Below are 223,101 nucleotides of genomic sequence, written 5' to 3'. Positions count from 1 at the left end.
TCTGAAGCGGTTCAAGGCCGACACGATGGGCAAACCCGTCATCATGGGCCGCAAGACCTATGAAGGCATCGGCAAGCCGCTGCCGGGCCGGCTCAACATCGTGGTGACCCGCGACCGCGGCTGGCGCGCCGAGGGCGTGGAGGTCGCGCATTCGCTGGACGACGCGATCCGGCTGGCGGAGGCGCGTGCGCGCTGCATGGCAGGCGTCGACGAGGTCTGCATCATCGGCGGCGGGCAGATCTACGGTCAGGCGCTGCCGCTGGCCGACCGGCTGCATGTCACCCATGTTCTGGCCGCGGTGGAGGGCGACGCGCATTTCCCGCCGATCGACCCGGCCGTGTGGCGGCTGGTGCGCTCGCAGGACGTTCCCGCCGGCGAGAAGGACAGCCATGCCACGCGCCACAGCATCTACGAGCGTCGCTCCGGCGCTTCCTGAGCAGGACAAACCGTCGCGGGAGGCATCCCGCGCGCCGGCAAATGGCGTGCAAGCGCCTGCGACGCGTTGAAAGCGTGGCGCGGCCTGCCTATAGAAGGACAACTGCCCCGCTGATCGCGGGGGCGAGCGCCGCCGCGCGGCGCTGAGGGATCGAGCGAAAGGACATTCATGCCCTGGAACGACAAGAGCGGCGGTGGCGGCCCGTGGGGCGGCGGCGGCAATCAAGGCCCGTGGGGGCAGGGACCGCGCGGGCCGAGCGGTCCGCAAGGCTCGCCGCCCGATCTCGAGGACATCATCCGGCGCGGCCAGGACAGGCTTCGCCACGCGCTGCCCGGCGGCGGCGGCTCGGGTCCCGCATTCTGGATCCTGCTTCTTTTGGTCCTGGTCGTGCTGTGGGCGTTCAAGGCGGTCTACACCGTGCAGCCGGACGAAGTGGCCGTGGAACTGCGCTTCGGCAAGCCCAAGCAGCAGCTTTCCGAACCCGGCCTGCACTTCCACTGGTGGCCGGTCGAGACCGTCGAGACGGCCAAGATTTCCGAGCAGCTCGTCAACATCGGCGGCGGCGCGCGCAGCGGCGACACGTCGGGCCTGATGCTGTCGGGCGACCAGAACATCGTCAACGTGCAGTTCTCCGTCGCCTACCAGGTGTCGGACCCCAAATCCTATCTGTTCGACGTCTCCGACCCTGACGGCATGCTGCGCCAGGTGGCCGAGAGCGCCATGCGCGAGGCGGTGGGCCGGCGTCCGGCGCAGGACATCTTCCGCGACGACCGCCAGGGCATCGCCACCTCTGTGCGCGAGATCATCCAGAACACGCTGGACGGCTACCATGCGGGCCTCACCGTCAACGCGGTCTCCATCGAGGACGCGGCGCCGCCGCGCGAAGTGGCCGACGCCTTCGACGAGGTGCAGCGCGCCGAGCAGGACGAGGACCGCTTCGTGGAAGAGGCCAACCAGTATTCCAACCAGAAGCTCGGCCAGGCCCGCGGCCAGGCGGCGCAGGTCCGCGAGGAGGCGGCCGCCTACAAGAACCGCGTGGTGCAGGAGGCCGAGGGCGAGGCGCAGCGCTTCATCTCGGTCTATGACGAATATGCCAAGGCGCCCGAGGTGACGCGTCGGCGCCTCTACCTGGAGACGATGGAGAAAGTGCTGAAGGATTCGAGCAAGGTGATCGTTGAGCCGGGCACGGGGCAGGGGGTGGTTCCATATCTGCCGCTGCCGGCCCTGCAGCCGAAGGCTCCGGCCGCGCCCGCGGGAGGCAAGCAGTGATGTCGAACCGTTTTCCCGCCATCGTGGCCGCCGTCGCAGTCATACTGTTCCTGGCCTACTCCTCCATCTTCGTGGTCAACGCCCGCCAGCAGGCCATCGTGCTGCGCTTCGGCGAGATCGTCGACGTCAAGAGCGAGCCGGGCATCTACTTCAAGCTGCCGTTCTCCTTCTTCGACGCCGACACGGTGCAGATGGTCGAGAAGCGCGTGCTGCGCTTCGATCTCGACAACATCCGCGTGCAGGTCTCGGGCGGCAAGTTCTACGAGGTGGACGCCTTCATCGCCTACCGCATCTCCGACCCGCGCGTGTTCCGTTCCGCGGTTTCCGGCTCGATCGACCTGGCCGAGCAGCGGCTGAGGACCCGCCTCGACGCTGCGCTTCGCCGCGTCTACGGCTTGCGCGGCTTCGAGGCGGCACTTTCGGAAGAGCGCGCTTCCATGATGCGCGAGGTGCGCGACCAGCTTCGGCCGGATGCGACCTCCCTCGGCCTCGAGATCGACGACGTGCGCATCCGCCGCACCGACCTGACGGCGGAGGTTTCGCAGCAGACCTTCGACCGTATGAAGGCCGAGCGTCTGGCCGAGGCCGAGCGCCTTCGCGCTCGCGGCAACGAGGCGGCGCAGCGCATCCGCGCCCGCGCCGACCGCGAAGTCGTCGAGATCGTGGCCGAAGCCAACAAGGAATCGGAGATCCTGCGCGGCGAGGGCGATGCCCAGCGCAACGCCACCTTCGCTGCCGCCTACCAGCGCGACCCGGCCTTCTTCGACTTCTATCGTTCGCTCAACGCCTATACGGAGGCGCTTGACAACACCGGAACGACGATGCTGCTGTCGCCGAATTCGGAGTTCTTCCGCTTCTTCCGCGACCCGGAAGGCAAGCTGCCGGGCGCCGTCGAGGCGCCTGCCGCAGCCGCACCGGCAGTTCCGGCTGCACCGGCCGCCCAGCCGGGCGCCGGGCAGTAGGGTGCGGGACTTCGTCGTCGCCGTCGGACTGGTTCTCGTCTTCGAGGGTCTCGTCTACGGCGGCTTTCCCAACCTTGCCCGCAGGCTGGCCTCGGAGGTGCTTTCCATGCCCGAGGCCGTGCTGCGGGCGGCGGGGCTGGCGGCCATCGCGGCCGGCGTCGCCCTGGTGTGGCTGGCGCGCGGCTGAGCCGTCCGCAGCCGGGCGCGGTTTTGTCCGGCGCGGCTTTCCATAGCCGCAAACGTGCCTTAATTCTTGCCGACAACGATGCGCAGGGCGCTTCCGCGGCGAAGCGCCCGCCCTTCTCCAACGAGCTGCCGGGAGGCCCTGGATGACAAGAAAGACACTCCTGCGCGCGACGGGCATGGCCCTTGGCGGAACCGCGGCGGCGCTCGCCCTGGGCCTGCTGGCCGCACCTGCCTTCGCGCCGCCGGCCGCAGCCTCCAGCATGTCCGCGGCGGCCGCCAACGGCCCCGCTTCCGTCGCCGATCTCGCCGAGGGCCTGCTCGGCGCGGTGGTCAATATCTCGACCTCGCAGACCGTGAAGGGCACCGAAGGGCCGGGCGCGGTTCCCATGCCGCAACTGCCGGAAGGCTCGCCCTTCCAGGATTTCTTCGACGATTTCTTCAAGGATCGCGGCAATCGCGGCGGCGGCTCGCAGAAGGTGCAGTCGCTCGGCTCCGGCTTCGTCATCGACGCCGAGCAGGGCATCGTGGTGACCAACAACCACGTGATCGCCGATGCCGACGACATCGAGGTCAATTTCTCGGACGGCACCACGCTGAAGGCCACGCTGGTGGGCACCGACACCAAGACCGACATCGCCTTGCTGAAAGTGGACCCCAAGGGCCACAAGCTGACGGCGGTGAAGTTCGGCGATTCCGCCAAGATGCGCATCGGCGACTGGGTGATGGCGATCGGCAATCCGTTCGGCCTCGGCGGCTCGGTGACGCTGGGCATCGTGTCGGCGCGCAACCGCGACATCAATTCCGGGCCCTATGACGATTTCATCCAGACGGACGCCGCCATCAACCGCGGCAATTCCGGCGGCCCGCTGTTCAACATGAACGGCGAGGTGATCGGTATCAACACGGCCATCATCTCGCCCACCGGCGGCTCCATCGGCATCGGCTTCGCCATTCCCTCGGAACTTGCGACCGGCGTGGTCGATCAGTTGCGGGAATATGGCGAGACGCGGCGCGGCTGGCTCGGCGTGCGCATCCAGCCGGTGACGGCCGACATCGCCGAAAGCCTCGGCATGACGAGCGCCAACGGCGCGCTGGTGGCCGGCATCATCAAGGGCGGTCCCGTCGACAACGGCTCGGTGCAGCCGGGAGACGTCATCATCAAGTTCGACGGACGCGATATCCGCGACATGCACGACCTGCCGCGCGCCGTCGCCGAAAGCCCGGTCGGCAAGTCGGTGGACGTCGTTATCGTGCGCAAGGGCAAGGAGCAGACCGTCACGGTCACGCTCGGGCGGCTGGAGGACGGCGAGAAGCTGGCCGAGGGCGAGAACGGCAGTCCCGACGGCAATAAGGGCGGCGACGAGGCGGCGCCGGTGGCAACCGCTTCCGTGCTGGGCATGACGGTGGGCGAGCTGAACGAGGCGACGCGCACCAAGTTCGGGATCGCGGCCTCCGTTTCGGGCGTGGTCATCACCGACGTCGCCAAGGATTCGGCGGCGGCCGAGCGCGGCGTGCAGCCGGGCGACGTCATCACCGAGATCGCGCAGGAATCGGTGTCGTCGCCGAAGGACGTGATGGACCGCATCGGCGCGCTGAAGGAGCAGGGGCGCAAGAACGCGCTTTTGATGCTGGCTTCCAAGACCGGCGAGCTGCGCTTCGTCACGGTGCGCATGGATTGAGTCCGAAAAAGCCTGCAGGCTTTTGATTTTGAATGAAGAAAGGCGGCTACGAGGCCGCTTTTCCCTTTTCCCACTCCCGGCGCGTCAGCCGGTAGAAGACATGCCGCCGCAAATGCGGATGCGTCTCGGGCACGCCCGGATGGTCGAAGTCGCGGGACGGGTCGGCCGTCATGCCGATGCGCTCCATGACCGCGGTCGAGCGCTGGTTGTTCGCCACCGCAAATGAGACGATCTCGTCCAGGCCGAGCGTCTCGAAACCGAAGTCCAGCCAGGCGCGCGCGGCCTCGGCGACATAGCCTCTGCCCCAGAATTCCGGCGCCAGCCGCCAGCCGATTTCGATGGTATCTGCCGGCAGAAAGGGCATGTGGCCGGTCCTGCTCAATCCGACGAAGCCGATGCATTCGCCGGTTGCGGCGATCTCGGCCGGGGTCCAGCCGAAGCCCTGCCGGGCTATCGTGTCGCGGAATTCGTCCATCTTGGCGTCCGCCTGGGCGCGGTCGCGGCGGAAGGGGAAGAACTCCATCACGCGCTCGTCGCTGTTGATGCGGTGGAAGAGGTCGCGGTCGCGCTCTTCCCAGTTGCGCAGGATCAGGCGTTGGGTGCGGATGGGCTTCAATGCGCGAACTCCGCGCGCGTATAGCCCTGCAGAAAGAGCAGGGCGGTCAGGTCGCCATGGTCGATGCGGATCTGCGCTGCCGCGGCGACCGAGGGCTTGGCATGCAGCGCCACGCCGGTGCCCGCCAGTTGCAGCATGTCGAGGTCGTTGGCGCCGTCGCCCACGGCGATCGCTTCGTCCGGCGATAGTCCCAGCCGCGCCGAGATGTCGAGCAGGGCTTCGGCCTTGGCCGCGCGGCCCAGGATAGGCTCGCCGACTTCGCCGACGAAGCGGCCGTCCCGTTCGATGAGCCGGTTGGCGCGGTGCTCGTGAAAGCCGAGCATGTCGGCGATGCGGCCGGTGAACACCTCGAAGCCGCCTGAAACGAGGGCGGTGTGGGCGCCGGCATTGCGCATGGTCTGCACCAGCGTGCGTCCGCCCGACGCCAGCGTCAGCCGGCCGGCGACGATGCGGTCGACCACGGCGATGTCGAGGCCCTGCAGCAGCGCCACCCGTTCCCGCAAAGCCGGCTCGAAGGCGATCTCGCCGTTCATCGAGCGGGCGGTGATGGCCGCCACGCGCTCCTTGAGGCCCACTTCGTCGGCCAACTCGTCGATGCACTCCTGGCCGATCATGGTGGAATCCATGTCGGCGAGCAGCAGCTTCTTGCGCCGGCCCGCCTCCGGCTGGACAGCCAGATCGATCGGCTCGGCGGCCAGAGACCGGCGCAGCGCGGCCTCGGCCTCCGCCGCGTCCATGCCGTGCGGCAGCGCGATGTCGCAGGCGATCGTCTCGTCGAGCCAGCGCGGGGCGCTTGCGCCGACCGCATGCGAGGCCATATTCGCAAGCGCCGGCGACAGGGCGCGCGCGGCTGGATGGGAAATGAGCGTGGCGACGAGAGACATGGAAGCTTCCGATGGAATGGCGGGCACGGGCCGCGTGAAGAATGCGATCCTGATAGCCGGGCCGACAGCCAGCGGCAAGTCGGCGCTGGCGCTCGAACTGGCGCGGCAAAACGGCGGCGTCGTGGTCAACGCCGATTCCATGCAGGTCTATTCGGTGCTGAACGTGCTGACGGCACGCCCGACGCTGGCGGACGAGGCGCGTGCGCCGCATCTGCTCTACGGCCATGTGCACCCGTCCGTGGCCTATTCCACCGGCGCCTGGCTGCGCGACGTGGAGCGCCTCATCGAGGAGGCGGCGCTCGCCGGCTGCCCGGCGGTCTTCGTGGGCGGCACCGGTCTCTACTTCCGTGCGCTGACGGAAGGGATCGCCGGGATGCCGGACATTCCGGCGGCCGTGCGGGAGCATTGGCGCGCGGAGCTGGCCCGGCACGGCTCCGCCCGCCTGCATGCGATCCTGGTCGATCGCGACCATGCGGCGGCGGCGCGGCTGCGGCCGGGCGACGGGCAGCGCATCGTGCGGGCGCTGGAGGTGCTGGATGCCTCGGGCCGCTCCATCCTGGACTGGCAGGCCGCAAAGGGCCTGCCGCTGATCGACCGCGCAAGCGCCCGCTGCCTCGTCATCGAGCCGGAGCGCGCGGCACTGGTGCGGCGCATCGATGCGCGGTTCGACGCGATGATGCGGGACGGCGCGCTGGAGGAGGTGCGCGAACTGGGCACGCTGGGGCTCGACCCGGCGCTGCCGGCCATGAAGGCGATAGGCGTGCCGGAACTCGGCGCGGCGCTCACCGGCGAACTGGTCATGGACGAGGCGCTTGAGCGCGCCAAGATCGCGACCCGCCAATACGCCAAGCGCCAGGCGACGTGGTTCCGCCACCAGCTCGGTCCGGAGTGGAGACGGCTTCCCGCCGCTCAACCGTAAGCGCGCGCAAATGCGACGGCGCACGGAGAGGGCGTGGAAACCATGACCGCGGCTTCCGCATGTTTGGCAATTTCAGATAGAAATTACGATCGATATATTTGTACTTAAAGTTGTGGAAATTAACTTGTCGGTAAGGCGCCGGCCGCATAACGGTTGGCAGCAACTTTCCGGCGGGCGGCAATGCGTTTCCACAGGGCGGAATCGGCATTCTTCATCTTCATTTTCGTGATTCTCGGGGCTGGCCTGGTCACGCTGCATGCCTATGATTTCCTGCAGTCGTTCGCAGCCGGCCTGACGCGCCCCTCGCGTATTGCCGACATCGCCTATTTGAACCGGCTTCTGTTCTTCACGGGCGTGCTTTTGAGCACTGCGCTGTTCTTCGGCACCTTCTTCATCTACCCGCTGATACGGGAGCAGGTTCGCGAGGAAGGAAAGCTGCGCGCCATGGCGCGCTCGCTCAGCGTCCGCTCCGAGACGCTGGAGCATGCCGCGCTGACCGATGGTCTGACCGGCATGCAGAACCGTCGCTACTTCGACGACGCGCTGAAGGAATACATTGCCGAGTTCCACCGCATCGGCAAGCCGCTGGGCCTCATGATCCTCGATCTCGACCATTTCAAGCAGGTCAACGACACCTATGGCCACGACGTCGGCGACGCCGTGCTGAAGGCCGTCGCCGACTGCCTGAAGTCGATGACGCGCTATCACGACATCGTCGCCCGGCTGGGAGGCGAGGAATTCGCCGTGGTGACGCCCAATATGGACGCCGACACGCTGGAGCGGTTCGCGGAGCGCATCCGCAAGGCGATCGCGGCCATGCCGGTCGCGGCAGGCGACGTGCGGCTCATGGTCACCGCGAGCGTCGGGCTTGCCCTATGGAACGGCAAGGAGACGGCCGAGGAATTCTATCGCCGGGCCGACCGGCAACTCTACGAGGCGAAGCGGCAGGGCCGCAACCGGGTGTGCGCGTAAGGTCTCTCTTGCTGCCTCGCCCGACGGGCGGTTGCCGTCGCCGGGATCGTTCGACCAGCTCAATCCCTTTGCGGGCGCATGCCGAAGGTGGCGGGTTTCAGGCCGAAGCGCGAATCGAGGTCGGCTTCCGGCACGATGCGCGGCGCCGAAGACGGAGTGCGATAGCCTGGATCACCGGCCTGCCGCGTGGCGTCCACGGTCTCGGAGAAGGCAAGCGCCGCCGGCTGCGGCTTCGGTACGTTGCGCAACCGCTCGACGATGCCGGCAAGGTCCACCTCGCCGCTTGGCGCCTGTTCCGCCGTGCCTGCGTGCTTTGCCGAACCCGGGATAAGGCTGGGCTCGAGCCGCTCGAACTTCAACCGCATGGTGGTGGCGACGCCCTCGCCGAAGGCGATCGCCTCGCGCTGGCCCATGGAGGAGAGGAAGGCGAGGCTGGACGCGGAGGAATCGGCGATGGCCGAGCGGATGATGGCCTGGTCCTGCTCGTTGGCCAGCCGCATGGCGAAGAATGTCGAGCACTGCGACAGGATCGTGGGATCGAGTTCGCCCGGCCGCTGCGTGACCACGCCGAGATAGCAGCCATATTTGCGGCCTTCCTTGGCGATGCGCGACAGGGCGTGCCGGGTGGGCGCGAAGCCGAGCCGCGGGTCGGCGGGCATGTAGCGGTGCGCTTCCTCGCAAAGCAGCAGCAATTGCAGCCTTCCCTCGCTCCACAAGGCGAGATCGAAGGCGAGCCGCGCCAGCACCGAGCAGACGGAGTTGACCACTTCGGAAGGCATGCCGGCCATTTCGAAGCAGGTCACCGGGCGGTTGTGGTGCGGCACGCGGAAGATCTTGCCGATGGTCTCGTGGATCGTGTCCTCGATCAGGCGCGAATTGAACATGAAGCGGTAGCGCGGGTCGGCCGCGGCCTGTTCGACGCGCGCCTTGAGCGCCTTCAGCGCCGGCCGGTCGACCTTGCTTTCCAGCAGGCCCATGCGCTCGTCGATCTGCTTGAGGAGATCGGCGATGCGGTAGGGAACCGGCGTGTCGGCAGTCAGCATGTCGGCACCGCGGCGCAGGAAGGTGCCCGAATGCGGATTGCGATAGAGGTTCTTGGCGATCGGGATCAGGTCCCGCAGCATGTCCACCTCTTCGGGCACGGGTTCGCGCCCGCGGAACAGCACTTCGGCGAACTCCTCCAGCCGGAACATCCAGAACGGCAGGTCGAGCGTCGTGGTGTCGACCCTCACGCAATGTTCGGGCAGCGAGGCGGCGAACTCGTTGTGCGGATCGAGGATGAGCACCCTGAGGTCCGGGCGCGCTGCGATCGTCTTGCGCAGGATCAGCGACACGGCGGTCGACTTGCCGACGCCGGTGGTGCCGACCACGGCGAAGTGACGCGCCAGCGTGTCGTCGATGGCGATGTTGGCGGCGATGTTCTCGTCCTGCGAAAGCGAGCCGATGGTCACGGCGCGGCGGCCGGCGAGGTCGTAGACGGCCTCGAGGTCGCGGCTGCGGATCCGATGCGCGACGGCGCCGATATGGGGATAGTTGGCGATGCCGCGGTCGAATACCGGCCTGGCGTCCGGCTCGGTGCTGTCGCGCACCTCGCCCACCAGTTCGACGCTGACCTCGATCGGGTTGCTGCCGCCATCGTCCCAGGCGCGGTCGGGCTTGCCGATAGCATAGACGAGCCCCACGGTGCGGGCCGTGCCGAGATTGATGGAGATCATCTTGCCGACCGTCCATTGGGCGGAGGCGCCGGCCAGGGAACCGTCGGCGAAGGCGCTGATGGTGGCGCGAGCGCCGTCGCACTGCACGACATGGCCGAGGATACGGCTGTCGTTCTGCGCCGCGTCCCGACGCTCCTGTGACGTCATTTCGCCTGCGGAAGCTTCGCGTTCGACGAACATGGAAAGGCCTGCACCCCGCTACCTTCGAGGAGCAAAGCCTACGCGGCGCCGGTTAAGGGCGCGTGTGACGGAAAGGTAAAGCAGGCTTTAAGAAATGCGCGGCAATTTGACGGAAATTCCGCCGGCAGGCCGGTCCTGGTGCCGAAAAGCGAAATCGGCCATTGACGTGCCTCGGCTTTCGCTCTTATTGTCCGCGACCATGAATATGGCACTCATTCTCGTAGGCTGGCGCATGGGCAAGGCGGTGTAACCGCCGGGCGGCATCCACCCATGCGCAACACACAGGCTCCCTCGGGGGCCTTTTTTATTGCCCGAAACAGGACTAGACGCAGCAGACGCCGACACGGCAAGGAAACGGGACCAGACGTATGAGCAACGGACAGAGCGAAAGGCGCGAGATGACGGGCGCCGAAATGGTGGTGCAGGCGCTGATCGACAACGGCGTCAAGCACGTCTTCGGCTATCCGGGCGGCGCGGTGCTTCCGATCTACGACGAGATTTTCCAGCAGGAAGACGTCCAGCACATCCTGGTGCGCCACGAGCAGGGGGCCGGGCACGCGGCCGAGGGCTATGCGCGTTCCACCGGCAAGGCGGGCGTGATGCTGGTCACCTCGGGGCCGGGCGCCACCAACGCCGTCACCGCCCTGCAGGACGCGCTGATGGATTCCATCCCGCTGGTGTGCATTACCGGCCAGGTGCCGACGTCGCTGATCGGCTCCGACGCGTTCCAGGAATGCGACACGGTCGGCATCACGCGCCCCTGCACCAAGCACAATTGGCTGGTGAAGGACGTCAACCAGCTCGCCGCCACCATCCACGAGGCGTTCCACATCGCCACCACCGGCCGTCCCGGCCCGGTCGTGGTCGATATCCCCAAGGACGTCCAGTTTGCTAGGGGCGCCTATGTGTCGCCGCAGACGGCGCCGCGCACCAGCTACCAGCCGAAGCTCCAGGGCGACCTCGACAAGGTCAAGGCGGCGGTGGAACTGATGGCGAACGCCAGGCGGCCCGTCCTCTACACCGGCGGCGGCGTCATCAATTCCGGGCCGGAAGCCAGCCATCTGCTGCGCGAACTGGTCGACCTCACCGGCTTCCCGATCACCTCGACGCTGATGGGCCTGGGCGCCTATCCGGCCTCGGGCAAGAACTGGCTGGGCATGCTGGGCATGCACGGCACCTACGAGGCCAACTTGGCCATGCACGACTGCGATGTGATGGTGTGCATCGGCGCGCGCTTCGACGACCGCATCACCGGCCGTCTGGATGCGTTCTCGCCGAATTCCAAGAAGATCCACATCGACATCGATCCCTCCTCGATCAACAAGAACGTGCGCGTCGACATCGGCATTCTGGGCGACGTCGGCCGGGTGCTGGAGGATCTGGTGCGGCTGTGGCGGGCCACCGCCAAGGCGGACAAGAAGGCGCTGCATCCCTGGTGGGAGCAGATCGCCAAGTGGCGGGCGCGCGATTCGCTCGCCTACAAGCCGAACCCGGACGTCATCATGCCGCAATATGCCATCCAGCGCCTCTATGCGGCGGCGAAGGGGCGCGACACCTACATCACCACCGAGGTCGGCCAGCACCAGATGTGGGCGGCGCAGCACTTCCATTTCGATCAGCCGAACCGCTGGATGACCTCGGGCGGGCTGGGCACGATGGGCTACGGACTGCCGGCGGCGCTGGGCGTGCAGATCGCGCATCCCGACGCGCTGGTCATCGACATCGCCGGCGACGCCTCGGTGCAGATGACCATCCAGGAGATGAGCGCGGCGGTGCAGTACGAGGCGCCGATCAAGATCTTCATCCTGAACAACCAATATATGGGCATGGTGCGCCAGTGGCAGCAGCTTCTGCACGGCAACCGTCTGTCGCATTCCTACACGGAGGCGATGCCGGACTTCGTCAAGCTGGCGGAAGCCTACGGCGCGCACGGCATCCGCTGCGAAAAGCCGGACGAACTGGACGACGCCATTGCCGAGATGATCTCGGTGAAGAAGCCGGTGCTGTTCGACTGCCGCGTGGCCGCCCTGGCCAACTGCTTCCCGATGATCCCCTCGGGCAAGGCGCATAACGAGATGCTCCTGCCCGACGAGGCCACCGACGAGGCCGTCGCCAACGCCATCGACGCCAAGGGACGCGAGCTGGTGTAGGGAAGGCGCTTCGGTGCCTTCTTCGCATGCAATGGAAACAGGCGGTTAGCGCCCAGATTTGAGACCGAGAATCAAAAAGATGAACGCCCAGCTTCAGCCCACCGGCTCCGCCTACTTCATCGCCAGTGAAACCGAAATTCCCGAAACGCACACGCTCTCGGTCCTCGTCGACAACGAGCCGGGCGTCCTTGCCCGCGTCATCGGCCTTTTCTCCGGGCGCGGCTACAACATCGAGAGCCTCACCGTTTCGGAAACCGAGCACGAGACGCATCTGTCGCGCATAACCATCGTCACGCGCGGCACGCCGCATGTGCTGGAGCAGATCAAGCACCAGCTCGAGCGCATCGTGCCGGTGCGCCGCGTGGTGGACCTGACCGTGCGCGCCCGCGAACTCGGGCAGGAGCGGCCGCTGGAGCGCGAGCTTGCGCTGGTGAAGGTTTCCGGCAAGGGCGACGCCCGCGTCGAAGCGCTCAGGCTCGCCGACGCGTTCCGGGCCCATGTGGTGGACGCCAACACCGAGCATTTCATCTTCCAGATCACCGGCAAGAGCACGAAGATCGACCAGTTCATCGGCATCATGCGCCCGCTCGGCCTGGTCGAGATCTGCCGCACCGGCGTGGCGGCCATGAACCGCGGCTCTCAAGGAATGTAGGCCGGGCGAGGCCGCACGGCGAAAGGGCGGGAAACGACGGGCGGCAACCGCCCGGCGGGTCAGAAGCCGACGTTTTCGTTGATGTAGAAAGTGTTGAGCAGGGTGATGCGCGGCTGCTCTATCGGCGTACGGATCATCGGCCGGCCATGCCAGCTCATCTTCAGCAGCGAATGATAGGCTTTCAGCACCACGAAGGCATACCCCACATTGGGCAGGAACGGCAGCATCTTGACCGGTTCCAGCCCGTAGGAGCCCACATGCATCAGGCCCTTCAGCGAGGCCCTGTAGAGCGTCGTGCCCATTTCCCGCTGGCTCTCGTCGGCCGGGCAGTAGAGCTGCATGGTGACGACCTTCTTGCGCGTGTCGGGATGCGGCTTGATGTGGTAGCCGTCCCTGTCGCGGTAGAGAACGGGCTTGGCCACCAGCCGCAGGTCGTCCGGGCCGGCGACCTTGTCGCCGCGGGCGCGGATGACCAGTCCTTCGTGAAGCCGGCGGCGGATCACGTCCTCCAGTTCGCGCGAGGTCAGCATCGCCGACACCGCAGCCCACATGTCGCGCAGGCCGGCATCGACATTGCCGACATTGTCTCCGTAGAGCCGCAGGGCCATGCGGGTGCCTTCCCCGTTGATCGGGTCGTACCCCTCGGTGGGGATCGACTTGATCATTTCGGCATAGAAATCCGCCGGAAAGAAATTGCGGAAGAAGATGTGGGGGAAGGGCAGCGAGAACCCGTCGGCGGCCTCGACGCTCGCCACCGCGTGATCGATCAGTTCCTGGACAAGGCTGTGTTGTTCGGCTTTGGCAATTCCGGACATGGCTCACCCGTTCTTGGCGAAGGTGTCGGGACTGGGATGCGGCCGGCGCGTTCTTCCCGGAACGGACGCCGGAATTCGAAACAGCGACACACTCTATATCGCTTTGCCCGGTTCGTTCAATCCCGGACCGGACGATGCGCCCGCGACGGCTTTCCGTCGTCGGATCTTTCCTCGGAGCCGCAGCATGACCGCTGATGCCTTTCTTGCCCTGCTGGTTTATGCGCTGGTCACCTCGATCACGCCGGGACCGAACAATTTCATGCTGCTGGCGTCCGGGGTCAATTTCGGCTTCGTGCGCACGGTGCCGCATATGCTCGGCATCGGCATCGGCTTTCTGGTGCTGCTGCTGGCGGTGGGCTTCGGGCTGGGGGCGGTGCTGACGGCGTTTCCGGCCCTGCACACGGTCCTGAAGGTCGCCGGGGGCGCCTACCTGCTCTATCTTGCCTGGAAGATCGCCATGTCGCGCTCCATGGGCGCGGAGGCCGGGGCCAAGGCGCGGCCGATGAATTTCCTGGAGGCGGCCGCCTTCCAGTGGGTCAATCCCAAGGCGTGGGTCATGGCCATCACGGCCATGGCCGTCTACACCAATCCCGACCAGCCCTTCCTGTCGGTGGTGGTGATCTCGCTGGCATTCGCGGTGGTCAACCTTCCCAGCGTCTCCACCTGGGCCGGCTTCGGCACGGCGCTGCGCGGCTTCCTGTCGGAGCCGATGCGGCTGAAATGGTTCAACATCGCCATGGGCGTTTTGCTGGCCGCTACCTTGTGGCCGATGCTGCGCTGAACCTCGGGTTGTGCCGGCGCTGCGCCATTAAATCTTTGTAATGCCTGGCACGGGCTCTTTTTCGCCGTTCCTCGACCCTATCTAACTGGCACGCCGCCGGTTAAAAATGCCGTCAAGAATTCATTGGCCGGGTCGAGAGGGCCTGTCTGCGATGCGCGCAAACGCCATGTATTCCATGCTCGGTGCCGCTTGCCTCGTGCTTGCGGCGGGGCTGTATTTCTTTCCCGGCCTGGTCGCCAAGGGCCGCCAGGCATTGTGGCCGACGCCGACGGCGTCCGACACGGCGCACAGCGGCGCGCAGCAGGGCGTCTCCGTGGTCTCGGCAACCGCCTCGACGGCGGACTTCCCCATCCGGCGCTATGCCATCGGCTTCATCGCCTCGCCGGCGGTCGTCAATGTCAATGCGCGCATTTCAAGCCAGATCGTCTCGATCGCGGTCAAGGACGGCCAGATGGTCAAGGCGGGCGATCTCTTGTTCAAGCTGGACGACCGGGCGCTGAAGGCGCAGGTGGCGCACGACCAGGCCATGCTCGACAAGGACCAGGCGACGCTGGTGAGCAACACCGCCGATCTCGACCGCGCCAAGGACCTCGTCGCCAAGCAGGCCGGCACCCAGCAGGCCTACGACCAGGCGCTGGCCGTGCAGAAGGCGCAGGCCGCGACCGTGGAGGCCGACAAGGCCCAGCTCGACGCCGACACGATCCAGCTCGGCTTCGCCACCATCACGTCGCCGATCACCGGCCGCCTCGGGGCGATCAACGTCGCCGTGGGCGATCTGGTCGGCCCCTCCAGCGGCAGTTCCGGCAGCGGCGCCGTTGCCGCGACGCCGCTCGTCACCGTCACGCAGATGGACCCTCTGGAGGTCGATTTCACCCTGCCGGAAGGTGATCTCGACCTGCTGCACAAGGCGCTCGCCAAGCCGCAGCCGGGGGCGGTGGTGCTGCAACAGGACGGCAATCCGAAGCCGGTCGGCTCCGGCACGCTCGATTTCGTGGATTCCAGCGTCGACACGGCCTCGGGCACCATCGCGGCGCGCGCCAGCGTGCCCAATCCCGATCTGGCGCTGTGGCCGGGCCAGTATGTGACCGTGGTGGTGAATGCCGGCACGATGCCGCAGATGGTCTCCATTCCCACGGTGGCCGTCCAGCCCAGCCAGAAGGGTTCGTTCGTCTATGTCGTCAAGCCCGACGACACGGTCGAGATGCGGCCGGTGAAGGTGGCCCTTACCGCGGGCGACAACAGCGCCATCAGCGACGGTCTCAAGAGCGGCGAGAAGGTGGTGGTCGAAGGCCAGACGCGGCTGAAGAACGGCGCGGCCGTGCGCGAGGCCAAGGCTCCTGCGGCCTCCCCGGGCGCGGCGCCCGACAAGCTGGCCGAGCAGAGCGCTGCGGACGGAACCCGGCCATGATCTCCGAATTCTGCATCCGCAGGCCGGTCGCCACGCTGCTGATGTCGTTCGCGCTGGTGCTGGCGGGGCTGTTTGCCTACAAATTCCTGCCCGTCGCAGCACTTCCCAGCACGGAATTCCCCGTCGTCAACGTGTCGGCGCAACTGCCGGGCGCCTCGCCCGAGACGATGGCGACATCGGTGGCGACGCCGCTCATCAAGCAGTTCTCAACGATCGCCGGCATCGATTCCATCGCCACCACCAACTCGCTCGGCTCGACCTCCATCGCCATCCAGTTTGTGCTGAACCGCGACATCGACGCAGCCGCCGCCGACGTGCAGGCCGCGATCGCGCGGACGCAGAAGCAGTTGCCGCCGCAGATGACGTCGCCGCCCAGCTATCGCAAGGTGAACCCTGCCGACGCGCCGATCCTGCTTTTGTCGCTGGTCAGCGACACGGTGCCGATGACCGATCTCGACGCTTTCGCCGAGAACGTCATATCGCCCTCGCTCTCCACCATCGACGGCGTCGCCCAGGTGTCGATCTTCGGCCAGCAGAAATATGCCGTGCGCATCCAGATCGACCCCACGGCGCTGGCCGCGCGCGGCATTTCCATCGACCAGTTGCAGGCGGCGGTCGCATCGGCCAACAGCACGACCCCGCTCGGCGTGCTGCAGAACGACCAGCAGCAGATCACCATCACCTCCAACACGCCGCTGTCCAATGCGGCAGGCTTCGCCGACCTCATCATCGCCACCAAGGACGGCCATCCCATCCGGCTTGGCGAGGTGACGCGCGTGGTCGATTCGGTCCAGACCACCACGACAGCAAGCTGGTACGACGGCACGCGCGCCATCATCCTGGCCGTGCAGCGCCAGCCCGACGCCAACACGGTCGACGTGGTCGACCGCGTCAAGGCCATGCTGCCTTCCTTCGAGAACCAGATGCCGGCAGCCGCCCAGATCAAGCTGCTCAACGACCGCTCCACCTCGATCCGCGCCGCCGTCAGCGACGTGCAATTCACGCTGCTGCTCACCATCGCGCTGGTGGTGATGGTGATCTTCCTGTTCCTGCGGCGGCTGACGGCCACCGTCATCCCGGCCGTGGCGGTGCCGATCTCGCTGATCGCCACGCTGGCGGTGATGTATGTCTTCGGCTTCTCCATCGACAACATCTCGCTCATGGGCCTGACGCTCGCGGTGGGGCTGGTGGTGGACGACGCCATCGTCATGCTGGAAAACATATTCCGGCACATGGAGGAGGACGGGCTCGGCGCCTTCGAGGCGGCGCTGAAGGGCTCGCGCGAGATCGGCTTCACCATCATCTCCATCTCGATCTCGCTGGTGGCGGTGTTCATTCCCGTGCTGCTGATGGGCGGCGTCATCGGCCGCATCTTCAACGAGTTCGCGGTGGTGGTGACGGTCGCGATCCTGGCGTCGATGTTCGTGTCGCTGACGCTCACCCCGATGCTGTGCTCGCGCCTGCTGCGGTTTTCGGGCGGCAGGAAGGGCGAGGCCCAGGCGCAGGAGCATGACAAGGGCGCCTTCCTGCGCGGCTACGACCGGCTGCTGAGCTTCTGCCTGCGCAACCATGCGCTGGTCTTCGTCGTCTTCGTCGTCACGGCGGCCCTGTCGATCTGGCTGATCGAGATTTCGCCGAAGGGCTTCTTTCCCCAGGAGGACATCGGCCAGATCTCCGTGACCACGCAGGCGCGCCAGGACATCTCCTTCGACGCCATGGTGAAGCTGCAGGGCGAGGTGGCCGACGTGTTCCAGAAATCGCCCTTCGTGGCCAATGTCGCATGGTCGGTGGGCGGTGGCGGCAACGGTTCGCAGGCCATGAACCAGGGCCAGCTCTTCGTGGAGCTGAAGCCGAAGGGCCAGCGCCCCGATCTCGAAACCGTTCTGGCCGCGCTGCGCCGCCAGCTTGCGGATGTGCCGGGCATCTCCACCTACATGCAGCCCGTGCAGAACCTGCGGCTCGGCACGCGCAGCTCGGCCAGCGCCTACCAGCTCGTCGTGCAGGGGCTGGACATGGGCGAGACCGACCAATGGGCGCAGAAGCTGACGGACGCCATGGCTGCCGACCACGCCACCTTCGCCGACGTCAACAACGACCTGCAGAACAACGCCTTGCAGGCGTCTCTGGTGGTGGACCGCGACAAGGCGGCCCAGCTCGGCGTCGACACCGCCACGCTGTTGAACAGCCTCTATGGCGGCTTCGGCACGGACCAGGTCTCCACCATCTTCGGTTCCGTCGACAGCTACGAAGTGATCACCGAGGTCGACCCGAACATCAACTGGTCGCCGGAGCGCATGCTGTCCATCCAGATCAGGACGGCAAGCGGCAGCCTCGTGCCGCTCGGGGCGTTCGCCCATGTCGAGCGCACCGCCGGCCCGCTCACCGTCAACCAGCTTGGCCAGCTTCCGGCGGTCACCATCTCCTACAACCTGCCCAAGGGCGTTTCGCTCGGCGACACGGTGGCGCGCATCGACGCGCTGAAGGACCAGATCGCCATGCCCCGGACGATCTCGACCACCTTCGCGGGCACCGCCAAGACCTTCGAGGATTCGCTCGCCAACCAGGGGCTGCTGATCGGCGGCGCGATCCTGACCATCTACATCGTGCTGGGCATGCTCTACGAGAGCTTCATCCACCCGCTGACGATCCTGACCGGCCTGCCGTCGGCCGTGCTCGGCGCGCTGGTGGCGCTGCGCCTGGCCGGCATGGACCTTTCGGTCATCGCCGTCATCGGCATCCTGATGCTGATCGGCATCGTGAAGAAGAACGGCATCATGATGATCGACGTGGCGTTGGTGCTGCGGCGCGAGGGGCGCAGCCCCTTGCAGGCCATCCACGACGCGTGCCTGATGCGGTTCCGCCCGATCATGATGACGACGCTGGCCGCACTCATGGGCACCATACCGATCGCGCTCGGCACCGGCGCCAGCGCGGAGCTGCGCCAGCCGCTGGGCGTGGCGGTGGTGGGCGGCCTGATCGCCTCCCAGGCGCTGACGCTGTTCGTGACGCCGGTCATCTATCTCTACATGGAATGGCTGTCGCAGTGGCTGCTCGGGCTCGGCCGCAGGCGGGGCATGGAGCCGGTGGCGGCGCAAGACGGTGCGGTGCAGCCCTCGCTGTTCGAGGAGGAGGAAGAGCGGCGGGCGGCGGAATAAGGGCCGGAGCGACGTCGCCCCTTGCGGTGAGGCCGGGCCTGGGCATAGCTTGAGGTCATGGCGCACGATCATGACCACGACCATCATCACGACAACGAACTGGACCCGATGGCCGCGCGGGTGCGGGCGCTGGAAACCATTCTGACGCAGAAGGGGCTGATCGATCCGGCCGCCCTGGATGCGATCGTCGACACCTACGAGACCAAGGTCGGGCCGCGCAACGGAGCCAGGGTGGTGGCCAGGGCCTGGACCGACGCCGCCTTCGCCGACTGGCTGAGGCGGGACGCGACCGCCGCGATCGCCTCGCTCGGCTTCACCGGGCGGCAGGGCGAGCACATGCAGGCGGTGTTCAACACGCCGGACCAGCACAACATGGTCGTGTGCACGCTGTGCTCCTGCTACCCGTGGTCTGTGCTCGGCCTGCCGCCGGTATGGTACAAGGCGCCGCCCTATCGCAGCCGGGCGGTGATTGATCCGCGCGGCGTGCTGGAGGAGTTCGGCATGGCCTTGCCGGCGGAAACGAAGATCAGGGTCTGGGATTCGACGGCCGAGCTGCGCTATCTGGTGGTGCCCATGCGCCCGGCCGGCACCGAAGGCTGGAACGAGGAGCGGCTTGCCGGGCTGGTGAGTCGCGATTCCATGATCGGCACGGCGCTGGCGAGGGTGCCGGCATGAACGGGCCGCAGGATCTGGGCGGGCAGATGGGTTTTGGCGCGGTCGCCCCGGAAAGGGACGAGCCGGTCTTCCATGCCGAATGGGAAAAGCGGGCCCTCGGCGTCACGCTCGCCACCGGCGCCTTCGGTGCCTGGAACATCGATGAGAGCCGGCATGCGCGCGAATCTCTGCACCCGGCGGACTATTATTCCTCCAGCTATTACGAGATCTGGATCAAGGCGCTGGAAATGCTGCTGAAGCGCCACGGCTTCGTCAGCGACGCCGATCTTGCCGCCGGCGGGGCCGTCGACCCGGCGGCGACGCCCAAAAGGGTGCTGAAAGCCGCCGACGTCGCCGCCGTGCTGGCCAGGGGCGGCCCCTGCGACCGGCCGGTGGCCGCTCCGGCGCGGTTCGAGATCGGGCAGCGCGTGCGCACGAAGAATTTTCACCCCGTCGGCCACACCCGGCTGCCGCGCTATGCGCGGGGGAAGAAAGGGGTGATCGACGCGGTTCGGGAAGGCTTCGTCTTTCCCGACACGAACGCCCATGGCAGCGGCGAAAACCCGCAATGGGTGTATACGGTCCTGTTCGACGGCCGCGAGATCTGGGGCGAGGGGGCCGATCCGACGCTCACCGTCAGCATCGATGCCTGGGAGAGCTATCTTGAGCCGGCATGACGCGGAGCGCGAGGGCCGCCCGCTGCCGCCCGGCATGGACGCGCCGGTGTTCGCTGCGCCGTGGCAGGCCGAAGCCTTCGCGCTGACGGTGGCCCTGCACGAAAAGGGCCTGTTTTCCTGGAGCGAGTGGGCGCAGGCGCTTTCGGCCGAAGTGAAGGCGCCCGGCGCGGCGCAGGACGGCAGCGACTATTACGACCACTGGCTGCGGGCGCTGGAAAAACTGCTCGCCGCCAAGGGCGTCGCGCCGCGGCGGGACGTCGACCACCTCGCCGCCGCCTGGCGGCGTGCCGCCCATGCCACGCCGCACGGCAAGCCGATCCTGCTGGAGAACGATCCGCAGCGCGGCGCATGATTTTCATCCTCCACGACGCCATCGCCAACAAGAAAGGCCGCTTTCGTGCAAGCTCTCCCGACCTATGACGACGTCATTGCCGCCGCCGGCCGCATCGAAGGACATGCGCACCGGACCCCGGTGCTCACCTCGGCAACGCTCGACGCGCAACTGGGCGCGAAGGTCTTCTTCAAGGCCGAGAATTTCCAGCGCATGGGCGCCTTCAAGTTCCGCGGCGCATTCAACGCGCTGTCGCGCTTCTCGCCCGAGCAGAAGAAGGCCGGCGTGCTGACGTTCTCGTCCGGCAACCATGCGCAGGCGATCGCCCTTTCGGCGAAGCTGCTCGGCATCGCCGCCACCATCATCATGCCGCAGGACGCGCCCGCCGCGAAGCTGGCGGCGACGAAGGGATATGGCGGCAAGGTCGTGCTCTACGACCGCTACAGCGAGGGCCGGGACGACATAGGCAGCCGGCTCCAGCGGGAGACTGGCGCCACACTCATACCGCCCTTCGACCATGCCGACATCATCGCCGGGCAGGGAACCGCGGCCAAGGAATTGTTCGAAGAGGCCGGAGAACTGGATGCCCTGTTCGTGTGCCTGGGCGGCGGCGGCCTGCTGGCCGGCAGCGCATTGGCAGCCAAGGCGCTCTCGCCGCGCTGCGAGGTCTACGGCGTCGAGCCGGAAGCCGGCGACGACGGCAGGCAGTCGTTCGCCAAGGGAAGCATCGTGACGATCGCCACGCCGCGGACCATCGCCGACGGCGCCCAGACGCCGGCATTGGGCGAGCTGACCTTCGGCATCGTCAAGCGCGACGTGCGCGACATACTGGCCGTTTCGGACGCCGAACTGGTGAAGGCGATGCGGTTCTACGCCGAGCGCATGAAGATCGTGGTCGAGCCGACCGGATGCCTGTCCATCGCCGGGGCCCGCCAGATCGCCGGCGACCTCGCCGGCAAGCGCGTCGGCGTCATCATCAGCGGCGGCAATGTCGATCTCGCCCGTTTCGCGGAACTGGTGTCGGAAGGCGGCTGAAAGACGCGGAGGCGCTGCGTGCGCCAGTGTCGGCAGAGGCCGGGTGGTCCAAGGATCGATGAACAGAGGCGCCTGGGCCTGAGGTAGAGCGCTTGAAAGGCTCGACGCGGGTCTTGACCGGATGTTCGCCTTGTGTTCTATATTTCAGTACAAATCTCCGTCTGTGTTGACAGCTGGAAGTTGTGTTGATATGATATTGCACGTTAGAGACGAAAAAGCGGACGAACTGGCGCGGGAGCTTGCAGGCCGGCGGGGGATCAGTCTTACCGAAGCGGTCAGGGAAGCTCTCGAAGCTGCCGTTGCAAGGGAGCGCGTCAAGGAATCCCTATGGGAACGGACAGCGGATTTGCGCAAAACGGTCGCCTCTTATCCGTTGACTGGTCACGTTGCTGACAAGGCGTTCTACGACAGCCTTTACAATGAGGGGCCGACCGATGGGCATGGTGGATAGCTCTACATTGGTGGCGATCCTCGCGCCTGAGCCTGATGGCGAAGAAATGGCCAACCGCGTTCAGAGCTGTTCTTCCAATGTCACGTCGCCGATTGTCGTCTTCGAAACAGTTACAGCCCTTTGCCGTATCCGCAAGGCAGCGGTAGCCCCCATGCTCATGATCGTGCATGACTTTCTGGGCAGGGCGGGAATTCGGGTTGTGCCTGTCGATGCCGATCTCCATATCGCCGCGCTTGCGGCTTTCGAGCAATATGGAAAGGTTTCGCGCCATCCCGCCAATTTGAATCTCGGAGATTGCTTCTCCTACGCGATGGCCAAGCGCGCGGGCGGCATACTGATCTACAAGGGCGACGATTTCGGACATACCGACCTCGCTTGGCAATGAGGCTCCCATGTTGCATTTCGGGTGCGAATCCTGTCTCACGGTGCCATGGAATTCTCTCCGCAACAGGATGAGGCGCTGAAGGCGGTCGGGCGCTGGCTGAAGGAAGGGCGCCCGCAGGTGTTCCGCCTGTTCGGCTATGCCGGAACCGGCAAGACCACGCTGGCGCGCTATTTCGCCGAGCATGTCGACGGGCAGGTGCAGTTCGCCGCCTTCACCGGCAAGGCCGCCCAGGTGCTGCGCTCCAAGGGCGCGGTCAATTCCCGCACCATCCATTCGCTGATCTACCGCCCGCGCGGCGAGGAGCAGGTGGAGGACGAGACGACCGGCAAGACCTCCATGTCGCCCACCTTCTCGCTGAACCGGCAGAGCCCCATCGCCAAGGCGGCGCTCGTGGTCATCGACGAATGCTCCATGGTGGACGAGCAGCTCGGCCGCGATTTGCTGAGCTTCGGCACGCCGATCCTGGTGCTGGGCGATCCGGGGCAGTTGCCGCCGATCTCCGGCGGCGGCTTCTTCACCGAGCACGAGCCGGACTACCTGCTCACCGAAATCCACCGGCAGGCGCGCGACAATCCCATCATCCGGCTGGCGCTGGACGTGCGCGAGGGGCGCGAGTTCATGCGCGGCGACTTTGGCGCGGCGCGCGTGATCGGGCGCGAGGAGGTGACGCAGGACCTCGTGCTTTCGGCCGATCAGGTGCTGGTCGGCACCAACCGCACGCGCCGCCGCTACAACCACCGGCTGCGCGAGCTGAAGGGCTTCACCGCCGCCTATCCGCAGGCCGGCGACAAGCTGGTGTGCCTTCGCAACGACCCTGCGAAGGGATTGCTCAACGGCTCGCTGTGGAAGGTGATGACCTCGTCGCGCGAGACGGTGAAGCCCGGCATCAACCTGCTCGTGTCGCCCGAGGAGGACGACCCCGACCGCGGCGTGGCCAAGATAAAGCTGCTCAAGGCCGCATTCGAGGATTCGGAGGCCGAGATCCCCTGGCAGCAGAAGAAGCGGTTCGACGATTTCGACTATGGCTACGCGCTGACCGTGCACAAGGCGCAGGGCTCGCAGTGGAACGACGTGGTGCTGTTCGACGAGAGCTTTGCCTTCAAGGACACGCGCCAGCGCTGGCTCTACACGGCGATCACCCGCGCCGCCGAGCGGCTGACGGTGGTGCGGTAGGCCGGGCCGTCACCCCTCAAGCGGTTGCGCGTCCAGCCAGCGCCAGGCCTCGGCCTCGTCGCCTGTTGCGAAATGACGCAACTCGACGGGCAGGGCAGGGGCGAAGAACCCTTGCAAGGCCGGCGTCCAGTCCGGCTCGCCGACCGCGGCGCAGCGGCCGATGTGGCCGACGGCTTCGGCCTTGCCCTGCTCGATCGTCTCCTTCGGGATGTCGGCCCAGTCGACGCCGTCATGGTCGGTCAGCCTGACCAGCGCGTCCATGCTGGCGTGCAGCGCGCAGGCCGCGCGCAACAGCCCCAGCAGGTTCTCCGCATCCGCCGCCGTGACATGTCCGACGATGTCCACGGCGAACAGGTCGGGGCGGTCGGTGTCGATGCGTCGCACGGCAGGCACTTCCTCCAGATAGTTCATGGCATCTCTCCTGCGCTTTTTCCTGGCGCTTGCGGGGTCGCTTGTGGGGTCGCCTGTGGGGTCGCTTGTGTGGAACACCGCAAAGGCGCTGTCTGTTCCGCGCAAAGACGCTATAGAGGCCCAGACAAACGCATCGGAGCCCGCCCCATGCCCGCCAAGCTGTCCGTGAACCTCAACGCCATCGCCATGCTGCGCAACCGGCGCGACCTGCCCTGGCCGAGCGTGATCGGGCTCGGCAGGATCGCGCTTGCGGCCGGCGCGCACGGGCTGACGGTGCACCCGCGCCCGGACGAGCGCCATATTCGCCGCTCCGACCTGTCCGGGATCCGGGCGCTGGTCGACGACGAGTTCCCGCAGGCCGAGTTCAACATCGAAGGCTATCCGAGCGAGGAGTTTCTCCAGCTTGTGGAAAGGCACCAGCCGGAGCAGGTCACGCTGGTTCCGGACGATCCTTCCCAGGCGACCTCCGATCACGGCTGGAACTTTGCCGCGCAGGCGGCGTTCCTCGTGCCGATTGTCAAGCGGCTGAAAAAAGGGGGCTTTCGCGTGTCGCTGTTCGCCGACCCCGATCCGGACACCGTGACCATCGCTCGCGACATCGGCGCCGACCGGATCGAGCTTTACACCGGTCCCTACGGTGCTTGCCACTCCGATTCCGAAAAGGCGGGCAACGAATTGGAAAGGCTCGGGAAAACGGCCGATGCCGCGCTGGCGGCAGGGCTGGCGGTCAATGCCGGCCACGATCTGGTGGTGGACAATCTGCCGCCGCTGGTCCGCCGCATCCCGGCGCTGGCGGAAGTCTCGATCGGGCATGGGCTGACGGCGGACGCGATGGAGCATGGAATGGCACGGACCGTGGAACGGTTCCTCAAGGCATGTGGCTGGTGAGCGGATTGTCCCCGTTGCGGACACTTGATATCGCATTGCAGCAAGCGTAGAGCACCGCGCGCTTAACGGAGTGTCGCCGATGGCCCTTGCCAACAACGGCAGCGAGGCGGAACAGGCCGAGCAGGCCGCTCAGCCGGAGGTCGAGACGCACAGCACCAAGGTGCTGATGCTGGGTGCGCTGGGCGTGGTCTACGGCGATATCGGCACGAGCCCGATCTACGCCTTCCGCGAGGCGCTGCATGCATCCGGCGAAGCCGTCTCGCGCTCCGACGTGCTTGGCGTGCTGTCACTGATCGTGTGGGCGCTGACCATCATCGTCACCATCAAATACGTGGCATTCGTGCTGCGTGCCGACAACAATGGCGAGGGCGGCACGCTGTCGCTGATGGCGTTGGCCCGCAGCGCCTATCCCAAGGGCTCGCGCATCATCCTGGGCATCGGCCTGTGCGGCGCCTCGCTGTTCTTCGGCGATTCCATCATCACGCCGGCGATCTCGGTGCTGTCGGCGGTCGAAGGTCTGGAGGTGGTCACGCCCGCCTTCAATCCCTATGTCGTGCCGATCACGCTGGTCATCCTGGCGGTACTGTTCGCGGTCCAGCGATTCGGCTCGGGGCGGGTCGCGGTCGTGTTCGGCCCGGTCATGGCGGTATGGTTCCTGTCGCTCGGCGCCGCCGGCCTGTCGCATCTGCTCGACGACCCGTCCGTGCTGTTGGCGGTCAATCCCTACTATGCGGTCTATTATCTGGCGACCACGCCGACGGGCGCGTTCGTCACGGTCGGCGCGGTGTTCCTGGCCGTCACCGGCGCCGAGGCGCTTTATGTCGACATGGGCCATTTCGGCCGCCGGCCGATCGTGCTCGCCTGGTTCTCCATCGTGTTTCCCTGCCTGCTGCTGTGCTATTTCGGGCAGGGGGCCTTCGTGCTGGCCAATGGCGGCAAGCCGCACAACCCCTTCTTCCAGATGCTGCCGGAATGGGCGCTGCTGCCGATGGTGCTGCTGGCCACGGCCGCGACCGTCATCGCCAGCCAGGCCGTCATTTCGGGCGCTTTCTCGCTGACGCGGCAGGCCGTGCAGCTCAACCTTCTGCCGCGCATCGAGGTTCGCCACACGTCCGGGGCGCAGTCGGGTCAGATCTACATGCCGCGCGTCAACCTGATCGTGGCGCTGGGCGTCATGCTCCTGGTGGTGGGCTTCGGCAGTTCCAGCGCGCTGGCCTCGGCCTACGGCATTTCGGTGACGGGCGAGATGCTGATGACGACCGTGCTGCTGTTCGTGGTGATGCGCTGGCTGTGGAACTGGAAGCTCGCCGGCGCGCTCGCGCTCGCCGTCGTGTTCGGCGTCATCGACAGCGGCTTCTTCATGGCCAACGTGGTCAAGGTCATGGAAGGCGGCTGGGTTTCGCTTACCGTCGCCAGCATCATGGGGCTGATCATGTGGACGTGGATCCGCGGCAGCCGCTACCTCTTCGAAAAGACCCGGCGCAACGAGATCCCGCTCGACTTCCTGGCCGCGAACCTGCTGAAGAAGAAGCCGCAGATCGTGTCGGGAACAGCCGTGTTCCTGACCAGCGATCCGTTCAGCGCACCGACGGCGCTCATGCACAGCCTCAAGCACTACAAGGTTCTGCACGAGCAGAACGTGATCCTGTCCGTGGTGACGGCGCCGCAGCCCGTGGTGCCCGACAGCGAGCGGGTGAAGCTGGAGACGGTCAACGAGCTGTTCATGCGCGTCAAGCTGACCTTCGGCTTCATGGAGCAGCCGAATATCCCGCGCGCGCTGGCCATCTGCCGAAAGCAGGGCTGGAAGTTCGACATCATGACGACCTCGTTCTTCCTGTCGCGCCGCTCGCTCAAGGCATCGCCCAATTCGGGCATGCCGGTGTGGCAGGACCGGCTGTTCATCGCCCTGGCGCGCACCGCGGCCGATGCGACGGAATATTTCCAGATACCCACCGGCCGCGTCGTGGAGATCGGCACGCAGGTGGCGATCTGAGTCTTCCTGCCATGTCGTCTTGCCGGTAGCTGCGCCGGCCGCAGGGGCGGGCATGCGTGCGCCCGGCCGCGCTTTTGCGCCCGCATTCCCCGCTTGCAAGGCGGCCGCGTTTGCGCCATAACCGAACCGTAACGTACGGTACGGCATTCATGCGGTGCCGGGGCGGGATCGGGCATCGGAGCGAAAATGGACGCCGGCCTTCGAAAAATCCGACGCTCGAACAAAGAGATGGATCGCGGCCAGGACGTGATGTTGCAGCCGGAAAGAGACACCGCCGAAAACCTGACGCCGCGCCAGCGCGACGTGCTGGACGCTGTGCTGCGGCTTCTGGTGGAAGAGGGGGACCTGACCATGGCGGCGGTGGCGCGGCGCGCCAGTTGCTCCAAGGAAACCCTCTACAAATGGTTCGGCGACCGCGAGGGGCTGCTGACCGCGGCCGTGCGCTGGCAGGCTTCGAAGGTCCGCGTCATGCCGGTCGACGCCGGCAATCTCGACCTGGTGTCGCTCACCGAAAGCCTGGAAGGCTTCGCCCGCGACTGGCTCCAGGTGATCTCCAGCGACACCTCCATAGCGCTCAACCGGGTGGCCGTCAGCCACACGGCGTCGGCCAGGGGCAATCTGGGCGCCATCGTGCTCGAGAACGGGCGCTTTGCGCTGGCCGGGCGGCTGAAGCCGCTGCTGGAAGCCGGCAAGAGGCGCGGCCATCTGGCCTTCGAGGATTCGGAAACGGCGTTCCGCACCTTCTTCGGGCTGGTCGGCCGCGACGTGCAGATACGCCTTCTGCTCGGCGATTGGCCGGGCCTGACCGAGGCGGCGATCGCCGGCGACGCCGCTCGTGCCACGCAACAGTTTCTCGCTCTCTACGGCACCTCGCACTGATATCGAATCCAACTTCAAACCAGGAAGGAACCACACAATGCGTGTCTATTACGATCGCGACGCCGATCTCAATCTCATCAAGGGCAAGAAGGTCGCCGTCATCGGCTATGGCAGCCAGGGCCGCGCCCATGCGCTGAACCTCAAGGATTCGGGCGCCAAGGAAATCGCCATCGGCCTCAAGGCCGGCTCGCCGACCGCAAAGAAGGTCGAGGCCGACGGGCTCAAGGTCATGAGCGTGGCCGAAGCCGCCAAGTGGGCCGACCTGATGATGATGGCCACCCCGGACGAATTGCAGGCCGACATCTATCGCAATGAAATAGCCCCCCACATCCGGGATGGCGCCGCGATCGCCTTCGCCCATGGCCTCAACGTGCATTTCGGCCTGATCGAGCCGAAGGCGACGGTCGACGTCGTCATGATCGCGCCGAAGGGCCCCGGCCACACGGTGCGCGGCGAATATCAGAAGGGCGGCGGCGTGCCGTGCCTGGTTGCCGTGCATCAGGACGCTTCGGGCAATGCGCTCGACCTGGCGCTCTCCTATGCCTGCGGCGTCGGCGGCGGCCGTTCAGGCATCATCGAGACGAATTTCCGCGAAGAGTGCGAGACCGACCTGTTCGGCGAGCAGGTGGTGCTGTGCGGCGGCCTGGTCGAGCTGATCCGGGCCGGCTTCGAGACGCTGGTGGAAGCCGGCTACGCGCCGGAAATGGCCTATTTCGAGTGCCTGCACGAGGTGAAACTGATCGTCGACCTGATCTACGAGGGCGGCATCGCCAACATGAACTATTCGATCTCGAATACCGCCGAGTGGGGCGAATATGTCTCCGGCCCGCGCATCATCACCGCCGAGACCAAGGCCGAGATGAAGCGTGTGCTGAAGGACATCCAGACCGGCAAGTTCACCTCCGACTGGATGCAGGAATACCGTTCGGGCGCGGCCCGCTTCAAGGCCACCCGTCGCCTTGCCGACGAGCATCCGATCGAGCAGGTCGGCGAGAGGCTGCGCGGCATGATGCCGTGGATCTCCAAGAACAAGCTGGTCGACAAGGCCAAGAACTGAGGAGCTTCGGATTATCCGGGAAATTCCTGCGAGGCCGGCGGAGCGATCCGCCGGCCTTTGTCATCTTGTGCCATTCCGGCACGGGCCGGCTGGCACGAATATCGCCTGTCGGCCGTCATGGGGCCGGTGGGAGAGCAGGCATGGACACCAACAGATCGATCGGACCGGATGGCACGACTTTTGACGAGCGCAGACGCGAACCGCGCCGCCGCGCGCTGAAGGGAGCGGTGCTTTCCTTCAACAAGGGCTTCGGCGCCATGGAGTGCGTGGTGCGCAACCAGTCCGAGAACGGCGCGCTCCTGGCGTTCGGCGACACGCTCGCGGTACCCGCCTTCTTCGACCTCACGGTCAACGGAGCCCCGGTCGCGCGTGCCGCGCAGGTGCGCTGGCGTTCGCGCACCACGGCCGGCGTCGAATTCGTCTGAGAAAAGTCAGGCGCTGCCGGCCAGCGCCTGAACCGGATTTGCCGGGCCGTCAGTACGGCGAGCGGCACTGCCTGCGCGGCCCGTTGTTGGGCTGGAAGGTGTTGTCCGAAGCCCGGTAGGAACGGTAGCGCGCGTAGCACCATTGCTCATGGGCGTCGACGCCCCTGTTCACGTGGTAGACGCGGCGCGGCACGGAGTAGCTGGGACCGTAATAGTAGCCGGGTCCGTAATAGTCAGGCCCGTAATAGCCGCCATAGGGCAGACCCATTCCGAGCCCGAACAGCAGGCCGGGGACCGCCCAGCCGAAGTCGTCGCCGCCATAGAACCCACCGCCGCGGAACCCACCGCCGCGGAACCGGCCGCCGCGGAAACCGTGGCGGAAGCCTCCGCGGAACTCGCCGCCGCCGCCGCGGAACTGGCCGCCGCCCCGCCAATGGCCGCCGCCGCCGCGCCAGGCGGTGCCGTGCCAGCCGCCGCGATTGCGCCATATCCCGCCGCGATCATTGCCGCCGGCCCAACTGTCGCGCACCTGAACGATGTTCGACGTGACGGCGCCGGCAGGCGGCGTGACGGATGGCAGCGGCATCGCCTCTGCCAGGCTGGGGACAAGCAGCGTGGCCGCCAGGCCGAACGCGGCCAGCCCGGATTTGAAGGAAACGGAAAAAGGAAGCGGTTTCATCGTGCTCTCCATGGGGTAGCGGGCCGTCCCGGCACCCCGGAAGCCGGGAGAGGTGTTGCATAATGCTGTCGGCAACATGAACGGATGATGAACAAGAAGGTTCCGTCAACTTCTGGTATCGTAATCGTGTCCACGCTACCGTTGGCCTGGCGGGGAGGGACATGCGGGGTTGTATTTGCGCCGGCTTGCGGGCAAAGCTCGCGATCATGTCGCTGCGCCTCGCCACCTTCAACGTCGAGAACCTGATGAACAGGTTCGACTTCTCCGGCTTCCGTAACCAGTTGAACGAGGACCGTACGCTGGCCCTGTTCGACATCCGCACCGAGGCCGAATACCGGATGCTGGAGCAGGCGCGCGCGATCTCCCATTCCGACGACACGCGGCAACTGACGGCGCTGGCCGTCGCGGCCACCCGCGCCGATGTCATCTGCCTGCAGGAGGTGGACAATATCGAGGCGCTGAAGGCGTTCGAATACGGCTATCTGTTCAAGATGATCGGGGAGGGCTACCGGCAGAAATACACCACTGCCGGCAACGATTCGCGCGGCATCGACGTGGCGGTCATGATGCGGGCCGAGACCATGCACGGCCAGCCCATCGAGTTCGTGCGCATGACCAGCCATGCCTATGTCACCTTCGAGCAGTTCGGCCTGTTCACGCCGGAACTGGCCGCCCTCGGGCACGAGCCGAACGAGCGCATCTTCCGCCGCGACTGCCTGGAGGTGGACCTGACCATCGGCGGCGTGCCGCTGACGCTTTATCTGGTGCATTTCAAGTCCATGGGGCCGCCGCGCAACGGGCTCGACGGCCGCGCGGCCACGATGCCGCTGCGCATGGCCGAAGCGTCGGCCGTGCGGCGCATCGTGGAAAGCCGTTTCGGCCGCGACCACGCCGCCTCCAAGCGCTGGGCGATCTGCGGCGACATGAACGATTACCGCCAGCGCGTGAAGATCGACGGCGATGCCTATTCCGGCTACCGCTTCGAGGTGGCCGACGAAGACCGGTCCTGCCTCGACGTGCTGCTTGCCGACGGCTTCTGCGAAAACGTGGTGGAGCGGCGGCCCGAGATCGACCGCTGGACGCTCTATCACACGCGCGGGCCACAGGAGCGCCACCTGTGCCAGCTCGACTACATCCTGCTGTCGCCGGCGCTGGCTTCGCGCAACCTCGCGGCCGTGCCCGACATCGTGCGCAAAGGCCAGCCCTGGCGCACGCCCTTTCCGCCTGGCCAGGAGGTGGAGCGCTTCCCGCGCGCGGGCTGGGACAGGCCGAAGGCCTCCGACCATTGCCCGGTCGCGATCACCCTGGATCTGGTATGAGGCGCGCGGTTCCGTGAGCATCGATCTGCCCAATGGCGTCATCCTGCCGGTCGATGCCGTCGACGTGCGGCTGGACGCGGCGCCGCATCCATTCGAAACGGCCAATATCGCGGCCATCGAGGACAATTGGCGGCGCGAGATTGCCGCCAACCCGGCGTTGTTCGACGGCACCGTCGTGCTGCTTTCAGAGCTTGCCTATCGCGACGAGCGGCTTGTCGGCCTCTGTCACGCGGTACGCTACGCCACCTTCCTCTACTGGCGCGGGTGCCGCAAGGTGCCGGGCGCCGGCCATGCCTTCGCCCATGCCGTGCTGGTTTCCGGCGACAACGCGCTGGTGGCGATCCGCATGGGGCCGCATACGGTCAATGCCGGCAAGGTCTATTTCGCCGCCGGCTCCTTCGAGCCGGGCGATTTCCGCGATGGTCTGGTCGACGTCGACGCCAACATGATGCGCGAGGCGCAGGAGGAGACGGGGCTCGACCTTTCGGCCGCGGTGCGCGGGCAGCGCTACCATGTCTTGTCCACGCAAAGCGGCACGGTGGTCTTCAGGCGCTACCGCATGGCGGCCCCGGCGGACGAACTGGCGCGCCGCATCTCGGCCTTCGTGGCGGCGGAGGAAGACCCCGAGATCGTCGGGCCGGTCGTCATCCGCCACGCGGGCGACCTGCCGGAAGGCCTTTCCGACCATATGAAGCCGCTGATCGAGTGGCATTTTTCCGGGGCGGAATAAGCGCCCGGGTCATTCGTGCCGCAGCGCCTCGATCGGGTCGAGCCGGGCGCCGCGCAGCGCCGGGAAGAAACCGAACACCATGCCGATCAGCGCCGAGAAGCCGACGGCCAGCAGAATGACGGCGGGGCTCGGCGCGAAGGGGATGGCCAGCGTCAGCGACGCGACACCGGCCAGCGACAGGCCGATGGCGATGCCGATGAGGCCGCCCAGCAGCGACAGCACCGTGGCCTCGACCAGGAACTGGACGAGGATATGCTTCTCATGCGCGCCGATCGCCAGCCTTATGCCGATCTCGCGCGTGCGCTCCGTCACCGACACCAGCATGATGTTCATGATGCCGATGCCGCCGACCAGCAGCGACACGGCGGCGACGGCGCCCAGCATGCCGGTCATGGTGGCGGTGGCGCTGGCCATGGTGTCGGCGATCTGGGTCATGTCGCGGATGGCGAAATCGCTCTCCCGGTCCTGGGGAACGCGCCGCGCGTCGCGCAATATGTCCTCCACGCGCGGCAGCAGCTCCGAGGTCGGCGTGGCGTCGTCGGCGGCGACGTAGATGTTGTCGATGTTGCGGTTGCCTGCGATGCGGCGCTGGAAGCCGGCGAGCGGCATCAGCACCACATTGTCCTGGTCCTGGCCGAAGCCGGTATAGCCCTTCGGCGCCAGCACGCCGATGATCTTGCAGCTCGAACGGTTGACGCGGATGATCTCGCCGTCGGGGTCGCCGGCGCCGAAGAACTGCTGGCGCACCGTTTCGCCGATCAGGCACACGCCGGCGCCGCCGCGCGTCTCCGAATCGGAGAAGGCCCGGCCGGAGGCGAGCGTCCAGTCGCGTGCCACGAGGAAGTCGCTGTCGGTGCCGGTGACGCCGCTGGAGATGCTTTCGGTGCCGTAGATGACGCGCACCTGCTTCTGCGAGGCGGGCGCGATGGCGCGCGCGCCGCTGAGATGGGCGGTCAGCGCCGCAAGGTCCTTGTCGGTGAGGGGGCGCACGACGGAGTCCTGCATGCCGGGGCCGGCCGGGCGGCCGGCGCGCACCACCAGCAGGTTGGACCCCAGCTTGGAGATGTCGGCCTTGACCTTCTGGGTGGTGCCCGAGCCGATGGTGAGCATGGCGATGACGGCGGCCACGCCGATGACGATGCCCAGCAGCGTCAGGAAGGAGCGCAGCGCGTTGCGGCGCACCGAGCGCAGGGCGAGGCGGACGGTCTCCCAGATCATGCCAAGGCCTCCGCATTCAGCGAATCGGAGGCCACGCGCCCGTCGAGGAAGCGGATGGTGCGCTGCGCGTAGGCGGCGATGTCGGCCTCGTGCGTGACCATGACGATGGTGAGCCCGAACTCGCCGTTCAGCCAGGTCAGAAGTTCCATGATCTCGTGGCTGCGGGCGGTATCGAGATTGCCGGTCGGCTCGTCGGCCACCAGAAGGGTGGGGCGCGTGACGATGGCGCGCGCGATCGCCACGCGCTGTTGCTGGCCGCCGGAAAGCTCGGCCGGCGTGTGATGCTCGCGCCCGGTCAGCCCCACCTCGGCCAGCGCGCGCATCGCCAGTTCGCGCCGCTCGGCGGCGGGTGCGCCGCGATAGATCAGCGGCAGCTCGACATTCTCGGCCGCCGTCGTGCGCGGCAGCAGGTTGTAGCCCTGGAAGACGAAGCCGATATGCAGGTTGCGCAGCAACGCGCGGCGGTTGCGGTCCAGCCGCCCGGCGTCCAGCCCCATGAAGGAATAGGTGCCGGCAGAGGGCGTGTCCAGGCAGCCGATGATGTTCATCGCCGTCGACTTGCCGGAGCCGGACGGACCCATGATGGCCACGAACTCGCCCTTGGCGATGGAAAGGTCGACGCCGGCAAGCGCATGCACCCTGGCTTCGCCATGGCCATAGGTCTTCCACACCTTGTCGAAGGCTATGAGCGCGGCCGGGTTCATCTTCCTAGCCCCGCTGCTGCGAGGCGGTGATGACGAGGTCTCCTTCCGAAAGGCCGGACAGCACTTCCGTGCGCTCGCCGTCGCTGGCGCCGACCTTCACGGACACCGGCCTCGGCCTGCCGTCCTTGAGCACGTACAGCAGGCGTGAGCCGTCCGTGGGCTTCGGCTGCGCGCGCTCCGCGGCGCTGCCGGGAGGGCGCCGGGAGCCGGTGAACATGGACAGGACGCTGAAGCCCTGGTTGCGCCGGGTCTCGGAAGGCCGGTAGCGGAAGGCGGAGGAGGGCACGGTGAGCGCGTCCTTGGCGTGCTTGGTGACGACCGAGACGGTGGCGGTCATGCCCGGGCGCAGCAGCAACTCGTCATTGTCGACGTCCAGCCGCGCGTCGTAGGTCACGACGCCGTCGGTGGTGACGGAGGCATAGGAAATGTCGCGGATCTCGGCGTCGAAGGGCCGCTCGGGAAAAGCGTCCACGGTGAAGCGGGCGTGCTGGCCCGACTTGACCTGGCCGATGTCGGCCTCGTCGATCGCGGCCTTCAGCTCCATGCTCTTCAGGTCGGCGGCGATGACGAACAGCACCGGCGCCTGCAGCGAGGAGGCCACCGTCTGGCCGGGATCGACCGAGCGGGTGAGCACGATGCCGTCGATGGGGGCATAGATCGTGCTCTTGGCAAGGTCGGTCTGCTGCGTCTTCAGGTCGGCATTGGCGATGGCAAGGCTCGCCTCGGCGCTGTCCAGCGCGGCCTTGCCGCGGTCGCGCGCGGCCGTGGCGGTGTCCAGCGCCTGCTGGGTGGTCATGCCGCGGCGCGCCAGCTCGGCGGTGCGGGCGAGCGCCTGCTCGTTCTCCACCAGCGTCACCCGCGCGGTCTCGACATTGGCGGCGGCGGCCTTGGCGGAAGCCTCGGCCCGCTCGATCTGCACCTCGAGCCGGGAGGTGTCGAGCGCGGCGAGCACGTCGCCCTTGCTCACTTCCTGATTCTCTTTTGCCGAAACCGAGCGCACGATGCCGGAAAGCTCGCTGGAGATGTCCACCTGGGTCAGGGGCTGCAGCGTACCGGTGGCGGAAACCTCTACGGTGAGGTCGGCGCGCGAGGCCGGCACGGTGGTGAAGGTGATGGCGGGCGGCGTCGCGGCATACCACTGGTAGGCGCCGATGCCGGCGATCGCGGCGACGAGCAGCAGGATGGCGTAAAGCCAGCCACGGCTGCGCCGCCGGCCGAGGCCGCTCGCGTCGAGATCGAGCGCCTGCCCGGCTGCGGCTTCAGATTCCGCGCCAGGCGGCTTGACAAGCTGGTCCACGGCGGCCCCCAATGATGCGCTGCGAATGTCGAAGCGCTGCGATATCCCTTCGAGGCACAGATCAGGCTTCGTGCAGGGGATTTCAAATTAAATTTCGCTCATGTTGGCGACGAAGCAAGGGAAACCAGCCATGCGGGCCCGCACCTACGTCATTTACGACGTGTTCACGCAAACGCCGCTGGCCGGCAACGCGCTGGCCGTGGTGCTCGATTGCGAAGGGCTGGATACGGCCGCCATGCAGCGCATCGCGCGCGAGTTCAACCTGTCCGAATCAGCCTTCGTATTGCCGCCGCAGGACCCAAGGCACCGCGCCCGCGTGCGCATCTTCACGCCCGACTACGAAATGCCCTTCGCCGGCCATCCCACCGTCGGCACCGCCGTGGCGCTGGCCGAAAGGGCCGCCGAGGGCAACGGAGACGGCATCCTCGTGCTGGAGGAGAATATCGGGCCAGTGCGCTGCGCCGTCAGCCGCCCGGCCGGCGAAGCCACCTTCGCCGAATTCGATCTGGCCCGCCTGCCGGAGCAATTGCGGCTTTCGGCCGACGCCGAGGCGATCGGCGCGGCGCTTGGGCTGGGGCCGCACGAGATCGGCTTCGAGAATCACCGCGTCTCCTTCTGGTCGGCGGGCGTGCCCTACGTCACCATTCCGGTGGCGAATCTCGACGCGGCCGGCCGGGTGCGGCTCGACAATGCGGCCTGGAGCGAGCTTGCGCCGCGCAAGAACGAAACGGTCCCCGCCAGCCCCTATGTCTACTGCCGCGAGACGGAAAGCCGCGGCAATTCCTTTCACACGCGCATGCTCGTGCCCGGCAGCCCGTCCTATGAGGACCCCGCGACAGGTTCGGCGGCGGCCGCATTTGCGGGAGCCATCATGCATTTCGACCAGCCGCGCGAGGGCGCGGCGCGCTACTGGATCGAGCAGGGGCTCGAAATGGGCCGCCCCTCGCGCATCCGGCTGGAACTGGACATTGCCGGGGGAAACCTTGCGGCGGCGCGGGTCGGCGGCCATGCGGTGAAGGTGGCCGAAGGCACGCTGTTCGTGTGAGGTTGGGGCCTGTCCGACGAAATATCTGGAAATGCGCCGCGCAGGGCTGGACAGGGCCAAAAGCGCCGTCTATATGCCCGCCCATGCCGGGTTTCACCGGCCCCGTGGGTGATTAGCTCAGTTGGTAGAGCAGCTGACTCTTAATCAGCGGGTCGCAGGTTCGATCCCTGCATCACCCACCATTTTATCAAATTTCCCCGACCAGATAGTCCAGGCAGCAGCGAGCTTGACGACGGCTCGCGCGCTGCATGCGCGCGTGTGCGTCGTGATGCCTTCGAGCGCCGCCTGAGACGATCGGATGCGACGGCGGAGATGATCGGTACGACGGTCCGGGCTATGGTTCTGCCCGAACCGGCCCGATCGGGGCCGGCCTGACAATCGAGATGCCCGTGAAGCAACATCTTTTGCGCGAGACGGTAGACCTTTCCGGCTACCCCGATCTCGTGGTCCTTTATCTCGGCATGCGGGTGAACGCCTTCCAGGGGCTTGCGACCCTGCTGGGCTTCCGCACGAAGATCGCGTCTGCCATCGAGGCCAGGCCCGATGGCCTGCTCGGGCATGAGGCGATCGTCTATTCGCTGTTTCCGGCCCATGTCGGCATGCGCCAGTACTGGCGCGACTTCGACAGCCTCGAGCGCTGGTCGCGCAGCGAGCCGCATCGAATCTGGTGGCAGAGCTTCCTGCGGGATCCGAAGGCGACAGGCTTCTGGCACGAGGCCTATTTCCGGCGCGGCGGCATGGAGGCGGTCTATGTGAACATGCCGGACCGGTCGGGCTTCCGCGCCTTTGCCCCGGTCTGCACCGCCAAGGGGGCGATGTTCTCGTCGCGCAAGCGCGCCGGCCTGGATGGCGAGGCGCCGCCGGCGCCCGTGCAGGAACGGGAAATCTACAAATGACCGGCAACGAACCGAAACGCGGAAGGAAGAGTGCGGTGGTGGGCAGGAAAAATGCATGGCTGGCGCTTGTGGCAGGCGGTTTCGCCCTTGCCTCGGTCGCAGCGCAGGCGGAGACGCTGAACGTGACGGTGACCGGGGTGCGCAGCGCCAAGGGCGTGGTGCGCTGCGGCCTGTTCGCCTCCGCGGACGGCTTCCGGGTTCCCGGGCGCGAGGCGCAGGCGGCGGATGCGCCGATCAGGAACGGCCAGGCGCTTTGCCGCTTCGCCAATGTTGCGCCGGGAAAATATGCCCTTGCGGCCTTTCACGCGGAAAAGAACGAAGCGGCGATCGAGTACGGCCTGTTCGGCAAGCCGAAGCAGGGCGTCGGCTTCTCGAACAATCCGTCGATCACGTTCGGCCCACCGGGCTTCAACAAGGCGCGCTTCGCGCTCGACAAGCCCCACCTCGATCTCAGCGTCCGCCTGCAATACTGAGCGTGCGCTGAATTTTCGCGGTGCTCGCCGCGGCGCGCCGTTAGAGCATGTTGCAGCCAGGTGGAATCACTTGGCGTCGCATACATGCGGCAAAATCAATTAGATAGACCATGGTGTCGTCCGAAAGCCGCTTCACACTTTTCGGCACCATGGTCTGGGGTCAGGGCCCTAGCCCATGCGCTCGGCGCGGAAGCGCGCGGGCGTGGTCCCGGCTCCGCGCATGAAGGCGCGGCTGAGGCCGTTCACGCTCTCGTAGCCGCACAGCATCGCGATCCGCGCAAGCGGGATCGGAGGGCGCGCCTTTAGCAGCGCGCAGGCGCGGGCGACGCGCACCGAGCGGATCACCTCGCCGACGCTCTGTCCTGCCTGTGCGAATGCGCGGTAGAGATGGGCGCGCGAGCATCCGAGATGATAGGCGACCGTGGCCGCAACCAGCGACGGATCGGCATAGTGCTGGTGGATGAACCGCATCGCCCTGTCGCGCAGCTCCTCGGCGTGGTCCGATAATCCGGACGAAATCCTCGTCGCCTGTTCCGAGGCCAGAATCCCGAGCGCGAGATCTGCCGCGACCTGCATGGCCACCCGCGTGGCGGCGGCGTCGAGATGCGCGGCATCGCGCGCCATCATATGCAGGTGCTCATGCAGCGAGCGGGTGAGGCCCCTGCGCGGCAGGCTCAAGGGCCCTTCGTGAAGGAAGCCGACGTCTCCGTCGAGACCTTCGATCACCACGGCGCGCGGCAAGGCGATGTAGACATGGGCGTGGTCCTGCGAAAGCGTGGAGAGCGGCTGGCTGGCGTCGTAGATGCCGATGCCGGTTGCCGCGGTCGCTTCGACGGCGGGGCCATGGCCGCGCCGCACGCGCGTCGCGCCCGCCATGGTGGCGTTGATCATGATGAAGTCGCTGTCGCCGCGTGTCCTGCCGGCGACGACGCCGGCATTGGCGCTGTAGCCGACGGTCGCCCCTCGGGCGTCGGTGTGCAGCAGCGCGTCGCCCGCAAAGCGTTCCGCGCCGTCGGCGTCCAGTTTCAGATTTATTCTCGGAAACAGGCTGCGCCAGTAGTCGAAGCGTTCGCCCGGCCGCAATTCCCTGGTCGAGAAATGCTTGAAGCCGTTTCCGGATTCTTGACCGCGCCGATCGAGCATGCCGCATCCCCCGCCATTTTCGATGCCATGGCACAATCGGGGGTCGCAGCCAATCCTCCTAGGTGGGCAGGCGATGCCGGCGGATGGGCCGGAGCGGCTACCGCTGGATGTAGCAGCGTTTGCTGACGCCGGGCGCAGGGTCGCCGAAGCTGCGGTTGTCGCAGCGGACGCCGTTGCGGAACACGTCTTCGGTGAACCGGCCGTTGGCACCGTATCGGACGCGCTTGCGGCCGCGGAAATCGCAGAATTCATGCTCCCTGGCGCAGGCCGTCCAGCCGTCGCCGCCCGGATCGCGGCGATCGCGGTTCCTGTCGTGACCGCGACGTTCGCTCAGCACGATGAAGCATTCCTTGCTCACGCCCGGAATAGGGTCGCCGAAGACCCGGTTGGTGCAGGGAACCGATGTACCGTCGATGAAGCGCGAAGAGGTCCGCCCCCACGCGCCATAGACGACCTCTGCGGGATAGGGCAGCCGGCAGATTTCGCCTTCCTGGGCACAGCGCTCTATGCGCTGCGCGGCAGCCGCGTCGGGAAGCACGACCGAAATGGCCGTGACGAGGCCGCCCAGACATGCGGATGCGAACAATGTGCGGAAGGCAAAGTGCCGGGCTGTCGGCATGATCGGTCCCCAGATTTCAGGAAGGCGCCATCTTGGCGCGTTCCCCTAAACGCATGATGAACGCTAGGTTTTTTCGGTAAAAGAATTCGCACTGAACGCCACGGAGCCGGGCGCGCGCTCGCGGCTACTCGCCCGCTTCTTCCAGCGTGTTTTCGATGGCCGAAATGTTCAGCTCAAGGGTTGCCACGCGCTGAAGGGTGCTCTGGCTCGGGACGGTGCCGGCGGCCGCCGCCGCGACCAACAGCTTCTTCTGTTCCTCGCGCAAAAGCTGCGCGAGCTTCCTGAGTTGTTCTCGCATCGATATTCCCTCGCTTGCGCGACGCTGTAGAGCGGTGTGCGGATCGAGGCAAGCCTGGATCGGGAACGGGCGCCCTGCCGCACGCAATTCCTTGCAGAGAGTGTGAACATGGCCACATCGGGCAGGGCACCGGCGGACGGTTGATTGAGGCGGGGCGCTTGCATTCGCTCCGCCGCGCGCCAATGCTGGCGCGATACCGCTCTCCGTTCCCGCAGCGGTAACAACAGGAGGAGGACATGCAGCAACTCGAACTGAGGCGGCTTTCCCTCGCCGTCGGCCTGACATTGGGCATTGCGCTGGCGCCGGACGCATTCGCGGCTTCGCCCGCGCCTGCCGAGGGACAGAACGGCATGGTGGTGACGGCCCAGCATCTGGCCTCCCAGGTCGGCGTCGATGTGTTGAAAAGCGGCGGCAACGCCGTCGATGCCGCCGTGGCGGTCGGCTATGCGCTTGCCGTCGTCTACCCGACCGCAGGCAACCTCGGCGGCGGCGGCTTCATGACCATTCGGCTGAAGGACGGCAAGACCGCATTCCTCGATTTCCGGGAGCGCGCGCCGCTGGCTTCCACCAAGACCATGTATCTCGACAAGGACGGCAATCCGGTCCCCGGCGCGAGCACGGACGGCTATCTGGCGGTCGGCGTTCCGGGGTCGGTCGCCGGGCTCGAGACCGCGCGGGAAAAATACGGGACGAAGAAGCGCGAGGACCTGCTGGCTCCGGCGATCGACCTGGCGACCAGGGGCTTCGTGCTTGAGCCGGGCGACATCGCCTCGTTCGCCGACGGCAACGACATGCTGGCGAAGGATCCGGCGGCGGCGAAGATATTCCTCAAGGACGGCAAGCCGCTGGAACTCGGCGCGAGACTGGTGCAGGCCGATCTCGGCAAGTCGCTCACGGCAATCTCGGAAAACGGCACGGACGCCTTCTACAAGGGCGAAATCGCCGATCTGATCGTGAAGGCCAGCGCGGCCGGCGGTGGCATCCTGGCGAAGGAGGACTTCGAGCGCTACCAGGTGCGCGAACTGGAGCCGGTGAAATGCACCTACAGGGGTTACGAGATAGCCTCGTCGCCTCCGCCGTCTTCGGGCGGGCTGATCATCTGTGAAATCCTGAACGTGCTCGAAGGCTATCCGATATCGTATCTGGGCTACGGTTCGGCCGAGACCGTGCGGCTGATGGTGGAGGCCATGCGCCATGCCTATGTCGACCGCAACACCGCGCTCGGCGACCCGGACTTCGTCGACAATCCCGTCGCCAGGCTGACCAGCAAGGCCTATGCCGAAGAAATCCGCTCCCGCATCGACCCGTATCGGGCCGGCATCAGCAAGTCGCTGAAGGTCGAGGGCGGCGCCGAGTCGAAGGAGACCACGCATTATTCGATCATCGACAAGGACGGAAATGCGGTCGCCGTCACATATACGCTCAACGGTTCATTCGGCATCGGCAAGGTGGCGGAAGGCACGGGCATCCTGCTCAACAACGAGATGGACGACTTCACGATCAAGCCCGGCGTGCCGAACCTCTACGGGCTGGTGCAGGGCGAGGCCAATGCGATCGAGCCGCGCAAATCGCCCCTGTCGTCGATGAGCCCGACCATCGTGTCGAAGGACGGCAAGCCGTTCATGGTGATCGGCAGCCCGGGCGGGTCGCGCATCATCACCATCACGCTGGAGGCGATCATGAACGTCGTCGATCACGGCATGGACCTCCAGGAAGCGATCGACGCGCCGCGCATCCATCACCAGTGGCTGCCGGACAAGGTCTATATGGAGCCCCGCGCCCTGTCGCCGGACACGCTCAGGCTGCTCGCGGGGATGGGGTATGACGTCGGCATCGACCCGGACTGGACCATCTGGGGCGAGGCGGCGGGCATCCTCGTCGGAGGCCGGGACCTGAACGAGATCGAGGCAGGCACCGGCGCGCACTACTACGGGGCCATCGACAGTCGTGCCACCGCGGGCAAGGCGATCGGATACTGACGCCGCCGGCAAGCCGGAATTTCGGCCAGGCGGCCGGTGCCGCGCTGCCGAGAGCTGTCAAAAAGAAGGCGCTCCCGGGATGTGTTCCGGAAGCGCCGCGTCGTCGAATCGGCCGGCGTCAGCCGTTCGGGTAGTAGCCGCCGTCCGAACCGTCACCGATATAAGTCCCCTGGCCGGTCATGTCCTGCAGGCGCTGATCCAGGTCATTGATCTGCCCGAAGAGCGCACTCTCTCCACCACCGGACCGCAACGCGGCGGCATGGAGCCCGTCGGCCTCCATCAGCAGGCCATGGGCCTGTTCGGGCGTGATCTTGCCAAGCTCCCTTGCCTCAAGAATGCCTTGCCTGACGCCCTGCAACTGGTCGTAGGCGGCCCTTGCCTCCTTATCCATCGGCACGGCGGCGGTTATCGCCTGGGTGTCCACCGCTGGGCGATGGTGGCGGTGTGCCGCGTGAGCCCCCGAGATCGGCAGCGCCGCCAGGACTGCTGCGGCTGCGATGATTTTTGGCGTGAAAGAGCGCATGATGGCATCTCCTCTTCGTAAAGAAAGCGGCAAAGCTATCCGCTTTCCGAGGCCGGGCCGTCTGGTTTCGTCGGGTCGCGATGACCCCCACCATCGCCGGCGCTACTCGGCCCGCAAAGGCATATAGGGTCGCACCGATGCGGAAGACGGCAGAAAACGGAAAAGTTATCGTTTGTTGATCGAGCGCATGGAGAGACGCGGCCTGCGATGGAAAATTCCGCCCGGCGGCGACGGAGCGGAACATCCGCGGCCGCAACATGTTCCCGATGGCGAAGGGAGAATGCGCCATGATGATCGTCCGGATTTCCACCGGAAAGGCCTTGAGGAGCGCCGGCAGGCCCGGCCCCACGCCGGAACCGTTTCCCGATCCGCAGCCCGACCAGCAGCCGCCGCCGGCGCCCCCGCCGCACCCGAGCCCGGTGCCGCCCGTGCGGTAACGGTTACTTGTCCGACACGCCGGCTTCGGCGAAGCTCGCCATGCGGGCGTGGCATTCCAGCGCCGAGCGCAGGATGTTGACGGCGAGGCAGGCGCCGGACCCTTCGCCCAGCCGCATGCCGAGGTCGAGCAGCGGGGGAAGGTTCAGGGCTTCCAGCAATCTGCGGTGGCCGGCCTCCGCCGAGACATGGGCTGCGAGCGCATGCGCAAGGCCGGCGGGATGGAGTTTCGCCAGCGGGGCGGCCGCCGCCGTGCAGACGAAGCCGTCCAGCAGCACCGGCACGTTGCGGCGGCGCGCGGCCAGAGTCGCGCCGAAGATGGCGGCAAGCTCGCGTCCGCCGAGCGCGGCGGCGAGCTTCAGCGGGTCGGGCAGGGCGGCGGCATGGCGCGCCAGCCCCGCCTCGATGGCCGCGACCTTGCGCTTCATTCCGGCGTCGTCCACGCCGGTGCCGCGTCCGGTCCAGTCTTGCGCCGCGCCGCCGAACAGGGCGGTTGAAATCGCGGCGGCCGGCGTGGTGTTGCCGATGCCCATCTCGCCCAGGCAGACGAGGTCGATGTCGCCGTCCATGGCGTCATGGCCGGCTGAGACGGCAGACAGGAACGCCTCGTCGTCCATCGCAGGTCCTTGCGTGAAGTCGCCGGTGGGGCGATCGAGGTCGAGGGCAACGACGTCGAGTTCCGCACCCGCCACGCGGGCAAGCTGGTTTATCGCGGCGCCGCCGGCGGCGAAGTTCGCCACCATCTGCACGGTCACTTCCGCCGGATAGGCAGACACACCCCGGGCGGTGACGCCATGGTTGCCGGCAAAGACGAGCACCTTGACCCGGTCGAGCCTTGGCGTGGCGCGGCCTTGCCAGCGCGCGGCCCAGGCGGCGATCTCCTCCAGCCGGCCGAGGCTGCCGCGCGGTTTGGTCAGCGTGTCCTGGCGGCGCGCCACCGCCGCGGCCGCCTCGTCGTCTCCGGCTGGAAGATCGAGGCAGGCGGCGCTCAGTTCCTCAAGCGATTTGAAAGGCATGGGGCAAAAATCTCCGAAACCGAATCAGGCAAGGAAGGCCGAGGCGACAAGCAGCACGGCGATCTCGGCCAATTGCTGCAACGCGCCCACGGTGTCGCCGGTGTGGCCGCCGATCTGCTTCAGGCACAGCCAGCGGAAACCGAAGAAGATCAGGGCAAGCAGCACCAGCGCGGCGACCGCCGCATGGATGCCGAGCACGAGCAGCGAGACGGCGCCGAGTGCGGCGCCCGCCAGCGCGACGTTCTGCGTCACCTCGCCCGCGGCGGCCGAAAGGCCGTCCGTGCGGGCGCGCGGCACAAGGTGCATGAAGGCGCCGGGCAGGGCGCGCGAGGCGCAATGGGCCGCGATGAGGGCTGCCAGCACGGAAACGGGGCCCGGGAACTCGGCCAAGGCGCTCCAGCGCAGCAGCAGCGACAGGCCGAGCGCCGCGGCGCCGTAGCTGCCGATGCGGCTGTCGCGCATGATCTCCAGCTTGCGCTCGCGCGTCACCCCGCCGCCGAAGCCGTCGGCCACGTCGGACAGGCCGTCCTCGTGCAGGCAGCCGGTGGCGAGCATGCCGGCGGCCAGTGTCAGCGCGGCGGCCGGCCCGGCGGCGAGGCCGAGCTGGGTCGCCACCTCATAGGCGACCGCGCCGATCAGCGCGACGGCAAAGCCGGCGACCGGCGCCGCCCATATGGCCTGCGCCAGCATGCGGCCGTTGGAGCCGAGGCGCGGCAGCGGCAGGCGCGTGAAGAAGACGAGGCACAGCGCCACGTCGTCGGCGAGGCGGCGGGGGTCGAGACCGTTCATGCATCCCTCGCGATGGCGTGCAAGAAGGTGCCGCTGACGCGGCCGCGCCGGCCGCCGGCCGGCCCCAGCGGCGTCCCCTGGCCATCGGCAAGATGGGCCAGCGGCGCATCCCTGCCGGGGTCCGTCACCTGCGCGTAGTGGAATTCGTGGCCGCGGATCAGGCTGCCGGAAGGCCCGAGCGGGCAGTCGGCGGCGAGCCGGGCCTGCCGGTAGCCGAGATGCATCTTGCGCCTTGCGAAACTGGTGGAATGGCCGAGCAGGCCGAGCATGCGGTGGGCCACGCCGTCGGCGTCCTCCAGCGCCTGCCCCAGCGCCATGAAGCCGCCGCACTCGCCATGCACCGGCTTCGCCTCGGCGAAGGCCCGCATGCCGGCGCAGAAATTCTCGGCCGCGGCCAGCCTGCCGGCATGCAGCTCGGGATAGCCGCCGGGCAGCCAGCAGACGTCGCAGTCCCTGTCCGGCGCTTCGTCGGCCAGCGGCGAGAAGGGCACGATCCCGGCCCCCTGGTCGCGCCAGCGGCGCACGACATGCGGGTAGACGAAGCTGAAGGCGGCGTCCTGCGCCATGGCGATGCGCTGGCCGGGCGGGGCAAGCGCTGCCTTGAAATCGGCTCCGGACGGCCTGAGCGGAGCCGCCAGCCGCATGACCGCGTCGAGGTCGAGCGAACGTTCCACCATGTCGGCCATGCGGTCTATGAAGGCCATGAGGTCGGGGTGCTCGCCGGCCTGCACCAGCCCCAGATGGCGCTCGGGCACGGTGAGCGACGGGTCGCGCATGACCGCGCCCACCACCGGCAGGCCGAGCGCCTCGATCGCCTCGGTGCAGAGCCTGCGGTGCCGCTCGCTGCCCAGCCGGTTCAGCACCACCCCGGCGATGTGCACGTCGTCGCGATAGGTGGCGAAGCCCTTGGCGACGGCGGCGGCCGTGGTGGACTGGCCCGACACGTCGAGCACCAGCAGCGTGGGAAGGCGATAGAGCGCGGCAAGGTCGGCCGCCGCGCCGGAACGGCCGGCGGCCGCCGGGATGCCGTCGAACAGGCCCATGGCGCTTTCCAGCACGACGAGGTCGGCCTCGGAGGCCGCCTGCGCGGCAAGCGCGTTGAGCAGCGGCGGCGCCATGGCCCAACTGTCGAGATTGACGCCGGGAAGGCCGGTGGCGGCTTCGTGGAAGGCCGGATCGATATAGTCGGGGCCGGATTTGGCGCCGCGCACGCGCACGCCGCGCCGGGCGAAGGCGCGCAGCAGGCCGATGGTGACGCTGGTCTTGCCGGAGCCGGAGCGCGGCGCGCCGATGACGATGGCCCGCGCGGTCACGGCGCGCCCTCCCGTTCCGCGCGTAGCGCGACGATCCGTCCGACGACGATGAGGGCGGGAGACACGATGTTCTCGCGCTCCGCCGCCTCCACCAGCGTGGCGAGCGTGGCCGTCACGGTACGCTCCTGCGGCAGCGTCGCGTTCTCGATGAGGGCGGCGGGCATGTCGGGCGCAAGCCCGCCGGCGATGAGGTCGGCCACGGTCGTTTCCATGTGGGTCAGGCCCATATAGATCACCATGGGCTGGCCGGTGCGGGCAAGGGCTGCCCAGTCGGGCCGGTCGTCGGAGACGGCGGCGAAGCCGGTGGCGAGGATGATCGCGCCGTTGACGCCGCGCATGGTGGCCGGGATGCCGGCCGAGGTGAGGCCGCCGAAGGCGGAGGTGATGCCCGCAAGCACGCGGCAGGCGATGCCGGCCTGCGCCAGCGCCCGCGCCTCCTCGCCGCCGCGCCCGAACACGTAGGGGTGCCCGCCCTTCAGCCGCACCACCTTGCGGCCCTCGCGGCCCAGCCGCACCAGCAGCGCGTTGATCTCCTCCTGCGGGATGGAGAGGCGGCCGCCGCGCTTGCCGACGTAGAATTTTTCCGCCTGCGCGGCGACGGCGACGATTTCGGGCGAGACGAGGGCGTCATGCACCAGCGCATCGGCCTGCGCCAGCGCGGAAAGCGCGTCCAGCGTGAGCAGGCCGGGATCGCCCGGCCCGGCGCCGACCAGCCAGACATGGCCGGGCTGGAGCGTGCGCAGCGGCAGGTCGAGGCGGGCGAGCGCATCGCCAAGCAGCGCTTTGTCCATGGCGCTCAAAGCCCCTCCCTCCCGCGGAAACGGCGCTGGTAATGAGCGTCGTAGAGCGAGCTTTCGGTGAAATCCGTGGTGGCCAGCGCGCGGCCGACGAAGATGACGGCCGTGCGCTCGATCGGGTCGGCGGCGAGCCGTTCCGCGATCGTCCCCAGCGTGCCGTGCACGATGCGCTCGTCCGGCCAGAAGGCGCGGAAGACGATGGCGACGGGGCAATCGCTTCCGTAGGGCGGGGTCAGTTCGGCCACCACCTTGTCGAGCGCGTGGATGGCGAGATGGATTGCAAGCGTCGCCCCGGTGCGGCCGAAGCCGGCCAGCGTCTCGCCCGGCGGCATCTTCGAGGCCCGGCCGGAAACGCGGGTCAGCACCAGGCTTTGCGCCACTTCCGGGATGGTCAGTTCGCGCCCGAGCGCTGCCGCCGCGGCGGCGAAGGCCGGCACGCCGGGGGTCAGCGTATAGCCGATGCCGGCCCGCTCCAGCCGGCGGATCTGCTCGGCCACTGCGCTCCATACCGACAGGTCGCCCGAATGGAGCCGTGCCACGTCCTGGCCCGCGGCATGGGCGGCCAGATATTGCGCCTCGATCTCGTCCAGCGACATCGGCGCGGTGTCGACGAGCTTCGTGCCGGGCGCGCAATGCTGGAGAAGCTCGGGCGCGACGATCGAGCCGGCATAGAGGCAGACGGGGCAGGAGGCGAGCAGCCGCGCGCCGCGCAGGGTGATGAGGTCGGCCGCGCCCGGCCCGGCGCCGATGAAATGCACGGTCATGGGGCGCTCTCCGCGATGGCGCAGGTGACGGGGCCGAGCACGGTGCGGGGGCCGAGCAGGCGCGCATGCTGCCCGGCGCCGGCCAGCGCCGCCGTCTCGGAAAGGGAAGGCGTGCCGGAAGCCGCCAGCGAGGCTTCGGAGCGCGTCAGGGCGCGCAGCGATACGAGCCGCAATGCCGCATCGTCGGCCAGCAGCACGGGAAGGCGCAGGCGCCGGCCGGCGGCCACGATGGCCGCCTCGTCCTGCTTGAACTTGGCGGTGGCCAGCGCCGAAAGCGAGGCGGGCGAAAGCGCATGTGCCGCCAATGCGGCGTCTATCGCCGCCAGCACGTCCTCCATGCTCGCGCCCTTCCTGCAACCGAGCCCCGCGACCATCATGGCTTTTTCCAGCTCCATTGCGTCACCGGCATGGCCGGCCGCCAGCCCTGCATGGCGCCGACCGGGGCCGCGCGCGAAATCGCGATGCGCGTCAGGCCGCCGCCCAGCGTCGCGTGGCGGGAAAGCAGCAGCGCCTCCATCTCCAGCGTCACCGCATTGGCCACCAGCCGCCCGCCGGGAGAGAGGGCCTCCACAGCCGCCTCCAGCACGCCCTCGTCGCTGCCGCCGCCGCCGATGAAGATGGCGTCAGGCGTCGCCAGCCCCTGAAGCGCCTCAGGCGCAGCACCTTCCACGACGGCAAGGCCGGGCACGCCGCAGGCCGCGGCGTTGCGGCGGATGCGGGCGGCGCGCTCCGCGTTCGCCTCGACGGCGATAGTACGCAAGGAAGGGTGCGCCAGCATCCATTCGATGCCGACGGAGCCGGAGCCGGCGCCGATGTCCCACAAAAGCTCGCCGCGCCGAGGGGCCAGCGCGGAAAGCGTGAGGGCGCGGGTCTCGCGCTTGGTGATCTGCCCGTCATGCTCGAACAGGTCGTCGGCAAGCCCCGGCGCCAGCGGCAGGATGCGGGCCTCGCGCGATGATTCGACTTCGAGTGCCAGCACGTTGAGCGGATTGACGTTTTCGATGCCGAAGGCGTCGGCGCGTGCGCCGCGGATTCTTTCGTCCCCGCCGCCCAGCGCCTCCAGCACGGTGAGGCGCGAGGCGCCGAAGCCGAGCCGGGTCAGCAAGGCCGCGATGGCGGCGGGTGCGCCGCCGTCCGAAGTCAGCGCCAAGAGCCGCGCGCCGGGATGCAGCAGCGGCCGGATCAGGTCGAGCGGGCGGCCGTGCAGCGACACCGTCTCGATCTCCTGCAAGGCCCAGCCGAGGCGGGCTGCAGCCAGGGAGACGGAGGACGGTGCAGGCAAAACACGCATTTCGGCCGCAGGCACCTTCCTGGCCAGCGTCACGCCGACGCCATGGAAGAACGGGTCGCCCGAGGCGAGCACGCAGACCTTGCGGCCGGCAAGCGCCAGGATTTCATGCATTTCCGCATCGAAGGGCGCCGGCCAGCCATGCTGCTCGCCCTTGACGAGCGATTGCGCGAGGACAAGATGGCGCGCGCCGCCGAAGACGAATTCGGCCTGCGCGACGGCGCGCTTGGCCTCGTCGCCGAGACCGGCTAAACCGTCTTCGCCGATGCCGACAATGGTGAGCCAGGGCGCGCGGACTTCAGCGGACATGACGGTCAAACGCATCCTCATACTGGGCGGGACCACGGAATCCCGGCAACTGGCGGCGGCGCTGGCCGCCCGCCCGGGGCTGACCGTGGTGCTGTCGCTGGCCGGCCGCACGGAAAGCCCGGCCGCGCAGGGCGTGCCCACGCGCAGCGGCGGCTTCGGCGGCGCCCGCGGGCTGGCGCGACATCTGGCGGAACACGCCTTCGACCTGTTGATCGACGCCACCCATCCCTATGCGGCGCGCATCTCGGCCAATGCGGCCGAAGCCGCGCGGCTGGCCGGCGTGCCGATCCTGGCGCTGCGCCGCCCCGGCTGGGAGCAGGCGCCCGGCGACCGCTGGACGCTCGTGGACGATGTGGCGGGCGCGGTACAGGCATTGGGGACGGCGCCGCGCAATGTGTTCCTGTCGCTCGGCCGGCAGGAGGTCGGCGCCTTCGCGGCCGCGCCGCAGCACCATTACCTCATCCGCAGCGTCGATCCGGTCGAGCCGCCGCTCGCCGTGCCGCATGCGCAATATATCCTGGCGCGCGGTCCGTTCCGCGAGGACGACGAGCGCGCGCTGCTCACCGAGCACCATATCGACGCCGTCGTGTCCAAGGACAGCGGCGGCGCGGCCACCTACGGCAAGATCGCGGCCGCGCGGGCCTTGGGCATCGCGGTGGTGATGATCCGCCGGCCGGCTCTGCCGAAGGTGCCGTCCGCGGCAGGCGTGGACGAACTGGTTGCGATGGCCGCTCATCTGACCGGGCCCGTCGCCGAACGCGGCGTATAGACCAGCGCCGGCCGGCCGTCGCGCCTGATGATGCGGGTCTCTGGCGAGCCGATGATGACGCAGGTGGCCATGTCGGCCTTGGCGGGGTCGGCCAGCGCCAGCGGCACCACCTCGATGCGCTCGTCCGGCCGGCCGGCGGCGCGGCCGAAGATCACCGGCACGGTGCCGGGCAGAACGGCGGCCAGCGCCTCGAAGGCGCGGCCGAGCTGCCAGGGCCGCGTCCTGCTGATCGGGTTGTAGAGCGCGATGACGAAGCCGGCGCCGGCCGCCGCCAAAAGGCGCAGTTCGATCAGGTCCCAGGGCTTGAGATTGTCCGACAGCGAGATGGCGCAGAAGTCGTGGCCGAGCGGCGCGCCGCAGCGGGCGGCCACGGCCAGCATGGCGGTAACGCCGGGCATGATGGCGATGTCGAGCGCGCGCCATTGCGGCGGTCCGGCCTCGATGGCCTCGCATATGGCGGCGGCCATGGCGAAGACGCCCGGATCGCCGCCGGACACCACGGCCACCGCGTGGCCTTCGGCCGCCCTGGCAAGGGCTTCCCTGGCGCGGGCCAGTTCCTCGCGGTTGTCGGAGGCCACCGCCTGCTGGTGCGGGCCGAGGTCCAGCCGGTCGAGATAGGGCTTGTAGCCGTAGAGGAAGGCGGCTTCGGCCACGGCGCTGCCGGCTTCCGGCGTCACCTGACCGGCATTGCCCGGCCCGAGGCCGACGACGGTGAGGCGCCCGCTCACAGCACCACTCCCGAAGCCCGCATGCCGGGCCGCGCCGCCCAACCCGCCACCAGTATGATGCTGAAATAGGGTGCGGCATCGTCGCCCTTGTCGGCCAGCCGCATGGCGGCGCCGTTGGCCATGGTGCCGCGCTCGACATAGAGGGCGCGCTCCAGCCTGCCGGCGGCGGCCAGCGCGCGCCTGATCTTGGGCAGGTTGCGCCCCACCTTCATGATGACGGCGGCGTCGGTGTCGGCCAGCCGCCGCGTCAGCTCGAACTCGCTCATCGTGCCGGGCAGTACCGTCAGCACGTCGTCGCCCTGCACGATCGGCTCGCCGGTCAGCGACCAGCAGCCGGACATGGCGGTGACGCCGGGGACCACCTCCGTCGGGTAGCGGTGGGCGAGGCGCACATGCAGGTGCATGTAGGAGCCGTAGAAAAGCGGGTCGCCCTCCGACAGCACGGCAACGGTGCGGCCGGCTTCGAGATGGCCGGCTACCTTGGCTGCCGACTCTTCGTAGAAGGCGAGGATCTGCGCCTTGTAGTCGTCGTGGTCCTTGTCGATTTCGGTAGTGACCGGATAGTGCAGCGGCAATTCCACGACCCCGGGCTTCAGCAGGCTCTCCACGATGGCGCGGGCGTTGCCATTGGCATTGCGCTTGGCGAAATGCGCCACCACGTCGGCCTCTTCCAGCGCGCGCACCGCCTTCAGCGTCAGAAGCTCCGGGTCGCCGGGACCGGTGCCGACGCCGATCAGCCGGCCGGATGCGATGGTGCCTATCATGACGCCTTCCTTTCCACGCACCGCGATACTTCACCCCCACCCCTGACCCCTCCCCACAAGGGGGAAGGGAACCGGGCGGCGGTTCTGCCTTGCCTGGACGCCGGAGACGACGCAGGAGACAGTGATTGCGACGGCTGCGAAGTCGTCTCCCTCCCCCTTGTGGGGAGGGGACAGGGGTGGGGGTATGAACCTGGCGTGCTCACAGGCCCGGCCTCGCCAGCGCGTTGAGGGCGGCGGCGGTCATGGCGCTGCCGCCCAGCCTGCCGCGCACGATGGCGTAGGGCACGCCATGGGGATCTTCAGCCAGCGCCTCCTTCGATTCGGCCGCGCCGACGAAACCCACCGGCATGCCGATGATGGCGGCGGGCTTCGGGGCGCCGTCGCGCAACCTTTCCAGAAGGTAGAAAAGCGCCGTCGGGGCGTTGCCGATGGCCACCACCGCACCGGCCATGCGCGGTCCCCACAGGTCGATCGCGGCGGCCGAGCGGGTGTTGCCGATCTCTTCGGCGATTTCCGCCGTGCGCGGGTGGCGCAGCGTGCAGATCACCTCGTTGCCGGCCGGCAGGCGGGCGCGGGTGACGCCATGCGCCACCATTTCGGCGTCGCAGAAGATCGGCGCGCCGGCCGCCAGCGCCGCGCGCGCGGCCGCAACGAAACCCGGGCTGAACTCGAAGCTTTTCGCCGCCTCGACCTGCCCGCAGGCATGGATCATGCGCACCGCCACGCCGGCCTCCTCGGCCGGGAAACGGGCAAGGTCCGCCTCTTCGCGGATGATGGCGAAGGAGCGCTCGTAGATCGCGGTGCCGTCGCGGATATAGTCATAGGCGGGCATGTTCATTCCTGTGCGAAGGCGGTTGCGATGTTCGTCGCGCCGAGCCGGGCGAGACAGGCGGCGGCGGTTTCTTGCCGTCCCCGTGCCCCGCGCACCAGCGATGCGATGCGGCGCAGGCCGTGCCGGACCTCGTCGTTGGCCACTATAGCGGCCGGCGGCGATCCCGCCGTTCCGTTCACGACAAGCGCCGTGCCATCGCCGCTGCCCGCCAGCGCGAGCGCCGCGGCGCCGGGATGCGCGCAGCCCTTGGCGCAGCCGGAGACATGCAGCGCGAAGGAGCCGTCGAGAAGGTCGGGGGCGGATGCGGCGAGGGCTGTTGCGATGTCGCGCGTGGCGATGCGGCCGGAGGCGCAGGCGGGGGCGCCGGGGCAGGCGGAAATCGACAGGCGCGGGTCGGCAGGGTCGGTGACGAAGCCGAGCCCGGTGGCGATCTCCCGCAGCAGGCGGCAGGCGTCGGCGGAAAGGCCGGGCAACAGCAGCGCGCGCGCCGGGGCGGGGCGGATTTCGGCGGCGCCGAGGCCTTTCGCCTGTTGTGCCAGGGCGACGAGGGTCTTTGCCGGCATCGAGCCGAAGGGCAGGGCGATGCCGAGGGCGAAGGTGCCATCATTGAGCGGGAAGACGGCCACCGCCTTGCCCTCCTGCTGGGGCCTGCCAGAGAGGGGTATTGTCGCATTGATGCGGGGCGCGTCGGCCAGATCTCTCGCCCGCCCCGCGCGACCGAGAGCGGCGACCTTCCCGAGGATCGAAAGGGCGGCGGCGCAGGCATCGGCTTGCGCGAGCGTGCCGAGCGGCGTCGCGATCGCGGCATCGCCGCCGATGGATAGGTGCCAGAGCGCTTCGCCGTTCTGCGCGACGGCCGCGAGCCGCACGTCGGCGATGATGCCGGAAAGGTCGATGCGGCCGCCGCCGTCGACCACGACGGAAACCTTGGGCCCGAGGCAGGCGGCAAGGCCGGCATCCGCGACGGCGGCGCGGATTTCTTCCGCGAGCGGGCGCGGATCGGCGATCTCGTCCGGGTCCAGCCCCGCCAGCGGCCCGGTCTCCACCGGCACGCCGGTGCGCACGGCAATGCCCAGCGCGTCCACATCGGCCGCCAGCAGCGGCGCGCTTCGCTCCGTCAAACCTCGGACCTGCACGGACCCGCGCGCGGTGACCTCGACGACGCCGCTGCCGTGATGCAGCGCGGATTCGCAGAGTCCGATCAGGGCGTTGGGCGAAAATCCTCCAGCGATGGGGTTGAGCCGCGCCAGCAGGCCGTCGCCGGTCGGCATCGGGGCTGAAAGCGCGGGGCAGGCGCCCCGAAGTGCGGGGGCGCTCATTCGGCTGCCTTCGGTGTTTCATGGCATCCCCCACCCCTTACCCCTCCCCACAAGGGGGAGGGGGTCGCCGGCGCCTCAGATTTCCCCTCCCCCTTGTGGGGAGGGGTAAGGGGTGGGGGTGAGGCGGATGGAGCCTCGGCTGCCTCGATCAGGGCTTCCAGATCGGCGTCGACGGAATTGCGCAGCGGATGCCACAGGCCGTGCCGGCGCGCCGAGGCAAAGCGCTCGGCGATGAATTTGGCGGCCGCCGGGTTCTCGCGCAGCAGGAAGGCGCGCACGTCCGCGTCGCCCAGATAGGCGTCGTGGACGGCTTCGATGAGGCTGCCCGCAATGGCATGCGTGGTTTCGGCGAAACCGATCAGCCGGTCCACCGTCTCGGCGAATTCGGAGGCGCCGCGCGGGCCGTGCCGCATCTGGCCGGCGATGAAGCGCGGATTGACGGCGCGCGCCCGCACCACGCGGGCCACCGCTTCGGAAACCGAGCGGGGCTTCGGCTTGTGCGGGTCGGTGGTGTCGAGCACGATCACGTCGGCGTTTTTCCCCAGCGCGGCAAGGGCCGCCGAAAAGCCGCCGATAAAGGCGACGTCGGCCGAGCCTTCGAGGATGTCGCGACCGGGATCGTCGCCGGTATGGACCAGGAGGTCGGCCTCGGCGACGCGGCCGGCGAAGGCGCCCGGCGCCCGCGTGCCTTCACCCTCGGCCCCGCCATAGGCATGGCTGGCGGCGTCGAGATAGGCGTGGCCGATCTCCTCGCGGCTTTGCCAGCCGCCGCCGGCGAGCAGGCTTTCCACGCCGGCGCCATAGGTGCCGGGCGAGGAGCCGAAGATGCGCGGCTGCCGCTTGCCCCCGGCGCGGGTGGCGGCCGCCAGCGGGTTTTCCGAGCAGTCCTCGTCGCGGGCGGCAACGGCCGCCGCCGCAGCGTCGATGAGGGCGATCTGGGTGGGGAACATGTCGCGGAACAGGCCGGAGATGCGCCACGTCACGTCCACGCGCGGGCGGCCCAGCACGGCCGGCGGCAGCACCTCGATGCCGGTGACGCGGCCGGTGGCGGCGTCCCATTGCGGGCGGCAGCCCATCAGCGCCAGCCCCTGGGCGATCTCCTCGCCGCCGGTGCGCAGCGAGGCCGAGCCCCACAGGTCGATGACCAGCGAGCGCGGCCAGTCGCCGTGGTCCTGCATGTAGGCGCGCACGATCTCGTCGCTTGCTGCCTTGCCGAGGTCGAAGGCGGTGGGTGTGGGCATGGTGCGCGGGTCGGCCGCGAACAGGTTGCGGCCGGTGGGCAGCACGTCGATGCGGCCGCGCGCCGGCGCGCCGGACGGGCCGGCGGGAACATGGCGGCCGTCGAGCGCGGAAAGAAGCGCCGCCTTCTCGGCGGCAGCGCTTGCAAGGCGCAGTGGATCGGCCTCGCCGGGCGCTGCGCGGCCATAGACATGCAGCCCGTCCTTGATGGCAAAGTCCTTGAGGTCGCACAGCCAGGCGTCGATGCGGCGCAGCGCCTCGTCGGGCGCGTCCGTGCCGGCGACACCCGCCTCGGCGGCAAGGCCGGTCTTCTGCGCGGTTTCCACGATCAGCCAGGCCAGGCGGTCGCGGCGGCGGCGGTCCAGCCCGTCGGCCTGGGCGTATTCGTCCACCAGCCGCTCCAGCTTCTGCCGGGTCTCGTCCAGCCCGGCCGCGGCAAGCGGCGGCGGCAGGTGGCCCAGCGTCACGGCCGCGATGCGGCGTTTTGCCTGCGCCGCCTCGCCGGGATTGGAGACGATGAAGGGATAGACCACGGGCAACGGGCCGGTCACGATCTCCGGAAAACAGTTTTGTCCCAGCGCCACCGTCTTGCCGGGCAGCCATTCCAGCGTGCCGTGGGCGCCGACATGCACTATGGCGTGGACGCCGAGTTCCTTCTGCAGCCACAGGCCGAAGGCGACGAGTTCGTGCCGCGGCGGCAGGGTGGCGTCGTGATAGTCGGCGCGGCGGTCCTCGAAGCGGCCGCGGTCGGGCGCCAGCGCCACGGTGACGTTGCCGAAGGTCGCGGCGCCGAAGGTGAAGGCGCCGGCAGGATCGCCCCACGCCTTCTCGATCGCCGCGCGCGGCAGCGCCGGCAGGGCGCGGAAGAAATCGGCATAGGCTTCCGAAGCGGGTCCGCTGCAGCCCGTTTCCAGCAAATCCAGCAATTGGCGCGGCGATTGCGGAATCCCGTCAACGATATAGCCGGATTCCTTCAGGTCGTGCAGCATGGCCAGCACGCTTTGCGGCACGTCCAGTCCCACGGCGTAGCCGGTGCGGCCGGGCGCGCTCGGATAGTGCGGCATCAGGATGGCGATGCGGCGCTCGGCGGGCGGCGTGGCCTGCAGGCGCAGGAAGGCGGCGATGCGCCCGGCTGCCTGCGCCACGCGGTCGGGCTCGGGCCGGTTGGCGAAGGCGCGGAAGGCCAGCGCGGCGTCTGCCTGTGCTTCGGCCTTGAAGGAGACGGCGCCGGCAAGGATGCGCCCGTCGAGTTCGGGCAGCACCACATGCATGGCAAGATCGGCCGGCGCGAGGCCGCGCTGGTTCGTCTCCCAGGCGTCGCGGCGGGTCGTGGCGACGATGACCTGAAAGACCGGCGCGCCGGTGCGGTCGAACAGCGTCTCCACGCCGGGCTCGGCCCCGCAGGCGAAGGCGGTGGCGGTGACGATGGCGGCAGGCCGCAGCGCGGCCAGCGCGCGTTCCACGAAGGCAAGCGAAGCCGGGTCCTTGAGGCTCGCCACGAAGATCGGCACCGGCACGACGCCGTTCTTCCGCAACGCGTCGGCCAGCGCGTCGATGGGCGCGGTGTCGGCCGCCAGCAGCATGGAGCGGTAGAAGAGGATGGGGACGAGGGGGCTTTCCTCCCCCCTTGAGGGGGAGGTGCCGCCAAAGGCGGCGGAGGGGGGCGCGTCGGCAGTGCGCGACGTTTCCTGGAGCGCGGCCGCGGCGACCCCACCCCCGGCCTGCGGCCGGACCCTCCCCTCGAGGGGGAGGGAAAACGGCGCGTCGGCCACACCCTGTCCGGGCTCGTAATATCCGGCCTTCGGCACCTCCGCCGGCGCGGCGGCCTCGATGTCGCGGCCGGCGAGGCTGGCCATGCGGCGCACCAGTGCGGCCATGTTGGCCGGGCCGCCCTGGCGGAAATAGGCGAGCAGCGCGGCGAGTTCCGCCTGCGGCAGGGTGGAGGCTTCGGCAAGGCGCGCATCGTCGTTGCCTTCGCCCGGCAGAAGCGCGAGCGCGATGCCGCGTTCGCGCGCCAGCGCCGACAGTCGCTCGCAGCCGTAGCGCCACCAGTCGTAGCCGCCGAGAACGCGCACCAGGATCACCTTGGCGTGCCGCGCCACGCTATCGACCCACAGGTCCACTGACATCGGGTGGCGCAGGTCGCGCAGGGCCGCCAGCCGCAGCGCGGGCAGGCGGTCCGACTGCGCCGACCATGCGGCGGCCAGTCCGGCCAGATCGCTGTCGGTGAAGGACAGCGCCACCATGTCCGCCGGCTGCTGCCGCAGGTCGACCGGCTCGACAAGGTCGTCGAGCGAGGCGGATGTGGTGGCCAGGATGTGCAAGGGACTATCCCTGCAATATCTTCTCGATCGCCGGGCGGTTCAGCCCCTTGAGGCCGATCACCACCAGCCGCGAGCGGCGGTCGTCCTGCGGTGTCCAGGCGCGGTCGTAATAGTGGTTCACGCGCGGGCCGACGGCCTGCACCAGAAGCCGCATGGGCTTGGCGGCGATCTCCACGAAGCCCTTCACGCGCAGCACGTTCTCGGCCTCGGCGGCTGCGGCGACACGGCGCGCAAGCTCGTCCGGATCGGAGGCGGAAGGGATCTCGACGACAAAGCTGTCGAAATCGTCGTGCTCGTGGTCCGCCATGCCGTCATGATGGCTCTTGCGGTTGTCGATGTCGTCCTCCACGGCAAGGCCGAGGCCGAGCAGCACGGAAGGGTCCACCCTGCCATGCGCGGTCGGCACCACTTTCACGGCTGCCCCGACATGCCCGCCGAGGAGGGCGTTGGCGCGCGCCGCACCCGCCTCGTCCACCAGATCGTGCTTGGACAGGATGACCAGGTCGGCGCAGGCGACCTGGTCCTCGAACACCTCCTCGACCGGGTCGTCATGGTCGAGCGTTTCGTCGGCGGCGCGCTGGGCGGCCAGCGCGTCCATGTCGGAGGCCACCTGGCCGGCGGCAAGGGCGGCGCCGTCGACCACGGCCACCACGCCGTCCACGGTGACGCGGCTCTTGACCGTGGGCCACTGGAACGCCTGCACCAGCGGCTTGGGCAATGCCAGGCCGGACGTCTCGATCAGGATGTGGTCGACGCGCGGCGTGCGCGACAGGATCTGGTCGAGGGCCGGGACGAAGTCGTCGGCCACGGTGCAGCAGATGCAGCCGTTGGCCAGTTCCACGATGTTCTCCTCCGGGCAGGCCTCCACCCCGCAGCCCTTCAGGATCTCGCCGTCCACGCCCACGTCGCCGAATTCGTTGACGATGAGGGCCAGCCGCTTGTCGCCGGCGTTTTCGAGGATGTGGCGAATCAGCGTGGTCTTGCCGGAACCGAGGAAGCCGGTGACGACGGTGCAGGGAACACGGGCGGCGGATGCGGTCATGACGGCTCCTTCAGATGGTCGAGGGGAGGAATGCGCGCGACAAGGCCGCGCTTGAGGCAATCGGGGCGGCCGCGCCAGGGGATGAGGCCGTCTTCGGAGGCTGCGAGCAGTTTTGCGCCGGCGACGAGGTCGGGACCGCTGTCGGGGGCAAGATCGCCGAAGACGTAGCTCCAGGCGCCGTCGCGCAGCAGCGCGGCGCTGAGGCGGCGCTTGCAGTTGCCGAGGCATTCGACCGCATGCACGCGGATGTCGTGGCGGGCGGCGGCGTCGCGGGTGGCTTCGGCGAGCAGCGCTCCGGGGCGGGGGTGGGTATCCGCGCCGGTGGCGTCGCGGCAGGTCGAGCAGACCAGAATGGTCACGCTGCCGGACGGCGCGTCCTGCGTCTTGGCCGGGAAAAAGCCGTCGCGGTCCACATCAACTCCTTGCCCGGGGCACCCGCCAGGCGAACGGATTCGTTTCGAGTGACGGCAGGTCTCCTGGCTCGCGGGTCGTCGCCTCGGTGCCGCCTTCCCGGGAAGTTCCCAGTGGCTTTCGGCCTCGGCTCGCCGCTTACAGTTGCGGGGACAGCCGCGGATTTGGAGTTTTCGGACCCCGCACCGCATTCCCTCTTAGCCTCTCCCCGTGAAGGGAGAAGAACCGTCATGGCCGGATTTAGGCTTGGGCGGGGCGCGCTGTCAACGCGCGCCTACGACATGGCCGTGTCAGCAAGCGCCGGACCGAGGTCGCCGGCGGGCGTCACCTCCAGGCGGCCGAGGCCGAGCCAGCTCTGCATCAGCTTCAATTCCTCGAGGAGTTGCACGGCGGTCTCGGCCGGCGCGCCGTCTTCGGCGTAGGCGGCATGGATGCGCAGCACCCCGGCGGGCCGGTCGGCCTTGAGGTTGACGCGCGCCGCCAGCCGCTCGCCCAGCAGGAACGGGAGGACATAGTAGCCATATTGCCGCTTTGCCGCCGGGGTGTAGATTTCGATGCGGTATCGGAAGCCGAAAAGCCTTTCCGTCCGGTCGCGCTCGAACACCAGCGGATCGAAGGGCGCCAGCAGCGCGCGGGCCGCGACCTTGCGGGGAATGCGCGCATCCCGGTGCAGATAGGCCGGCTTTCCCCAGCCCTCGACGCGGACGGGCAGGAGTTCGCCTTCCTCCACAAGTTCCTCGATGCGGCCCTTCATGTCGGCGGGAGACAGGCGGAAATAGTCGCGCAGGCAGCTTGCCGTGCCGATGCCGTGGGCGCGGGCCGCGATGCGCAGGAGTTCGCGGTGGGCGTCCGCCGGAGATGGCGTCGGCAGGTCGAGCACCGCTGCGGGCAGCACCCGTTCGGGCAGGTCGTAGAAACGTTCGAAGCCGCGCCGGTGGGAGGTGGTGATGCGGCCTGCCCAGAACAGCCATTCGAAGGCGTGCTTGGCGTCGCTCCAGCCCCACCAGCCGCCCTTGCCCTTCTGGCCGTCGAGGTCGGAGGCGGCGACCGGCCCGCGCTCGGCCACGATGCGGAATATCTCCTCGACATAGGCTGCGCGCTCGCGGCCGAACTTCGCCAGCCCGGCATACATCTCTTCCCCGCGCCCCGCGCGCTCCATGCGCCAGCGCAGCAGCGGCCAGGTCGTGACGGGCAGGAGCGAGGCCTCATGCGCCCAATATTCGAACAGGCTGCGCCTGCGGCCGGCGGCGGCGGCATCCAGCAATGCCAGCGGGTAGGGACCCAGCCGGGAATAGAGCGGCATATAGTGCGCTCGCACCACCGCGCTGACGGAATCGATCTGCAGCAGGCCGGTGCGGGCGAGCACGCGGGCCAGATGCCGTCGGTCGGGCTGGCCCGCGGGACGTGGATCGGAAAAGCCCTGGGCCGCGAGCGCGATGCGGCGGGCCGTTGCGAGCGAAATGCCGTCCTTCATGCGCGAAGTGCCCCTGCCTCGAGCCAAAATAGCTGCCTGAAGGACGAGCCGGCAGGCAACCCGATTCCGGCAATGCTAGCAGGCAAGTGGCGGTATCGGTGTCAGGAGAAAAAGTTGAGTGAAAAGGTAAGGAAAATCAAATGGGCAAAGATGGGCGGGCTTTTGCCGCAGGAGCCGTTTCCTGCCGCTTTTCGGACAAGGTTGGACTTGCTTCGCAAGGACCGCTGCGCTAACCCTCGCCGCATTGCAGCAAGGGCTGTCCGATCGGTCCGGCGTGTGAAAACGGCCGCGCTTCGGCATTCTGGCTCCGCGCTGCAAATCTGGGCGGATCGGCCGCCAACGGAATTCGCAGCATGAACGCACTTCTGGTTTCATATCTGCCTGTCGTCATCTTCATCGGCGTGGCGCTGGTCGTCGGCCTCGCGCTTATCGTGACGCCGTTCGTTATCGCGTACCGCAATCCTGACCCGGAAAAGCTGTCGGCCTACGAGTGCGGCTTCAATTCCTTCGACGATGCGCGCATGAAATTCGACATCCGTTTCTACCTGGTGTCGATCCTGTTCATCATCTTCGATCTGGAAGTGGCGTTCCTGTTCCCGTGGTCGGTCTCCTTCGGCGAGATCGGCATGCTCGGCTTCTGGTCGATGATGGTGTTCCTGGCGGTGCTGACCATCGGCTTCGCCTATGAATGGAAGAAGGGAGCGTTGGAATGGGATTGAACGACAATTCCGGCACGCTCGTCGCGCCGCGACCCAAAGGCATTCTCGACCCGAAGACCGGCAAGCCTGTCGGCTCCGACGATCCGTTTTTCGTCGGCATCAACGACGAACTGGCCGACAAGGGTTTTCTCGTCACCTCCGCCGAGGCGCTGATCACCTGGGCGCGCACCGGCTCGCTGATGTACATGACCTTCGGCCTCGCCTGCTGCGCGGTGGAGATGATCCACAAGGCCATGCCGCGCTACGACAGCGAGCGCTTCGGCATCGCGCCGCGCGCCTCTCCGCGCCAGTCCGACGTGATGATCGTGGCCGGCACGCTGACCAACAAGATGGCGCCGGCGCTGCGCAAGGTCTATGACCAGATGCCGGAGCCCCGCTACGTCATCTCCATGGGCTCGTGCGCCAATGGCGGCGGCTATTATCACTATTCCTACTCGGTGGTGCGTGGTTGCGACCGCATCGTGCCGGTGGACATCTACGTGCCCGGCTGTCCGCCGAGCGCGGAAGCGCTGCTCTACGGCCTTCTTCTGCTGCAGAAGAAGATTCGCCGCACCGGCACGATCGAACGGTAACATCATGAGCGAAGCCCTGAATGATCTCGCTGCCCATGTGAAGGGCAAGCTGGGCGAGGCGGTCCTCGACTGCGTGCTCGCCTGCGGCGAACTGACGATAAAGGTGGCGCCCGCCGATATCGTGAAGGCGGCGACCTTCCTGCACGACGATCCCGGCTGCCGCTTCGTGTCGATCATCGACGTGTGCGGCGCCGATTATCCCTCGCGGGAAAAGCGCTTCGACGTGGTCTACCACCTTCTGTCGCCGACCAGGAACCTGCGCATCCGCGTGAAGGTGGAGGCCGACGAGGAGACTCTGGTGCCTTCCGTCACCGGTGTGTGGCCCGGCGCCGACTGGTTCGAGCGCGAGACCTACGATCTTTACGGCGTGCTGTTCTCGGGCCACCCCGACCTGCGCCGCATCCTCACCGACTACGGCTTCGAGGGGCATCCGCTGCGCAAGGACTTTCCGCTGACCGGCTTCGTCGAGGTGCGTTACGACGACGAGGCCAAGCGCGTGATCTACGAGCCGGTCGAGCTGAAGCAGGAATTCCGCAACTTCGACTTTTTGTCCCCGTGGGAGGGCACGGACTACGTGCTGCCGGGCGACGAAAAGGCGAAGCAGTGAATGGTGAATGGTGAATGGTGAATGGACGACAAGGCGGACCGGATACGCGATTATCGCGATCTAGTCGTCTGGAAAGAGGCGATGGATATCGCCGAGCTGGTCTATTTGCGCACGCGCGGGTTCCCGCGCGAGGAGGCTTTCGGCATGACGTCGCAGATGCGCCGTGCGGCGGCGTCCGTTCCGGCAAATATCGCCGAGGGATTCGGTCGGGCGCAGCGCGGGGCATTCATACAATTTCTCAGGATCGCGCAGGGCTCGCTCAAGGAATTGGAGACGCACGCCGCGCTATGCACAAGGGTGGGGCTTCTGCCGGCCGAAAGCCATACCGAACTGAACGCGCTCTGCGACCGGCTGGGCAGGCGGCTGGTGTCGCTGGTTCGGTCGCTGGACCGATCGGATGTGGCCTTATGACCATTCACCATTCACTATTCACCATTCACACGGTGGGCCGAAATGGCTGAGACGTCTGTCCGCAACTTCAACATCAATTTCGGCCCGCAGCACCCGGCCGCGCACGGCGTTCTGCGCCTCGTGCTGGAGCTCGACGGCGAGGTGGTCGACCGCGTCGATCCGCATATCGGGCTGCTCCATCGCGGCACCGAGAAGCTGATGGAGCACAAGACCTACCTGCAGGCCGTGCCCTATCTCGACCGGCTCGACTATTGCGCGCCGATGAACCAGGAACACGCCTTCGCGCTCGCCGCGGAGCGGCTGCTGGGCATCGAGGTGCCGAAGCGCGGGCAACTGATCCGGGTGCTCTATTCCGAGATCGGCCGCATCATGAGCCACGTGCTCAACGTGACGACGCAGGCCATGGACGTGGGCGCGCTGACGCCGCCGCTGTGGGGTTTCGTCGAGCGCGAGAAGCTGATGGTGTTCTACGAGCGCGCTTCCGGCTCGCGCATGCATGCGGCCTATTTCCGGCCCGGCGGCGTGCACCAGGACCTGCCGGCCCGGCTGATCGAGGACATCGGCAAGTGGATCGACCCGTTCCTGAAGTCGGTCGACGACCTCGACGAATTGCTGACGGAAAACCGCATCTTCAAGCAGCGCAATGCCGATATCGGCGTTATCTCGCTGGAGGACGCCTGGGCCTGGGGCTTTTCGGGCGTCATGGTGCGCGGCTCGGGCGCGGCCTGGGACCTGCGCAAGTCGCAGCCCTATGAATGCTATCCGGAAATGGAATTCGACATTCCGGTCGGCAAGAACGGCGACTGCTACGACCGCTATCTCATCCGCATGGAGGAGATGCGCCAGTCGGCCAGGATCATGCGCCAATGCGTGGACCGCCTGCTCGGCAAGGACAGCACCGGCCCGGTTTCGAACGAGGACGGCAAGGTCGTGCCGCCCAAGCGCGGCGAGATGAAGCGCTCGATGGAAGCGCTGATCCATCATTTCAAGCTCTATACCGAGGGTTACCGCGTGCCCGCCGGCGAGGTCTATGCGGCCGTCGAGGCGCCCAAGGGCGAGTTCGGCGTCTATCTCGTGTCCGACGGCAGCAACAAGCCCTATCGCGTCAAGCTGCGCGCGCCCGGCTTCGCCCACCTGCAGGCCATGGATTTCCTGTGCCGCGGCCACATGCTGGCCGACGTCACCGCCGTGCTGGGTTCCCTCGACATCGTCTTCGGTGAGGTCGACCGCTAATGAGTGTCCGCCGTCTCGCAGAGCCACAAGTCCAGCCGGCAGGCTTCGCCTTCAACAAGGCGAACACCGCGGCTGCGAAGAAATGGATCGCAAAATATCCCAAGGGCCGCGAGCAGTCGGCCATCATCCCGCTGTTGATGCTGGCGCAGGAGCAGGAGGGCTGGGTCACCAAGGCGGCGATCGAGACCGTCTGCGACATGCTGGCCATGCCCTATATACGCGGGCTGGAAGTCGCCACCTTCTACACCCAGTTCCAGCTCAGTCCCGTGGGCACGCGCGCCCATGTGCAGGTCTGCGGCACCACGCCCTGCATGCTGATGGGGGCGGGGGAACTGATGGAGGTGTGCCGGTCGAAAATTCACCACGACCCTCTCCATCTCAATGCGGACGGCACGTTGTCCTGGGAAGAGGTCGAGTGCCAGGGCGCCTGCGTGAACGCGCCGATGGTCATGATCTTCAAGGACACCTATGAGGACCTGACGCCGGAGCGGCTGGCCGAGATCATCGACGCCTTCGAGGCCGGCAAGGGCGCCACGATCGAGACCGGCCCGCAGACCGACCGCTTCTATTCCGCGCCGGCCGGCGGCTTCACGTCGCTGTCGGACGAGAAGGCGGTGCTGAAATCCTCCCGCGGCAAGTCGGGCGGGAAGGCGGCCGGGGCGGCCGAGGTGCCGCCCTCCAAGGCGGCCCGCCACAAGACCGACGCGGTCGAGACCAACGAGGCGGTGAAGTCGCCTTCGCCGGTCAAGACGAGCGCCAAGGCCGAGAAGGCCGCGGCCCGGCCGTCGCTGGATCACAAGGACAGACCCAAGGGCATCGAGAAGCCGACGGCCGTCGACGACCTCAAGCTGATCTCGGGGGTGGGGCCGAAGAACGAGGCCGTGCTGCACGAACTCGGCATCTACACCTTCGCGCAGGTGGCTTCGTGGAAGAAGGCCGAGCGCGCCTGGGTGGACGGCTATCTCAACTTCCACGGCCGCATCGAGCGCGAGGACTGGGTGAAGCAGGCCAAGGCGCTCGCCAAGGGCGGTGTGGAGGAATATATCCGCGTGTTCGGCAAGAAGCCGGTCTGAGGGACGAAAAATGCTTCAGGACAAGGACCGCATCTTCACCAATATCTACGGCCGCTTCGACAGGTCGCTGGCGGGCGCGATGTCGCGCGGCTCGTGGGACGGCACCAAGGCCATCATCGACAAGGGCCGCGACTGGATCATCAACGAGATGAAGGCGTCGGGCCTGCGCGGGCGCGGAGGCGCCGGCTTCCCGACCGGGCTGAAATGGTCGTTCATGCCCAAGCAGAGCGACGGGCGGCCGTCCTATCTGGTGGTCAACGCCGACGAGTCCGAGCCCGGCACCTGCAAGGATCGCGACATCATGCGCCACGATCCGCACACGCTGGTCGAGGGCTGCCTGCTGGCCGGCTTCGCCATGGGCGCGGTTGCGGCCTACATCTATATCCGCGGCGAATTCATCCGCGAGCGCGAAGCGCTCCAGCGCGCCATCGACGAGGCCTATGAGGCCCGGCTGATCGGCAAGAACAACATCAACGGCTACGATTTCGAAATCTACGTCCACCACGGCGCGGGCGCCTATATCTGCGGCGAGGAAACGGCGCTGCTGGAAAGCCTGGAGGGCAAGAAGGGCCAACCGCGGCTGAAGCCGCCTTTCCCCGCCAATGTCGGCCTCTACGGCTGCCCCACCACGGTCAACAATGTCGAATCGATCGCGGTGGCGCCCACCATCCTGCGGCGCGGCGCGGCCTGGTTCTCCTCCATCGGGCGGCCGAACAATGTCGGCACGAAGCTGTTCATGCTGGTCGGCCACGTGAACACGCCCTGCACGGTCGAGGAGGAGATGGGCATCACCTTCCGCGAACTGGTCGAAAAGCATGGCGGCGGCGTGCGCGGCGGCTGGGACAACCTTTTGGCGGTGATCCCCGGCGGCGCCTCCTGCCCGGTGGTGAAGGGCGAGGACATCCTCGATGCCCATATGGATTTCGACGGCATGCGCGAGCTGAAGTCCTCTTTCGGCACGGCGGCCGTGATCGTCATGGACAAGTCCACCGACATCGTGAAGGCGATCGCGCGGCTGTCCTATTTCTTCAAGCACGAGAGCTGCGGGCAGTGCACGCCCTGCCGCGAAGGCACGGGCTGGATGTGGCGCGTGATGGAGCGGCTGGTGCGCGGCGAGGCGCAGAAGCGCGAGATCGACATGCTGCTGGACGTCACCAAGCAGGTCGAGGGCCACACGATCTGCGCGCTGGGCGATGCGGCCGCGTGGCCGATCCAGGGCCTGATCCGCAATTTCCGTCCTGAGATCGAGCGGCGCATCGACGAGTTCTCGCGCAATGCCAATCGTGCCGAGCCGGTGCTGGCGGCGGCGGAGTGATGGACCGGAGGCCCGGATGAAGGCGGCGGCCCGATGAGCGAATTCGAGACGATGCAGGAAAAGCTGGAAAGCCTGGTGCCGAAGGAGATGGCGGGCGCGGTCAACATGCTGGCGCATCCGGTCGCCGGGGCTGCGGCCATGTCGGCGCTGGGGCTCGGCGTGGCCAGCCACATGCTCGGCGTCTGGATGGGCACGCTGACCGGCCTGGCCGAGGCCTCGCAGCGCATGGCGGACGCGCAGGCCGGCGGGCCGGCCGGTTCGTCGGCGGCGACCCTTGCCAAGGCGCGGGCACGGGCGAAAGCGCTGATGGAGCAGGCGCAGGCCGAAGCCCGCACGGCGAGGCAGACGGTGCAGCCGCTCTCCGGCGGAACGAAACGGTGAATTGACTGCCGCCGCGGCCGGTGCCGCGCGGCGAAAAGGATTGCGGGTTTCCCGCGAAGGTTCGAGGCGACATGGCGAAGCTGAAGGTCGACGGAAAAGAGATCGAAGTGCCGGACCACTACACGCTGCTTCAGGCGGCGGAGGAAGCGGGCGCGGAAATACCGCGCTTCTGCTTCCATGAACGGCTGTCGATCGCCGGCAACTGCCGCATGTGCCTTGTCGAGGTGAAGGGCGGGCCGCCCAAGCCCCAGGCCTCCTGCGCCATGGGCGTGCGCGACCTGCGCCCCGGCCCCAACGGCGAGGCGCCGGAAATCTTCACCAACACGCCGATGGTCAAGAAGGCGCGCGAAGGGGTGATGGAGTTCCTGCTCATCAACCACCCGCTCGACTGCCCGATCTGCGACCAGGGCGGCGAGTGCGACCTGCAGGACCAGGCCATGGCCTTCGGCGTCGATTCCTCGCGCTTCTACGAGAACAAGCGCGCGGTCGAGGACAAATATATCGGGCCGCTGGTCAAGACGATCATGACGCGCTGCATCCACTGCACGCGCTGCATCCGCTTCACCACGGAGGTGGGCGGCATTTCCGAGCTGGGCGCGACCGGCCGCGGCGAGGACATGGAGATCACCACCTATCTCGAACGCGCCATGACGTCGGAGCTGCAGGGCAACGTCATCGACCTGTGCCCGGTCGGCGCACTGACGTCCAAGCCCTATGCCTTCCAGGCGCGGCCGTGGGAACTGACCAAGACCGAAACCATCGACGTGATGGACGCGGTCGGCTCCTCCATCCGCGTCGATTCGCGCGGCCGCGAGGTGATGCGCATCCTGCCGCGCAACAACGACCACGTGAACGAGGAGTGGATCTCCGACAAGACCCGCTTCATCTGGGACGGACTGCGCACCCAGCGCCTCGACCGGCCCTATGTGCGCCGCAACGGCAAGCTCGCGCCGGCAAGCTGGGCGGAAGCCTTCTCGGCGATCCGCGAGGCGGTGTCGAAGGCCGCGCCGGACAGGATCGGCGCCATCGCCGGCGATCTCGCCGCGGTCGAGGAAATGTATGCGCTGAAGCTGCTGATGGCCGGGCTTGGCTCGAGGAACCTCGATTGCCGGCAGGACGGCGCCGCGCTCGACCCCTCGCTGGGGCGGGCAAGCTACATCTTCAACCCCACCATCGAGGGCATCGAACGGGCCGACGCCGTGCTGATCGTCGGCGCCAACCCGCGCTTCGAGGCTTCGGTGCTCAATGCGCGCATCCGCAAGCGCTTCCGCGCTGGCCCGCTGCCTATCGGCGTGATCGGCGAGATGGGCGACCTGCGCTACGACTACGAGCAGCTTGGGGCCGGTCCCGAGACGCTGAAGGAACTGGCCGAAGGCAAGGGCAAGTTCTTCCAGGCGCTGAAGAAGGCGGAGCGTCCGCTCATCATCGTCGGCCAGGGCGCGCTGGCGCGTACCGACGGCGCGGCCGTGCTGGGCCTGACGGCCAAGCTCGCGCTTGCCGTGGGCGCGGTCTCGCCTGAGTGGAACGGACTGGCCGTGCTGCACCATGCGGCCGCGCGCGTGGGCGGCCTCGACATCGGCTTCGTCCCCGGGGAGGGCGGCAAGGATGTCGAAGGCATGATGGCCGGCAGCGACGTGCTGTTCCTGCTCGGCGCCGACGAGATCGACATGACCAGGGTTTCCGCCGGCACGGTCGTCTATATCGGCACGCATGGCGACGCCGGCGCGCACCGCGCCGACGTCATCCTGCCCGCCTCGGCCTACACCGAGAAGTCGGGCACCTACGTCAACACCGAAGGCCGCGTGCAGATGGCCAACCGCGCCGGCTTCGCGCCGGGCGACGCGCGCGAGGACTGGGCGATCCTGCGGGCTCTGTCCGACGTGCTCGGCAAGCGGCTGCCCTTCGATTCGCTGGCGCAGCTTCGCGCCAAGCTCTATGGCGAGTTCCCGCATCTGGCCCGCATCGACCAGATCGCGCACGGCAGCGCCGACGAGGTGGCAAGGGTCGCCGAACTCGGCGGCCGGCTGGACAAGGGCGCCTTCGTGTCGCCGGTGAAGGACTTCTACCTGACCAACCCGGTCGCACGCGCTTCCGCGGTGATGGCCGAATGCTCGGCGCTTGCGCTGAGCAACTTCAGCCAGGCAGCGGAGTAATGGCCGACATGGACACCTTCTTCTCCTTCTACGTGCTGCCGGCGCTGCTCATCCTGCTGAAATCGGTGGTGCTGATCGTCGTCCTGCTGATCTTCGTGGCCTACATCCTCTATGCCGACCGCAAGATCTGGGCGGCGGTGCAGTTGCGGCGCGGCCCCAACGTGGTCGGGCCGTGGGGCCTGTTCCAGGCCTTTGCCGACCTGTTCAAGTTCGTGTTCAAGGAGCCGGTCATCCCCTCGGGCGCCAACAAGGGCGTGTTCCTGCTTGCCCCGCTGGTCTCGGCGGTGCTGGCCATTTCGGCCTGGGCGGTGATTCCGGTCAACGAGAACTGGGCGATCGCCAACATCAATGTCGGCATCCTCTACGTCTTCGCCATCTCCTCGCTGGAGGTGTACGGCGTCATCATGGGGGGCTGGGCGTCGAACTCGAAATACCCGTTCCTCGGCGCGCTGCGCTCGGCCGCGCAGATGGTGTCCTACGAGGTCTCCATCGGCTTCGTCATCGTCACCGTGCTTTTGTGCGTGGGTTCGCTGAACCTGCAGGACATCGTGCTTTCGCAGCGCGACGGGCTGGGCACGATCTTCGGCCTGCCCAACTCCTTCCTGGACTGGCACTGGCTGGGCCTGTTCCCGATGTTCGTCATCTTCATGATCTCGGCCATGGCCGAGACCAACAGGCCGCCCTTCGACCTCGTCGAGGCCGAGTCCGAGCTGGTGGCAGGCCACATGGTCGAATATTCCTCGACCCCGTTCCTGCTGTTCTTCCTCGGCGAATATGTCGCGGTGGTGCTGATGTGCGCGCTGACCACGATCCTGTTCCTGGGCGGCTGGCTGCCGCCGGTGGACTTCGCGCCCTTCACCTGGGTGCCGGGCGTGGTCTGGTTCGTGCTCAAGGTCTGCTTCGTGTTCTTCATCTTCTCCATGGCGAAGGCGGTGCTGCCGCGCTACCGCTACGACCAGCTCATGCGGCTGGGCTGGAAGGTCTTCCTGCCGATCTCGCTGTTCATGGTCGTGGCCACCGCCGCCTTCCTCAAGATTACGGGATTTGCGTGATGTCGGCTCTGGCCCAGGCAGCCAAGGCGCTGCTGCTGAAAGATATCGTCGTCGGCTACCTGCTGGGGATAAGGCAGTTCTTCGCGCCCAAGGAGACGATCAACTACCCGCACGAGAAGGGGCCGGTTTCGCCCCGCTTCCGCGGAGAGCACGCGCTGCGCCGCTATCCGAACGGCGAAGAGCGCTGCATCGCCTGCAAGCTGTGCGAGGCGATCTGCCCGGCGCAGGCCATCACCATCGAGGCCGGGCCGCGCCGCAACGACGGCACGCGCCGCACGGTGCGCTACGACATCGACATGGTGAAGTGCATCTATTGCGGCTTCTGCCAGGAGGCCTGCCCGGTCGACGCCATCGTGGAGGGACCGAATTTCGAGTTCGCCACGGAGACGCGCGAGGAGCTCTACTACGACAAGGACAAGCTGCTCGCCAACGGCGACCGCTGGGAGCGCGAGATCGCGCGCAACATGGACATGGACGCGCCGTATCGCTGACGGCTCCGAGACGGACGGGCGGCAAGTGGTCGTCCGGGGGAAGATCCCGAAAAGTTCCAGACTTTTCGGACGGGATCGTCCTCCTGAACTTTGAAGTGGCGCATGTTTCTTTCGATCGGGTCTTTGAACCCGATCGGAACATGCGCTAGGAACACGCGGCTTCGACGCGGCAGGCGCTGCGAGGCCCAGGAAAACGGGCAGGGCGCTGTGGTGCTGCGCCCGCACAGGAAACCGGGGGAACCCCAATGTTGAACGGACTAGAGGCGGCCTTCTTCTACCTCTTCGCCTTTGTCGGCGTGGCGTCGGCCTTCATGGTCATCTCGGCGCGCAACCCCGTGCATTCGGTGCTGTTCCTGATACTCACCTTCTTCAACGCCGCCGGGCTGTTCCTGCTGACCGGCGCCGAATTCCTGGCGATGATCCTGGTCGTCGTCTATGTCGGCGCGGTCATGGTGCTGTTCCTGTTCGTGGTGATGATGCTCGACGTCGATTTCGCCGAGTTCAAGAGCGGCGCCCTGCAATATGCGCCGATCGGCGCGCTGGTGGGGCTGATCCTGGCGGCGGAACTGATCGTGGTGCTGGGCGGCTACGTGTTCTCGCCGGAGCTTTCGTCCTCCATCGCGCAGCCGATACCGGATCTCGCGACACGGTCGAACACGGCCGCGCTCGGCGACATACTCTACACCGACTACCTCTACTACTTCGAGGTGGCCGGCCTCATCCTGCTGGTGGCGATGATCGGCGCCATCGTGCTGACGCTGCGCCACAAGAAGGGCATCAAGCGCCAGTCGATCCCCGGGCAGGTCGCCCGCACGCCGGCCACGGCGATCGAAATCAAGAAGGTCGAGACGGGGAAGGGCATCTGACATGACCGTCGGCATCGCGCATTATCTGACCGTTTCGGCGCTGCTGTTCACGTTCGGCGTGTTCGGCATCTTCCTGAACCGCAAGAACGTCATCGTCATCCTGATGTCGATCGAGCTGATCCTGCTTTCGGTCAACATCAATTTCGTGGCCTTCTCCGCCGCGCTCGGCGACCTGGTCGGCCAGGTGTTCGCGCTGTTCGTGCTGACGGTGGCGGCCGCGGAGGCCGCGATCGGGCTGGCGATCCTCGTCGTCTTCTTCCGCAACCGCGGCTCGATCGCGGTCGAAGACGTGAACATGATGAAGGGCTGACATGTACCAGGCTATCGTCTTCCTCCCCCTCATCGGCTTCCTGGTCGTCGGGCTGTTCGGCAATTCGCTGGGCGCCCGGGCGTCCGAATTCATCACGTCCGGCCTGCTGGTGGTCTCGGCGGTGCTGTCGTGGGTCGCCTTCTTCACGGTCGCCTTCGGCACGGGCGACGTCTTCACCGTGCCGGTGCTGCGCTGGATCCAGTCCGGCGGCATCGATGCGGCCTGGGCGCTGCGCGTCGACACGCTGACGGTGGTTATGCTGGTGGTGGTCAACACAGTGTCGGCATTGGTGCATATCTACTCGATCGGCTACATGCACCACGATCCGGACCGGCCGCGCTTCTTCGCCTATCTGTCGCTGTTCACCTTCGCCATGCTGATGCTGGTGACGTCCGACAACCTCATCCAGATGTTCTTCGGCTGGGAAGGCGTGGGCCTCGCCTCCTACCTGCTGATCGGTTTCTGGTACAAGAAGCCCTCGGCCAACGCCGCCGCCATCAAGGCCTTCGTCGTCAACCGCGTCGGCGACTTCGGCTTCATCCTCGGCATTTTCGGCGTGTTCGTGCTGTTCGGCTCGGTCAACCTGTCCACCATCTTCGCCAATGCCGCCACCTATCTGCCGGCGCAGGGCGGGACCGAAGGGGCGGATGTGCTGACCTTCCTGGGCTATGCGCTGGACAAGTCGGCGGCGATGACGGTGGTGTGCCTGCTGCTGTTCATGGGCGCCATGGGCAAGTCGGCGCAGGTGCCGCTGCACACCTGGCTGCCGGACGCCATGGAAGGCCCGACGCCCGTCTCGGCGCTGATCCATGCCGCGACCATGGTGACGGCCGGCGTCTTCATGCTGGCGCGCCTGTCGCCGCTGTTCGAGCTGTCGCACACGGCCCTGCTGGTGGTGACCTTCATCGGGGCGATCACCGCCTTCTTCGCCGCGACCGTGGGCCTGGTGCAGAACGACATCAAGCGCGTCATCGCCTATTCGACCTGCTCGCAGCTCGGCTACATGTTCGTGGCGCTGGGCGTCGGCGCCTACGGCGTCGCCATCTTCCACCTGTTCACGCACGCCTTCTTCAAGGCGCTGCTGTTCCTCGGCTCCGGCTCGGTCATCCATGCCGTGTCCGACGAGCAGGACATGCGCAAGATGGGCGGCCTCAGGAAGCTCATTCCCAACACCTACTGGATGATGATCATCGGCACGCTGGCGCTCACGGGCGTCGGCATCCCGGCCACGATCATCGGCACGGCCGGCTTCTTCTCCAAGGACGCCATCGTGGAGGCGGCCTTCGTGGGCCACAACGCGGTCGCGGGCTTCGCCTTCGTGTTGCTGGTCATCGCCGCCTGCTTCACGTCCTTCTATTCCTGGCGGCTGATCTTCATGACCTTCCACGGCGAGCCGCGCGCCAGCGAGGAGGTGATGCACCATGTGCACGAATCGCCGCCGGTGATGATGGTGCCGCTCTACCTGCTGGCGGCGGGCGCGCTGTTTGCGGGCGTGCTGTTCGCCCACTCCTTCATCGGCGAGGGCTATGCCGAGTTCTGGAAGGCTTCGCTGTTCACGCTGCCGGACAACCATATCCTGCACGACATGCACGAGACGCCGCTGTGGGTGGAACTGTCGCCCTTCGTCGCCATGCTGATCGGGCTCTATGTGGCGTGGGTGTTCTACATCCGCTCGCCGCAGGCGCCGCGCACCCTTGCCGCGCAGCACCGGGGGCTCTACGCCTTCCTGCTCAACAAGTGGTATTTCGACGAACTCTACGACTTCCTGTTCGTGCGCTTCGCCAAGTGGCTCGGCCGGTTCCTGTGGAAGACCGGCGACGGCACGATCATCGACGGGTTCGGGCCTGACGGCGTTTCCGCGCGGGTGATCGACGTCACCAACCGCGTGGTCAAGCTGCAGACCGGATATCTCTATCACTATGCCTTCGCCATGCTGATCGGCGTTGCCGCACTCATCACCTGGATGATGCTCTGATGACGGACTGGCCAATCCTTTCCACGGTCACTTTCCTGCCGCTGGTCGGCATCGTCCTGATCCTGCTGATCCGCGACGACAGCGAAAGCGCGCGCCGTAACATCCGCTCGATCACGCTGCTGACGACGATCGTCACCTTCGTGCTGTCGCTGTTCATCTGGGCCGGCTTCGACAATTCGCAGGCCGGCTTCCAGATGGTGGAGAAGCACGACTGGCTGGATTCCGGCATCTCCTACCACATGGGCGTCGACGGCATTTCCATGCTGTTCGTCATCCTGACCACCTTCCTGATGCCGCTGTGCATCCTGGCCTCGTGGGAATCGATCCAGACGCGCGTGAAGGCCTACATGATCGCCTTCCTGCTCCTGGAAACGCTGATGGTCGGCGTGTTCTGCGCGCTCGACCTGGTGCTGTTCTACGTCTTTTTCGAGGGCGGCCTGATCCCGATGTTCATCATCATCGGCGTGTGGGGCGGCAAGCGGCGCGTCTATGCCTCGTTCAAGTTCTTCCTCTACACGCTGCTCGGCTCGGTGCTGATGCTGCTGGCCATCATGGCCATGTTCTACGAATCCGGCACCACCGACATCGCCCGGCTTTTGTCGCACGGCTTCCCGGCCACCATGCAGACCTGGCTGTGGCTGGCCTTCTTCGCCTCCTTCGCGGTGAAGATGCCGATGTGGCCGGTGCATACCTGGCTGCCGGACGCGCACGTCGAGGCGCCGACGGCGGGTTCGGTCATCCTGGCGGGCATCCTGCTGAAAATGGGCGGCTACGGCTTCCTGCGCTTCTCGCTGCCGATGTTCCCGCTCGCCTCGGAGATGTTCGCGCCGCTGGTCTTCACGCTTTCCGTCGTGGCCATCATCTACACCTCGCTGGTGGCGCTGATGCAGGAGGACATGAAGAAGCTGATCGCCTATTCCTCCGTCGCCCATATGGGCTTCGTGACGATGGGCATCTTCGCCATGAACCAGGAGGGCATCCAGGGTTCGCTGTTCCAGATGCTGTCGCACGGGCTGGTCTCGGGCGCGCTGTTCCTGTGCGTCGGCGTCATTTACGACCGGGTGCACACGCGTGAGATCGCGGCCTATGGCGGCCTGGCCAACAACATGCCCAAATACGCCACGGTGTTCCTGATCTTCACCATGGCCAATGTCGGCCTGCCGGGCACCAGCGGCTTCATCGGCGAGTTCCTGACCATGCTGGGCGCCTTCCGCGTCAACACCTGGGTGGCCGTGTTCGCGGCGACCGGCGTGATCCTGTCGGCGGCCTATGCGTTGTGGCTCTACCGCAAGATCATCTTCGGCGCGCTGACCAAGGACACGCTGAAGAGCATGCTCGACCTTTCCGCGCGCGAGAAGGCGGTGATCTATCCGCTGGTGGTGCTCATCATCTTCTTCGGCGTCTATCCCGCGCCGATCTTCGATGCCACGGCACAGTCGGTGAAGTCGCTGGTCACGAACGTCACGGCATCCATCCAGTCCGCGCAGACCGCGTCGGCGAACTGAGCAGACAAAGAGGCTAGCGAACCCATGACGCCGGACCTTCTCTCCAGCCTGTCCCTGTCCGTTCCGGAGCTGATCCTCGCCGTGGGGGCGATGGCGCTGCTCATGATCGGCGCCTTTTCGCGCGGCAATTCCAGCACGCTCGTCACGACGCTCGCCGTCGTGGTGATGGCCGTCGCGGGCGCCTGGATGCTGTTCCAGACCGGCGAGGGCGTCGCCTATGGCGGCGCCTTCAAGCAGGACGCGTTCGCCCTGTTCATGAAGCTGTTGACGCTGACGGGCTCGGCGGTGGCGCTCATCATGTCGGTGCGCTACGCCAAGACGCAGCGCTACGACAGCTTCGAATATCCGGTGCTGGTCATGCTGTCGACGCTCGGCATGATGCTGATGATCTCGGCCAACAACATGATCGCGCTCTATCTCGGCTTCGAGCTGCAGTCGCTGGCGCTCTATGTGGTGGCCGCGATCCATCGCGAAAACCTGCGCTCGGCAGAGGCGGGGCTGAAATATTTCGTCCTCGGCGCGCTCGGCACCGGCATGATGCTCTATGGCATCTCGCTGACCTACGGCTACACCGGCTCGGTCTCCTTCGACGTGGTCTCGGCCGTGGCGGGGCAGGGGCGGCAGCTCGGCGTGCTGTTCGGGCTGGTCTTCATCCTGGCCGGACTGACCTTCAAGATCTCGGCGGTGCCCTTCCACATGTGGACGCCCGACGTCTACGAGGGCGCGCCGACGCCGGTGACGGCCTTCTTCGCGGTGGCCCCCAAGGTGGCGACGATGGCGCTCATCCTGCGGGTCACCATGGACGCGTTCCATCCGGCGGCCGGCGACTGGCAGCAGGTCGTCGTGTTCATCTCCATCGCCTCGATGGCGCTCGGCTCGTTCGCCGCCATCGGACAGCGCAACTTCAAGCGCCTGATGGCCTATTCCTCCATCGGCCATATGGGCTTCGCGCTGGTGGGGCTTGCCGCCAACAGCCAGGCCGGCGTGCGCGGCGTCGTCATCTACATGCTGATCTATGTGGCCATGACGCTCGGTACCTTCGCCTTCATCCTGGCCATGCGGCGCAACGACCAGCAGGTCGAGGACATCGGCAATCTCGCCGGCATCTCCCACACCAACCCGGTCATGGCCACCATCCTCACCATCCTGCTGTTCTCGCTGGCCGGCATTCCGCCGCTGGCGGGCTTCTGGGCGAAGTGGTACGTGTTCCTGGCCGCCATCAATGCCGGGCTCTACCCGCTGGCCGTCATCGGCGTGCTGACCTCGGTCGTGGCCGCCTTCTACTACCTGCGCATCATCAAGATCATGTGGTTCGACGAGCAGGTCGGCGGTTTCCAGCCGATGGCCGGCGAACTGAGGGTGGTGCTCGGCCTCTCGGGCGCGTTCGTGCTGTTCTACGTGCTGATCGGCGGACCGATCGGCACCATGGCGCAGGCGGCCGCCAAGAGCTTCTTCTGAGGCCATGGCATTTGCTCTGGCGCCGACGGCGGCCCTCGACGGCTACAGGCTGGAGGCGCACGAGACGGTCGGGTCCACCAATGCGCTGGCGATCGATCGTGCCCGCACGGGCGATCCCGGCCGGCTATGGATCGTATCGAAAAGCCAGGAAAGCGGGCGGGGCCGGCGCGGCCGCGCCTGGGCGACGCCGCACGGGAACCTGGCGGCAACGCTGCTCCTGCTGCCCGGCGGCGACCTGAAGCACGCCGCCACGCTGGGCTTCGTCGCGGGCCTGGCGCTGGCGGATGCGCTCGACGCCGTGGTGCCGAAGGGCCGTATCGCCGTTGCCGTCGACGGGGCGAGCGCCGGGCGCAACCGCTTCGAGCTGAAATGGCCGAACGACGTGCTGGCCTCCGGGGCCAAGCTCGCCGGCATATTGCTGGAATCCACGATGCTCGAGGGCGGGCGCTTCGCCGTGGCGGTCGGCATCGGCGTCAACGTGGTGGCGCACCCGCAGGACGTTCCCTATCCGGCGACGTCGCTCAGCGCGCTGGGATCGGACTGCGACGCCGAGACGCTGTTCCTGGCGCTCTCCGACGCCTGGAGCGACAACGCGCGGCTGTGGAACGAGGGCCACGGCGTGGCCGCCATTCGCGGCCGCTGGCTGGAGCGGGCGGCGGGCCTGGGCGGCGAGGTTGCTGTCAGGATTGACGGCAATGTGGTGCGCGGCACCTTCGAAACCATTGACGAGGACTGCCGTTTCGTGATCCGCGGGAGCGACGGGACAAGGCTGACGGTCGCCGCCGGCGACGTGCATTTCGGTGCGGTGGCTTCGGCAGCCGCGACCTGACCGCGGCAAGCGGCTTGAAAGGACAGGAAATGGCGAACGACAAGAATGCCGAACTCGTATTCGCGCCGCTCGGCGGCGTGGGCGAGATCGGCATGAACTTCGCTCTCTACGGCTACGGCCCGGCCAATGCGCGCGAGTGGCTGGTCGTCGATGTCGGCGTGACCTTTCCCGACGCGGCGCATCCGGGCGTCGACCTGATCCTGCCCGACACGCGCTTCATCGAGGAGAATGTCGGCGCCCTGCGCGGCATCGTGATCACGCATGCGCATGAGGACCACTACGGCGCGCTGCACGAGATCTGGCCGAAGCTGAAGGCGCCGGTGTGGATGACGCCCTTCGCCGCCGGCCTGCTCGAAGCCAAGCGGCAGGGCGAGCAGGGCGCGCCGAAGATTCCGGTCACCGTCTATCGGGGCGGCGAAAAGTTCACCGTCGGCCCGTTCGAGATCGAGGCGATCCCGGTCGCGCACTCCATTCCCGAGCCGATGGCGCTGGCCATCACCACGCCGGCGGGCGTCGTCATCCACACGGGCGACTGGAAGATCGATCCGGCGCCGGCCATAGGGCCGAAGACCGACGGGGCGCGGCTTTCCGCCTATGGCGATGCGGGCGTGCTGGCGCTGATCTGCGATTCCACCAACGCGCTGAGGGAGGGGGATTCGCCTTCCGAGCAGGCGGTGGGCGCCAGCCTGAAGAACCTGATCGAGCAGGCCAAGGGGCGCGTGGCCGTCACCACCTTTTCCTCCAATGTCGGGCGCATACGCTCCATCGCGGAAGCCGCGCGCGATGCCGGGCGGCAGTGCCTGCTGCTCGGCCGCTCGCTGAAGCGCGTCGTCGACGTGGCCTCCGAGCTCGGCTACATGGACGGCCTGCCGGAATTCGTCGCGGAGGAAGACTACGGCTTCATCCCGCGCGAGAACCTCGTGGTCATCTGCACCGGCAGCCAGGGCGAGCCGCTGGCCGCGCTCGCCAAGCTGTCGCGCGACGAGATGAAGTCGGTGGCGCTGACGGCCGGCGACACGGTCATCTTCTCCTCGCGCACGATCCCCGGCAACGAGAAGGCGATCCTGGAGATCAAGAACCGGCTGATCGACCTCGGCATGAAGATCATCGAGGATGGCGATGCGCTGGTGCATGTGTCCGGCCATCCGCGCCGGGCGGAGCTGCGGCAGATGTACCAATGGGTGCGGCCCAGGATCGGCGTGCCGGTGCATGGCGAGGCCGCGCATCTGGTGGCGCAGGGATCGCTGATGGCCGTATCGGGCATCGGCCAGGTGGCGCAGGTGCGCGACGGCGACATGCTGCGGCTCGCCCCCGGAGCGGCCACCATCATCGACCAGTTGCCCTATGGGCGCATCTACAAGGACGGCAGGCTCACCGGCACCGACGAGGCCATGGGCATCCGCGACCGGCGCAAGCTCTCCTTCGCCGGCCATGTCGCGGTCAATGTGGTGCTGGACGACCGCTACGAACTGGCCGGCGACCCGGATCTGGTGGCGATCGGCGTGGCCGAAGCCGATGCCGGCGGCAACCTGCTGGAAGACATGATGCTGGATGCGGCAATCGGCGCGGTGGACTCCATCCCCCGCCAGCGCCGAAAAGACCTGGATCTCGTGCAGGAATCCGTGCGCCGGGCCGTGCGCGCCGCGGCCAACGAGGCCTGGGGCAAGAAGCCGCTGGTGACGGTGTTCGTGACGAGATGAGGATGGTAGATGGTCAATAGTGAATGGTGAATGGCAATGATCGAGCACATGGCAGACGGGCTATAGCCCGCCGCGTGCTTGCAATGGCCCGCCGCACCGCTACCATTCACCACCCACTGGAGTCCTTTTCATGCTAGGTCGCCTCAACCATGTCGCTCTCGCGGTGCCGGATCTCGGCAAGGCCGCCGCGACCTATCGCGACACGCTGGGCGCCAGCGTCAGCGAGCCGCAGGCGCTGCCGGAGCATGGCGTGACGGTGATCTTCGTCGACGTGGGCAACACCAAGATCGAGCTGCTGGAGCCGCTGGGCGAGAACTCGCCCATTGCCGGCTTCCTGGAGAAGAACCCGTCCGGCGGCATGCACCATCTCTGCTACGAGGTGGACGACATCCTGGCCGCGCGCGACAGGCTCAAGGCCGCGGGCGCGCGCGTGCTGGGCGACGGCACGCCCAAGACCGGCGCGCACGGCAAACCGGTGCTCTTCCTGCACCCCAAGGACTTTTCCGGCACGCTGGTGGAACTGGAGCAGTCATGACCTGGGTATCGTTCGTCGCCCTGTTCTTCGTCACCTGGTGGCTGGTGCTGTTCGCGGTGCTGCCGTTCGGGGTCAGGACGCAGGAGGAGGACGGCGACGTGACGCTGGGAACCGAGCCCAGCGCGCCGCGCGGGCCGCACATGCTGCGCGCCATGGTGTGGACGACGATCGTCACCCTGGTGGTCCTGGGCGCCTTCTACGGCCTTACGAGAGGGCTCGGCTTCGGCCTGGACGACATCCCCCACATCTACCCCGACCTCAATTGAGGAGCGGCGGCTGAGGGCGGCTGCGGCTCGCCGCCTTCGTGGCTGCCGATACCGCAGCCAACTGTCCATACAGCAAGCAATTGTCAAAAAAAATGCAAGGCCCGAAGCCTTGCAGTTGAACGCGTCCGATCTGCTTTCCGGTATCCGGCGGCAGCGAGTTATCGCGCCTAGATCGCATCCTCCCAAGACTTTGACCGCGTAGGAGAACAGATTTTGCTCTGCCCTCTCGATTATCGGGGCACACTAGACCATGGAGACTGAAGATGTCACGAGAAATTTTATGTTGAAAGGGGCAATCTTGTGCTGCATTGCACAATAGAACGGCATGCCTTGCCTGCTTGACGGGCGCCGCCTTCAGCAACCCCTTCGCCATGGGCGGCGCGGGTTTCCAAGTGGTCACGAAATGGCTATGAAGCCGGTGCAAGCAAGCCTCGCGCCGTGCCGATTCCGGCACCGCGATCCCTCTTTCATGGACCAGCCCATGCGTTTGTCGCGTTACTTCCTGCCCATCCTCAAAGAAAATCCGCGCGAGGCCGAAATCATCTCGCATCGGCTGATGCTTCGCGCCGGCATGATCCGCCAGCAGGCGGCGGGAAGCTTCTCGTGGCTGCCATTGGGCAAGAAGGTGCTGGACAAGGTCTGCCGCATCGTGCGCGAGGAGCAGGACCGGGCCGGGGCGCTGGAAATCCTCATGCCGACCATCCAGTCGGCGGAACTGTGGCGCGAGAGCGGCCGCTACGACGACTATGGCAAGGAGATGCTGCGCATCAAGGACCGGCACGAGCGCGACATGCTCTACGGTCCGACCAACGAGGAGATGGTGACGGATATCTTCCGCTCCTACATCAAGTCCTACAAGGATCTGCCGCTCAACCTCTACCACATCCAGTGGAAGTTCCGCGACGAGGTGCGGCCGCGCTTCGGCGTCATGCGCTCTCGCGAGTTCCTGATGAAGGACGCCTATTCCTTCGATCTCGATTTCGAGGGGGCGAAGGCGGCCTACAACCGCATGTTCGTGGCCTATCTGCGCACGTTCACGCGCATGGGCCTGCAAGCCATTCCGATGCGCGCCGACACCGGGCCGATCGGCGGCGATCTCAGCCACGAATTCATCATCCTGGCGGAAACCGGCGAAAGCCAGGTGTTCTGCGAGCGCGATTTTCTTGCGCTGCCGGTCCCGGGCGCCGATGTCGATTTCTCCGACGATGCAGCCATCGGGGCGATCGTGGAGCAGTGGACGACGCCTTATGCGGCCACCGACGAGATGCACGACGAAGCCGCCTGGGACAAGGTGCCGGAAGGCGAGCAGCTCTCGGCGCGCGGCATCGAGGTCGGCCATATCTTCCATTTCGGCGAGAAATACTCCAAGCCGATGGGCGCCAAGGTCACCGGCCCCGACGGCAAGGATCATTTCGTCTCCATGGGCTCCTACGGCATCGGCCCCTCGCGCCTGATCGCGGCCATCATCGAGGCGAGCCACGACGAGAACGGCATCATCTGGCCGGAGGCGGTGGCGCCGTTCGATATCGGGCTCATCAGCATGAAGGTGGGCGACGCCGACTGCGACCGCATCTGCGGCGAGCTTTATGCGGCGCTGACGGCGGCCGGCAAGGACGTGCTCTACGACGACACCGACCAGCGGGCCGGCGGCAAGTTCGCCACCGCCGACCTGATCGGCCTGCCTTGGCAGGTCATCGTCGGCCCGCGCGGCGCGGCTTCTGGCGAGGTCGAACTGAAGAACCGCAAGAGCGGCGAGCGCGAGACGCTGTCCGTTGCCGCCGCCCTGCTGCGCCTCGGTGCCCGCGCATGAGCCAGGCTGCGGTGAAGGAAGCACGGCCCGCCGGCCCCTTCTCCGCTTTCGAGCGGATGGTGGCCTGGCGCTACCTGCGCTCGCGCCGCAAGGAGACGGTGATCTCCGTCATCGCCTCGATCTCCTTCCTCGGCATCATGCTGGGCGTGGCCACGCTGATCGTGGTGATGGCGGTGATGAACGGCTTTCGCGCCGAGCTTCTCACCCGCATCCTCGGCATCAACGGCCATCTTATCGTCACGCCGGTGGACATGCCGCTGGAAGACTATGCCGAGTTGGCCAAGCGCACCGACGGCGTTTCGGGCGTCAAATACGCCATACCGCTGATCGACGGGCAGGCGCTGGCGCAGGGCAATGTGGGCAGCGGCACCGGCGTCCTGGTGCGCGGCATACGCGGCGAGGACCTTTCCCGCATCGCCCTGGTGGCCGACAACATCAGGCAGGGCTCGCTGGCCGATTTCGACAGCGGCGAGGGCGTGGCGATCGGCCGGCGCATGGCGGAAAACCTCGGCCTGGCGGTGGGAGACATCATCACGCTGATCTCGCCCGAGGGCGACGTGACCCCGCTGGGCACCACGCCGCGGCTGAAGGGCTATCCGGTCACCGCCATCTTCGAGGTGGGCATGTCCGAATATGACAGCTCCATCGTCTATATGCCGCTTTCGGAGGCGCAGCTCTATTTCAACATGGAAGGCCGGGTGCAGAGCATCGAGGTCTATGTCGACGACCCCGACGGCGTCGATGCGCTGAAACCGAAGATCGAGGCGGCGGCGCAGCGGCCGATCTACATGACCGACTGGCGCCAGCGCAACCAGACCTTCTTCTCCGCGCTCCAGGTGGAGCGCAACGTCATGTTCATGATCCTGACCCTGATCGTGCTGGTGGCGGCGCTCAACATCATCTCCGGCCTGGTCATGCTGGTGAAGGACAAGGGCCACGACATCGCCATCCTGCGCACCATGGGGGCCACGCGCGGAGCGATCCTGCGCATCTTCCTGATGACGGGGGCGGCAATCGGCGTGGTGGGCACGCTGGCGGGCGTGGCGCTGGGCGTCGTCATCTGCCTCAACATCGAGCGCATCCGCGAGTTCTTCTCCTGGCTCTCCGGCACGGTGCTGTTCAACCCCGAGCTTTACTTCCTCAGCCAGCTTCCGGCCAGGATGGACGCGGGCGAGACCCTGTCGGTCGTGGCCATGGCCCTGATCCTGTCCTTCCTGGCGACGCTGTTTCCCGCCTGGCGGGCCGCGCGGCTCGATCCGGTCGAAGCCCTGAGGTACGAATGAGCGCCGATCCGATCATCGAGCTGAAGGGCGTCGAGCGCCACTACGTGCAGGGCGAGCGCAAGCTCACCATCCTGAGCGGCGCCGATTTCTCGCTGCGGCGCGGCGAGATGGTGGCGCTGGTGGCGCCCTCGGGCACCGGCAAGTCCACGCTGCTGCACACGGCCGGCCTGCTGGAGCGCCCCGACGCCGGCGACGTCATCCTGGGCGGCCGCGCCTGCGGGCGGCTTTCCGACGACGAGCGCACCGCCATCCGCCGCAACGATGTCGGCTTCGTCTACCAGTTCCACCACCTGCTGCCGGAATTCTCCGCGCTGGAGAACATCATGATGCCGCAACTCATCAAGGGGCTGCCGCACAAGGAGGCGGCCGAGCGCGCGGCGATGCTGCTCGACTACATGCAGATCGGCAAGCGCGCGCAGCACCGGCCGGCCGAGCTTTCGGGCGGCGAACAGCAGCGCGTGGCGATCGCGCGCGCGGTGGCCAACGCGCCGCTGGTGCTGCTGGCCGACGAGCCGACCGGCAATCTGGACCCCGGCACAGCCTCCTATGTGTTCCAGGCGCTGGAGGCGCTGGTGCGGCAATCCGGCCTGGCGGCGTTGATCGCCACGCACAATCACAAGCTTGCCGCGCGCATGGACCGGCGCGTGACGCTGGTCAACGGCAAGGTCGCGCCGCTGTAAGGCAATCCCGGCGGAAGCGGGAACCGGGTTCCGTCCGGAATTGCGGAAAGCTGAAAAGCGTTCCCGAGCAAGGCAGGGCGGTCCGGGCGATGCGCCCGGTTCGGCCGCGGCCGATAGCATCTTAAGCCCTTCTTAACTGTAGATGGACGCACCGCGCAGCGATGGCCGCGCGCCGGCATTGCGCATGATTGACATTCGAACAAAATTAGAACAAATATTGAACATATCAAAAACAGGAGAGAGCTATGGCCGATCTTGTCCGCGATGTGGTTTCGCTGGTCTGCATGAGCATGTTTCTGGTTTCGATGGCGATCTGGATCGGGGCGATGTAGGCGCCTGCCGGGGCGGGCGGTCAGCCGGCGGCTTGCCGCAGGTCGGGGCCCGATGCCGGGCTTGATGCCGCCGCCGGGCCGAAGACCCGTTCGAAGGCCGTTTTCAGCGCCACGTCCAGGTCGGCCATGGTGACCGGCAGCCCGAGGTCCACGAGGCTGGTGACGCCGTGGTCCTGGATGCCGCAGGGCACGATGCCGCCGAAATGGGAAAGGTCCGGCTCGACATTGATGGCGATGCCGTGGAAGCTCACCCATTTGCGCAGGCGGATGCCGATGGCGGCGATCTTGTCCTCGGCGGGGGCGCCGCCGGGCAGGGGCGGGCGGTCGGGCCGCACCACCCATACGCCGACCCGGTCCTCGCGGCGCTCGCCGCGCACGTTGAAGGCGGCGAGCGTCTCGATGATCCATTGCTCCAGCGCGGCGACGAAGGCGCGCACGTCCTCGCGCCGCCGCTTCAGGTCGAGCATGACATAGGCCACGCGCTGGCCGGGGCCGTGATAGGTGTATTCGCCGCCGCGACCGGCCGCGAACACCGGGAAGCGGTCGGGCTGGATCAGGTCTCGGGCCTGGGCGCTGGTGCCGGCGGTATAGAGCGGCGGGTGCTCGACCAGCCAGACCAGTTCGTCGGCCGTGCCGGCGCGGATCGCCTCGGCGCGCGCCTCCATCAGGGCCACGGCGTCCGGATAGGCGGTGAGGCCGGGCTCGATGCGCCATTCGACCGGCGCGGAGCCCTGCAGGGGCAGGAAACCCGTCTTGAGCTGGCTGCGTGCTGGCATCGATGTCCCGACCTTTCGTGCGGCCCGCGCGGCGTCCTGCCTGCATATGGGCCTGCATGTGGCCTACATATGGGCACAGGCGCTCCGCGCCAAGTGTCCGCAGCGCCAAGTGTCCGCAGCCGGATGCGCCCGGAGGAGGGGCGGAGAAGGAGGGTGCGGAGCGGGGCTTGTCCTTCCGCCGGCCGGCCGGAGATGTTTGCGCGGGCACAAAAAGGCCCGCCGCCTTCAGCAGTCCTGCGGCGACGGGCAAGGGGCTTGAGCCTGATCGAAACGGCGGGCTGCGGGAAATTGTTCCGGCAACGGGCCGCCCGCGCCAAATCCGTCCCCGCCTAAATCGCCCGCGCCAAATCCGTCCCCGCCAAATCCGCCCCGCCGGCACATGCGGCCGGCCGGATCGAAAGCGAAAAAAGCGACATCGGTCCGGAACGCATCGGCCGGCCCGACATTCCCTCCCTAGGCAATCCTGCTTGAAAGGAGAGCAAGATGAAAATGCTTCTTTCGATATGTGCCGTTTGCGCGGTTCTCGCAGGGGCCGGCGTTGCCAGTGCACAGGACACTGTCGTGGTGCCGTCGCCGCGGGCCGGCGCGGTCGTGGTCCAGCCCGAGCAGCAGACCGTCATCCGCGAATATGTGCACAAGAATCCCGTCGCCTCGATCGACATATTGGGGCTGGAGCTGAGCCTGGGTTCGAAGGTGCCGGACACCGTGGTGCTGCACGAGGTGCCCGACATCCCCTACCGCTACGCCGTCGTCGACGGCCGCACGGTCGTGGTCGACCCGGTCACCCATGAGATCGTCGACGTGCTGGACTGATCCGCGCCGATCCGCGCGTGCAGGAAAGCGCAAAAGACACCAACAGGCCCGCCCCGGTTCGCCGGAGCGGGCGCCTTGCGCCCGGCAGGACGAAAATGTCAGCCGCGGTTCCTGGCCCGGTAGCGGGCCCACAGATAGCCGCCCGCCAACAGGGCGCCGGGAATGCCCATGCCGACGATGGGTGCGGGAGCCGACATGGACTTGTCGTGATTGCCGCCCGGACCCCAGCCCAGGCCGGGCGTCGGCCCGCGATCCGGCGGCTGGCCGGCATTGGCGCAGGTGAGCCCGAACAGGCACATCCCCGCGGTGGCGGCCAGCAGAGCAAGACGGGACATAACCAATCCTCCGCGTTCGGAAACCCTCAAGGTCGTCCTCGGCGAGGCGGCCGGCAAGCCCATCGTTGGGTCTAGCTCGTTGCGGACAGGGGCGCCGGCCCGGCGCTTGAGGCGGCCGGCGGCCTCGGCTAGAGCATGATGCGCCCGAGTGGAAACACCTGGCGTCGCATGCATGCGGCAAAATCAATCAGATAGGTGTGGTGCTTCCCGCACCCCAAACCCAGGAGGCCAGCATGATCACCGGTTCCATCTGCAAGGCTGCCCGCGCTCTCGTCGAGGTCAGCCGCGGCAAGCTCGCGGCAAACGCCGGCGTCGACAAGCGCGCCGTCGAGTTCTTCGAGCGCGGCATCCACATCCCCGACGATGCCGCCATCGCCGCCCTTCAATCCGCCCTGGAGGAACTGGGCGCCCTTTTCATCCCGGAGGAAGCCTCGCAGGGCGCCGGCGTCAGGCTGAAATTCAACCGCTCGCTCACGCGGCGCATAGACGCCCTGGAAAACGAGGGCGGGCCCACGGCCAAGGACGACGTGCCCTGAAACCGCCGCGATCCGGCCATTTCGCCGCAGGCGGCGCATTGCCGCGAGGCGGAATGCCCCATTGAGGAGGCGGCGCGCCTGCGGCCAGTCTGGGCTTCGACCGAACTGGAAGGAGTCTGTTCATGGCCTCGGTTTCCCGACGCTCCAAAACCCTGGCGGCCCTCTTCTTCGTGCTTTTGCTGACGTTCTTCGCGGCGGGCACGGGCGTGGGCTTCATGCCGGCGCTCATGGCGCTCGCCTTCGCCGCCACGGTGGCCATATTGTCGGCCTTCATCGCCGTTTCGCTCACCCGGGAAGGCCATTGAGCCGGCCCGCCGCCGTCAGGCGGCCCGTTCCTCCTCGCCGAACAGGATTTCATAGCTGACCGGGTCGTAGAAGGAGAGCAGCTTCTTGACGAAAACCTTCTCGTCCACGCCGAGCGCGCCCGCCCAGTCGCGGTAGCGGGCCGGCGGAATGCGCCCGCGCCCGTTCTCGAGCTGCGAGATGAAGGTGTAGTAGTCCAGGCCGAGCTGACCGGCCAGGCTGCGCTGCGAAAGGCCGGCGGCCTCGCGCAGCGTCCTCAGCCAGGCGCCCGCCTCCAGGCGCAATTCCTGCGTATCGCTTTGGTTTTGCTCGGCTTTCGTCATGTTCACGGCGGCTTGTCCTGCTGCCGGCGCAAGGTCCTGCGCGGCAGCGCTTATCTTCGCTTCCGCTGATATATAGTGACCGGAACGACACCCTTCAAACGGGGGTATGAATTTCACTGCACATTTTGCTTGCACGCCCCGAATCCTTTGGCTAGAACGCCTCTTACCGAAGGAATCGGCGTGCATGGGAGGGGAGGCCCCCTATGCAGGCGTCCCTTTGCGGAGAGTGGGGTTCTCCCCTTTCGCAGTCTTCGGACGGTGCGCACGCGACGGCGCCGCACACCGGGAGGGAAAGAACTGCCCATGCGGGGGCTTGCCCCGGCATGAAGGTTTAACGTCGTTGGAAAGAGGATCCTTCCACAATGGCAACATTCACAAACGCAGAACTGGTCGCCCAGCTCTATATCGGCTTCTACGACCGTGCGCCGGACCCGGTGGGCCTGAACTACTGGGTCGGCCGTCTCGACGCGGGCGTCTCCGTGCAGGACGTCGGCGACTCCTTCGCCGCTTCGCCTGAGGCCGCCGACACCTACCCCTACATCAAGTTCCCGAACCTGTTCACGCCGGACCAGTTCCTCGAGCAGGTGTATCAGAACGTGTTCGGTCGCGCGATCGATGACGATGGCCTCGACTACTACAAGGCCCGCATCGAATCCGGCGAGTCGCTCGGCTCCGTGGTTTCTTCCATCCTCGGCAATGCCACTACCAACGATGGCAGCCCGGATCAGGCCTACATCGCCAACAAGGTTGCGGTCGGTCTGCATTGGGCTGAAGAGGCTGCGGCCACTGGCGCCGACATCTATCAGGATAACGGTCGCCTTAACGCTGCCGCCGACGCATCGGCCAAGGCTGTGATCGCTCTCGTTACCAACGATCCCGATTCGGTCGACGCAGGTAACGATGCCTCCGACGCCTTCTTCGCTACCGGCAACACCGTGACGCTGACCACTGAGGTCCAGGCTCTCACCGGCACTTCGGGCAACGACACTTTCATCGCAGGCTCGTCTGGCATTCTTGTTGGCGGCGCGCAAACCCTCAACCCCGGCGACAGCATCAACGGCGGCGCCGGCAATGATACGCTGGTTCTCTACGGCAACGCCAACGCGGCAGCTTTTGCTGGCGCGAACATCGTGAGCATCGAGACGGTCAACGCCCAGTTGGCTGCAGGAGCGCTCGACGTGTCCGGCAATGCCGATGTTCAGCAGGCGAATGTTATCGGGGGCTCGACCGGCGCGAACGGCGTTACTCTCACGATGGCCCAGACGGCCGGGGTGCAGGGCAATGCCGGTGCCACAGCCAATTTCACGTTCACGGACGCCTCGGCGCTGACGACCGACAGTGCAAATATTGCGCTCAACAACGCCGTCCTTACCGCTGGCATCGCTGTCATTGGCGGCAATGTGGAAACCCTCAACATTGCAGCAGCCGGAACGAACGCGATCGGTAACCTTGATGACGCCTCGCTGACGACCCTGAACATCTCGGGCAAGGGCTCGCTCGAAGCGGTCGTGACGAGTGCCAACGTTACCACGGTGGACGCCAGCGGCAATTCCGGCGGTGTCGATCTGAACCTCATGGCTTCGGCTGCACAGAACCAGACCATCAAGGGCGGTTCGGGCGATGACGTCATCACGACGACTTTCCTCGGTCTGACCAATAAGGACACCATTGATCTGGGCGCAGGTAAGGATGCCCTGATCTTCACCGATGCCACGTCCATCACGACGGCAACCGATGCTGGCAAGTTCGCCAAGGTTTCCGGTGTCGAGGTGCTGGGTACGACTGGGGGAGCCAACCTGACTGTGGACGCCAGCTTGGTGTCGCAGAACGAGTTCGCGGTTGATGGCAATGGTGCGATGATCATCACCAACGCCAGCAATGGCGTCACCGCCGATTTTGGTGCGGGTGTTCACGGGGCGTCCTCGATCGGGCTACTGCTTGGCGCCACGACGGCGAACGTCAATCTTGACGGCGGCGCCGCGATTGCCGACCTTGGCACGAATGGTCTGACGATCACTGGCTCGCAGACGGTGAACCTCGACTCCACTGGTGTCGTGGGCGTCGCAGCGAACACCTTGGGTCTGACTATTGCCGATAACAACCACATCAACATCACCGGCGATCACGCCCTGACGCTGACGCTGACCAACGCATCGCTTGTGACCGGCGAGACAGTCGATGCTTCGGCATTCAGCGCCGTCCTCACCGTCACCGGCACGGCTCAGACCGACAGCATTACCGGCGGTAGCGGCAATGACGTGATCCAGACCAATGGCGGCGCCGACGTTCTGACCGGCGGTGCTGGCAACGACCATTTCGTCATTGATGTAAACGGCGTCGCAACTGCGGCCAATGCCATCAATGTTACGGATTTCGGAAATGGTGCGGACTGGCTCTCGTTTACTGCCATGGCTGATGGTACCGCCGCTAACTACAGCGAAGGGACGGCTGCTGTTGCAGACTACGCTGCGGCATTGACTGCGGCGACGGCTGCGCTCACCGCAACCATCATTTACAGCGTGCAGCAAGTCGGCAGCGACCTCTACGTCTTCGCCGATGTGAATGGAGATCAGGTGCTTGATGCCGCTGACGCGGTGGTGAAGCTGACGGGCGTTTCCCTCGACCACTTCGGCTTTGGGGACATCCACGTTTAACAATTAAGCTCTCCATTTGAGCGAGGGGCCCGCCTTTCCAGGCGGGCCCTTTTTATTTGGGCGGAAATATGTGCGTTGCGAAGTACGCACCATTATTTCGCGCAAGCGCCGGGTGGGATAAACCGGCGCCCCCCGCTTCTTCGTCATCCTCGGGCAAGCGAAGGCGAAGCTGAGCGCGACCCGGGGATCCATGCCCGAGCGCTGCGGCCGCATGAGGCGGTGCAGACGGGACCCTCAACCTGCACCGCCCTGCGCCTCATCGCCGTTCCGGAATGGATCCCCGGGTCGCGCTCAGCTTCGCCTTCGCTTGCCCGAGGATGACGAAGGGTTGCCCTCCCGCGTCGTTTGCCCGGGGATGACGAAGGGGCCGCGTTCCATTGCCATTTGCCCGGGGGCGGCGAAGCGCTTTTATCCACACCTTGCCGGGCCGTCTTATGCTTCCGCCCAGTTCCTCCTGCGGGAAAGCCGATCATGACGGTGGTTGCGCGGGGAGGAACCGGCTTCCGCCGGTGCGGCTAACGTGGCCGTACGGGCGGACCGGATGGATCCGTATGGGTGGTGGCTGGGTCAAGGTCGTCGGGCGCCAATGCCTGCCGGCTCAAGTCAGCGGGCGAAAGCAGCGCTGGGGCTGCCATCTGGAGCGGTCTTTTTGTCCCCTTTGGGGGGCGAAGGGCCGGTCCCGGTCATGGGCGATCCCAACGGGGGTTCCGGAGACGCCGGACGGGCGGCCGCAAGGCCGCATAAGAATTACTCAGATGCGCGACCCTGCGGCCGCCCGTCTTCCCGGCTTCCTTGAGAAGCCAGTTCTTTGACAATGGCCAGACGGGATGAAACCCGGGCGTGGCGAGGATGGTGCGCGCGGCTTGCCGACGGCGAAGGGGCTTTGGGGCCGGCTGCGGCACCGGCAGTCCGACCTTCGCGGCGGCGAACCCATTTTCCCGAATTCCGAGATAGTCGTTCCCCCTTCTCATGCCTTCCAGGACTTGGGCGAGCCATCTATCGTCCTGTCCCAGGAGAAGGGGGAATCCAGGAGAAGGGGGAACGCATGTGCATGGAAACTCCGACACTTCGGCAGACGGAGGAAAGCGGATGCGGAGGCGATTGCGATGATTGCCTGGAACGCCTCCGCAAGGCAGTGCCGGCGTCAATTGTCGGTTCTGCGGGCTCCGATCATGGCGGGATCACGCTAGCCAGGTGTTCTCGAACTGCTGCTCGTAGGCCTGATGCATCCGGTAGCCCATGACCCGCGGCTGCATGTGGCAGAAGAGCTTGCGCCAGTAGGGCTGCACGATGACGCCCGAATCCTGCAGGATGCCCTGCAGGCCCGACATCAGCTCCCGCCTTCTGTCGGCATCCGCGATCGCGTTGGCCCTGTTCAGCTTCTCGTCGAATTCGGCATCGGAGAAGGCGGTCTCGTTCCAGGCGCTTCCGGTCTGATAGGCGAGAGCCAGCGTCTGGATGCCCAGGGGCCGGGCGTTCCAGTTCGTCACCGCGAACGGATAGTCCGTCCAGCCGTTCCAGAAGGCGGCTTCGGGATAGACCGTCCGCTTCACCTTGAAGCCGGCCGCCCTGAGCTGCTGCGCGATGGCGTCGGCGCTTTCCTTGCGGTAGTCCGCCTCCACCGAGATAAGCTCGAACTCGTGGTCGGCGGCGCCGGCTTCGCGCAGGAGCGCCAGGGCGCCCGCAGGGTCGTGCCTGGGCGGCGGAAGCTGCGCATAGTCGGGATGCATCGGCCCGACATGATGGTTCTCCGCCACGGTTCCGAAACCGTCGGCGCCCAGTTGCAGGATCACGTTGTTGTCGATCGCGAGCTGGACCGCATTGCGCACCCGCTGGTCGTCGTAGGGCGCCTGCTTCACGTTCATCCTGGCCACGATCGTCGTGGCCGTGACGATTTCCGACCGCTTCAGCCCCAGCCCGTCCAGCGCGGACACCACCGCCGTCTGGGTCTGGCCGTTGAGGTCGACCTCGTCGGCCTCGAAGGCCGACATCGTGGCCTGGGAATCGATGCCGTAGTCGATCCAGTCGATGCCGTCCAGCCAGACGTTGCCGCCCCACCAGGAGCCATCGGGGCGCCGCCTCGCCGAGGCCCGCGCACCGACCTCGAACTGGACGAGCTCGAACGGACCCGTGCCGATCGGCTGGTCGGAAAGCTGCCGGCCGTTCCGGTCGAAATCCCGGTGCACGATAAGGGCCGGGTAGTCGGTCATGCCGGGGATGATGGTGATGTCGGGCTTGTCGAGATGAAGCCGCACGGTGTGGCCGTCGACGATCTCGATGGCCCCGTCGCGCGCCTTGCCCGTGTCGGCGGAGATAAGCGGCCCCATGCGGCCCGCCATGGAGTTTCCGGGTGCGCTCCTGTCGCACCAGCGGCCGATGTTGAAGGCGACGTCCTGGGCGCCGAAGTCGTCCCCGTTCGACCACTTCACCCCCTTGCGCACCTTGAGCGTGTATTCGGTGGCGTCTTCGTTGATCTCCCAGCCTTCGAGCAGCATGGGCCGGAAGGTGAAGTCGTGGTTCCACCGCACGAGCGGCTCGATGAACTGCATGGCGATGTTGCCCATCTGGGAGACGCTGAAGGCGCGCGGATCCTCCAGCGCCATCACCTGCATGCTGACGCGCAGTATGCCGCCGCGCTTCGGTGCCTCATCCGCCAGGGCGGGGGCCGGCACGGCCAGCCCGAGCATGGAATAGGCCGCCGCGGTGCCGGCGCCGAACACGCTTGCAAGCGCCAGGAATTCCCGCCTGCTGATGCGATCCCTCTCTACGTCCGCCTTCAGGCTGCTCAATATAGGATGTTCTCGCATTCCATTCTCCTCCCATTGTTGAAAATTGCGATATCCTGGAATTCACGCGCGGGGACGGCATGAATCTTTTGACGGCGATGAGGGTGTTCGAACGTGTCGCCACTCTTGGCGGCCTTTCGGCGGCAGGCCGGGAGCTGGGAATGTCGTCCACGGCGGTCAGCCGGCACCTCAAGGAACTGGAGGACGAACTGGGCGTGCGCTTGGTCAACCGCACGACGCGCCGGCTGAACCTCACCGAGGTCGGCCGCAACTATCTGGAGCGCAGCAGGATCCTGCTCGACGAGATCGACGAGCTTCAGGATTCGGCGCGGGGGCTGCACAGCCATCCCCGCGGCCTCGTCAGGGTGTCCTGCTCGAATGTGCTGGGACATACGAGGATCACCGCGCTGATCCCCAAATTCCTGCGGGAGAACCCGCTCGCCTCGGTCGAGTTCAACCTGACCTCGCGCTACGTGGTCGGCGTGGTCGAGGAGGGCTATGACGTGGCCATCCGCTTCGGCGACCAGAGCGACTCCGCCCTGATCGCCCGCCACCTCGGCGAGGTGCGGAACTTCGTGTGCGCGGCTCCCGCCTATTTCGTCCGGCACGGTCGGCCGATCCACCCCGCCGACCTGCAGGGCCACGAATGTGTGCTCAGCAACTACGCCAAGCGGATCGGCACGTGGCCCTTCCAGGGACCGGATGGACCGTTCTCCGTGCCGGTGGGAAGCAGGGTCTCCACCAACAGCGTGGAAGCGGCGTATCAGATGACGATCGCCGGGTTCGGCATCGGAAATCTTCCGAGCCTGCTGGTGAACGATGCGTTGCGCACAGGCAGGCTCGAGGCGGTACTGGAAGAATACCGCCCCGTATCGAGCCCGATCTACGCGCTTTATCCGCATCGCACCTACGTTCCCGCCAAGGTGCGAACCTTCGTCGATTTCCTCATACGCGAGCTGTCCTCCGACCTGATCTGAAACGCCTCATCGGGGACGGGGCCGATCTTCCCCACTCAGTTCCACCAGGCCGTCGTGTCGTATTCCGGGCCGGGATTGGTGAGGAGGCGGTCGTCCTTGCAAAGCCTCGGCTTGTCTCCAAGCGGCGTCGACACCCCGTCGCGGAAGGCCCATTCGCCCCTTTCGGTGGCGTCCGCCCTGACATAGCTCGAGAGCAAGAAAGCCCGGTCGTAGTCGGATTTGTTGGGAGACGAGCCGTGCACGGTGAGCAGGCCCCAGACGGCCAGGTCTCCCGGCTCGAGCAGCAGATCGACGATGCTGGAGGGGTCGATCCCGACATTGCGGAGCTCATCCTCGGCGGTCAGGCCCTTCATCAGCATTCCGTCATGGCTATCGTCCGACAGGCCGAGATACCCCAGCTTGTGGCTTCCGGGAACGACCTGCAGGCATCCGTTCTCCCTGGTGGCGCGGTCCACCGCCAGCCCGGTGGTCACCGTCGAGGCCGCCACCTTTTCCAGGTCGTCGCCCTTGCGGAACCGGATGTCCTGATGGAAGCGGTAGCCGGTGACGTTCACGCCCGGCGGCTTCCAGTGGATCTGCTGCGCAACCTGCTTGATGTCGGAGCCGAGCAGCCCCTTCAGCAGCCGGTAGTAGTCATCGCTGCGCCGGACCTGTTCAAAATACTCGTTGATCCAGGAAAACCAGTAGGCCTGCAGCACGTAGCGCCTGCCGAAATGGCTTTCAGGCAGCACCTGGAAGCTCAGATTTCCATTGCGATAGGTGGCGTGATGCCTCAGGCCTTCATCGTATACCGCTTGTGCTTCCCGCTGCAGCCGGACCACATCGTCGCCGTCGATGAATTGGCGGACGATGGTATAGCCCTCCTCACGATACTGCTCGTTCGCTTGCCTGGCTTGATGCTCCGTAATCACGGACTCTCTCCTGATCGATTGTCAGGAAGAGCCTACATAGGCCGCGCTGCCGAATGAATGCCGCGAAAGCGGGAACCAGTTTCCCGTTTTACGGGAAAATCGGCGGAGGATTTCTCGGCTGCTGCCAGCCACCAAGCCGGTCGCGGAGCGAAGAAGGGCGAGGCTACGCCTAGCCGCGCGTCACCCGGCGAATGGCGGGTGATGCGAAGGATAGATCACCATCCAATTGAATTGCACGCTGCTCTTTCGTGGCCACCTTCCTTTAGCTATGATGACGGCGCGTCCGGAAGCTGCGCTTTGAGAGCTAAATCGGTGCCTTGGTAACGGGTATTATTAAAATCAGCGGCTTGATTTTAAGGCCGCTTTAACCATGAAAGGGGCCTTTTCGGCCCGGGTGAGCATTGGCGGAACTGAGGGCAAAGGGCCACGAAGGTAAGCAGGAGCACATGCGGGCCGCCGAGTAGACACCAGATTCAATGCCGGTCTAGTACGATGGACAACACCGCAAACGACGAAACACCGGGACAAATTCGCGAGCGCCTTGTCGGGGATGTCGAGAAGTGCAAACGCGCCTTAGCGAATGTAGTGACGTCCTTTCATGCCGGATCCGTATCACACCCGGGACGTAACAACGCCATGAGATCGGCTGGAAAATACGCAAGAGCGAAAAAATGTCTTGAGAAGGCGATGCTCCTTCTAGAGGAGCATGATCACAAAAATTCATCAAGACCATGAACTAATTGTAAATATCGATGAGCGTCGGCTATCTGATTTGCCTGTGATTATTGTCTATTTCTCTTTCATCGAAAATTGTATCGACAAGATCTATGAATTTCTTTGAGTATATTTCTCTTGAGCTGTCCTTTTTGTTTAAATCTTTATGTAATATACTTTTAATATAGTTTTCATGTACGATACCAATTTGCCATTTTATAACGTCATCATATGAATTTCCATCGATATAATTTACGCAATCATCGAACGCTGATAGCATTATCGAAACAAATGTAACGTATTTATCACTTTCGAATACGTCATCCGCTTTGTATTTTGCGGTTGAAAGTTCTGGATGTTCCATGCACATTTTAAGGTAATCTCGATATAACTCTTTTGCATACTCCTCCCTGCTTAACTTTCTTTCTTCAGAATATTTCCTTTCTTCTCTGTCTTTGTCTGTCTTCTCGCGTCTAATATTTGCCTTATATTCCCCATATGCGACAAAGAAGGCGCTAATGACGAATATGACGGCAATAACATTTGCAATATCGAGTCCAGGCTGAACCTGAGTTTCAATCTTCATTTTCGTGATGAAGTCGACCAGAGACGACAGCATAGCCCTACTCCTTCGAATAGACGCAGCGATATTCTCGGTGCAGTGTTACTGTGCACGCCAATATTGTTCCGAAGAGCTGCTATGACGATAGTGGTCTAGAGCGGATTTCGACCGTTATGAATCGAGAGTGGATTCCCTCGGAGCGTAATTTCTGATTCAGGATCCGTGCTGGTGATGGAGGCCGGCATGGATGGGCCAACCTCTTTCGATGGATTTGCGTTCGCGGCTTCTGGCGGCGGTTGATGATGGTATGAGCTGCCGTGCGGCAGCCGCTCGCTTTGGCGTTGCACCATCGACGGCGATCCGCTGGCAGGCGCAGCGCCGGGAAACTGGCGACTTTTCTCCCAAACCACAGGGCGGCGATATGCGGTCACGCCGGATCGAGGAGCGTGGGGCGGACATCCTGGCGATTTGGGAAGCGCGCAGGGACACCTCGCTTGAGGAACTGCGCCTGGCGCTGATCGAGATCGGCTTGCACGTCTCGATCGCCGGGCTCCACCGCTTCTTCGCGCGCCGTGGCATGACGCGCAAAAAAAGACTGGCCATGCCGTCGAGCAAGACCGTCCCGATATCCTGAAGCAGCGCCGGGCCTGGTTCGACGGCCAGATCGATCTGGAACCGGAGCGTCTTGTGTTCATCGACGAAACATGGACCACCACCAACATGACCCGCAGCCATGGACGCTGCCCAAAAGGCGAGCGGCTGCGGATGGGCTTCCCGCATGGCCACCGCAAGACCACCACGCTCGTGGCCGGGCTGCGCATGAGTGGCATGGTCGCACCGATGGTGCTGGATCGGCCGATCAACGGCGACTGGTTTGAAGCCTATGTCACTCAGGTTCTCGTGCCGGAACTGCGCCCCGGTGACGTTGTCGTCATGGATAATCTGTCGAGCCACAAGCGGGCCTCGGTGCGCGAACACATCCAGGCAGCGGGCGCGACACTGCGCTTCCTTCCGCCCTACAGCCCGGACTTCAACCCCATTGAGAAAGCCTTCTCCCGCCTCAAGGCCATGCTGCGCAAGGCGGGAGAGCGAACCGTCGGCGGCCTCTGGAGCCTGATCGGCAAGCTCGTCGATATCTTCCAGCCTAACGAATGCGCCAACTACTTCACTTCATGTGGTTATGAGCCAGACTGATCGAAAACCGCTCTAATTGGAAACAGCCAATTACATCATTTGGCTACGGAGCTATGGGGTCGCCAAGCTTGCCATTGCGGGCGCGGCGATAGGGGGAGCAACTGGGAATTCCGCTCACAATGGGGCGAGGTTCGGAAAGTGGCTTTGCCGCCGTCCTGTGCGGATGGCATCAAGCCGGCGTGACCAGTATCTCCCGTCGTTTCGACAGAGACGGCCGATGCGCGTCATGCTGGATCCCCGCGGGGCGGCGAAGGCGCGGTCAGGCCCTTGGTGATGCAGATTGGATGACGCAAGTCTTTCGCAGTGGCGGGCGCGTGCGTCCTTCGTCAGGTCGAAGAACGCCACAACGCAATTGCGGCTGCCGAAGGGGGGCGGCTCGCCCGGGATGCGCACGGTCCAGCCAAGACGGCGCCACATGTCGCGAATGCGACGGCCTGCGCCTTAAAATTTTCCAGGAGAAAACAAGTATTTATGCTGGCCATTTTTGGCGAATGGTGCGGTCGAGAAGACTCGAACTTCCACGGGTTGCCCCACAGCGACCTCAACGCTGCGCGTCTACCAATTCCGCCACGACCGCACGTGGTAGAAGCCGGAACCGTCCGGCTCGCGGCCTGTAGCAAATCGCTTCCGGCGAAACAAGAGCGCTGTGCGCAATATTCTCGCCGATCGTGGACAAGCTGTCGCCATTGCCGCCGGCGACCGCGATTCACGCCTTCGTCATGTTCCTGCCGCATGCCGCTCCTGTCGCCGGAAGGGCGCACGGGGAAGGGCAGCGGGGCGGGAGGCCGCGCCGATTCGCACGGCGGCGGAAGGGCAGGGCGCAGGCTCGCGGCCGCAACCCTTTGCGCAGGGAGGGAATTGTTGTCGAAACCGCTTTCTTCCCGCCGCTGCAATGCGCTAGGGCGTAGCGACGGGATTTTCCGCAGTCCGGCAGCCGGAGACGCCGATGGAAGGCCATGACCAGCATGCGGGCAGCGCCGAGGCCGAAAAGGGGCGCGCCGACATCTACGACGAGGACGGCGTCATCCGCGCCTCGTTCCTGTCGCAGGTCGGCGCGGCCATCGCCGACCGCGACACGCTGGCGCTGAAGCACGATGTCGGCGACCTGCACCAGTCCGAGCTGGGCCACCTGCTTGAGGCCATGCTGCCCGACCAGCGCCGCGCGCTGGTGGAACTGCTGGGCACCGATTTCGACTTTTCCGCGCTGACCGAGGTGGACGAGGCCATTCGCCTCGACATCGTCGACCACATGCCCAACGCGCAGATCGCGCAGGCGGTGCAGGACCTCGATTCGGACGACGCCGTCTACATCCTGGAGGACCTCGACCAGGAGGACCGCGACGAGATCCTGTCGCAGCTTCCCTTCACCGAGCGCGTGCGGCTGCGGCGCGCGCTGGACTATCCTGAAGAGACGGCCGGCCGGCGCATGCAGACCGAGTTCGTCGCCGTGCCGCCGTTCTGGACCATCGGCCAGACCATCGACTACATGCGCGAGGACAAGAACCTACCGGACCGCTTCAGCCAGATCTTCGTCATCGACCCCACCTTCAAGCTGCTGGGCGCCATCGACCTCGACCAGATCCTGCGTTCCAGGCGCGCGGTGACGGTGGAGGACGTCATGCACGAGACGCGCCACGCCATCCCCGCCACCATGGACCAGGAGGAGGCTGCGCGCGAGTTCGAGCAGTACGACCTGCTTTCCGCCGCCGTGGTGGACGAGAACGACCGGCTGGTGGGCGTGCTCACCATCGACGACGTGGTCGACGTCATCCAGGAGGAGGCTGAGGAGGACCTTTTGCGCATGGGCGGCGTCGGCGACGAGGAACTGTCGGACTCCATCCTGTCGGCCTCGCGCTCGCGTGTGCCGTGGCTGCTGGTCAACCTGTTCACCGCCTTCCTGGCCGCGTCGGTCATCGGCCTGTTCGACGAGACCATCCAGCGCATCGTGGCGCTGGCGGTGCTGATGCCGATCGTGGCCGGCATGGGCGGCAATGCCGGCTCGCAGACCATGACGGTGACGGTGCGCGCGCTCGCCACCCGCGACCTCGACATCTACAATGCCTGGCGCGTCATCCGGCGCGAGGTCGGCGTCGGATTCATCAACGGCGCGGTGTTTGCCGTGCTGATCGGCGCGGTGGCGGCGACCTGGTTCCAGAACGTCAACCTGGGCGGCATCATCGGCGCGGCCATGATCATCAACATGTTCGCCGCAGCGCTCGCCGGCATCCTCATCCCGCTCACCCTCGACCGCTTCAAGGTCGACCCGGCGGTCGCTTCCGCCGTCTTCGTGACCACCGTGACCGACGTGGTGGGCTTCTTCGCCTTCCTCGGCCTGGCGACCTGGTGGTTCGGCGCGCCGTGAGTCCCCGGCCGGAAGAAAGGAAGCGGCCATGCGCCTCGTCGTCCTGCTCGCCGGCATCGTGGGGTTCGCCATGACTTCGGGCGCCGCCGCGATCGAGATCGAGGCGCCTGGCCCGCAGGGCCCGCTGGCCGGTACGCTTCTGCCGGCGGCGGGCGCAACTGGGCTCGCGACGGGGCCGATCGTGCTCATCGTTCCGGGATCCGGCCCGACCGACCGCGACGGAAACAGTCCGCTGGGCATCAGGGCCTCCGCCTACCGGCTGCTGGCCGAGGGATTGGCTGCCCGGGGCATCTCCACGGTGCGCATCGACATGCGCGGCATGTTCGCCAGCGCGCGGGCGGTGCCGGACGCCAACGCCGTCACCATCGCAGACTATGCGCAGGACGTGCGTGCATGGGTCGGCGCGATACGGGCGAAAACCGGCGCGCCTTGCGTTTGGGTGCTGGGCCACAGCGAGGGCGGCCTTGTGGCGCTGGCGGCGGCGGCCGGAAACGACGCCGGCATCTGCGGGCTGGTGTTGGCGGCGGCGCCGGGCCGGCCGCTGGGCGAGGTCCTGCGCGAGCAATTTTCCTCGAACCCGGCCAACGCGCCCATCCTGGCGGAGGCGCTGGCGGCCGTTTCGGCGCTGGAGGCAGGCCGGCGGCCGGACGTTGCGCGCATGCACCCGGCGCTGCGGCCGATCTTCGATCCGAAGGTGCAGGATTTTCTCATCGACACCTTGGCCGTCGACCCGGCGCGGCTGATCGCGGATTGCCGCAAGCCGGTTCTCATCCTGCAGGGCGAGCGCGACCTGCAGACCTCCGTGACCGATGCCGAGCGCTTGAAAGCGGCGGCGCCACAGGCCAGGCTCGTGCTGCTGCCCGATACCAACCATGTGCTGAAAAAGGTCGGCACGGCGGATCGTTCCGCCAATCTCGGCACCTACGGCGATCCGCACCTGCCGCTTGCGCCGGGCGTCGTGGACGCCATCGCTGGCTTTGTCGCCCCGACGCCCGGAAATCGCTGACGTTTGCCGTTGAAATTGACTTTTACGTAAATGCCGTGCGAAATCCCGTTGCGGCGACCGGACTTGGGCTGGCCGATTCCTACGGCAGCGGCCGTTCCGACAGCGAGCCGTTCCGACAGGGAAACGACTGCGCCGCAGCCTTTTCGAGAGCCCCTGACTGCCGATGCGCGGAGCGACGATGCGGGAATATTATTCGATCACCGAACTGACGCGCGAATTCGATATCTCGACGCGCACGCTGCGCTTCTACGAGGACGAGGGGCTGATCCAGCCGGTCCGGCGCGGGCGCACGCGGCTGTTCCGCCCGTCCGACCGGCATCTCATACGCCAGATCCTGCGCGGCAAGCGGCTCGGCTTCTCCATCAGCGAGATCCGCGAGATCATCCAGATGTACAGGGAGCCGCCGGGGGAGGTGGGCCAGCTCAAGCTGATGATCAGGCGCATCGAGGAGAAGCGCGACGGCCTGCGCCAGAAGCGGCGCGACCTGGAGGAGACGCTGACCGAACTCGACCAGGCCGAGGAAGCCTGCGTGGAGCGGCTGGCGGAACTGGGCGTCAACACCTGAGCCAGAGCGGCGGCGTCGCGCGCCATTGCGCACGATCGAGGAGCGCGGGTTTCCTTGCAGGGGCCTTTCTCAAATCCAGCGGCGCACGCGCCTGGAATAGTCGCGGTAGCGCTTGCCGAAGCGCTCGGCCAACATCTTCTCCTCGAACTCGATGGCGAGCTTGGTGGTGAGGAAGGCGGCCACGAAGGCGAGCAGCAGGAACCAGACGCTGCCGACGATCAGGCCGATGCCGATCAGCAGCACCGTGTTGGCGAGATAGATGGGATTGCGACTCACCGCGAAGGGCCCGGCGGTCAGAAGATGTTCGGGCGTGCCTTTCGGGTTCAGCGTGGTGCGGGCGCGCAGCATCATGCGGATGGCGCTGATCCACAGCGCCGCCACCGCCAGCAGGCAGAGCCAGCCGATAGCGAAGAGGATGTCGGCCAGCACGCCGCCGAGCCAGGGCAGCGGCAGGAACAGGTCGAGCGCCACGCCCGCGACGACGGCCACGAGATAGATCAGCGGCGGCCAGGGCATGCCGTGCCTTTGCCTGCCCAACTTGCCGTTCCCAGGCTCGCTTTTCATGGTGTCTGCCCTCCCTCCATGGCGCCGTCGGTTTCGGCCGTGCAGGTGGCGGCGAGGTCGCGCACCGTTTGCTGGAAGGCGTCGTCGCCGCTGCCCTTGTAGAGTTTTTCCAGCAGCCCTTCGCCCTGCAGCCTGCCCAGCATGCAGCCACAATAGCGCGTGCAGAAGGCGCCGTCGCGGGTTTCGGCGCAGCTTGCCCGGCAGGCGTCGGCGAAGCCTTCCTGCGGCGGGCGGCTTTGGGGCGGCATGAACTGCGCGAACAGCCAGACGCAGGCGATCAGCACCGGCTGGTGGACCAGATAGACCGCCAGGCTGTGGCGGCCGGCAAAGGCCAGCGGGCGCGTCCAGCCCGGCTGCGGCAGCGCCGCCAGCCGTGTCAGCAGGCCGTACGATCGGGCAAGCTGGGTGATGCCCATGCCGGTCAGCACCGCGCCGAACCACGGAAACAGCGGCACATAGTCGTTGGAGCGTGGATCGGCGCTGGAAAGGCCGACCCACCACAGGGCAGGGTGGTCGAAAAAATCCGAGCGCAGGTAGTGGGGCGCCGCAACGACCAGCGCTGCGGCGGCGAGCGTGAGCAGCGCCGGCAGGCGCAGGAAGGCGAGGCCGAGCACGCTCGCCAGGGCGATCTGGTGAAGGATGCCGAAGAAGATGAAGCTGTCGGGCGTGGCAAGGCGCGTCGCCGCCGTGATGGCCAGCGCGGCCGCCACGATCATGCCCAGCCGCTTGCCGAAGCCGTTCCAGCGGATGCCGTCGGCGTGCGCCAGCACGAGGCTGACGCCGACGAGGAACAGGAAGGTCGAGGCGATGCAGCGCGCATAGATCTTCCACGGGCCGAAGGCGGTCAGGCCGGCATGGGCGTAGCCGAAGAACTCGAGGTCCCAGGTGAAGTGGTAGCTGGCCATGGCCACGAGCGCGGCGCCGCGCAGCATGTCGATGGCGATGATGCGTTTGGTTCGTGCCGGGGCGGTTCCGGTCGGCTGTTCGGCGGTCATGGTCCCGGCTCTTTCGCGCCCGACGAGGGGTAGAGGCAAAGACGCCGCCTGTAAAGTTGGGCCAGCGACGGAAAGTCGTTGGCCGGCTTCGCATTCCGGCCGCTTCCGGTCGGTTTCCTGCTACTGACGGCGCGCGGCAATGCGCACAGTCCCGCATGCTGATCCGCTTCCGGGAGACGGGTGACATCCTTAATGGCAACGCATGTCCGCCATCCTATGTGGCTTGCGCAGGTGCGGACTGCGGGCGCGCGCACCTTCGCGTCTCTCTATTCAATCGAATCCTTCGCGCGCGCCACCGTCGCCAGCGTCATCCCGATCCAGGCCTACGAGATTCTGCGCAACGAGCAGACCGTGTCCATGCTCTACACCCTGGTGTCGCTGCTTGGCCTGTCGGTGACGCTGTTCATGCCGATCTTCATCCGCCGCTTCGCGCGGCGCTGGGTCTACACGGCGGGCGCCTGCCTGCTCGCAGTCGGTTCGCTCTTCTTCGTCACGCACACGCTCTGGGGGCAGTTCCTGGGCATGCTGTGCCGGGTCATGGGGGCCAGCGCGCTGTCGATCACGCTCAACCTCTACATCATGGACCACATCCGCAAGACGGATTTCATGCGCGCGGAATCGCTGCGCATGGCCTGGTCGATGTTCGCCTGGACCGGAGGGCCGACGCTCGGCATCTTCCTCTACACGCACTACGGCATCTATGCCGCCCACGGCGCGGTCGCGGTCTTCGCCGTCGTCCTGCTGGCGCTGTTCTGGTTCTACCGGCTGAGCGACAATCCGATGATCGCCGCCGGCAAGAGCCGCGCCGCCAACCCGCTGGCCAATATCGGCCGTTTCCTGCGCCAGCCGCGCCTGCGCCTGGCGTGGCTGATCGCCTTCGGCCGCTCCTGCTACTGGACCACCTTCTTCGTCTACGGTCCCCTGTTCATGGTCATCACCGGGCAGGGCGAACTGGCGGGGGGCCTTCTGGTGTCCGCCGGCAACGCGCTTCTGTTCGCGGCGATCTTCTGGGGAAGGGCGGGCAGGCGCTTCGGCGCCCGGCGCATCATCACGCTGGCCTTCGCGGCCATGTCGGCGCTGCTGTTTTCTGCCGGCGCCGTGGGCGAGGCGGTGCCGCTGCTGACGGCGGGCCTGCTGCTGTGCGGCGCCTTCTTCACCATCGCCATCGACGCGCTGGGCTCCACCGCCTTCATGCGGGCCGTGCGCTCCTATGAGCGGCCGCAGATGGCGGCCGTCTATCGCACCTATCTCGATTTTTCGGAACTGACCCCGCCGCTGGTCTATTCCGTGGTGCTGACCTTTTTCGGCCTCGGCTCGGTGTTCGCCACGCTGGGCTGCCTGACGGCGGCCTGCGCGATCGTGACCTGGATCTACCTGCCGAAATCGTTGTGAGCGGCGCCCGGGCGCATGGAAGCGCCGATGACGGATTCGGATTTGCCGGACGGTGCGATTCTTCCTATAGTGGCCCGGTCGCCGGTCCCGTGAGGGACCGAGAGGGAATGCGGTGCGGGCTTCGGCCCAATGCCGCTGCTGCCCCCGCAACTGTGTGCGGTAGTCCTCTCCCAAGAGCCACTGGAGGTTTTCTCCGGGAAGGCGGGAAAGGGCGCTGATCCGCGAGCCAGGAGACCTGCCGGCGACGTCGAAAATGGCTTCAGTGCCCTCGGGTGGAGGGTGAAAGGAACAGACATGAACACGGCTTCGGCTTCTCTCGGGGCGGCTGCTTCTTCGCAGTCGCGCTATGTCCAGCTCGCCATGGCGGCGCTGCTGGGCGTCTTCGTCATCGGCTTCGTCGGCTTCTCGCATATCGATGCGGTCCACAATGCCGCGCACGACAACCGCCATTCCATGGCGTTTCCCTGCCACTGACGAGGTAACGCCATCATGAACGTATTTCGCAACGTCGTGTTCGTCGCGGCGATCGCCGGGCTTGTGGCCGGGGTCGCCCTGGCCCTGATGCAGGCCTATGCCACCGTGCCGCTGATCCTGAAGGCGGAAGTCTATGAGGAGGCCGGCGGCGGCCACCACCACGACCACGCCGCCGTCGAAAGTGCCGCGCCGGGCGACGAGACCGCCGCACCCGCCGAAGAGGAGCATGAAGCCTGGGAGCCCGCCGACGGCTTCGAGCGCTTCGCCTACACGGTGCTCTCCAACGTCGTCACCGGCATCGGCTTCGCGCTGATCCTGGTCGCGGTATCCGAGCTTGCCGGCGGCATCGGCAACTGGCGCCAGGGCGTATTCTGGGGGCTGGCGGGCTTTTCCGTGTTCACCCTCGCGCCCGGCCTCGGCCTGCCGCCCGAGCTTCCGGCCATGCCCGCCGCCGACCTTGCCGCGCGCCAGGTCTGGTGGGTGGCGACGGTGCTTGCCACCGCCGCCGGGCTGGCGCTGATCGCCTTCCGCAAGTCGCTGCCGCTGACGCTGCTGGCCGTGGTGCTGATTGTGGCGCCCCACATCGTCGGCGCGCCGCAGCCCGACAGCTTCGAGACGCCGATCCCCGAAGGTCTCCACCATCAATTCGTGGTGGCGGTGACGATCACCAACCTGCTGTTCTGGCTGGTGCTCGGCGCGGTGGCAGGCGTCGTGCGCGGCCGCGTCACCGGCGAGGCGGCGAGCCTGCGCGACAGCTTTGCCTGAGGCCGGCACGCTGACCCTGCTGATCGGCGGCGCGCGCTCCGGCAAGAGCGCGCACGCCGAGAGGCTGGTGGCGGGCCATGCCGCGCCATGGGCCTATATCGCCACCGCGCAGGCACATGATGCGGAGATGGCCGAGCGCATCGGCCATCACCGCGCCCGCCGAAGCGAGGGGTGGGAAACGATCGAGGCGCCGCTCGACCTTGCCGGGGCGCTGGCCGCGCTGCCGCCGGGGCGGCCGGCGCTGGTCGATTGCCTGACGCTATGGCTGACCAACCACATGCTGGCCGAACATGATCTGGAAGCCGAGTGCGCCCGGCTGGCGGATGTTCTGGCGCGCCCGCGCGGACCGTGGTTCGTCGTCTCCAACGAGGTGGGGCAGGGCATCGTGCCCGACAACGCGCTGGCGCGCCGGTTCCGCGACGAGGCCGGCCGGCTGAACCAGAAGGCGGCGGCAGCGGCCGACGCGGTGCTTCTGATGGTGGCGGGACTGCCGCTGAAGGTGAAGTGATGGACAAGACCGACATTTCCGATGAGGAGGCCGCGCGCCACCGCGCCAAGATGGCCAGGCGCAAGCAGGTGCAGGACGCCGAGGTCGCCGGCAAGACGGTGGAGAAGGGCCTGCTCATCGTCAACACCGGCCCCGGCAAGGGCAAGACCACGGCCGCCTTCGGGCTGGCGCTGAGGATGCTCGGCCATGGCCGGCGCGTCGGCGTGGTGCAGTTCATCAAGGGCGCCTGGAGCACAGGCGAAAGGGACGCTTTCGCGGCCTTCGGCGACAGGGTTTCCTGGCATACGATGGGCGAGGGCTTCACCTGGGAGACGCAGGACCTCAAGCGCGACGTGGCAGCGGCGGAAGCGGCCTGGGAAAAGGCGCTGGAGCTGATGGCCGATCCGTCGATCGGCCTCGTGGTGCTGGACGAACTGAACATCGCGCTGCGCTACGACTATCTCGACATCGACAAGGTGGTCGCGGCGCTGGCGGGCCGGCGCGCGGGCCTGCATGTCGTCGTCACCGGCCGCAACGCCAAGCCGGCGCTTGTCGAGGCGGCCGATCTCGTCACCGAGATGGGCTCGACCAAGCACCATTTTTCCGCCGGCGTGAAAGCGCAGCAGGGCATCGAGTTCTGAGCCGCGCTACCGCCTCATGCGAGGACGGCCAGCGCCACGGCCCCGAACAGGGCGACGAGCAGGAAGTCGGCCATCCAGTAGAGCCGGAGCGCGCGGCGGATGTCGGCGCTGGTGGCATCGCGACGGCCGCCTTTGCCCATGAAGGCGTCGTCCACCATGACCCCGCCATAGGCGCGCGGGCCGGCAAGCGCCAGGCCGAGCGCGCCGGCCATCGCCGCCTCCGGCCAGCCGGCGTTGGGCGAGCGGTGGTTCCGCGCGTCGCGCCGCAGGGCGCGCCAGGCGTTGCCGGCATTCGCGCCCGGCATGATGAAGGCGGCGGCAATGACGAGCAGCGCCGTGAGCCGCGAGGCTGGCAGGTTGACGAGGTCGTCGAAGCGCGCCGCCGCCCAGCCGAAGGCTTCGTGGCGCGGCGTGCGATGGCCGATCATGGAATCGGCGGTGTTGACGGCCTTGTAGGCCGCGCCGCCCGCCAGGCCGCCGATGCCCAACCACAAGGCCGGCGCGACGATGCCGTCGGAAAAATTCTCGGCCAGGCTTTCTATCGCGGCGCGGCACACGCCTGCCTCGTCCAGCTTTTCCGGATCGCGGCCGACGATCATCGACACCGCTTTGCGGCCGGCCTGCAGGCCGCCCTCGTCAAGCGCCTCGGCCACCGCCCCGACGTGGCCGCCAAGGCTTTTCTGCGCAAGCAGGCTGCTTGCCAGCAGCGCCACGGCAAGCATGCCGAGCGGCAGCTTCAACAAAAGGTGCTCGACGATGTCGCCAAGTGCGGCGGGCACCAGCACGACGACGGCAAGCGCGGCGATGCCGGCCATGCGACGGCGTTCGTCGGTATCGGTCGCTCGGTTGAGCCGGCAATCGGCAAAGGCTATCAGCCTTCCCAGCCACGTCACCGGATGGCCGATGGCGCGAAAGAGGCGGTCGGGATAGCCGAGGCCGAGTTCGGCGAGCAGCGACAGGAAGGCAAGGAGCGGCGACATGGGGCTTCCCGGCGAAGCGGCGGCGAGGATGGATCACGGCGGCAGCCTGGAGCGGGCCAGGGCGCTGTTTCCGCATGCGCCCGAACCGTTCGTCGACCTTTCGACCGGGATCAACCCGCACTCCTACCCGCTTTTTGCGCTGCCCGCCACCGCCCTGTCGCGCCTGCCGGAGCCGGCGCGGGCGCGTGAACTCGGCGAGGTGGCGGCGCAGGCCTACGGCGCGCCGTCCGCCGCCCATGTGGCGGCTGCGCCCGGCACGCAGATCCTGCTGCCGCTGGTGGCCTCGCTGGCAAGACCCGGCCTGGCGCGGGTGCTTTCACCCACCTATGCCGAGCACGCGCAGGCGGCGCGCGTCGCCGGCCACGAGGTGGAGCAGGTCGAGCGCTTCGAGGCGCTGGCCCAAGGCGAGCTTGCCGTGGTGGTCAACCCGAACAATCCCGACGGCCGCGTGGTCTCCCGCGAAAAGCTGCTGGAGCTTGCCGCCCGTCTCCACGCCAAGGGCGGGTTGCTGGTCGTGGACGAAGCCTTCATGGATGTCGGGCCCGGCGCGGAAAGCCTTGCGGGCGACGTGGAGCGGGGCGGCATGGTGGTGCTGCGCTCCTTCGGAAAATTCTTCGGCCTGGCCGGGGTCAGGCTGGGTTTCGCGCTGGCGGACGAAGCGACGGCGCGGCGGCTGGACGCGCGCCTCGGCCCATGGGCTGTCTCCGGCCCGGCGCTGGAATACGGCATCCGCGCACTGGCCGACACGCGCTGGCAACGGCAGATGCGCGAAAGGCTGGCAAAAGAGGCCACGCGGCTCGACGCCCTGCTTGCCAGGCACGGCGCTCCGGTTCGCGGCGGCACGAGCCTGTTCCGCTATCTTGAGTTTCCGGGAGCGGCCGGCCTGTTTTCGGCGCTCGGCGAACAGGGCATCCTGCTGCGGCACTTCGCCGGGCGGCCGCATGCGCTGCGCGCCGGCCTGCCGGGCACGGAGGAAGAATGGCGGCGGCTGGAGGCGGCCCTTGCCTCCCGGGCGGGAAAGCGCGACCATCCACGCGAGGAGCCCCGGCCATGACCGACACCCAATCCACCATCATCGTATGTCCGCTCTCCAGGGTCGAGGAAACGGTGACCAGAGCAGGCGCGGTGCGGCTGCTTTCGCTGCTGGCCGAAGGCACGGCGATGGAGCGGCCGCTTTCCATCCTGCCGCAGAACCATCTCCATCTGGTCATGCACGACATCGCCGAGGCGCAGGAAGGCATGACGCCGCCGGGCCTGACGCATGTGCACAGCCTGCTGGCGTTCGCGCAATCCTGGGAGCGGTCCCGGCCGCTGGTGGTGAACTGCTATGCCGGCATCAGCCGCTCCACGGCGTCGGCCTATATCATCGCGGCCGCCCTTTCCCCCCAGCGCGACGAGGAGGAACTGGCGCAGATGCTACGCGCGCTCTCGCCCTCCGCCACGCCGAACCCGAAGCTGATCTCCGTTGCCGACGATGTGCTGGGACGGCGCGGGCGCATGGTAGAGGCGATCAGGGCGATCGGCCGTGGCGCCGAGGCGTTCGAGGGCGTGCCCTTCGCGCTGCCGATCTGACCGGGATCAGGCCAGCCAATCCGCCAGTTTCGCCTTGCGCACGTCCTCCAGCAGCCGCACGAAGCCGTCGGCCTGATATTGCGCCGTCAGCCGGCCTTTCTCGGCCGTCGCGAGGGAGGCGTCGCCCGCCACGCCATGCTCGTTGATGTCGCTGGCGATCCAGGCGAAGGCATGGGTGCCGGTCTGGCGCAGCAGCTCGAAGTGCCTGTCGGCCCGGGTGACGTTGGAGACGAAGTCGCGGGCCTGGCTCATGTCGACCAGGTCGGGCCGGAAATGCAGCATCAGCGAGGTCTCCACGTCGCCGCCATGGATGCCGAGGCGGTCTTCCTCGGGCGTGTACATGCCTTCCGGCCGGCCGAAGCGCTGCCAGCTCGTCTTCACCGCCAGCATTTTGGCGCGCACGCGCAGTTCGCGGGTGACGATGCCCATGATCTCCTCGTTGCCGCCATGCGAATTGACGACGACGATCTTGCGGACGCCGGCGCGGGCCACGGAAAGGCCAAGCTCTGTCCAGGCTTCGACCAGCGTTGCGGGCGGCAGGGTGAGCGTGCCGGGCGCGTGCACGTGCTCGTTCGACTTGCCCACCGCCTGCACCGGCAGGATGCGCACGTCGAGATCGTGCGGCAGGCGCGCGATCACCGTCTCCAGCATGCCGGTCATGATGGTGGTGTCGGTGGAGACGGGCAGGTGCGGCCCGTGCTGCTCGATGGCCGCCACCGGCAGCACCGCGATGGTTTCTTCGGCGTCGATGGAGCCATATTCGGTGGTGCGGTAGTCGCCCCACCAGGCGCGCCGTTTCGTTTCGCTCATTGTGTTCCTCGTTGCTGCTTTGCGGACCGCGTCAGCCTGCGGCGATCACCTCGATCTCGATCTTGAATTCCGGCCGCGAGAAGCCCGACACGATGATCAGCGTCGAGGCCGGCGCGGGGTCGGAAAACAGCCGGTCGCGCACCTGCATGTAAGGTTTCATATGGGCGCGGTCGGTGACGAAGGTATTGATGCGCACGATGTCGGCGAGGTCGAGCCCGGCTTCGGCAAGCACGGCGGCGATGTTGGCGAAGCACAGTTCGGCCTGGGCGCCGGCGTCGTCGGGCACCGAATCGTCGGGCCCGATGCCAAGCTGGCCGGAGCACAGCACCAGCCGCTTGCCGGCGGGCACTTCCACGCCGTGGCTGTAGCGGGCGAAGGGCGGCCGGATGGATTTGGGGGTCAGGAACCTGAACATGGACGCATCCTTTTGGCGACAAGGGTAGACGCCGGCGCGGAACCCCACAAGTTCGCTTTGGATGGCATGCGCCGATTGTGGACAGACGTTTCGAAAATAGGCACGATGCCGCGCGCAGCACGACTCGGCCGGGCCCTGCCTTCAGGCGGGAAGGCATTTGCGGCGCGACGGCCGGCCGGTCATGTCCTGCACTGCACAACAAGGTCGTCGGGCCGGCGGGCGGCGCCGGTATAAAGGAAGGATGGGGCCCATGGTTGGAAGAATCTGGATTGCCGCGGGCGCGCTGGCGCTGCTGGCGGGCGGCACGGCGGGTGCTGCGGCCAACGAGAAGGTGGTGTTCGGCACCAACTGGCTGGCGCAGGCCGAGCATGGCGGCTTCTACCAGGCGATGCTGGACGGCACCTATTCGGCCTGCGGCCTGGACGTTTCCATCATGCAGGGCGGCCCGCAGGTCAGCGGCCGGCCGCTGCTTTTGGCCGGCAAGATCGACTTCTACATGGGCGGCAACATGCTGCAGGCGTTCGACGCCGTGCAGCAGGACATTCCGCTCAGGGTGGTGGCTGCCACCTTCCAGAAGGACCCGCAGGTGATGATGTCGCATCCCGGCCAGGGCCTCGACACATGGGAAGACCTGCCGAAGGCGGAGCAGTACATCATCGGCGACGAAGGCGCGCAGAGCTTCCTTTTGTGGATGACCAGCGAGTTCGGCTTCGATCCGGCCAAGCGCGTGCCCTACACCTTCAATGCGGCGCCCTTCATCGCCAATCCGAAGTCGATCCAGCAGGGCTACGTCACCTCCGAGCCCTATGCGGTGGAGAAGGAGGGCGGCTTCCAGCCCAACGTCTTCCTGCTCGCCGACAACGGCTTCAACGCCTATGCCACCACGATCGAGGCTATGCAGGAGACGATCGACAAGCGGCCCGAGGTGGTGCAGTGCTTCGTCGACGGCTCCGCCAAGGGTTGGTACAAATATCTCTACGGCGACAATTCGGCGGCCAACGCGGCGATCAAGAAGGACAATCCCGACATCACCGACGAGCAGATCGCCTTCTCGATCGCGCAGATGAAGAAATACGGCATCGTCGATTCCGGCGACGCCGAAAAGCTCGGCATCGGCGCCATGACCGACGAGCGCGTGCAAAGCTTCTACGACAAGATGGTGAAGGCCAAGGCCGTTCCGGCCGACATCGACATCAAGAAGGCCTACACGCTCGTCTTCGTCAACAAGGGCGTCGGGCTCGACTTGAAGAAGTGAAAGCCGGGAAGAAGTGAGAACCGGGCGGATGCCGGACAGCGATGCCATGCCGGTGCCCCCAGGCGGAGCCGGAGCGGACCTGCTTTGCCTGCGCGGGGTGGGCAAGGTCTTTTCCAACGGGGTCACGGCGCTGTCGGACGTCGATATGGCCATCCGGGAAGGCGATTTCGTCAGCCTTCTCGGCCCTTCCGGCTGCGGCAAGTCAACGGCGCTGAGGCTGATTGCCGGGCTTTCCACGCCGACCTCCGGCACGATCGACCGCCCGGGCTCGACCGGCGAGACCGTCGGCTTCGTCTTCCAGGAGCCGACGCTGCTGCCCTGGGCGAGCGTCTTCGACAATGTCTGGCTGCCGCTTCGGCTCAAGGGCGTGTCGCGCGCCGAGGCCGCGCCCGCGGTGATGGAGATGCTGGCGCGCGTGCATCTGGACAAGTTTGCCGCCGCCGTGCCGCGCGAGCTTTCCGGCGGCATGAAGATGCGGGTGTCCATCGCGCGCGCCCTGGTGACGAAACCGCGCGTGCTCCTGATGGACGAGCCATTCGCGGCGCTGGACGAGATCACCCGCTTCAAGCTCAACAACGATCTCCTGGACCTGTGGCAGGACCAGCGCTTCACCACCGTTTTCGTCACCCATTCGGTGTTCGAGAGCGTGTTCCTGTCCAATCGCGTCATCGTCATGGCGGCGCGGCCGGGCCGGGTGTTCGAGGAACTGGCGGTCGACGCGCCCTATCCGCGTAACGAGGCGTTCCGCACCTCGCCCGTCTATACGGCACTGTGCCGGCAGGCCTCGGACATGCTGGCCGGCGCCATCAACTCCACGACGGGGGCCGGCCATGGCAGCCATTGAGCACGCCGCCCAGCCGCTCGACTCGGAAGAGGCGCGCCGCGTGCGCCAGCAGCGGCTGGAACGGGTCGGCAGATGGCTTTTGCCGCTCGTCATCATGGTGCTGGCGATCTGGCTGTGGGACCGCATCTGCGTGTGGAACGGTATCCCGAAATACATCCTGCCGCGCCCCGGCGTGGTGCTACAGACGCTTTATTCCGATGCCGGCCTCCTGTTTTCCTCGCTGCTGGTGACGCTGAAGATCACGTTCCTGTCGCTGCTGCTGGCGGTGGTGGGCGGCGTGGGGCTGTCGGTGCTGTTCGCGCAGTCGAAATGGGTGGAGATGTCGTTCTTCCCCTTCGCCGTGATCCTGCAGGTGACGCCGATCGTGGCGATCTTCCCGCTCATCAACATCTATGTCGACAACCAGACGGCCAAGCTTCTCCTGTGCGCCTGGATCGTGGCCTTCTTCCCGATCCTGTCCAACACCACGCTGGGGCTCAACTCGGTCGACCGCAATCTGCGCGACCTGTTCCGCCTGAACGGCGCCACCCGCTGGCAGGAACTGTGGCACCTGCGGCTGCCGGCGGCGATGCCCTATTTCCTCGGCGGCCTGAAGATCGCCGGCGGGCTGTCGCTGATCGGCGCGGTGGTGGCCGAGTTCGTCGCCGGCGCGTCGGGCCAGTCATCGGGGCTCGCCTCGCGCATCATCGAGGCCGGTTATCGGCTCAACGCGCCGCGCCTGTTCGCAGCGCTGATCCTGATCTCGCTCACCGGTATCGTCATCTTCCTGGTGCTGTCGCTGGTTTCGCATCTGGTGCTGCGCCGCTGGCACGAGAGCGCGCTCAAGCAGGAAGGATAGGGACGTGGCAGTGAGTAGCGTCACCCCGGATAACCGCACCTTCGCTCCGCTTCGGGCGGCTTCCGGGATGACGGCGGAGGGGGGAGCCAGGCCGTGACAGCCCTGCCTCCCATCCCCGCCTCCGGCTCTTTCGTGCTCGCCAGCGCCCGCGTGCATTCCTCACTGGCGCTCGACCTCAAGGCGCAGTTCGACGGCGACGGCTTTACGCTGGCCAATATCGATGTGGTGGACGGGCGCATAAGGGCGATCGCGCCCGCGACACCGGCAAAACCACACGCCGCCGCCATCGACCTGAAGGGCCGCATCGTGCTGCCCTGTTTCGTCGATTGCCACACCCATATCGACAAGGGCCATATCTGGCCGCGCAGCCCCAACCCGGACGGTTCGTTCAAGGGGGCGCTGGGTGCCAACGAGACCGACAGGCGCGCGCGCTGGAGCGCTCGGGACGTGGCCCGCCGCATGGATTTTTCGCTGCGCTGCGCCTACGCCCACGGCACCAAAGCGCTGCGCACGCATCTGGACAGCGGCGCGCCGCAGGAGGAAATTTCCTGGCCGGTGTTCGAGGAGATGCGGGCGCGCTGGAAAGGCCGCATCGAATTGCAGGCGGCGGCGCTGGTCGGCATCGAGAACGTGCGGGATGCCGCCTGGTTCGGGCGCCTGGCCGGCCGCGTGGCGGTGGCGCGCGGGGTGCTCGGCGCCGTCACCTACATGGTGCCGGACCTCGACGACCTGCTCGACCGCATGTTCAGCGTCGCGATCTCGCTTGGCCTCGACCTCGATTTCCACGCCGACGAGACCGACAATGTCGGCGCGATCTCGCTGAAGAGAATAGCCGAGGCTGCGCTTCGCCATCGCTTTGAGGGAAAGATCCTCGTCGGCCATTGCTGCTCGCTGGCGCGCCAGCCGGATGCGGACGTGCTCGACACGCTGGACAAGGTGGCCCGGGCGGGCATGGCGGTCGTGTCGCTGCCCATGTGCAATCTCTACCTGCAGGACCGCCGTCACGACGGCACCACGCCGCGCTGGCGGGGCGTGACGCTGCTGCACGAGATGAAGGCGCGCGGCATTCCGGTGTCGGTGGCCTCCGACAACACGCGCGATCCCTTCTATGCCTATGGCGACCTCGACATGCTCGAGGTCTATCGCATGGCCACCCGCATCCTGCATCTCGACCATCCGGTCGAGGACTGGCCCAAGGCGGTCGCCGCGACGCCGGGAAGGGCGATGGGGCTTGCCGGTGCGGGGGTGTTGCGCGCGGGCGGGCCGGCCGACTTCATCGTCTTCAAGGGGCGAAGCTGGACCGAGCTTCTGTCGCGGCCGGAACCGGACCGCATCGTGGTCCGCGACGGGCGCCACATCGACGTGAGGCCGCCCGATTATGCCGAACTCGACGATCTGATGGTGGAATGATGGATATCGCCGCGCTGAAACGCGATCTCGACGGACTCAGGATCGACGATCACGAAAAGATCGTGCAGCAGAAGAGCCGCGATTTCTACTGGTACAGCCCGGTGCTGAAGCGCCAGCTCGATGGCGTCACCGGCGATCTCGTGGTCTCGCCACGCAACGAGGCGGAAGTCATTCGCGTGCTGGCCGCCTGCCACCGGCACGGCGTGCCGGTCACGCCGCGCGGCACCGGCACGGGCAATTACGGCCAGGCCATGCCGCTTTCGGGGGGAGTGGTGCTGTCGCTCGCCGACATGAACGAGGTCACCGCCATTTCGCCCGGCCGCGTGGTGTGCGGACCCGGCGCCATCATCGCCGACATCGACAAGGCCACGCGCGCGCATTCGGGGCAGGAATTGCGCCTGCATCCTTCCACCTACAACACCGCCTCGATCGGCGGCTTCGTCGCCGGCGGCTCCGGCGGCGTCGGCTCGATCAATTTTGGCGGCCTGCGCGATTTCGGCAATGTGCTGCGGCTGCGGGTCGTGACCATGGAGGCCGAGCCGCGGGTGCTCGACCTCACCGGCGAGGATCTGCACAAGGTCACCCACGCCTACGGCACCAACGGCATCATCACCGAGGTGGAGATGCCGCTGACGGCCGCCTACGACTGGGTGGACGTGATCGTCGGCTTCGGCAGCTTCATGGATGCCGCCCGCTTCGGCAACGCGCTCGGCTGCCAGGACGGGCTTTTGACCAAGCTGATAACGCCGATCGCCGCGCCGGTTCCGCAGGACTATTTCAAGCGCCACCAGCGCTTCTTCCGGCCGGGCCAGAGCATCTGCCTGGCGATGGTGGCGGCGCATTCGCTGGACGCTTTTTTAGCCTTCACCGCCCGCCAGGGCGGCGAGGTGCTGCTGAATGCGGCAGCCATGTCGGATGAGGAGAAGAAGGGCCTGCCGCCGACCTATGAACTGGCGTGGAACCACACGACGCTGCGGGCGCTGCGCGTCGATCCGTCCATCACCTACCTGCAGTCGCTCTATCCGTTCCCGAACCAACTGGAGCTGGTGGAGAAGATGGACGCCATGTTCCCCGGCGAGGTGTTCTCGCATCTGGAGTTCGTGCGGCTGGACGGCAACGTCACCTGCTTCGGCCTCAACCTCGTGCGCTTCACCACGGAAGAGCGGCTGGAGGAAATCGTCCGCGTCTTCGAGGAAAACGGCTGTCCGATCTTCAATCCGCACCGCTACACGCTGGAGGAGGGCGGCATGAAGCAGACGGATGCGGTGCAGCTTGCCTTCAAGCGCGAAGCCGATCCGCAGGGACTGCTCAATCCGGGCAAGATGATCGCCTGGGAGAACCCGGACTACGACTACCGCTCCGGCCGCACTTTCCTTTTCAAGGGACTGGAGAAGGTGGGGTAGGGCCGTTCATGCGCGTCCTCGTCGTCTACTGCCATCCCGTTCCGGAAAGCTTTTGCGCGGCACTGCGCGATGCGGTGCTGGAGGCGATTGCGGCCAAGGGCTGCGAGGCCCGGCTCGTCGATCTCTATGCCGAGAATTTCGATCCCGTCATGCGCGAGCCCGAGCGGCGGCAGTACAACGACCGCGCGCCGAGCGATCCCGCGCTTGCCGCGCATATTGAGCACCTGAAATGGGCAGAGGCGCTCGTCTTCGTCTACCCGACCTGGTGGTACGGCCTGCCGGCAATGCTGAAGGGGTGGCTCGACCGCGTTTGGGCGACCGACGTGGCGTTCGAATTGCCGAAGGGGATGGCGCCGGTCAAGCCGCTGATGACGCATATCTCCAAGATCGCCGTGGTCACCACCTGCGGGGCGCCGCGCTGGTGGTCGCATGTGGTCGGCCATCCGGGGCGCAAGACCATCCTGCGCGGCATCCGCGCCCTGTGCGGCTGGCGCTGCCGCACGCTGTTCGTGGCGCACTACCTGATGGACAAGTCAACGCCGCAGACGCGGGCCGCGTTCCTGCGCGAGGTGCGGCGCAAGCTCGAGGCGTTTTGAGGGGGCCGGCATAGGAAACCGGCAGCCGCCCCCTCATCCGGCCGCTTCGCGGCCACCTTCTCCCCACAGGGGAGAAGAGGTTTGTAGCGCTGTTTCCGAAACTCCTCTCCCCTCTGGGGAGAGGTTCGCCGAGCGAAGCGGAGGCGGGGTGAGGGGGAAAACGCGCTACGCCCTTACCCTTTCCGCCCTGGGATCGTACATCGGCTTCAGCGAAGCCTCGGCGGCGAAGCGTTCGCCGGCGATCTCGATCTCGTATGTCGAGCCGAGAATGTCGGCCTCGCTCTCGCCCCTGGCCGGCACATAGCCCATGCCGATGGCGCCGCCGAGATGGTGGCCGTAATTGCCGGAGGTGATGATGCCGACGATCCTGCCGTCGCGCACCAGCGCCTCGTTGTGGAACAGCAGCGGCTCTGGGTCGGCAAGGCGAAACTGGAGGAGCCTGCGGTCGAGACCGGCCTCCTTCCTGGCGAGCACCGCGTCCCGGCCGATGAAATCGCCCTTGCCGGTCTTCACGGCAAAGCCGAGGCCCGCCTCCAGCACATGGTCCTCGTCGGTGATGTCGTGGCCGAAATGGCGGAAGGCCTTTTCGATGCGGCAGGAATCCAGCGTGTGCAGGCCGCACAGCTTCAGGTCGAACTCGCGGCCGGCTTCCTCCAGCGCCTCGAAGACATGCGCTGCCTGATCGGTCGGGACGTAAAGCTCCCAGCCAAGCTCGCCGACATAGGTGACGCGATGGGCGCGGGCCAGGCCCATGCCGATCTCTATCTCCTGAAACGTTCCGAACGGATTGGTTTCATTCGAGAAATCGTTCGGGCTCACCTTTTGAATCAACTGGCGTGAGCGCGGGCCCATCAGGCACAGCACCGCTTCGGCCGCCGTCACATCGGTGACGACGACGAACTCGTCGCGCAGATGTTTTCTCAACCATGCGAGATCGCGCTGCAGGGTCGCGCCCGGCACCACGGCGAAGAAGGCCGTTTCCGACAGGCGCGAGACGGTGAGGTCGCTTTCGATGCCGCCGCGCTCGTTCAGCATCTGCGTGTAGACGATCTTGCCGGGCGCCACGTCGAGATCGTTGGCGCACAGGCGCTGCAGGAAGGAAAGCGCGTCGCGCCCCTCGATGCGGATCTTGCCGAAGGAGGTCATGTCGAACAGGCCGACATTGTTGCGCACGGCCAGATGCTCCTCGCGCTGGTTGTCGAACCAGTTCTGCCGCCACCACGAATAGCGGTATTCGCGTTCCTGGCCCTCTTTTGCGAACCAGTTGGCGCGCTCCCAGCCGGCGACCTCGCCGAAGACGGCGCCGCGCGCCTTGAGGTGCTCATGGATCGGCGAGCGGCGCACGCCGCGCGAGGTCGTCACCTGCCGATAGGGGAAGTGGTCGGCATAGAGCAGGCCAAGCGTTTCCGAAACCCGCTCCTTCAGATAGGCGCGGTTCTTCTGGAAGGGCTGCACGCGGCGGATGTCGACTTCCCACAGGTCGAAGGGGGCCTCGCCGTCGTTGATCCATTGCGCCAGCGCCATGCCGGCGCCGCCGGAGGACACGATGCCGATGGAATTGTAGCCGGCCGCCACCCAGTAGCCGGAAAGCTCCGGCGCCTCGCCAAGATAGTAGCGGTCGTCGGGGGTGAAGCTTTCTGGACCGTTGAAGAAGGTGTGGATGCCGGCGGTGCCCAGCATGGGCATGCGGTTCACGCCCATTTCGAGGATCGGCTCGAAATGCTCGAAATCCTCAGGCAACTGGTCGAAGCAGAAATCCTCGCGGATGCCGTCCATGCCCCAGGGTTTTGCCTTGGGCTCGAAGGCGCCGAGCATCATCTTGCCGGCGTCCTCCTTGTAGTAGGCGCATTCGTCGGGCACGCGCAGCACCGGCAGGCGGGTGAGGCCGGCGATCGGTTCGGTGATGAGGTAGAAGTGCTCGCAGGCATGCAGCGGAACGTTGACGCCCGACATGGCGCCGAGGTCGCGCGCCCACATGCCGGCGCAGTTGATGACGATGTCGGCCTCGATCGTGCCCTGTTCCTCGCCTTGCGCCCAGGACACGCCGGTGACATGGCCGTTCCTGGCATGCACGGCGGTGACCTTCACGCCCTCGATGATCCTGGCGCCGCGCTGGCGCGCGCCTTTGGCCAGCGCCATGGCGATGTTGGCGGGGTCGCACTGTCCGTCGAGCGGCAGGTGGACGGCGCCGACCACGTCGGAGACGTTGAGATGCGGGTACATCTCCTTCACTTCCTGCGGAGAAATCTCGCGCACGTCGACGTCGAAGGCGCGCGCCACGGTGGCCTGCCGGTAGATCTCATGCTTGCGCTCCTCGGTGAGCGCCACGGTGATGGAGCCGACTTGGCGCATGCCGGTGGCCACCCCGGTCTCTTCCTCCAGCTTGACGTAGAGGTCTGCCGAATATTTGGCCAGCCGCGTCATGTTCTGCGAGCCGCGCAACTGCCCGATCAGCCCGGCGGCGTGCCAGGTGGTGCCGCAGGTGAGTTGCTTGCGCTCCAGAAGCACGATGTCGGTCCAGCCCAGCCTGGCCAGGTGATAGGCGACGGAGCAGCCGGAGACGCCGCCGCCGATGATGACGGCGCGGGCCCTGGCGGGAACGGCTTTTTGCAGCTCGGCGCTCATGCGTGTCTGCTTTCCTTCCGGGAATTGCGATAGGCGGAGGCGAAGCGGCGCAGGCGCGCGGCCGCCTCCCGAAGCAAGGGCTCCGGCTGGCACAGGCTGATGCGGATGTGGCCGCTTGCCGCCTCGCCGAAGCTGCTGCCGGGCATGACGGCGACGCTCTCTGCGTCGAGCAGGGCGAAGGCGAATTTCTCGTCGTCTGGCTCGATGGCCGAGATGTCGAGCATGGCGTACATGCCGCCTTCGGAGCCGCGCACCACGACGTCGTTCATGCCGCGCACGGCGTCGAGGAAGACGCTGCGGCGCGCCGCGTAGCGCTCGGCGATCTCGGCTACCCCGTAGCCGCTTTCCAGCGCCTCCGCCGACGCGCGCGAGACGAAGTCGGTGAGGCCGTAGGTGGTGACGAGGTTCAGGCTGCCCAGAAGCGCCACCATCTCCTCGGGGCCGGTGAGCCAGCCGATGCGCCAGCCGGTCATGCCGTGGCTCTTGGACATGGAGTTGATGACAAGCGTGCGCTCGGCCATGCCGGGCAGGGCGCGCGGCGAAATGTGCTCGGCTTCTCCCCCAAGCGTCCAGTAGACCTCGTCGGAGAGCAGCCACAGGTCGTGCCGGCGGCAGACATCGGCGATGCCTTCGAGCGTTGCCCGCGTGTAGACGGCGCCGGTGGGGTTGTTGGGCGTGTTGATGAGAATGGCGCGCGTGTTGGGCTGCAGGGCCTTCTCGATCGCCGCGGCGTCCGGCTGGAAGCCGTCGGCGGCGCGCGCCTCCACCACCGTGAAGCCGGCGCCGGCTGCCCGGAACGTACCCGGATAGGTGGCATAGTAGGGCGCCACGACGATGGCATGCTCGCCGGGATCGAGCACGCCCTGCACGGCCGCGTAGAGCGCAAGCTGCCCGCCGGGCGTGGCGATGACCTCTTCCGGCGTGGTGGGCACGCCGGTCGCCTGCGCCGAGATGGCCGCCATGGCCGCGCGCAGGCGCGGGATGCCGGAAAGCTGCGTGTAGTGATGATAGCCGTCGCGCACCGCCGCCACGCAGGCCTCGATCGTCTCGTTCGGCGTGTCGAAGTCATGGTCGCCGACGGACAGCATGATGATGTCCTGCCCGGCCTCCTTGCGGGTCATGGCCTCGAAATGCACTTCCCAGCCGTCCTTGCCGGAAGGCGTGATGCCGCAGATGCGCGCAGAAGGTTTCGGCATTTTAGAGTCTCAATCTCTCGTTCTTCGGGTCCCACAGGGGCTCGTCCTTCTGCACGACCGCCGCAAAGCGGTCGCCGAAAATCTCGACCTCGACGCGGGTTCCCGGCTCGGCGAGGTCGGCCCGGATCATGCCGAGCGCGACAGACTTGTCCACCCGGTAGCCCCAGCCTCCTGACAGGGTCTCGCCGACGATGCCGCCGTCGTGCCACAGCGTCGACATGTAGGGCGCGTCGCATTCGCCGGGGTTTTCGACGACCAGCGTCACGAAGCGCTTCGAGACGCCCTGCTGCTTCTCGCCGGCCATCGCCGCCTTGCCGCGGAAATCGGGCTTCTCCCATTTCACGAAGCGTTCCAGCCCGCCCTGCAGCACGGTGTAGTCGGTGGAAAGGTCCTGCTTCCAGGCACGGTAGCCCTTTTCGAGCCGTAGCGAATCCAGCGCGAACATGCCGAACGGCTTCAGGCCGTGTTTTTGTCCCGCGGCCCAGACGGCGTCGAAGACTGCCGCTGTGTCCGCCAGCAGCGTGTGAATTTCCCAGCCCAGTTCGCCGGCGAAGGAGACGCGCACCAGGCGGGCCGGGCGGCCGGCGATTTTCGTCTCCTGGTGTGTCAGCCACGGCAGGGAAAGGTCGGCGTCGCAGAGTTCGGCCAGGATCCTGCGCGAATTGGGGCCGGACAGGATCTGGGTGGAGAAATCCTCCGTCCTGTCGGTCAAGGCGAAGGCCGCGTCCTGCGGCATGTGGCTCTTCAGCCACTCGAAGTCGTGCCATTGCGCGACGGCGGCGGTGATCAGCGTGATCTCCTCCTCGCCGCGGCGCATCACCGACATCTCGGTGACGATGCGGCCGGCGTCGTCGGCGAAATAGGCGAGGCCGATGCGGCCCGGCCTGGGCACCACGCCGGTGATCTGCGCAGCCAGCCATTCGGCTGCGCCCGGCCCTTCCAGCTCGAAGCGCGAGAAGCCCGGCAGGTCGAGGATGCCGGCGGCATCGCGCACGGCAAGGCACTCGTCGCGGATGCGCGGCTCCCACGGCCCGGCCCGCGAGAAGGTCTGGGTGGAGGCTTCCGACAGGTCGTCGCCGGCCTGCGCATACCATGTCGCGCGCTCCCAGCCATTATAGGCGTTGAACTGCGCGCCGAGCGCCTTCAGCCGCTCATGCAGCGGCGACAGCTTGCGGTCGCGCGCGGCCGGCCAGGCATGGCGCGGGAACCAGATGGCGTATTCGTTGCCGTAGATCTCCTTGCCCTTGGCCACGGCATAGTCGGGCGCGGCGGCGAAAGCGGTGAAGCGGCGCGGATCGCAGGTCCACATGTCCCATTCGGTGGCGCCCTGCGTCACCCATTCGGCCAGCACCTTGCCGGCCCCGCCCGCCTGGGCGATGCCGAAGGTGAAGACGCAGGCCTCGAAGGCGTTCGGCACGCCGGGCATCGGGCCGATCAGCGGATTGCCGTCCGGCGCGTAAGGGATGGGCCCGTTGATGACCTTGGAAAGCCCCGCCGTGCCGAGGATCGGCACGCGCGCCACGGCGTCGTTGAGATACCACTCCAGCCGTTCCAGGTCGTCGGGATAGAGCTGGAAGGAAAAGTCGGCCGGCATCGGATCGTCGGGCGTGGCCCAATGGGCGCGGCAGTTGCGCTCGTAGGGGCCGAGGTTCATGCCGTTCTTTTCCTGCCGCAGATAGTAGGAGGTGTTGACGTCGCGCAGCAGCGGCAGTTTTCGTCCCTGTTCATTCGACCATGCGGCAAGCTCCGGAATCTCGTCGAACAAGATGTACTGGTGGCTCATCACCATCATCGGCACGTGGCGGCCGAACATTTTTCCGACTTCGGCGGCGCGGTAGCCGGCGGCGTTGATCACGATCTCGCAGCGTATGTCGCCCTGGGCGGTGGAGACGACCCATTCGCCGTTCTCGCGGCGCACCCCGGTGACCGGGCAGAAGCGGATGATCTTGGCGCCCCGGTCGCGCGCGCCCTTGGCAAGTGCCTGGGTGAGCTGGGCGGGGTCGATGTCGCCGTCATTGGGGTCGTAGAGTGCGCCCTGCAAGTCGTGCGTCTCGATGAAGGGATAGCGGGACCTGATCTCGTCCGGGCCGATCACCTCGATGTCCATGCCCTGGTAGCGACCCATGCCCTTGGCGCGCTGGAACTCGCGCATGCGCTCCTTCGTATGCGCCAGCCGGATCGAGCCGGTGACGTGGTAATTCATGGGATAATCCACCTCGGCGGCCAGCCCGCGGTACAGTTCGGTGGAATAGCGCTGCATGTTCATCAGCGCCCAGGAGTTGGAGAAGGTCGGCACGTTGCCGGCGGCATGCCATGTGGAGCCGGACGTCAGCTCGTTCTTTTCCAGAAGCACGCAATCTGTCCAGCCGGCCTTGGCCAGGTGGTAGAGCGACGAGGCGCCCACCGCGCCGCCGCCGATGATGACGACCCGCGCCGTCGTTGGAAAGTCAGCCATTCGTCTCCTCCCGAACCCTTCAGTACACCGGCGGCGAAACCACCCACACCACGACCGCCGGCACGCGGCCCTGATTGCGCCAGCGGAACGGCTTGCCCGCGAAGCGGAAGGAATCGCCTTCTTCCAGCCGGTGCCAGGTGCCGTCGATCTCGATGTCGAACGTGCCGCAGACCACGTAGCCGGCTTCCTCGGTCGGCCGGGTGGTCGCAGCCTTCAACTCCGCACCGGGCGCGAATTCCGAACGCAACATCTCGAAGCTGCCGCCGAGGTCGGGCGACAGGAGCTCCTCCACCAGCCCCGTCTCGCTCGTGCCGAGGGAGCGGCGGCGCGCCGCGCGCACCACCACGCCGCGCTCGGCTTCCACCGGCACGTCGTTGGTGAAGAACATCGAGACGGGAACGCCGAACAGGTCGGCCAGCGCACGCAGGTCTCCGAGCGAGGGGATGGACAGGCCGCGCTCGATCTGGCTGACCCAGCCGACCGAACGGCCGAGCTTCAGCGCGATCCCGGCCAGCGTCAGGCCGCGCGCCTTGCGCAGCGTGCGGATGTCGGCCGCGAGAAGATGCTCGCCGGCGGTTTCCGGGGCAGTGGCGGAGGAGGTCAAGGTCGCGTCTCGTGAAAAAATAACTTCGATTTTCACCTGAAGCCATTCGCATGAAAAAATCAAGAGGCGAGAGCCTTGCGTAGCCATGAAAGGCTTTGGCCGTGCGGCAAGATTTGCTTGCGGTCCCTGCCGGCTTCGGGCAAAGGCTCGGTTCCACGACAAGGGATCGCCATGCTGGCACCGGAAAACAGCGCCCCCTTCGCGGACGAAGCGGCAACAGTTGACGCGGCCATCACGTCACGGCGGTCGGTGCGCGCCTTCCTGCCCGATCCCGTCGCGGACGACACCATCCGAGAAATATTGGAAGTTGCGGCGCGGGCGCCGTCCGGCACCAATATGCAGCCGTGGAAGGTCTATGTCGCCAAGGGCGAGACCCGGCGCAGGATCGGCGAGGCGATCCTCAATTCCGGCGTCCGCGCCGAGAAGGCGGAATGGGACGAGTACAAATACTATCCCGACCAGTTCTTCGAGCCCTATCTCGCGCGCCGCCGCGCCAACGGCTACGGGCTCTATGGCGTGCTCGGCATCGGGCGGCGCGAGGTGGACAAGATGCGCGCCCAGCACGACCGCAACTTCATCTTCTTCGACGCGCCGGTCGGCATGATCTTCACCATCGACCGCAGGCTCAACAAGGGCTCGTGGATCGACTACGGCATGTTCCTGCAGAACATCATGATCGCGGCGCGGGGCAGGGGCCTGCACACCTGCCCGCAGGCGGCGTTCGCGCCCTACCATCGCCAGATCCGGCCGATCCTGGGCATCGCCGAGGAGGAGATCGTGGTGTGCGGCATGGCGCTAGGCCACGAAGACACGTCGAAACCCGAAAGCACTTTCCGCACCGACCGCGCACCGCTGGAAGAATGGGTGACGTTCCGGGACTGAGGCTATCCCTGCGGCCGGCCGAAACGGGCGCAGCATTCCAGCTCTACCTGGGCTCCGAGCGCCAGCCCGGCGGTGCCGAAGGCTGAGCGCGCGGGCAGGCGGTCGGGGTCGAAATATTCGAGATAGACCCGGTTGAAGTCGGCCCATTTCGACATGTCTGCCAGCATGACGGTGCATTTGAAGATGTCTGCGAAGGTCAGGCCGTGCGCCTGCAGCACCGCGCCGATATTCTCCATCGTCTGCCTGGTCTCGGCTTCGATGCCGCCGGGCACCAGTTCCAGCTTGCCCGGAACATTGCCCAGCGCTCCGGACAGATAGAGGACGTCGCCCACCCGGACCGCAAGGCTGAACGGCAGCCCGGCGGCCTTCGCCTGCGCAGTGGTGTAGAACGCCATGTCGCTCGTCATGCGGGCCTCGAGTCGCCTTCGGTCGGGGCGGCTACCGCACCTCGTAGCCGACCTCTTCCGAGGCGTGGCACAGCGCGTTCCAGAAGGAGCGCGCGAAGGAGCGGAATACGTAGAGATCGAAGCTTGCGGCGTCGCTGCGCTGGATCTGGGCAAAGATGTCGTGATGCATGGTCGCTCGGCCGGCGCCGAGCGGGAAGGCGGCCAGCGAAAAATCGATGGCGAAGAACTTGGCCAGCACCCATTCGGCCTTCGGGCCTTCGACGCGCAACGCCGTGCGGCCATGCGACAGGTCCGTCACGGTGCCGGTTTCGGCCTTCACCGCCGCGGCGAAGGCGGCGGCGAGGCCCTCGTCCTCGTCCGTCACGGTGAACCTGCCCGGCGCGAAACCGAAGGCGGATTTCCGGCCGTCGGCTGCGCCGCCGCCGGCGCCGTCGGGCAGGGCAAGGCCGGTCACCGCGCGGATCGCCGCGATCACCTGCTTTTCCATGCCCGGCCATGCCGCGAGCTGGACGATGGAGCCGGGCCGCGTCTCGGACAGCTTCACGCCGACGCCGTCCTCGAAATGACCGTGCGAGCCTGGCCGATAGACCGGCTCCAGCGGGGAGAGGCGCTCAACCATGCATGCGGCTCCCTTCGGGGTCGAAGAAATGGTGGCTGACGATCTCGACAGGCCCGAAACGCCTGCGTAGCGGATCGGACACATAGGCGCGCGTGCCGCGCCGTGCTTTGCCGCCCTGCACCAGCGCCAGGGCGATGTACTTTCCGAGCGCCGGCGAATAGCAGCAGGCGGTGATGTGGCCGAGCGAGGCGTGAGGATTGGCCTCGTCCAGTTCCTCGACGATGTGGCCACCGCCGTTGAGCGCGCGATTGTCGAGCGCGATCAGCCCGACGAGCTGGAGCCGGTCGGCCGCGACCAGTCCCTCGCGGTCCATCATGGCGGAGCCGATGAAGGGTTTTTTCCGCGACAGCATCCAATCGAGATGCAGGTCGCGCGCGGTGGTGCGGCCGTCGATCTCGGCACCGGTGACGTGGCCCTTCTCGATGCGCAGCGTGCCCAGCGCCTCAAGTCCGTAGGGTATGAGGCCGAAAGGCTTGCCGGCGTCGATCAGCGCTTCCCAGACATGGGTTCCGTGACCGGCGCCGCAATAGACCTCGAACGCCATCTCGCCCGAGAAGGAGAGGCGGCAGACCATCACCTTCACGCCGGCGATCTCGCCGTGAACCAGCCCCATGAAGGGCAGGGCGGCATCGTCCACGGCGGTGCCCTCGACGCAGGCGGCCAGGATTTCCCGCGCCTTCGGCCCGCCGATCGCGGCGCCCGCCCATTCGTCGGTGACGGAGGTGACGGTGACCTTGAGGTCCGGCCAGACCACGTCGAGGAAATATTCCAGATGCTGCATCACCTTGCCGGCATTGGCCGTGGTTGTGGTCATCAGAAAGTCGTGCTCGCCGAGCCGCCAGGTGGTGCCGTCGTCGAAGGCGATGCCGTCCTCGCGCAGCATCAGGCCGTAGCGCGCCTTGCCGACCGCCAGGGTGGAGAACATGTTGGTGTAGACGCGATCGAGGAACTCGGCCGCATCCGGCCCCTGCACGGCGATCTTACCGAGCGTCGAGACGTTGACGACGCCGGCGGCCTCGCGCACGGCTTTCGCTTCGCGCACATAGGCCTGCTCGACCGTCTCGCCGGGGTCGCCATAGATCATCGGGCGGTGCCACAGGCCGGCCGAATACATGGTGGCGCCGTGCTCGACATGCCAGTCGTGCATCGGCGTCAGCCGCTCTGGCTTGAGGTCGCCATAGCGTTCGGCCGCCAGCGCGCCGAGCGACACGGCCGAATAGGGCGGGCGGAAGCGCGTGGTGCCCACTTCGGGGATCGCCTTGCCGAGCGCGGCGGCCATGATGGCGAGGCCCGGAATGTTCGAGGTCTTGCCCTGGTCGGTGGCCATGCCCAGCGTGGTGTAGCGCTTCAGATGCTCGACCGACTGGAACCCCTCGCGATGGGCAAGCCGCACGTCCTCTGCGGTGACGTCGTGCTGGAAATCGACGAAGCTCTTTCCCTCGGCCCGGATCTCGAAGACGGGCGCCGGGTCGGGATTGCCGGGCGCGGCCTCGACATCCGGAAGCGTGGCTCGGGCTTCCGGGCCGCCCACTGCGGTGAGGCCGGCCGAACGGCCGTCCACCATGGCCTCCAGCGTCGAGAAATTGCCGTTGAAGGCGCCGGCGCCGACCCATTTCTGCCCCGGGCGCGGCGGCAGGAAGGCCTGCAACTCGCCGTCCCACTGCGCCCTGGCGCCGGCCTGGCTGGCGAGATGGATGGCGGGCGACCAGCCGCCGGACATCGCCAGGCAGTCGGCGGGAATGGTGCGCGCCTCGCCCGACAGGGCGCCGCTTGCGGCATCGAAGCGCCGCACCTTGACGCTTTTCAGCGCCTTGGTGCCCTCGGTCGCCGCCACCGCGTGGCCGGTGAGCAGTTCCGCGCCGACCTGGCCGGCCAGAGTGCGCATGACCGGCGACACGTCGGCACGCACATCGATGATCGCCGCCACCTGCGCGCCGGCCTTGCTCAGCGAAAGGGCGGCGCGGTAGGCGGTGTCGTTGTTGGTGAAGATGGCGATCTTCTCGCCCGGCAGCACGCCGAACTCGTTGGCGTAGCGCTCGGCGGCGTTCGCCAGCATCACGCCCGGCCGGTCGTTGCCGGGAAACACCAGCGGCCGCTCCAGCGCGCCGGTCGCCAGCACGACCGACCCGGCGCGGATGACCCAGTGGCGGTGGCGCGGCTCGCCCTTGCCCGGCTTTTCCTTGTGGTCGGCGACGCGTTCGAGCGCTGCAAGCGTGTTGCCGTCGTAATAGCCCCACACCGTCGTGCGCGGCAGCAGGCGCACCGTGTCGCGGTTCGTCAGCTCCTCCACCATCGCGGCGGCCCAGTCCGCCGCCGGCCGGCCGTCGATCGCCTCGCCCGACCAGTTGGCGCTGCCGCCGAAGCGGGGGTCGAGTTCGGCCAGGATGACGCGCGCGCCGCCGTCGGCCGCGGCCTTGGCCGCCGTCAGTCCGGCCGGCCCGGAGCCGACCACGAGCACGTCGCAGAAGGCGTTCATGCGTTCGTAGCGCGCTGTGTCCTGCGCCCGGCCGGCGCTGCCGAGGCCGGCGGCGCGGCGAATGAAATGCTCGCAGAACATCCAGAAGCGCGTGCCCTTCAGCGGGCCGATCACCGGGCCCATGAAGGTCTTGTAGTAGAAGCCGGCCGAAAGCAGCGGCCCGGCAAGCTGGTTGGCGGCGCCGATGTCGAGGGAAAGCGAGGGAAAGCGGTTCTGGCTTTCGGCGACGAGCCCGTCATGGATCTCGACCATGGTGGCGGGCAGGTTCGGCTCGCGCACCTCGCCGCGCAGCACCGTCACCAGCGCGTTGGGCTCGTCCACCCCGGCGGTCAGCACGCCGCGCGGCCGGCGATACTTGAACGAGCGGCCGAACAGGGTCACCCCGTTGGCCAGCAGCGCCGAGGCCAGCGTGTCGCCGGGGTGGCCGGTGCAGGGCTTGCCGTCGAAGGTGAAGCGGATCGTCCTGAAACGGTCGATGCGGCCGCCGGTCGCGGCGCGGCGCGGGCTCACGATTTGGCCCCGTGGCGGGGGGTGGCGGCCTGATGGCGCAGATCCTCGCGCACGAAGGTCGCGCTGGAAATCTCGTGAGTCAGCGTGTCGCGCACCACTTTCAGATGGGCGCGGCAGCCGCCGGAATGCTGCCAGAACTCGGTGTGGGGGCCGGCCGGATTGGCGCGGTCGTAGACATATTCGTTCCACGCCTCCAGGTCCTGGGAATTCGGGGCGGGACGCCGACGCGTGCCGTCGCCCTGATAGGTGAATTCGGACACGTCGCGCGGGCCGCAATAGGGGCAGGAAATCAGCATCTTCGTTTCCTAGAGCATGTTGCAGCCAAGTGGAAACACCTGGCGTCGCACACATGCGGCAAGATCAATCAGATGGACCATGATGTCGTCCGAAAACCGCTTCACACTTTCCGGCATCATGGTCTAATGCAGCCGTGGCGTGGCGCCCTGGCCCTTGTCGTCGATGAGGATGCCGCGGTGGAAGCGGTCGAGCGAGAATGCGGCGTTCAGTTCGTGCGGCTCGTCGCGGGCGATGGTGTGGGCGAAGCACCAGCCGGAGGCGGGCGTCGCCTTGAAGCCGCCGTAGCACCAGCCGCAGTTCAGATACATGCCCGGCAGCGGGCCCCTGGTGATGATGGGCGAGCCGTCCATCGACATGTCGCACACCCCGCCCCAGGAGCGCAGCATCCTGACCGGCGCGAGGCTGGGGAACAGGGCGAGCATCTCGCTCATCACCTCTTCCACGATCGGCAGGTTGCCGCGCTGGGCGTAGGAGTTGTAGCCGTCGATGTCGCCGCCGTAGACAAGGCCGCCCTTGTCGGATTGCGACATGTAGAAATGGCCCATGCCGAAAGTCACCACCGTGTCGAGGAACGGCTTGAGCGATTCCGACACGAAAGCCTGCAGGACGTGGCTTTCGATGGGCATCTTCTCAATTCCCGCCAGTTGCATCACCCGCCCGGTGCTGCCGGCCACGGCCACGGCCACCTTCCTGGCGCGGATCTCGCCGCGCGAGGTCGTCACCCCGGTGACGCGGTCACCGTCCCTGAGGAAGCCGGTCACCTCGCAGTTCTCGATGATGTCGACGCCGCGCCGGTCGGCGCCGCGCGCATAGCCCCAGGCGACCGCGTCGTGGCGGGCGGTGCCGGCGCGCCGCTGCATCAGGCCGCCGACGACGGGAAAGCGCGCCTTGGCCGAAACGTCCAGCGCCGGGATCAGCCGGGCGATCTGGGCCGGCGTCATCAACTCGGCGTCGACGCCGAGATGGCGCATGGCGTTGCCGCGCCGGGCGTAGTCGTCGAACTGGGCGGGGCTGTGGGCGAGGTTCAGGCAGCCGCGCTGCGAGAACATGACGTTGTAGTTGAGGTCGTGGGACAGGTTCTCCCACAGCTTCATGGAGTGTTCGTAGAAACGGGTGTTGGCCGGCAGCAGATAGTTGGAACGCACCGCCGTGGTGTTGCGCCCGACATTGCCGGAGCCGAGATAGCCTTTTTCCAGCACCGCCACATTGGTGATGCCGTGCTCCTTGGCCAGGTAGTACGCGGTGGAAAGTCCGTGGCCGCCGCCGCCCACCACGACCACGTCGTAGGACGCCTTCGGGGCCGGCTTGCGCCATGCCGGCTTCCAGTCCCGGTTTGCCTTGAACGCGTTCGCTATGAGCGAAAAGGCCGAATATTCCGCCATCGTTGCCGTGATCCGTTCGCAGGAGGTGGGTGGAGACTATAGAGCAGACGGCCGCGGCAAAGCCAAGATTGCGGCGTGGCTTTTCGCAGAGCCGACGCCGGACCCCGCCGCCGGCTTTCCGCGCCGACTTGCCCGCAGGAATGAGCCCCACTATCAATGGCATGCTTCTTCGGCCGGTCCGGGACTTGCGCATGACGCTTCGATGGCTTCGTCTTTTTCTGATCCTGCTCGCGGCCGCTGCATTCGTGCCGTGTGTCGCGACGGGGCAGGAACAGGCGCCCGCGGCTTCCGATCTCGTCGCTACCCAGCGTCAGGTGCTGCAGGGGCTGGCGGCCAAGACCGACGATCTGGAAAGGAAAATTCAGCAGAACGCAGAAGACGACGCCAAGCTGGCTGACCTGCGCCTGCAATTGGAAGATTTGTCTCGGCGGGCTCTGGAGAGCGCCGTTGTCTTTCGTCCCCGTGTCTCCGAAATCAATGCCCGATTGGAGCAACTCGGAGCCGCGCCCGCCGAAGGGGAGCCGGCAGAACCGGAGATCGTTTCCGACGAGCGCGCCAAGCTGACCGCGGAAAAGGCCGAGATCAATGCCGTGACCGCGATGGCCCAGAGCCTGTCGATCCGCATCAGCGGCCTGATCGACAAGATCGTCACCACGCGCAGCGAGCTTTTCCGCAATCTGCTGACGAAGCGCTATGCGCTGACGGATGCATTCCGCAGCAGGGTCGCCATCGACACGAAAGCCGAATTTTCGAATCTGCGCACAACGGTTTCGTCCTGGCTTGCTTTCATCATGAAGTTCAAGTTCCAGGCGGTCGTGTCGGCCACAATGCTGGCTCTCGGCGTCGCGGCGATGCTCACCATCGGCGGCCGCCGGCTGTTCGGCAAACTGGTCGAGCGGGATCCGACGGTGGAGGAGCCGTCATATCTCAGCCGGCTGTCCGTAGCCTTTTGGTCGACGCTGCTGCCCACCCTGTCACTGGGCGCGTTCTGCGTCGCCACCTTTCTTTTCTTCGACAATTACGGCGTTCTGCGCGGCGATATCGGCGTGTTTCTGCGCGCGTTCATGCTGATGTTCGTCGTGGTGTTCTGCGTCAATCGGCTGACCCGCGCGGCGCTCTCCCCGGACATGCCCAGTTGGCGTCTGGTGCCGGTGGAGGCAAGACCGGCCCGCTGGTTGATCGGGCTGGCCACGGCAATGGCGATCGTCGTCGTCAGCAATAATTTCCTTTCGGTCGTCAACGAGCAGATGGGGGCGCCGCTTTCGGTCACGATCGCGCGCAGCTTCCTGTCCGCCATCGTTGTCGGCCTCATCCTGATATTGATGGGGCTGGTGCGGCCGTTCCGCACTCATGAAGGCGTGTGGCGTCGGTGGCCGGCCTGGTTGCGGTACAGTGCTTTCGGGCTTGGTCTGTTCACCATCGGTGCGGCGCTCCTGGGCTATATCGGACTGGCGATCTTCGTTTCGCTGCAGGTGGTCATCACCGGCACCTTGCTTGTCTTGGCCTATATCGGGTTCCTGTCAGCGCGGGCGGTGGGCGAGGAGGGCGGCTTCGGCGGAACGGCGGTCGGGCGGTGGCTGGCAGACAGAACGGGCGTCGAGGAAGCAACCGTCGATCAGCTCGGCCTTGCCGCGAGCCTCGCCATCAATCTCTTGATCGTCGTCATCATCTTCCCGATGATCCTGGTGATGTGGGGCTTCCAGCTCGGAGACGTCCAAAGCTGGGCCTACAAGCTTGCCACGGGCGTGAATATCGGCTCGATGACCATTTCCGTCACCGGGCTCCTCAGCGGCATCGTCGTCTTTGTCGTAGGCTATTTCCTGACCCGCTGGTTCCAGAGCTGGCTGGACGGTTCGGTGATGGCGCGGGGCCGTGTCGATGTCGGGGTGCGCAATTCCATCCGCATGGCGGTCGGCTATGCCGGCGTCGCGATCGCGGGGCTGGCCGGCATCTCGGCGGCGGGCATAGACCTTTCCAACCTCGCTTTGGTGGCCGGCGCGCTTTCCCTCGGTATCGGCTTCGGCCTGCAGAATGTCGTGTCCAACTTCGTTTCCGGTCTCATCCTGCTGGCCGAGCGGCCGTTCAAGGTGGGCGACTGGATCGTGGCCGGCAATGTCAGCGGCACGGTCAAGAAGATCAGCGTTCGCGCCACCGAGGTCGAGACCTTCCAGCGCGAATCGATGATCCTGCCGAACTCCAGCCTCATCAACGACGCGGTGGGCAACTGGACCCATCGCAACAAGCTCGGCCGCATCGACATCAAGGTCGGCGTTGCCTACGGATGCGACGCCAGGCGGGCGCATGAAATCCTGCTGGAGATCGCCCGCGGCCATCCGCTGGTGCTGAAGAACCCCGAGCCCTTCGTGCTGTTCGCCAATTTTGGCCCGTCGGCGATGGAATTTGAAATCCGCATATTCCTGGCAGACGTCTTGAACCAGAGCGGCGTGCAGAACGACATCCGCTTCGCCATACTGGACGCGTTCGCCCATGCCGGCATCGAGATTCCCTCCACGATCCGGGCGGTCGTGCCTGCCGCTCCGGCCGAACCGTGGCCGACCGACGACGACAAGACCGAACTCGTCCATGCCGAGCACGAGGCGGCGCGTATCGTGACGGAGCAGGGGGCGACGAAGCGCCGGCGCAAGTCGCGCAAGCCGGACCCGAATTGAGGGCGCGAACGCCTCCCCACCGGCTGATTGCGGCATGAATGTGGCATTCAGTTGCGGTTCAGCTTCGTTGCCTTATAAGTTCATGCAAAAGGCGAAGTCGCCTGACAAGCCAACAGGGACGGTGGCAACACCGAGACAGCAATGTGGAAATCCCTCATCGCCGCCACGGTTCTCCTTGCCGGCAGCGGCGCCGTCCATGCGGCGAGCGCCGTCAACAAGGATGCCCAGACCCGCACGCTGATCGTGACGGAAGGCGGCAGCAAGTCCGAGCTGTCGCTGGCGGCCGGCGAGACGGCGGAGTTCTGCCCCAAGGGCTGCTTCGTGACCATGCCGAACGGCGACCTGGAAGCGCTGACCGGTTCGGAAACGGTCGAGATCAGCGGCGGGATCGCCCGCATCAAGTGACGCTGCCCTGAGCCAGGTCGCGGCCCCTACGGGCCGTGTCGCAAACAGGCTGTATTCACGCCGCATCGCTCTGTAGTGTGCCCGAAAATCCCACTTCGGAGCGACGGACAATGGCAGGGTTTCCTGAAAAGGCGAAGGTCGTCATCATCGGGCTGGGCGGCATCGTCGGCGCTTCCGTGGCTCACCATCTGATCGAGCGCGGATGGGACGACATCGTCGGCATCGACAAGTCCGGAATTCCCACCGACATCGGCTCCACGGCGCATGCGTCGGACTTCTGCTACATGACCAGCCACGACTTCCTGTCGTGCTGGACCTCGCTCTATTCCCTCGAATTCTACGACAGGATGGGCCACTACGCCCGCGTCGGCGGCCTCGAGGTCGCCCGCGTCGGCGACGATGCCCGCATGGACGAGATCAGGCGCAAGGTCGCCTCGGCGAAGGCCTTCGGCACGCGCGGGCGCCTGATCGGCCCGGCCGAGATCAAGGAAAAGTTCCCGCTCATCGAAGAGCATCTGGTGCAGGGCGGCATGTGGGATCCGGATGCGGGTCTCGTCATTCCACGCTCGCAGACGGTCGCCGGCAAGCTGGTCGATCAGGGCGTCGCGGCCGGCAAGCTGCAGGCCTTCGCCAACACGGCCGCGAAGTCGCTGGTCATCGAGGACGGCCGCATCAAGGGCGTGGTGACCGACCGCGGCACGATCCACGCCGACCACGTCGTGGTCTGCGCCGGCCTGTGGGGCCGCCTGATCGCGGAGATGGCGGGCGAGGACCTGCCGGTGATGCCGGTAGACCATCCGCTGACCTTTTTCGGCCCCTACGACGAGTTCGCCGGCACCGGCAAGGAGATCGGCTGGCCGCTGCTGCGCGACCAGGGCAACTCGGCCTATATGCGCGATACCGGCGACCCGAAGACCGCCGAAGGCGGGCAGATCGAGTGGGGCTATTACGAGGAAACCAATCCGCGTCTGGTGCATCCGCGCGACCTTCTGGAGAAGGACCAGGCGCGGCTTTCGCCCTCGCAGCGCGATCTCGACATGGAGCAGATCCTGGCGCCGCTGGAGCGCGCAATGGAACTGACGCCGATCCTGGGGGAGCTTGGCTACAACGAAGGGCACTCCTTCAACGGCCTCCTGCAGGTGACCATCGACGGCGGCCCCTCCATCGGCGAAAGCCAGAAGGCGAGGGGGCTGTGGTACGCCGTGGGCATCTGGGTCAAGGACGGCCCGGGCATGGGCAAGCTCCTCGCCGACTGGATGACGGACGGCCGCACGGCAATCGACCACAACCGCATCGACTACGCGCGCTTCTATCCGCACCAGACCACCGAGCAGCATATCTGGGATCGCTGCACCGAAACGGCGATGAAGATCTACAATCCGGCGGTGCATCCGCGCGAGCCTTTCTCCAAGGGCCGCAACGTGCGCCGCTCGCCCTTCTACGAGCGCGAGAAGGAACTCGGCGGCTATTTCATGGAGCTGGGCGGCTGGGAGCGCGCCCATGGCTACGCCGCCAACGAGCATCTGCTGGAGAAGTACGGCAACCGCGTGCCGGTGCGCGAAAACGAGTGGGACAACCGCCATTTCTGGCGCGTTTCCAATGCCGAGCACCTGGCGCTGAGCGAGGATTGCGGCATCATCAACCTGTCGCACTTCGCCATGTACGACGTCGAGGGGCCCGACCATGTCGAACTGATGGAATGGCTGTGCGCTGCCAAGGTCGGCGGCGACAACATGATCGGAAAGGGCATCTACACCCACTTCCTCGACGACGAGGGCATGGTTCGCGCCGACCTCACCGTCATCCGCATGGCCGATCGCTGCCGTGTCATCGACGGCGCGGACGCCGGCCCGCGCGACTTCAACTACATGAAGCGCGTGGCGCGGGACCGGGGGCTCGACGCCACCGTCACCGACGTGACCGAGAAATACGTCACCGTCGGCATCTGGGGACCCAATGCGCGCGCCACCTTGCAGAAGGTGGTGGAGGACCCCGAAGGGCTTTCGCTGGAAAACTTCCCCTTCGCCGCGATCAAGCCGATCCGCATCGCCGGCAAGGATGTCACCGCCTTCCGCATCTCCTATGTCGGCGAGCAGGGCTGGGAACTGCACATGGCTTACGAGGACGGCCTTGCCGTGTGGGACGCGCTGCGCTCCACCGGGGTGATCGCCGTCGGCGTGGAGACCTATGCCAACACGCGGCGTATGGAAAAGAGCCTGCGGCTGCAGAACGCCGACCTCACCACCGAGTACAATCTGTTCGAGGCCGACCTTGCCCGTCCGAAGGTCAAGGAAGCCGATTTCCGCGGCAAGGCCAAGCACGTGGAATACAGGGCGCGCGAGCGTCAGCCGGCCATGCTTTGCACGCTGGTGATGACCGACAGTGTCGATTCCCGGGGCGTGGCCCGGTATCCGGTCGGCATCATGCCGGTGATGGACCCCGAAACCGGCGAGACGCTGGTCGACGAACTCGGCCGCCGCTCCTACACGACCTCGGTCGCTTACGGCCCGACGATCGGCAAGAACATCGCGCTCGCCTATCTGCCCAAGGATTATGCCCGGGAAGGCCGCCGGCTGACGGTGGAGTATTTCGGCGAGACCTATCCGGTGGAAGTCGCGGGCGTTGGCTACAAGCCGCTCTACGACCCGGAAAACCTCAAGCCGCGAAGCTGATCGGCCCGAGAAGCTGATCTGGGTCGCGGCTCAGGCGGCCAGGAGCTGCTTCCTGTCCACGCGCTCCTGCTGCGGCGAGCGCGCATAGAGCTCCCGGTAGCATTTCGAGAAATGCGAGGCCGAGACGAAGCCGCAGGCCACCGCCACATCCACCACCGGCATCGACGACTGGATCAGGAGATGGCGGGCGCGGTCGAGGCGGATTTCCAGATAGTACCGGGCAGGCGAGCGGCCCATCTCGGTGCGGAACAGGCGCTCGATCTGGCGCCGTGAAAGGTCGACATGGTCGGCGATGTCGAGCAGCGAAAGCGGCTCGGCCAGGTTCGCCTCCATCAGCTCGATGATGGTCAGCACCTTGGCGTTCTGCACGCCAAGCCGTGCGCGCAGCGGCAGGCGCTGGCGATCGGTGGGGCTGCGCACGCGGTCGGTCAGCACCTGCTCGCAGACGCGGTTGACGACGCTTTCGTCGAAGTCGTCGCCGATCAGCTTCAGCATCATGTCGAGCGCGGCGGTGCCGCCGGCGCAGGTATAGATGTTCTGGTCCACCTCGAAGAGATCGGCGAAGACATTGGCCTTGGGGAACGCCTCCTGGAAGCCGGGCAGGTTTTCCCAATGGATGGCGCAGCGCTTGTTGGAGAGCAGCCCGGCCAAGGCCAGCACATAGGAGCCCGTGCACAGCCCGCCTATCGCGACGCCGCGGTTGTATTCCTCGCGCAGCCAGGCGAAGACCGAACGGTTGTTGTATTTTTCGACATGCACGCCCGTGCAGACCACGACCATGGAAGGCCGGTCGGAACCGGTCATCCTGCGGCGCTCCTCCTCCAGCGAAGTGTCGACCGTGCATTCGACGCCGTTGGAGGCGCGCACGGGCTTTCCGTCCAGGCTGGCCAGGCGCCACTTGTAGGCCTCGTAGCCAAGCATGCGGTTGGCCAGGCGCAGCGGATCGAGCGCCGTGGCGAAGGCGACCATGGTGAAGTCGGGGATCAGGAAAAAGACAAACGATCGCTTGACCGAATGTTTCAGGGCGTTCACGGATGTCCCTCGCGCGGCCGATGACGCGATCAGAATGTCGCGATCAGCATAGCGTCATCAGGAAAAGCCAGCCGTGTCAATCGGCAGCGGTGCAACGCGGCAACTAAATTTGCGACACGGTTGCGCCCGGCGTCGCAAACAGGCAACGCCGGGCGCAGCCGGAATCTCATAGGACGGCCGGTCGGGACCGGGCCGGCATCCTAGTCAGGCAAGGATGCCGAGGCGGGCCGCGGCGACGGCACCTGTCTGGCCAGGCATGGTGCGGGCCAGACGCTGGCGCTCCAGCTCTGTGGTCAGGTTGCCGGGGCGGCGTGCGAACAGGCGTGCGAAAAGCTTCATTTCACTCTCCATGAATGCTCGGACGGGTCGCCTTCGCGCGATGGAGTGGGGCAGCTCGTTGCTAGCCCCGATATAGGGACGGCTTCAAGCAAAGCCGAGCGGAAAAGCGAAGCGCAACATTTGAAAAACGACATGCGGCAAGGGCGAAAGGCCGCACCCGGTCGCATTTCCGGAAGGCCGCCGGCGGGCAAGCCTTCCGCAGGTGCCGCAAGCGGCGCCGGGGCTCATTTCGCGCACGGATCTCCGGTGCCGAAGCAGATCTTTTCATCGCCGAGTTGAGGCCAGCCGATGTCCTTCTGAACCTCCAGCGGCAGCGCGCGCAACTCGCGCTCGGACCGCCTGAGCGCACGGTTGCGAGCGAATTGGGTCGCGATACGACCGATGGACGACAAGATGAGCATCTCATTCTCCTTTCATGGTCGCTCGGGACTTCGAGTCCCGAAACTGCAATGCGACTGTGCTTTCGCGTTTGCGGCCGGCCTGTCCGTCGCCGGTGTACCCAGATGGCAGGAGGCCGCTTCGACGGTGTTGACTATGCGCCCGGGTTGAGCTTCAATCAAACGAAATGGAATGATCGTTTTCATCAGAAAAATTGAAGGCGCCGTCCGATGAACGCTCCCCTCAATCATCCGCTTCCGCTACTCGACCTCGACGTGCTGCGCACTTTCGTGGCGATCGCCGAGACGGGAAGCTTCACCACCGCAGCCAGCGCCGTGTTCCGCACGCCTTCGGCCGTTTCCATGCAGATCAAGAAGCTGGAGGATATTCTCGGCCGCTCCGTGTTCGCGCGCGATGCGCGCTCGGTGACGCTGACGACCGATGGGGAAATGCTGCTGGGCTATGCGCGCCGGCTGCTGGCGATCAACCGCGAGGCGGTGTCGAAGTTCGTCGTTCCCGACATCGTCGGCGTGGTGCGGCTCGGCTCCCCCGACGATTATGGCGAGCGCGTGCTGCCGCACGTGCTGAAGCGCTTTGCCCAGTCGCATCCTTCCATCGCGGTGGACGTCACCATCGACCAGAGCGTCAACCTGCGCCGGCGTATGGACGACCGCGCGCTCGATCTTACGCTGCTGACCAATTCCTACAGGGCGAGCGCCGTCGGGGCCGAGGTTCTGCTGACGGAGCCGATCGTCTGGGCAGGGGCCAGGGGCGGTTGCGCCCATTTGCGGGAACCCTTGCCGGTGTCGCTGTGGGAGGAGGGGTGCATCTGGAGGGCGGGCGCGCTGGAGGCGCTGGGACGCGAGGGGCGCAACTATCGCGTCGCCTATATGAGTGCCCACACCGCCGGCCAGCGGGCGGCGATCCTGGCGGACCTTGCCGTTGCGCCGCTGCCGCGGTCCTTCCTCGGCGGGGAACTGGTGGAACTGGGCCCGCGCGACGGCATGCCCGAGATCGGCAACTATAATCTGGCCATGGTGGTGGCACCGGAAGCCAGCGCGCCGGTGAACGCCGTTGCCGAGCACATTCGGGCGACATTTGCGGTGTTCAAGGAGACGGGCAAGTTCTGACCGGACCCTGTACCGGAAGGCCGTCGCCTGTGGTTCATGCGGTTTTGCCTCTGCCGGCGGTCTCCCGCTCTTTCCCTGGCGCCGAGCCGGTCGCCCATTCTTCCAGGAACGCCACGATCCTGTCGCGTGCCCGGCGTGCTTCCGGCATGCGGATCAGCGGCCAGACGTGGAACATGCCTTTCTCGTAGACGAGTTCGACATCGACGCCGGCTGCGCGCGCCTTTTGGGCGAAGATCAGGTTGTCCGGCGAAAGCAGGTCGCGTGAGCCGGTGAGCAGCAGCGTCGGCGGCAGCACGGAAAGGTCGCCATAGAGCGGGCTGATGCGCCAGTCGTCGCGCGGCAGGCCGGCGCCGTAGAGGCGGATCGCCTCCAGCCCGCCGGGAATGTCGAGCCAGGGATCGTCGCGCGCCGCCGCCAGCATGTCGGGGTTGGCCAGCGACATGTCGAGGCCCGGCGAGATCAGCACATGGCGGCCCGGCGCAGGCAGGCCCTGCCGCGCCATCATCATGGTCAGCACCACGGCCATGTTGCCGCCGGCGGAATCGCCCATGAAGACGATGTCGGCGGCCGGCGTTTTCTCCAGCATGGCGCGGTAGACTCCGGCGACCATGCCGAACATGTCGTGGAAGTCGTGCTCGGGCGCGAGCGGATAGATGGGAACGGTGACGCCGAAGCCCAGGCGCTCGGCCATCTCGGCAATCAGCTCCCAATGATAGGACGTGATTTCAAAGACATAGGCGCCGCCGTGCAGGTAGAGAATCCGCTTCGCGGTGCTGCTGCGCGGTGGGATTTCGTAGACGGGGAAGCCGTCCGCCCTGTGCATGCCGATGGAAAGGTCGTCCGCCATCCCGGCGGGCGGAGGGTGGCTTTGGCGCTTGCGCGCCTGCGCGATCCAGCGCCGCAGGTTTTCAGGGCTGGTGAAGGCCTTCTTGCGGCTGTGTCGCAGCACGAAGGCAACGAGACGGCTTTTCAGGCTCTGCATGGCAGCACGGACGGCCGACGTGGACGCACCCCCGGCAAGGATTTCGTGCCGGGGGGCGAAATGTCAATGCCGGGGGGGGGCGGCCGGGCCCGGATCGCCCCGCGTCCTGACGGACGCGGATCGACGATCTCTACGGGAGTCAGTTCCTGCGCCGGGCGGCGCGCTCCTCACGCGAGCGGCGGCGCGGCGCGGCGGCGTCCGCGCCCGCTTCCTGATCGGCAAGCGCTTTCTTCGGCGGCAGCTTCACGGCCTCGGCCAGCTTCGGGAACGGGTTGACCTTGTTGGGCAGCGCCATGGCGTCGATGAAGAGCTGCTGGAAATGCGGCTCCAGCGCGGTCTCGATCTTCTCGATGCGGTGGACTTCGGCCTCGATCTCGCGCCGATGATCACGGTTCAGCAGCGCCATCAGCGCGCCGGTGCCCGACGCGTTGCCGACAGCCTTGACGTCGGCGAGGTCGCAATCGGGGATGAGGCCGAGCACCATGGCGTATTTCGGATCGATGAAGGAGCCGAAGGCGCCGGCGAAGCGGATGAGGTCGACATGGTCGACCCCCTGCTTTTCCATCAGCAGCTTGACGCCGGCATAGAGCGCGGCCTTGGCGAGCTGGATGGCGCGCACGTCGTTCTGGGTGACGGTGATGCGGGGCTCGCCGTCGCGCAGCAGGTAGGAGAAGGTGCGGCCGTTCTGGAAGATGCGCGGCGAGCGGGCGGCCAGCGCGCCGTCGACCACGCCGTCCTCGGAGATGATGCCGGAGAGGTACATTTCCGCGACCACCTCGATGATGGCCGAGCCGCAGATGCCGGTGACGCCGACCGCGCCGGCGGCCTCCTCGAAGCCTTCCTCGTCCGACCACTTGTCGACGCCGATGACGCGGAATTTCGGCTCCAGCGTGTCGGGGTCGATGCGCACGCGCTCGATGGCGCCGGGGGCGGCGCGCTGGCCGGAGGAGATTTCCGCGCCTTCGAAGGCCGGCCCCGTGGGCGAGGAGGCGGCGACGACGCGGTTCCTGTTGCCCAGGATGATCTCGGCATTGGTGCCGACATCGACCAGCAGCATCATCTTGTCCTGCCGGTAGGGGCCTTCGGAAAGGGCGGCGCCTGCGGCGTCGGCGCCGACATGGCCGGCGATGCAGGGCAGCGTATAGAGGCGGCCGCCGCGGTTGATGTCGATGTCGAGGTCGTGCGCCCAATATTGCAGCGCGCCTGAGACCGCCAGCGCGAAGGGGGCCTGGCCCAGCTCCGTGGGGTCGATGCCGAGGAACAGGTGGTGCATGATGGGGTTGGCGACGAAGACGGAATCGAGGATGTCGTGGCGGTCGACGCCGCCTTCCTCGCACACCTTGCCGATCAGCGCGTTGACGGCCTCGCGCACCGCCTTGGTCATGGCCTCGCGCCCGTCCGGGTTCATCATCACGTAGGAGACGCGGCTCATCAGGTCTTCGCCGAAGCGGATCTGCGGGTTCGGCGCGCCGGAGGAGGCGACGATGCGGCCCGACAGCAGCGACACCAGATGCATGGCGATGGTGGTGGAGCCGATGTCGCAGGCGATGCCGTAGGCCTCGTTCTTCAGCCCCGGCCACATGGCGGTGATGAAGGGCCGCGAGGCATCCCAGTCGCGGTGGACGGCGACGGTGACGCCCCAGTTCTCCTTGCGCAATATGCCCTGCACCTGCGGAATGAGGTGCGGCGCGATCAACGGGTCCTTCCAGCCCCAGTCCTTCTCGAGCACGTGCTTGAGGCGGTCGAGGTCGCCCAGCGGCTTGTGCATGTCGGGCTCGTCTACCTCCACATAGCAGAGCTGGACGGCCGGCAGCCGCTCGATATGGCGGTCGACGGCCGCCTTGCGCACCACCTGGGCGTTGATGACCGTGTCCTGCGGCACGTCGACGACGAGGTCGCCCTCAACCGTGCAGGAGCAGGAGAGACGCCGGCCCTCCGGCAGGCCGCGGACCCGCTCGTAGCGCTGCTCCTTCGGCCCCTTGGGCGAGATGTGCTCCAGCGAGGAGACGATCTGGTGCTTGGCGAAATTGCCTTCCTGCACCTCGATCTGGCAGCGGCCGCAGGTGGCGCGTCCGCCGCACACGCTTTCCACATAGACGCCGAGCTGGCGGGCGGCGTCGAGCACGTTGGTGCCGACGGGGAAGTGCCCGCGCTTGCCCGACGGCATGAACAGGACCAGGGGGTCCTTGGGATCGATGGGAGCGTTCAATTTACTCTATCCTTGCGCGGCCCTGCGCGCCTCGCGGCCGCCGCGACGGCGACCGCCATTGGCAGCGGCGCCACCCTCGGCCGGCGCTGTTACTTCGACGGGGGCGGGGGCTGTCGCCGCGCCGGGCTTGTAGTCCTTGTAGGTCTTGATCCAGGTCATGCAGTCCCTGTCGGTGCCGGCCAGCACGTTGGCGCCGCGCACGGCCTCCATCTCCTGCGGGCGGCAGGGGTTCATGATCGCCGAGGTCATGCCGGCGCCGATGACCATGGGGATGAAAGCGGCATTGATGCCGTGGCGGTGCGGCAGGCCGAAGGAGATGTTGGACAGGCCGCAAGTGGTGTTGACCTTCAGTTCCTCGCGCAGGCGGCGCAGCAGGGCGAAGACCTGGCGCCCGGCGTCGCCCAGCGCGCCGATCGGCATCACCAGCGGGTCCACCACCACGTCATGGGCGGGGATGCCGTAGTCGGCGGCGCGCTCGACGATCTTCTTGGCCACGGCGAAACGGACGTCCGGGTCCATCGAGATGCCGGTCTCGTCGTTGGAGATGGCGACGACCGGCACATTGTACTTCTTCACCAGCGGCAGGATGGCCTCCAGCTTCTCCTCCTCGCCGGTCACGGAGTTGACCAGCGGCCGGCCCTTGGCGACCTTCAAGCCCGCTTCGATGGCCGCCGTCACGGACGAATCGATGGACAGCGGCAGGTTGACCAGGCCCTGCACGATCTCCAGCGTCTGCACCAGCAGTCCCGGCTCGGTCGCGTTGGGGTCCACGGCGGTGACGCCGGCATTGACGTCCAGCATGGTGGCGCCCGCGGCAGCCTGCTCCAGCGCGTCCTTCTTCACCGTCTCGAAATTGCCTTCCACCATCTCGGCGGCCAGCTTCTTGCGGCCCGTGGGGTTGATGCGCTCGCCGATGACGCAGAAGGGCTGGTCGAAGCCGATGACGATTTCGCGGGTCGCCGAGGCGACGATGGTGCGGGTCATGAAACTCTCCGTGAAGATATAAAGATTTCTTTATATCGTTATCTGATTTCGATCAAGCTGGACACGGCCCGCGTCAATGCGCTTCCTTGACCATGTCCACCTGGGTTTCGGTGATGTTGTCGTGCAGGATGCGGTCCAGCCGCTCGGCCACCAGCACGTCGTCGGCCCGGATCTCGCGCTTCCAGGGCTTGCGGCCCTTCAGCACGCCGGATTCGTCGACGATCTCGGCCACATATTCCTCCTGGCGGTAGGCCATGACGTGCACGCCCGAAACGCCGGCTATCTCCTTCACCTCGTTGATGATGTCGATGCAGATCCGCTTGCCTTCCTTCTTCTGGTCCTGCGCGCCCTCCAGCCGCTTGATGATGGCGTCGGGAATGTGGATGCCCGGCACGTTGGAGCGAATCCATTTCGCGGTCTTGGCAGAGGCGAGCGGGCCGACGCCGCACAGGATGAAGCATTTTTCGGTGTAGCCGAGATCGCGCACGCGCTCCATGTAGGTGCGGAACATCGGCACGTCGAAACAGTACTGGCTTTGCACGAACTGCGCGCCGGCGGCGATCTTCTTGCCGAGCCGGAGCGGGCGGAAATCGTAGGGCGGGGCGAAGGGGTTGATCGCCGCGCCGAGGAACAGTTGCGGCGGCGTGGTCAGCTTGCGCCCGGAGAGGAACTTGCCGTTGTCGCGCATGACGCGGACGGTTTCCAGGAGCGACATGCAGTCGAGGTCGAAGACCGGCTTGGCGCCGGGCTGGTCGCCGGCCTGCACGCCGTCGCCGGTCAGGCACAATATGTTGGCCACGCCCATGGCCGCGCCGCCCAGCACGTCGCCCTGGATGGCGATGCGGTTCTTGTCGCGGCAGGCGATCTGCATGATCGGCGCATAGCCCATGCGCGTCAGCAGCGCGCAGATGCCGACCGAGGACATGTGGCAGTTGGCGCCGGAGGCATCGACGGCGTTGATGCCGTCGACCCAGCCGTCGAAGATGGCGGCGCGGTTGTAGACGTCTTCCGGGTCGGCGCTGTCCGGCGGGTTCAATTCTGTTGTCACGGCGAACTCGCCGCGCCGCAGAACGCGCTCCAGCCGTCCGCGCGAGGTGTGGCCCGGCAATGGCTCCAGCGGCAGGTCGATGCCGGCCGGGTTTTCGTCGCGCTGGGGAGGGCGTACCACGCTCATGCGGCGGCTCCGGGCTTGTTGGCCTCGCGGGCGGCCGCGGCCTGCGCGGTCACCCGCAGCCAGGCCGACGTTTCGCGCAGCGACTGGTCCACCGGCTTCTGCACGGCGAGGATGGCGTCGCTGTTGACCATGTTCTGAGCGCCTTCCCAGGCCTTGACCCAGACGCAGGGCATGTCGGGCTCCACCTCGCAATTGCCGTTGGCGCGCACGCCGCCGCAGGGGCCGTTGCGGAGCTGCTTGGGGCAGTTCATGGGGCAGGACATGCCGGTGGAGGACAGGATGCACTGGCCGCACATGCGGCAGTCGAACAGAAAGCCCTTCACGTGCTTCTCGACGAACTTCACCGGCGTCTCCACACGCCCGTAGCCGATGCCTTTCCAGACCGGATGCAGCAGCAGGAAGACGTTGGCGAAGCGGGCGTAGAACCATTCGAGCAGGCGCGAATGGCGCACCGACCAGAGCCGGACCGTGTATCTGCGCTGCACGCGCCGCTGCGGCGACACGTCGGCCGGCTTGTAGTCGCTCTTCTGCGCGGCCTTCTTGACCAGCGTGGCCTGGGTCACGCCGCCCGCTGCCGAGGCAGGCATGCCGTTGCCCGGCGGCGTGGAAGCCGGCCGCAGGCCAGGCTGTGTCTCAGGCATTTTCCCGTCCTCCGGCCTTGGCCAGCGCAACCAGCCGCTCGCGGTCGAATTTCTCTTCCAACTCGGCCGCGGCCTTGTCCGCCTCGGCCTCGAGATCGTCGCCGACCGGCACGGGGTCGGCCTTGCGCCATTCGGCCAGATAGTCGTCGGTCGAGCCGGACTTGCTGCGCATCGCCGCCATGTCGATCGCCTCGGTGAAGCGCAGTGACAATTCGCGCTTGGCGCTCTGGCGCCCTTTTTTCACGATCACCTGGGCGGGGATGTCGCGCCAGTAGAGAACGATCAGATCAGCCATGAATTCCAGTCTCCCGTTGGGTTCGAGCTTTGCCGCAACCGCCCGCTTGCCGCTTCTCATGGGGCGACGCGCGCGCATTCAAAAGCGACGTGCGGCGATGTCGCAAAATGAAAGGGTTCGGACGATAAATGGCTACCAGACGCCTTTCGTCATGCCGGTCCACAGGTAGCGCCACAAGGTCGGATGATACCATTGCCGCGAGGGCAGGCCAGGGTCGAGGGGAGCGAGCCGGCCGGCCAGCGCGTTCTCCACCGCCGCAGCGCACATGCCGCGCGAGAAGGCGGCCATTCGCAGCGCATAGGTGGCGATGGTGTCGCCCGGCTGCGGGCGGCCGCGGGCCTGCCCGAGCACGCCGCCGGTATCGACGCCGGCATCGACCAGATGCACGGTGGTGCCGAAATTCCCGGCGTCGCCGCTCGCCAGCGCCCAATAGCCGCCATTCATGCCGCGATATTTCGGGGCGATGCCGGCATGGTAGTTGAGCACGGGGCAGGGCATGTCCGCCAGCGTCTGGCGCGACAGGAGGCGGCAGCCGGCAAGCAGCACGACGCCCGGCCGGATTTCGGCCAGTGCGCGCAGGCATTCGGTGGAATTTGCCGATGGAACCTTGAAGATCGTCTGTCCGGGGCGCGGCTCGGTCTCAAGCCTTTCTTCGATGACAAGCCGGGCGCTGTGCCGGGTGAAGAAGCGCTTGCCCAGGCGCGTCAGCGCCATGGTGCCAAGCTGGCCGGCGGCCGAAACCCAGCCGAGCCTTCGGGCACGCCGCATCAGCAACAGGCGTTTCGATTCAGGCGTTTCGAGGATGACGCTCACGGGCCCGACACGATCGGCGAGCGCGTTGACGATCGCCCAGATATGCGGCCCGCCTTCCGTTACCACGACGACGGGCGCCTGCTGTCGCGCGCTCGCGGCTGCCATGTTCGCCTTCCCCGCCCGATTGTCCGTTGGGGGCGCAGCTTCTTCGGCAGCGGTTAAATCTTGATGATCGCGCCCTTATCCGGCCGGTGCGGCAGCGTGGGCGAGACCGGCCACCAGGTCGCCATAGCCGGTGGCGCGCCGTTCATAGGCAAGGCCAAGCAGCCTGGCCGCGTCCTCGGCCACCTTGTCCAGCGCCGGATCGTCGGTCTGGGCCAGGTACACCAGTTTCTCGTAATTGCCGAAATAGTCGGCGATCAGTTCCGGATGCCGGTCGAGGCCGAGAGGCTTGATGAAGAAGGCGTCGAACTGCCGGCACAGGAAGTCGGTCATGTAGAACGACATCATGTCGCCGTCGGCGACTGCGCTATAGGCGTCAGCGCCCTGGTAGAAGGCGAAGCAATGCGGGCCGGCCATGCGCTCCACGCCGTGCTTTTCGCAGACGCGGTCGAGCATGCCCCCGGTGCCGCAATCGGCATAGCCGACGAAGATGTGGGAATAGCCGTCGGCCTTCGCCTGCTCGATAGCCTTGTCCATGGCGGGCGCGATGCGGTCCGGGTAGAAATGGAACTCGGCCGGCAGGCAGGTGAGATCGAGATGGGCGAGCCCGAGTTGCTGCTTCACGGCCAGCACCTCGCGCGCGATCATGCCGCAGGCGATGACCAGCAGCCTTTCACGCTTGGGCAGGCCCTGTTTTTGCTCGCTGGCCATGGAACCACTCGAACCGACTCTTCGTTGCTAGCTGGCGAACCATCGGGAGAGGGAGACGCCACCCATGACATCCACCAGATATGCCTGCATTGCCGCCCTTGCCAGCCTGATGCTGCTGTCGGCTTGCGCAAATACCATCCGAGGCGCCGGGCAGGACGTCGCCAACACCGTGCACGCCACCGAACACGCCGGCAGGAAGGTCGCGCACGCAGCGCAATAGCGGCTACCGGTCACGACCTGGCGGCAGGCGCGGGGTATCCTCCACCTCCGGCCGCCGCCGCCGGAAAGGGCTGGGCATGGCCTGCCCTTTCCGGCTCTGGCGGTCCTCGAACCTACGCCGAAGCGCGCACGTTGTGCTTGCGCTTCATGAAGTCCTTGGCGGTTTCGACGGCCACCGCCGCGTCGCGGCAATAGGCGTCGGCGCCCACCGCCTTGCCGAACTCCTCGTTCAGCGGCGCGCCGCCCACCAGCACGACATAGTCGTCGCGGATGCCCTTTTCCTTCATGGTGTCGATGACGACCTTCATATAGGGCATGGTGGTGGTCAAAAGCGCCGACATGCCGACGATGTCGGGCTGGTGCTCCTCGATCGCGGCCAGGTATTTCTCGACCGGGTTGTTGATGCCCAGGTCGACGACGTCGAAGCCGGCGCCTTCCATCATCATGCCGACAAGGTTCTTGCCGATGTCGTGGATGTCGCCCTTGACGGTGCCGATGACGAGCTTGCCCTGCTTGGGCGCGCCGGTCGCGGCCAGCAGCGGACGCAATATGGCCATTCCCGCCTTCATGGCGTTGGCCGAGAGCAGCACCTCCGGAACGAACAGGATGCCGTCGCGGAAATCCTCGCCGACGATGCGCATGCCTTCGACCAGCGCCTCGGTCAGAACCGTATAGGGTAGCCAGCCGCGCTCCAGGAGGATGTTCGTGCCTTCCTCGATTTCCTCCTTCAACCCGTCATACAGGTCGTCATGCATCTGCTGCACGAGTTCGTCGTCGGAAAGCTCGGAGAGGATGATCTCGTCGTCGGCCATTTTACCCAGCTCCTGATAGCCGCGCGGGCGAAGTTGCATGGCGCGGAAGGTCCTGCAATCTCTAGCTTGCGACGGGCATTGTCCCATAGCCGATTTGCGACTTTATGCAAAAGGAAAGCGACTGCAAAACAAGGGGTCTTCTTGTCGATTTTGCGACAGCCGTTGGCGCTGGCTGGCCGTTTCGGGTAGGGTGCATGACTACGATCCGGCAAAGGGTCGCCGAACCGGCGGCCGCAACGGATTCAAGGAAGAACGGCCATGAGCGACAACGCGGCAATCGACCATCAAGGTGGCGACCATCAGGGTGGCGACCACGAGGCTGCGGGCGGCCGGCGCGGTCGCGGTGCCGGCGGCGCGGCGGCGCGGCGCGCGGCGCGGTCGGGCGGCGGTCCGGGCAGCCAGCTCACCTACATCAGGCGCAAGATCAACGTCTACGAAGTGCTGGACGAGGAAGGCCTGGCGCTGATCGAGAAGAATGCCGACACGGTGCTGGAGGAGACCGGCATCGAGTTCCGCGACGACGCCGAGGCGCTGGAATTGTGGAAGGCTGCCGGCGCCGACGTGAAGGGCCAGCGCGTGCATTTCCCCAAGGGCCTGTGCCGTTCGCTGCTGAAGACGGCGCCCTCGCAATATATCCAGCATGCGCGCAATCCGGAGCGTTCGGTGCAGATCGGCGGCAACGCCACCGTGTTCGCGCCGGTCTACGGCCCGCCCTTCGTGCGCGACCTCGACGGCAACCGCCGCTACGCCACGATCGAGGATTTCCGCAATTTCGTGAAGCTGGCCTACATGGCGCCCTCCATCCACCATTCGGGCGGCACGGTGTGCGAGCCGGTGGACGTGCCGGTCAACAAGCGCCACCTCGACATGATCCACGCCCACATCAAATATTCCGACAAGCCCTTCATGGGTTCGGTGACGGCGCCGGAGCGGGCGGAAGACACGGTGGCCATGGCCAAGATCGTGTTCGGCGACGATTTCGTCGAGAACAACGCGGTGCTGACCAGCCTCATCAATGCCAATTCGCCGATGGTGTTCGACGAGACGATGCTGGGGGCGCTGAAGGTCTATTCGCGCCACAACCAGGCCTGCATCGTCACGCCCTTCATCCTGGCCGGCGCCATGAGCCCGGTCACGGTGGCCGGCACGCTGACGCAGGTCCTGGCCGAAGTGCTGGCAGGCGCGTCCTTCACGCAGCTCATCCGCCCAGGCGCGCCGGTGATCTTCGGCACCTTCGCCTCCTCCATCTCCATGCAGTCGGGCGCGCCGACCTTCGGCACGCCGGAGCCTTCGCTGGTGTCCTACGGCGCGGCGCAGCTCGCCCGCCGGCTCGGTCTGCCGTTCCGCACCGGCGGCTCGCTCTGCGCCTCCAAGGTTGAGGACGCCCAGGCGGCTTACGAAAGCGCCAACACGCTGAACTCCACCATCCTGGCCGGCACCAATTTCGTGCTGCACGCCGCCGGCTGGCTGGAGGGCGGGCTCGCCTCCGGCTACGACAAGTTCATGATGGACATCGACCAGCTCGGCATGCAGCAGAAGTTCTGCGAGGGCGTCGACCTGTCCGAGAACGGGCAGGCGATGGACGCCATCCGCCAGGTCGGGCCGGGTAGCCACTTCCTCGGCTGCGACCACACCCAGGCCAATTTCCAGACGGCGTTCTACCGTTCCAACATCGCCGACAACAATTCCTACGAGCAGTGGCTGGCAGAAGGCGAGAAGACTGCGCCGCAGCGCGCCAACCAGCTCGCCCGCCACTGGCTGGAAAGCTACGAGGCGCCGCCGCTGGACGCCGGCATCGCGGACGGGCTGAAGGATTTCATCGCGCGCAAGAAGGAATCGATGCCCGACGCCTTCACTTGAAAAGAGCCCGATTCAGGCCGGGCTAAAGTGGCCAACATCATCCACAAGGAAGTCTGGCGGAGCGCTTTCTCCGACCCGGACCGGAAGGGGTGAGGCTTGTCGCCTCGCTTTCTCGACGAGATTGCCGCCGCGCTGGAAACGCATGGGCTCATGCTGCGCGGCGGTTTCGATTTCGAGGCGGAAGACGACGCGCCGCCCGGGCCGTCCAGCGTGCCGGCAAGCTCGGTGCTGCTGGTCGGGCAGGGCGGCGCCGCGCCCTGGCCGTATTTTTCGCGCTGGCGCGAGCGCCAGCCACGGGATCTGAGGAACCCGCTCGACACCTGGTCGCGCGAGGTGATCGGCGCGGTCGCCGAAAGATGCGGCGCCCGGGCGGTCTACCCGTCGGAGCGGCCCTACCTGCCGTTCCAGCAATGGGCGATGCGGGCCGAGGGGCTGAGACCTTCGCCGCTCGGTATCCTCATGCATCCGCGCTTCGGCCTCTGGCATGCCTATCGCGGCGCGCTGCTGCTCGATCGTCACATATCGAATCAAGTGCCTCGCGAGGTGATTCACCTTTGCGATGCATGTATCGGAAAACCCTGCCTGAAATCCTGCCCGGTCGACGCCTATTCGGCCGCCGGCTTCGCCTATGGCGACTGCCTTTCGCATGTGCGCGGACCTTCCGGCGAGGCCTGCCGCACGCAAGGCTGCCTCGACCGGAACGCCTGCCCTCACGGCGCGGCCTATCGCTATACGGCCGAGATGCAGGAATTCCATATGGCCGCGTTTTCATCTCCCGCAGGCGCGCGCATGGCCAAGGCGACCGGATGAACCTATATCGGGGGCTTCCATGCGCCGGGCCCGATTCCGTCGCTCTGCCCGACTATCCGATGCAATTGGCGGCTGTTCGATGACAAGACATTCTCCGCGGCCGCAGGCCGAGCGCGAACTGGCGGCCGACAATTCCGCTGGTCTGGTCGATGCCGAGGAGGACAGCCTTCCCAGGCCCCGGCCGCCGCATTTCCGCAGCCGTGCGGCACGCCTGCTGTTCGGCGCCAGCCTGGTGCTGATCGCCTTCAACCTGCGGCCGCTCTTCTCCTCGCTTTCGGTGCTTTTGGCGGAGGTCATGCATGAGACGGGGCTGTCCACGGCCGGCGCAAGCCTGCTGACGACGCTGCCGGTCGTGTGCCTTGGTGTGTTCGCGCCGTTTGCGCCGAGGCTGGCGCAGCGCTTCGGCGCCGAGCGCACCCTGCTGGGCGCGCTCGTGCTGCTGGCGGTCGGCACGGGGCTGCGCGGGGTGGGCACGGTGCCGCTGCTGTTTGCCGCCACGCTGGCTGCCGGTGCGGCGATCGCCGTGTCCAACGTGCTGCTGCCGGGGGTGGTGAAGCGCGATTTTCCCGACAGCGCGGCCATCATGACCGGCCTCTACACCATGGCGCTGTGCGCGGGTGCGGCGGCCGGGGCCGGGCTGACGCTGCCGGTGGAGCATCTGGTCGGCTCATGGTCCGGCGCACTTGCCATCTGGGCGCTTCCGGTGCTGGCGGTGATGCTGGTCTTTGCGCCGCAGGCGCTGGCGGCCAGGCCGCAGGCGGCGCATTCGGGCTTCCGGGTCGTGGGCCTCTGGCGAGACCGGCTGGCCTGGCAGATCACGCTGTTCATGGGTCTGCAATCGGCGCTCGCCTATTGCGTGTTCGGCTGGCTGGCGCCGATCCTGCGCGAGCGGGGCTTCGAGCCGTCGGTGGCGGGCGGCATCGTCTCGCTGTCGGTTATGGCGCAGGTGGTCACCTGCCTGCTGGTGCCTTCCTTCGCCGTGCGCCGCAGAAACCAGCGCGGTGTCAACGTGGCGCTGGTCGCGATCGCCACGGTCGCCCTGCTCGGGCTGATGTTCGCGCCGACCTGGACGGTTCCCTTCTGGGCCGTGCTGCAAGGCATCGGCCAGGGCGGGCTTATCGCGGCGGCGATGATCGTGATCGTGCTGCGCTCGCCCGATTCCCATGTGGCGGCGCATCTGTCGGGCATGGCGCAGGGGGTCGGCTACGTGCTGGCGGCGATCGGGCCGCTGCTGGTCGGGCTGATCCGCAGTTGGACCGGAAGTTTCGACGCCGCGGCTCTGCTCATGGTGGCGCTCGGCCTCGGCGCGGCCTGGATGGGAGCCGGCGCGGGCAGGGCGCTGCATGTCGGCGCCACGACGCTCGCCATCCACAAGGAAGACGCCTGACAGCGGCGGCGTTCGCTATATATGTCCAGGCGGTCGAGGCGCAGTCGACGTCCCGGCACAGACAGGGAGAGCGCAGCATGGCCAGGAAAGACATCGAAATCAAAACCGCCGACGGCACGGCGCGGGCCGGGCTTTTCCAGACGGGGAACGGTGCGCGGGCGGGCGTCATCCTCTATATGGATGCCTTCGGGCCGCGCCCGGCGCTCGACGGCATGGCCGAACGGCTGGCGTCCGAGGGCTACATGGTGCTGGTGCCCGATCTCTTCTACCGCAACGCGCCCTACGGGCCGTTCGATGCGGCCACCGCCTTCGCGCAGGAGGACAGCAAGGCGGCGCTCATGGCGCTGTTGTCCGGGACCACGCAGGAGATGACGGTCCGCGACGGCGGCGCATTCCTCGAAGCGCTTGCGAAGGAAGGCGCGGGCGGCTCGGTCGGCACCGTCGGCTATTGCATGGGCGGCGCCCGCGCACTCAACGCGGCGGCGCGCTACGGGGACCGGATCAAGGCCGCAGCCTCCTTCCATGGCGGCAATCTGGCCGGCGATGCGCCGGACAGCCCGCATCGGCATGCGGCCGGCATCAAGGCGCGCGTCTATGTCGGCAGCGCGGGCGTGGACCGCAGCTTTCCGCCGGAGCAGTCGGCGCGGCTGGCGCAAGCGCTGCGCACGGCCGAGGTAGACCACATCATCGAAAATTACGTCGGCATGAACCATGGCTGGTGCGTGCCGGACCATACCGCCTTCGACGCGGCGGGGGCGGAACGGCACTGGAGGCGGCTCGCTGGCTTTTTCGGCGAGACGCTGCGGGGCTGACATGGCAGGCGCGGCCGACCGCCACGACCTGGCCCGTTTCGTGCGGGCGCAGGACCCGGTGCTGTCCGCCGTGCTTGCCGAACTGCGGCAGGGCCGCAAGACCAGTCATTGGATGTGGTTCGTATTTCCGCAGATCGCGGGACTGGGGGCGAGCGCCATGTCGCAGCGCTATGCCATTTCCTCGCTTGCCGAGGCGCGCGCCTACCTGGCCCATCCGGTGCTGGGACAGAGATTGAAGGACTGCGTGACCATCCTGCTGGAAGGGGAAGGCAGTTCGGCGCATGACATCTTCGGCAGCCCGGACGACCGCAAGCTGCACTCCTCCCTCACGCTTTTTGCGCAGGCAGCACCTGGCGAGCCGCTCTTTGCGCGGGCGCTGGAGCGCTTCTTCGACGGTGTGCCCGACCAGGCGACGCTTGCGCGGCTGTGAGCGCCGGGGCCGGCAGCCCGGACAATTTTAGGAAATTGCGGCGCGGTTCCTGAACGGTCCGGAAATATCTGCAGAGTAAGGGGTGGGTGATGAACGTTCGGGGGAGTTTGACATTGCGCATCGCTGGCTCGGCAAGCTGGACACCGGCCACGGCCGGCTCGGGTTCTGCAGCTCGCCCGCCGGATGTCTCCGAGCAGCGGGAAACCGTCGACACGGCCCGCAACGCGGCGATGTCGGCCCTGCACAACAACCGATTCTCGCGCGTGCTGGACTGGCTGAGCGACCCGCGCTCATCGGAAGCCGTGATGATGATGCGCTTCGATGACGGCGGCCAGACCGACCACGCCACGGCCTCTTCGCGCTACGCCGAAAACAGCAGATAGCGGCACCGGAAACCGGGCCGTGACGCCCGGGTGATCGAGCCTCGGCGTCAGCCGCGGGCGCGGCGGCGCTCGCGGCGCCCCTCGCCGGCTTCGGTGGGGTTGGGCGTGGCCGCCTTGTTGCGCAGGGGCCCGATGCGCTCCACGATCGTCTCGATCGTGGGCCGGGCCGCCTTGCGGTGACCGTCCAGCGCCTGGCGCATGGCCGCCAGATGCGCGAACGACGTGCCGCAGCAGCCGCCGACGATCCTGGCGCCCGCATCCACCGCCAGACGCACGTAGTCCGCCATCAGCTCCGGCGTGCCGGAATAATGGATTTCCGAGCCGTGGAATTCGGGAATGCCGCAATTGCCCTTGACGATGACGGTCGCGTCGGGCTTTGCCGCGGTCATGTCGAGCAGCGAAGCAAGAATGTCGGAGGCGCCGACGCCGCAATTGGCGCCGACGCCGAGCGGCGGCTCGGCCAGCCCTTCGGCCACTGCGTGAATGTCCTTGGGCAGAAGGCCCATCATGGTGCGGCCGGCGGTGTCGAAAGAGCCGGTATAGGTGTAGGGCAGGCCGACGCGGATGGCGGCCTCGGCCGCGGCGCGGATCTCGTCCGGTGCCGACATGGTCTCGATCCAGGCGACCTCGGCGCCACCCGCCTTCAGGCCCTCGATCTGTTCGGCGAACGCGTTCACCGCTTCATCGTAGGTCATGGCGCCGAGCGGTACCAGAAGCTCGCCCGTGGGGCCGACCGAGCCGGCGACGATGACCTTGCGGCCGGCCGCGTCGGCGACGGAACGCGCGATTTCGGCGGCGCGCTTGTTCAACTCGAAGACGCGATCCTGTGCGTGGTGCAGCTTGAGGCGGTGGCGGGTGCCGCCGAACGAATTGGTCAGGATGATATCGGCGCCGGCCTCGACGAAATTGCGGTGCAGGCTGGCAATGGTGTCGGGCGCCGTCTCGTTCAGCAGTTCCGGCGCCTCGCCGGCCTGGAGGCCCATGGCGAACAGGTTCGTGCCGGTGGCGCCGTCGGCAAGCAGCACGCCCTTCTCGGCGATCAGGGCGTCGATCGGATTGGTCATGGCAGGCGCCTTTTCGGGAAAAGTCTTGGATAAGGATATAAAGAACTCTTTATATCGCGTCAACGATTTCAACGGCGGGACTGCTAGAAATCCATCGCCGCGAGTTGCCGGGCGAAGCCGGCCGCCTCGTGCGCATTGATCTCGGCCGCGCGGATCAGGTTGTCGAAGTGGCCGGTCAGCGTGCGGATGGGCGCCGTCGCGTTCAGCACCAGATACATGTCGCCGACATAGATGGCTGCGCGGAAGGGGCCGAATATGGTGTAGGGGATCGAATAGCGCATGCGTCCGTCGTAAAGATACAGGCGCAGCGCAGGGTAGAGGTCGTCGAGCAGGTCGCCCATGTGGCGCAGTTGCGCGCGGCGCTCATGTTCGGGAAGGCCGTCCCAGACGCCGAGGCCGCGCGCGAAGATCTCCAGCGTGTGGCGCGGCATGCAGATTTCCATGTCGGTCTCGGGGCGCCGGTTGTAGTCGATGCGGTATTGCGTCTCGCCCGCCTGCGCCTGCCGACTCTTGTTGGCGATACCGGCCTCGTAGTCGACCAGGGTCTCGGTGCGCAGCAGGTCGGGGATGCCGGCCGGAACGTAGCGGATCTTCGTGCCCGCAGCTTCCGCATGCCATTTGGCCAGGAGTGTGCGCTCGAAGCCGCCCGAAGCCTCCTCGATCTCAAGGCTCTCGCGAATCTCGCCGGTCACGCCCTCGTCCTGGCTGAGCCCCAGCAGCCAGTCGAGCGAAACCTTGAACTCGGCAGCGATGTTGAGCAGCGTCTCGGCGCGCGGCAGGCGTGTGGATGCGCCCGACAGGAGCTGTGACAGCGCCGAACGGTCGATGCCGACGGCGGCGGCGAAGGCCGACTGGTTCAGGTCCGACCGAGCCAGCAACAGTTTGAGCCGCTCACGGAAGGTGGCCGAAAGGTCGCGTTTGTCCATCATGCGATTCGCTCCGATCGGGAAAAATCCCAGGCGACTGTTTCTGTTCCTGCGAAACGAATGGGAATAATCCTCCGTTTTGTTTACTAATCATAACATCTGATGTCAAAGTGACGCAAACGCAACCCATTGTGTGCATTGTCGCGTTGAAACCTCACTGCGCTCCTGACACCATGCTGTCAGGAATTCGCCGCAGTTGCGGTCATCGCAGGACAAGTATGGACACAAAACACAACAGACGTCAGCGCCCGCCGAGGATCGAATGGCCGACCGTGCTGCTCGCCGTGTTCTGTTACGGCGTGTGGCTGGCGGCCGGCCTGCTGCTCTGGCCTTCCTATCCGGTCGCCGCGCTGGCGGTGCTGACCCTTGCCGTGGCCCTGCAATCCTCGCTCGTGCACGAGGTCCTGCACGGTCACCCGACCCGCAACGCGCTGGTCAACGAGGCTTTCGTCTTCCTGCCGGTCGGGCTGGTCTGGCCGTTTCGCCGCTTCAAGACATTGCACCTGCGCCATCACGCCGACGAGCGGCTGACCGATCCGTTCGACGACCCCGAAAGCTACTATCGGGCTTTGTGGCAGCATGAGGAACTGCCCGCGGCGATGAAGTTCCTGCTGAGGCTCAACAACACCATGGCCGGCCGCTTCGTGCTCGGGCCGTGGCTGGCGACCATCGGTTTCGTCATCGACGACTTCCGCCAGATGCTGGCGGGCGACCGTGCTATCCGCAAGGCATGGCTGCTGCATGCGGCGGGGCTTGCCGTGGTGGTGCCCCTCATCGTGTGGGGCTTCGGCATGCCGCTGTGGCTTTATGTGCTGGTTCCGATGTGGCTCGGCCAGTCGCTGATCGCCATCCGCACTTTCGCCGAGCACCAATGGTCGGAGCACCCGGGCGGCCGCACCATCATCGTGGAGCGCTCGCCGCTGGCCTTCCTGTTCCTTAACAACAACCTGCATTTCGTGCACCATGCCAAGCCGGCCGTGGCATGGTACAAGCTGCCGAGGCTTTTCCGCGAGGACCGCGAGACGTGGCTGAAGGCCAACAACGGCTATGTCTACCCGAACTACCTGGCGCTGGTGAAGGCGTATGCCTTCAAGGCCAAGGAGCCGGTGGTGCATCCCGTGCTGCGGCGCGCGCCGGAGCCGGGCAGGGCGTTCCAGCCGCGCGTGCGCGCCCGCAACGTTTCGGGCCTGGGCACGGCGCCGGTTCCGGCCGACCCGCCCAAGGAATGAGTTCTTTCATCGCCGCACTGCCGATGTACGACTGGCCCGAGCTTCGGGCCGAGACCGATGCGCAATGGGTTGCGATCCGCGACCGGCTGCGGGCGGCCGAGATCGACGCGCCCGAACAACTGACGCGGCAGAACACCCATGCCGGAGGGCTCGATCTGGATGCGTTGTGGCGGCACCCGCGCCTGCTGCTTGCCCAGACCTGCTGGGGGCCGCTGGAAACGGGGCTTTCAGCGCATGTGCAGGTGGTGGGCCAGCCGGACTATTCCGATTGCGAGGGCGGCCAGGGCGAGCTTTATTCGAGCGCTCTGGTGATGCGGGGACCGGGACCGGCGGTCGAGGCGCCGGCAACCGGCGGCGCCGTCCTGCCGCTGGCTCTGCTGCGCGGCGGGCGCCTTGCCTTCAACGGCGCCGATTCCATGTCGGGCATGCTGGCACTCGGCCGCGACCTCGACGCGCTGGGCGAAGGCCTCGCCATCTTTTCCGAGCGGGTCGAAACCGGCGGCCACCGCGCCTCGCTCGGCGTCGTGGCCGCAGGCAGGGCGGACGTGGCGGCGGTCGATTGCCGCTCCTGGAGTCTTTTCAAGCGTCTGGAGCCGGATGTTGCGGCGCGGCTTCATATCGTCGGCTGGACGGCGCGGCGCAAGGGCCTTCCTTTCATCACCGCGCGCACGACGCCGCCGCAGACCGTCGCCGCCTTGCGCGAGGCGCTGGCGACGGTTTCCTGAGCGGGCTCGCTCAGCTTCGCATCTTCTCGCCGGTGGGGTCGAAAAGCGGTTCGACATTGATGCGGGCCGGGCAGCGCTTGCCCAGGATCTCGATCTCGAACAGGTCGCGGCTTTCGTTTTCGGCGAGGGCGGCCGGCACGTAACCCTGGGCCATCGACTTGTCGACATGGTGCGCGTAGCCGCCGGACGTCACCCAGCCCACCACGCGCCAGGCGCCGTCGATGATGCCGCGCACGGCCGAGGCTCCTTCGGCGGCGGCCGAGCCGCGCACTTCCTTGCCGGTCGCGTCGAAGCGCGGTGCGCCGTAGCCGTGCGGTTTTTCGACAGTGCCGTAGTCGGTCGATACCTTCGCCCATATCGGCTCGTCGCCCATCACGTCGGCGTCCTCCGCCTCGACCACGAAGGACACGCGGCGCAGTTTCGGGCCTTCGGCCTGCTCTTGCGCTGCCGCCTCGCGGCCGATGAAGTCGTTCTTCTCCAGCTTGATGAAGCGGTCCATGGCGCCCTCGAACGGGCCGTAGATCGGGCGAAGCTCGCGGAACCAGGTGGGAAAATTCTTTTCCAGGCGCATGCACAGCAGCGCGCGCATGCCGAAATCGACCAGGCCGAATTCCTCTCCGGCCTCCTTGATGGCGGCATAGACGAGCCGCTGATAGGCCGGCTGCATCCAGATCTCGTAGCCGAGATCGCCGGTATAGGTGATGCGGTTGACCATGCAGGGCGCGCCGCCCACCGCCATCTCGCGGAAATCCATGAAGCGGAACGCCCTGGACGACACATCCACGTCGACCAGCTTCTGGAGCAGCGTCTGCGATTGCGGACCGGCGATGGAGAGGCCGACGAGCGTCTGGTCGAAGCGGTGGATGCGGACTGAACCGTCCTTCGGCAGGTGCTTCTCGAACCAGCGCATATGGTATTTCGCCGCCGCAGACGAGCCCCAGATCATGAAGCGGTCCTCGCCGGCCCTGGCGCCCATATTGGCGCCCATATTGGCAATGGTGAAGTCGCCGATCAGCTTGCCGAATTCGTTGAGCATCGGCGTCAGGGTGATGCGGCCCTTCTTCGGCATGCGATTGGTCATCAATCGATTCAGGAAATCTTCCGAACCGCTTCCGCTGACTTCGTATTTGGCGAAATTGGCGATCTCTGTCACGCCGACCCGCTCGCGCACCGCGCGCACCTCATTGCCGACATGGGCAAAGTCGTTGGAGCGGCGGAAGGAGACGACATCCTTCGGCTCGGTGCCCTTCGGCGCGAACCAGAGCGGCGTTTCCAGCCCCCACGAATCGCCCATGACGGCATTGTTGGCGATCATCGTGTCGTAGAGCGGGGTGGTCTGCGCCGGCCTTGCAGCCGGCAGTTCCTCATTGGGGAAGCGGATGGAGAAGCGGCGCGAATAGTTTTCGCGGACCTTGGCGTTGGTGTAGCGCAGGCTCGCCCATTCGCCGAAGCGGGCGACGTCCATGCCCCACACGTCGAAGCCCGGATCGCCGTTCACCATCCAGTTCGACAGGGCCAGGCCCACGCCGCCGCCCTGTGAGAAGCCGGCCATGACGGCGCAGGCGCACCAGAAGTTGGTCAGCCCCTGCACCGGGCCGACCAGCGGGTTGCCGTCCGGCGCGAAGGTGAAGGGCCCGTTGATGACCTGCTTTATCCCGGCATTGGCTATGCCGGGGAAGTGGCGGAAGCCCACCTCAAGCGAGGGTGCGATACGGTCGAGGTCGGGCTGGAGCAGTTCGTGGCCGAAATCCCATGGCGTGTTGACCGGCGACCACGGCTTGCACGCCTTCTCGTAGGTGCCGAGCAGGATGCCGTTGCGCTCCTGGCGCGTGTAGATCTCGCCCTTGAAGTCGAGCACGCCGACCATCTCGCGCCCGGTCGCCTGGTTGAACTCTTCCACCTCCGGCATCGACTCGGTCAGCAGATACATGTGCTCCATGGCCAGCAAAGGCAGTTCGACGCCGACCATGCGGCCCACCTCGCGCGCCCACAGGCCGCCGCAGTTCACCACATGCTCGGCCTTCACCGTGCCCTGCTCGGTCACCACGTTCCAGGTGCCGTCCGCTTCCTGCGTCAATTCCAGCACGCGGTTGCGCAGCACGATTTCTGCGCCGAGTTTCTTCGCCGCCTTGGCGTAGGCGTGCGTGGTGCCGGAGGGGTCGAGATGGCCCTCGACCGGGTCCCACATGGCGCCGACGAAGTGTTTCTCATCCATCAGCGGGAACATCGCCTTGGCCTCGGACGGGGTGATGAGTTCGGTGTCCATGCCCAGATAGCGGCCCTTGGCATGCGCCAGCCGCAGGAAGTCCATGCGCTCCGGCGTGTCGGCCAGCATCACGCCGCCGGTCAGGTGCAGCGAGCAGGACTGGCCGGAAAGCTCCTCCAGCTCCTTGTACAATTGCACCGTATAAGCCTGCAGCTTGGCGACGTTGGGGTCGCCGTTCAGCGTGTGGAAGCCGCCGGCCGCATGCCAGGACGAGCCGGAAGTCAGCTCCGAGCGCTCGATCAGCATGACGTCGGTCCAGCCGGCGCGGGCGAGGTGGTAGAGAACCGAGCAGCCGACGACGCCGCCGCCGATGACAACCGCTTTTGCGTGGGATTTCATGGTGTTGATCTCGTGATTTCAGAAATGGATTCGGGTGCCGCGCGGATAAGCCACGGCAAGCCCGCTCAAAAATCCGTCGGGGCGCCGCCCTCGGCCTTGCGCCGTTCCACGAAGGCGTCGAGTTCTTCGCGGAGGGCGGGGTCCATGGCAGGCGCCTCATAGCCGGCCAGGCGCTCCTTCCACAGGCGGTTGGCGCGTTCCACCGCGGTCGGCGAGCCCGCCTCCGTCCATGTTTCGAAATTGCGCCAGTCGGAGATGATCGGCGAATAGAAGGCGTTCTTGTAGCGGGCCTGGGTGTGCGGCGTGCCGAAGAAGTGCCCGCCGGGGCCGACGTCGCGGATGGCGTCGATGGCAAGCGCGTCCTCGGAGAGGTCGAGCGGGGTCAAGAATTCCTGCACCATCTGCAGCAGGTCCACGTCCAGCATGAATTTTTCATAGGAAGCCCGGAGACCGCCTTCGAGCCAGCCGGCGCCATGCATGAGGAAGTTGCCGCCGCCCTGGATCGCGCCCCACAGCGAAAACACGCTCTCATAGGCGGCCTGGGCGTCCACCGCATTGGCCGCGCAGGTGTTCGACGTGCGGTAGGGCAGCCTGTAGCGCCGGGCCAGTTGGCCGCCGACGAGCTGTGCCTTCATGTATTCGGGCGTGCCGAAGGCGGGCGCGCCGGATTTCATGTCCACGTTGGAGGTGAAGCCGCCATAGCCGACCGGCGCGCCTTTCCGCACCATCTGGGTGAACGCGATGCCGGCAAGCGCCTCGGCGTTCTGCTGCACAAGCGCGCCGGCGATCGTCACCGGCGCCATGGCGCCCGAGAGCGTGAAGGGTGTCACGATCACCACCTGGCCGGCCGAGGACATCTGGATGATGCCCTCCATCATCGGGATGTCGAGCTTCAGCGGCGAATTGGTGTTGATGATGGTGAAGACGGAGGGCTCGCGTTCGAGCTGTTCGCGGCTGATACCGCGCGCGATGCGCGTGATCTCGATGCCGTTGACATTGCGCTCGCGGCCGAGCGAATAGATGTGGAAGACCTTATCCGTCAGCGTCGCGAGATCGCGGATGCACTCCAGATGGCGCACGGAGGGGTGGATGTCGATCGGCTCGACCGGATAGCCGCCTGTGGCGTGGATGACGTTGTGCATCTGCGCCAGCTTGAGGAAATTGCGGTAGTCGGCCTGGCTACCCGGACGGCGGCCCCGATCGAGGTCGGAGCAGTTCGGTGCGGAGGCGACCTGGGCGAAGAACACGTTGTCGCCGCCGAAGCGCACATTGTGCGCCGGGTTGCGGGCATGAATGGTGAATTCCGGCGGACAGTGCGCGATCAGCTCCAGGATCATGTCGGCGTCGAAGCGCACGCGCTCGGAGCCTTCCTTCACGTCGGCGCCATGCGCCTTCATGATGCGCCGCGCCTCCTCATGCAGCACGTCGACGCCGATTTCCTTCAGCACGCGCAGGGAGGCGAGGTGGATGGCTTCCAGCTCGTCGTCGGAAACCAGACGGGTGGGCTGGAGCGGGTTCTTCAACTGCCGGAAGGCGGGCTGCTCGAATGAGGCCGGGCCGGCGGCGCGTTTTCCCGCCCGCCCGCCGCGCCGGACATGGTCGGCGGCCGGTGCCGTTTCGGCGGGGTGCAGTGCGGTGGTCATGATCGTTCTCGCGAATGTGACGTTTTCCGCATAATGGACCGGGGCGCGCACCCGAATTGCGGAGGCGGCGACCAGTTGGGCGAGCAAAGCGACATTGCGGCGGGTCGCACCGCCAGCCGGCGGCATATGCCCACCGATCGCACCGCTGTGGGCCATTCCCGCGTGGCCCTGCTTGTGATAGCGGGCCTTCATGAGCACCTCGGCCCCTCAGGATATTCGGACAGCCCCGATGCCGCTGACGTCACTTGCGGGCGTCATCGCCAGCGTTTCGGTGTTCGCGGTGGCGCAGGGGCTGAGCTATCCGCTGTTCACCTTCCTCATGCAGAAGCACGGCATGAGCCCGGGCGAGATCGGCCTTTCGGCGGCGATGACGCCGCTGGGCATGATGGCCTCCGCGCTGCTGGTTCCCCGCCTCATCCGCGGTCTCGGGGCAGGTCGCCTCGCCGTGGCCTGCGCGCTTTCGGCGGCGCTGCTCTTTGTCGCCATCGGCCTGATGCAGAACTGGTTTGCCTGGTATCCGGTGCGTTTCCTGCTCGGCGCGGTGGTCAACCCGCTCTATATCCTGGGCGAGGTGTGGATGATCGCGCTGTCGCCGCCCGACAAGCGCGGCCGGTTCATGGGCGTCTTCAACGCCGTGACCGGGATCGGGTTCGCGGTCGGCCCGCTCACGCTGGCGCTGGTGGGCTCGGACGGGTGGGCGCCGCTCGTCGTCGGCATTGCGGGCTTCTTCGGCTGCGCCATGCTGCTGGCGGTCACCACGGGCCGGCTCGCCGGCTTTGACGACGGCGAGCCGGCCAAGGGCGTGCTGCATTTCTGGAAGGTGGCGCCGGCCCTGCTTTTGGCGGTGGTCGTGTCGGCGGCGGTCCAGCAGGGCACCTATTCGCTGCTGCCGGTGTTCGGCGCCTCCTACGGTCTGGCCGAGGCCACGCTGGCGGCTCTCATCACCACGATGTCGGTGGGCAATATCGTTCTGCAACTGCCGCTCGGCCTGATGGCGGAGCGCCTCGACGCCAGGGGCATGATCGTGGCCTGCGCGCTGATCAACCTTGCCTGCGCCCTGCTTTTGCCGGCGCTGGTGACGACGCCGGCGGTCTGGCCCCTGCTGCTCGTCATGGGCGGCACGGGCTACGGCATCTACACCATGGCTCTCGTCGAACTCGGCAACCGCTTTTCTGGCTCGACCCTGGTGGCCGGCAACGCCGCCTTCGGGCTGATGTGGGGTGCCGGCGGCATTCTCGGCGCGCCGGCCGCCGGCTTTGCCATGCAGAATGTGGGTCCGGCCGGGCTGCCCGGAACCATGGCCATCCTGACGGCTTCTCTCGTGATATTCGCGCTGTACCGGGCGCGGGCGCGCGCCCGATAGGGCAGGGCGCTTGAAACGGCGGCTTTCCGTCGATTAAAGTGCCGTGATGTTCCACCGTCGCAGCATATTGGCAGTCCTGCACGCGTCGACGCCGTCGCCGCGCACGCGCCATGCCGAATTGCTGCGCCTGTGCGCCCGCATCGGTTATTCGCCGCCCGCCTTTTCCTGAAGCGATCGCACCCGGCGCCCGCCGCCGGCCCCGATTTCGACAGGAAAGGCCAGAACATGACCTATCAGAACTATTCGCTGAAGCAGCTTCAGCAGATCGATGCTGCGCATCACCTGCATCCCTTTACCGACCATAAGGAACTGCGCGCGGCCGGCTCGCGCATCCTCACCCGCGCCGAAGGACCGTTCATCTACGATTCGGAAGGCCACCAGCTCCTCGACGGCATGGCCGGCCTGTGGTGCGTCAATGTCGGCTACGGCCGCGACGAACTGGCCGAGGCCGCCTACAGGCAGATGAAGGAGCTGCCCTACTACAACTCCTTCTTCAAATGCTCGACGCCGACGCCGGTGCTCTTGTCCAAGCGGCTGGCCGAAATCGCGCCCAAGGGCATCGGCCAGGTGTTCTATGGTTCGTCCGGCTCGGAAGCCAACGACACCGCGCTCAGGCTGGTGCGCCACTACTGGGCGCTGGAGGGCAAGCCGGAAAAGAACCGCATCATCTCGCGCCACATGGCCTATCACGGCTCGACCGTGGCAGGCGCCTCGCTGGGCGGGATGGGGCCCATGCACGAGCAGCTTGGCGGAGCGGTGCCCAACATCGCCCATGTCATGATGCCCTATGCCTTCGAACTGGCGCTGCCGGGCGAGAGCGACCATGATTTCGGCCTGCGTGCGGCCAAGGCGGTGGAGGACGCCATCCTGGAAGCCGGCGCCGACAAGGTGGCGGCCTTCATCGGCGAGCCGATCATGGGCGCCGGCGGCGTCAAGATTCCGCCGGCCAGCTACTGGCCCGAGGTGCAGCGCATCTGCCGCAAATACGACGTGCTGCTGATGCTGGACGAGGTCATCACCGCCTATGGCCGCACCGGCGAATGGTTCGCCGCCCAGTCGATGGGCGTGGAGCCCGACACCATCACCACCGCCAAGGCGCTGACCTCCGGCTACCAGCCGCTTTCGGCGTTGCTGGTGGGCGATCGCATCGCCAGGACCGTGGTCGAGAAGGGCGGCGAGTTCTATCATGGCTACACCTATGCCGGGCATCCGGTGGCCTGCGCGGTGGCGCTCGCCAATCTCGATATCATCGAGAAGGAAGGGCTGGTGGAGCGCGTGAAGACCGACACCGGCCCGTATTTCGCGCAGGCGCTGCGCGAGCGCGTTTCCGGCCATCCGCTGGTGGGCGAAACGCGTGCTTTCGGCCTGATGGGGGCCATCGAGATCGTCAAGGACAAGGCGACGAAGGAGCGCTTCAAGCCTTCGGGCAGCGCCGCCGTGGTGGTGCGCGACCATGCCATCGCAAACGGGCTGATGATGCGTGCCACCGGCGACACGATGATCCTGTCGCCGCCGCTGATCTGGACCCGCGAAACCATCGACATGTCCTGCGAGCGGATCGTCAGGGCGCTCGACCTTGCCGAGGCGGATCTGCGCCGCGGGTGAGCCCTGGCGTAACGGCCCGGCGGAACCATCCGCCGGGCCTGCCGTTGATTGCCGCAATCGATACGAACGGGGTCTTCAAATGGTCAAGAAAAGCCGCAGGGTCGCCACGGCGGCAGCCGCAGACCTCATGCTTGCGCCGATGGTGGCGTGGCTGCGTCTTCCGGTCATGGCGAGCGAGGCGTTGAGTACGACGCCATTTGGCAGGGAGACCGTTGCCGCGGCTTCGGAAAAGGCGGCGGCCGCCGCCGAAGGCCTGGTCGCCGCGCAGCTTGCGATGGCTGGTTCGATGCTGAGCTTCTGGCCGGAAGTGCTGGCGGGCCGGACGCCGTCGCTCCTTAACGGCGCGGCGGCCGAGCGCTCGCTGCATGCCGCTCTGAGGCCGGCGCGGCGCCGGGTGAAGGCCAATCTTCGCCGGCTGCGTCCCGGCCGCTGAACAGCGCGCCGCGAACGGCAAAGGCCGCACCCCAAGGGACGCGGCCTTGCCAGATACGCATGGCTTTCGCTTACTCGAACGCTTGCGAAACTCGAAGCTCCGGTACGCGAGACCTGATCCGGAGCGCTGGGCAGATGCGTTGTCCGCCTCGCTTTCCCTTCTACAGGCACATCGTTACCGACAGGTTAGCGATAGCTTAAGCAAATCTAAATTCGTGATTTTTTTGACGAAAATCTGCACTGGACCGCTGCGGGCCGGTGCGCTCATTCCTGCGCCACCAGCGGCAGTTCCGCGGTGTCGAAGATATGGGCGTCCTTGCGGGTTTCTTGCGCCACCTTCTGGATGTTCGGATTGTTGCGGATGGCCTGCCTGCCGGCCTCTATGACCAGATCGACCTCGGCGCGCGGCAGTTTCAGCCTCGTCTGTATCTTGTTGAGGCGGGCAAAAAGACCGGGATCGGCGTCGCGGAACGAAACGTGCTCGGTGGTCACGGTCACGCCACGGCAGTTCCATCCGGCCAGGGTGCCGCGGAGCTTGCGCACCTGGTCCCTGGAAAGACTGCAGCGATAGCGCACCAGTTTTTCCTGCCACTGTTCCAGGGCGAGGTCCACGGCATCGAAGCCGCTGCGGGTCGCCGAGGAGATGGCGGTTTGCGAGGCTGCAGCCAGGATCTTTCCGATATGGGGCGGCGTCTGGCTTTCGCCCCATTCGGGCGCCACGTATCTGCCGGCATCGGTGACGATGAAGAGGAAGTTATGCATCCGCACCGCCTGTCGGGGCGAGAGCGGCAAATAGGGCTCCACGGCCTTTGCCCGTTCGAGCGTGAGGCCGGTGATGCCGAGATTGTCGGTCAGGGCCCCGTCGAGAAGGCGGACATATTCGAGCTTGCCGTCGGACTGGTACGAATCCAGCGCACGCGCATAGGCCTGCAGGCGCACAGAGGGATTTTCCGCATCGATCGCCTTCTGCAGCCAGGCCGGGCGGCTGTATTTGCAATCCGTGCGCGGGGTGCGCAGGATGATCGGCGCGAACGCGATCGGCACGGCGGCGGAGGCGCCCACGGCCTCGGAAATCTTCAGGCGGTCCAGGTCGCTGCACAAGGCGGCGAAGGTATCCTGCGTGAAGAGGAAGGGCGTGTTGTTGTAGATGTCGGAGGCGGTGATCCACACGAGCGGCCGGTCGGGCTTGCGGAACGCCGAAAAGGTGGCTTGCTCGAAAAGATTGTCGTCCAGCCAGCGGGCGAAGCTGTTGCGGTCGTTGACGCCGCCGGCGAGCGCTGCCTTGACCACGGCGCCCGGCAGCGCCCTGGTCACCATGTAGGATTCTGCGTCCTTGTAGAGGAATTTCTCGCGGAAATCCTTGTAGCCCTCCTTGCCCCTGTAGCCGAGATAGGCCGCCGCCACCGCGCCACCCGAGGTTCCGGCGACGCTGCGGACGTTGTCGAGCAAAGTGCGGCGGTAGGGATGCTCGTCCACGGTGAACGAATCGAGCTCCAGCAGCACGCCATGGGCGAATGCCGCGGCGCGCGTGCCGCCGCCGGAAAAGGAAAGGGCCACGACCGTCGAGCCGTCGTCACCCCGGTCGGGGATGTATTGCGCCGAGGGTGCGGCCGGCTCAGGGGTGACGAAATTGATCGGGGTGGTGTTGACCACGGCACAGCCCGAAGCGGCGATTGCCGCGGCGAGGCCCGTCGCCGCGAGCAACCTCGAAAAAATGCCTTGCACCCGTTGTCCCCCGACTTTGCCGCATTCGCTTTCGCGGGGCAAAATTGCACGCCCGCGCCGGCTCTTCAAGCCGCTGCGGCGAAGCCTTCAGTCAGGGGCGCAGGCGCAATGCCGGAAGCGCCGCTCCTCGTTCAGTCCTGGGCTTCCCGGCCGGACACTTCCGTCACGGCGATGCGGAAGAATATGTGCGGCGAATGGCTCGTTACAGGCGGTTGGGCGGGTTTCAGCGCGCCTGGCTCCCACCAGTCGGAATGCTTCGCCAGCAGCGTCCAGGCCTGGTCGCGCTCGCGTTTGAAGCCGATTCGGTCGGGCAATTCCTCATAACGGCCTTCCGCCACCACGCTCTGCCAGCCGCGGCCCTCGCCCTTCACGTCAACCAGCACGCACACGAGCGGGTTCGCGCGCATGAAGTCGATCTTCCGCCCGGGCATGGAGAAGGCGTAGAGATGGTTCTCCTGATAGGCGTAGTAGATGGGCACGACATAGGGCTGGCCGTCCATGGAGCAGGCGAGCCGGCCGACGCGATGCGAGGACAGAAGTTTCGTGCATTCCAATGTCGACAGGTTGCGAATCCACATCGTTGCGATCTCCCGTAAGGGCCGGTTGCGGCCCGTCATCTTCCTTGTCCAGGGCCCCGCGGCGCCATACGCTCGCTTTCCAGCGCATGGAGCGTGCCCGTGACCTCGTCGTCGGTCAGTTGCGGAAAGCTCAGATAGTAATAGCCGAGGGCCCGGAAACGCAAAGGGCGCTCGAGGCACACGACCCGGTCGGCCTCCTGCGCCAGTTCCCGTGCCGTTTCGGGCGGGGCGACCGGCAGGGCCGCGACCACCTCGCGCGGGCCGCGCCGCTTCAGCGCGCGCAGTGCCGCCTTCATCGTCGTGCCCGTCGCCGCGCCGTCGTCGACCAGTATGGCGGTGCGCCCGGCGACGGACAGCGGCTGGCGGTCCCCGCAATAGGCGTGCCGCCGCCGCTCGAGTTCCGGGCGCTCCTGGGCGGCCAGCGCCGCCACGTCGGCATCGTCCAGCCGGTAGGCCTCGATGATCTCGCGGTTGCGGACCAGGTCGGGCGGATTGCCGTCCACGATGGCCGCGATCGCCAATTCGGGATTGCCTGGAGCGCCGACCTTGCGCACGATCATCAGATCCAGCGGCGCCGCCAGCCTGCGGGCGATTTCGGCGCCCACGGGCACGCCGCCGCGCGGCAGCGCCAGCACGACCGGGTCGGGCAGGGAAAGGCGGGCAAGTTCGTCCGCCAGTAGCTGCCCCGCTTCCTGCCGGTCGCGGAACATGGTCAGCGATCCTGCCGCGCCATGCCGCGGCGTTTTGTGCCCAGATTGCGCATCGCGCTGCGTTCTCCACAAGCGTTCCAATAGATAAAGCCCGCCCCGGCCCCGGCAACATTGACCGGGATCAAAGCCGGGGCCGAGGCACGCGGAACAAAGCGGACGCCGCGGCGTTTGCCGTCTTTCGATCCGGGTTCCGCCATGGCGCCGCGCAGCTTCTGGAAGGGCTATCTGAAACTGTCGCTTGTCACCTGCCAGGTGGCGATGGTGCCGGCGACCTCCGATCGCGACAAGCTGCGCTTCCACACGCTCAACCGCGCCACCGGCAATCGCGTGGAAAGCCGCTACGTCGACGCGGTAACCGGCAAGCCGGTGCGCGAGCAGGACGAGGTCAAGGGCTATCCGCTCGGCGAGGACCGCTTCGTTCTGATGGAGGACGAGGAACTGGAGGCGGTGGCGCTGGAAAGCACCCGCACGATCGACATTCAGATGTTCGTGCCGCGCGATTCGATCGGCTGGATCTGGCTCGACAAGCCGCACTACCTGTCGCCCGACGACAAGGTGGCCGAGGAAGCGTTCTCGGTGATCCGCGACGCCATGGCGGCTACCCGCACGGTCGGCATCTCGCGGCTGGTGCTCTACCGGCGCGAACGCTCCGTCATGCTGGAGCCGCGCGGAAAAGGCATCGTCGTGTGGACGCTGCACTACGGCGACGAGGTGCGCCATGCGGAAGCCTATTTTTCCGGCATCGACGGCCACAAGCCCGCACGCGAGGAGATCGCCCTGATCGGCAGGCTCATCAAGGAACGCACCAGGGACTGGGGTCCGGACATGGTCGGCGATCCGGTGCAGAAGAAGCTCAAGGCGATCATCGCCGCGAAGAAGAAAAAGGCCCCGCCGCCGAAGGCCAAGCCGCAGGAGAAGCCTCAGGCCAAGTCCGGCAACGTGGTTTCGATCATGGACGCGCTTCGCAAGAGCGTGGAAGCCGAGAAGCGCGGCAAACGGCCTTAGGGTATTACGCCTTCCTGCGCCTTCTTGTTGTTTTCTGCGGGTCCGGCAGCGGCGCGGCACGCCTGCGGAAATCCTCCCACGGGTCGGAAGCCAGGTTGTCGAGGCGCGCCATCGCGTTGGCTACGGTGAAGTGGGAGGAGGTGATGGCGGGTGAAAGTTCTTCCCAGGCAAGCGGCATGGCAACAGTTGCGCCGGCCCGCGCGCGGCTGGAATAGGGCACGATCGCAGTTCCGCCACGCGTGTTGCGCAGGTAGTCCACGAAGATGCGGCCCTTGCGCTCGGCCTTGGCTGCCTTGGCAATGAAGCGGCCGGGGCTGTCGGCGGCCATGGCATCGGCAATGTCCTTGCAGAAGTCCTTCACCGCCTCCCACCCGGCCGCCGGCCGCAAGGGTGCGACCACATGCAGGCCCTTGCCGCCGGTGGTCTTGACGAAGGGGCAAAGCCCGGCGGCCTCCAGTCGCTCGCGCGTTTCGCGGGCGGCCCCCAGCATGTCCTCCCATGCCACGGCCTCTCCCGGGTCCAGGTCGATCACGATCTGGTCCGGCCTTTCCAGGTCGTCGAGCGCGGATTGCCAGGAATGGATTTCGAGCGCGCCGCCCTGGACCAGCCCGAACAGGCCGGCAAGCCCGTCTATGGCCGGCAGCGGTTCGCCGGCCTCGTCCTGCGGGTCGTGAAAGGTGAGGATTTCGGGGCTGAGTCCTTTCCAGACGTGCCGCTGGAAGAAGCATTGCGCCGCCGTGCCGCCAGGGCAGCGCAGCAGAACCAGCGGCCGCGACACCACAAGCGGCGCCATGAAGCGCCAGACCTGCGCGTAATAGCTGGCGAGGCCTTGCTTGGTCACGCCCGCATCCGGCCAGTAGACGCGGTCGGGATGGGTGAGCCGCACGGCGGGCTGCGGCGCTTCAGCGGCCTTGGCGGCGGGTTTGCCGGCGGGTTTCTCGCGCACCACCTCCTTTGCCGGCTTGTCCTCGCGCAGGCCGCGGAAGGCTGCGTGCCGCATCAGCCCGTCCGCCGTCCAATGCTGGAGTTCGACCTCGGCCACGAGGAGCGGTTCGACAAAGCGCACCTGCCGGCGCTGGTCGGCGTCGAGCTTGCCGGCAAAGGGCGAATCCGGCCGCTCGATCGCATGCAGCTTCTTGTAGAGATCCTGCGCCACGGCACGGCTGAAGCCGGTGCCGACACGTCCGGCATGGATCAGCTTGCCATCCTCGAAATGACCGAGCACCAGCGACCCTATCGCCGTGTCGGAAGTGGACGACGGCACGTAGCCGCCGATGACTATCTCCTGGCGGGCACTGCATTTGGACTTGATCCAGTCGCGGCCGCGGCCGGAGACGTATTTCGAGCCCGCCCGCTTCGATACCACTCCTTCCAGGCTGAGCCGGCAGGCATGGCGCAGCACCATCTCGCCGTTCTCGTCGAAATGATCGCTGAAACGCAGCGCCTCATTCGGCACGCCGTCCATGAGACGCCGGAGCGCCGCCTTGCGGTCGAGAAGCGTGGAGCCGCGCAGGTCCATGCCGTCGAGATAGAGCAGGTCGAAGAGATAGAAGACGAAACGGTCGGTTCGCCCCTCGCTGAGGTCGGCCTGCAGGGCCGAGAAATCGGAGGCCCCCGTCGCGCCCTCCACGACAAGCTCGCCGTCCAGGATCGCCTGGCTGGCCGGCAGCGCCGCAAGGGCGGTGGGAATTGTCTTGCCGAACTTGGCTGTCCAGTCGAGGCCGCCGCGCGTCAAGAGCCGCGCCTTGCCGTCGGCGATATGGGCTTGCAGGCGATAGCCGTCGAACTTGATCTCATGCACCCAGCCCGCGGCGGTCGGCGGGTGCGCCTTGAGCGTCGCCAGCGCCGGGGCGACGAAATCGGGCATCGCCGCGCGTTTCGCCCCCTTGGCGGGGGCGGCCGAGGCAGAGGCAGAGGTCTTCCCGGGTTTCCTGTCGATCCTGCCCGTCTTCGACGACCAGCCCGGCGCCTCGCCGGCGACATCGGCGACCTGCCTGCCGGTCTTCACCGATTCCGGCCGCTCCTCGAGGATGTCGGGCTCGTCCGGCGTGCGCGCCTTGTCGTCCTCGCCCTTAATCAGCAGCCAGTTCTCCCGCTTCTCGCGCGGCCTTTGCGCCATGCGCACGAGATGCCAGCGCCCGGCAAGCTTCTGGCCGGACAGTTCGAATTCCAGATGGCCCTTGGCCAGGCCCTTTTCCGGATCGCCGATCGGCTTCCATTGCCCGCGATCCCACACGATCACGGTGCCGCCGCCATATTCGCCCTTGGGGATGGTTCCCTCGAAATCGCCGTAGTCGAGCGGGTGGTCCTCGACATGGACGGCCAGCCGCTTCTCTCCCGGCACGAGGCTCGGGCCGCGCGTGACCGCCCAGCTCTTCAGCACGCCGTCCAGTTCCAGACGGAAATCGTAGTGCAGGCGGCGCGCGTCGTGCTTCTGCACCACAAAGGAAAGGCTGGCGCGTCGCTTGCGGGCGCGCCCCTGCGGTTCCGGCGTTCTGGAGAAGTCGCGCTTGCGCAGATAGCTGTCGAGGCTCATCGGTCAGCTCGCCTTGCGCCTGGGGGCGGCGGACTTCGCCGCGCCCTGCCTGGTCGCCGCAGCGCTCTTGCGCAGGGCGTCCATCAGGTCGATGACGCCGCCTTCGCGCGCCCGCTTCGGCGGTTCGATCTTGCGGCCCTCCATCTTGGCCTTCACCAGTTCGGCAAGCGCCGCATCGTAGCGGTCGTCGAAGCCTGCCGGATCGAACTTGCCGGCCTTGGTTTCGATGATGTGCCTGGCCAGGTCGAGCATCTCGCCCTTGATGTGCATGGCCGGAATGTCGGCGAAGGCGGCATCGGCGGCCCGCACCTCGTAGTCGAAATGCAGCGTGTTCGCCGTCAGCCCCTGTGCTTGCGGGCGGATCAGCAGCGTGCGCACGCGCCTGAACAGCACCGAACGCGCCAGAGCGACGACATTGCGGTCGCGCAGGCCCTCGCGGATCACCGCAAAGGCTTCCTCGGCGACCTCGTCTGCGGGCGCGAGGAAATAGGGCTTGTCGAAATAGACGGTGTCCACTTCGTTGCAGGGGATGAAAGCCTCCACCTTCAGCGTCTTGTCGCTTTCCGGCACCACCGCCGCGATCTCGTCGGGCTCCAGCACCAGATACTGGCCTTTCGTGGTCTCGTAGCCCTTTACCTGGTCCCCTCGTTCCACCACCTTGCCGGTCTGCTCGTCCGCATATTCGCGCCGCACCCGGTTTCCCGTCTTGCGGTTGACGACGTGGAAGGAAATGCGCTCGGAAACCGAGACGGCCGAATAAAGGGCGACCGCGCAGGAAAGCTGCTCGATCGTCAGGAAGCCTTTCCAGAGCGCGCGCGTCTCCATCCCCTGACCTGGCTCCTGCCTGTGCATTGCCTCCTCAATGCGGCTGCGGCGGCATGGTTCCCGAACCTCCACATTTGCCGGAACGATCCGGCCGCTGGCGCATTTGGGTTCGGGACCGGCCGAACGAGGGAGGCCGGCAACCTGTGAGGTTTTGCTCCATGAAGATCGCACATGTCGCTCCGCTCTACGAGTCGGTGCCGCCGAAGCTCTACGGAGGGACCGAGCGCATCGTCTCCTATCTCACCGAGGCGCTGGTCGAGCTTGGCCATGACGTGACGCTTTTCGCCAGCGGCGACACCGTGACCTCGGCGAAGCTGGTCGCCTGCCGGGAGCGCGCGCTGCGGCTCGATCCGCGGCCGCTGAAGTCGGAGATCGCGGCGCATCTTTCCATGCTTGCCGAGGTGCGCCAGCGTGCGGCCGAGTTCGACGTCATCCACTTCCACCTCAGCCATTTCCAGCATTTCCCCTTCTTCGAGCAGATGGCGGGGCGCACAGTGACGACCCCGCATGGCCGGCTCGACTATGTCGACCTCGCGCCCGCCTATGCGCGCTTCCCGCGCTTCCCGATGATCTCGATTTCGCGCAGCCAGAGGACGCGGCTGGCCAATGCCAACTGGCTGGCCACCATTCATCACGGGCTGCCGCTCGACCTCTACGAACCCGACTATGAGGCGGCGGCCGGCGGAACCTATCTCGCCTTCCTCGGCCGCCTCTCGCGCGACAAGCGGCCGGACCGCGCCATCGAGATCGCGCGCCGCGCCGGGCTGAAGCTCAAGCTTGCCGCCAAGATCGGGGATGACGACCGCGCCTATTTCCACGAGAAGGTGGAGCCGCTGATCGACGGCGACCGTGTCGAATATGTCGGCGAGATCGAGGAGGCGCGCAAGGCGCAATTCCTCGGCAATGCGGCCGGGCTGGTGTTCCCCATCGACTGGCCGGAGCCGTTCGGGCTTGTCGTCATCGAGGCGATGGCCTGCGGTACGCCGGTGATCGCCTGGAATTGCGGCGCCATGCCCGAGATCGTCGACCCTGGCGTGACCGGCTTCCTGGTGGAAACGATCGAGGATGCGGTGGCCTCGGTGCCGGACCTTCTCGGGCTGGATCGCCGGCAGGTGCGCGGCACCTTCGAGGCGCGCTTTTCGGCCGCCCGCATGGCAAGCGACTACGTGGCCGCCTATGCGCGCCTCCTGGGCGGCGACGTCGATGCGAAGGCATCTTGAGCCGCCGTGGCGATGCGGGCTAAAAATGCCGCCATGGACGTGAAGCCGCTCGATGAGCGCAAGCTCGATCCTGCAGTGGCGCTGGCTGCTCTCGACGAAACCGGCCCGCGCGAGCCGCATCGCCTGTTTGCTCTCAAACATGGCGACTGCTTCGCGGTGGCCGACGCCTATGGCGACATACGCGGGGCGGGCGACGGTTTCTTCCGCGACGACACGCGGGTTCTGTCGGAATTCCGGCTCACGCTCGGCGGTCGCTCCACCTCGCTGCTCGGCGCCTCGCTCAGCCAGGACAACGTGCTGTTCACGAGCAACCTCACCAACCTGCCGATCAAGAGCGCCGGCGGTCGCGACATACCCCAGGGCGGCATCCATATCGAGCGTGTGCGGCTGATCTGGGAGGACCGTCTGTTCGAGCGCATCACCCTTTCCAACTACAGCCAGGAGCATTCCACGGTGCTCCTGTCGCTGCAGTTCGCGGCCGATTTCCGCGACATGTTCGAGGTGCGCGGCTCCACGCGGCCCAAGCGCGGCGTCACGCATGCGGCAGAGACCGGCGGCAACTCGGTGCTGCTGCGCTATGAGGGACTGGACAGGCTGGTGCGCAGCTCGGTGCTGTCCTTTTCGCAGGCGCCGGACCAGCTCATGGAGAACCGGGCCGATTTCTACATCGCCGTCACCAAGCGCAGCCGCAGGACGCTCTATGTCGAGGTCGGCGCCGCGCTCGAGGACGCTCCCGGGCGCGAGCGGTTTCGCGCGGCGACGGCGCGGGCGCGCTTTTCCATGCGGGCCAAGCGCCGCCACGGCGGCACCGTGCACAGTTCCGGACGCGTCTTCAACGACTGGGTCCAGCGCGCCCGCGCCGACGTGGCGCTGCTGACCACCGAGCTTGCCACCGGCCCCTATCCCTATGCCGGCATTCCCTGGTTCTCCACCGCCTTCGGACGCGACGGCGTCATCTCGGCCTTGCAGATGCTGTGGCTCAATCCGGGGCTGGCGCGCGGCGTGCTCGCCTTCCTGGCGCAACACCAGGCCACCGAGACCTCGCCCTTCAGCGACGCCCAGCCCGGCAAGATCATGCACGAGACCCGCAAGGGCGAGATGGCCGCGCTGGCGGAGCTTCCGTTCGGCCGCTACTATGGCGGCGTCGACACGACGCCGCTCTACATCCATCTGGCCGCCGCCTATGCGGACCGCACCGGCGACATGGGCTTCATCGAGGAATTGTGGGATTCGCTCGCTGCCGCCGCCGGCTGGATGGAGGACGTCAGCCGCGAAACCGGCTTCGTCACCTATCAGCGGGCGGCCGAAAGCGGCCTGGCGAACCAGGGCTGGAAGGACAGCTTCGATTCCGTCTTCCATGCCGACGGGCGTATCCCCAAGGGACCGATCGCCCTTGTCGAGGTGCAGGGCTATGTGTTCGCCGCCTATCGCGGCCTTGCCGCCCTTGCCAGGCGCCGCGGCGAGGAGGTCGAGGCCAGGCACTGGGAGCACCGGGCTGAAACGATGCGGGCACTGGTGGAAAAGCGCTTCTGGATGGAGGATCTCGGCACCTACGCGCTGGCCATCGACGGCGAGGGGGAGCCCTGCAAGGTGCGCACCTCCAATGCCGGGCATCTGCTCTATGTCGGCCTGCCGACGCCGGCGCGGGCGCGCATGGTCGCGGACCAGCTCCTTTCGGCCTCTTTCCACTCGGGCTGGGGCATCCGCACGCTGGCCGACGATGCCATCTTCTTCAATCCCATGTCCTATCACAACGGCTCCATCTGGCCGCACGACACCGCCATCTGCACGGCCGGGCTCGCCCGCTATGGGGTGCGCGACAGCGTGGTGCGGCTGATGAGCGGCACCTTCGAGGCGGCGGTGCATTTCAACATGCGCCTGCCCGAGCTTTTCTGCGGCTTCACCCGGGCGCCCAGCGAGGCGCCGATCGCCTATCCGGTGGCCTGCCTGCCGCAGGCCTGGTCGGCGGGGGCGGCCTTCATGTTCATGCAGGCCTGCCTCGGGATCGAGATCGACGGTTGGAAAGGCGCCATCAACGTGACGCGGCCGCGCCTGCCGATCGGCATCGACAATCTGGTCGTGCGCCACCTGCGCGTCGGGAGCGCGACCGTCGACCTGAATTTCCAGCGGGTCGGGGACCGGGTGGTCGCCTTCCTGGACGACCGGCACGAAGGGCTTGCGCCGCTCATCGTGCGAAGCTGAGCCGGGCGTCAAGGCGGAACCGATAGGCAGGTTGCGCGTTGGCTTGCGTGGCCGGACACGCAGAAATCCGGATGCCCCTAAACTTTCCTATGGTCACGGCACGAACCATCGGGCCGGAGGAAGTTCGATTTCCATGAGCAGCAACGGGTTCGATGTCATTCATTCCATGCCGGCGATCTGGGCCTTCGTCATCGCCAGCCTGCTCTTGTCCATGGCGGCGGTGGCGCTGTCGCTGAGATGGGTGCGCCGTGCCCGGTCGAATGCTTCCATGTCGGCAAGAACGGGGCCGGCAAGATCGGGGATGGCAAGATCGGGCGGCGATCCGGCAAATGCGCGCTACGATGCCGCGACCGAGGGCACGCACACGCCGCTGCGCGAGTTCGAGAAGAACGGGCAGTCGGCAGATGCGGCGCTTGTCAACTGGACCCCCGACACGCTGCGCAAGATCCTGGCCGACGAACTGCCGGGCGCGCAGGTCATCGTGGTATCCAACCGCGAACCCTATATCCACAATCTCAAGAAAGATCCGGGGCTCAAGAAAGATCCGGGACTCAAGAAAGACCCCGGGAAACGGCCCGGCGGCGATATCGAGGCGGGCAGGGTGGAACTGGTCGTGCCTGCCAGTGGCCTGGTCTCGGCGCTGGAGCCTATCACGCGTGCCTGTGCGGGCACCTGGATCGCCTATGGCGGCGGCTCGGCCGATCGTCTCACCGTGGACCGGAACGACTGTGTGCAGGTGCCGCCCGACAACCCCTCCTATACGCTGCGGCGGGTGTGGCTGACGCAGGAGGAGCACGACGGCTACTATCTCGGCTTTGCCAATGAGGGGTTGTGGCCGTTGTGCCATATCGCCTTCACGCGCCCGGTGTTCCGCGCCTCCGATTGGGAAACCTACCAGGCGGTGAACCGCAAGTTCGCCGACACGGTGGTGAAGGAGGCGCGCAACGAGCGGCCCATCGTGCTGGTGCAGGACTACCATTTCGCGCTTCTGCCGCGCATGATCCGGGAGCGGCTGCCGGAGGCGATCGTCATCACCTTCTGGCATATCCCGTGGCCGAACTCCGAGGTGTTCAGCATCTGCCCGTGGCGCGAGGCGATCCTGGACGGGCTGCTCGGCAGTTCAATCATCGGCTTCCACACGCAGTTCCATTGCAACAATTTCATCGAAAGCGTCGACCGCTTCCTGGAGAGCCGCATCGAGCGCGAGGACGCGGCGATCTCCTATGGCGGCCAGACCAGCCTGGTCCATGCCTATCCGATCTCCATCGAGTGGCCGCCGACGCAGCTCGAAAGCCTGCCGCCGGCTGCGGAATGCCGCAGGCGCCTGCGCGACAAATACGGGCTTGGCGAGGAGGTGCGGCTATGCGTGGGCGTGGAGCGGCTCGACTATACCAAGGGCATAGTGGATCGTTTCCGCGCGCTGGAGGAACTGTTCACGCGCCATCCCGAATGGATCGGCAGGCTGACCTTCCTGCAGGTGGCGGCGCCGAGCCGCGGCACGCTGCCCGCCTACCGCCGGTTGCACGAGGAATGCCGCCGCCATGCCGAGGCGCTGAACCGGCGCTTCGGCGGCGACGGCTACAAGCCGGTGCTGATGGTGGCCGAGCATCATTCGCAGGACCAGGTCTATGCGATCTACCGCGCCGCCGACGTATGCCTGGTCACCAGCCTGCATGACGGCATGAACCTTGTGGCCAAGGAATTCGTGGCGGCGCGCGACGACGAGCAGGGCGTGCTGCTGCTTTCCACCTTCGCCGGGGCGTCGAAGGAACTTCTGGAGGCGCTGATCGTCAATCCCTACGACGCCGGCATGATGGCGGATGCGCTGGCGCAGGCGCTGACCATGAGCCGGGAGGAGCAGCAGAGCCGCATGCGCCGCATGCGCGAGATCGTGCGCGACAACAATGTCTACCGCTGGGCTGGCAGCATGCTTCTCGACGCCGCCCGGCTGCGCAAGCGCGGCGACATCGAGCGCATCACAGGCGGCGGCGACGGGCCGCCCGCGGCCGCCGCAAGCAACGTCGTCTCCATGTTCGAGCGCAGGCGGGCGGCCGCGCTGTGAGATTGCCCCACGACGCATCGCTGCCGGCTCCGCCGGACCTGGAGGGCGCCGGCTGGGCGCTTTTCCTGGACATCGACGGCACCCTGCTCGAACATGCCGCCCATCCCGATGCGGTAGTCGTCGGCGAGGAGCTGAAGACGCTGCTCTCCCGCCTGGAACGCGATCTGGACGGTGCGCTTGCATTCGTGACGGGACGTTCGATTTCGGCGGTCGACCGCCTGTTTGCGCCGCTCAGGCTGCGCGCAGCCGGTCTTTACGGACTGGAGCACCGGCTGGACCCGGGCGGGCCGGTCGAGGCCGCCGACGAGCCGGCGGACATTGCCGCCCTCGCCGAAGCGGTGCAGGCCGAATTCGCCGGCAAGGAGGTGCATATCGAGCGCAAGGGGCCGATCCTGGCCATCCACACCCGCGCGGCGCCGCATCTGCTCGCCCGCGCCATCGGCCTGGTCGAAGAGGCGCTTTCCCGGCTGCCGCCGGGCTATCGCGTGCTGCCCGGCAACGCCGGAGTGGAACTGATGCCGCTGGAGGCGGCCAAGGGCGCGGCGATCCAGCGTTTCATGGACATGCCCGCCTTTTGCGGCCGGCGCGCGGCGTTCCTCGGTGACGATACCTCCGACGAGAACGGCTTTACGGCGATCAACGCGGAGGGCGGCCTGTCGATCCGGATCAAGCCGAGCGGGCCGACCGCTGCCGGATATGCCATCGCCGATGTTGCTGGCGCGCTGGAATGGCTGGAGCGCCAGGTGCGATCGAGGGCTTAGTCCTGCGCCACGGTCAGCCGTGCACCGGCCCCGGCAAGCGCGGCGGCAACCTCCGGTGGCGGCGGCCGGTCGGTGGCGAGTTCCTGCACCGCGTTGAAGTTGCACACCTGCACAAGGCCCCTGCGGCCGAATTTGGTGTGGTCGGTGATGACCACCGAGCGCTGGCCGCGTGCCAGCACGACGCGGGCAAACTCGGCTTCGGCCAGGTCGTGGTCCATGATGCCGGTGGCGGCATCCACCGCGCCGGCCGAGATCACCGCATGGTCGACACTGAAGCGGCTGACGAATTCGATGGCCGAGACGCCGAAGGCCGCGCCGGAATCGCTGCGCAGCTCGCCGCCCGCCATGTGCACCCGGTTGCCGTTGACGGTGGCCAGCGTGCGGGCGATGTCGGAGGAATTGGTCACCACCGTCAGCCGCCGGCGGCCGAGCAGTTCGCGCGCCAGGAAGCTCGTGGTGGTGCCGGTGTCGAGCATGACGGATTCGCCGTCCCGGATGGTCTGCGCCACCATGCGCGCGATCGCCCGCTTGGCGTCGGCGTTCTCACGCATGCGCCGCTCGAAGGGCGCTTCGCCGGCCATCGAGGGCAGGCCGATGGCGCCATGCATCTTCAGTACCGCGCCGCTGTCGGTCAGAGGCTTGACGTCACGGCGCACCGTCTCCAGCGAAACCTCCAGCCTGTCGGCCAGGCTGGCGATGGTGACCATGCCTTCTTCCTGCAGCAGCCGCAGGATCTCGCCGTGTCGCTTGGAATATCCCATCGTGCCTCCCGATGCCCGATTTTTACGCATTGACAGCAAGATTTACAAGGGTTTCGGGCAAAGTCGGTCAGATTGCGGAAGAAAAGCCACAAAACTGCGTTGACAACTGCGCCGAAGCCCGTGACATTGACGAACCTGAAGGTTCAGGCGATCCCCCGCGACAGACGGAGACGCCGGCGGCTTTCAAGGAGAGCGCCGGGCAGGTGAGGGCCCCCGGTGCAAGAGCAGGGAGGCTCCAGATGCTATTGCGCAACAGTACCCTTGTCGCCGCAATCGGGGCGTTTGCCCTTGCCACGGCGGTTTCGCTCGGCGCCGCCCGGGCACAGGATTCGTCCGATCCGATCAAGCTCACGCTGCATGACTGGACCGGCCAGCTCATCACCACCCACATCATGGGCGAGGTGCTGAAGAAGGCCGGCAACAATGTCGACTACGTCCAGGCCGACTATCTGGCGCAGTTCGCCGGCCTGGAGACCGGCGACCTCGACGTGGCGATGGAGATGTGGGAGACCACCGGCCGCGAGGCCATGGACGCGGGCATAGCCACCGGCAAGGTCGAGAATTTCGGGCCGACCGGCATGAAGGCGAAGGAAGAGTGGTGGTATCCGCTCTACATGAAGGAGAAATGCCCCGGCCTGCCCAACTGGGAAGCGCTGAAGGACCCGGCCTGCGCGGAAGCCTTCTCCACTGCCGAGACCGCGCCGAAGGGCCGCTATCTCGGCGGGGCCGTGACCTGGGGCGGTTTCGACGAGGAGCGGGTCGAATCGCTCGGACTGCCGTTCGAGGTCATCCATGCCGGCACGGATGCCGCGCTGTTCGCCGAGCTTGAAAGCGCCTACCAGCGCCAGGCGCCGATCATGCTGTGGATCTACGCCCCGCACTGGTCGCAGGTGAAATACAAGGGCGAATGGGTCGAATTCCCCGAATATACCAAGGAATGCTACGAGGACCCGAGTTGGGGCGTGAATCCCGACATGGCCTATGATTGCGGCAAGCCGTTCGGCGAGATCTGGAAGGTGGGCTGGGTCGGCGTGAAGGACAAGTGGCCGCATGCCTACGAGGCGATCAAGGCCTTCCATGTCGACAATGACGAGATGGGCCAGATGATCGCTAAGGTCGACCTCGAAGGCCAGGCGATCGATGCCGTGGTGGCCGAATGGATGGGCGCCAACGAGGCCCGCTGGTCCGAGTGGATCAAGAAATAAGGCGCAAGAAGCCCTCCCGCCGCGCCTGAGCGGCGGGAGAGGCTGCCAACCAGTCACCGACCTTCGTCGAATCTGCCGGATGAAACATGGCTCATTCGAACCCAAAGCTTGTCTGCCGCAATGTCTGGAAGATCTTCGGCGCCCGCGCGCGCGAATTTCTTGACGGTGCCGGCCCCGACACCGGCATCGATGCGCTGCGCAGGCACGGGCTGGTGGGAGCCGTGCGCGACGTCAATCTCGAAGTGCGTGAAGGCGAGATCTTCATCATCATGGGCCTGTCGGGTTCGGGCAAGTCCACGCTCGTGCGCTGCCTGTCCCGGCTGATAGAGCCGACCGCGGGCGAAATCCTGTTCAACGGCGAGAACCTGCTCAAGGCCAACGACGCGCGCATGATCGAGATCCGCCGTCACCAGATGGGCATGGTGTTCCAGCATTTCGCCCTGCTGCCGCATCTGACGGTGCTGGCCAATGTGGCCTTTCCGCTGGAGGTGCAGGGCGTCGACAAGGCGACGCGGGAGGCGCGCGCCCGCAAGATGATCGACCTTGTCGGCCTCTCCGACAAGGAGGGATTCTTCCCGCGCGAGCTTTCCGGCGGCCAGCAGCAGCGCGTCGGCATTGCGCGCTCGCTGGCGGTCGAGCCGGAACTTTGGTTCCTCGACGAGCCCTTCTCGGCGCTCGACCCGCTGATCCGGCGCGAGATGCAGGACGAATTCATCCGCCTGCAATCCGTGCTGAAGAAGACGATCGTCTTCATCACCCATGATTTCGACGAGGCGATCCGCCTGGCCGACCGCATCGCCATCATGAAGGACGGCGCCATCGTGCAGGCGGGCACGCCGGAAGACATCGTGCTCAACCCGGCCAGCGACTATGTCGCCGAATTCACCCGCAACGTGGCCAAGTCGAAGGTTGTGCGGGCCGCGTCGCTCATGCGACCGGCGGACGGGCAGGCCGGGCGCGCCAACGGGCTGGAGGTGCACGCCCGCGCCACGGTCGCCGAAGCGGCCCCGCTTTTCGGCGAAGCCACGCAGAGGCTGCGCGTGGTCGATGCGCATGGAGCCACCATCGGCATGCTGGAGCGCGCCGACGTGGTCGACCTGATGATGCGGGGCTGACATGAGCATGCCCGCGCGCCCGTTGGAAAGCGAGATGTCCGCGCGCCGGCAGGTGCCGATCGGGCTCGGAGCCGGCACGGTGGCGTGGGCGGCGGCCCTGGTCCTGTTCGTCGGCTTCTGGCAGCTCGGCGGAAACGCGAAATGGGCCTTCGACTATCCGAAGGCATGGCAGATTCCGGCGCAGCGCTGGATCGGCAGCGCCATGAAATGGCTGGTCGACAGCGCCAGCTTCGGGCTTTTCACCTTCACCGATCTCACCCGCTTCATCGCCTCCGTCATCGACCTGCCCTACAGGCTTATCCTGAGCCTTTTGTCCACCGGCTTCCTGTCGGGACAGGGCTCGAACGCGGTGGAGATCGTGCCGCCGCTGTCCTGGGTCGCGGTGATCCTGATCGTGGGCCTGATGGGCTATCATGCCGGCGGGCGGCGGCTGGCCGCCCTGGTGGTGCTCTGCTTCGGCTTCCTGGCGGTTTTCGGCCAGTGGAACAGCGCCATGGTGACGCTGGCTTCCATACTGGTGGCCGCCCCGCTCGGCATCGTCGGCGGCCTGCTGCTGGGCATTGCCGCCTATCGCTGGCCCCGTTTCGAGCGGGCGCTGACGCCGCTGCTCGACCTCATGCAGACCGTTCCGGTCTTCGCCTATCTGGTGCCGATCCTGTTCCTGTTCGGCTTCGGCCCGACGGCGGCGGCGGTCGCCACGCTGATCTACGCCATGCCGCCGATGACGCGCGTGACCACGCTGGCGCTGCGCGCCGTGCCTTCCGAATTCCGCGATCTCGGCCACATGATCGGCTGCACGCGCCGGCAGATGACGTGGCGCGTCATGGTGCCCTCGGCGCGCGAGAGCCTGATGGTGGGCGTCAACCAGGTCATCATGCTTTCGCTCAACATGGTCATCATCGCCTCCATGATCGGCGCCGGCGGGCTGGGTTTCGACGTGCTGGCCGCGCTTCGCCGCCTGGACATCGGCGCCGGGCTGGAGGCGGGGCTCGCCATCGTGGCGCTGGCGGTGGCGCTCGACCGGCTGAGCCAGGCCTATGCGGTCAAGACCGGCGCGCCGCCGAAGGCGACCGCCGCGCCCGGTTTCGTGGCCCGCCATCCCTACACGCTCGCTGCGCTCGTCGTCGTCGTGGCCACCGCGCTGGCCGGGCTGGCCGTGCCCGCGCTGCAGCACTATCCCGAAGCGCTGCAGATATCGACCGGCGGCGTCTTCTCCGAGATCGTGCGCTGGATCAACGTCAACTTCTTCGACGTGCTCGAAGGGGTCAAGAACGCCATGCTGCTCAACGTGCTGGTGCCGTTGAAGCGTCTGCTCGGCGGCATGCCCTGGCTGGGCGTCACCGCGCTGCTCGCCTTCGCCGGCTGGCGGCTGGGCGGCCTGCGGCTGGCCGCGCTGGTGGGCGCGATGGCCTTCCTCATCGCCGCCACCGGGCAATGGGAAAAGGCCATGATCACGGTCTATCTCTGCGGCATCTCGGTCGTGGTCGCCTCGCTGATCGGCATCCCCATCGGCATCTTGTCGGCCGAGCGCGAAAGGCTGTGGCGATGGGTGCAGGTGGCCATCGACACGCTGCAGACCTTGCCCTCCTTCGTCTACCTGATGCCGGCGGTGATGCTGTTCCGGGTCGGCGACTTCACCGCGCTGATCGCCATCGTCGCCTATGCCGTGGCGCCGGCGATCCGCTACACCGTGCTCGGCCTGCACAAGGTCGACCCGCGGCTTACCGAGGCGGGCGAGGCCATGGGCTGCACGCGCTGGCAGTTGCTGGCCAAGATCAAGCTCAAGCTGGCGCTGCCGGAGATCATGCTGGGCCTCAACCAGACCATCATGTTCGCGCTGTCCATGCTGGTCATCACCGCGCTCGTGGGCACGCGCGACCTTGGCCAGGAGGTCTATATCGCGCTCACCAAGGCCGATACGGGACGCGGGCTGGTGGCGGGGCTGGCGGTCGCCTTCATCGCCATCATCGCCGACAGGCTGATCGCGGCAGGTGCCGCGCGCACCAAGGTCAGGCTCGGGCTGGAATGATGGAGGCGCGGGTGACGACGAGCGAGGACCGCATCCGCGCGCTGCCCTGCTGGAACGGCAGCGTCCAGATCACGTCGCTGAGCGGCGGCCTCAGCAACGAGAATTTTCTCGTCGCCGACGCATCCGGCCGGCACGTCGTGCGCATCGGCCGCGATTTTCCCTTCCACCACGTGTTCCGCGAGCGTGAGTTGATGACGGCGCGCGCGGCCCATGCCGCCGGCTTCGGCCCTGCGGTGGAATATGCCGAGCCCGGCGTCATGGTGGGCGCCTTCGTCGACGGCAGGACCTTCACCGGGGCGGATGTGCGCGCCAATATCGAGCAGGTCGCCCATCTGGTGCGCGCCTTCCACCGCGAGATGCCGAACCATGTGTCGGGCGCCGGCTTCATGTTCTGGGTGTTCCACGTCATCCGCGACTATGCGCGCACGCTGGAGGCCGGCGGCAGCCGCATGACGGCGGAACTGCCGCGCTATCTGGCGCTTGCCGACGAATTGGAGCGGGCGCAGGCCCTGCTGCCCATCGTGTTCGGCCACAACGACCTCTTGCCGGCCAACTTCATCGACGACGGCGACAGGGTCTGGCTGATCGACTTCGAATACGCCGGCTTCAACACCTCCATGTTCGACCTCGCCGGCGCCGCCTCCAACGCCGGCATGTCCGAGGCGGAATCGGAGCGGCTCCTGAGCGCCTATCTGGGCATGGAGCCGGACGACAAGATCCGCCGCTCGCACGCGGCCATGCAATGCGCCTCGCTGCTGCGCGAGGCCATGTGGAGCATGATTTCCGAATTGCACCTCAAGGCGCCGGGTGCCGACTACGTGGCCTACACCGCCGAGAACCTGGCGCGTCTCGACGAGGCGCTGGACCGCTATCGGACCAAATACGGGACAAAAGCATCATGACCCTGCCCACCCAGGCCGCGGTCGTCGTCATCGGCGGCGGCATCATCGGCTGCTCCACCGCCTACCATCTGGCGCGCGACCACAAGGCCGACGTGGTGCTTCTGGAACAGGGCGCCATCACCTCCGGCTCGACCTGGCATGCCGCGGGGCTGGTCGGGCAGTTGCGTTCCTCGGCCTCGATCACGCGGGTGCTGAAATATTCGGTGGACCTCTACAAGGGGCTGGAGGCCGAGACGGGGCTGGCCACCGGCTGGAAGATGACCGGCTGCCTGAGGCTTGCCACCAGCGAAGACCGCTGGACCGAGTTCAAGCGGCTGGCCACAACGGCGCGCAGCTTCGGCATGGACATGCACCTGATCTCGCCGCAGGAGGTCAAGCGCATGTGGCCGCTGATGGAGGTGGGCGACCTCGTCGGCGCGAGCTGGCTGCCGACGGACGGGCAGGCCAGCCCTTCCGACATCACGCAGTCGCTGGCCAAGGGCGCGCGCATGCATGGTGCGAAGCTGTTCGAGCGCGTGCGCGTCACCGGCTTCGACATGAGGGACGGCCGCATCGTGGCCGTGCGCACCGACCAGGGTGCAATCGCCTGCGAGAAGGTGGTGAACTGCGCCGGGCAGTGGGCCAGGCAGGTCGGCGCCATGGCCGGCGTCAGCGTGCCGCTGCAGCCGGTCAAGCACCAGTACATCATCACCGAGAAGATCGAGGGGCTGGCGGCCGACGCACCCACGATCCGCGACCCGGACCGCCGCACTTATTTCAAGGAGGAGGTCGGCGGCCTGGTCATGGGCGGCTACGAGCCCAATCCGCAGGCATGGTTTCCCGATACGGCGAGCGGCGACGTGCCCGACGAATGGGAATTCCGCCTGTTCGACGACGATTTCGACCATTTCGAGCAGCATATGAGCCAGGCCATCGCGCGGGTGCCGGCGCTGGAGCATGCCGGCGTCAAGCGCATGATCAACGGCCCCGAAAGCTTTACGCCGGACGGCAATTTCATCCTGGGCGCGGCGCCCGAATGCGGCAACATGTTCGTCGGCGCCGGCTTCAACGCCTTCGGCATCGCTTCCGGCGGCGGCGCCGGCTGGGTGCTGGCCGAATGGGTGATGCAGGGCGAAGCGCCGCTCGACCTGTGGACGGTGGACATCCGCCGCTTCTCCGACCTGCATCGCGACCGCAAATGGGTGTGCGACCGCACGCTGGAAGCCTATGGCAAACACTATACGGTCGCCTTCCCGCACGAGGAATATGAGAGCGGCCGCCCGCGCATCGTTTCGCCGCTCTACGAGCGGCTGAAGAAGCACAACGCGGTATTCGGCTCCAAGCTCGGCTGGGAGCGGCCGAACTGGTTCGCGCCCGAAGGCGCGGAGCCGCGGGACGTCTATTCCATGGGCCGGCAGAACTGGTTCGAGGCGGTGGGCGAGGAGCATCGCCATGTGCGCGAGGCGGTCGGCCTGTTCGACCAGTCGTCCTTCGCCAAATACGAGATGAGCGGGCCGGACGCGGCGCGCGCGCTGGACTGGATCTGCGCCAACGATGTTTCCAAGCCGGCCGGCCGGCTGACCTACACGCAGCTCCTCAACACGCGCGGCGGCATCGAGGCCGATTTGACAGTGGCGCGGCTGGCGGACGACAAATTCTACGTCGTCACCGGCACCGGCTTCCGCACGCACGATCTTTCCTGGGTCCGCGACCATGTCGCTGCAGGGATGGACGCCACGCTGACCGACGTGACCGAGGATTTCGGCACGCTGTCGCTGATGGGGCCCCGCGCCCGCGACGTGCTGGCGGCCGTGACCACGGCGGACGTCACCAATACCGGCTTCCCCTTCGGCCATGTGCGCGAGATCGCGATTGCCGGGCATGTCGTGCGCGCGCTGCGCGTCACCTATGTCGGCGAGCTGGGCTGGGAACTGCACATGCCGATCGGCGCGACGGGCGAGATCTTCGATGCGCTGATGGCGGCGGGCGCGCCCTTCGGCATCCGCCCGGTGGGCTACCGCGCGCTGGAATCGCTGCGGCTCGAAAAGGGTTATCGCGCCTGGGGCTCCGACATCACGCCCAACGACACGCCGGTGGAAGCGGGGCTCGGCTGGGCGGTGAAGCTGCGCAAGAACACCGATTTCCTGGGCCGCCGTGCGCTGGAAAAGGGCAACGGGGCTCTGCCGGCCAAGCGCTTCGCCGGCTTCACCGTGGACGATCCCGACATCGTGCTGCTCGGCCGCGAGACCATCCTGCGCAACGGCGAGCCGGTCGGCTACCTCACCAGCGGCGGCTACGGCTACACCGTGGGAAGAAGCATCGGCTACGGCTACGTGCGCGGCGCGGACGGCGTGAGCGAAGATTTCCTGACCGGCGGCGAATACGAACTGGTTGTGGCCACCGAGCGCACGCCGGCACGCATCCATCTGCAGCCGCTCTATGATGTGGCGGGAGAAAAGGTGAAGTCATGACGTTTCGCGCGGACCGCCACGTCCACATCCTCGTCATCGGCGGCGGCGCCATCGGCACCTCCGTCGCCTACCATCTCGCCCGCGACGGCGCCAAGGACGTGCTTCTGGTGGAGAAGGCGCAGCTCACCCATGGCTGCACCTGGCACGCCGCCGGGCTGGTCGGGCAGCTTCGCGGCAAGAAGAACCTGACCCGGCTGATGCAGAACTCGGTGGCCGTCTTCGACCGGCTGGAGGAGGAGACCGGGCAGGCGATCTCGTGGAAGAAGGTCGGCTCGCTGCGCCTTGCCGGCAGCCGCGACCGCTGGAGCGAGATCCGCCGCTCCATGGGGCAGGCGAAAAGCTTCGGCGTGGAATGCCACTCCCTGTCGGCGGAGGAGGCGGCGAAGCGCTTTCCGTTCATCGACAAGAGCGGCATCGAGGGCGCGGCCTACATTCCCGGCGACGGCTATATCGATCCCTATTCGCTGACCATGGCCTACGCCAAGGGCGCGCGGCAGTACGGTGCCCGCATCGAGGAGGGGGTGACGGTCGAGGAGATCGTGGTGGAGGGCCGGCGGGCGGTCGGTGTTGCCACCAATGGCGGCACGATCGCCTGCGACATCCTCGTCAACTGCGCCGGCCTGTGGGCCAAGCGCGTCGGCGCCATGGCCGGCGTGCCGCTGGCGGCCGGCGTGGTGGAGCACCAGTATTTTCTGACCGAGAAGAAACTCACCTTCGACGCGGACCTCACCACGCTTCGCGACCCCGACAACAATTTCTACCTGAAGCCGGATACCGGCTCCTTCGCCATCGGCGGCTGGGAGGACGGCACCAAGGGCTGCTGGCGGGGCCAGCCGCCGCTGGATTTCGGCCGCGAGCTTTTCCCGCCCAACATGGAGCGGCTGGAGCTTTTCGCGCTGCCAGCGGCCGAACGGCTGCCCGTGCTGAACGAGATCGGCATCCAGACCGTCATCAACGGTCCCATCCCCGTCTCCTTCGACGGCGAGCCGATCATGGGGCTGGCGCCGGAACTGGACAATTTCTACGTGGCCTGCGGCTTCACCGCCGGCATCGCCGGCTCCGGCGGCGCGGGGCTGGCGCTGTCCAACATGATCCTGCACGGCGATGCCGGCATGGACCTGTGGCCCTTCGACGTGCGCCGCTTCGGTGCCGTGCAGGCGCAGGGGCGCTACCTGGAGGAGCGGGCCATCGAGGCCTATGGCTCCTACTACAAGATCCACTGGCCGGCGGAGGAGGCACATGCCGGGCGGGGCCTGCGCCGCTCGCCGCTGCACGCCATCCTGCACGACCGCGGCGCCGTGTTCGGCTCGAAGTTCGGCTGGGAGAGGCCGAACTGGTTCGCGTCCGACGGCGGAGATTCCGTCGAACTCGGCAGCTTCGAGGACAGGCCAGGCTGGTTCGATGCCGTGGGCGCGGAGGTGCAGGCCATCCGCGAGCGCGCCGCCCTCATCGACCAGTCCTCCTTTTCCAAGTTCGAGATCGCGGGGCCAGGGGCCGAGGCCGCCCTTCAGCGCATCGCCGCCAACGACCTGTCGGGACCGCCGGGCAAGGCGGTCTATACCCAGCTCTGCAACGAGAAGGGCGGCATCGAGGCCGATGTCACCTTCGTGCATGTGGACAAGGACCGCTTCCTGTTCGTCACCGGCTCCGGCTTCGGCGTGCATGACGCCCACTGGATCGGGCGGCACCTGCCTGCCGGCGTGACCATGCGCGAGGTGAGCAACAGCTACGCCACCATCAATCTGTGCGGGCCGCGGGCGCGCGACATCCTGCAGTCGGTCACCGATGACGACGTCTCCAACGCGGCCTTCCCGTTCCTGGCCACGCGGCGCATCGAGGTCGGCAATGCCCGCGCGCTCGCCGTGCGCGTCGGCTATGTCGGCGAACTCGGCTGGGAGCTTTACGTGGCCCAGGAATATGCCGGCCATGTCTACGAGACGCTGCGCGAGGCGGGCGCCGCGCACGGCATCGCCGATGCCGGCTACCGCGCCATCGACGCCTGTCGCATGGAGAAGGGCTATCTCTACTGGTCCGGCGACATAACGCCCGACTACAATCCCTACGAGTCCGGGCTCGGTTTCGCCGTGGCGCTGGACAAGCCCGGCGGAGACTTCATCGGCCGCGTGGCGCTGGCGAGGATCAAGGCCGAGGGGGTGAAGCGCAAGCTGTGCTCCTTCACCATCGAGGGTTTCGCGCCGCTGCATGGCGGCGAGGCGATCCTGCACGGAGGCAGGGTGGTCGGTTCCACCTCGTCCACCGGTTACGGCTACACGTTGGGCAAGACCATCGCCTTCGGCTACCTGCCGGCGGAACTCGCCGCCGAGCAGGCCTTCGAGATCGAGGCATTCGGGCATGCCTATGCGGCGCGGCGCGGGCCGCGCACGCTCTACGACGCGAAGATGGAAAGGTTGAAGGCATGAGCGACGACATCGCCGCCGCTCGCGCGGCGCTGGAGACGATTCCGCAGTTCAGGGGCTATCGCGGCGAGATCGTGCGGCTTGGCGGTCTGACCAATCTCGTCTTCCAGGCCGGCGACTACTGCCTGCGCATCCCGGGCAAGGGCACGGAAGAATATATCGACCGCGCCAACGAGGCGGTCGCGGCGCGCGAGGCCGCGCGCGCCGGCGTCAGCCCCGAGGTGCTGCATTTCGACCCGGAAAGCGGCGTGATGGTCACGCGCTTCGTGGCGGGGACCGAAACGATGACGCCCCGGAATTTCCGCGACCGCAAGGGCAGCCCGGCACGCGCCGCGCAAGCTTTCCGGCGGCTGCACGACAGCGGCGCGGTCTTCCCGTTCCGGTTCGAGCTGTTTTCCATGATCGACGACTATCTGAAGGTGCTGTCGACCAAGGACGTCATGCTGCCTGCCGGCTATCACGAGGTGGTGCGCGAGGCCGACCAGAACGTGCGTTCTGCCCTTGCAGCGCACCCGCTGCCTCTTGTGGCCTGCCATTGCGATCCGCTGTGCGAGAACTTCCTCGACACGGGCGAGCGCATGTGGATCGTGGACTGGGAATATGCCGGCATGAACGATCCCTTGTGGGATCTGGGCGATCTGTCGGTGGAGGCCGCCTTCGACGCGGCGCAGGACGAGGAGATGATGCGCGCCTATTTCGGCGGCGAGCCGCGTCCGGCCGAGCGCGGCCGCGTGGTCATCTACAAGGCCATGTGCGACCTTCTATGGACGCTGTGGGGCCTGATCCAGCTTGCCAACGGCAATCCAGCCGACGATTTCCGCGCCTATGCGGACGGCCGCTTCGCCCGCTGCCGGGCTCTGATGGAAAAGCCCGAATTCGCCGGCCACGTCGCTGCCGTGGCGAAGGGATGAGCGGGCCGAGCCCTTCGACCTTAGAGCGCGCTTGACGGGCAGAATGGAGCGGTTCCGCTCCACAGGCCTGCCCTCGGGGTCAAAGCGCCCGGGGCGAGGGCGCAGCGCCGGGCCAAAAGCCGGCTGGTGGCGGTGGCGTTCAGCGCCGCGATGAAGAACATGATCGACGATATCGTCATCTCGTGCAGCAGCGGGTTGTGCAGCATTCCGTAGCTGATGCCCACGATGACGAAATAGATGAGCGCTCGGCGCATGCCGGCCTCGGCTGCCGCGCGCCACAGATAGGCGAAGATGGAGAAGAACGCCGCCAGCAGCAGGGCGAGGCCGACCACGCCGTCGTTCAGCAACTCGTCCAGAAGCGTGTTGTGGACGTGCCGGAACCCGTCCAGCATATGCCCCTGCGGTCCGGCCGCCTCGCGCACCATGTCCATCTTGGCGGACGCGCCGACGCCCACGATCGGAGCCTGGGAGATGACCGTGGCCGCGCCGCGCCACATGGCCAGCCGGATGTCGGCGGAGAACTTGTCCTCCCATTTCGTGCTGTCGCCGGTGTCGTAATATTCGATCATGCCGGTGAAGCGGTCGGACAGCACGTTGGTGGCCGGGCCGGCCACGGCGATCACGGCGACGACCGCGCCGGCGATGGCGTATATCTGCTGGCGCACGCTGCAGCGACGCAGGTGGATGACGATCTCGGCAAGCGCGAACAGCGGCAGCACGACGATGACCGCGCGCGTTCCCGACGCCATCGCCGCGACGATGCCCAGCACCAGCCATTGCGGGCCGTTGGGCAGCCAGCGCGGTGCGTTGCGCAGGGGAATGGCGGCCGAAATGGCGCCTACGGCGGAGACGAAGGCAAAGACGGCGGCATTGCCGCCGATGCCGACGCGCTCGTTCACGAAAAGAGACATGCCCGCCGCCGCCGCGGCCGCCAGAACCACGCCGATGCGCGAGCCCAGCACATAGGCCCGCAGCGGATCGCGCACCAGCACCATGCCGGGGGCTGCGAATGCGAAAACGGCCAGGAGCGCTACGTATCCGATCTGGCGATTGTCGAGAATCGGCTCGCCTCGATAGAGGATGAGACCCAGCGACCAGATGGCATAGGCGACGACATAGACATAGAAGCTGCGGGCGAAGAGACGCGCGGTGTTGTGCCTGGCGCTGGCGAGATAGATGCCGATGCACGAGAACAGGAACAGCACGAGCGGCCCCAGCCCGATGCGGACCGGCATGGTCAGGGCGCCGACGCTCAGCACCCATGAATCCGTTCTGCGGCGAAAAAGAAACGATCTCTTCAGCAGTTTCAGTTTCGAACCTCTTCGATCTTGGTCCTGCGCAGAGCATAGACGATGCGCTGCGCATAGTCGGTGGCGCGAAACAGCAGGGTCCCCAGCCGCTTCCAGGGCGGCAGGCGCGTATGCGCGTAGGCAGGGCTGCCGCCTATGGTCGAGACCAGCGCGCCCGACAGTCCCACCACCGCCTTGTCCGCCGTGAATATCTCGTAGCCTCCGGCCCAGCCGCGCTCCAGCGCGACATCGTAGGGCAGCCGCATCGGGTGCAGGACGCCGAGCAATCGTGCCGCGGCTTCGCGCGTCACGACGTAGGCGGCCGAACTGCCGAGCGGGCCATGCAGGCAGCGTCCGAGTCCATGCGTGGTGTTGACGCGACGAATGCGGCGAAGAAAAGACAGGCGATGGTTGACGAGCTTGACCACGTCCCAGCCCGAAAGCCCGGTCAGGCTTTGCAGGAAGGGCAGGAAATCCGCCGTGAAGACGATGTCGTCCTCGATGATGACCGCATAGGGATCCGACCCGGCCGCGATCTCGGCCAGCGCCCTCAAATGGCTGAAATAGCAGCCGATCTCGGCCGGCAGCACACGCTTGCCATGGATGCGCCGGAAGGCGGGCTCGTCGAGCCCGGCCAACTCGCTTTCCTTGAGCATGCGTCCGTCGACGGCCTCGACGCGGCGCAGCACGATATCGAATCGTGCGGCGCTGTCCCGCAGGGCTTCCCAGCGATCCTTCGATCGCTCCATGTTTATGGCATAGACTGGAATTTGCACGCTGATCCGCTTCAGGTTGAGCTCAAGGTCGGGACTTGTTGAGGCAACGGCCCGGACGCGGTCCCAATGCTCGACAACGCATGGCATGCTGGCAATGGCTGGTACGCCCAACGGGACTCGAACCCGTGTCGCCGCCGTGAAAGGGCGGTGTCCTGACCGCTAGACGATGGGCGCAGCCAAGGCGGCTTATAGTGGCGTCGAGGCAAACGGGCAACCCGTCCGGTTGCGGCATGGCCAACTTTTTTGAACATTTCGTCCGGCATGCTGCAAACAGGCGGAATTTCCGCCGGCTTCCACTGGAAGGCAGCGCAAGCCGGCCTTCCGTTTACGCTATTTGCGGCGGCGGCAGCGCCAGTTCCAGTCGCGCTCCGGCCCGACGTCCACATGCACCGATTCGGTATGGCAGTAGGTGCCTACGCCGCCACGGCCGGGCATGGAGCGTACGTAGCTGGCCAGTTCCCACTTGCCCACGCCCGGAACCTGGATATCGGCGGCCGCGCAATACATATGCAGCGAGTTCTTGGCGCCGCGGGCGCGGATGTTGCGATCGATATCCCGATAGCCGGAGGTCACGACGATCTTGCGCTTGTAATGGGCCTCGATGGTTTTCAGCACCCGCACAAGCGACGGCTTGAGGCAGGCCACGTTGACCCCTTCGTTCTGCATCAGCAGGCCGTTTGGCGCCAGCCGCGCCATGCCGGCGGCCGACGCGACCTGATAAAGGCCGCCTTCATCCTCGTTGAGGTCGACGTCGCTGTCGTCGTCGATGCCCGACTTGCGCTTGATCTCGAACAGGGCCGTCTGCCGCACGCCCGGCAGGGCGTCGCCAGACAGGGACGGCCCCGAGCCCAGGGAAGCCAGCGCCAGCGGCTTCGCGCCGGGCTCTGTAGACGCCAGCGTGATGATCGGCTTGGCCGGTTGCGCATCGGGCGCCTTCGCCGCTGCCTTGGCCTGCTGAGGCGCGGCCTGGGCGGGCGCGGAGCCGAACAGCGAGGCCAGGAAGCCCTTTTTCTTTGGCGCGGCGGCCGGGGGCGGCGCCTCGCCTGCAGTAACATAGACCGGATGGTTCATCTCCGGCGCCGCCGGTTCCGCCTGCGGCCTGGGCTGTGGCGCGGGCACGTTCTGCGCCGCGACCGTCTCCGCGGGCTCGGCAGCGGCCTGGGCGGGCTCAAGTGCCGGCGGCGTATTGGCGGCAAGCGCAGCGGCCTCGGAGGGAGCGGGAACCGAAAAATTCGCGCCGGGGCTGGCGCTCGGCAGATAGGCCACCGCCTGGGGAAGCGGCATGTCCTCTTCGGCGTTCGCCAATGCCTGGGCCGTGGCCGGCGCGGGAGCCCCGGCGGGCACGGTCGCATCGGCATTCGCAGCGGCAGCTATGGCCGCTTCGATGGACGCAGGTGCCTCGGCTGATGGCGGCGAATCAGCAGACGCCGTCGAGGCGCCGGCCGTCGGATGGCTGAAGTCGGAGGGACCGGCTGCATATCCGGGCAGGGCGGCGTTCAGCCCCGGGTCGCCGGCCGAGGTGCAGGATGCCAGCAAAAGCGAAAGCAATGCCGCCGCAATGGCGCGGCGTTCCCCTTTCGCAAGGTGCGGTCCCCTTGATTTCAAACTGCTTCCCCCTCGTTTTTCCGACCCGGACCGTCATTGGGGCGACTGTGGCTGCCGCCGCCGGGATGATCGAGTTTCCAGGACCGGAAACGAGACCTGTGTCATTTCCGCAAGCTTGACGAAGAATCGTCGACTCGACGCGAAATACGTCAACTTCTTGGTTGACGCCACCATTTCGCCCGCTTCTGCGTGGGCGTCAACTCACCAGACATTACAGGCGGTTACATTTTGTCGACGGTCAGACCCGCACCTTGACGTACGTGCCCGGCGCGTCGCCCAGCGGCTTCATGCCCTTGCAGGGCTCGCGCGCCGGCACCCGGGTGCCTTCCCTGGCCTCGATCCAGCGTTGCCAGTGCGGCCACCAGGAGCCCGGGTTTTCGGTGGCCGAGGCGATCCAGTCTTCATAGTCGCCCTCGGGCTTGCCGCCGGTCCAGTGCTGATACTTCTTGAGCGCCGGCGGGTTGACGACGCCGGCGATGTGGCCGGAGCCGGCCAGCACGAATTCCACGTCGCCGCCGAAATAGCGGCAGCCGAGGAAGACCGAACGGGCAGGGGCGATGTGGTCTTCCCGGGCGGCCAGGTTGTAGATCGGAATGGAGACGTCGGCGAGCGAGACGGTGCGGCCGGCCAGTTCCATGCGCCCGGCCGACAAATTGTTCTCCAGGTAGCAATTGCGCAGGTAGAAGGAGTGGTTGGCGGCCGTCATGCGCGTGGAATCGGCGTTCCAGTAGAGCAGGTCGAAGGGCAGGGGATCCTTGCCGCGCATGTAGTTGTTCACCACGTAGGGCCAGATCAGGTCGCCCGAGCGCAGCATGTTGAAGGCGGTGGCCATCTTGGTGCCTTCGAGGAAGCCCTTTTCATTCATGGCCTGCTCGAGCGCTGCGACCTGGTCATTGTCGACGAATACCTTCAGGTCGCCGGCATAAGTGAAGTCCACCTGCGTGGTGAAGAGGGTGGCGGAGCGGATGCGGCTGTCGCCTTCCTGCGCCAGCAGCGCCAGCGCCGCGGCAAGCAAGGTGCCGCCCACGCAGTAGCCGATGGCGTTGACCTCGCGCTCTCCGGTCGCCTTTTCCACCATGTCGAGGCCGTATTGCAGGCCCTCGCGTATGTAGGCTTCCCAGCTTTTGGCGCCGTGACGCTCGTCCGGGTTGATCCAGGAGATGACGAAGACGGTATGGCCCTGCTCGACCGCCCAGCGGATGAAGGATTTTTCCGGGTTGAGATCGAGTATGTAGAACTTGTTGATCCAGGGCGGGCAGATCAGCAGCGGCCGTTTCAGCACCGTTTCCGTGGCGGGTGCGTACTGGATGATCTCGGCCACGTCACTGCGTCCCACCACCTTGCCGGGGGTGACGGCGATGTTCTTGCCGATCTCGAAGCTGGTCGGGTCGGCCTGCCTCAGCTTCAGGTCGCCGCGGCCGGCGGTGATGTCCTCGGCCAGCATCTTCATGCCGCGCACCAGATTCTCGCCGTTGGACGCCACCGTCTCGCGGAACAGTTCCGGATTGGTGAGGATGAAGTTGGAAGGCGAGATCGCGTTGGCGACCTGCTTGACGTAGAAGGCCGCCTTGTGGCGGGTGTGCTCGTCCAGGCCCTCGGCGTGCTCGACAAGGTCGGCCGCCCAGCGGGAGGTGACGAGATAGGTCTGCTTGAGGAAGTCGAAAAAGGCGTTGCGGCCCCATTCGGGGTCCTGGAAGCGCTTGTCGCCGCGCTCGGGCTTGACCGCGTCCTCGATCGGGATGTCGTTGGCGCCCAGCCGCTGGATGGCGTTGGCCCATACGCTCATATAGCCGGAATAAAGGCGGGTCTGCGCTTCCAGCGCGCGTTGCGGGTCGGACAGCCAGTATTCGCTGAGCTTGGAGAAGGTCTTGACCATGTCGGCCATCGGCTCTGCCACATGGTCGCGGGTCTCGCCCTTCTGGCGCGGCTCGGCCCAGGCGGCCGCCGCCTTGCCTGCCTGCTCGACCATGCGCGCCAGATTGAGCGCGAAGCGCTCGGGGTCCTTCACCAGGTACTGGTCGACGGCGGCAGGGCCGGCATCGTCGGTCTTGTCCGAATCGGGCCTTTTGGACATGACTTACGCAGTTCCTCCCGAAAGCGCCTTGGTTATGGTATCACGACCAAGTGGTGTTACACATGCTCTATTCCACACGATGCAGAAGCAATATGACATATAGTATCGGCAAGGCCTTTTTCCCCCTTTCGGGCACGTTACGCCGCGCCGCCGGCGCGCTTCTGCTGGCGGGGCTTTGCGCCTGCTCTACCTCCAACACGCGGGAGGCGGCGCCCGTCGCCCGGGCCGATGCGGCGGGGCCGCAGGATACGGGCACCTTCCCCAACCTGAACATCGCGCCGAAGAACGCGGCCCCCCAGTTCACGGGCGAGCAGACGAGCGCCAAGCTGGCGCAGTTGAAGGCGGATCAGGCCGCCGCCCAGAGGGGCGCGGGCGCGAAGGGGGCGGCCGCCGTCTCGACGGCGGAACTGAACTCGCTGGCCGCCAATCGCGGTCAGGACACCCTGAAGCAGATCGAAGGCGCGCAGAGCGCACCCAAGTGCGATCCCGCACTCGACCCGACCTGCAAATGAGTATATAGCGCCGGCAATCCCCTCCGGCTCGTTTTTGGAACCGCAATGGAAGAGTTTCACAAGGTCCGCCGCCTGCCGCCCTACGTGTTCGAGCAGGTTAACCGGTTGAAGGCCAGCGCCCGCTCGCGCGGCGCCGACATCATCGACCTCGGCATGGGCAACCCCGACCTGCCGACGCCGAAGAGCATCGTGGACAAGCTGTGCGAAGTGGTGCGCGATCCGCGCACGCATCGCTATTCCTCCTCGCGCGGCATTCCGGGGCTGCGTCGAGCCCAGGCCAGTTATTATGCGCGCCGCTTCGGCGTGAAGCTGGATCCCGACACGCAGGTGGTCGCCACGCTCGGCTCCAAGGAAGGCTTCGCCAACATTGCTCAGGCCATCACTGCGCCCGGCGACGTGGTGCTGTGCCCGGACCCGACCTATCCGATCCACGCCTTCGGCTTCATCATGTCGGGCGGCGTGATCCGCTCCATGCAGGTGGAGCCGAACGACGGTTTCATCCCGGCGCTGGAGCGCGGCGTGCGCCATTCGATCCCGAAGCCGCTGGCGCTCATCCTCAATTATCCGTCGAACCCGACGGCGCTGACCGCCTCGCTCGACTTCTACAAGGACGTGGTCGCCTTCGCCAAGAAGAACGACATCATCATCCTGTCCGACCTTGCCTATTCGGAGATCTATTTCGACGGCAACCCGCCGCCTTCGGTGCTGCAGGTGCCGGGCGCGATAGACTGCACGGTCGAATTCACCTCCATGTCCAAGACCTTCTCCATGCCCGGCTGGCGCATGGGTTTCGCGGTCGGCAACGAAAGGCTGATCGCCGCGCTGACGCGCGTGAAATCCTATCTGGACTACGGCGCTTTCACGCCGATCCAGGTTGCCGCCACGGCTGCGCTCAACGGCGACGGCGCCGACATCGCCGAGGTTCGCGACGTCTATTGCAAGCGCCGCGACGTGATGGTGGATTCCTTTGCGCGGGCGGGCTGGGAAATTCCGCCGCCGGCGGCCACCATGTTCGCCTGGGCGCCGATCCCGGAGCCGTTCCGGCATCTGGGGTCGCTGGAGTTCTCCAAGCTGCTGATCGAGCATGCGGACGTGGCGGTGGCGCCGGGCATCGGCTTCGGCGAGCATGGCGACGAGTTCGTTCGGCTGGCGCTGGTGGAGAACGAGCACCGCATCAGGCAGGCGGCACGCAACATCAAGCGGTTCCTCGCCTCCAGCGCCAGGCAGCCCAACAATGTGGTTCCGCTGGCGGCGCGCCGCTGAGCGCCGGCCACACCAACGTCCAATGAATTTGAGGGCCTCCCCGCCTATGGCTGAATCCCTGCGTGTTGGAATTGCCGGTCTCGGCACGGTCGGCGCTTCCGTGGTGCGGGTGCTGCACGACAAGGCCGCCGAACTGACGCGCCAGTGCGGCCGCGAGATCGTGGTCGCGGCGGTTTCGGCGCGCGACCCGAGGCGCGACCGCGGCGTCGACCTTTCCGGCGCGGAATGGTTCGACGATCCCGTCAAGTTGGCGGAAAAGGCAAACATCGACGTTTTCGTGGAACTGATCGGCGGCGACGAGGGGCCGGCGCGCGCCTGCGTGAAGGCCGCGCTCGCTGCCGGCCGCCACGTCGTCACCGCCAACAAGGCGCTGCTGGCCAAGCATGGGGTGGCGCTGGCCGAGGTCGCCGAGGGCAGGGGCGTGCTGCTCAACTACGAGGCGGCGGTGGCAGGCGGCATCCCGGTCATCAAGACCATGCGCGAGGCGATGGCGGGCAACACGGTCTCGCGCGTCTTCGGCATTCTCAACGGCACCTGCAACTATATCCTGACGCGCATGGAAGCCGAAGGGCTGACATTCGAGGAATGCCTGAAGGACGCCCAGCGGCTCGGCTATGCCGAGGCCGATCCGACCTTCGACATCGAGGGCAACGACACCGCCCACAAACTGGCCATCCTGACCAGCCTCGCCTTCGGCAGCCGCATCGCGGCCGACGACATCTACCTGGAGGGCATCTCCAACATCACCCAGGCCGACATCCGCGCGGCCGGCGAACTGGGATACCGCATCAAGCTGCTGGGAGTTGCCCAGCGTACCGAAAGCGGCATCGAGCAGCGCGTGCATCCGACCATGGTGCCGACGGCTTCCGTCATCGCGCAGGTGCATGGCGTGACCAACGCCGTGGCCATCGAGACCGACATTCTCGGCGAATTGCTGCTTTCCGGCCCCGGCGCAGGCGGCAACGCCACGGCGTCCGCCGTGGTTGGCGATATCGCCGATATCGCCAAGAGCCGCCCCGGCTTCCAGCACGGACCCGTGTTCGGCTGGCCGGCAAAGGAATTGCAGCCCTACAAGAAGGCGCGCATGCGCAGCCATGCCGGCGGCTATTTCATCCGGCTGACCGTCCATGACCGTGTCGGCGTGTTCGCGGCGGTGGCCAAGCGCATGGCCGAGAACGAGATTTCGCTGGAATCGATCGTCCAGCATTCCAACGGCTCCGTCGCGCCCGATTGCAAGACGGTGATCCTCGTCACGCACGAGACCACCGAGGCGGCTGTTCGCAAGGCGGTCGAGGGGGTGACCAAGGACGGCCACCTCACCGACAAGCCGCAGGTCATCCGCATCGAACGGGCCGGATAGAGCCTCTTTCAGCTGGGCGAAACCACCCGGCGCCCCGCGGCTCGGCAGAACTCCTTATTCCATCCTGTGGCCGCACCGGGAGCGATCCGGTGCGGTACCACCTTGCGTTGAGAAAGGCCGGCGAGGGAACCTTCGGCCCGGCCAGCCGTTGTGCGGCTTGTTTTCTCCATTTCATTTCACGCGAGGGACCATGGCCGGCAGCGTTCTCATCAGCATTCTCATCACCTTCCTGGTGATTGTTCTCGTACTCTATCTCATCCAGAGGTTGCCGCTCGACGGGCGCGCGCGTCAGATCGCGCAGGTCGTCGTCATCATCATCGGCATCATATCGCTGCTGAAATATCTGGCGGTGTTCTGATGGCCGGCGCAGGCAAAGCAACTCCAGCCCAAGGAAAGGACCATCGAATGGCAGACCCCATCAAGCCCGAGGACATCCAGGAAGCGATGAAGAAGCAGATCGCCGAGCTGAAGCGCGAAATGAACCGCATCAACAAGACCTTGGCCGAACGCGCCGAGGACGCGGCCGAGCAGGCCGGCGACTGGTACGACGCGGCCTCCGACCGTGCCTCGCGCGCGGCCCGGCAGTTGCGCACGCAGGCGCAGTCTGTATCGGAAGCCGTGCAGCAGAACCCCGGCACCGTGTCGAGCGCCCTGGTTCTGGGCGGCATCGTCGGCTTCATGCTCGGCATGCTGGCCGGACAGGCCGGCTCCAGCCAGCGGCGCTGGTACTGATCCATAGCTTTCCGCAGAAGCGGCCCGGCGTGTGAAAGCGCCGGGTTTTTGCTGTTCAATCGATTGATATTTCTGCCTTTTCGAAAAAGGCCGGGCAGGGCCTTGCCGTTGTCATGTGGCTTTGACAAAAGGGCCTCAATCGCCCTGAAAGCAATGCGCCAATGAGGATCCTTCACCCATGAACATGGCTCACAGCATCGCCGGCCTCGACCGGATACTCACCATGGAACTGGTGCGCGTCACCGAGCGTGCGGCGGTGGCTGCGGCCCGCCTGCGCGGCCGCGGCGACGAGAAGGCTGCCGACCAGGTGGCGGTCGATGCCATGCGCCAGGAACTGAACCGGCTGGATATCAAGGGCACGGTGGTGATCGGCGAGGGCGAACGCGACGAGGCGCCGATGCTCTATATCGGCGAGGAGGTCGGTACTCGGAAGGGGCCGGACGTGGATATCGCGCTGGACCCGCTGGAAGGAACCACCATCTGCGCCAAGAACCTGCCCAATGCGCTTGCCGTGGTGGCCCTGGCCGAGAAAGGCAGCCTGCTCAACGCGCCTGACGTTTACATGGACAAGATCGCCATCGGGCCGGGCTATCCCGACGGCATCATCGACATCGATGCCGAACCCGCCGACAATATCGCCAGGCTGGCTGCGGCCAAGGGCGTGCCGGTTGCCGAGATCACCGCCTGCATCCTCGACCGTCCGCGCCACGCCAGGCTGATCGAAGCCGTGCGCGCCACGGGTGCGGCCATCCGGCTCATCGGCGACGGCGACGTGGCCGGCGTCATCCACACCACCGACCCGGAAGAGACCGGCATCGACATCTACATGGGCACCGGCGGTGCGCCTGAGGGCGTGCTGGCGGCGGCCGCGCTTCGCTGCACCGGCGGCCAGATGCAGGGGCGTCTCATCCTCGACACGCCCGAGAAGGTGGAGCGCGCCGCCCGGATGGGCGTTTCCGACCCCAGGAAGGTTTATCGCGCCGACGAGATGGCGCGCGGCGACGTGCTGTTTGCGGCCACCGGCGTCACCGACGGCAACATGCTGGCGGGCGTGAAGTTCGGCCGCAACTTCATCACCACGCACACCATCGTGCTGCGTTCCTCCTCGCGCACGGTGCGCGAGATCAAGGCCCGCCACCAGGACATGGAAAAGTTTTGATTTCGCTCGATTTGGCGTATTAGCCATCGGGCATGAGAACTCGCAATCGACGGCCGGCATGACCGGCGAAAGACGCTTCTTTCTCGACGTGCGCCGCTCGGCGACCGGCGTGGCCTGGGCGCACCGGCTTTCCGAGCGGCAGGACATGGCCGCCCTGGCCATCGCGCAGGGGCACGGCCTGCCCGACATCGTGGCGCGCGTGCTGGCCGGGCGTGGCGTGAGCGCGCAGGAAGCGCCGCGCTTCCTCGACCCGACCATCCGCGACCTGCTGCCCGACCCGGCATCGCTGACCGACATGGAGAAGGCCGCCGCGCGCATCGCCGATGCGGTGATGCGGCGCGAGAAGGTGGCGATCTTCGGCGACTACGACGTGGACGGCGCGGCCTCCTCCGCGTTGATGAAGCGTTTCCTGGCGCATTATTCGGTGCCGTCGGAAATCTACATTCCCGACCGCATCTTCGAGGGATACGGCCCCAATCCCGACGCCATGCGCGAATTGATCTCGCGCGGCGCGCGGCTCATCGTGACGGTGGATTGCGGCACCAACAGCGCCGCGGCGATAGAGGCGGCGCGCGAGGCCGGCGCCGACGTCGTGGTACTCGACCACCATCAGGTCGGAGGCGCGCTGCCGCCTGCAACCGCAATCGTCAACCCCAACCGCGAGGACGACCTGTCGGGGCAGGGCCACCTGTGCGCCGCGGGCGTGGTCTTCCTGGCGCTGGTGCAGACGGCCAAGCTCCTGCGCGCCCGCCTGCCGGATGCGCCGCCGCCGGACCTGCTGTCGCTGCTCGATCTGTTGGCGCTCGCCACCGTGTGCGACGTGGTGCCGCTCACCGGCGTCAACCGCGCCTTCGTGGTCAAGGGCCTGCAAGTGGCGCGCCAGCAGGGCAATCCGGGACTGGCGGCGCTGGCGCGGATCGCGCGCATCGGCGAGCCTATCGGCACCTTCCACCTGGCCTTCCTCATCGGGCCGCGCATCAATGCCGGCGGCCGAATCGGCGATGCCGCGCTGGGCAGCCGGCTGCTGGCCACCGACGATCCTGCCGAGGCCGAGGCGATCGCCGGCACGCTGGACCGGCTGAACCAGGAACGGCAGGCGATGGAGCAGGAGATGCTGGCGGAAGCCCGCGCCGAGGCCGACGCCGAATTGGCCGGCGGCAACGGCCCGGCCGTCGTCGTGACGGCAAGCGACAACTGGCATCCGGGCATCGTGGGGCTGATCGCCTCGCGCCTGAAGGACCATGCACGCCGCCCGGCATTCGCCATCTCCTTCAACGCCAACGGCATCGGCACCGGTTCGGGCCGCTCCGTGGCGGGCTTCGATCTTGGGCGGCTGGTGCGCGAGGCGGCCGAAGCCGGGCTGATCGTCAAGGGCGGCGGCCACGGCATGGCGGCCGGCATCACGGTGGAGCGGGCGAAACTGGGAGCGCTGCGCGCCTTTTTCGAGGAACGCGCCGCCGCCGACGTGTTCCGGCTCCAGGGCGAGGAGAGCCTGGCCCTGGACGGCGCGCTGGCGGCCGAGGGCGCCACGCTCGACCTGCTCGATGCGCTGGAAAAGGCGGGGCCCTATGGCAGCGGCCACATCGCGCCGTTGTTTGCGCTGCCGCGCCACCGGCTTGTCGACGCACGCCCGGTCGGCACCAGCCATATCCGCGCCGAACTGCGGTCCGAGTCGGGCGGACGCCTGCAGGGCATCGCCTTCCGCGCGATCGATACCGTGCTCGGCGAATTCCTGCTCCGGAACCGGGGCAACGTGCTGCACATCGCCGGCTCGCTGTCCGGCAATTACTGGAACGGCAATCGCAGCGTGCAGTTCCGCATTCTCGACGCCGCCGCGGCGTGAGTCTCTAAACGAGAACCGACTGCAACCGGGTCAGTTCTCCGATCTGGGCCATGGTGGCCTCGTAGCCCAGCCGGATCGCCTCGTCGGCGCGGTGGAACTCGGTCAGTCCGATATGGCTGAGCTTGGGCTGCAGCGACATGTCCGGCGGGTCGCCGGCCAGCCGTGCGCGCGAGATGCGGTCCTGGATGATGTTGAACGCTTCCACCATCACGCCGGTGATGCCGAGGCGGGATTCGCGCGTCTGGTGTGCTTCCTCGGCGGCGCTGACCGAGGGCACCTGTTTTTGCACGACCAGTTCCCCGGCGCTGTGCTTGATGACGGCGGCGCGGCCGAACAGGTCGTAATGCAGGTTCACCGCCACCACCAGCGGCTGCTCGTAGGCACGGCAGACGGAAACCGGCACGGGATTGACCAGCGCGCCGTCGACCAGCACGCGGCCGTTGCAGTTCACCGGCTCGAATACGCCCGGCAGCGCATAGGAAGCGCGCATGGCGGTGATGAGCGAGCCATTGGACAGCCAGATCTCGTGGCCGGTCCGGATTTCTGCGGCGACGCAGACGAAAGGCTTCGGCAGCGTCTCGAAACGCGTGCCGGTCATGTGCTCGCGCAGCCTGGCATCCAGTTTCAGGCCGCCGAACAAGCCGCTGCCGCGCAGGTTGAGGTCGAGCAGGCCGAAGATGCGGCGGCGCGTCAGGCTGCGGGCGAATTCCTCCAGCTCGTCGAGCTTGCCGGCGAGGTAGCAGCCGCCGACCAGCGCGCCGATGGACGTGCCGGCGATCATGGAAATCTCGATGCCGGCCTCGTCCAGGGCCCGCAGCACGCCGATATGGGCCCAGCCGCGCGCGCAGCCGCCCCCCAATGCCAGAGATATCCCGGTTTTCCTGACAGGCGCGGGTTCGACCGTGCCGAGCGTCGAGGACAGGCCGTTGGCTTCCCGAACGTCCGGTCTGCTGCGCAATGACGCCCATTCGAGCATCACACTCTCCCTTGTCCCGCCGCCAGCCTAGGACAGCTTACGTATCGAAATCGTGAATCCGTGTGGCGGCAAGGGGTGGAAGGTTCACAAATGCTTTCGATATGTCAGGCGGGCTTGCGATAGGTTTCATTCGCATCGAAGACAGGGCCGCTGCCGTCGGCGGCAAGCGTCCCCTTGCCGCCGACCAGCCCCACCGTCCGATAGAAGCAGGAACGCCGGCCGGTGTGACAGGTTGCATCGTGTCCCGAGACTGTGACCTTCAGCCACACCGCGTCCTGGTCGCAGTCGGTGCGCATCTCCACCACGGACTGCACGTTGCCCGAGGTTTCGCCCTTCTTCCACAGCGCCTGGCGCGAGCGCGACCAATAGTGGGCGATGCCTGTCTCCAGCGTCAGCGCCAGCGCCTCGGCATTCATGTGGGCCACCATCAGCAGCAGGCCGTCCCGGGCATCGGTGACGACCGCCGTCACCAGGCCGTCCGGCCCGAAACGCGGGGTGAAGGCGTTCCCCTCCTCGAGCTGCTTCTTGTCCGGCGATGCCGGCGGAAATGAAACTGGCATGTGCGACCCTGGCAAATTCAAACCTGCGCGCCCGGACCGGGCGCGGCGTCATGGCCACAAGGATATGGGCATGAACTCGACGGGAAATCGATTCCGATTTTCGCGGTAGCGCGGATAGGCCGTTCAGTATCTGCTGCCGCGCACCATCATGGCAAAGCGGACCTGCTCTTCCGGGTTGTCCTTGAACACGCCGGTGAAGGTGGAGGTCAGCGTGGTGGAGCCCTGCTTGCGAATGCCGCGCATGGCCACGCACATATGCTCGGCCTCGATCATGACGGCAACGCCGCGGGGGGTAAGCACGTCCTGGATGACGCCGGCGATCTGCGCCGTCATGGCTTCCTGCGTCTGCAGGCGATGCGCGAAGATGTCGACCACCCGCATGATCTTCGACAGACCCACCACCTTGCCATCCGGCAGATAGCCGACATGGGCCTTGCCGATGATCGGCACCATGTGATGCTCGCAATGCGAGTGGAACTCGATGTCCTTGACGACGACGAGATCGTCGTAGCCGGCAACCTCCTCGAAGGTGCGGCCAAGCTCGTCGGCAGGGCACTTGTCATAGCCGTCGAACATCTCGCGAAAGGCTTTCGCCACGCGCTTGGGCGTGTTGACGAGGCCCTCGCGCTCGGGGTTGTCGCCGGTCCAGCGCAGCAAGGTGCGCACGGCGGCCTCCACTTCCTGCTGGCTCGGGCGGTCGGTGACCGGCCTGTCCATGTAGGAGGAGGCGGGCATGATCTTCTTGATGACGGCATCCATAAAAGGAGTCTCCCGTAGTCCCTCTCGACGGAGGGACGAGTTGAACGGACCACTGCCCTTTACGGCACCATCCGCGGTTGCGGGCCGGAAGCGGCGTGACACGGCAGGTTCCGGGAGCATAGACGCATCAGTCGCCTTGCGGTTCCCGAAACACAACCATTATATATGGGTTGGCGTTGCGAATGAAAGACGCGCCGGCGGCAAATGCTGTGCGCCGTTGGGTGCCGGACCGGAATATTATGATAGACGACGTCTACAATGCGAAAATTCTCGGCTTTGCCGGGAACATCGCCCGCATCGGCCGCCTCGACCATCCCGACGCCTCTGCCAAGGCGCATTCCAAGCTGTGCGGCTCGACCGTGACCGTCGACCTCGACATGGCGGACGGCGTGGTGACCGACTTCGCCCATGAGGTGAAGGCATGCGCGCTCGGGCAGGCTTCCTCGTCCATCATGGCACGGCATGTCGTCGGCGCCACGGCCGCGGAGTTGCGCGCGGTGCGCGAGACGATGCTGAAGATGCTGAAGGAGAACGGGCCGCCGCCCGATGGCCGTTTCGCCGACCTGAAATATCTGGAGCCGGTGCGCGACTACAAGGCCCGCCACGCCTCGACCATGCTAACCTTCGACGCGGTGGTGGACTGCATAGACCAGATCGAAAAGAAGCGCGCCGAAGAGGCGGCCTAGGGGCAGGACCCTAGCCGAAGCGGATGGTGCATCCTCAGCCGGTCTCCCGTTCAACCTATTCCAGAAACTACTCCGGCCCCTGGCGCAAAACCCCGGGCCGCGTGCTGGGAACGCTTCTGGTGCGGCTTTATCAGCTCACGCTTTCCGGCTTCGTCGGCAACACATGCCGGCATTTGCCGACCTGTTCGGAATATGCCTATGAGGCGATAGCCCGCCATGGCCTGTGGGCTGGCGGGTGGCTGGCCCTGTTCAGGGTTGCCCGTTGCGGGCCGGGCGGCACCTGCGGCATCGACAACGTGCCGGAACGGTTGCTGTCACGCTATCGCTGGTACTTTCCCTGGCGCTACCGCCGCGCCGGAAAGATGAGGGGCGATCCGGAGGCTTGACACACGCATATCCGGAGTCGATGCGATTCCAAATCGTTAAAAATCTACTCATAATTTATTAATATTTCGTATCGGATATTCGATCCGGCGTCTTCGTTTGCAGGATCTTGATGTCTTGGTCCTGCGGCGTCTGCTCATGTGAAGATTTAAGCTCGTCATATTGTTCGTCTGACGGGAATATACTTGTATTTGTAGTCGAGAGGGGATTGCATGCCGACCATCCGTTTAGGACAGCGCATGCGCAATTTCTGCGCCGCTCTTGTGGCCTTCGCTGCCGTTTCAAGCAGCGCAGGCGTGGCGATGGCGGACGTCTCGTGGGCTGTCCTCGACGCCGACCGCGGCGTGTTCCTGGGGCAGGACGGTGGCAGCCGCACCCGGCCGCCGGCGTCTCTCGCCAAGATGATGACGCTCTATCTCACTTTCGAGGCCATCCGCGACGGCCGCCTGCGCTGGGACGACCGGATCGTCGTTTCCCGCAACGCCTCGATCAAGATCCCCACAAAGCTGTGGGTCAAGCCGGGCGACACGATCAGCGTGCGCGAGGCGGTCGACGGCATGATCATCATCTCCGCCAACGATGCGGCCGCGGCCGTCGGCGAGCACCTTGCAGGATCGGAAGCCGCCTTCGGGCGCATGATGACGCAGCGCGGCAAGCGGCTCGGGCTGAAGAACACGGTCTTTTCCAATCCGTCGGGGCTGACCGACGGGCGCAAGCAGACGACCACGGCGCGGGACATGGCCCTGCTTGGAATGGCGCTGCAGCGCGATTTTCCCAAGGAGTACCGGCTGTTCTCGCAGCCCTCCTTCGTCTTCCGCGGCAAGTTGCGCAAAGGCCACAACAATCTCATGTACCGCTATGACCGCGTCGACGGCATCAAGACCGGCTTCACCAGCGCGGCCGGCTACAATCTGGCGAGTTCCCTCAATACGAACGGCCGCCGGCTCATCGGCGTCGTGCTCGGGGGCAAGACGGCGCGCAAGCGCGACGACCGGATGGCGGCGCTGCTGACGCGGTTCGGCGGGCAGGCGGCGCCCGTGCCCGTGCGGCAGCCTCAGATAGCCATGCAGGTGCCTGTGCCCGCGCCCAGGCCGGCTGTGGGGCTGGCGGCCGACGATGTGCCGATCGAGCAGGGGGACGGCGGCTTCCCGGTGCCGGGCTTCTCCGCCTGGCAAATCCAGATCGCAGCGCTGCCGAGCCTTGCGGCGGCCCGTAGGCTTCTGGACAAGGCGGCAGCGCCGGTCCGCTCGATCGAGGCGGGCGCGACGGCCTTGGTCGAGCCGACCACCACAAAAGGCAAGACGCTCTACCGGGCGCGCTTCGACGGCTTCGTGGACAGGAATGCAGCCGGCCGGGCATGTGCCGCGCTCAAGCAGCGGAAATTCGACTGCATCGCTGTCGCCGCGCCCTGACGGCATCGGACAGGCGGGCGAAAAACGCCCCGACCCGAAATCGCCCCGGCTTTACTCCGGCGCCAACAGACACTATCAGACCGGCTTCGGCGACCGCGCCGTATCGACCACCCGCGCTCGTTTGCGGGACTGGACAGGAGAAAAAACCGTGTCGAATTCCGTTTCCCTCACATTTCCCGATGGCTCCGTGCGCGACTACGATGCCGCTACGACCGGCGCCGCGCTCGCGGAATCCATTTCCAAATCCCTGGCCAAGAAGGCGGTCGCCTATACCTTCGACGGCACCCTGCGCGATCTGTCCGATCCGCTCGGCGCTTCCGGCAAGGTCGAGATCGTCACGCGCGACGACCCGCGTGCGCTGGAGCTGATCCGGCATGACGCCGCCCACGTACTGGCCGAGGCGGTGCAGGAATTGTGGCCTGGAACGCAGGTGACCATCGGTCCTGTGATCGAGAACGGCTTCTACTACGACTTCGCCCGTAACGAGCCCTTCACGCCGGAGGACTTCCCCGCCATCGAGAAGAAGATGCGCGAGATCATCCAGCGCAACAAGCCGTTCAGCAAGGAAGTCTGGTCGCGCGACAAGGCCAGGCAGGTCTTCCGCGACAAGGGCGAGGCCTACAAGGTCGAACTGGTCGAGGCGATCCCGGAAGATCAGGACCTCAAGATCTACTATCAGGGCGATTGGTTCGACCTGTGCCGCGGCCCGCACATGGCCGCCACGGGGCAGGTGGGCAATGCCTTCAAGCTGATGAAGGTGGCCGGCGCCTATTGGCGCGGCGACGCCAACAACCCCATGCTGACGCGCATCTACGGCACCGCCTGGGCCACGCAGGAGCAGCTCGACCAGTATCTGCACATGCTGGAGGAGGCCGAGAAGCGCGATCATCGGCGACTGGGGCGCGAGATGGACCTGTTCCACTTCCAGGAGGAGGGGCCGGGCGTCGTGTTCTGGCACGCCAAGGGCTGGAAGATGTTCCAGAACCTGATTGCCTATATGCGCCGCCGCCTCGGCGACGACTACCAGGAGGTCAACGCTCCGCAGGTGCTCGACAAGAGCCTCTGGGAGACGTCGGGCCACTGGGGCTGGTATCAGGAGAACATGTTCGCGGTGAAGTCGGCCCACGCCTTCACACACCCGGAAGATCCCGACGCCGACCAGCGCATCTTCGCGCTGAAGCCGATGAACTGCCCCGGCCACGTCCAGATCTTCAAGCACGGCCTGAAGTCCTACCGCGATCTGCCTATCCGGCTTGCCGAATTCGGCAACGTCCACCGCTACGAGGCCTCCGGCGCCCTGCACGGGCTGATGCGCGTGCGCGCCTTCACGCAGGACGATGCGCACATCTTCTGCACCGAGGACCAGCTCGAGGCGGAGATCCTCAAGATCAACGATCTGATGATGTCGGTCTACAAGGATTTCGGCTTCGAGGAAGTGGTGGTGAAACTGGCCACGCGACCCGAAAAGCGCGTCGGCACGGATGCGGCATGGGACCATGCCGAAGACATTCTGAGGCGCGCGCTTGCCCGCATGGCGCGCGAGGACAACCGCATCAAGACCGGCATCAACGAGGGCGAGGGCACCTTCTACGGGCCCAAGTTCGAATATACGCTGAAGGATGCGATCGGCCGCGAATGGCAGTGCGGCACCACGCAGGTGGACTTCAACCTGCCCGAACGCTTCGGCGCGTTCTATATCGGCGCCGATTCGGAGAAGAAGCAGCCGGTGATGGTGCATCGCGCCATCTGCGGCTCGCTGGAGCGCTTCCTGGGCATCCTGATCGAGAGCCATGCCGGCCAGATGCCGCTGTGGTTCGCGCCGCTGCAGGTGGTGGTGGCCACCATTACCTCCGACGCCGACGACTATGCGCGGCAGGTGGTGGCTAGGCTGAAGCAGGCGGGGCTGGCGGCCGAAGCCGACCTGCGCAACGAGAAGATCAACTACAAGGTGCGCGAGCACAGCCTGGCCAAGGTGCCGGTCATCCTGGTGTGCGGCAAGCGCGAGGCGGAGGAGGGCACGGTCAACATGCGCCGGCTGGGCTCGCGCGACCAGACCTCACTGTCGCTCGAAGAGGCGGTTGCCGCCCTGGTCGACGAGGCGACGCCGCCGGACCTGAAGCGCCAGCACGCCGGCTGACGGAGGCGGTTGCGCCAATAGCGGCGGCGGAGCGATCCGCCGCCTCCTTCACGGCAAAGTCAGCGAAAAAGATCAGTCGGCGCCTTCGTTCGGGTCGATCGCCGAGGCTTCGGAGGCAATGACCTCGACCTCCTCGTTGTGGCCGGCCGTCACGGCGATGTCCTTCTGGTAGATGCGGTCGCGGTTCTTTGCGATCACCGTGTAGTCGCCTTCCGCCAGCACCATCGGCGCGAAGGCGCTCACCGCCTCCTTGATCGAATCGCCGGCTTCGTTGAGCACCGACCACGACGTATCGGCGATCGCCTCGCCACCGGCTTCACGCACCAGCTTGAGCGTGATTTCGGCCGCATGGTGCTCCACCGTCGCCTCGGTGAGCTTTCCCGCCTCGACGCGGATGTCGGAGCGGATCACGGCGTTCACCGACCCATAGGTGGAAACGACGTGGTAAGTGCCGGCGTTCAGCCGCACGACCGCCCTGGGCTGGACGTCGGGCACGATGAGCGCATGGTCGCCGCCGGTTCCGGCACCGCCTTCATAGATGGAAAAGCGCAGCTTGTCGGGTGGGATGCGGATGCCGCCCGAAAGCACGGCGTCGAGTTCCAGCCCGCCGGCGTCGAGCACGAGGTTCTCGCGCCTCGCCTGCTTGCTCACGGTGATGCGCTTGGTTGCACCGGCGCGGCCGTACGAGGCATGCACGAGGTAGCTGCCGGGCTCCAGTTCGAATATGGCGGTGCCGCCATGCGCGGAGGCCACCAGTGGCAGCTTGCCGTCCGGGCCGGGCTCGGGTTTGAACACCCGCCAGGCAAGGCCGCGCGAAATGTCGGCGCCGTGTTCGGTCAGTTGCGCGCTCAGCGTGACTTCGCCGCCGCTCCCCTGCGCCAGCGAACCCTGGCCGCGCGGCGGCACGTAGCGCGAGATGCCGGGCAGGGCGAGGTCGCGAATGACGTCCTTTTCCTGCGCATGGGCGCCGGGCATCGGCGCGGCAAGCAGCGCGATCCCCAGCAGCGGCAGCAAAAGGCGGCGGACCCTCTCGAACATCGCTTGCGTTGAAGCCCAAGGCGGTGGCAATTTCAAGGCCCTTGTCCCGGCCTTTGCGCAGGGAACCACCCCGGCGCCTCGGGCGCCCCGCCAGAGCCGCCCTTGCGACGCGCGCTTCAGCCCAAAATCCAGGAGAGTTTGCCCAAATGACCTCGTCTATCGTCGATTTCCTGTTGAAGCGCAGTTCCGTGCCCATCCCGGAACTGCGCGCGCCGGCGCCGACCGATTCGGAGATCGCCACCCTGATCGCCGCGGCCAGCCGTGTGCCCGATCACGGCCGACTGGCGCCGTGGCGCTTCATCCTCTACCGCGGCGACGCGCGCGAAGAGATCGGCCGCAAGCTCGCCGCCCTTGCCGAACAGCGCGAGGGGCCGTTGCCGGAAAACCGCCGCAACCAGGAATTGACGCGGTTCTCGCGCGCGCCGCTGGTCATCGGCGTCGTGTCGAGCCCGAAGGAAAGTCCGAAAATCCCGCAATGGGAGATGTTCCTGTCCGGCGGCATGGCGGCCATGAACCTTATGGTCGCAGCCAACGCGCTGGGCTACGGCACCAACATGATCACCAACTGGTATTCCGACGTGCCGGAGGGCCGGGCGATCCTGGGGCTTTCGCCGCAGGAGCGCGTCGTCGGCTTCGTCCATATCGGCACCTATGAAGGCACGGCGCCCGAACGGCCGCGCCCGGATCCGGCGACGCTTTATGGCGACTATTCCGGCCCGTGGTCCGGCCCGTGGGAGGGATAGGCGGCTACGACGCGTCTATGCCCGCAGCCCTTGCCCTGGCCAGCAGCCGCTCGGCCAGGCGCAGGTGCGGGCGGTCGTACATCTTGCCCTCGATGCCGACGACGCCGGCATTGCCGGCCGCCGCGAACGCGGCCACGATCGCGGCCGACTGCTCCACCGCTTCCTGCGTAGGCGTGAAAGCGGCGTTGATGACGGCTACCTGCGCCGGGTGGATCGCCATCTTGCCGGTGAAGCCGTCGCGTTCGGCTTCCGCGCATTCCGCCTCGAAGGCGGCCATGTCGCGAAAATTCGGGAAGACGGTGTCGATGGCGGCCACTTCCGCCGAGGACGCGGCCAGTATGGTCAGTGCGCGGGCGAGGCGGAAGACGTCCGTGTAGCGGCCGTTTTCGTCGCGCGCGGTGCGGGCGCCGACCGAAGCCGAAAGGTCTTCCGCCCCCCAGGTGATGCCGGAAAGCCTCGCGCCCGCCTGTGTATAGGTCGCGGCAGCAAGCACGCCGGCCGCCGTCTCGGTGGCGATCGGCAATATCCTGATGCTGCCGTCCGGCAGGCCGTTTTCGGCCTCGTGCACGCGCAGCTTCGCCGCCAGTTGCTGCACGTCGTGCCCGCCGTTCGACTTGGGCAGCATGATGCCGTCCGGACGGGCAGGCACGAGGGCGGCGAGATCGTCGTCGGTCAGCCCGGTCGAAAGGTCGTTGACGCGCACATAGACCGCAGCCTTGAAGGCGGCGCGCCGGTCGGAAACGAAAGCGGCCGCCACGGCGCGCGCCGCCGCCTTGTTCTGCGGCGCGATCGAATCCTCCAGGTCCACGATCACCACGTCGGCCTCGGACGACAGGCCCTTTTCGAGCTTCTTTTCCGAATCGCCGGGAACGAACAGCAAGGAGCGCATCAGGCAGGCCTCTTCAGTATCATCGCCTGCCGCAGGCACTTGGCGACGAGAACGTCATTCTGGTTGTAGGCGCGGTGCTCGAACTCGACGATGCCGCGATCGGGCCTGGATTTGGATTCACGCACCGACACCACCGTGGTTTCCACCCGCACCGTGTCGCCATGGAACAGCGGATGCGGAAAAGTCGTGTCCGTCATGCCGAGATTGGCGACGGTGGTGCCGATGGTGAGGTCGTTCACCGAGATGCCGATCATCAGGCCGAGGGTGAACAGCGAATTGACCAGCGGCTTTCCCCATTCGCTCTTCGCGGCGAAGTCGAAGTCGATGTGCAGCGGCTGGGTGTTCAGCGTCATGACGGAGAACAGCATGTTGTCGCTCTCGGTCACCGTCTTGCGCAGCGTGTGCCGAAACACCTGTCCGACGGCAAGTTCCTCAAGGTAAAGTCCGGCCATCTCGTTCCCCGTGTCGCCGTCTGTGGTGCCGCTTGATAGGCCGCGCGCCGGTGCCCTTCAAGCCGGTTAATGAAGATGGTGAACCGTTCGTAAACCATTTTCCCGCACTGTCGGCGCGGGCTGGATGAATATCGACCGGGGCGCGAGCGGGCGGGCATGGTGGTTTCGCATTTCCTGAAATGGATCGGCACGGCGCGGGTCTCGGAGCGCGTGGCGGCGGCCGCCGCCCTGGCGCGTGCCTATGTCGACCGCGAGCTTGCCTTCGAGGACCGTTGCGCGGCCGAGGCGGCGCTGACGCTTCTGCTGGACGACGCGTCCGCCAAGGTGCGGCAGGCTATGGCCGAGGCACTGTCGATGAGCCGCCATGCACCCGTGCAGATCGTCGCGGCGCTGGCATCCGACCAGCCCGAAGTGGCGAGATTCGTGCTGGCGCGCTCGCCGCTTCTCACCGATTCCGACCTGATCGACCGCGTGGCGACCGGGCAGAAGGCCACGCAAAGCCTGATCGCCGGCCGGCCCGTCGTTTCCATGGCGGTGGCCGCGGCCATAGCCGAGATCGGCGAGCCGGAAGCCTGCCTCGACCTTCTGGTCAACGGCGGCGCCGAGATCGCCTCGCTCAGCTTTCGGCGCATGGCCGAGCGCCACGGTCATCTGCCCGCCGTGCGCGAGGCCCTGGTTTCGCATGCCGGGCTGCCGGCGGATTGCCGCCACATGCTGCTCGTCAAGCTCGGGGAAGCGCTCAAGGGCGCGCCGCTGGTGCTGGCGCTCATGGGGCCGGCGCGGGCCGAGCGCATGCTGCGCGACGCCTGCATGAAGGCGTCGCTGACGCTGATCGAGGCCACGCGCGCCGAGGAGCATGCTGCGCTGGTGGAGCATCTGCGCCTGCGCGGCGATCTCACCTCCGCCTTCCTCATCCGCACGGTCGCCCACGGCAAGGTGGATTTCTTCGGCGCCGCGCTGGTGGCGCTGACCGGGCAGAGCGGCCAGCGGGTGGGCGCATTGCTTTCGGGCGGGCACGACACCGCGCTCAAGGCGCTGTTCCGCGCTGCCGGACTGGCCGAGGCCACATATATGGTCATCCTGCGGGCGCTGAAGGTGTGGCGCGACGTTGCCAATGGCAAACGCGTGGCCGGCGTGCAGGAAGTAAGCTGGCTGATGCTGAAGGAACTGGGCGGGCAGGGCGCCGAGGGCGAGTTGGCCTCCCTGGTGAAGTCGATCCATCTGGAGGCGCTGCGCCGCAATGCGCGCGGCCACGCGCTGGCCATCGCGGCGGCGTGAAGCCTTTGCCTTATCCCTGCTTGCGGAAGAATTCCGGGTAGTCCTCGATCGCGGCGGCGATGATGCGCATGGAGGCCGCGGCCTCCAGCGCCTCCGGTGTCTCGGCACCGGCGATCTCCAGTGCGCTTTGCCGTGCCCGGGCGATCGTGGCGGCCCATGAGTTGCCCGGAAACTGCACCAGCAGATCGCGCGCGACGCCCCTGAGGAAATCCCCCACCACCTGCATGGCTCCTGCCGGCAGGGCGGAGCCCAGCCGGATCTTGCGCAGCCGCAGGATTTCCAGCCCCACCGTCACCGCCGCCACGCTGCCGCCGAACAGGGCCTCGCCGCGCCGTCCGCTGGCCTGCAGCAGCGGCATCAACTGGTTGATGCGGTCGTAGGCGAGGCTTTCGAAGGCCGAGCGGCGTGCGATGCGTTCATGCAGGCAAAGCCGGGCGAGGTCTTCGCGCATGGCGCGTACGATACGCTCCATCGTGGCGCTTGGGTCGGTCGGCAGGACGGTCAGGAACACGCCGATGGCCAGCAGGATGCCGACGAGAAGGGAGACCGAGCCGGCCAGGAATTCCTGCGGGTTGTAGACCATCACCTGCCGGGGGCTCATGAAGGCGAGGAAATTGATGACGAAGGCCGCCGCAATGCCGGTCATGCGCGGATTGGGCATGGCCAGCGCCGCCGGCAGCAGGACAGGCACCACGAACAGCATGAACCAGCCGAAGCCGGGGAAGGCCGGCAGCACATATTGGCCCAGCACGAAGGCGAAAGGCAGGGCCAGCAGCGTGCCCTTGAAGAAGTCCCACGCCACCTTGACCGGGAAGGGGCGCGCCGCGAACAGGCTGGACACAACGGCGACGATGATGACGATCTCCGTCGCTCCCGGCCACTGCGTCTCAAGCCAGAAGGCGGCCATCAGCGCGGTGGCTGCCGTGGCCCGCACGGCATTGCGCCAAGCCGCGTGATAGTCGCGGTGGATGACCAGTGCGGGCTGGCGTCGCGCCCGCCGCGTGCTTTCGGGCGGCCGCCGCAAGGCGTCCAGGCCGCGCAGCGCGCCTTTCAGCGCCTGGGCGAACTCGGCGGCGATGTTGAGCCGCGTCAACGTGCCGATCGGATCGCCGCCTTCGCTCGCTGCCGGCGGCGGCGCACCCGCCAGGGCGGCAATGTTGTCCAGTCGCGCGATATGGGAAGCGGTGTCGTTCAGCGTATCGGCGTCGGCAAGTGCGTCCACGGCCGTTTTCAGGGCCTCGCGCATCGGCATCAGCGCGGTATTTTCGGGCGCGGCGTGGGTTTGCAGCATGCGCGCGGCCGAAAGCGCCGACAGCAGATGGCCGATGGTGCGGCGGACCGAATGCGCACGGGTGGACATGCTGGGCGTTTCCAGCCGCGCATAGGCGCGCATTTCGCTGAGCGCCTGGGTGTCGGCGATCAGCTTGCGGTGGAGCGCCTGCAGCCGCGCCGGATCGCCGCCGGAAAAGGCGCCGGCCGCATAGGAGGCAAGATCTGTGATGCAGCGGGCCAGCCGCGCGCTCATGGCCTCGCCCGCCAGTTGCGGCAGGATCAGCCGGCTGGTCAGGCCGGCGCAGACGATGCCGATCACGATCTCGCCGCAGCGGGCCAGCGCCAGTTCGTGCAGCAGATGCGGTTCGCCGACGGCGGGAAGGCCGATGATGACGGCGGTATAGCCGGCAAGGGCCGCGCCATAGGCTTCAGGATTACGCAGCAGCGACGAAACGAAGGTGCAGAGACCGATCCACAGCGCCAGCACGGCGACGAACAGCCAGTCATGGCCCGCGAAGACCGGAACGAGAGCGAGCGCCGCGCCGGCGCCGACCAGGGTTCCGACCAGGCGGAAAAAACCCTTGGCCAGCACCATGCCGGCGACCGGCTGCGCGACGATGAACACGGTCATCATCGCCCAATGCGGATGATCCAGCCTCAGCGCATAGGAAACAAGCAGCGCAATCAGTCCGGCTGACGTGGTGCGCAGGGCGAAGATCCAGTCGCTGCGCGTCGGCCGGGTAAGGGCAGCGGACCAATCCCGGAACCGATTCACCAGCCATCTCCCAGCCGTCTCGAAGTCGTGGTGCTGCCGCTTCGCCGGCGCGGCTCAGATATCCAGCGCGTCCGCCTCCGCGAATTCGGCCCGTTCCTGGATGAAGCGGAAACGCGCTTCCGGCTTGGTGCCCATCAACGCGTCCACCGCGTCCCTGGTTGCCGTCTCCTCGTCCAGCACGTTGACCCGCAGCAATGTACGCTTTTTCGGGTCCATGGTGGTTTCCTTGAGCTGGGCCGCCATCATCTCGCCCAGGCCCTTGAAGCGGCCGATCTCGACCTTGCCGCGGCCGGTGAACTCGGTGCGCAGCAATTCGTCCTTGTGGGCGTCGTCGCGGGCATAGGCCACCTTGCCGCCCTGGCGGATCGAGTAGAGCGGCGGCACGGCCATGTAGAGGTGGCCGCCGCGGATAAGCTGCGGCATCTCGCGGTAGAAGAAGGTGATGAGCAGCGAGGCGATGTGTGCGCCGTCGACATCGGCGTCGGTCATGATGATGACGCGGTCGTAGCGCAGGTCCTCCTCGCGATATTTCGACCGGGTTCCGCAGCCCAGCGCCTGGGTCAGGTCGGAGATGGTCTGGTTGGCGGCCAGCTTGTCGTTGCCGGCGCTCGCCACGTTCAGGATCTTGCCGCGCAACGGCAGCACCGCCTGGCTGGCGCGGTCGCGCGCCTGCTTGGCGGAGCCGCCGGCCGAATCGCCTTCCACGATGAAGATTTCGGCGCCGGCAGCGGCATTCTGCGTGCAGTCCGCCAATTTGCCGGGCAAGCGCAGCTTGCGCACCGCGCTCTTGCGCGACACTTCCTTCTCCTGGCGCCGGCGCACGCGCTCGTCGGCACGTGCGATCACCCAGTCCAGCAGCTTGGTGGCTTCCTGCGGATTGGCCGCGAGCCACAGGTCGAACGGGTCGCGGATGGCGTTCTCCACGATCCGGATCGCCTCCACCGTGGCGAGGCGGTCCTTGGTCTGGCCGACGAATTCCGGCTCGCGGATGAACACGGACAACATGCCGGCGGCCGACATCATCACGTCCTCGGAGGTGACGATCGACGCCCGCTTGTTGCCGGTCAGATCGGCATAGGCCTTGAGCCCGCGCGTCAGCACGTTGCGGAAGCCGGCTTCGTGCGTGCCGCCCTCATGGGTGGGAATGGTATTGCAGTACGAATTGAGGAAGCCGTCGCCGCCATACCAGGTCACGGCCCATTCCAGCGAGCCGTGGCCGCCCTGCTTCTCGCTCTTGCCGGCGAAGATGTCGCGCGTGACCTGGAACTCGTCGCCGAGCGAGGCCTTGAGGTAGTCGCCGAGGCCGCCGGGGAAGTGGAACTCCGCCTTGGGCGGGGTGTCGTCCTTTTCCTTGATGAGCAAGGGATCGCACGACCAGCGGATCTGCACGCCGCCGAACAGATAGGCCTTCGAGCGCGCCATGCGGTAGAGGCGGGCCGGTTCGAAGGCGGCAGCCTTGCCGAAAATCTCCGGGTCGGGATGGAAACGCACGGTGGTGCCGCGCCGGTTGTGGATTTCGCCGAGTTGTTCCAGCGGTCCCTGCGGCTTGCCGCGCGAGAAGCGCTGCCGGTAGAGGCGGCGGCCCCGCGCCACTTCCACGTCGAGCTGATCCGACAGCGCGTTGACGACGGACACGCCGACGCCGTGCAGGCCGCCCGAGGTTTCGTACACCTTCGAATCGAATTTGCCGCCGGCATGCAGCGTGGTCATGATGACCTCGAGCGCCGACTTGTCCTTGAATTTCGGATGCGGGTCGACCGGGATGCCGCGGCCGTTGTCGGTGACGGTGAGGAAACCGTCGGCCGAAAGCTCCACCTCGATGAAGGTGGCGTGGCCGGCCACCGCCTCGTCCATGGAATTGTCGATGACCTCGGCGAAGAGGTGATGCAGCGCCTTCTCGTCGGTGCCGCCGATATACATGCCCGGCCTGCGCCGCACCGGCTCCAGCCCTTCCAGAACCTCGATGTCGGCGGCGCTGTAGCTGTCGCCCGCGTCCCTAGGGGGAGGGGGGGGCGCCTTTCGTGCCGCCTGCACCAGCGGATCGGCCGGGCGCGACGGCACGCGAACGGGCTGAGGCTGACTGTCGAGACTGGCGAAGAGGTCGTTGCTGTCGTCCATGCGAATCTGGGATGTCCCCGCTGCGAATCACCGTCGGAGTCTGCCACGCTTTGGGCGATGGCGCGACCAAGGTTCCGGGTATGTTCGAAGGCTTCGGCCGTGGAAATACAGATCATCGCCATCCGGGGCAAGGGAGAAAGCGAAGGGCCGGCGCTGGCGCCGGCCCCCTGCATGACCCATTTTCCTGCCCTTGGCCGCGTTACTCGGCCGCGTCGCTGTATTCCGACAGGGGCGGGCAGGAGCAGACCAGGTTGCGGTCGCCGGCGACATTGTCGATGCGCGATACCGGCGGCCAGTATTTCACCAGCGTGTCGACGTTACCCGCCGGGTAGGCCGCTTCCAGGCGCGAATAGGGATGCGTCCATTCGCCGGCCAGCGTCTCGGCAGGCGTGTGCGGGGCGTTGACCAGCGGATTGTCGTCGGCCGGCCATTCGCCCTTTTCCACCTTCTCGGCTTCGTCGGCGATGGCGATCAGGGCTTCGCAGAGACGATCCACCTCGCTCTTCGGCTCGGATTCGGTCGGCTCCACCATCAGCGTGCCCGCCACCGGGAACGACATGGTTGGGGCGTGGAAGCCGTAGTCGATCAGCCGCTTGGCGATGTCGTCCACGGTGATGCCGGAGCGGTCCTTGATGACGCGCGTGTCGAGGATGCACTCATGCGCCACGCGGCCGCCACGGCCCCGGTAGAGCACCGAATAGTGGTTGCCCAGCCGCGCCACCAGATAGTTGGCCGACAGGATGGCGATCTCGGTGGCCTTCTTCAGCCCTTCCGGTCCCATCATGCGGATATACATCCAGGTGATGGGCAGGATCGAGGCGCTGCCGAAGGGCGCGGCCGACACGGCATGCGCCGAGCCTTCCGCAACGTGGCCCGGCAGATAGGGCTTCAGATGCGCCTTGACGCCGATCGGGCCGACACCCGGGCCGCCGCCGCCATGCGGAATGCAGAAGGTCTTGTGCAGGTTCATGTGGCAGACGTCGGCGCCGATGTCGCCGGGGCGGGCAAGCCCGACCAGCGCGTTGAGGTTGGCGCCGTCGAAATAGACCTGTCCGCCGTGCTCGTGCACGATGGCGCAGATGTCCTTGGCGCCTTCCTCGAACACGCCGTGCGTGGACGGGTAGGTGAACATCAGCGCCGCCAGGTTGGCGCCGTGCTGCTCGGCCTTGGCCTTGAGGTCGTCGATGTCGATGTTGCCGTCGTCGGTGCAGCGGACCACCACCACGCTCATGCCGGCCATGGCAGCGCTGGCCGGGTTGGTGCCATGCGCGGAGGAGGGGATGAGGCAGATGTTGCGGTGCCCTTCGTTGCGCGACTTGTGATAGCCGCGGATGGCGAGCAGACCGGCATATTCGCCCTGGCTGCCGGCATTGGGCTGCAGCGTCACGGCGTCGAAGCCGGTGATCTCGGCCAGCCAGCCCTCCAGCTCATCGATCATCGCGCGAAAGCCCTCCGTATGCGCCTTGGGCGCGAAGGGATGCAGATTGGCGATGTTGGGCCAGCTTACCGGCATCATCTCGGCCGCCGCATTGAGCTTCATGGTGCAGGAGCCGAGCGGAATCATGGCGCGGTCGAGCGCCAGGTCCTTGTCGGCCAGCCTGCGCAGGAAGCGCATCATGTCGGTTTCCGAGCGGTTCTCGTGGAAGGCCGGCTGGGTGAGGAATTCCCTGCCGCGCGGCTGGCCGGGGAGGGTGCGGGCGGCAGAAGGCTTCGCCTTTGCCCCGAACAGGGCGGCGATGGCTTCCAGATCGACCTCGGTCGAGGTCTCGTCGAAGGCGATGCCGACATGGTCTGCGTCGACGGCGCGCAGCAGCCTGCCGTCCTTCTCGGCTTCGGCGGCGATGGCTTGCGCCTTGCCCTTCACCTCGACCGTCACCGTATCGAAGCGGCTGGAGCCCAGCACCTTCACGTTCGCCGCGGCCAGGCCCTCGGCAAGTCCCGCAGCCAGCGCATGGATGCGCGAGGCGATGGCCTGCAAGCCGGTCGGGCCGTGCCAGATCGCATAGGCGGTCGCCATGTTGGCAAGCAGGGCCTGGGCGGTGCAGATGTTGGAGGTGGCCTTGTCGCGGCGGATATGCTGCTCGCGCGTCTGGAGGGCGAGGCGGAAGCCGGGGCGGCCATGCGCGTCGACCGACTGGCCGACGAGGCGGCCGGGCATCAGCCGGGTGAGCTTTTCCGACACGGCGCAATAGGCGGCATGCGGGCCGCCGAACCCCATCGGCACGCCGAAGCGCTGCATGGAGCCGACGGCGATGTCGGCGCCGAGGCTTGCGGGTGCGCTGGTGACGGTCAGCGACAGCGGGTCGGAGATGAAGACGACCAGCGCGCCGGCGGCCTTCGCCTTCTCGATCGCCGCCTTGTGGTCGCCGTAGACGCCGTTGGCGTCCGGCCAGGACACGAGGAGGGCGGCCGTGTCGCCGTCGATCGTATCGCCGTCGATCTCGATGCCGAGCGGCTCGGCGCGCGTGTTGAGCACGTCGAGCGTCTGTGGCAGCGGCACGCCGGCAAGGGCTATCTTGTTGCGCTTGTCGCGATGGTGGCGAACGGCGATGCCGACCGCCTCGGCGGCGGCGGTCGCCTCATCCAGAAGCGAGGCGGAGGCTACCGGCAGGCCGGTCAACTCGGCCACCAGGGTCTGGAAATTGAAGAGCATTTCCAGCCGGCCCTGGCTGATCTCGGCCTGGTAGGGCGTATAGGCCGTGTACCAGGCCGGGTTTTCGAACATGTTGCGCTGGATGACAGGCGGCACCTGCACGCCATGATAGCCCGCGCCGATGAAACTCTTCATCACAACGTTGCGCGACATCGTGGCCGCAAGCTCGGCCAGAGCCTCGGCCTCGGTGGCCGGCGCCGGCAGGTCGAGCGGCCGGTCGAGCCGGATCGACTTCGGGACCGCCTGATCGATCAGCGTCTCGACCGAAGGAACGCCGATGCGGGCAAGCATGGCGCGTATGTCGTCCCCGCCGGGGCCGATATGGCGGTCCGTGAAAGCGTAGGGTGCCGTGGTCATCTCGTCCATCCGTCAGCCGATATGGGCATTGTAGCCGGCTTCGTCGAGGAGGCCCTCGAGCTGGCTCTCGTCGGCAAGCTTCATCTTCCACAGCCAGCCGTCGCCGGCCGGCGCGGAATTGACCAGCGCGGGATCGGCGGAAAGCGCCTCATTGGCCTCGACGACTTCGCCGTCCACGGGCGCGTAGACGTCGGAGGCGGCCTTGACGGATTCCACCACCACGGCGGTGTCGCCCTTGGTCAGGCTCTTTCCGGCTTCGGGAAGCTCGACGAAGACGAGGTCGCCAAGCTGCTCCTGGGCATAGTCGGTGATGCCGACGGTGGCGACGCCGCCCTCGACGCGGAGCCATTCGTGATCTTGCGTATAATAGGTCTTGGCCATGGAAATCATCCTTTGCGATAGCGGTGTGGCGTGAACGGCAGGGCGGCGACGTCCACCGGCACTTTCGTGCCGCGCACATCGGCGAACAGTCTTGTCCCGGGCTTGGCGAGCGTGGCCGAAACGTAGCCCATGGCGACGGGATGGCCCGCCGACGGGCCGAATCCGCCCGAGGTGACGCGGCCCGCCTCATTCCCGTCAGCGTCGAACAGGGCGGCGCCCGCGCGCACCGGCATGCGGCCTTCCGGCTTGAGGCCGACGCGCTTTTCAGCGGCTCCGCGCTCCAGGGCGGCGCGCAGCGCATCGGCTCCGAGGAAGCCGCCGGAGGCACGGATTTCCTTCGGCACGGCCCACATCAGGCCGGCCGAGACGGGGTTCGTCTCAGGTGTCAGGTCCTGCCCGTGCAGGCAAAGGCCCGCCTCGAGCCTCAGGCTGTCGCGCGCGGCGAGCCCGATCCACATGACGCGCTCGTCGGCGAGCAGCTTTTCGAGCAGCGCGCGCGCGTCCTTCTCCGGCAGGCCGATCTCGAAACCGTCCTCCCCGGTGTAGCCGGAGCGGCTCATGAACCAGCCTTCGCGCGGCTCGATGCCATGCATGAAGGAAAGCGCAGCGGTCTCGATGCCCGCCTGGTTGAGCGCCGCTTCCGCTTCCGGTCCCTGGATGGCGAGGAAGATGCGGTCCAGCGGCTCCACCGTCGCGTCGAAGCCGGCAGCCACCTGCTGCAAATGCGCAATGTCGGCGGCTGCGTTGCCCGCATTGGCCACCACCATGAAGCGCTCGGGGCCGAGGCGGGTGACGATAAGGTCGTCGTCTATGCCGGCCTTGCCGTTGAGGAAGAACGTATATTTGGACTGCGATTGCTCCAGCGCGCCGGCGTCGAGCGGGCAGGCGCGGTTGAGCAGGGCCGCCGCCTGCGGGCCATGCACGGCGATCAGCTTCATGTGCGAGATGTCGAACAGCCCGACATGCTGGCGCGTGTGCTGATGCTCCTTCATGACGCCGGCCGGATAGGTGAGCGGCATGTTCCAGCCGGCAAAGGGGCCGAATTTGGCGCCCGCGGCCTTATGCAGATCTTCGAGAGGAAGTGTCTTGGTGTTGCTTTCGCCCGTCATGTCTTCTCCAGAACAGCACGCTTCGGGCCGCTGTGTGCGGCCGGTTCGTGCCCCTCTGTCTGAAGCCTGAGAGACTCGCGCCGCCGGAACACGTTCGGCTACGCTTACACCTTCGGCGCAGGGCTTTCGCCCCGACTTTCCAGAGTGTCTTTACCCCGTCCACGGTTCTTTTGCCTGAGAGATTTCGGGCGATTTCCCCTTCGGCGGCAGCTTGTGCTGCTCTCTCCCGCAAACAGGTGGAGCTTCCGCTAGAAAGCCCCCGACGACTCATCCTTAGCCTGCGCGCGACAGATTGTCACCTGCCTGCGGCGCTGCCCGCGGAAATTTCCGCGGAACGGCAAAATCGCCGGGGACCCGATCTGATTCAGCTTTACTGCGGCCTGGGGGCGGCTACGCCGGCCGCGTCCAGCCGCTGCTCGATGCTGCCGATCAACTGGCCCGTTTGCGCATGCAGCAGCTTCAATTTGGCCAATTGTTCGCAGATCAGCGTGGTCTCATACCGCTCCGGATGCTCGGCGGGCGCGGTTCCAACCCCGTGCAGAAGCCAGGAGAGGCTCACATTCAGAAGACCCGACAATTTGCCGAGGCGATGCGATCCGGGCTGAGACCGGTCGGTCTCCCATTCCTGCACTGTGGCGGTCTTTACGCCGAGCCGCCAGGCCAGTTCCCTGGTGTTCAGATCGCTCACGTCGAGGGCGCGCGAAAGGCGTCCGCCGAACGTATCGAGATCAGGTTCTTCTTCGAAAATAGTCGTGGTGTCGGACACCCGATGCACCTCCTGTCTGGTTGCGGGATGATTTGGCGCGGATCGGTCCTGCGCCGTCCAAGAGCATAGGCGCCTTACCCCCGATCACAAGGCTCGGCTTTGGAATTTTCCATAAGCTATTGAAATATAATGGCTATAAAGAACTATATGCCGCCATACCAGTCGTAGCCATAGTCCTCCCAGAAGCCGCCATGGCCGCCGCCTATGGCGGCAAAGCCGTCGATCAGCTCTATGCGGCTCAGATATTTCGGCATCTTGTAGCCGAGCTGCCGCTCCACCCGCACGCGCAGCGGCGCGCCGTTCTCCACCGGCAACGGCTTGCCGTTCACACCGTAGGCGAGGATCGTCTGCGGATGACGCGCATCGATCAGGTCGATCGAGCCGTAATATTTGACGTCGCCGCCGGAAAGGGTGTGGTCGATCGTGTCGAGGCAGTGGAACATGACGTAGCGCGCCTGCGGCTTCACCACGGCCATGTCGAGCACCAGCGACAGCGGCGTGCCGGTCCATTTGGCGATGCAGCTCCAGCCCTCCACGCAGTCGTGGC

206 protein-coding genes, 3 tRNA genes and 3 riboswitches (2 of these 212 running past the window's edge) are annotated in these 223,101 nt (G+C 66.7%); of the genes, 119 read left to right on the top strand and 90 right to left on the bottom strand.

Going from position 1 to position 223,101, the window contains the following annotated elements; translation table 11 throughout:
- The 5 genes from ACTDI4_RS16205 to ACTDI4_RS16185 form a co-directional block, all read left to right on the top strand.
- A protein-coding gene (locus ACTDI4_RS16205; protein WP_442842119.1) for a dihydrofolate reductase crosses the window boundary here: on the top strand, positions 1-436 show its 3' portion. It extends 83 nt beyond the left edge of the window; only the last 436 of its 519 coding nucleotides appear in the window; its start codon lies off the left edge, out of view; it ends in the stop codon at positions 434-436.
- A gap of 168 nt (positions 437-604) precedes the next feature.
- Positions 605-1,705, top strand: a complete 1,101-nt coding sequence (gene hflK, locus ACTDI4_RS16200) for an FtsH protease activity modulator HflK (protein WP_442842118.1) — start codon at positions 605-607, stop codon at positions 1,703-1,705.
- Positions 1,705-2,667 (top strand): protease modulator HflC, encoded by a 963-nt coding sequence (hflC, locus tag ACTDI4_RS16195; RefSeq protein ID WP_442843378.1) that lies wholly within the window; start codon positions 1,705-1,707, stop codon positions 2,665-2,667. The genes hflK and hflC overlap by 1 nt, the downstream gene beginning before the upstream one ends.
- 1 nt (position 2,668) lies before the next feature.
- A complete protein-coding gene (locus tag ACTDI4_RS16190) occupies positions 2,669-2,854 on the top strand; it encodes a DUF2065 domain-containing protein (RefSeq protein WP_442842117.1) in 186 nt (61 codons plus the stop codon).
- Between the two features lie 142 nt (positions 2,855-2,996).
- On the top strand, positions 2,997-4,532 hold the full coding sequence (locus ACTDI4_RS16185; protein WP_442842116.1) for a DegQ family serine endoprotease: 1,536 nt from the start codon (positions 2,997-2,999) through the stop codon (positions 4,530-4,532).
- A 46-nt stretch (positions 4,533-4,578) separates the two neighbouring features.
- On the opposite strand, the gene ACTDI4_RS16180 is transcribed toward ACTDI4_RS16185, so the two are convergent.
- Together ACTDI4_RS16180 and serB are read right to left on the bottom strand one after the other, a co-directional pair.
- Positions 4,579-5,148: a GNAT family N-acetyltransferase gene (locus ACTDI4_RS16180; protein ID WP_442842115.1), complete on the bottom strand. Its 570-nt coding sequence runs from the start codon at positions 5,146-5,148 to the stop codon at positions 4,579-4,581.
- Positions 5,145-6,032 (bottom strand): phosphoserine phosphatase SerB, encoded by an 888-nt coding sequence (serB, locus tag ACTDI4_RS16175; RefSeq protein ID WP_442842114.1) that lies wholly within the window; start codon positions 6,030-6,032, stop codon positions 5,145-5,147. Before serB ends, ACTDI4_RS16180 begins: the two co-directional genes overlap by 4 nt.
- On the opposite strand from serB, the gene miaA reads away from it, so the two are divergent.
- Both miaA and ACTDI4_RS16165 read left to right on the top strand, forming a co-directional pair.
- Positions 6,010-6,951, top strand: coding sequence for a tRNA (adenosine(37)-N6)-dimethylallyltransferase MiaA (gene miaA / locus ACTDI4_RS16170; protein WP_442842113.1), 942 nt, complete (start codon positions 6,010-6,012; stop codon positions 6,949-6,951). The two genes, serB and miaA, sit on opposite strands and share 23 nt — an antisense overlap.
- 180 nt (positions 6,952-7,131) lie before the next feature.
- Positions 7,132-7,923, top strand: coding sequence for a GGDEF domain-containing protein (locus ACTDI4_RS16165; RefSeq protein WP_442842112.1), 792 nt, complete (start codon positions 7,132-7,134; stop codon positions 7,921-7,923).
- Between the two features lie 59 nt (positions 7,924-7,982).
- Here ACTDI4_RS16165 and ACTDI4_RS16160 read toward each other — a convergent pair whose 3' ends face one another.
- Complete coding sequence (locus ACTDI4_RS16160; RefSeq protein WP_442842111.1) at positions 7,983-9,818, bottom strand: ATP-binding protein; 1,836 nt, start codon at positions 9,816-9,818, stop codon at positions 7,983-7,985.
- A gap of 368 nt (positions 9,819-10,186) precedes the next feature.
- Here ACTDI4_RS16160 and ACTDI4_RS16155 point away from each other — a divergent pair, with 368 nt between their 5' ends.
- Both ACTDI4_RS16155 and ilvN read left to right on the top strand, forming a co-directional pair.
- Positions 10,187-11,968 carry an acetolactate synthase 3 large subunit gene (locus tag ACTDI4_RS16155; protein WP_442842110.1) on the top strand — a complete coding sequence of 594 codons (1,782 nt, stop codon included), beginning with the start codon at positions 10,187-10,189 and terminating at the stop codon, positions 11,966-11,968.
- A gap of 79 nt (positions 11,969-12,047) precedes the next feature.
- Positions 12,048-12,620 (top strand): acetolactate synthase small subunit, encoded by a 573-nt coding sequence (gene ilvN / locus ACTDI4_RS16150; protein WP_442842109.1) that lies wholly within the window; start codon positions 12,048-12,050, stop codon positions 12,618-12,620.
- Between the two features lie 59 nt (positions 12,621-12,679).
- Here the strand turns inward: ilvN and ACTDI4_RS16145 are convergent, their stop codons facing one another.
- Entirely contained in the window at positions 12,680-13,435 is a 756-nt protein-coding gene (locus ACTDI4_RS16145; protein ID WP_442842108.1) for a hypothetical protein, read from the bottom strand.
- A gap of 184 nt (positions 13,436-13,619) precedes the next feature.
- On the opposite strand from ACTDI4_RS16145, the gene ACTDI4_RS16140 reads away from it, so the two are divergent.
- From ACTDI4_RS16140 to ACTDI4_RS16095, 10 genes are all read left to right on the top strand, one after another.
- Entirely contained in the window at positions 13,620-14,216 is a 597-nt protein-coding gene (locus tag ACTDI4_RS16140) for a LysE family translocator (protein WP_442842107.1), read from the top strand.
- Positions 14,217-14,367: 151 nt separating this feature from the next.
- Positions 14,368-15,624 carry an efflux RND transporter periplasmic adaptor subunit gene (locus ACTDI4_RS16135; protein WP_442842106.1) on the top strand — a complete coding sequence of 419 codons (1,257 nt, stop codon included), beginning with the start codon at positions 14,368-14,370 and terminating at the stop codon, positions 15,622-15,624.
- The gene (locus ACTDI4_RS16130; protein WP_442842105.1) at positions 15,621-18,779 is read left to right on the top strand and encodes an efflux RND transporter permease subunit; all 3,159 of its coding nucleotides are present in this window, start codon (positions 15,621-15,623) and stop codon (positions 18,777-18,779) included. Before ACTDI4_RS16135 ends, ACTDI4_RS16130 begins: the two co-directional genes overlap by 4 nt.
- A 57-nt stretch (positions 18,780-18,836) precedes the next feature.
- Positions 18,837-19,454, top strand: a complete 618-nt coding sequence (gene nthA, locus ACTDI4_RS16125; protein ID WP_442842104.1) for a nitrile hydratase subunit alpha — start codon at positions 18,837-18,839, stop codon at positions 19,452-19,454.
- The gene (nthB, locus tag ACTDI4_RS16120) at positions 19,451-20,110 is read left to right on the top strand and encodes a nitrile hydratase subunit beta (protein WP_442842103.1); all 660 of its coding nucleotides are present in this window, start codon (positions 19,451-19,453) and stop codon (positions 20,108-20,110) included. Before nthA ends, nthB begins: the two co-directional genes overlap by 4 nt.
- Positions 20,097-20,462: a nitrile hydratase accessory protein gene (locus tag ACTDI4_RS16115; protein ID WP_442842102.1), complete on the top strand. Its 366-nt coding sequence runs from the start codon at positions 20,097-20,099 to the stop codon at positions 20,460-20,462. Before nthB ends, ACTDI4_RS16115 begins: the two co-directional genes overlap by 14 nt.
- A gap of 45 nt (positions 20,463-20,507) precedes the next feature.
- Positions 20,508-21,476, top strand: a complete 969-nt coding sequence (locus tag ACTDI4_RS16110; RefSeq protein WP_442842101.1) for a threo-3-hydroxy-L-aspartate ammonia-lyase — start codon at positions 20,508-20,510, stop codon at positions 21,474-21,476.
- A gap of 190 nt (positions 21,477-21,666) precedes the next feature.
- On the top strand, positions 21,667-21,927 hold the full coding sequence (locus ACTDI4_RS16105) for a type II toxin-antitoxin system VapB family antitoxin (RefSeq protein ID WP_442842100.1): 261 nt from the start codon (positions 21,667-21,669) through the stop codon (positions 21,925-21,927).
- Positions 21,911-22,312: a type II toxin-antitoxin system VapC family toxin gene (locus ACTDI4_RS16100; protein WP_442842099.1), complete on the top strand. Its 402-nt coding sequence runs from the start codon at positions 21,911-21,913 to the stop codon at positions 22,310-22,312. Before ACTDI4_RS16105 ends, ACTDI4_RS16100 begins: the two co-directional genes overlap by 17 nt.
- Positions 22,313-22,357: 45 nt before the next feature.
- Positions 22,358-23,485, top strand: coding sequence for an ATP-dependent DNA helicase (locus ACTDI4_RS16095; protein ID WP_442842098.1), 1,128 nt, complete (start codon positions 22,358-22,360; stop codon positions 23,483-23,485).
- A gap of 9 nt (positions 23,486-23,494) precedes the next feature.
- Here the strand turns inward: ACTDI4_RS16095 and ACTDI4_RS16090 are convergent, their stop codons facing one another.
- Positions 23,495-23,896: an STAS/SEC14 domain-containing protein gene (locus tag ACTDI4_RS16090; RefSeq protein WP_442842097.1), complete on the bottom strand. Its 402-nt coding sequence runs from the start codon at positions 23,894-23,896 to the stop codon at positions 23,495-23,497.
- Between the two features lie 147 nt (positions 23,897-24,043).
- On the opposite strand from ACTDI4_RS16090, the gene ACTDI4_RS16085 reads away from it, so the two are divergent.
- The 5 genes from ACTDI4_RS16085 to ACTDI4_RS16065 all read left to right on the top strand — a co-directional run bounded on the left by ACTDI4_RS16085 (position 24,044) and on the right by ACTDI4_RS16065 (position 29,138).
- The gene (locus ACTDI4_RS16085) at positions 24,044-24,784 is read left to right on the top strand and encodes a pyridoxine 5'-phosphate synthase (protein ID WP_442842096.1); all 741 of its coding nucleotides are present in this window, start codon (positions 24,044-24,046) and stop codon (positions 24,782-24,784) included.
- A 79-nt stretch (positions 24,785-24,863) separates the two neighbouring features.
- On the top strand, positions 24,864-26,777 hold the full coding sequence (locus ACTDI4_RS16080; protein ID WP_442842095.1) for a potassium transporter Kup: 1,914 nt from the start codon (positions 24,864-24,866) through the stop codon (positions 26,775-26,777).
- A gap of 228 nt (positions 26,778-27,005) precedes the next feature.
- The gene (locus ACTDI4_RS16075) at positions 27,006-27,656 is read left to right on the top strand and encodes a TetR/AcrR family transcriptional regulator (RefSeq protein ID WP_442842094.1); all 651 of its coding nucleotides are present in this window, start codon (positions 27,006-27,008) and stop codon (positions 27,654-27,656) included.
- Positions 27,657-27,693: 37 nt separating this feature from the next.
- Entirely contained in the window at positions 27,694-28,713 is a 1,020-nt protein-coding gene (gene ilvC / locus ACTDI4_RS16070; protein ID WP_442842093.1) for a ketol-acid reductoisomerase, read from the top strand.
- 140 nt (positions 28,714-28,853) lie between these two features.
- Positions 28,854-29,138, top strand: coding sequence for a PilZ domain-containing protein (locus tag ACTDI4_RS16065; RefSeq protein ID WP_442842092.1), 285 nt, complete (start codon positions 28,854-28,856; stop codon positions 29,136-29,138).
- Positions 29,139-29,187: 49 nt separating this feature from the next.
- Here the strand turns inward: ACTDI4_RS16065 and ACTDI4_RS16060 are convergent, their stop codons facing one another.
- A complete protein-coding gene (locus tag ACTDI4_RS16060) occupies positions 29,188-29,817 on the bottom strand; it encodes a BA14K family protein (protein WP_442842091.1) in 630 nt (209 codons plus the stop codon).
- A gap of 206 nt (positions 29,818-30,023) precedes the next feature.
- On the opposite strand from ACTDI4_RS16060, the gene ACTDI4_RS16055 reads away from it, so the two are divergent.
- Both ACTDI4_RS16055 and ACTDI4_RS16050 read left to right on the top strand, forming a co-directional pair.
- A complete protein-coding gene (locus tag ACTDI4_RS16055; protein WP_442842090.1) occupies positions 30,024-31,136 on the top strand; it encodes an endonuclease/exonuclease/phosphatase family protein in 1,113 nt (370 codons plus the stop codon).
- 13 nt (positions 31,137-31,149) lie between these two features.
- On the top strand, positions 31,150-31,866 hold the full coding sequence (locus ACTDI4_RS16050) for a hypothetical protein (RefSeq protein WP_442842089.1): 717 nt from the start codon (positions 31,150-31,152) through the stop codon (positions 31,864-31,866).
- 9 nt (positions 31,867-31,875) lie between these two features.
- Here the strand turns inward: ACTDI4_RS16050 and ACTDI4_RS16045 are convergent, their stop codons facing one another.
- Genes ACTDI4_RS16045 through ACTDI4_RS16035 form a run of 3 tightly spaced genes read right to left on the bottom strand, consistent with a single transcriptional unit; the run spans position 31,876 to position 35,085 of the window.
- Complete coding sequence (locus tag ACTDI4_RS16045; protein ID WP_442842088.1) at positions 31,876-33,084, bottom strand: ABC transporter permease; 1,209 nt, start codon at positions 33,082-33,084, stop codon at positions 31,876-31,878.
- Positions 33,081-33,788, bottom strand: coding sequence for an ABC transporter ATP-binding protein (locus ACTDI4_RS16040; protein WP_442842087.1), 708 nt, complete (start codon positions 33,786-33,788; stop codon positions 33,081-33,083). The genes ACTDI4_RS16045 and ACTDI4_RS16040 overlap by 4 nt, the downstream gene beginning before the upstream one ends.
- Positions 33,789-33,792: 4 nt before the next feature.
- Positions 33,793-35,085, bottom strand: coding sequence for an efflux RND transporter periplasmic adaptor subunit (locus ACTDI4_RS16035; RefSeq protein ID WP_442842086.1), 1,293 nt, complete (start codon positions 35,083-35,085; stop codon positions 33,793-33,795).
- Positions 35,086-35,215: 130 nt separating this feature from the next.
- Between ACTDI4_RS16035 and ACTDI4_RS16030 the strand changes: the two genes are divergently transcribed.
- The 4 genes from ACTDI4_RS16030 (at position 35,216) to ACTDI4_RS16015 (ending at position 37,499) form a co-directional block, all read left to right on the top strand.
- A complete protein-coding gene (locus ACTDI4_RS16030; protein WP_442842085.1) occupies positions 35,216-36,130 on the top strand; it encodes a PhzF family phenazine biosynthesis protein in 915 nt (304 codons plus the stop codon).
- Between the two features lie 106 nt (positions 36,131-36,236).
- Positions 36,237-36,312, top strand: a tRNA-Lys gene (locus tag ACTDI4_RS16025).
- Positions 36,313-36,519: 207 nt separating this feature from the next.
- Positions 36,520-37,026 carry a monooxygenase family protein gene (locus ACTDI4_RS16020; protein ID WP_442842084.1) on the top strand — a complete coding sequence of 169 codons (507 nt, stop codon included), beginning with the start codon at positions 36,520-36,522 and terminating at the stop codon, positions 37,024-37,026.
- On the top strand, positions 37,023-37,499 hold the full coding sequence (locus ACTDI4_RS16015) for a DUF2141 domain-containing protein (protein WP_442842083.1): 477 nt from the start codon (positions 37,023-37,025) through the stop codon (positions 37,497-37,499). The genes ACTDI4_RS16020 and ACTDI4_RS16015 overlap by 4 nt, the downstream gene beginning before the upstream one ends.
- 168 nt (positions 37,500-37,667) lie before the next feature.
- Here the strand turns inward: ACTDI4_RS16015 and ACTDI4_RS16010 are convergent, their stop codons facing one another.
- From ACTDI4_RS16010 to ACTDI4_RS16000, 3 genes are all read right to left on the bottom strand, one after another.
- Positions 37,668-38,642 (bottom strand): AraC family transcriptional regulator, encoded by a 975-nt coding sequence (locus ACTDI4_RS16010; RefSeq protein ID WP_442842082.1) that lies wholly within the window; start codon positions 38,640-38,642, stop codon positions 37,668-37,670.
- Between the two features lie 97 nt (positions 38,643-38,739).
- A complete protein-coding gene (locus ACTDI4_RS16005; RefSeq protein WP_442842081.1) occupies positions 38,740-39,180 on the bottom strand; it encodes a hypothetical protein in 441 nt (146 codons plus the stop codon).
- 205 nt (positions 39,181-39,385) lie between these two features.
- Positions 39,386-39,559: a hypothetical protein gene (locus ACTDI4_RS16000; protein ID WP_442842080.1), complete on the bottom strand. Its 174-nt coding sequence runs from the start codon at positions 39,557-39,559 to the stop codon at positions 39,386-39,388.
- A 236-nt stretch (positions 39,560-39,795) separates the two neighbouring features.
- Between ACTDI4_RS16000 and ggt the strand changes: the two genes are divergently transcribed.
- Complete coding sequence (gene ggt, locus ACTDI4_RS15995) at positions 39,796-41,538, top strand: gamma-glutamyltransferase (RefSeq protein WP_442842079.1); 1,743 nt, start codon at positions 39,796-39,798, stop codon at positions 41,536-41,538.
- A 118-nt stretch (positions 41,539-41,656) separates the two neighbouring features.
- Here ggt and ACTDI4_RS15990 read toward each other — a convergent pair whose 3' ends face one another.
- From ACTDI4_RS15990 to cbiE, 8 genes are all read right to left on the bottom strand, one after another.
- A complete protein-coding gene (locus ACTDI4_RS15990) occupies positions 41,657-42,061 on the bottom strand; it encodes a hypothetical protein (protein WP_442842078.1) in 405 nt (134 codons plus the stop codon).
- Between the two features lie 440 nt (positions 42,062-42,501).
- Complete coding sequence (gene cobT, locus ACTDI4_RS15985) at positions 42,502-43,512, bottom strand: nicotinate-nucleotide--dimethylbenzimidazole phosphoribosyltransferase (RefSeq protein WP_442842077.1); 1,011 nt, start codon at positions 43,510-43,512, stop codon at positions 42,502-42,504.
- A gap of 24 nt (positions 43,513-43,536) precedes the next feature.
- Positions 43,537-44,301: an adenosylcobinamide-GDP ribazoletransferase gene (locus tag ACTDI4_RS15980; protein WP_442842076.1), complete on the bottom strand. Its 765-nt coding sequence runs from the start codon at positions 44,299-44,301 to the stop codon at positions 43,537-43,539.
- Positions 44,298-45,614 (bottom strand): cobyrinate a,c-diamide synthase, encoded by a 1,317-nt coding sequence (locus ACTDI4_RS15975; RefSeq protein WP_442842075.1) that lies wholly within the window; start codon positions 45,612-45,614, stop codon positions 44,298-44,300. The genes ACTDI4_RS15980 and ACTDI4_RS15975 overlap by 4 nt, the downstream gene beginning before the upstream one ends.
- The gene (cobA, locus tag ACTDI4_RS15970) at positions 45,611-46,405 is read right to left on the bottom strand and encodes a uroporphyrinogen-III C-methyltransferase (RefSeq protein WP_442842074.1); all 795 of its coding nucleotides are present in this window, start codon (positions 46,403-46,405) and stop codon (positions 45,611-45,613) included. Before cobA ends, ACTDI4_RS15975 begins: the two co-directional genes overlap by 4 nt.
- 5 nt (positions 46,406-46,410) lie before the next feature.
- Positions 46,411-47,175, bottom strand: coding sequence for a precorrin-4 C(11)-methyltransferase (gene cobM / locus ACTDI4_RS15965; protein WP_442842073.1), 765 nt, complete (start codon positions 47,173-47,175; stop codon positions 46,411-46,413).
- Complete coding sequence (locus ACTDI4_RS15960) at positions 47,172-47,552, bottom strand: cobalamin biosynthesis protein (RefSeq protein ID WP_442842072.1); 381 nt, start codon at positions 47,550-47,552, stop codon at positions 47,172-47,174. The genes cobM and ACTDI4_RS15960 overlap by 4 nt, the downstream gene beginning before the upstream one ends.
- The gene (cbiE, locus tag ACTDI4_RS15955; RefSeq protein ID WP_442842071.1) at positions 47,549-48,772 is read right to left on the bottom strand and encodes a precorrin-6y C5,15-methyltransferase (decarboxylating) subunit CbiE; all 1,224 of its coding nucleotides are present in this window, start codon (positions 48,770-48,772) and stop codon (positions 47,549-47,551) included. Before cbiE ends, ACTDI4_RS15960 begins: the two co-directional genes overlap by 4 nt.
- Between cbiE and ACTDI4_RS15950 the strand changes: the two genes are divergently transcribed.
- Positions 48,771-49,541 (top strand): cobalt-precorrin-6A reductase, encoded by a 771-nt coding sequence (locus ACTDI4_RS15950; RefSeq protein WP_442842070.1) that lies wholly within the window; start codon positions 48,771-48,773, stop codon positions 49,539-49,541. The two genes, cbiE and ACTDI4_RS15950, sit on opposite strands and share 2 nt — an antisense overlap.
- Here the strand turns inward: ACTDI4_RS15950 and ACTDI4_RS15945 are convergent.
- The 8 genes from ACTDI4_RS15945 to ACTDI4_RS15910 form a co-directional block, all read right to left on the bottom strand.
- Positions 49,505-50,269, bottom strand: coding sequence for a precorrin-3B C(17)-methyltransferase (locus ACTDI4_RS15945; RefSeq protein ID WP_442842069.1), 765 nt, complete (start codon positions 50,267-50,269; stop codon positions 49,505-49,507). The genes ACTDI4_RS15950 and ACTDI4_RS15945 overlap by 37 nt on opposite strands.
- Positions 50,266-51,033, bottom strand: coding sequence for a precorrin-2 C(20)-methyltransferase (locus tag ACTDI4_RS15940; RefSeq protein ID WP_442842068.1), 768 nt, complete (start codon positions 51,031-51,033; stop codon positions 50,266-50,268). The genes ACTDI4_RS15945 and ACTDI4_RS15940 overlap by 4 nt, the downstream gene beginning before the upstream one ends.
- Positions 51,034-51,232: 199 nt before the next feature.
- A complete protein-coding gene (locus ACTDI4_RS15935) occupies positions 51,233-51,865 on the bottom strand; it encodes a precorrin-8X methylmutase (RefSeq protein WP_442842067.1) in 633 nt (210 codons plus the stop codon).
- Between the two features lie 2 nt (positions 51,866-51,867).
- Positions 51,868-53,184: a precorrin-3B synthase gene (gene cobG, locus ACTDI4_RS15930; protein WP_442842066.1), complete on the bottom strand. Its 1,317-nt coding sequence runs from the start codon at positions 53,182-53,184 to the stop codon at positions 51,868-51,870.
- Positions 53,181-56,747 carry a cobaltochelatase subunit CobN gene (gene cobN / locus ACTDI4_RS15925; protein ID WP_442842065.1) on the bottom strand — a complete coding sequence of 1,189 codons (3,567 nt, stop codon included), beginning with the start codon at positions 56,745-56,747 and terminating at the stop codon, positions 53,181-53,183. Before cobN ends, cobG begins: the two co-directional genes overlap by 4 nt.
- 4 nt (positions 56,748-56,751) lie before the next feature.
- Positions 56,752-57,789, bottom strand: a complete 1,038-nt coding sequence (gene cobW / locus ACTDI4_RS15920) for a cobalamin biosynthesis protein CobW (RefSeq protein ID WP_442842064.1) — start codon at positions 57,787-57,789, stop codon at positions 56,752-56,754.
- Positions 57,786-58,202, bottom strand: a complete 417-nt coding sequence (locus ACTDI4_RS15915) for a DUF1636 family protein (protein WP_442842063.1) — start codon at positions 58,200-58,202, stop codon at positions 57,786-57,788. Before ACTDI4_RS15915 ends, cobW begins: the two co-directional genes overlap by 4 nt.
- Positions 58,203-58,238: 36 nt before the next feature.
- Positions 58,239-58,445: riboswitch (cobalamin riboswitch) on the bottom strand.
- 29 nt (positions 58,446-58,474) lie between these two features.
- The gene (locus tag ACTDI4_RS15910) at positions 58,475-59,674 is read right to left on the bottom strand and encodes a winged helix-turn-helix domain-containing protein (RefSeq protein ID WP_442842062.1); all 1,200 of its coding nucleotides are present in this window, start codon (positions 59,672-59,674) and stop codon (positions 58,475-58,477) included.
- Positions 59,675-60,027: 353 nt separating this feature from the next.
- On the opposite strand from ACTDI4_RS15910, the gene ACTDI4_RS15905 reads away from it, so the two are divergent.
- The 23 genes from ACTDI4_RS15905 to ACTDI4_RS15795 all read left to right on the top strand — a co-directional run bounded on the left by ACTDI4_RS15905 (position 60,028) and on the right by ACTDI4_RS15795 (position 82,898).
- Positions 60,028-60,393 (top strand): NADH-quinone oxidoreductase subunit A, encoded by a 366-nt coding sequence (locus ACTDI4_RS15905; RefSeq protein WP_442842061.1) that lies wholly within the window; start codon positions 60,028-60,030, stop codon positions 60,391-60,393.
- Positions 60,384-60,965, top strand: a complete 582-nt coding sequence (locus ACTDI4_RS15900; RefSeq protein WP_442842060.1) for a NuoB/complex I 20 kDa subunit family protein — start codon at positions 60,384-60,386, stop codon at positions 60,963-60,965. The genes ACTDI4_RS15905 and ACTDI4_RS15900 overlap by 10 nt, the downstream gene beginning before the upstream one ends.
- Before the next feature lie 4 nt (positions 60,966-60,969).
- Entirely contained in the window at positions 60,970-61,572 is a 603-nt protein-coding gene (locus ACTDI4_RS15895) for an NADH-quinone oxidoreductase subunit C (RefSeq protein ID WP_442842059.1), read from the top strand.
- A gap of 21 nt (positions 61,573-61,593) precedes the next feature.
- Positions 61,594-61,983 carry a four helix bundle protein gene (locus tag ACTDI4_RS15890; protein ID WP_442842058.1) on the top strand — a complete coding sequence of 130 codons (390 nt, stop codon included), beginning with the start codon at positions 61,594-61,596 and terminating at the stop codon, positions 61,981-61,983.
- A 42-nt stretch (positions 61,984-62,025) separates the two neighbouring features.
- On the top strand, positions 62,026-63,216 hold the full coding sequence (locus ACTDI4_RS15885) for an NADH-quinone oxidoreductase subunit D (protein ID WP_442842057.1): 1,191 nt from the start codon (positions 62,026-62,028) through the stop codon (positions 63,214-63,216).
- The gene (nuoE, locus tag ACTDI4_RS15880; protein ID WP_442842056.1) at positions 63,216-64,289 is read left to right on the top strand and encodes an NADH-quinone oxidoreductase subunit NuoE; all 1,074 of its coding nucleotides are present in this window, start codon (positions 63,216-63,218) and stop codon (positions 64,287-64,289) included. The genes ACTDI4_RS15885 and nuoE overlap by 1 nt, the downstream gene beginning before the upstream one ends.
- A gap of 10 nt (positions 64,290-64,299) precedes the next feature.
- Entirely contained in the window at positions 64,300-65,604 is a 1,305-nt protein-coding gene (gene nuoF, locus ACTDI4_RS15875; protein ID WP_442842055.1) for an NADH-quinone oxidoreductase subunit NuoF, read from the top strand.
- 33 nt (positions 65,605-65,637) lie between these two features.
- Positions 65,638-65,985 (top strand): hypothetical protein, encoded by a 348-nt coding sequence (locus ACTDI4_RS15870; RefSeq protein WP_442842054.1) that lies wholly within the window; start codon positions 65,638-65,640, stop codon positions 65,983-65,985.
- 71 nt (positions 65,986-66,056) lie between these two features.
- Positions 66,057-68,138, top strand: a complete 2,082-nt coding sequence (gene nuoG, locus ACTDI4_RS15865) for an NADH-quinone oxidoreductase subunit NuoG (RefSeq protein ID WP_442842053.1) — start codon at positions 66,057-66,059, stop codon at positions 68,136-68,138.
- 8 nt (positions 68,139-68,146) lie between these two features.
- Positions 68,147-69,190 carry an NADH-quinone oxidoreductase subunit NuoH gene (gene nuoH, locus ACTDI4_RS15860; protein ID WP_442843377.1) on the top strand — a complete coding sequence of 348 codons (1,044 nt, stop codon included), beginning with the start codon at positions 68,147-68,149 and terminating at the stop codon, positions 69,188-69,190.
- On the top strand, positions 69,190-69,681 hold the full coding sequence (gene nuoI / locus ACTDI4_RS15855) for an NADH-quinone oxidoreductase subunit NuoI (RefSeq protein ID WP_442842052.1): 492 nt from the start codon (positions 69,190-69,192) through the stop codon (positions 69,679-69,681). Before nuoH ends, nuoI begins: the two co-directional genes overlap by 1 nt.
- Positions 69,682-69,926: 245 nt before the next feature.
- A complete protein-coding gene (locus ACTDI4_RS15850) occupies positions 69,927-70,547 on the top strand; it encodes an NADH-quinone oxidoreductase subunit J (RefSeq protein ID WP_442842051.1) in 621 nt (206 codons plus the stop codon).
- 1 nt (position 70,548) lies between these two features.
- Positions 70,549-70,857, top strand: a complete 309-nt coding sequence (gene nuoK / locus ACTDI4_RS15845; RefSeq protein WP_315923651.1) for an NADH-quinone oxidoreductase subunit NuoK — start codon at positions 70,549-70,551, stop codon at positions 70,855-70,857.
- A 1-nt stretch (position 70,858) separates the two neighbouring features.
- Complete coding sequence (nuoL, locus tag ACTDI4_RS15840) at positions 70,859-72,832, top strand: NADH-quinone oxidoreductase subunit L (RefSeq protein ID WP_442842050.1); 1,974 nt, start codon at positions 70,859-70,861, stop codon at positions 72,830-72,832.
- Complete coding sequence (locus ACTDI4_RS15835; protein WP_442842049.1) at positions 72,832-74,337, top strand: NADH-quinone oxidoreductase subunit M; 1,506 nt, start codon at positions 72,832-72,834, stop codon at positions 74,335-74,337. The genes nuoL and ACTDI4_RS15835 overlap by 1 nt, the downstream gene beginning before the upstream one ends.
- Positions 74,338-74,361: 24 nt before the next feature.
- Positions 74,362-75,795, top strand: a complete 1,434-nt coding sequence (gene nuoN / locus ACTDI4_RS15830; protein WP_442842048.1) for an NADH-quinone oxidoreductase subunit NuoN — start codon at positions 74,362-74,364, stop codon at positions 75,793-75,795.
- 4 nt (positions 75,796-75,799) lie between these two features.
- A complete protein-coding gene (locus tag ACTDI4_RS15825; protein ID WP_442842047.1) occupies positions 75,800-76,624 on the top strand; it encodes a biotin--[acetyl-CoA-carboxylase] ligase in 825 nt (274 codons plus the stop codon).
- Between the two features lie 29 nt (positions 76,625-76,653).
- A complete protein-coding gene (locus ACTDI4_RS15820; RefSeq protein ID WP_442842046.1) occupies positions 76,654-78,324 on the top strand; it encodes a ribonuclease J in 1,671 nt (556 codons plus the stop codon).
- Between the two features lie 130 nt (positions 78,325-78,454).
- Positions 78,455-78,859 carry a methylmalonyl-CoA epimerase gene (mce, locus tag ACTDI4_RS15815; protein WP_442842045.1) on the top strand — a complete coding sequence of 135 codons (405 nt, stop codon included), beginning with the start codon at positions 78,455-78,457 and terminating at the stop codon, positions 78,857-78,859.
- A complete protein-coding gene (locus ACTDI4_RS15810; protein WP_442842044.1) occupies positions 78,856-79,125 on the top strand; it encodes a DUF1467 family protein in 270 nt (89 codons plus the stop codon). The genes mce and ACTDI4_RS15810 overlap by 4 nt, the downstream gene beginning before the upstream one ends.
- A gap of 481 nt (positions 79,126-79,606) precedes the next feature.
- Complete coding sequence (gene proS, locus ACTDI4_RS15805; RefSeq protein ID WP_442842043.1) at positions 79,607-80,935, top strand: proline--tRNA ligase; 1,329 nt, start codon at positions 79,607-79,609, stop codon at positions 80,933-80,935.
- Complete coding sequence (locus tag ACTDI4_RS15800; RefSeq protein ID WP_442842042.1) at positions 80,932-82,218, top strand: lipoprotein-releasing ABC transporter permease subunit; 1,287 nt, start codon at positions 80,932-80,934, stop codon at positions 82,216-82,218. The genes proS and ACTDI4_RS15800 overlap by 4 nt, the downstream gene beginning before the upstream one ends.
- Positions 82,215-82,898 carry an ABC transporter ATP-binding protein gene (locus tag ACTDI4_RS15795; RefSeq protein ID WP_442842041.1) on the top strand — a complete coding sequence of 228 codons (684 nt, stop codon included), beginning with the start codon at positions 82,215-82,217 and terminating at the stop codon, positions 82,896-82,898. The genes ACTDI4_RS15800 and ACTDI4_RS15795 overlap by 4 nt, the downstream gene beginning before the upstream one ends.
- 352 nt (positions 82,899-83,250) lie before the next feature.
- On the opposite strand, the gene lipB is transcribed toward ACTDI4_RS15795, so the two are convergent.
- The gene (gene lipB, locus ACTDI4_RS15790) at positions 83,251-84,006 is read right to left on the bottom strand and encodes a lipoyl(octanoyl) transferase LipB (protein WP_442842040.1); all 756 of its coding nucleotides are present in this window, start codon (positions 84,004-84,006) and stop codon (positions 83,251-83,253) included.
- 483 nt (positions 84,007-84,489) lie between these two features.
- On the opposite strand from lipB, the gene ACTDI4_RS15785 reads away from it, so the two are divergent.
- Entirely contained in the window at positions 84,490-84,819 is a 330-nt protein-coding gene (locus ACTDI4_RS15785; protein WP_442842039.1) for a DUF1236 domain-containing protein, read from the top strand.
- 98 nt (positions 84,820-84,917) lie between these two features.
- Here ACTDI4_RS15785 and ACTDI4_RS15780 read toward each other — a convergent pair whose 3' ends face one another.
- Positions 84,918-85,154 carry a hypothetical protein gene (locus ACTDI4_RS15780; RefSeq protein ID WP_442842038.1) on the bottom strand — a complete coding sequence of 79 codons (237 nt, stop codon included), beginning with the start codon at positions 85,152-85,154 and terminating at the stop codon, positions 84,918-84,920.
- 233 nt (positions 85,155-85,387) lie between these two features.
- Here ACTDI4_RS15780 and ACTDI4_RS15775 point away from each other — a divergent pair, with 233 nt between their 5' ends.
- Entirely contained in the window at positions 85,388-85,690 is a 303-nt protein-coding gene (locus tag ACTDI4_RS15775) for an XRE family transcriptional regulator (RefSeq protein WP_442842037.1), read from the top strand.
- A 122-nt stretch (positions 85,691-85,812) separates the two neighbouring features.
- Entirely contained in the window at positions 85,813-85,995 is a 183-nt protein-coding gene (locus ACTDI4_RS15770) for a hypothetical protein (RefSeq protein WP_442842036.1), read from the top strand.
- A 15-nt stretch (positions 85,996-86,010) separates the two neighbouring features.
- On the opposite strand, the gene ACTDI4_RS15765 is transcribed toward ACTDI4_RS15770, so the two are convergent.
- Positions 86,011-86,316: a helix-turn-helix domain-containing protein gene (locus tag ACTDI4_RS15765; protein ID WP_442843376.1), complete on the bottom strand. Its 306-nt coding sequence runs from the start codon at positions 86,314-86,316 to the stop codon at positions 86,011-86,013.
- A gap of 362 nt (positions 86,317-86,678) precedes the next feature.
- On the opposite strand from ACTDI4_RS15765, the gene ACTDI4_RS15760 reads away from it, so the two are divergent.
- Positions 86,679-88,970, top strand: coding sequence for a DUF4214 domain-containing protein (locus ACTDI4_RS15760; RefSeq protein WP_442842035.1), 2,292 nt, complete (start codon positions 86,679-86,681; stop codon positions 88,968-88,970).
- 1,181 nt (positions 88,971-90,151) lie between these two features.
- Here the strand turns inward: ACTDI4_RS15760 and ACTDI4_RS15755 are convergent.
- Complete coding sequence (locus ACTDI4_RS15755; RefSeq protein ID WP_442842034.1) at positions 90,152-91,777, bottom strand: ABC transporter substrate-binding protein; 1,626 nt, start codon at positions 91,775-91,777, stop codon at positions 90,152-90,154.
- Positions 91,778-91,836: 59 nt separating this feature from the next.
- Between ACTDI4_RS15755 and ACTDI4_RS15750 the strand changes: the two genes are divergently transcribed.
- Positions 91,837-92,733 (top strand): LysR family transcriptional regulator, encoded by an 897-nt coding sequence (locus ACTDI4_RS15750; protein ID WP_442842033.1) that lies wholly within the window; start codon positions 91,837-91,839, stop codon positions 92,731-92,733.
- Between the two features lie 35 nt (positions 92,734-92,768).
- On the opposite strand, the gene ACTDI4_RS15745 is transcribed toward ACTDI4_RS15750, so the two are convergent.
- The gene (locus ACTDI4_RS15745) at positions 92,769-93,644 is read right to left on the bottom strand and encodes a phytanoyl-CoA dioxygenase family protein (protein WP_442842032.1); all 876 of its coding nucleotides are present in this window, start codon (positions 93,642-93,644) and stop codon (positions 92,769-92,771) included.
- Between the two features lie 763 nt (positions 93,645-94,407).
- Positions 94,408-94,944, bottom strand: coding sequence for a hypothetical protein (locus ACTDI4_RS15740; RefSeq protein ID WP_442842031.1), 537 nt, complete (start codon positions 94,942-94,944; stop codon positions 94,408-94,410).
- Between the two features lie 223 nt (positions 94,945-95,167).
- Here ACTDI4_RS15740 and ACTDI4_RS15735 point away from each other — a divergent pair.
- Positions 95,168-96,114, top strand: a protein-coding gene (locus ACTDI4_RS15735) for an IS630 family transposase (RefSeq protein ID WP_442839650.1) whose coding sequence is annotated in 2 segments (ribosomal slippage) — positions 95,168-95,504 and positions 95,504-96,114 — 948 coding nt in all. Because the reading frame shifts where the segments join, the coding sequence is not laid out codon by codon here.
- A 492-nt stretch (positions 96,115-96,606) separates the two neighbouring features.
- Here ACTDI4_RS15735 and ACTDI4_RS15730 read toward each other — a convergent pair.
- Positions 96,607-96,691: transfer RNA gene (locus ACTDI4_RS15730), tRNA-Leu, on the bottom strand.
- 369 nt (positions 96,692-97,060) lie between these two features.
- Between ACTDI4_RS15730 and mgtE the strand changes: the two genes are divergently transcribed.
- The 3 genes from mgtE to ACTDI4_RS15715 all read left to right on the top strand — a co-directional run bounded on the left by mgtE (position 97,061) and on the right by ACTDI4_RS15715 (position 100,047).
- Complete coding sequence (mgtE, locus tag ACTDI4_RS15725) at positions 97,061-98,476, top strand: magnesium transporter (protein ID WP_442842030.1); 1,416 nt, start codon at positions 97,061-97,063, stop codon at positions 98,474-98,476.
- Between the two features lie 28 nt (positions 98,477-98,504).
- The gene (locus ACTDI4_RS15720; protein ID WP_442842029.1) at positions 98,505-99,482 is read left to right on the top strand and encodes an alpha/beta hydrolase; all 978 of its coding nucleotides are present in this window, start codon (positions 98,505-98,507) and stop codon (positions 99,480-99,482) included.
- Positions 99,483-99,660: 178 nt separating this feature from the next.
- On the top strand, positions 99,661-100,047 hold the full coding sequence (locus tag ACTDI4_RS15715; RefSeq protein ID WP_442842028.1) for a MerR family transcriptional regulator: 387 nt from the start codon (positions 99,661-99,663) through the stop codon (positions 100,045-100,047).
- A 69-nt stretch (positions 100,048-100,116) separates the two neighbouring features.
- Here ACTDI4_RS15715 and ACTDI4_RS15710 read toward each other — a convergent pair whose 3' ends face one another.
- Both ACTDI4_RS15710 and ACTDI4_RS15705 read right to left on the bottom strand, forming a co-directional pair.
- Positions 100,117-100,611 carry a methyltransferase family protein gene (locus tag ACTDI4_RS15710; RefSeq protein ID WP_442842027.1) on the bottom strand — a complete coding sequence of 165 codons (495 nt, stop codon included), beginning with the start codon at positions 100,609-100,611 and terminating at the stop codon, positions 100,117-100,119.
- On the bottom strand, positions 100,608-101,606 hold the full coding sequence (locus tag ACTDI4_RS15705) for a DUF1624 domain-containing protein (protein WP_442842026.1): 999 nt from the start codon (positions 101,604-101,606) through the stop codon (positions 100,608-100,610). Before ACTDI4_RS15705 ends, ACTDI4_RS15710 begins: the two co-directional genes overlap by 4 nt.
- 192 nt (positions 101,607-101,798) lie before the next feature.
- On the opposite strand from ACTDI4_RS15705, the gene ACTDI4_RS15700 reads away from it, so the two are divergent.
- The 5 genes from ACTDI4_RS15700 (at position 101,799) to cobO (ending at position 105,365) form a co-directional block, all read left to right on the top strand.
- Entirely contained in the window at positions 101,799-102,998 is a 1,200-nt protein-coding gene (locus ACTDI4_RS15700) for an MFS transporter (RefSeq protein ID WP_442842025.1), read from the top strand.
- A gap of 65 nt (positions 102,999-103,063) precedes the next feature.
- A riboswitch (cobalamin riboswitch) is annotated at positions 103,064-103,255 on the top strand.
- A 37-nt stretch (positions 103,256-103,292) separates the two neighbouring features.
- Positions 103,293-103,472: a CbtB domain-containing protein gene (locus ACTDI4_RS15695; protein WP_442842024.1), complete on the top strand. Its 180-nt coding sequence runs from the start codon at positions 103,293-103,295 to the stop codon at positions 103,470-103,472.
- Between the two features lie 15 nt (positions 103,473-103,487).
- On the top strand, positions 103,488-104,237 hold the full coding sequence (locus ACTDI4_RS15690) for a CbtA family protein (RefSeq protein ID WP_442842023.1): 750 nt from the start codon (positions 103,488-103,490) through the stop codon (positions 104,235-104,237).
- Positions 104,230-104,745, top strand: a complete 516-nt coding sequence (gene cobU / locus ACTDI4_RS15685; RefSeq protein WP_442842022.1) for a bifunctional adenosylcobinamide kinase/adenosylcobinamide-phosphate guanylyltransferase — start codon at positions 104,230-104,232, stop codon at positions 104,743-104,745. Before ACTDI4_RS15690 ends, cobU begins: the two co-directional genes overlap by 8 nt.
- Entirely contained in the window at positions 104,745-105,365 is a 621-nt protein-coding gene (gene cobO / locus ACTDI4_RS15680; protein WP_442842021.1) for a cob(I)yrinic acid a,c-diamide adenosyltransferase, read from the top strand. Before cobU ends, cobO begins: the two co-directional genes overlap by 1 nt.
- Positions 105,366-105,379: 14 nt before the next feature.
- Here cobO and cbiB read toward each other — a convergent pair whose 3' ends face one another.
- Positions 105,380-106,345 carry an adenosylcobinamide-phosphate synthase CbiB gene (gene cbiB / locus ACTDI4_RS15675; RefSeq protein ID WP_442842020.1) on the bottom strand — a complete coding sequence of 322 codons (966 nt, stop codon included), beginning with the start codon at positions 106,343-106,345 and terminating at the stop codon, positions 105,380-105,382.
- A gap of 28 nt (positions 106,346-106,373) precedes the next feature.
- On the opposite strand from cbiB, the gene cobD reads away from it, so the two are divergent.
- Positions 106,374-107,399: a threonine-phosphate decarboxylase CobD gene (gene cobD, locus ACTDI4_RS15670; RefSeq protein ID WP_442843375.1), complete on the top strand. Its 1,026-nt coding sequence runs from the start codon at positions 106,374-106,376 to the stop codon at positions 107,397-107,399.
- Complete coding sequence (locus tag ACTDI4_RS15665) at positions 107,396-107,917, top strand: tyrosine phosphatase family protein (protein ID WP_442842019.1); 522 nt, start codon at positions 107,396-107,398, stop codon at positions 107,915-107,917. Before cobD ends, ACTDI4_RS15665 begins: the two co-directional genes overlap by 4 nt.
- A gap of 6 nt (positions 107,918-107,923) precedes the next feature.
- Here the strand turns inward: ACTDI4_RS15665 and ACTDI4_RS15660 are convergent, their stop codons facing one another.
- Together ACTDI4_RS15660 and ACTDI4_RS15655 are read right to left on the bottom strand one after the other, a co-directional pair.
- Positions 107,924-108,727, bottom strand: a complete 804-nt coding sequence (locus ACTDI4_RS15660; RefSeq protein ID WP_442842018.1) for a creatininase family protein — start codon at positions 108,725-108,727, stop codon at positions 107,924-107,926.
- 31 nt (positions 108,728-108,758) lie between these two features.
- A complete protein-coding gene (locus ACTDI4_RS15655) occupies positions 108,759-109,142 on the bottom strand; it encodes a RidA family protein (protein WP_442842017.1) in 384 nt (127 codons plus the stop codon).
- A 250-nt stretch (positions 109,143-109,392) separates the two neighbouring features.
- On the opposite strand from ACTDI4_RS15655, the gene ACTDI4_RS15650 reads away from it, so the two are divergent.
- From ACTDI4_RS15650 to ACTDI4_RS15625, 6 genes are all read left to right on the top strand, one after another.
- Positions 109,393-110,397: an ABC transporter substrate-binding protein gene (locus ACTDI4_RS15650; RefSeq protein ID WP_442842016.1), complete on the top strand. Its 1,005-nt coding sequence runs from the start codon at positions 109,393-109,395 to the stop codon at positions 110,395-110,397.
- A 46-nt stretch (positions 110,398-110,443) separates the two neighbouring features.
- The gene (locus tag ACTDI4_RS15645; RefSeq protein WP_442842015.1) at positions 110,444-111,241 is read left to right on the top strand and encodes an ABC transporter ATP-binding protein; all 798 of its coding nucleotides are present in this window, start codon (positions 110,444-110,446) and stop codon (positions 111,239-111,241) included.
- Complete coding sequence (locus tag ACTDI4_RS15640) at positions 111,228-112,079, top strand: ABC transporter permease (RefSeq protein WP_442842014.1); 852 nt, start codon at positions 111,228-111,230, stop codon at positions 112,077-112,079. The genes ACTDI4_RS15645 and ACTDI4_RS15640 overlap by 14 nt, the downstream gene beginning before the upstream one ends.
- Positions 112,080-112,172: 93 nt before the next feature.
- Entirely contained in the window at positions 112,173-113,489 is a 1,317-nt protein-coding gene (locus tag ACTDI4_RS15635; protein ID WP_442842013.1) for a cytosine deaminase, read from the top strand.
- Positions 113,489-114,892 carry an FAD-binding oxidoreductase gene (locus ACTDI4_RS15630; protein WP_442843374.1) on the top strand — a complete coding sequence of 468 codons (1,404 nt, stop codon included), beginning with the start codon at positions 113,489-113,491 and terminating at the stop codon, positions 114,890-114,892. Before ACTDI4_RS15635 ends, ACTDI4_RS15630 begins: the two co-directional genes overlap by 1 nt.
- Positions 114,893-114,900: 8 nt before the next feature.
- Entirely contained in the window at positions 114,901-115,488 is a 588-nt protein-coding gene (locus ACTDI4_RS15625; protein WP_442842012.1) for an NAD(P)H-dependent oxidoreductase, read from the top strand.
- Positions 115,489-115,653: 165 nt separating this feature from the next.
- On the opposite strand, the gene ACTDI4_RS15620 is transcribed toward ACTDI4_RS15625, so the two are convergent.
- The 4 genes from ACTDI4_RS15620 to ACTDI4_RS15605 are packed head-to-tail and all read right to left on the bottom strand — an operon-like array spanning position 115,654 to position 122,368.
- Positions 115,654-118,113, bottom strand: a complete 2,460-nt coding sequence (locus ACTDI4_RS15620) for a GcvT family protein (protein ID WP_442842011.1) — start codon at positions 118,111-118,113, stop codon at positions 115,654-115,656.
- Entirely contained in the window at positions 118,110-119,309 is a 1,200-nt protein-coding gene (locus ACTDI4_RS15615) for a pyridoxal phosphate-dependent aminotransferase (protein ID WP_442842010.1), read from the bottom strand. The genes ACTDI4_RS15620 and ACTDI4_RS15615 overlap by 4 nt, the downstream gene beginning before the upstream one ends.
- A 1-nt stretch (position 119,310) precedes the next feature.
- Positions 119,311-121,764, bottom strand: a complete 2,454-nt coding sequence (locus ACTDI4_RS15610) for a GcvT family protein (protein WP_442842009.1) — start codon at positions 121,762-121,764, stop codon at positions 119,311-119,313.
- 19 nt (positions 121,765-121,783) lie between these two features.
- Positions 121,784-122,368, bottom strand: coding sequence for a helix-turn-helix domain-containing protein (locus ACTDI4_RS15605; RefSeq protein WP_442842008.1), 585 nt, complete (start codon positions 122,366-122,368; stop codon positions 121,784-121,786).
- A 171-nt stretch (positions 122,369-122,539) separates the two neighbouring features.
- Here ACTDI4_RS15605 and ACTDI4_RS15600 point away from each other — a divergent pair, with 171 nt between their 5' ends.
- Positions 122,540-123,250 (top strand): nitroreductase, encoded by a 711-nt coding sequence (locus tag ACTDI4_RS15600; protein WP_442842007.1) that lies wholly within the window; start codon positions 122,540-122,542, stop codon positions 123,248-123,250.
- 2 nt (positions 123,251-123,252) lie between these two features.
- Here the strand turns inward: ACTDI4_RS15600 and ACTDI4_RS15595 are convergent, their stop codons facing one another.
- The 5 genes from ACTDI4_RS15595 to ACTDI4_RS15575 form a co-directional block, all read right to left on the bottom strand.
- Positions 123,253-123,657: a Rid family hydrolase gene (locus ACTDI4_RS15595; RefSeq protein ID WP_442842006.1), complete on the bottom strand. Its 405-nt coding sequence runs from the start codon at positions 123,655-123,657 to the stop codon at positions 123,253-123,255.
- 31 nt (positions 123,658-123,688) lie between these two features.
- Positions 123,689-124,276 carry a sarcosine oxidase subunit gamma family protein gene (soxG, locus tag ACTDI4_RS15590; RefSeq protein ID WP_442842005.1) on the bottom strand — a complete coding sequence of 196 codons (588 nt, stop codon included), beginning with the start codon at positions 124,274-124,276 and terminating at the stop codon, positions 123,689-123,691.
- Complete coding sequence (locus ACTDI4_RS15585; protein ID WP_442842004.1) at positions 124,269-127,262, bottom strand: sarcosine oxidase subunit alpha family protein; 2,994 nt, start codon at positions 127,260-127,262, stop codon at positions 124,269-124,271. The genes soxG and ACTDI4_RS15585 overlap by 8 nt, the downstream gene beginning before the upstream one ends.
- Positions 127,259-127,558 (bottom strand): sarcosine oxidase subunit delta, encoded by a 300-nt coding sequence (locus ACTDI4_RS15580; protein ID WP_442842003.1) that lies wholly within the window; start codon positions 127,556-127,558, stop codon positions 127,259-127,261. Before ACTDI4_RS15580 ends, ACTDI4_RS15585 begins: the two co-directional genes overlap by 4 nt.
- A 123-nt stretch (positions 127,559-127,681) precedes the next feature.
- A complete protein-coding gene (locus ACTDI4_RS15575; RefSeq protein ID WP_442842002.1) occupies positions 127,682-128,941 on the bottom strand; it encodes a sarcosine oxidase subunit beta in 1,260 nt (419 codons plus the stop codon).
- A 191-nt stretch (positions 128,942-129,132) separates the two neighbouring features.
- Here ACTDI4_RS15575 and ACTDI4_RS15570 point away from each other — a divergent pair, with 191 nt between their 5' ends.
- The 3 genes from ACTDI4_RS15570 (at position 129,133) to ACTDI4_RS15560 (ending at position 134,687) form a co-directional block, all read left to right on the top strand.
- Positions 129,133-131,610 carry a mechanosensitive ion channel domain-containing protein gene (locus ACTDI4_RS15570; RefSeq protein WP_442842001.1) on the top strand — a complete coding sequence of 826 codons (2,478 nt, stop codon included), beginning with the start codon at positions 129,133-129,135 and terminating at the stop codon, positions 131,608-131,610.
- A gap of 141 nt (positions 131,611-131,751) precedes the next feature.
- Positions 131,752-132,015: a hypothetical protein gene (locus ACTDI4_RS15565; protein ID WP_442842000.1), complete on the top strand. Its 264-nt coding sequence runs from the start codon at positions 131,752-131,754 to the stop codon at positions 132,013-132,015.
- 110 nt (positions 132,016-132,125) lie between these two features.
- On the top strand, positions 132,126-134,687 hold the full coding sequence (locus tag ACTDI4_RS15560) for a GcvT family protein (protein WP_442841999.1): 2,562 nt from the start codon (positions 132,126-132,128) through the stop codon (positions 134,685-134,687).
- Between the two features lie 30 nt (positions 134,688-134,717).
- Here the strand turns inward: ACTDI4_RS15560 and ACTDI4_RS15555 are convergent, their stop codons facing one another.
- The 3 genes from ACTDI4_RS15555 to ACTDI4_RS15545 all read right to left on the bottom strand — a co-directional run bounded on the left by ACTDI4_RS15555 (position 134,718) and on the right by ACTDI4_RS15545 (position 136,459).
- Positions 134,718-135,656, bottom strand: coding sequence for a GlxA family transcriptional regulator (locus ACTDI4_RS15555; protein WP_442843373.1), 939 nt, complete (start codon positions 135,654-135,656; stop codon positions 134,718-134,720).
- A gap of 267 nt (positions 135,657-135,923) precedes the next feature.
- Positions 135,924-136,058: a hypothetical protein gene (locus tag ACTDI4_RS15550; RefSeq protein ID WP_442841998.1), complete on the bottom strand. Its 135-nt coding sequence runs from the start codon at positions 136,056-136,058 to the stop codon at positions 135,924-135,926.
- 224 nt (positions 136,059-136,282) lie between these two features.
- Positions 136,283-136,459 carry a hypothetical protein gene (locus tag ACTDI4_RS15545; RefSeq protein WP_442841997.1) on the bottom strand — a complete coding sequence of 59 codons (177 nt, stop codon included), beginning with the start codon at positions 136,457-136,459 and terminating at the stop codon, positions 136,283-136,285.
- A gap of 207 nt (positions 136,460-136,666) precedes the next feature.
- Between ACTDI4_RS15545 and ACTDI4_RS15540 the strand changes: the two genes are divergently transcribed.
- Entirely contained in the window at positions 136,667-137,566 is a 900-nt protein-coding gene (locus ACTDI4_RS15540; RefSeq protein WP_442841996.1) for a LysR substrate-binding domain-containing protein, read from the top strand.
- Between the two features lie 34 nt (positions 137,567-137,600).
- On the opposite strand, the gene ACTDI4_RS15535 is transcribed toward ACTDI4_RS15540, so the two are convergent.
- The 8 genes from ACTDI4_RS15535 to ACTDI4_RS15500 form a co-directional block, all read right to left on the bottom strand.
- On the bottom strand, positions 137,601-138,548 hold the full coding sequence (locus ACTDI4_RS15535) for an alpha/beta hydrolase (RefSeq protein WP_442841995.1): 948 nt from the start codon (positions 138,546-138,548) through the stop codon (positions 137,601-137,603).
- Positions 138,549-138,687: 139 nt separating this feature from the next.
- Positions 138,688-140,715 (bottom strand): ASKHA domain-containing protein, encoded by a 2,028-nt coding sequence (locus ACTDI4_RS15530; RefSeq protein ID WP_442843372.1) that lies wholly within the window; start codon positions 140,713-140,715, stop codon positions 138,688-138,690.
- A 48-nt stretch (positions 140,716-140,763) separates the two neighbouring features.
- A complete protein-coding gene (locus ACTDI4_RS15525) occupies positions 140,764-141,741 on the bottom strand; it encodes a methyltetrahydrofolate cobalamin methyltransferase (RefSeq protein WP_442841994.1) in 978 nt (325 codons plus the stop codon).
- Positions 141,742-141,814: 73 nt separating this feature from the next.
- Positions 141,815-142,915 carry a methylenetetrahydrofolate reductase gene (locus ACTDI4_RS15520; RefSeq protein WP_442841993.1) on the bottom strand — a complete coding sequence of 367 codons (1,101 nt, stop codon included), beginning with the start codon at positions 142,913-142,915 and terminating at the stop codon, positions 141,815-141,817.
- The gene (locus tag ACTDI4_RS15515; RefSeq protein WP_442843371.1) at positions 142,912-143,502 is read right to left on the bottom strand and encodes a methylenetetrahydrofolate reductase C-terminal domain-containing protein; all 591 of its coding nucleotides are present in this window, start codon (positions 143,500-143,502) and stop codon (positions 142,912-142,914) included. Before ACTDI4_RS15515 ends, ACTDI4_RS15520 begins: the two co-directional genes overlap by 4 nt.
- 46 nt (positions 143,503-143,548) lie before the next feature.
- The gene (locus tag ACTDI4_RS15510) at positions 143,549-143,851 is read right to left on the bottom strand and encodes a virulence factor (protein ID WP_442841992.1); all 303 of its coding nucleotides are present in this window, start codon (positions 143,849-143,851) and stop codon (positions 143,549-143,551) included.
- 132 nt (positions 143,852-143,983) lie between these two features.
- Positions 143,984-144,769, bottom strand: coding sequence for a formyl transferase (locus ACTDI4_RS15505; RefSeq protein WP_442841991.1), 786 nt, complete (start codon positions 144,767-144,769; stop codon positions 143,984-143,986).
- A 75-nt stretch (positions 144,770-144,844) separates the two neighbouring features.
- Positions 144,845-145,477, bottom strand: coding sequence for a DUF1638 domain-containing protein (locus tag ACTDI4_RS15500; RefSeq protein ID WP_442841990.1), 633 nt, complete (start codon positions 145,475-145,477; stop codon positions 144,845-144,847).
- 64 nt (positions 145,478-145,541) lie between these two features.
- Here ACTDI4_RS15500 and ACTDI4_RS15495 point away from each other — a divergent pair, with 64 nt between their 5' ends.
- Complete coding sequence (locus tag ACTDI4_RS15495) at positions 145,542-145,697, top strand: entericidin (RefSeq protein WP_442841989.1); 156 nt, start codon at positions 145,542-145,544, stop codon at positions 145,695-145,697.
- 112 nt (positions 145,698-145,809) lie between these two features.
- On the opposite strand, the gene ACTDI4_RS15490 is transcribed toward ACTDI4_RS15495, so the two are convergent.
- A complete protein-coding gene (locus ACTDI4_RS15490) occupies positions 145,810-146,508 on the bottom strand; it encodes a corrinoid protein (protein ID WP_442843370.1) in 699 nt (232 codons plus the stop codon).
- Positions 146,509-146,766: 258 nt separating this feature from the next.
- Here ACTDI4_RS15490 and ACTDI4_RS15485 point away from each other — a divergent pair, with 258 nt between their 5' ends.
- The 6 genes from ACTDI4_RS15485 to ACTDI4_RS15460 all read left to right on the top strand — a co-directional run bounded on the left by ACTDI4_RS15485 (position 146,767) and on the right by ACTDI4_RS15460 (position 152,190).
- Positions 146,767-148,368: a trimethylamine methyltransferase family protein gene (locus ACTDI4_RS15485; RefSeq protein ID WP_442841988.1), complete on the top strand. Its 1,602-nt coding sequence runs from the start codon at positions 146,767-146,769 to the stop codon at positions 148,366-148,368.
- Positions 148,369-148,518: 150 nt separating this feature from the next.
- The gene (locus ACTDI4_RS15480) at positions 148,519-149,178 is read left to right on the top strand and encodes a hypothetical protein (RefSeq protein ID WP_442843369.1); all 660 of its coding nucleotides are present in this window, start codon (positions 148,519-148,521) and stop codon (positions 149,176-149,178) included.
- Between the two features lie 79 nt (positions 149,179-149,257).
- Complete coding sequence (locus tag ACTDI4_RS15475; RefSeq protein WP_442841987.1) at positions 149,258-150,565, top strand: CynX/NimT family MFS transporter; 1,308 nt, start codon at positions 149,258-149,260, stop codon at positions 150,563-150,565.
- 77 nt (positions 150,566-150,642) lie between these two features.
- Positions 150,643-151,377, top strand: a complete 735-nt coding sequence (locus ACTDI4_RS15470; RefSeq protein ID WP_442841986.1) for a dienelactone hydrolase family protein — start codon at positions 150,643-150,645, stop codon at positions 151,375-151,377.
- A 1-nt stretch (position 151,378) separates the two neighbouring features.
- Positions 151,379-151,807 (top strand): DUF1810 domain-containing protein, encoded by a 429-nt coding sequence (locus ACTDI4_RS15465; RefSeq protein WP_442841985.1) that lies wholly within the window; start codon positions 151,379-151,381, stop codon positions 151,805-151,807.
- Positions 151,808-151,920: 113 nt separating this feature from the next.
- Positions 151,921-152,190, top strand: a complete 270-nt coding sequence (locus tag ACTDI4_RS15460) for a hypothetical protein (protein WP_442841984.1) — start codon at positions 151,921-151,923, stop codon at positions 152,188-152,190.
- A gap of 47 nt (positions 152,191-152,237) precedes the next feature.
- Here the strand turns inward: ACTDI4_RS15460 and bmt are convergent, their stop codons facing one another.
- Positions 152,238-153,254: a betaine--homocysteine S-methyltransferase gene (gene bmt, locus ACTDI4_RS15455; RefSeq protein ID WP_442841983.1), complete on the bottom strand. Its 1,017-nt coding sequence runs from the start codon at positions 153,252-153,254 to the stop codon at positions 152,238-152,240.
- An 83-nt stretch (positions 153,255-153,337) separates the two neighbouring features.
- Positions 153,338-154,180: a helix-turn-helix domain-containing protein gene (locus tag ACTDI4_RS15450; protein ID WP_442843368.1), complete on the bottom strand. Its 843-nt coding sequence runs from the start codon at positions 154,178-154,180 to the stop codon at positions 153,338-153,340.
- A 218-nt stretch (positions 154,181-154,398) separates the two neighbouring features.
- Between ACTDI4_RS15450 and ACTDI4_RS15445 the strand changes: the two genes are divergently transcribed.
- Both ACTDI4_RS15445 and ACTDI4_RS15440 read left to right on the top strand, forming a co-directional pair.
- Positions 154,399-155,409 (top strand): fatty acid desaturase, encoded by a 1,011-nt coding sequence (locus tag ACTDI4_RS15445; protein WP_442841982.1) that lies wholly within the window; start codon positions 154,399-154,401, stop codon positions 155,407-155,409.
- Entirely contained in the window at positions 155,406-156,134 is a 729-nt protein-coding gene (locus ACTDI4_RS15440; RefSeq protein ID WP_442841981.1) for a phosphate/phosphite/phosphonate ABC transporter substrate-binding protein, read from the top strand. Before ACTDI4_RS15445 ends, ACTDI4_RS15440 begins: the two co-directional genes overlap by 4 nt.
- A gap of 10 nt (positions 156,135-156,144) precedes the next feature.
- Here the strand turns inward: ACTDI4_RS15440 and ACTDI4_RS15435 are convergent, their stop codons facing one another.
- The gene (locus tag ACTDI4_RS15435) at positions 156,145-158,739 is read right to left on the bottom strand and encodes a GcvT family protein (protein WP_442841980.1); all 2,595 of its coding nucleotides are present in this window, start codon (positions 158,737-158,739) and stop codon (positions 156,145-156,147) included.
- A 65-nt stretch (positions 158,740-158,804) separates the two neighbouring features.
- Positions 158,805-160,382, bottom strand: coding sequence for a trimethylamine methyltransferase family protein (locus ACTDI4_RS15430; RefSeq protein WP_442841979.1), 1,578 nt, complete (start codon positions 160,380-160,382; stop codon positions 158,805-158,807).
- Between the two features lie 229 nt (positions 160,383-160,611).
- On the opposite strand from ACTDI4_RS15430, the gene ACTDI4_RS15425 reads away from it, so the two are divergent.
- From ACTDI4_RS15425 to ACTDI4_RS15415, 3 genes are all read left to right on the top strand, one after another.
- Complete coding sequence (locus ACTDI4_RS15425; RefSeq protein WP_442841978.1) at positions 160,612-161,745, top strand: MFS transporter; 1,134 nt, start codon at positions 160,612-160,614, stop codon at positions 161,743-161,745.
- 225 nt (positions 161,746-161,970) lie between these two features.
- Positions 161,971-163,350, top strand: a complete 1,380-nt coding sequence (locus ACTDI4_RS15420) for an aspartate aminotransferase family protein (RefSeq protein WP_442841977.1) — start codon at positions 161,971-161,973, stop codon at positions 163,348-163,350.
- A gap of 79 nt (positions 163,351-163,429) precedes the next feature.
- Complete coding sequence (locus tag ACTDI4_RS15415; protein WP_442841976.1) at positions 163,430-163,783, top strand: hypothetical protein; 354 nt, start codon at positions 163,430-163,432, stop codon at positions 163,781-163,783.
- 263 nt (positions 163,784-164,046) lie between these two features.
- Here the strand turns inward: ACTDI4_RS15415 and ACTDI4_RS15410 are convergent, their stop codons facing one another.
- From ACTDI4_RS15410 to ACTDI4_RS15395, 4 genes are all read right to left on the bottom strand, one after another.
- Positions 164,047-165,435, bottom strand: coding sequence for a patatin-like phospholipase family protein (locus ACTDI4_RS15410; RefSeq protein WP_442841975.1), 1,389 nt, complete (start codon positions 165,433-165,435; stop codon positions 164,047-164,049).
- A 203-nt stretch (positions 165,436-165,638) separates the two neighbouring features.
- On the bottom strand, positions 165,639-166,085 hold the full coding sequence (locus ACTDI4_RS15405) for a pyridoxamine 5'-phosphate oxidase family protein (RefSeq protein WP_442841974.1): 447 nt from the start codon (positions 166,083-166,085) through the stop codon (positions 165,639-165,641).
- Between the two features lie 35 nt (positions 166,086-166,120).
- Positions 166,121-166,795, bottom strand: a complete 675-nt coding sequence (locus tag ACTDI4_RS15400) for a phosphoribosyltransferase (protein WP_442841973.1) — start codon at positions 166,793-166,795, stop codon at positions 166,121-166,123.
- 2 nt (positions 166,796-166,797) lie between these two features.
- Positions 166,798-166,992: a hypothetical protein gene (locus ACTDI4_RS15395; protein ID WP_442841972.1), complete on the bottom strand. Its 195-nt coding sequence runs from the start codon at positions 166,990-166,992 to the stop codon at positions 166,798-166,800.
- Between ACTDI4_RS15395 and ku (ACTDI4_RS15390) the strand changes: the two genes are divergently transcribed.
- Complete coding sequence (gene ku, locus ACTDI4_RS15390) at positions 166,991-167,800, top strand: non-homologous end joining protein Ku (protein ID WP_442841971.1); 810 nt, start codon at positions 166,991-166,993, stop codon at positions 167,798-167,800. The two genes, ACTDI4_RS15395 and ku (ACTDI4_RS15390), sit on opposite strands and share 2 nt — an antisense overlap.
- Positions 167,801-167,804: 4 nt before the next feature.
- Here ku (ACTDI4_RS15390) and ligD read toward each other — a convergent pair whose 3' ends face one another.
- Together ligD and ku (ACTDI4_RS15380) are read right to left on the bottom strand one after the other, a co-directional pair.
- Positions 167,805-170,336: a DNA ligase D gene (gene ligD / locus ACTDI4_RS15385; protein ID WP_442841970.1), complete on the bottom strand. Its 2,532-nt coding sequence runs from the start codon at positions 170,334-170,336 to the stop codon at positions 167,805-167,807.
- A 3-nt stretch (positions 170,337-170,339) separates the two neighbouring features.
- On the bottom strand, positions 170,340-171,161 hold the full coding sequence (gene ku / locus ACTDI4_RS15380) for a non-homologous end joining protein Ku (protein ID WP_442841969.1): 822 nt from the start codon (positions 171,159-171,161) through the stop codon (positions 170,340-170,342).
- A 158-nt stretch (positions 171,162-171,319) separates the two neighbouring features.
- Between ku (ACTDI4_RS15380) and ACTDI4_RS15375 the strand changes: the two genes are divergently transcribed.
- From ACTDI4_RS15375 to otsB, 4 genes are all read left to right on the top strand, one after another.
- Entirely contained in the window at positions 171,320-172,381 is a 1,062-nt protein-coding gene (locus ACTDI4_RS15375; RefSeq protein ID WP_442841968.1) for a glycosyltransferase family 4 protein, read from the top strand.
- A gap of 33 nt (positions 172,382-172,414) precedes the next feature.
- Positions 172,415-174,583: an amylo-alpha-1,6-glucosidase gene (locus ACTDI4_RS15370; RefSeq protein WP_442843367.1), complete on the top strand. Its 2,169-nt coding sequence runs from the start codon at positions 172,415-172,417 to the stop codon at positions 174,581-174,583.
- Between the two features lie 133 nt (positions 174,584-174,716).
- The gene (locus ACTDI4_RS15365) at positions 174,717-176,645 is read left to right on the top strand and encodes an alpha,alpha-trehalose-phosphate synthase (UDP-forming) (RefSeq protein WP_442841967.1); all 1,929 of its coding nucleotides are present in this window, start codon (positions 174,717-174,719) and stop codon (positions 176,643-176,645) included.
- Positions 176,646-176,647: 2 nt separating this feature from the next.
- On the top strand, positions 176,648-177,406 hold the full coding sequence (otsB, locus tag ACTDI4_RS15360; RefSeq protein ID WP_442843366.1) for a trehalose-phosphatase: 759 nt from the start codon (positions 176,648-176,650) through the stop codon (positions 177,404-177,406).
- Here the strand turns inward: otsB and ACTDI4_RS15355 are convergent.
- Complete coding sequence (locus tag ACTDI4_RS15355) at positions 177,403-178,167, bottom strand: DeoR/GlpR family DNA-binding transcription regulator (protein ID WP_442841966.1); 765 nt, start codon at positions 178,165-178,167, stop codon at positions 177,403-177,405. The two genes, otsB and ACTDI4_RS15355, sit on opposite strands and share 4 nt — an antisense overlap.
- A gap of 239 nt (positions 178,168-178,406) precedes the next feature.
- Between ACTDI4_RS15355 and ACTDI4_RS15350 the strand changes: the two genes are divergently transcribed.
- From ACTDI4_RS15350 to ACTDI4_RS15320, 7 genes are all read left to right on the top strand, one after another.
- Positions 178,407-179,372 (top strand): ABC transporter substrate-binding protein, encoded by a 966-nt coding sequence (locus ACTDI4_RS15350; RefSeq protein ID WP_442841965.1) that lies wholly within the window; start codon positions 178,407-178,409, stop codon positions 179,370-179,372.
- 86 nt (positions 179,373-179,458) lie between these two features.
- Positions 179,459-180,487, top strand: a complete 1,029-nt coding sequence (locus tag ACTDI4_RS15345; protein ID WP_442841964.1) for a quaternary amine ABC transporter ATP-binding protein — start codon at positions 179,459-179,461, stop codon at positions 180,485-180,487.
- Positions 180,488-180,521: 34 nt separating this feature from the next.
- Positions 180,522-182,516 carry an ABC transporter permease gene (locus ACTDI4_RS15340; protein ID WP_442841963.1) on the top strand — a complete coding sequence of 665 codons (1,995 nt, stop codon included), beginning with the start codon at positions 180,522-180,524 and terminating at the stop codon, positions 182,514-182,516.
- A gap of 11 nt (positions 182,517-182,527) precedes the next feature.
- On the top strand, positions 182,528-183,418 hold the full coding sequence (locus ACTDI4_RS15335) for a phosphotransferase (protein WP_442841962.1): 891 nt from the start codon (positions 182,528-182,530) through the stop codon (positions 183,416-183,418).
- Positions 183,415-185,868 (top strand): GcvT family protein, encoded by a 2,454-nt coding sequence (locus ACTDI4_RS15330; RefSeq protein ID WP_442841961.1) that lies wholly within the window; start codon positions 183,415-183,417, stop codon positions 185,866-185,868. The genes ACTDI4_RS15335 and ACTDI4_RS15330 overlap by 4 nt, the downstream gene beginning before the upstream one ends.
- Positions 185,865-188,288 carry a GcvT family protein gene (locus tag ACTDI4_RS15325; RefSeq protein WP_442841960.1) on the top strand — a complete coding sequence of 808 codons (2,424 nt, stop codon included), beginning with the start codon at positions 185,865-185,867 and terminating at the stop codon, positions 188,286-188,288. The genes ACTDI4_RS15330 and ACTDI4_RS15325 overlap by 4 nt, the downstream gene beginning before the upstream one ends.
- Positions 188,285-189,196: a phosphotransferase gene (locus ACTDI4_RS15320; protein ID WP_442841959.1), complete on the top strand. Its 912-nt coding sequence runs from the start codon at positions 188,285-188,287 to the stop codon at positions 189,194-189,196. The genes ACTDI4_RS15325 and ACTDI4_RS15320 overlap by 4 nt, the downstream gene beginning before the upstream one ends.
- 20 nt (positions 189,197-189,216) lie before the next feature.
- Here ACTDI4_RS15320 and ACTDI4_RS15315 read toward each other — a convergent pair whose 3' ends face one another.
- From ACTDI4_RS15315 to ACTDI4_RS15295, 5 genes are all read right to left on the bottom strand, one after another.
- A complete protein-coding gene (locus ACTDI4_RS15315) occupies positions 189,217-190,455 on the bottom strand; it encodes an O-antigen ligase family protein (protein ID WP_442841958.1) in 1,239 nt (412 codons plus the stop codon).
- Positions 190,456-190,502: 47 nt separating this feature from the next.
- A complete protein-coding gene (locus ACTDI4_RS15310) occupies positions 190,503-191,261 on the bottom strand; it encodes a glycosyltransferase family 25 protein (protein WP_442841957.1) in 759 nt (252 codons plus the stop codon).
- Positions 191,262-191,360: 99 nt separating this feature from the next.
- Positions 191,361-191,435: transfer RNA gene (locus ACTDI4_RS15305), tRNA-Glu, on the bottom strand.
- Positions 191,436-191,591: 156 nt separating this feature from the next.
- A complete protein-coding gene (locus ACTDI4_RS15300) occupies positions 191,592-192,866 on the bottom strand; it encodes a YcbK family protein (RefSeq protein WP_442841956.1) in 1,275 nt (424 codons plus the stop codon).
- A 238-nt stretch (positions 192,867-193,104) separates the two neighbouring features.
- Complete coding sequence (locus ACTDI4_RS15295; protein WP_442841955.1) at positions 193,105-194,940, bottom strand: PHA/PHB synthase family protein; 1,836 nt, start codon at positions 194,938-194,940, stop codon at positions 193,105-193,107.
- A 92-nt stretch (positions 194,941-195,032) separates the two neighbouring features.
- On the opposite strand from ACTDI4_RS15295, the gene ACTDI4_RS15290 reads away from it, so the two are divergent.
- The 7 genes from ACTDI4_RS15290 to recJ all read left to right on the top strand — a co-directional run bounded on the left by ACTDI4_RS15290 (position 195,033) and on the right by recJ (position 201,809).
- Positions 195,033-195,452: a hypothetical protein gene (locus ACTDI4_RS15290; RefSeq protein ID WP_442841954.1), complete on the top strand. Its 420-nt coding sequence runs from the start codon at positions 195,033-195,035 to the stop codon at positions 195,450-195,452.
- Positions 195,453-195,497: 45 nt separating this feature from the next.
- Positions 195,498-196,715, top strand: a complete 1,218-nt coding sequence (locus tag ACTDI4_RS15285) for an LL-diaminopimelate aminotransferase (RefSeq protein ID WP_442841953.1) — start codon at positions 195,498-195,500, stop codon at positions 196,713-196,715.
- A gap of 46 nt (positions 196,716-196,761) precedes the next feature.
- Positions 196,762-198,075 (top strand): homoserine dehydrogenase, encoded by a 1,314-nt coding sequence (locus ACTDI4_RS15280; protein WP_442841952.1) that lies wholly within the window; start codon positions 196,762-196,764, stop codon positions 198,073-198,075.
- Between the two features lie 190 nt (positions 198,076-198,265).
- Entirely contained in the window at positions 198,266-198,433 is a 168-nt protein-coding gene (locus ACTDI4_RS15275) for a Thivi_2564 family membrane protein (RefSeq protein ID WP_442841951.1), read from the top strand.
- Between the two features lie 47 nt (positions 198,434-198,480).
- Complete coding sequence (locus tag ACTDI4_RS15270; protein ID WP_442841950.1) at positions 198,481-198,807, top strand: hypothetical protein; 327 nt, start codon at positions 198,481-198,483, stop codon at positions 198,805-198,807.
- A 178-nt stretch (positions 198,808-198,985) separates the two neighbouring features.
- Positions 198,986-199,966 carry a class II fructose-bisphosphatase gene (gene glpX, locus ACTDI4_RS15265; RefSeq protein WP_442841949.1) on the top strand — a complete coding sequence of 327 codons (981 nt, stop codon included), beginning with the start codon at positions 198,986-198,988 and terminating at the stop codon, positions 199,964-199,966.
- A 58-nt stretch (positions 199,967-200,024) separates the two neighbouring features.
- Positions 200,025-201,809, top strand: coding sequence for a single-stranded-DNA-specific exonuclease RecJ (recJ, locus tag ACTDI4_RS15260; RefSeq protein ID WP_442841948.1), 1,785 nt, complete (start codon positions 200,025-200,027; stop codon positions 201,807-201,809).
- Positions 201,810-201,813: 4 nt separating this feature from the next.
- On the opposite strand, the gene ACTDI4_RS15255 is transcribed toward recJ, so the two are convergent.
- The 3 genes from ACTDI4_RS15255 to folE form a co-directional block, all read right to left on the bottom strand.
- The gene (locus tag ACTDI4_RS15255) at positions 201,814-202,785 is read right to left on the bottom strand and encodes a patatin family protein (protein WP_442841947.1); all 972 of its coding nucleotides are present in this window, start codon (positions 202,783-202,785) and stop codon (positions 201,814-201,816) included.
- A gap of 104 nt (positions 202,786-202,889) precedes the next feature.
- A complete protein-coding gene (gene hisI / locus ACTDI4_RS15250; protein WP_442841946.1) occupies positions 202,890-203,345 on the bottom strand; it encodes a phosphoribosyl-AMP cyclohydrolase in 456 nt (151 codons plus the stop codon).
- Positions 203,346-203,468: 123 nt separating this feature from the next.
- Positions 203,469-204,104: a GTP cyclohydrolase I FolE gene (gene folE, locus ACTDI4_RS15245; RefSeq protein ID WP_442841945.1), complete on the bottom strand. Its 636-nt coding sequence runs from the start codon at positions 204,102-204,104 to the stop codon at positions 203,469-203,471.
- 239 nt (positions 204,105-204,343) lie between these two features.
- Here folE and ACTDI4_RS15240 point away from each other — a divergent pair, with 239 nt between their 5' ends.
- The 4 genes from ACTDI4_RS15240 to thrS all read left to right on the top strand — a co-directional run bounded on the left by ACTDI4_RS15240 (position 204,344) and on the right by thrS (position 208,723).
- Positions 204,344-204,790, top strand: a complete 447-nt coding sequence (locus ACTDI4_RS15240) for an iron-sulfur cluster assembly scaffold protein (RefSeq protein ID WP_442841944.1) — start codon at positions 204,344-204,346, stop codon at positions 204,788-204,790.
- A gap of 23 nt (positions 204,791-204,813) precedes the next feature.
- On the top strand, positions 204,814-205,176 hold the full coding sequence (gene yidD, locus ACTDI4_RS15235; protein ID WP_442841943.1) for a membrane protein insertion efficiency factor YidD: 363 nt from the start codon (positions 204,814-204,816) through the stop codon (positions 205,174-205,176).
- A gap of 237 nt (positions 205,177-205,413) precedes the next feature.
- Positions 205,414-206,586, top strand: coding sequence for a serine hydrolase (locus ACTDI4_RS15230; protein ID WP_442841942.1), 1,173 nt, complete (start codon positions 205,414-205,416; stop codon positions 206,584-206,586).
- Between the two features lie 148 nt (positions 206,587-206,734).
- Positions 206,735-208,723, top strand: coding sequence for a threonine--tRNA ligase (gene thrS / locus ACTDI4_RS15225; RefSeq protein ID WP_442841941.1), 1,989 nt, complete (start codon positions 206,735-206,737; stop codon positions 208,721-208,723).
- Between the two features lie 72 nt (positions 208,724-208,795).
- On the opposite strand, the gene ACTDI4_RS15220 is transcribed toward thrS, so the two are convergent.
- Positions 208,796-209,761, bottom strand: coding sequence for a hypothetical protein (locus ACTDI4_RS15220; protein ID WP_442841940.1), 966 nt, complete (start codon positions 209,759-209,761; stop codon positions 208,796-208,798).
- A gap of 146 nt (positions 209,762-209,907) precedes the next feature.
- On the opposite strand from ACTDI4_RS15220, the gene ACTDI4_RS15215 reads away from it, so the two are divergent.
- The gene (locus ACTDI4_RS15215; RefSeq protein WP_442841939.1) at positions 209,908-210,504 is read left to right on the top strand and encodes a nitroreductase family protein; all 597 of its coding nucleotides are present in this window, start codon (positions 209,908-209,910) and stop codon (positions 210,502-210,504) included.
- 4 nt (positions 210,505-210,508) lie between these two features.
- On the opposite strand, the gene ACTDI4_RS15210 is transcribed toward ACTDI4_RS15215, so the two are convergent.
- Positions 210,509-211,393 carry an HpcH/HpaI aldolase/citrate lyase family protein gene (locus ACTDI4_RS15210; RefSeq protein WP_442841938.1) on the bottom strand — a complete coding sequence of 295 codons (885 nt, stop codon included), beginning with the start codon at positions 211,391-211,393 and terminating at the stop codon, positions 210,509-210,511.
- Positions 211,393-211,845 carry a MaoC family dehydratase gene (locus ACTDI4_RS15205; protein WP_442841937.1) on the bottom strand — a complete coding sequence of 151 codons (453 nt, stop codon included), beginning with the start codon at positions 211,843-211,845 and terminating at the stop codon, positions 211,393-211,395. The genes ACTDI4_RS15210 and ACTDI4_RS15205 overlap by 1 nt, the downstream gene beginning before the upstream one ends.
- Positions 211,846-212,001: 156 nt before the next feature.
- On the opposite strand from ACTDI4_RS15205, the gene ACTDI4_RS15200 reads away from it, so the two are divergent.
- On the top strand, positions 212,002-213,123 hold the full coding sequence (locus tag ACTDI4_RS15200) for a DUF2336 domain-containing protein (RefSeq protein ID WP_442841936.1): 1,122 nt from the start codon (positions 212,002-212,004) through the stop codon (positions 213,121-213,123).
- A 10-nt stretch (positions 213,124-213,133) separates the two neighbouring features.
- On the opposite strand, the gene ACTDI4_RS15195 is transcribed toward ACTDI4_RS15200, so the two are convergent.
- From ACTDI4_RS15195 to ACTDI4_RS15165, 7 genes are all read right to left on the bottom strand, one after another.
- Positions 213,134-215,170, bottom strand: coding sequence for an FUSC family protein (locus ACTDI4_RS15195; protein ID WP_442841935.1), 2,037 nt, complete (start codon positions 215,168-215,170; stop codon positions 213,134-213,136).
- Positions 215,171-215,224: 54 nt separating this feature from the next.
- On the bottom strand, positions 215,225-217,288 hold the full coding sequence (gene parE, locus ACTDI4_RS15190; protein WP_442841934.1) for a DNA topoisomerase IV subunit B: 2,064 nt from the start codon (positions 217,286-217,288) through the stop codon (positions 215,225-215,227).
- Positions 217,289-217,487: 199 nt separating this feature from the next.
- Positions 217,488-220,298, bottom strand: coding sequence for an aminomethyl-transferring glycine dehydrogenase (gene gcvP / locus ACTDI4_RS15185; protein WP_442841933.1), 2,811 nt, complete (start codon positions 220,296-220,298; stop codon positions 217,488-217,490).
- Between the two features lie 12 nt (positions 220,299-220,310).
- On the bottom strand, positions 220,311-220,679 hold the full coding sequence (gene gcvH / locus ACTDI4_RS15180; RefSeq protein WP_442841932.1) for a glycine cleavage system protein GcvH: 369 nt from the start codon (positions 220,677-220,679) through the stop codon (positions 220,311-220,313).
- 5 nt (positions 220,680-220,684) lie between these two features.
- Positions 220,685-221,788: a glycine cleavage system aminomethyltransferase GcvT gene (gcvT, locus tag ACTDI4_RS15175; protein ID WP_442841931.1), complete on the bottom strand. Its 1,104-nt coding sequence runs from the start codon at positions 221,786-221,788 to the stop codon at positions 220,685-220,687.
- 152 nt (positions 221,789-221,940) lie between these two features.
- Positions 221,941-222,027, bottom strand: a riboswitch (glycine riboswitch).
- Between the two features lie 131 nt (positions 222,028-222,158).
- Complete coding sequence (locus tag ACTDI4_RS15170; RefSeq protein ID WP_442841930.1) at positions 222,159-222,554, bottom strand: helix-turn-helix domain-containing protein; 396 nt, start codon at positions 222,552-222,554, stop codon at positions 222,159-222,161.
- Between the two features lie 143 nt (positions 222,555-222,697).
- Positions 222,698-223,101, bottom strand: partial view of a molybdopterin-binding protein gene (locus ACTDI4_RS15165; protein ID WP_442841929.1) — the 3' portion only. It continues 394 nt past the right edge of the window; only the last 404 of its 798 coding nucleotides appear in the window; the start codon falls outside the window, past its right edge — the gene reads right to left on this strand; its stop codon occupies positions 222,698-222,700.

The sequence above is a fragment of the Mesorhizobium sp. PUT5 genome, assembly GCF_052216645.1.
GTDB lineage: Bacteria > Pseudomonadota > Alphaproteobacteria > Rhizobiales > Rhizobiaceae > Mesorhizobium.
Note: the sequence above shows the minus strand (reverse complement) of the source record. Positions and strands in the feature narration are given on the sequence as shown.

Excerpts from the sequence above, each read along its gene's own strand:
- cbiE (WP_442842071.1), bottom strand. The coding sequence starts at position 48,772 with ATGTCCGCTGAAGTCCGCGCGCCCTGGCTCACCATTGTCGGCATCGGC.
- ACTDI4_RS15350 (WP_442841965.1), top strand. The coding sequence starts at position 178,407 with ATGCTATTGCGCAACAGTACCCTTGTCGCCGCAATCGGGGCGTTTGCC.
- recJ (WP_442841948.1), top strand. The coding sequence starts at position 200,025 with ATGACCGGCGAAAGACGCTTCTTTCTCGACGTGCGCCGCTCGGCGACC.
- nuoH (WP_442843377.1), top strand. The coding sequence starts at position 68,147 with ATGGACACCTTCTTCTCCTTCTACGTGCTGCCGGCGCTGCTCATCCTG.
- ACTDI4_RS15405 (WP_442841974.1), bottom strand. The coding sequence starts at position 166,085 with ATGTGGATTCGCAACCTGTCGACATTGGAATGCACGAAACTTCTGTCC.
- gcvP (WP_442841933.1), bottom strand. The coding sequence starts at position 220,298 with ATGACCACGGCACCCTACGCTTTCACGGACCGCCATATCGGCCCCGGC.
- ACTDI4_RS15575 (WP_442842002.1), bottom strand. The coding sequence starts at position 128,941 with ATGGCGGAATATTCGGCCTTTTCGCTCATAGCGAACGCGTTCAAGGCA.
- ACTDI4_RS15445 (WP_442841982.1), top strand. The coding sequence starts at position 154,399 with ATGGACACAAAACACAACAGACGTCAGCGCCCGCCGAGGATCGAATGG.
- hflK (WP_442842118.1), top strand. The coding sequence starts at position 605 with ATGCCCTGGAACGACAAGAGCGGCGGTGGCGGCCCGTGGGGCGGCGGC.
- folE (WP_442841945.1), bottom strand. The coding sequence starts at position 204,104 with ATGGATGCCGTCATCAAGAAGATCATGCCCGCCTCCTCCTACATGGAC.
- ACTDI4_RS15755 (WP_442842034.1), bottom strand. The coding sequence starts at position 91,777 with ATGCGAGAACATCCTATATTGAGCAGCCTGAAGGCGGACGTAGAGAGG.
- ACTDI4_RS16000 (WP_442842080.1), bottom strand. The coding sequence starts at position 39,559 with ATGCGAGAACAACTCAGGAAGCTCGCGCAGCTTTTGCGCGAGGAACAG.
- ACTDI4_RS15515 (WP_442843371.1), bottom strand. The coding sequence starts at position 143,502 with ATGCCTGCCTCGGCAGCGGGCGGCGTGACCCAGGCCACGCTGGTCAAG.
- ACTDI4_RS15900 (WP_442842060.1), top strand. The coding sequence starts at position 60,384 with ATGGGATTGAACGACAATTCCGGCACGCTCGTCGCGCCGCGACCCAAA.
- ku (WP_442841969.1), bottom strand. The coding sequence starts at position 171,161 with ATGGAGACGCGCGCGCTCTGGAAAGGCTTCCTGACGATCGAGCAGCTT.
- ACTDI4_RS15495 (WP_442841989.1), top strand. The coding sequence starts at position 145,542 with ATGACATCCACCAGATATGCCTGCATTGCCGCCCTTGCCAGCCTGATG.
- ACTDI4_RS16080 (WP_442842095.1), top strand. The coding sequence starts at position 24,864 with ATGGCCCTTGCCAACAACGGCAGCGAGGCGGAACAGGCCGAGCAGGCC.
- ACTDI4_RS15715 (WP_442842028.1), top strand. The coding sequence starts at position 99,661 with ATGCGGGAATATTATTCGATCACCGAACTGACGCGCGAATTCGATATC.
- ACTDI4_RS15490 (WP_442843370.1), bottom strand. The coding sequence starts at position 146,508 with ATGGCCGACGACGAGATCATCCTCTCCGAGCTTTCCGACGACGAACTC.
- glpX (WP_442841949.1), top strand. The coding sequence starts at position 198,986 with ATGAACATGGCTCACAGCATCGCCGGCCTCGACCGGATACTCACCATG.
- ACTDI4_RS15810 (WP_442842044.1), top strand. The coding sequence starts at position 78,856 with ATGACCTGGGTATCGTTCGTCGCCCTGTTCTTCGTCACCTGGTGGCTG.
- ACTDI4_RS15480 (WP_442843369.1), top strand. The coding sequence starts at position 148,519 with ATGCTGCGCGGCGGTTTCGATTTCGAGGCGGAAGACGACGCGCCGCCC.
- ACTDI4_RS15415 (WP_442841976.1), top strand. The coding sequence starts at position 163,430 with ATGGTCAAGAAAAGCCGCAGGGTCGCCACGGCGGCAGCCGCAGACCTC.
- gcvH (WP_442841932.1), bottom strand. The coding sequence starts at position 220,679 with ATGGCCAAGACCTATTATACGCAAGATCACGAATGGCTCCGCGTCGAG.
- ACTDI4_RS16040 (WP_442842087.1), bottom strand. The coding sequence starts at position 33,788 with ATGAACCCGGCCGCGCTCATAGCCTTCGACAAGGTGTGGAAGACCTAT.
- ACTDI4_RS15665 (WP_442842019.1), top strand. The coding sequence starts at position 107,396 with ATGACCGACACCCAATCCACCATCATCGTATGTCCGCTCTCCAGGGTC.
- ku (WP_442841971.1), top strand. The coding sequence starts at position 166,991 with ATGGCGCCGCGCAGCTTCTGGAAGGGCTATCTGAAACTGTCGCTTGTC.
- ACTDI4_RS15370 (WP_442843367.1), top strand. The coding sequence starts at position 172,415 with ATGGACGTGAAGCCGCTCGATGAGCGCAAGCTCGATCCTGCAGTGGCG.
- ACTDI4_RS15905 (WP_442842061.1), top strand. The coding sequence starts at position 60,028 with ATGAACGCACTTCTGGTTTCATATCTGCCTGTCGTCATCTTCATCGGC.
- ggt (WP_442842079.1), top strand. The coding sequence starts at position 39,796 with ATGCAGCAACTCGAACTGAGGCGGCTTTCCCTCGCCGTCGGCCTGACA.
- ACTDI4_RS15530 (WP_442843372.1), bottom strand. The coding sequence starts at position 140,715 with ATGCCGTCGGGCAAGCGCGGGCACTTCCCCGTCGGCACCAACGTGCTC.
- ACTDI4_RS15835 (WP_442842049.1), top strand. The coding sequence starts at position 72,832 with ATGACGGACTGGCCAATCCTTTCCACGGTCACTTTCCTGCCGCTGGTC.
- ACTDI4_RS16130 (WP_442842105.1), top strand. The coding sequence starts at position 15,621 with ATGATCTCCGAATTCTGCATCCGCAGGCCGGTCGCCACGCTGCTGATG.
- ACTDI4_RS15870 (WP_442842054.1), top strand. The coding sequence starts at position 65,638 with ATGAGCGAATTCGAGACGATGCAGGAAAAGCTGGAAAGCCTGGTGCCG.
- ACTDI4_RS15540 (WP_442841996.1), top strand. The coding sequence starts at position 136,667 with ATGAACGCTCCCCTCAATCATCCGCTTCCGCTACTCGACCTCGACGTG.
- nthB (WP_442842103.1), top strand. The coding sequence starts at position 19,451 with ATGAACGGGCCGCAGGATCTGGGCGGGCAGATGGGTTTTGGCGCGGTC.
- ACTDI4_RS15205 (WP_442841937.1), bottom strand. The coding sequence starts at position 211,845 with ATGGCCGGACTTTACCTTGAGGAACTTGCCGTCGGACAGGTGTTTCGG.
- ACTDI4_RS15215 (WP_442841939.1), top strand. The coding sequence starts at position 209,908 with ATGACCTCGTCTATCGTCGATTTCCTGTTGAAGCGCAGTTCCGTGCCC.
- ACTDI4_RS16060 (WP_442842091.1), bottom strand. The coding sequence starts at position 29,817 with ATGAAACCGCTTCCTTTTTCCGTTTCCTTCAAATCCGGGCTGGCCGCG.
- ilvN (WP_442842109.1), top strand. The coding sequence starts at position 12,048 with ATGAACGCCCAGCTTCAGCCCACCGGCTCCGCCTACTTCATCGCCAGT.
- ACTDI4_RS15295 (WP_442841955.1), bottom strand. The coding sequence starts at position 194,940 with ATGTCCAAAAGGCCCGATTCGGACAAGACCGACGATGCCGGCCCTGCC.
- ACTDI4_RS15285 (WP_442841953.1), top strand. The coding sequence starts at position 195,498 with ATGGAAGAGTTTCACAAGGTCCGCCGCCTGCCGCCCTACGTGTTCGAG.
- ACTDI4_RS15750 (WP_442842033.1), top strand. The coding sequence starts at position 91,837 with ATGAATCTTTTGACGGCGATGAGGGTGTTCGAACGTGTCGCCACTCTT.
- ACTDI4_RS15980 (WP_442842076.1), bottom strand. The coding sequence starts at position 44,301 with ATGAACGGTCTCGACCCCCGCCGCCTCGCCGACGACGTGGCGCTGTGC.
- ACTDI4_RS15690 (WP_442842023.1), top strand. The coding sequence starts at position 103,488 with ATGAACGTATTTCGCAACGTCGTGTTCGTCGCGGCGATCGCCGGGCTT.
- ACTDI4_RS15435 (WP_442841980.1), bottom strand. The coding sequence starts at position 158,739 with ATGAAATCCCACGCAAAAGCGGTTGTCATCGGCGGCGGCGTCGTCGGC.
- ACTDI4_RS16030 (WP_442842085.1), top strand. The coding sequence starts at position 35,216 with ATGCGGGCCCGCACCTACGTCATTTACGACGTGTTCACGCAAACGCCG.
- ACTDI4_RS15520 (WP_442841993.1), bottom strand. The coding sequence starts at position 142,915 with ATGAGCGTGGTACGCCCTCCCCAGCGCGACGAAAACCCGGCCGGCATC.
- mce (WP_442842045.1), top strand. The coding sequence starts at position 78,455 with ATGCTAGGTCGCCTCAACCATGTCGCTCTCGCGGTGCCGGATCTCGGC.
- nuoL (WP_442842050.1), top strand. The coding sequence starts at position 70,859 with ATGTACCAGGCTATCGTCTTCCTCCCCCTCATCGGCTTCCTGGTCGTC.
- ACTDI4_RS15895 (WP_442842059.1), top strand. The coding sequence starts at position 60,970 with ATGAGCGAAGCCCTGAATGATCTCGCTGCCCATGTGAAGGGCAAGCTG.
- ACTDI4_RS15560 (WP_442841999.1), top strand. The coding sequence starts at position 132,126 with ATGGCAGGGTTTCCTGAAAAGGCGAAGGTCGTCATCATCGGGCTGGGC.
- ACTDI4_RS15695 (WP_442842024.1), top strand. The coding sequence starts at position 103,293 with ATGAACACGGCTTCGGCTTCTCTCGGGGCGGCTGCTTCTTCGCAGTCG.
- cobG (WP_442842066.1), bottom strand. The coding sequence starts at position 53,184 with ATGAGCGCCCCCGCACTTCGGGGCGCCTGCCCCGCGCTTTCAGCCCCG.
- ACTDI4_RS15775 (WP_442842037.1), top strand. The coding sequence starts at position 85,388 with ATGATCACCGGTTCCATCTGCAAGGCTGCCCGCGCTCTCGTCGAGGTC.
- ACTDI4_RS15625 (WP_442842012.1), top strand. The coding sequence starts at position 114,901 with ATGCGCGTCCTCGTCGTCTACTGCCATCCCGTTCCGGAAAGCTTTTGC.
- nuoN (WP_442842048.1), top strand. The coding sequence starts at position 74,362 with ATGACGCCGGACCTTCTCTCCAGCCTGTCCCTGTCCGTTCCGGAGCTG.
- cbiB (WP_442842020.1), bottom strand. The coding sequence starts at position 106,345 with ATGTCGCCGCTCCTTGCCTTCCTGTCGCTGCTCGCCGAACTCGGCCTC.
- ACTDI4_RS15470 (WP_442841986.1), top strand. The coding sequence starts at position 150,643 with ATGGCCAGGAAAGACATCGAAATCAAAACCGCCGACGGCACGGCGCGG.
- ACTDI4_RS15785 (WP_442842039.1), top strand. The coding sequence starts at position 84,490 with ATGAAAATGCTTCTTTCGATATGTGCCGTTTGCGCGGTTCTCGCAGGG.
- cobD (WP_442843375.1), top strand. The coding sequence starts at position 106,374 with ATGGATCACGGCGGCAGCCTGGAGCGGGCCAGGGCGCTGTTTCCGCAT.
- cobT (WP_442842077.1), bottom strand. The coding sequence starts at position 43,512 with ATGCCTTTCAAATCGCTTGAGGAACTGAGCGCCGCCTGCCTCGATCTT.
- ACTDI4_RS15280 (WP_442841952.1), top strand. The coding sequence starts at position 196,762 with ATGGCTGAATCCCTGCGTGTTGGAATTGCCGGTCTCGGCACGGTCGGC.
- ACTDI4_RS15535 (WP_442841995.1), bottom strand. The coding sequence starts at position 138,548 with ATGCAGAGCCTGAAAAGCCGTCTCGTTGCCTTCGTGCTGCGACACAGC.
- ACTDI4_RS15475 (WP_442841987.1), top strand. The coding sequence starts at position 149,258 with ATGACAAGACATTCTCCGCGGCCGCAGGCCGAGCGCGAACTGGCGGCC.
- ACTDI4_RS15960 (WP_442842072.1), bottom strand. The coding sequence starts at position 47,552 with ATGATGGTCGCGGGGCTCGGTTGCAGGAAGGGCGCGAGCATGGAGGAC.
- ACTDI4_RS15710 (WP_442842027.1), bottom strand. The coding sequence starts at position 100,611 with ATGAAAAGCGAGCCTGGGAACGGCAAGTTGGGCAGGCAAAGGCACGGC.
- ACTDI4_RS15320 (WP_442841959.1), top strand. The coding sequence starts at position 188,285 with ATGAGCGACGACATCGCCGCCGCTCGCGCGGCGCTGGAGACGATTCCG.
- ACTDI4_RS16065 (WP_442842092.1), top strand. The coding sequence starts at position 28,854 with ATGGACACCAACAGATCGATCGGACCGGATGGCACGACTTTTGACGAG.
- ACTDI4_RS16015 (WP_442842083.1), top strand. The coding sequence starts at position 37,023 with ATGACCGGCAACGAACCGAAACGCGGAAGGAAGAGTGCGGTGGTGGGC.
- ACTDI4_RS15800 (WP_442842042.1), top strand. The coding sequence starts at position 80,932 with ATGAGCCAGGCTGCGGTGAAGGAAGCACGGCCCGCCGGCCCCTTCTCC.
- ACTDI4_RS15780 (WP_442842038.1), bottom strand. The coding sequence starts at position 85,154 with ATGTCCCGTCTTGCTCTGCTGGCCGCCACCGCGGGGATGTGCCTGTTC.
- ACTDI4_RS15400 (WP_442841973.1), bottom strand. The coding sequence starts at position 166,795 with ATGTTCCGCGACCGGCAGGAAGCGGGGCAGCTACTGGCGGACGAACTT.
- ACTDI4_RS15650 (WP_442842016.1), top strand. The coding sequence starts at position 109,393 with ATGGTTGGAAGAATCTGGATTGCCGCGGGCGCGCTGGCGCTGCTGGCG.
- ACTDI4_RS15375 (WP_442841968.1), top strand. The coding sequence starts at position 171,320 with ATGAAGATCGCACATGTCGCTCCGCTCTACGAGTCGGTGCCGCCGAAG.
- ACTDI4_RS16095 (WP_442842098.1), top strand. The coding sequence starts at position 22,358 with ATGGAATTCTCTCCGCAACAGGATGAGGCGCTGAAGGCGGTCGGGCGC.
- ACTDI4_RS15795 (WP_442842041.1), top strand. The coding sequence starts at position 82,215 with ATGAGCGCCGATCCGATCATCGAGCTGAAGGGCGTCGAGCGCCACTAC.
- soxG (WP_442842005.1), bottom strand. The coding sequence starts at position 124,276 with ATGGTTGAGCGCCTCTCCCCGCTGGAGCCGGTCTATCGGCCAGGCTCG.
- ACTDI4_RS15595 (WP_442842006.1), bottom strand. The coding sequence starts at position 123,657 with ATGACGAGCGACATGGCGTTCTACACCACTGCGCAGGCGAAGGCCGCC.
- ACTDI4_RS15450 (WP_442843368.1), bottom strand. The coding sequence starts at position 154,180 with ATGGACAAACGCGACCTTTCGGCCACCTTCCGTGAGCGGCTCAAACTG.
- miaA (WP_442842113.1), top strand. The coding sequence starts at position 6,010 with ATGAGCGTGGCGACGAGAGACATGGAAGCTTCCGATGGAATGGCGGGC.
- cobW (WP_442842064.1), bottom strand. The coding sequence starts at position 57,789 with ATGACCGCATCCGCCGCCCGTGTTCCCTGCACCGTCGTCACCGGCTTC.
- ACTDI4_RS15365 (WP_442841967.1), top strand. The coding sequence starts at position 174,717 with ATGAGCAGCAACGGGTTCGATGTCATTCATTCCATGCCGGCGATCTGG.
- ACTDI4_RS15645 (WP_442842015.1), top strand. The coding sequence starts at position 110,444 with ATGCCGGTGCCCCCAGGCGGAGCCGGAGCGGACCTGCTTTGCCTGCGC.
- ACTDI4_RS15505 (WP_442841991.1), bottom strand. The coding sequence starts at position 144,769 with ATGGCAGCCGCGAGCGCGCGACAGCAGGCGCCCGTCGTCGTGGTAACG.
- ACTDI4_RS15340 (WP_442841963.1), top strand. The coding sequence starts at position 180,522 with ATGTCCGCGCGCCGGCAGGTGCCGATCGGGCTCGGAGCCGGCACGGTG.
- ACTDI4_RS15275 (WP_442841951.1), top strand. The coding sequence starts at position 198,266 with ATGGCCGGCAGCGTTCTCATCAGCATTCTCATCACCTTCCTGGTGATT.
- ACTDI4_RS16010 (WP_442842082.1), bottom strand. The coding sequence starts at position 38,642 with ATGCTCGATCGGCGCGGTCAAGAATCCGGAAACGGCTTCAAGCATTTC.
- ACTDI4_RS16045 (WP_442842088.1), bottom strand. The coding sequence starts at position 33,084 with ATGATCTGGGAGACCGTCCGCCTCGCCCTGCGCTCGGTGCGCCGCAAC.
- ilvC (WP_442842093.1), top strand. The coding sequence starts at position 27,694 with ATGCGTGTCTATTACGATCGCGACGCCGATCTCAATCTCATCAAGGGC.
- ACTDI4_RS15820 (WP_442842046.1), top strand. The coding sequence starts at position 76,654 with ATGGCGAACGACAAGAATGCCGAACTCGTATTCGCGCCGCTCGGCGGC.
- ACTDI4_RS15200 (WP_442841936.1), top strand. The coding sequence starts at position 212,002 with ATGGTGGTTTCGCATTTCCTGAAATGGATCGGCACGGCGCGGGTCTCG.
- ligD (WP_442841970.1), bottom strand. The coding sequence starts at position 170,336 with ATGAGCCTCGACAGCTATCTGCGCAAGCGCGACTTCTCCAGAACGCCG.
- cobO (WP_442842021.1), top strand. The coding sequence starts at position 104,745 with ATGGACAAGACCGACATTTCCGATGAGGAGGCCGCGCGCCACCGCGCC.
- lipB (WP_442842040.1), bottom strand. The coding sequence starts at position 84,006 with ATGCCAGCACGCAGCCAGCTCAAGACGGGTTTCCTGCCCCTGCAGGGC.
- nthA (WP_442842104.1), top strand. The coding sequence starts at position 18,837 with ATGGCGCACGATCATGACCACGACCATCATCACGACAACGAACTGGAC.
- ACTDI4_RS16165 (WP_442842112.1), top strand. The coding sequence starts at position 7,132 with ATGCGTTTCCACAGGGCGGAATCGGCATTCTTCATCTTCATTTTCGTG.
- ACTDI4_RS15555 (WP_442843373.1), bottom strand. The coding sequence starts at position 135,656 with ATGGTCGCCTTCGCCACGGCGCTCGATCCGCTGCGCCTGGCCAACCGC.
- ACTDI4_RS15230 (WP_442841942.1), top strand. The coding sequence starts at position 205,414 with ATGCGCAATTTCTGCGCCGCTCTTGTGGCCTTCGCTGCCGTTTCAAGC.
- ACTDI4_RS15760 (WP_442842035.1), top strand. The coding sequence starts at position 86,679 with ATGGCAACATTCACAAACGCAGAACTGGTCGCCCAGCTCTATATCGGC.
- bmt (WP_442841983.1), bottom strand. The coding sequence starts at position 153,254 with ATGACCAATCCGATCGACGCCCTGATCGCCGAGAAGGGCGTGCTGCTT.
- ACTDI4_RS15325 (WP_442841960.1), top strand. The coding sequence starts at position 185,865 with ATGACGTTTCGCGCGGACCGCCACGTCCACATCCTCGTCATCGGCGGC.
- ACTDI4_RS16085 (WP_442842096.1), top strand. The coding sequence starts at position 24,044 with ATGCCCGCCAAGCTGTCCGTGAACCTCAACGCCATCGCCATGCTGCGC.
- mgtE (WP_442842030.1), top strand. The coding sequence starts at position 97,061 with ATGGAAGGCCATGACCAGCATGCGGGCAGCGCCGAGGCCGAAAAGGGG.
- ACTDI4_RS15550 (WP_442841998.1), bottom strand. The coding sequence starts at position 136,058 with ATGAAGCTTTTCGCACGCCTGTTCGCACGCCGCCCCGGCAACCTGACC.
- ACTDI4_RS15290 (WP_442841954.1), top strand. The coding sequence starts at position 195,033 with ATGACATATAGTATCGGCAAGGCCTTTTTCCCCCTTTCGGGCACGTTA.
- ACTDI4_RS15570 (WP_442842001.1), top strand. The coding sequence starts at position 129,133 with ATGACGCTTCGATGGCTTCGTCTTTTTCTGATCCTGCTCGCGGCCGCT.
- ACTDI4_RS16055 (WP_442842090.1), top strand. The coding sequence starts at position 30,024 with ATGTCGCTGCGCCTCGCCACCTTCAACGTCGAGAACCTGATGAACAGG.
- nuoG (WP_442842053.1), top strand. The coding sequence starts at position 66,057 with ATGGCGAAGCTGAAGGTCGACGGAAAAGAGATCGAAGTGCCGGACCAC.
- ACTDI4_RS15500 (WP_442841990.1), bottom strand. The coding sequence starts at position 145,477 with ATGGCCAGCGAGCAAAAACAGGGCCTGCCCAAGCGTGAAAGGCTGCTG.
- ACTDI4_RS15660 (WP_442842018.1), bottom strand. The coding sequence starts at position 108,727 with ATGAGCGAAACGAAACGGCGCGCCTGGTGGGGCGACTACCGCACCACC.
- ACTDI4_RS16140 (WP_442842107.1), top strand. The coding sequence starts at position 13,620 with ATGACCGCTGATGCCTTTCTTGCCCTGCTGGTTTATGCGCTGGTCACC.
- nuoK (WP_315923651.1), top strand. The coding sequence starts at position 70,549 with ATGACCGTCGGCATCGCGCATTATCTGACCGTTTCGGCGCTGCTGTTC.
- ACTDI4_RS16105 (WP_442842100.1), top strand. The coding sequence starts at position 21,667 with ATGATATTGCACGTTAGAGACGAAAAAGCGGACGAACTGGCGCGGGAG.
- ACTDI4_RS15765 (WP_442843376.1), bottom strand. The coding sequence starts at position 86,316 with ATGACGAAAGCCGAGCAAAACCAAAGCGATACGCAGGAATTGCGCCTG.
- ACTDI4_RS16090 (WP_442842097.1), bottom strand. The coding sequence starts at position 23,896 with ATGAACTATCTGGAGGAAGTGCCTGCCGTGCGACGCATCGACACCGAC.
- ACTDI4_RS16185 (WP_442842116.1), top strand. The coding sequence starts at position 2,997 with ATGACAAGAAAGACACTCCTGCGCGCGACGGGCATGGCCCTTGGCGGA.
- ACTDI4_RS15510 (WP_442841992.1), bottom strand. The coding sequence starts at position 143,851 with ATGGCTGATCTGATCGTTCTCTACTGGCGCGACATCCCCGCCCAGGTG.
- cobM (WP_442842073.1), bottom strand. The coding sequence starts at position 47,175 with ATGACCGTGCATTTCATCGGCGCCGGGCCGGGCGCGGCCGACCTCATC.
- ACTDI4_RS15330 (WP_442841961.1), top strand. The coding sequence starts at position 183,415 with ATGACCCTGCCCACCCAGGCCGCGGTCGTCGTCATCGGCGGCGGCATC.
- nuoI (WP_442842052.1), top strand. The coding sequence starts at position 69,190 with ATGTCGGCTCTGGCCCAGGCAGCCAAGGCGCTGCTGCTGAAAGATATC.
- ACTDI4_RS15990 (WP_442842078.1), bottom strand. The coding sequence starts at position 42,061 with ATGCGCTCTTTCACGCCAAAAATCATCGCAGCCGCAGCAGTCCTGGCG.
- cobA (WP_442842074.1), bottom strand. The coding sequence starts at position 46,405 with ATGGACAAAGCGCTGCTTGGCGATGCGCTCGCCCGCCTCGACCTGCCG.
- ACTDI4_RS15935 (WP_442842067.1), bottom strand. The coding sequence starts at position 51,865 with ATGCCCGCCTATGACTATATCCGCGACGGCACCGCGATCTACGAGCGC.
- ACTDI4_RS15950 (WP_442842070.1), top strand. The coding sequence starts at position 48,771 with ATGACGGTCAAACGCATCCTCATACTGGGCGGGACCACGGAATCCCGG.
- ACTDI4_RS15885 (WP_442842057.1), top strand. The coding sequence starts at position 62,026 with ATGGCTGAGACGTCTGTCCGCAACTTCAACATCAATTTCGGCCCGCAG.
- ACTDI4_RS16075 (WP_442842094.1), top strand. The coding sequence starts at position 27,006 with ATGGATCGCGGCCAGGACGTGATGTTGCAGCCGGAAAGAGACACCGCC.
- ACTDI4_RS15655 (WP_442842017.1), bottom strand. The coding sequence starts at position 109,142 with ATGTTCAGGTTCCTGACCCCCAAATCCATCCGGCCGCCCTTCGCCCGC.
- ACTDI4_RS15525 (WP_442841994.1), bottom strand. The coding sequence starts at position 141,741 with ATGACCCGCACCATCGTCGCCTCGGCGACCCGCGAAATCGTCATCGGC.
- ACTDI4_RS15640 (WP_442842014.1), top strand. The coding sequence starts at position 111,228 with ATGGCAGCCATTGAGCACGCCGCCCAGCCGCTCGACTCGGAAGAGGCG.
- ACTDI4_RS15355 (WP_442841966.1), bottom strand. The coding sequence starts at position 178,167 with ATGGGATATTCCAAGCGACACGGCGAGATCCTGCGGCTGCTGCAGGAA.
- ACTDI4_RS15210 (WP_442841938.1), bottom strand. The coding sequence starts at position 211,393 with ATGCGCTCCTTGCTGTTCGTTCCCGGCGATTCGGAAAAGAAGCTCGAA.
- ACTDI4_RS16100 (WP_442842099.1), top strand. The coding sequence starts at position 21,911 with ATGGGCATGGTGGATAGCTCTACATTGGTGGCGATCCTCGCGCCTGAG.
- ACTDI4_RS15485 (WP_442841988.1), top strand. The coding sequence starts at position 146,767 with ATGAGCGACAACGCGGCAATCGACCATCAAGGTGGCGACCATCAGGGT.
- ACTDI4_RS15430 (WP_442841979.1), bottom strand. The coding sequence starts at position 160,382 with ATGACCACCGCACTGCACCCCGCCGAAACGGCACCGGCCGCCGACCAT.
- ACTDI4_RS15620 (WP_442842011.1), bottom strand. The coding sequence starts at position 118,113 with ATGAGCGCCGAGCTGCAAAAAGCCGTTCCCGCCAGGGCCCGCGCCGTC.
- ACTDI4_RS15910 (WP_442842062.1), bottom strand. The coding sequence starts at position 59,674 with ATGAAGGACGGCATTTCGCTCGCAACGGCCCGCCGCATCGCGCTCGCG.
- nuoE (WP_442842056.1), top strand. The coding sequence starts at position 63,216 with ATGAGTGTCCGCCGTCTCGCAGAGCCACAAGTCCAGCCGGCAGGCTTC.
- nuoF (WP_442842055.1), top strand. The coding sequence starts at position 64,300 with ATGCTTCAGGACAAGGACCGCATCTTCACCAATATCTACGGCCGCTTC.
- ACTDI4_RS16160 (WP_442842111.1), bottom strand. The coding sequence starts at position 9,818 with ATGTTCGTCGAACGCGAAGCTTCCGCAGGCGAAATGACGTCACAGGAG.
- ACTDI4_RS15395 (WP_442841972.1), bottom strand. The coding sequence starts at position 166,992 with ATGGCGGAACCCGGATCGAAAGACGGCAAACGCCGCGGCGTCCGCTTT.
- ACTDI4_RS15565 (WP_442842000.1), top strand. The coding sequence starts at position 131,752 with ATGTGGAAATCCCTCATCGCCGCCACGGTTCTCCTTGCCGGCAGCGGC.
- ACTDI4_RS16145 (WP_442842108.1), bottom strand. The coding sequence starts at position 13,435 with ATGTCCGGAATTGCCAAAGCCGAACAACACAGCCTTGTCCAGGAACTG.
- ACTDI4_RS15610 (WP_442842009.1), bottom strand. The coding sequence starts at position 121,764 with ATGGCTGACTTTCCAACGACGGCGCGGGTCGTCATCATCGGCGGCGGC.
- hflC (WP_442843378.1), top strand. The coding sequence starts at position 1,705 with ATGTCGAACCGTTTTCCCGCCATCGTGGCCGCCGTCGCAGTCATACTG.
- serB (WP_442842114.1), bottom strand. The coding sequence starts at position 6,032 with ATGTCTCTCGTCGCCACGCTCATTTCCCATCCAGCCGCGCGCGCCCTG.
- ACTDI4_RS15220 (WP_442841940.1), bottom strand. The coding sequence starts at position 209,761 with ATGTTCGAGAGGGTCCGCCGCCTTTTGCTGCCGCTGCTGGGGATCGCG.
- ACTDI4_RS15700 (WP_442842025.1), top strand. The coding sequence starts at position 101,799 with ATGGCAACGCATGTCCGCCATCCTATGTGGCTTGCGCAGGTGCGGACT.
- ACTDI4_RS15465 (WP_442841985.1), top strand. The coding sequence starts at position 151,379 with ATGGCAGGCGCGGCCGACCGCCACGACCTGGCCCGTTTCGTGCGGGCG.
- ACTDI4_RS15545 (WP_442841997.1), bottom strand. The coding sequence starts at position 136,459 with ATGCTCATCTTGTCGTCCATCGGTCGTATCGCGACCCAATTCGCTCGC.
- ACTDI4_RS15770 (WP_442842036.1), top strand. The coding sequence starts at position 85,813 with ATGGCCTCGGTTTCCCGACGCTCCAAAACCCTGGCGGCCCTCTTCTTC.
- ACTDI4_RS15580 (WP_442842003.1), bottom strand. The coding sequence starts at position 127,558 with ATGCTGATTTCCTGCCCCTATTGCGGCCCGCGCGACGTGTCCGAATTC.
- ACTDI4_RS15615 (WP_442842010.1), bottom strand. The coding sequence starts at position 119,309 with ATGCCGAAACCTTCTGCGCGCATCTGCGGCATCACGCCTTCCGGCAAG.
- yidD (WP_442841943.1), top strand. The coding sequence starts at position 204,814 with ATGGTGCATCCTCAGCCGGTCTCCCGTTCAACCTATTCCAGAAACTAC.
- ACTDI4_RS15850 (WP_442842051.1), top strand. The coding sequence starts at position 69,927 with ATGTTGAACGGACTAGAGGCGGCCTTCTTCTACCTCTTCGCCTTTGTC.
- ACTDI4_RS15940 (WP_442842068.1), bottom strand. The coding sequence starts at position 51,033 with ATGATAGGCACCATCGCATCCGGCCGGCTGATCGGCGTCGGCACCGGT.
- ACTDI4_RS15600 (WP_442842007.1), top strand. The coding sequence starts at position 122,540 with ATGCTGGCACCGGAAAACAGCGCCCCCTTCGCGGACGAAGCGGCAACA.
- ACTDI4_RS15825 (WP_442842047.1), top strand. The coding sequence starts at position 75,800 with ATGGCATTTGCTCTGGCGCCGACGGCGGCCCTCGACGGCTACAGGCTG.
- ACTDI4_RS15740 (WP_442842031.1), bottom strand. The coding sequence starts at position 94,944 with ATGAAGATTGAAACTCAGGTTCAGCCTGGACTCGATATTGCAAATGTT.
- ACTDI4_RS15705 (WP_442842026.1), bottom strand. The coding sequence starts at position 101,606 with ATGACCGCCGAACAGCCGACCGGAACCGCCCCGGCACGAACCAAACGC.
- ACTDI4_RS15270 (WP_442841950.1), top strand. The coding sequence starts at position 198,481 with ATGGCAGACCCCATCAAGCCCGAGGACATCCAGGAAGCGATGAAGAAG.
- ACTDI4_RS15720 (WP_442842029.1), top strand. The coding sequence starts at position 98,505 with ATGCGCCTCGTCGTCCTGCTCGCCGGCATCGTGGGGTTCGCCATGACT.
- proS (WP_442842043.1), top strand. The coding sequence starts at position 79,607 with ATGCGTTTGTCGCGTTACTTCCTGCCCATCCTCAAAGAAAATCCGCGC.
- ACTDI4_RS15630 (WP_442843374.1), top strand. The coding sequence starts at position 113,489 with ATGGATATCGCCGCGCTGAAACGCGATCTCGACGGACTCAGGATCGAC.
- ACTDI4_RS15420 (WP_442841977.1), top strand. The coding sequence starts at position 161,971 with ATGACCTATCAGAACTATTCGCTGAAGCAGCTTCAGCAGATCGATGCT.
- gcvT (WP_442841931.1), bottom strand. The coding sequence starts at position 221,788 with ATGACGGGCGAAAGCAACACCAAGACACTTCCTCTCGAAGATCTGCAT.
- parE (WP_442841934.1), bottom strand. The coding sequence starts at position 217,288 with ATGGACGACAGCAACGACCTCTTCGCCAGTCTCGACAGTCAGCCTCAG.
- ACTDI4_RS15440 (WP_442841981.1), top strand. The coding sequence starts at position 155,406 with ATGAGTTCTTTCATCGCCGCACTGCCGATGTACGACTGGCCCGAGCTT.
- hisI (WP_442841946.1), bottom strand. The coding sequence starts at position 203,345 with ATGCCAGTTTCATTTCCGCCGGCATCGCCGGACAAGAAGCAGCTCGAG.
- ACTDI4_RS15425 (WP_442841978.1), top strand. The coding sequence starts at position 160,612 with ATGCCGCTGACGTCACTTGCGGGCGTCATCGCCAGCGTTTCGGTGTTC.
- ACTDI4_RS15240 (WP_442841944.1), top strand. The coding sequence starts at position 204,344 with ATGATAGACGACGTCTACAATGCGAAAATTCTCGGCTTTGCCGGGAAC.
- ACTDI4_RS16135 (WP_442842106.1), top strand. The coding sequence starts at position 14,368 with ATGCGCGCAAACGCCATGTATTCCATGCTCGGTGCCGCTTGCCTCGTG.
- ACTDI4_RS15255 (WP_442841947.1), bottom strand. The coding sequence starts at position 202,785 with ATGCTCGAATGGGCGTCATTGCGCAGCAGACCGGACGTTCGGGAAGCC.
- ACTDI4_RS16155 (WP_442842110.1), top strand. The coding sequence starts at position 10,187 with ATGAGCAACGGACAGAGCGAAAGGCGCGAGATGACGGGCGCCGAAATG.
- ACTDI4_RS15890 (WP_442842058.1), top strand. The coding sequence starts at position 61,594 with ATGGACGACAAGGCGGACCGGATACGCGATTATCGCGATCTAGTCGTC.
- ACTDI4_RS15345 (WP_442841964.1), top strand. The coding sequence starts at position 179,459 with ATGGCTCATTCGAACCCAAAGCTTGTCTGCCGCAATGTCTGGAAGATC.